At 53.0% G+C, this 230686-nt stretch carries 198 protein-coding genes, 2 tRNA genes, 2 other RNA genes and 5 pseudogenes (2 of these 207 only partly in view); 92 read left to right on the top strand and 115 right to left on the bottom strand.

Features of this window, described 5'->3' with window-relative positions:
• Both ACLJTG_RS13895 and ACLJTG_RS13890 read left to right on the top strand, forming a co-directional pair.
• On the top strand, window positions 1-68 hold the 3' end of the coding sequence (locus ACLJTG_RS13895; protein WP_001038949.1) for a DMT family transporter. Its footprint begins 904 nt before the window's first position; only the last 68 of its 972 coding nucleotides appear in the window; its start codon lies beyond the left edge, outside the window; its stop codon occupies window positions 66-68.
• Window positions 65-1099, top strand: coding sequence for a phosphotriesterase (locus ACLJTG_RS13890; protein WP_000675710.1), 1035 nt, complete (start codon window positions 65-67; stop codon window positions 1097-1099). Before ACLJTG_RS13895 ends, ACLJTG_RS13890 begins: the two co-directional genes overlap by 4 nt.
• 44 nt (window positions 1100-1143) lie before the next feature.
• Here the strand turns inward: ACLJTG_RS13890 and ggt are convergent, their stop codons facing one another.
• Window positions 1144-2886: a gamma-glutamyltransferase gene (gene ggt / locus ACLJTG_RS13885; protein WP_023241047.1), complete on the bottom strand. Its 1743-nt coding sequence runs from the start codon at window positions 2884-2886 to the stop codon at window positions 1144-1146.
• 125 nt (window positions 2887-3011) lie between these two features.
• On the opposite strand from ggt, the gene ACLJTG_RS13880 reads away from it, so the two are divergent.
• Complete coding sequence (locus ACLJTG_RS13880) at window positions 3012-3428, top strand: DUF2756 family protein (RefSeq protein ID WP_000826041.1); 417 nt, start codon at window positions 3012-3014, stop codon at window positions 3426-3428.
• Between the two features lie 28 nt (window positions 3429-3456).
• Here the strand turns inward: ACLJTG_RS13880 and ugpQ are convergent, their stop codons facing one another.
• The 12 genes from ugpQ to livK form a co-directional block, all read right to left on the bottom strand.
• Window positions 3457-4197 carry a glycerophosphodiester phosphodiesterase gene (ugpQ, locus tag ACLJTG_RS13875; RefSeq protein ID WP_000073542.1) on the bottom strand — a complete coding sequence of 247 codons (741 nt, stop codon included), beginning with the start codon at window positions 4195-4197 and terminating at the stop codon, window positions 3457-3459.
• Window positions 4194-5264: a sn-glycerol-3-phosphate import ATP-binding protein UgpC gene (locus ACLJTG_RS13870; protein ID WP_000907842.1), complete on the bottom strand. Its 1071-nt coding sequence runs from the start codon at window positions 5262-5264 to the stop codon at window positions 4194-4196. The genes ugpQ and ACLJTG_RS13870 overlap by 4 nt, the downstream gene beginning before the upstream one ends.
• A 2-nt stretch (window positions 5265-5266) precedes the next feature.
• The gene (ugpE, locus tag ACLJTG_RS13865; protein ID WP_000572196.1) at window positions 5267-6112 is read right to left on the bottom strand and encodes a sn-glycerol-3-phosphate ABC transporter permease UgpE; all 846 of its coding nucleotides are present in this window, start codon (window positions 6110-6112) and stop codon (window positions 5267-5269) included.
• Complete coding sequence (gene ugpA, locus ACLJTG_RS13860) at window positions 6109-6996, bottom strand: sn-glycerol-3-phosphate ABC transporter permease UgpA (RefSeq protein ID WP_000099303.1); 888 nt, start codon at window positions 6994-6996, stop codon at window positions 6109-6111. Before ugpA ends, ugpE begins: the two co-directional genes overlap by 4 nt.
• 104 nt (window positions 6997-7100) lie before the next feature.
• Window positions 7101-8417, bottom strand: coding sequence for a sn-glycerol-3-phosphate ABC transporter substrate-binding protein UgpB (gene ugpB, locus ACLJTG_RS13855; protein WP_000624747.1), 1317 nt, complete (start codon window positions 8415-8417; stop codon window positions 7101-7103).
• 258 nt (window positions 8418-8675) lie between these two features.
• A complete protein-coding gene (locus tag ACLJTG_RS13850; RefSeq protein WP_000174963.1) occupies window positions 8676-9044 on the bottom strand; it encodes a type II toxin-antitoxin system death-on-curing family toxin in 369 nt (122 codons plus the stop codon).
• Window positions 9041-9262, bottom strand: a complete 222-nt coding sequence (locus ACLJTG_RS13845; RefSeq protein WP_001520924.1) for a type II toxin-antitoxin system Phd/YefM family antitoxin — start codon at window positions 9260-9262, stop codon at window positions 9041-9043. The genes ACLJTG_RS13850 and ACLJTG_RS13845 overlap by 4 nt, the downstream gene beginning before the upstream one ends.
• Window positions 9263-9392: 130 nt before the next feature.
• Entirely contained in the window at window positions 9393-10106 is a 714-nt protein-coding gene (livF, locus tag ACLJTG_RS13840; RefSeq protein ID WP_000416114.1) for a high-affinity branched-chain amino acid ABC transporter ATP-binding protein LivF, read from the bottom strand.
• A gap of 1 nt (window position 10107) precedes the next feature.
• A complete protein-coding gene (gene livG, locus ACLJTG_RS13835; protein ID WP_410959008.1) occupies window positions 10108-10875 on the bottom strand; it encodes a high-affinity branched-chain amino acid ABC transporter ATP-binding protein LivG in 768 nt (255 codons plus the stop codon).
• Window positions 10872-12149, bottom strand: a complete 1278-nt coding sequence (gene livM, locus ACLJTG_RS13830) for a branched chain amino acid ABC transporter permease LivM (RefSeq protein WP_000803764.1) — start codon at window positions 12147-12149, stop codon at window positions 10872-10874. Before livM ends, livG begins: the two co-directional genes overlap by 4 nt.
• A complete protein-coding gene (gene livH / locus ACLJTG_RS13825; protein WP_000003007.1) occupies window positions 12146-13072 on the bottom strand; it encodes a high-affinity branched-chain amino acid ABC transporter permease LivH in 927 nt (308 codons plus the stop codon). The genes livM and livH overlap by 4 nt, the downstream gene beginning before the upstream one ends.
• 59 nt (window positions 13073-13131) lie before the next feature.
• Window positions 13132-14241 (bottom strand): high-affinity branched-chain amino acid ABC transporter substrate-binding protein LivK, encoded by a 1110-nt coding sequence (livK, locus tag ACLJTG_RS13820; protein WP_000822976.1) that lies wholly within the window; start codon window positions 14239-14241, stop codon window positions 13132-13134.
• A gap of 421 nt (window positions 14242-14662) precedes the next feature.
• Here livK and panM point away from each other — a divergent pair, with 421 nt between their 5' ends.
• Complete coding sequence (gene panM / locus ACLJTG_RS13815; protein ID WP_000778873.1) at window positions 14663-15046, top strand: aspartate 1-decarboxylase autocleavage activator PanM; 384 nt, start codon at window positions 14663-14665, stop codon at window positions 15044-15046.
• On the top strand, window positions 15024-15158 hold the full coding sequence (locus tag ACLJTG_RS13810; protein ID WP_001517957.1) for a hypothetical protein: 135 nt from the start codon (window positions 15024-15026) through the stop codon (window positions 15156-15158). Before panM ends, ACLJTG_RS13810 begins: the two co-directional genes overlap by 23 nt.
• An 83-nt stretch (window positions 15159-15241) precedes the next feature.
• Here the strand turns inward: ACLJTG_RS13810 and livJ are convergent, their stop codons facing one another.
• The 5 genes from livJ to ftsY form a co-directional block, all read right to left on the bottom strand.
• Complete coding sequence (gene livJ, locus ACLJTG_RS13805; protein ID WP_001528146.1) at window positions 15242-16345, bottom strand: branched chain amino acid ABC transporter substrate-binding protein LivJ; 1104 nt, start codon at window positions 16343-16345, stop codon at window positions 15242-15244.
• A gap of 321 nt (window positions 16346-16666) precedes the next feature.
• Entirely contained in the window at window positions 16667-17521 is an 855-nt protein-coding gene (gene rpoH / locus ACLJTG_RS13800) for an RNA polymerase sigma factor RpoH (protein WP_000159621.1), read from the bottom strand.
• A gap of 245 nt (window positions 17522-17766) precedes the next feature.
• Window positions 17767-18822, bottom strand: coding sequence for a permease-like cell division protein FtsX (gene ftsX / locus ACLJTG_RS13795; protein WP_001081707.1), 1056 nt, complete (start codon window positions 18820-18822; stop codon window positions 17767-17769).
• The gene (gene ftsE / locus ACLJTG_RS13790) at window positions 18815-19483 is read right to left on the bottom strand and encodes a cell division ATP-binding protein FtsE (protein ID WP_000617729.1); all 669 of its coding nucleotides are present in this window, start codon (window positions 19481-19483) and stop codon (window positions 18815-18817) included. The genes ftsX and ftsE overlap by 8 nt, the downstream gene beginning before the upstream one ends.
• Before the next feature lie 2 nt (window positions 19484-19485).
• Window positions 19486-20961 carry a signal recognition particle-docking protein FtsY gene (gene ftsY, locus ACLJTG_RS13785; protein ID WP_001118690.1) on the bottom strand — a complete coding sequence of 492 codons (1476 nt, stop codon included), beginning with the start codon at window positions 20959-20961 and terminating at the stop codon, window positions 19486-19488.
• A 125-nt stretch (window positions 20962-21086) separates the two neighbouring features.
• Here ftsY and rsmD point away from each other — a divergent pair, with 125 nt between their 5' ends.
• Both rsmD and ACLJTG_RS13775 read left to right on the top strand, forming a co-directional pair.
• A complete protein-coding gene (gene rsmD, locus ACLJTG_RS13780; RefSeq protein WP_000743275.1) occupies window positions 21087-21683 on the top strand; it encodes a 16S rRNA (guanine(966)-N(2))-methyltransferase in 597 nt (198 codons plus the stop codon).
• A complete protein-coding gene (locus tag ACLJTG_RS13775; RefSeq protein WP_017465330.1) occupies window positions 21673-21942 on the top strand; it encodes a DUF1145 family protein in 270 nt (89 codons plus the stop codon). Before rsmD ends, ACLJTG_RS13775 begins: the two co-directional genes overlap by 11 nt.
• Before the next feature lie 21 nt (window positions 21943-21963).
• Here ACLJTG_RS13775 and ACLJTG_RS13770 read toward each other — a convergent pair whose 3' ends face one another.
• Window positions 21964-22335, bottom strand: coding sequence for a DUF2500 domain-containing protein (locus ACLJTG_RS13770; protein ID WP_000042852.1), 372 nt, complete (start codon window positions 22333-22335; stop codon window positions 21964-21966).
• Window positions 22336-22476: 141 nt separating this feature from the next.
• On the opposite strand from ACLJTG_RS13770, the gene ACLJTG_RS13765 reads away from it, so the two are divergent.
• The 3 genes from ACLJTG_RS13765 to tcp all read left to right on the top strand — a co-directional run bounded on the left by ACLJTG_RS13765 (window position 22477) and on the right by tcp (window position 27225).
• Window positions 22477-23103: a lysoplasmalogenase gene (locus ACLJTG_RS13765; protein WP_000964735.1), complete on the top strand. Its 627-nt coding sequence runs from the start codon at window positions 22477-22479 to the stop codon at window positions 23101-23103.
• An 80-nt stretch (window positions 23104-23183) separates the two neighbouring features.
• A complete protein-coding gene (zntA, locus tag ACLJTG_RS13760) occupies window positions 23184-25382 on the top strand; it encodes a Zn(II)/Cd(II)/Pb(II) translocating P-type ATPase ZntA (RefSeq protein ID WP_000106646.1) in 2199 nt (732 codons plus the stop codon).
• Window positions 25383-25581: 199 nt separating this feature from the next.
• Window positions 25582-27225: a methyl-accepting chemotaxis citrate transducer gene (gene tcp / locus ACLJTG_RS13755; protein ID WP_000789682.1), complete on the top strand. Its 1644-nt coding sequence runs from the start codon at window positions 25582-25584 to the stop codon at window positions 27223-27225.
• Window positions 27226-27248: 23 nt separating this feature from the next.
• Here tcp and tusA read toward each other — a convergent pair whose 3' ends face one another.
• Complete coding sequence (gene tusA, locus ACLJTG_RS13750; RefSeq protein ID WP_001541054.1) at window positions 27249-27494, bottom strand: sulfurtransferase TusA; 246 nt, start codon at window positions 27492-27494, stop codon at window positions 27249-27251.
• A gap of 169 nt (window positions 27495-27663) precedes the next feature.
• Here tusA and ACLJTG_RS13745 point away from each other — a divergent pair, with 169 nt between their 5' ends.
• Together ACLJTG_RS13745 and ACLJTG_RS13740 are read left to right on the top strand one after the other, a co-directional pair.
• The gene (locus ACLJTG_RS13745) at window positions 27664-28329 is read left to right on the top strand and encodes a 7-cyano-7-deazaguanine/7-aminomethyl-7-deazaguanine transporter (RefSeq protein ID WP_001522053.1); all 666 of its coding nucleotides are present in this window, start codon (window positions 27664-27666) and stop codon (window positions 28327-28329) included.
• 72 nt (window positions 28330-28401) lie between these two features.
• Window positions 28402-28959 carry a DcrB family lipoprotein gene (locus tag ACLJTG_RS13740; RefSeq protein ID WP_001245277.1) on the top strand — a complete coding sequence of 186 codons (558 nt, stop codon included), beginning with the start codon at window positions 28402-28404 and terminating at the stop codon, window positions 28957-28959.
• Between the two features lie 3 nt (window positions 28960-28962).
• Here the strand turns inward: ACLJTG_RS13740 and ACLJTG_RS13735 are convergent, their stop codons facing one another.
• Entirely contained in the window at window positions 28963-30222 is a 1260-nt protein-coding gene (locus ACLJTG_RS13735) for an MFS transporter (RefSeq protein ID WP_079951238.1), read from the bottom strand.
• A gap of 89 nt (window positions 30223-30311) precedes the next feature.
• On the opposite strand from ACLJTG_RS13735, the gene ACLJTG_RS13730 reads away from it, so the two are divergent.
• The 3 genes from ACLJTG_RS13730 (at window position 30312) to nikR (ending at window position 32484) form a co-directional block, all read left to right on the top strand.
• On the top strand, window positions 30312-31361 hold the full coding sequence (locus ACLJTG_RS13730; protein WP_000179588.1) for an AI-2E family transporter: 1050 nt from the start codon (window positions 30312-30314) through the stop codon (window positions 31359-31361).
• 51 nt (window positions 31362-31412) lie between these two features.
• Entirely contained in the window at window positions 31413-31991 is a 579-nt protein-coding gene (gene acpT, locus ACLJTG_RS13725) for a 4'-phosphopantetheinyl transferase AcpT (RefSeq protein ID WP_198898239.1), read from the top strand.
• 91 nt (window positions 31992-32082) lie between these two features.
• A complete protein-coding gene (gene nikR / locus ACLJTG_RS13720) occupies window positions 32083-32484 on the top strand; it encodes a nickel-responsive transcriptional regulator NikR (protein ID WP_001190057.1) in 402 nt (133 codons plus the stop codon).
• Window positions 32485-32585: 101 nt separating this feature from the next.
• Here nikR and ACLJTG_RS13715 read toward each other — a convergent pair whose 3' ends face one another.
• The 4 genes from ACLJTG_RS13715 to ACLJTG_RS13700 all read right to left on the bottom strand — a co-directional run bounded on the left by ACLJTG_RS13715 (window position 32586) and on the right by ACLJTG_RS13700 (window position 39017).
• Window positions 32586-33710, bottom strand: a complete 1125-nt coding sequence (locus ACLJTG_RS13715; RefSeq protein ID WP_079951237.1) for an ABC transporter permease — start codon at window positions 33708-33710, stop codon at window positions 32586-32588.
• Complete coding sequence (gene rbbA / locus ACLJTG_RS13710; protein WP_079951236.1) at window positions 33710-36451, bottom strand: ribosome-associated ATPase/putative transporter RbbA; 2742 nt, start codon at window positions 36449-36451, stop codon at window positions 33710-33712. The genes ACLJTG_RS13715 and rbbA overlap by 1 nt, the downstream gene beginning before the upstream one ends.
• Window positions 36448-37515 carry an HlyD family secretion protein gene (locus ACLJTG_RS13705; RefSeq protein ID WP_000359834.1) on the bottom strand — a complete coding sequence of 356 codons (1068 nt, stop codon included), beginning with the start codon at window positions 37513-37515 and terminating at the stop codon, window positions 36448-36450. The genes rbbA and ACLJTG_RS13705 overlap by 4 nt, the downstream gene beginning before the upstream one ends.
• A 305-nt stretch (window positions 37516-37820) precedes the next feature.
• The gene (locus ACLJTG_RS13700; RefSeq protein ID WP_000439234.1) at window positions 37821-39017 is read right to left on the bottom strand and encodes an NAD(P)/FAD-dependent oxidoreductase; all 1197 of its coding nucleotides are present in this window, start codon (window positions 39015-39017) and stop codon (window positions 37821-37823) included.
• Between the two features lie 230 nt (window positions 39018-39247).
• On the opposite strand from ACLJTG_RS13700, the gene pitA reads away from it, so the two are divergent.
• Window positions 39248-40744: an inorganic phosphate transporter PitA gene (gene pitA / locus ACLJTG_RS13695; protein ID WP_000902764.1), complete on the top strand. Its 1497-nt coding sequence runs from the start codon at window positions 39248-39250 to the stop codon at window positions 40742-40744.
• Between the two features lie 140 nt (window positions 40745-40884).
• Here the strand turns inward: pitA and uspB are convergent, their stop codons facing one another.
• Window positions 40885-41220 carry a universal stress protein UspB gene (gene uspB, locus ACLJTG_RS13690; RefSeq protein WP_000626193.1) on the bottom strand — a complete coding sequence of 112 codons (336 nt, stop codon included), beginning with the start codon at window positions 41218-41220 and terminating at the stop codon, window positions 40885-40887.
• Window positions 41221-41607: 387 nt separating this feature from the next.
• Here uspB and uspA point away from each other — a divergent pair, with 387 nt between their 5' ends.
• Both uspA and dtpB read left to right on the top strand, forming a co-directional pair.
• On the top strand, window positions 41608-42042 hold the full coding sequence (uspA, locus tag ACLJTG_RS13685) for a universal stress protein UspA (protein WP_000323565.1): 435 nt from the start codon (window positions 41608-41610) through the stop codon (window positions 42040-42042).
• 324 nt (window positions 42043-42366) lie between these two features.
• Window positions 42367-43839, top strand: a complete 1473-nt coding sequence (dtpB, locus tag ACLJTG_RS13680; protein ID WP_001098275.1) for a dipeptide/tripeptide permease DtpB — start codon at window positions 42367-42369, stop codon at window positions 43837-43839.
• A gap of 91 nt (window positions 43840-43930) precedes the next feature.
• Here the strand turns inward: dtpB and rsmJ are convergent, their stop codons facing one another.
• The 3 genes from rsmJ to ACLJTG_RS13665 form a co-directional block, all read right to left on the bottom strand.
• Entirely contained in the window at window positions 43931-44689 is a 759-nt protein-coding gene (gene rsmJ, locus ACLJTG_RS13675) for a 16S rRNA (guanine(1516)-N(2))-methyltransferase RsmJ (protein ID WP_079951234.1), read from the bottom strand.
• A 6-nt stretch (window positions 44690-44695) separates the two neighbouring features.
• A complete protein-coding gene (gene prlC, locus ACLJTG_RS13670; protein ID WP_023204135.1) occupies window positions 44696-46738 on the bottom strand; it encodes an oligopeptidase A in 2043 nt (680 codons plus the stop codon).
• Window positions 46739-46919: 181 nt separating this feature from the next.
• On the bottom strand, window positions 46920-48191 hold the full coding sequence (locus ACLJTG_RS13665; protein WP_000766151.1) for an acid phosphatase: 1272 nt from the start codon (window positions 48189-48191) through the stop codon (window positions 46920-46922).
• Between the two features lie 210 nt (window positions 48192-48401).
• On the opposite strand from ACLJTG_RS13665, the gene ACLJTG_RS13660 reads away from it, so the two are divergent.
• Both ACLJTG_RS13660 and gorA read left to right on the top strand, forming a co-directional pair.
• Window positions 48402-49244, top strand: coding sequence for a 23S rRNA (adenine(2030)-N(6))-methyltransferase RlmJ (locus ACLJTG_RS13660; protein WP_000954235.1), 843 nt, complete (start codon window positions 48402-48404; stop codon window positions 49242-49244).
• A 104-nt stretch (window positions 49245-49348) separates the two neighbouring features.
• Complete coding sequence (gorA, locus tag ACLJTG_RS13655; protein WP_000160764.1) at window positions 49349-50701, top strand: glutathione-disulfide reductase; 1353 nt, start codon at window positions 49349-49351, stop codon at window positions 50699-50701.
• Between the two features lie 46 nt (window positions 50702-50747).
• On the opposite strand, the gene fraE is transcribed toward gorA, so the two are convergent.
• The 5 genes from fraE to ACLJTG_RS13630 all read right to left on the bottom strand — a co-directional run bounded on the left by fraE (window position 50748) and on the right by ACLJTG_RS13630 (window position 56004).
• Window positions 50748-51791 (bottom strand): fructose-asparagine asparaginase, encoded by a 1044-nt coding sequence (gene fraE / locus ACLJTG_RS13650; RefSeq protein WP_000702755.1) that lies wholly within the window; start codon window positions 51789-51791, stop codon window positions 50748-50750.
• A 58-nt stretch (window positions 51792-51849) separates the two neighbouring features.
• Window positions 51850-53169: an anaerobic C4-dicarboxylate transporter family protein gene (locus ACLJTG_RS13645; RefSeq protein WP_000498939.1), complete on the bottom strand. Its 1320-nt coding sequence runs from the start codon at window positions 53167-53169 to the stop codon at window positions 51850-51852.
• 53 nt (window positions 53170-53222) lie between these two features.
• Window positions 53223-54068: a fructose-aspartate kinase gene (gene fraD / locus ACLJTG_RS13640; RefSeq protein ID WP_079951233.1), complete on the bottom strand. Its 846-nt coding sequence runs from the start codon at window positions 54066-54068 to the stop codon at window positions 53223-53225.
• Between the two features lie 63 nt (window positions 54069-54131).
• Complete coding sequence (gene fraB / locus ACLJTG_RS13635) at window positions 54132-55109, bottom strand: 6-phosphofructose-aspartate deglycase (protein ID WP_077906047.1); 978 nt, start codon at window positions 55107-55109, stop codon at window positions 54132-54134.
• A 175-nt stretch (window positions 55110-55284) separates the two neighbouring features.
• The gene (locus ACLJTG_RS13630; protein ID WP_000572565.1) at window positions 55285-56004 is read right to left on the bottom strand and encodes a GntR family transcriptional regulator; all 720 of its coding nucleotides are present in this window, start codon (window positions 56002-56004) and stop codon (window positions 55285-55287) included.
• A gap of 325 nt (window positions 56005-56329) precedes the next feature.
• On the opposite strand from ACLJTG_RS13630, the gene ACLJTG_RS13625 reads away from it, so the two are divergent.
• Window positions 56330-57979 (top strand): alpha,alpha-trehalase, encoded by a 1650-nt coding sequence (locus tag ACLJTG_RS13625; protein ID WP_000934257.1) that lies wholly within the window; start codon window positions 56330-56332, stop codon window positions 57977-57979.
• A 12-nt stretch (window positions 57980-57991) separates the two neighbouring features.
• Here ACLJTG_RS13625 and ACLJTG_RS13620 read toward each other — a convergent pair whose 3' ends face one another.
• Window positions 57992-59581: an STY4199 family HEPN domain-containing protein gene (locus ACLJTG_RS13620; RefSeq protein WP_410959005.1), complete on the bottom strand. Its 1590-nt coding sequence runs from the start codon at window positions 59579-59581 to the stop codon at window positions 57992-57994.
• Between the two features lie 280 nt (window positions 59582-59861).
• On the opposite strand from ACLJTG_RS13620, the gene ACLJTG_RS13615 reads away from it, so the two are divergent.
• Window positions 59862-60218 carry a glycoside hydrolase family protein gene (locus ACLJTG_RS13615; protein WP_001120252.1) on the top strand — a complete coding sequence of 119 codons (357 nt, stop codon included), beginning with the start codon at window positions 59862-59864 and terminating at the stop codon, window positions 60216-60218.
• A 5-nt stretch (window positions 60219-60223) separates the two neighbouring features.
• Here the strand turns inward: ACLJTG_RS13615 and ACLJTG_RS13610 are convergent, their stop codons facing one another.
• Window positions 60224-60826 (bottom strand): response regulator transcription factor, encoded by a 603-nt coding sequence (locus ACLJTG_RS13610; protein WP_001196081.1) that lies wholly within the window; start codon window positions 60824-60826, stop codon window positions 60224-60226.
• A 630-nt stretch (window positions 60827-61456) separates the two neighbouring features.
• On the opposite strand from ACLJTG_RS13610, the gene ACLJTG_RS13605 reads away from it, so the two are divergent.
• The 3 genes from ACLJTG_RS13605 (at window position 61457) to ACLJTG_RS13595 (ending at window position 65130) form a co-directional block, all read left to right on the top strand.
• Window positions 61457-62356, top strand: coding sequence for a LysR family transcriptional regulator (locus ACLJTG_RS13605; protein WP_000358046.1), 900 nt, complete (start codon window positions 61457-61459; stop codon window positions 62354-62356).
• A 72-nt stretch (window positions 62357-62428) separates the two neighbouring features.
• A complete protein-coding gene (gene yhjD / locus ACLJTG_RS13600) occupies window positions 62429-63457 on the top strand; it encodes an inner membrane protein YhjD (protein ID WP_023241050.1) in 1029 nt (342 codons plus the stop codon).
• A 350-nt stretch (window positions 63458-63807) separates the two neighbouring features.
• The gene (locus tag ACLJTG_RS13595; RefSeq protein ID WP_079897585.1) at window positions 63808-65130 is read left to right on the top strand and encodes an MFS transporter; all 1323 of its coding nucleotides are present in this window, start codon (window positions 63808-63810) and stop codon (window positions 65128-65130) included.
• Window positions 65131-65169: 39 nt separating this feature from the next.
• Here the strand turns inward: ACLJTG_RS13595 and ACLJTG_RS13590 are convergent, their stop codons facing one another.
• Entirely contained in the window at window positions 65170-67230 is a 2061-nt protein-coding gene (locus ACLJTG_RS13590) for an AsmA family protein (protein WP_064047133.1), read from the bottom strand.
• Window positions 67231-67339: 109 nt separating this feature from the next.
• Entirely contained in the window at window positions 67340-68107 is a 768-nt protein-coding gene (gene pdeH, locus ACLJTG_RS13585; protein ID WP_000595626.1) for a cyclic-guanylate-specific phosphodiesterase, read from the bottom strand.
• Between the two features lie 228 nt (window positions 68108-68335).
• Here pdeH and ACLJTG_RS13580 point away from each other — a divergent pair, with 228 nt between their 5' ends.
• Complete coding sequence (locus ACLJTG_RS13580; RefSeq protein WP_000037575.1) at window positions 68336-69265, top strand: sugar kinase; 930 nt, start codon at window positions 68336-68338, stop codon at window positions 69263-69265.
• Between the two features lie 53 nt (window positions 69266-69318).
• Here ACLJTG_RS13580 and ACLJTG_RS13575 read toward each other — a convergent pair whose 3' ends face one another.
• The 9 genes from ACLJTG_RS13575 to bcsR form a co-directional block, all read right to left on the bottom strand.
• On the bottom strand, window positions 69319-70806 hold the full coding sequence (locus tag ACLJTG_RS13575; protein WP_001163182.1) for a M16 family metallopeptidase: 1488 nt from the start codon (window positions 70804-70806) through the stop codon (window positions 69319-69321).
• A gap of 219 nt (window positions 70807-71025) precedes the next feature.
• A complete protein-coding gene (dctA, locus tag ACLJTG_RS13570; protein ID WP_000858228.1) occupies window positions 71026-72312 on the bottom strand; it encodes a C4-dicarboxylate transporter DctC in 1287 nt (428 codons plus the stop codon).
• A 157-nt stretch (window positions 72313-72469) separates the two neighbouring features.
• Window positions 72470-74476, bottom strand: a complete 2007-nt coding sequence (gene hmsP / locus ACLJTG_RS13565; protein WP_001266357.1) for a biofilm formation regulator HmsP — start codon at window positions 74474-74476, stop codon at window positions 72470-72472.
• A gap of 173 nt (window positions 74477-74649) precedes the next feature.
• Window positions 74650-78192 carry a cellulose synthase complex outer membrane protein BcsC gene (gene bcsC / locus ACLJTG_RS13560; RefSeq protein WP_079951231.1) on the bottom strand — a complete coding sequence of 1181 codons (3543 nt, stop codon included), beginning with the start codon at window positions 78190-78192 and terminating at the stop codon, window positions 74650-74652.
• Window positions 78174-79283, bottom strand: coding sequence for a cellulose synthase complex periplasmic endoglucanase BcsZ (bcsZ, locus tag ACLJTG_RS13555; RefSeq protein WP_017465356.1), 1110 nt, complete (start codon window positions 79281-79283; stop codon window positions 78174-78176). Before bcsZ ends, bcsC begins: the two co-directional genes overlap by 19 nt.
• A gap of 3 nt (window positions 79284-79286) precedes the next feature.
• Entirely contained in the window at window positions 79287-81587 is a 2301-nt protein-coding gene (bcsB, locus tag ACLJTG_RS13550; RefSeq protein ID WP_023237415.1) for a cellulose biosynthesis cyclic di-GMP-binding regulatory protein BcsB, read from the bottom strand.
• Between the two features lie 10 nt (window positions 81588-81597).
• Window positions 81598-84222: a UDP-forming cellulose synthase catalytic subunit gene (gene bcsA, locus ACLJTG_RS13545; protein WP_001275330.1), complete on the bottom strand. Its 2625-nt coding sequence runs from the start codon at window positions 84220-84222 to the stop codon at window positions 81598-81600.
• Window positions 84219-84971, bottom strand: a complete 753-nt coding sequence (gene bcsQ / locus ACLJTG_RS13540) for a cellulose biosynthesis protein BcsQ (protein ID WP_000996122.1) — start codon at window positions 84969-84971, stop codon at window positions 84219-84221. Before bcsQ ends, bcsA begins: the two co-directional genes overlap by 4 nt.
• Window positions 84972-85175 (bottom strand): cellulose biosynthesis protein BcsR, encoded by a 204-nt coding sequence (bcsR, locus tag ACLJTG_RS13535; protein WP_000282616.1) that lies wholly within the window; start codon window positions 85173-85175, stop codon window positions 84972-84974.
• Between the two features lie 244 nt (window positions 85176-85419).
• On the opposite strand from bcsR, the gene bcsE reads away from it, so the two are divergent.
• The 3 genes from bcsE to bcsG are packed head-to-tail and all read left to right on the top strand — an operon-like array spanning window position 85420 to window position 88855.
• Window positions 85420-86991, top strand: a complete 1572-nt coding sequence (gene bcsE, locus ACLJTG_RS13530) for a cellulose biosynthesis c-di-GMP-binding protein BcsE (protein WP_001205774.1) — start codon at window positions 85420-85422, stop codon at window positions 86989-86991.
• Window positions 86988-87179 carry a cellulose biosynthesis protein BcsF gene (gene bcsF / locus ACLJTG_RS13525; protein ID WP_000988321.1) on the top strand — a complete coding sequence of 64 codons (192 nt, stop codon included), beginning with the start codon at window positions 86988-86990 and terminating at the stop codon, window positions 87177-87179. The genes bcsE and bcsF overlap by 4 nt, the downstream gene beginning before the upstream one ends.
• Window positions 87176-88855 (top strand): cellulose biosynthesis protein BcsG, encoded by a 1680-nt coding sequence (bcsG, locus tag ACLJTG_RS13520; RefSeq protein WP_410959004.1) that lies wholly within the window; start codon window positions 87176-87178, stop codon window positions 88853-88855. The genes bcsF and bcsG overlap by 4 nt, the downstream gene beginning before the upstream one ends.
• Before the next feature lie 81 nt (window positions 88856-88936).
• Here bcsG and ACLJTG_RS13515 read toward each other — a convergent pair whose 3' ends face one another.
• On the bottom strand, window positions 88937-89044 hold the full coding sequence (locus tag ACLJTG_RS13515) for a type I toxin-antitoxin system toxin Ldr family protein (RefSeq protein WP_001537650.1): 108 nt from the start codon (window positions 89042-89044) through the stop codon (window positions 88937-88939).
• A 372-nt stretch (window positions 89045-89416) separates the two neighbouring features.
• Between ACLJTG_RS13515 and ACLJTG_RS13510 the strand changes: the two are divergent.
• Window positions 89417-89569 (top strand): annotated as a pseudogene (locus ACLJTG_RS13510) (PLP-dependent transferase); the annotation flags it as partial.
• Window positions 89570-89686: 117 nt separating this feature from the next.
• The gene (locus tag ACLJTG_RS13505; protein ID WP_079951230.1) at window positions 89687-90985 is read left to right on the top strand and encodes an aromatic amino acid transport family protein; all 1299 of its coding nucleotides are present in this window, start codon (window positions 89687-89689) and stop codon (window positions 90983-90985) included.
• Between the two features lie 100 nt (window positions 90986-91085).
• On the opposite strand, the gene dppF is transcribed toward ACLJTG_RS13505, so the two are convergent.
• The 7 genes from dppF to ACLJTG_RS13470 all read right to left on the bottom strand — a co-directional run bounded on the left by dppF (window position 91086) and on the right by ACLJTG_RS13470 (window position 99847).
• Window positions 91086-92099, bottom strand: a complete 1014-nt coding sequence (dppF, locus tag ACLJTG_RS13500) for a dipeptide ABC transporter ATP-binding subunit DppF (RefSeq protein WP_000103563.1) — start codon at window positions 92097-92099, stop codon at window positions 91086-91088.
• The gene (gene dppD / locus ACLJTG_RS13495) at window positions 92096-93079 is read right to left on the bottom strand and encodes a dipeptide ABC transporter ATP-binding protein (RefSeq protein ID WP_001196509.1); all 984 of its coding nucleotides are present in this window, start codon (window positions 93077-93079) and stop codon (window positions 92096-92098) included. The genes dppF and dppD overlap by 4 nt, the downstream gene beginning before the upstream one ends.
• Before the next feature lie 10 nt (window positions 93080-93089).
• Complete coding sequence (gene dppC, locus ACLJTG_RS13490) at window positions 93090-93992, bottom strand: dipeptide ABC transporter permease DppC (RefSeq protein ID WP_000084690.1); 903 nt, start codon at window positions 93990-93992, stop codon at window positions 93090-93092.
• Between the two features lie 9 nt (window positions 93993-94001).
• Window positions 94002-95021: a dipeptide ABC transporter permease DppB gene (gene dppB / locus ACLJTG_RS13485; protein WP_000938843.1), complete on the bottom strand. Its 1020-nt coding sequence runs from the start codon at window positions 95019-95021 to the stop codon at window positions 94002-94004.
• 156 nt (window positions 95022-95177) lie between these two features.
• A complete protein-coding gene (dppA, locus tag ACLJTG_RS13480; RefSeq protein ID WP_000028047.1) occupies window positions 95178-96785 on the bottom strand; it encodes a dipeptide ABC transporter periplasmic-binding protein DppA in 1608 nt (535 codons plus the stop codon).
• A 554-nt stretch (window positions 96786-97339) separates the two neighbouring features.
• Complete coding sequence (locus ACLJTG_RS13475; protein ID WP_001136079.1) at window positions 97340-98665, bottom strand: uracil-xanthine permease family protein; 1326 nt, start codon at window positions 98663-98665, stop codon at window positions 97340-97342.
• A gap of 57 nt (window positions 98666-98722) precedes the next feature.
• The gene (locus ACLJTG_RS13470; RefSeq protein WP_053445135.1) at window positions 98723-99847 is read right to left on the bottom strand and encodes an aryl-sulfate sulfotransferase; all 1125 of its coding nucleotides are present in this window, start codon (window positions 99845-99847) and stop codon (window positions 98723-98725) included.
• A 149-nt stretch (window positions 99848-99996) separates the two neighbouring features.
• Between ACLJTG_RS13470 and ACLJTG_RS13465 the strand changes: the two genes are divergently transcribed.
• Window positions 99997-101004, top strand: a complete 1008-nt coding sequence (locus ACLJTG_RS13465) for a substrate-binding domain-containing protein (RefSeq protein WP_023221446.1) — start codon at window positions 99997-99999, stop codon at window positions 101002-101004.
• Here the strand turns inward: ACLJTG_RS13465 and ACLJTG_RS13460 are convergent.
• From ACLJTG_RS13460 to ACLJTG_RS13440, 5 genes are all read right to left on the bottom strand, one after another.
• Window positions 100995-101113, bottom strand: a non-coding RNA gene (locus ACLJTG_RS13460) — RtT sRNA. The genes ACLJTG_RS13465 and ACLJTG_RS13460 overlap by 10 nt on opposite strands.
• 35 nt (window positions 101114-101148) lie before the next feature.
• A non-coding RNA gene (locus ACLJTG_RS13455) (RtT sRNA) lies at window positions 101149-101282 on the bottom strand.
• Between the two features lie 34 nt (window positions 101283-101316).
• Window positions 101317-101393: transfer RNA gene (locus ACLJTG_RS13450), tRNA-Pro, on the bottom strand.
• A gap of 90 nt (window positions 101394-101483) precedes the next feature.
• Entirely contained in the window at window positions 101484-103175 is a 1692-nt protein-coding gene (eptB, locus tag ACLJTG_RS13445) for a kdo(2)-lipid A phosphoethanolamine 7''-transferase (protein ID WP_001269251.1), read from the bottom strand.
• 230 nt (window positions 103176-103405) lie between these two features.
• Window positions 103406-104110 carry an autotransporter outer membrane beta-barrel domain-containing protein gene (locus ACLJTG_RS13440; protein ID WP_000637064.1) on the bottom strand — a complete coding sequence of 235 codons (705 nt, stop codon included), beginning with the start codon at window positions 104108-104110 and terminating at the stop codon, window positions 103406-103408.
• A gap of 156 nt (window positions 104111-104266) precedes the next feature.
• On the opposite strand from ACLJTG_RS13440, the gene tag reads away from it, so the two are divergent.
• Window positions 104267-104848, top strand: coding sequence for a DNA-3-methyladenine glycosylase I (gene tag / locus ACLJTG_RS13435; RefSeq protein ID WP_001188418.1), 582 nt, complete (start codon window positions 104267-104269; stop codon window positions 104846-104848).
• Window positions 104826-105266, top strand: a complete 441-nt coding sequence (locus tag ACLJTG_RS13430) for an N-acetyltransferase (protein WP_000619904.1) — start codon at window positions 104826-104828, stop codon at window positions 105264-105266. Before tag ends, ACLJTG_RS13430 begins: the two co-directional genes overlap by 23 nt.
• On the opposite strand, the gene ACLJTG_RS13425 is transcribed toward ACLJTG_RS13430, so the two are convergent.
• Window positions 105235-107568, bottom strand: coding sequence for a molybdopterin guanine dinucleotide-containing S/N-oxide reductase (locus ACLJTG_RS13425; protein WP_079951229.1), 2334 nt, complete (start codon window positions 107566-107568; stop codon window positions 105235-105237). The genes ACLJTG_RS13430 and ACLJTG_RS13425 overlap by 32 nt on opposite strands.
• A 152-nt stretch (window positions 107569-107720) precedes the next feature.
• On the opposite strand from ACLJTG_RS13425, the gene ACLJTG_RS13420 reads away from it, so the two are divergent.
• Both ACLJTG_RS13420 and ghrB read left to right on the top strand, forming a co-directional pair.
• Window positions 107721-108383 carry an OmpA family lipoprotein gene (locus ACLJTG_RS13420; protein ID WP_000747548.1) on the top strand — a complete coding sequence of 221 codons (663 nt, stop codon included), beginning with the start codon at window positions 107721-107723 and terminating at the stop codon, window positions 108381-108383.
• A 229-nt stretch (window positions 108384-108612) separates the two neighbouring features.
• The gene (gene ghrB, locus ACLJTG_RS13415; RefSeq protein ID WP_000804688.1) at window positions 108613-109587 is read left to right on the top strand and encodes a glyoxylate/hydroxypyruvate reductase GhrB; all 975 of its coding nucleotides are present in this window, start codon (window positions 108613-108615) and stop codon (window positions 109585-109587) included.
• A 49-nt stretch (window positions 109588-109636) separates the two neighbouring features.
• Here the strand turns inward: ghrB and ACLJTG_RS13410 are convergent, their stop codons facing one another.
• Window positions 109637-110347, bottom strand: a complete 711-nt coding sequence (locus ACLJTG_RS13410; RefSeq protein WP_000190524.1) for a DUF3053 domain-containing protein — start codon at window positions 110345-110347, stop codon at window positions 109637-109639.
• 438 nt (window positions 110348-110785) lie between these two features.
• Between ACLJTG_RS13410 and ACLJTG_RS13405 the strand changes: the two genes are divergently transcribed.
• The 3 genes from ACLJTG_RS13405 to cueP all read left to right on the top strand — a co-directional run bounded on the left by ACLJTG_RS13405 (window position 110786) and on the right by cueP (window position 112287).
• Window positions 110786-111076 carry an HTH-type transcriptional regulator gene (locus tag ACLJTG_RS13405; protein ID WP_000455790.1) on the top strand — a complete coding sequence of 97 codons (291 nt, stop codon included), beginning with the start codon at window positions 110786-110788 and terminating at the stop codon, window positions 111074-111076.
• A gap of 287 nt (window positions 111077-111363) precedes the next feature.
• Window positions 111364-111576: an RNA chaperone/antiterminator CspA gene (gene cspA, locus ACLJTG_RS13400; RefSeq protein ID WP_000014594.1), complete on the top strand. Its 213-nt coding sequence runs from the start codon at window positions 111364-111366 to the stop codon at window positions 111574-111576.
• A 171-nt stretch (window positions 111577-111747) separates the two neighbouring features.
• Entirely contained in the window at window positions 111748-112287 is a 540-nt protein-coding gene (cueP, locus tag ACLJTG_RS13395; RefSeq protein WP_410959002.1) for a copper-binding periplasmic metallochaperone CueP, read from the top strand.
• Between the two features lie 372 nt (window positions 112288-112659).
• Here cueP and ACLJTG_RS13390 read toward each other — a convergent pair whose 3' ends face one another.
• From ACLJTG_RS13390 to ACLJTG_RS13360, 7 genes and pseudogenes are all read right to left on the bottom strand, one after another.
• A complete protein-coding gene (locus tag ACLJTG_RS13390; RefSeq protein ID WP_079951228.1) occupies window positions 112660-113145 on the bottom strand; it encodes a GNAT family N-acetyltransferase in 486 nt (161 codons plus the stop codon).
• A complete protein-coding gene (locus ACLJTG_RS13385; protein WP_198898242.1) occupies window positions 113133-113420 on the bottom strand; it encodes a DUF1778 domain-containing protein in 288 nt (95 codons plus the stop codon). The genes ACLJTG_RS13390 and ACLJTG_RS13385 overlap by 13 nt, the downstream gene beginning before the upstream one ends.
• Before the next feature lie 177 nt (window positions 113421-113597).
• Complete coding sequence (locus ACLJTG_RS13380; protein ID WP_070810528.1) at window positions 113598-114065, bottom strand: GNAT family N-acetyltransferase; 468 nt, start codon at window positions 114063-114065, stop codon at window positions 113598-113600.
• Window positions 114066-114206: 141 nt separating this feature from the next.
• Window positions 114207-114635: pseudogene (locus tag ACLJTG_RS13375) on the bottom strand (transposase); the annotation flags it as partial.
• Between the two features lie 389 nt (window positions 114636-115024).
• Window positions 115025-117094: a glycine--tRNA ligase subunit beta gene (gene glyS, locus ACLJTG_RS13370; RefSeq protein WP_001291739.1), complete on the bottom strand. Its 2070-nt coding sequence runs from the start codon at window positions 117092-117094 to the stop codon at window positions 115025-115027.
• A 9-nt stretch (window positions 117095-117103) separates the two neighbouring features.
• Window positions 117104-118015, bottom strand: a complete 912-nt coding sequence (glyQ, locus tag ACLJTG_RS13365; protein WP_001168556.1) for a glycine--tRNA ligase subunit alpha — start codon at window positions 118013-118015, stop codon at window positions 117104-117106.
• Between the two features lie 138 nt (window positions 118016-118153).
• Window positions 118154-118456, bottom strand: a complete 303-nt coding sequence (locus ACLJTG_RS13360; protein WP_079951226.1) for a YsaB family lipoprotein — start codon at window positions 118454-118456, stop codon at window positions 118154-118156.
• Window positions 118457-118621: 165 nt separating this feature from the next.
• On the opposite strand from ACLJTG_RS13360, the gene ACLJTG_RS13355 reads away from it, so the two are divergent.
• Window positions 118622-119617, top strand: a complete 996-nt coding sequence (locus ACLJTG_RS13355) for an acyltransferase (RefSeq protein WP_021000894.1) — start codon at window positions 118622-118624, stop codon at window positions 119615-119617.
• 22 nt (window positions 119618-119639) lie between these two features.
• Here ACLJTG_RS13355 and ACLJTG_RS13350 read toward each other — a convergent pair whose 3' ends face one another.
• The 3 genes from ACLJTG_RS13350 to xylA all read right to left on the bottom strand — a co-directional run bounded on the left by ACLJTG_RS13350 (window position 119640) and on the right by xylA (window position 123044).
• On the bottom strand, window positions 119640-119993 hold the full coding sequence (locus ACLJTG_RS13350) for a YiaA/YiaB family protein (RefSeq protein ID WP_000340935.1): 354 nt from the start codon (window positions 119991-119993) through the stop codon (window positions 119640-119642).
• A 174-nt stretch (window positions 119994-120167) separates the two neighbouring features.
• Window positions 120168-121622, bottom strand: a complete 1455-nt coding sequence (xylB, locus tag ACLJTG_RS13345; RefSeq protein ID WP_000275328.1) for a xylulokinase — start codon at window positions 121620-121622, stop codon at window positions 120168-120170.
• A 99-nt stretch (window positions 121623-121721) separates the two neighbouring features.
• Window positions 121722-123044: a xylose isomerase gene (gene xylA, locus ACLJTG_RS13340; RefSeq protein ID WP_001149561.1), complete on the bottom strand. Its 1323-nt coding sequence runs from the start codon at window positions 123042-123044 to the stop codon at window positions 121722-121724.
• Window positions 123045-123406: 362 nt separating this feature from the next.
• Here xylA and xylR point away from each other — a divergent pair, with 362 nt between their 5' ends.
• Window positions 123407-124585 (top strand): D-xylose utilization transcriptional activator XylR, encoded by a 1179-nt coding sequence (gene xylR / locus ACLJTG_RS13335; protein ID WP_000459824.1) that lies wholly within the window; start codon window positions 123407-123409, stop codon window positions 124583-124585.
• A gap of 60 nt (window positions 124586-124645) precedes the next feature.
• Here xylR and ACLJTG_RS13330 read toward each other — a convergent pair whose 3' ends face one another.
• Complete coding sequence (locus ACLJTG_RS13330) at window positions 124646-125470, bottom strand: protein bax (RefSeq protein ID WP_001575119.1); 825 nt, start codon at window positions 125468-125470, stop codon at window positions 124646-124648.
• A gap of 315 nt (window positions 125471-125785) precedes the next feature.
• Between ACLJTG_RS13330 and ACLJTG_RS13325 the strand changes: the two genes are divergently transcribed.
• A complete protein-coding gene (locus tag ACLJTG_RS13325) occupies window positions 125786-127813 on the top strand; it encodes an alpha-amylase (RefSeq protein WP_000761310.1) in 2028 nt (675 codons plus the stop codon).
• 173 nt (window positions 127814-127986) lie between these two features.
• Complete coding sequence (avtA, locus tag ACLJTG_RS13320; RefSeq protein ID WP_000144381.1) at window positions 127987-129237, top strand: valine--pyruvate transaminase; 1251 nt, start codon at window positions 127987-127989, stop codon at window positions 129235-129237.
• Window positions 129238-129273: 36 nt separating this feature from the next.
• Here avtA and ACLJTG_RS13315 read toward each other — a convergent pair whose 3' ends face one another.
• Together ACLJTG_RS13315 and yiaJ are read right to left on the bottom strand one after the other, a co-directional pair.
• Window positions 129274-129747 (bottom strand): 4Fe-4S dicluster domain-containing protein, encoded by a 474-nt coding sequence (locus tag ACLJTG_RS13315; RefSeq protein ID WP_001078820.1) that lies wholly within the window; start codon window positions 129745-129747, stop codon window positions 129274-129276.
• A 116-nt stretch (window positions 129748-129863) separates the two neighbouring features.
• Complete coding sequence (gene yiaJ, locus ACLJTG_RS13310) at window positions 129864-130664, bottom strand: IclR family transcriptional regulator YiaJ (RefSeq protein WP_000081338.1); 801 nt, start codon at window positions 130662-130664, stop codon at window positions 129864-129866.
• Window positions 130665-130893: 229 nt separating this feature from the next.
• On the opposite strand from yiaJ, the gene yiaK reads away from it, so the two are divergent.
• The 10 genes from yiaK (at window position 130894) to araD (ending at window position 139914) form a co-directional block, all read left to right on the top strand.
• A complete protein-coding gene (gene yiaK / locus ACLJTG_RS13305; protein ID WP_000869012.1) occupies window positions 130894-131892 on the top strand; it encodes a 3-dehydro-L-gulonate 2-dehydrogenase in 999 nt (332 codons plus the stop codon).
• 11 nt (window positions 131893-131903) lie between these two features.
• Window positions 131904-132368, top strand: coding sequence for a YhcH/YjgK/YiaL family protein (locus ACLJTG_RS13300; protein WP_000576057.1), 465 nt, complete (start codon window positions 131904-131906; stop codon window positions 132366-132368).
• Between the two features lie 23 nt (window positions 132369-132391).
• Complete coding sequence (locus ACLJTG_RS13295; RefSeq protein ID WP_079951223.1) at window positions 132392-133333, top strand: DUF4862 family protein; 942 nt, start codon at window positions 132392-132394, stop codon at window positions 133331-133333.
• A gap of 128 nt (window positions 133334-133461) precedes the next feature.
• Window positions 133462-133935: a 2,3-diketo-L-gulonate TRAP transporter small permease YiaM gene (gene yiaM / locus ACLJTG_RS13290; protein ID WP_000832316.1), complete on the top strand. Its 474-nt coding sequence runs from the start codon at window positions 133462-133464 to the stop codon at window positions 133933-133935.
• A gap of 2 nt (window positions 133936-133937) precedes the next feature.
• A complete protein-coding gene (gene yiaN, locus ACLJTG_RS13285) occupies window positions 133938-135215 on the top strand; it encodes a 2,3-diketo-L-gulonate TRAP transporter large permease YiaN (RefSeq protein WP_000301822.1) in 1278 nt (425 codons plus the stop codon).
• Window positions 135216-135226: 11 nt separating this feature from the next.
• On the top strand, window positions 135227-136213 hold the full coding sequence (gene yiaO, locus ACLJTG_RS13280; protein ID WP_000766341.1) for a 2,3-diketo-L-gulonate TRAP transporter substrate-binding protein YiaO: 987 nt from the start codon (window positions 135227-135229) through the stop codon (window positions 136211-136213).
• 3 nt (window positions 136214-136216) lie between these two features.
• The gene (locus ACLJTG_RS13275; RefSeq protein WP_023241059.1) at window positions 136217-137713 is read left to right on the top strand and encodes an FGGY-family carbohydrate kinase; all 1497 of its coding nucleotides are present in this window, start codon (window positions 136217-136219) and stop codon (window positions 137711-137713) included.
• Window positions 137710-138372 (top strand): 3-keto-L-gulonate-6-phosphate decarboxylase UlaD, encoded by a 663-nt coding sequence (ulaD, locus tag ACLJTG_RS13270; protein WP_023241060.1) that lies wholly within the window; start codon window positions 137710-137712, stop codon window positions 138370-138372. Before ACLJTG_RS13275 ends, ulaD begins: the two co-directional genes overlap by 4 nt.
• Window positions 138365-139225, top strand: a complete 861-nt coding sequence (locus ACLJTG_RS13265) for an L-ribulose-5-phosphate 3-epimerase (RefSeq protein WP_023241061.1) — start codon at window positions 138365-138367, stop codon at window positions 139223-139225. Before ulaD ends, ACLJTG_RS13265 begins: the two co-directional genes overlap by 8 nt.
• Window positions 139219-139914, top strand: a complete 696-nt coding sequence (gene araD / locus ACLJTG_RS13260; protein WP_023241062.1) for an L-ribulose-5-phosphate 4-epimerase — start codon at window positions 139219-139221, stop codon at window positions 139912-139914. The genes ACLJTG_RS13265 and araD overlap by 7 nt, the downstream gene beginning before the upstream one ends.
• A 161-nt stretch (window positions 139915-140075) precedes the next feature.
• On the opposite strand, the gene ACLJTG_RS13255 is transcribed toward araD, so the two are convergent.
• Window positions 140076-140891: a helix-turn-helix domain-containing protein gene (locus tag ACLJTG_RS13255; RefSeq protein ID WP_023241063.1), complete on the bottom strand. Its 816-nt coding sequence runs from the start codon at window positions 140889-140891 to the stop codon at window positions 140076-140078.
• 263 nt (window positions 140892-141154) lie between these two features.
• Here ACLJTG_RS13255 and ACLJTG_RS13250 point away from each other — a divergent pair, with 263 nt between their 5' ends.
• Window positions 141155-143110 carry a glycoside hydrolase family 127 protein gene (locus tag ACLJTG_RS13250; protein WP_079951221.1) on the top strand — a complete coding sequence of 652 codons (1956 nt, stop codon included), beginning with the start codon at window positions 141155-141157 and terminating at the stop codon, window positions 143108-143110.
• Window positions 143111-143227: 117 nt separating this feature from the next.
• On the opposite strand, the gene aldB is transcribed toward ACLJTG_RS13250, so the two are convergent.
• Entirely contained in the window at window positions 143228-144766 is a 1539-nt protein-coding gene (gene aldB / locus ACLJTG_RS13245; protein WP_000183988.1) for an aldehyde dehydrogenase AldB, read from the bottom strand.
• 168 nt (window positions 144767-144934) lie between these two features.
• On the opposite strand from aldB, the gene ACLJTG_RS13240 reads away from it, so the two are divergent.
• Window positions 144935-145816, top strand: a complete 882-nt coding sequence (locus ACLJTG_RS13240) for an ROK family protein (protein WP_079951220.1) — start codon at window positions 144935-144937, stop codon at window positions 145814-145816.
• Between the two features lie 247 nt (window positions 145817-146063).
• Here the strand turns inward: ACLJTG_RS13240 and selB are convergent, their stop codons facing one another.
• The 5 genes from selB to ACLJTG_RS13215 all read right to left on the bottom strand — a co-directional run bounded on the left by selB (window position 146064) and on the right by ACLJTG_RS13215 (window position 151608).
• Window positions 146064-147914, bottom strand: a complete 1851-nt coding sequence (gene selB, locus ACLJTG_RS13235) for a selenocysteine-specific translation elongation factor (protein ID WP_079788021.1) — start codon at window positions 147912-147914, stop codon at window positions 146064-146066.
• The gene (gene selA, locus ACLJTG_RS13230) at window positions 147911-149302 is read right to left on the bottom strand and encodes an L-seryl-tRNA(Sec) selenium transferase (RefSeq protein WP_080247773.1); all 1392 of its coding nucleotides are present in this window, start codon (window positions 149300-149302) and stop codon (window positions 147911-147913) included. The genes selB and selA overlap by 4 nt, the downstream gene beginning before the upstream one ends.
• Before the next feature lie 98 nt (window positions 149303-149400).
• Window positions 149401-150009: a glutathione S-transferase gene (locus tag ACLJTG_RS13225; RefSeq protein WP_000766677.1), complete on the bottom strand. Its 609-nt coding sequence runs from the start codon at window positions 150007-150009 to the stop codon at window positions 149401-149403.
• Between the two features lie 97 nt (window positions 150010-150106).
• Window positions 150107-151243, bottom strand: coding sequence for an HlyD family secretion protein (locus tag ACLJTG_RS13220; RefSeq protein WP_000364909.1), 1137 nt, complete (start codon window positions 151241-151243; stop codon window positions 150107-150109).
• Window positions 151244-151245: 2 nt separating this feature from the next.
• Window positions 151246-151608 carry a DUF3302 domain-containing protein gene (locus ACLJTG_RS13215; RefSeq protein ID WP_000479642.1) on the bottom strand — a complete coding sequence of 121 codons (363 nt, stop codon included), beginning with the start codon at window positions 151606-151608 and terminating at the stop codon, window positions 151246-151248.
• 533 nt (window positions 151609-152141) lie between these two features.
• Here ACLJTG_RS13215 and mtlA point away from each other — a divergent pair.
• The 3 genes from mtlA to mtlR all read left to right on the top strand — a co-directional run bounded on the left by mtlA (window position 152142) and on the right by mtlR (window position 156014).
• Entirely contained in the window at window positions 152142-154058 is a 1917-nt protein-coding gene (gene mtlA, locus ACLJTG_RS13210; protein WP_000093287.1) for a PTS mannitol transporter subunit IICBA, read from the top strand.
• A gap of 220 nt (window positions 154059-154278) precedes the next feature.
• Window positions 154279-155427 (top strand): mannitol-1-phosphate 5-dehydrogenase, encoded by a 1149-nt coding sequence (gene mtlD / locus ACLJTG_RS13205; protein WP_000645383.1) that lies wholly within the window; start codon window positions 154279-154281, stop codon window positions 155425-155427.
• Window positions 155424-156014: a mannitol operon repressor MtlR gene (gene mtlR / locus ACLJTG_RS13200; protein WP_000193201.1), complete on the top strand. Its 591-nt coding sequence runs from the start codon at window positions 155424-155426 to the stop codon at window positions 156012-156014. Before mtlD ends, mtlR begins: the two co-directional genes overlap by 4 nt.
• Window positions 156015-156023: 9 nt before the next feature.
• Here mtlR and ACLJTG_RS13195 read toward each other — a convergent pair whose 3' ends face one another.
• On the bottom strand, window positions 156024-156233 hold the full coding sequence (locus ACLJTG_RS13195; RefSeq protein ID WP_001062559.1) for a hypothetical protein: 210 nt from the start codon (window positions 156231-156233) through the stop codon (window positions 156024-156026).
• A gap of 289 nt (window positions 156234-156522) precedes the next feature.
• On the opposite strand from ACLJTG_RS13195, the gene ACLJTG_RS13190 reads away from it, so the two are divergent.
• From ACLJTG_RS13190 to trmL, 7 genes are all read left to right on the top strand, one after another.
• A complete protein-coding gene (locus ACLJTG_RS13190) occupies window positions 156523-156885 on the top strand; it encodes a YibL family ribosome-associated protein (protein ID WP_000665687.1) in 363 nt (120 codons plus the stop codon).
• A gap of 487 nt (window positions 156886-157372) precedes the next feature.
• Complete coding sequence (locus ACLJTG_RS13185; protein ID WP_000549453.1) at window positions 157373-158056, top strand: DUF3251 domain-containing protein; 684 nt, start codon at window positions 157373-157375, stop codon at window positions 158054-158056.
• Between the two features lie 43 nt (window positions 158057-158099).
• Entirely contained in the window at window positions 158100-162485 is a 4386-nt protein-coding gene (gene sadA / locus ACLJTG_RS13180; protein WP_198898243.1) for a trimeric autotransporter adhesin SadA, read from the top strand.
• Window positions 162486-162781: 296 nt separating this feature from the next.
• On the top strand, window positions 162782-164437 hold the full coding sequence (lldP, locus tag ACLJTG_RS13175) for an L-lactate permease (RefSeq protein WP_001055305.1): 1656 nt from the start codon (window positions 162782-162784) through the stop codon (window positions 164435-164437).
• Window positions 164434-165210 (top strand): transcriptional regulator LldR, encoded by a 777-nt coding sequence (gene lldR, locus ACLJTG_RS13170; RefSeq protein ID WP_000636696.1) that lies wholly within the window; start codon window positions 164434-164436, stop codon window positions 165208-165210. Before lldP ends, lldR begins: the two co-directional genes overlap by 4 nt.
• Window positions 165207-166397, top strand: a complete 1191-nt coding sequence (lldD, locus tag ACLJTG_RS13165; protein WP_000586988.1) for a quinone-dependent L-lactate dehydrogenase — start codon at window positions 165207-165209, stop codon at window positions 166395-166397. Before lldR ends, lldD begins: the two co-directional genes overlap by 4 nt.
• Window positions 166398-166460: 63 nt before the next feature.
• Complete coding sequence (gene trmL / locus ACLJTG_RS13160; RefSeq protein WP_000932336.1) at window positions 166461-166934, top strand: tRNA (uridine(34)/cytosine(34)/5-carboxymethylaminomethyluridine(34)-2'-O)-methyltransferase TrmL; 474 nt, start codon at window positions 166461-166463, stop codon at window positions 166932-166934.
• Window positions 166935-167001: 67 nt separating this feature from the next.
• Here the strand turns inward: trmL and ACLJTG_RS13155 are convergent, their stop codons facing one another.
• Entirely contained in the window at window positions 167002-168006 is a 1005-nt protein-coding gene (locus ACLJTG_RS13155) for a LacI family DNA-binding transcriptional regulator (RefSeq protein WP_001537635.1), read from the bottom strand.
• 318 nt (window positions 168007-168324) lie between these two features.
• Here ACLJTG_RS13155 and ACLJTG_RS13150 point away from each other — a divergent pair, with 318 nt between their 5' ends.
• Both ACLJTG_RS13150 and ACLJTG_RS13145 read left to right on the top strand, forming a co-directional pair.
• The gene (locus ACLJTG_RS13150; RefSeq protein WP_001218249.1) at window positions 168325-169521 is read left to right on the top strand and encodes an L-talarate/galactarate dehydratase; all 1197 of its coding nucleotides are present in this window, start codon (window positions 168325-168327) and stop codon (window positions 169519-169521) included.
• A gap of 73 nt (window positions 169522-169594) precedes the next feature.
• On the top strand, window positions 169595-170905 hold the full coding sequence (locus tag ACLJTG_RS13145; RefSeq protein ID WP_001092104.1) for an MFS transporter: 1311 nt from the start codon (window positions 169595-169597) through the stop codon (window positions 170903-170905).
• Between the two features lie 82 nt (window positions 170906-170987).
• Here the strand turns inward: ACLJTG_RS13145 and cysE are convergent, their stop codons facing one another.
• The 5 genes from cysE to ACLJTG_RS13120 all read right to left on the bottom strand — a co-directional run bounded on the left by cysE (window position 170988) and on the right by ACLJTG_RS13120 (window position 174185).
• A complete protein-coding gene (gene cysE / locus ACLJTG_RS13140; RefSeq protein ID WP_001112113.1) occupies window positions 170988-171809 on the bottom strand; it encodes a serine O-acetyltransferase in 822 nt (273 codons plus the stop codon).
• 77 nt (window positions 171810-171886) lie between these two features.
• Window positions 171887-172906: an NAD(P)H-dependent glycerol-3-phosphate dehydrogenase gene (gene gpsA, locus ACLJTG_RS13135; RefSeq protein ID WP_001076596.1), complete on the bottom strand. Its 1020-nt coding sequence runs from the start codon at window positions 172904-172906 to the stop codon at window positions 171887-171889.
• Complete coding sequence (gene secB / locus ACLJTG_RS13130; protein WP_000003370.1) at window positions 172906-173373, bottom strand: protein-export chaperone SecB; 468 nt, start codon at window positions 173371-173373, stop codon at window positions 172906-172908. The genes gpsA and secB overlap by 1 nt, the downstream gene beginning before the upstream one ends.
• A 43-nt stretch (window positions 173374-173416) precedes the next feature.
• A complete protein-coding gene (gene grxC, locus ACLJTG_RS13125) occupies window positions 173417-173668 on the bottom strand; it encodes a glutaredoxin 3 (protein WP_001273795.1) in 252 nt (83 codons plus the stop codon).
• Window positions 173669-173753: 85 nt separating this feature from the next.
• Complete coding sequence (locus tag ACLJTG_RS13120) at window positions 173754-174185, bottom strand: rhodanese-like domain-containing protein (RefSeq protein WP_001156179.1); 432 nt, start codon at window positions 174183-174185, stop codon at window positions 173754-173756.
• 247 nt (window positions 174186-174432) lie between these two features.
• Between ACLJTG_RS13120 and gpmM the strand changes: the two genes are divergently transcribed.
• From gpmM to ACLJTG_RS13105, 3 genes are read left to right on the top strand one after another with little or no spacing between them, the layout of a single operon-like run.
• Window positions 174433-175977 (top strand): 2,3-bisphosphoglycerate-independent phosphoglycerate mutase, encoded by a 1545-nt coding sequence (gene gpmM, locus ACLJTG_RS13115; protein ID WP_000116576.1) that lies wholly within the window; start codon window positions 174433-174435, stop codon window positions 175975-175977.
• 33 nt (window positions 175978-176010) lie between these two features.
• Complete coding sequence (envC, locus tag ACLJTG_RS13110) at window positions 176011-177270, top strand: murein hydrolase activator EnvC (RefSeq protein ID WP_228770042.1); 1260 nt, start codon at window positions 176011-176013, stop codon at window positions 177268-177270.
• A gap of 3 nt (window positions 177271-177273) precedes the next feature.
• Window positions 177274-178236 carry a divergent polysaccharide deacetylase family protein gene (locus ACLJTG_RS13105; protein WP_001135519.1) on the top strand — a complete coding sequence of 321 codons (963 nt, stop codon included), beginning with the start codon at window positions 177274-177276 and terminating at the stop codon, window positions 178234-178236.
• On the opposite strand, the gene ACLJTG_RS13100 is transcribed toward ACLJTG_RS13105, so the two are convergent.
• The 3 genes from ACLJTG_RS13100 to kbl all read right to left on the bottom strand — a co-directional run bounded on the left by ACLJTG_RS13100 (window position 178223) and on the right by kbl (window position 181782).
• On the bottom strand, window positions 178223-179257 hold the full coding sequence (locus ACLJTG_RS13100; protein WP_000798202.1) for a glycosyltransferase: 1035 nt from the start codon (window positions 179255-179257) through the stop codon (window positions 178223-178225). The two genes, ACLJTG_RS13105 and ACLJTG_RS13100, sit on opposite strands and share 14 nt — an antisense overlap.
• A gap of 293 nt (window positions 179258-179550) precedes the next feature.
• Window positions 179551-180576, bottom strand: coding sequence for an L-threonine 3-dehydrogenase (gene tdh, locus ACLJTG_RS13095; RefSeq protein ID WP_000645990.1), 1026 nt, complete (start codon window positions 180574-180576; stop codon window positions 179551-179553).
• 9 nt (window positions 180577-180585) lie between these two features.
• Window positions 180586-181782 (bottom strand): glycine C-acetyltransferase, encoded by a 1197-nt coding sequence (kbl, locus tag ACLJTG_RS13090; protein ID WP_198898244.1) that lies wholly within the window; start codon window positions 181780-181782, stop codon window positions 180586-180588.
• Window positions 181783-181984: 202 nt separating this feature from the next.
• Here kbl and rfaD point away from each other — a divergent pair, with 202 nt between their 5' ends.
• Genes rfaD through rfaL form a run of 4 tightly spaced genes read left to right on the top strand, consistent with a single transcriptional unit; the run spans window position 181985 to window position 186173 of the window.
• Entirely contained in the window at window positions 181985-182917 is a 933-nt protein-coding gene (gene rfaD, locus ACLJTG_RS13085) for an ADP-glyceromanno-heptose 6-epimerase (protein ID WP_410958998.1), read from the top strand.
• A gap of 2 nt (window positions 182918-182919) precedes the next feature.
• Window positions 182920-183966: an ADP-heptose--LPS heptosyltransferase RfaF gene (rfaF, locus tag ACLJTG_RS13080; RefSeq protein ID WP_000699196.1), complete on the top strand. Its 1047-nt coding sequence runs from the start codon at window positions 182920-182922 to the stop codon at window positions 183964-183966.
• The gene (rfaC, locus tag ACLJTG_RS13075; protein ID WP_021000906.1) at window positions 183966-184919 is read left to right on the top strand and encodes a lipopolysaccharide heptosyltransferase RfaC; all 954 of its coding nucleotides are present in this window, start codon (window positions 183966-183968) and stop codon (window positions 184917-184919) included. The genes rfaF and rfaC overlap by 1 nt, the downstream gene beginning before the upstream one ends.
• Window positions 184920-184958: 39 nt before the next feature.
• Entirely contained in the window at window positions 184959-186173 is a 1215-nt protein-coding gene (gene rfaL / locus ACLJTG_RS13070) for an O-antigen ligase RfaL (protein ID WP_000958448.1), read from the top strand.
• Window positions 186174-186229: 56 nt separating this feature from the next.
• Here the strand turns inward: rfaL and ACLJTG_RS13065 are convergent, their stop codons facing one another.
• The 10 genes from ACLJTG_RS13065 to rfaQ form a co-directional block, all read right to left on the bottom strand.
• Complete coding sequence (locus ACLJTG_RS13065; RefSeq protein ID WP_000591832.1) at window positions 186230-187375, bottom strand: lipopolysaccharide N-acetylglucosaminyltransferase; 1146 nt, start codon at window positions 187373-187375, stop codon at window positions 186230-186232.
• A 99-nt stretch (window positions 187376-187474) separates the two neighbouring features.
• Window positions 187475-188284 (bottom strand): 3-deoxy-D-manno-oct-2-ulosonate III transferase WaaZ, encoded by an 810-nt coding sequence (gene waaZ, locus ACLJTG_RS13060; protein WP_000536017.1) that lies wholly within the window; start codon window positions 188282-188284, stop codon window positions 187475-187477.
• Between the two features lie 149 nt (window positions 188285-188433).
• A complete protein-coding gene (rfaY, locus tag ACLJTG_RS13055; RefSeq protein ID WP_000582817.1) occupies window positions 188434-189132 on the bottom strand; it encodes a lipopolysaccharide core heptose(II) kinase RfaY in 699 nt (232 codons plus the stop codon).
• Between the two features lie 22 nt (window positions 189133-189154).
• Window positions 189155-190168: a lipopolysaccharide 1,2-glucosyltransferase RfaJ gene (gene rfaJ, locus ACLJTG_RS13050; RefSeq protein WP_000376855.1), complete on the bottom strand. Its 1014-nt coding sequence runs from the start codon at window positions 190166-190168 to the stop codon at window positions 189155-189157.
• Between the two features lie 17 nt (window positions 190169-190185).
• On the bottom strand, window positions 190186-191199 hold the full coding sequence (gene waaO, locus ACLJTG_RS13045) for a lipopolysaccharide 3-alpha-galactosyltransferase (RefSeq protein WP_000088482.1): 1014 nt from the start codon (window positions 191197-191199) through the stop codon (window positions 190186-190188).
• A gap of 5 nt (window positions 191200-191204) precedes the next feature.
• A complete protein-coding gene (gene waaB / locus ACLJTG_RS13040) occupies window positions 191205-192284 on the bottom strand; it encodes a lipopolysaccharide 1,6-galactosyltransferase (RefSeq protein WP_079951215.1) in 1080 nt (359 codons plus the stop codon).
• Between the two features lie 13 nt (window positions 192285-192297).
• Complete coding sequence (locus tag ACLJTG_RS13035; protein ID WP_001280097.1) at window positions 192298-193278, bottom strand: glycosyltransferase; 981 nt, start codon at window positions 193276-193278, stop codon at window positions 192298-192300.
• A gap of 55 nt (window positions 193279-193333) precedes the next feature.
• On the bottom strand, window positions 193334-194131 hold the full coding sequence (rfaP, locus tag ACLJTG_RS13030) for a lipopolysaccharide core heptose(I) kinase RfaP (RefSeq protein WP_000229830.1): 798 nt from the start codon (window positions 194129-194131) through the stop codon (window positions 193334-193336).
• Window positions 194124-195248, bottom strand: a complete 1125-nt coding sequence (locus ACLJTG_RS13025) for a glycosyltransferase family 4 protein (protein ID WP_021000908.1) — start codon at window positions 195246-195248, stop codon at window positions 194124-194126. Before ACLJTG_RS13025 ends, rfaP begins: the two co-directional genes overlap by 8 nt.
• The gene (rfaQ, locus tag ACLJTG_RS13020) at window positions 195245-196315 is read right to left on the bottom strand and encodes a lipopolysaccharide core heptosyltransferase RfaQ (protein WP_001669304.1); all 1071 of its coding nucleotides are present in this window, start codon (window positions 196313-196315) and stop codon (window positions 195245-195247) included. The genes ACLJTG_RS13025 and rfaQ overlap by 4 nt, the downstream gene beginning before the upstream one ends.
• Before the next feature lie 408 nt (window positions 196316-196723).
• On the opposite strand from rfaQ, the gene waaA reads away from it, so the two are divergent.
• Window positions 196724-198001 (top strand): lipid IV(A) 3-deoxy-D-manno-octulosonic acid transferase, encoded by a 1278-nt coding sequence (gene waaA, locus ACLJTG_RS13015; protein ID WP_023243757.1) that lies wholly within the window; start codon window positions 196724-196726, stop codon window positions 197999-198001.
• An 8-nt stretch (window positions 198002-198009) separates the two neighbouring features.
• Window positions 198010-198489, top strand: a complete 480-nt coding sequence (gene coaD, locus ACLJTG_RS13010; protein WP_001171884.1) for a pantetheine-phosphate adenylyltransferase — start codon at window positions 198010-198012, stop codon at window positions 198487-198489.
• A gap of 26 nt (window positions 198490-198515) precedes the next feature.
• On the opposite strand, the gene mutM is transcribed toward coaD, so the two are convergent.
• The 4 genes from mutM to radC all read right to left on the bottom strand — a co-directional run bounded on the left by mutM (window position 198516) and on the right by radC (window position 200730).
• Window positions 198516-199325, bottom strand: a complete 810-nt coding sequence (mutM, locus tag ACLJTG_RS13005; protein ID WP_001114508.1) for a bifunctional DNA-formamidopyrimidine glycosylase/DNA-(apurinic or apyrimidinic site) lyase — start codon at window positions 199323-199325, stop codon at window positions 198516-198518.
• A 97-nt stretch (window positions 199326-199422) separates the two neighbouring features.
• Window positions 199423-199590: a 50S ribosomal protein L33 gene (gene rpmG / locus ACLJTG_RS13000; RefSeq protein ID WP_001051798.1), complete on the bottom strand. Its 168-nt coding sequence runs from the start codon at window positions 199588-199590 to the stop codon at window positions 199423-199425.
• 20 nt (window positions 199591-199610) lie between these two features.
• A complete protein-coding gene (gene rpmB, locus ACLJTG_RS12995) occupies window positions 199611-199847 on the bottom strand; it encodes a 50S ribosomal protein L28 (RefSeq protein WP_001519051.1) in 237 nt (78 codons plus the stop codon).
• A gap of 217 nt (window positions 199848-200064) precedes the next feature.
• On the bottom strand, window positions 200065-200730 hold the full coding sequence (gene radC / locus ACLJTG_RS12990) for a RadC family protein (protein ID WP_000380129.1): 666 nt from the start codon (window positions 200728-200730) through the stop codon (window positions 200065-200067).
• A 175-nt stretch (window positions 200731-200905) separates the two neighbouring features.
• Here radC and coaBC point away from each other — a divergent pair, with 175 nt between their 5' ends.
• The 3 genes from coaBC to slmA all read left to right on the top strand — a co-directional run bounded on the left by coaBC (window position 200906) and on the right by slmA (window position 203266).
• The gene (gene coaBC, locus ACLJTG_RS12985) at window positions 200906-202126 is read left to right on the top strand and encodes a bifunctional phosphopantothenoylcysteine decarboxylase/phosphopantothenate--cysteine ligase CoaBC (RefSeq protein ID WP_000050179.1); all 1221 of its coding nucleotides are present in this window, start codon (window positions 200906-200908) and stop codon (window positions 202124-202126) included.
• On the top strand, window positions 202104-202562 hold the full coding sequence (dut, locus tag ACLJTG_RS12980; RefSeq protein WP_000976078.1) for a dUTP diphosphatase: 459 nt from the start codon (window positions 202104-202106) through the stop codon (window positions 202560-202562). Before coaBC ends, dut begins: the two co-directional genes overlap by 23 nt.
• Window positions 202563-202669: 107 nt before the next feature.
• Window positions 202670-203266 carry a nucleoid occlusion factor SlmA gene (slmA, locus tag ACLJTG_RS12975; protein WP_000818607.1) on the top strand — a complete coding sequence of 199 codons (597 nt, stop codon included), beginning with the start codon at window positions 202670-202672 and terminating at the stop codon, window positions 203264-203266.
• 77 nt (window positions 203267-203343) lie between these two features.
• Here the strand turns inward: slmA and pyrE are convergent, their stop codons facing one another.
• Complete coding sequence (gene pyrE / locus ACLJTG_RS12970) at window positions 203344-203985, bottom strand: orotate phosphoribosyltransferase (RefSeq protein ID WP_000806167.1); 642 nt, start codon at window positions 203983-203985, stop codon at window positions 203344-203346.
• Between the two features lie 78 nt (window positions 203986-204063).
• A complete protein-coding gene (gene rph / locus ACLJTG_RS12965) occupies window positions 204064-204780 on the bottom strand; it encodes a ribonuclease PH (RefSeq protein WP_001247078.1) in 717 nt (238 codons plus the stop codon).
• 125 nt (window positions 204781-204905) lie between these two features.
• Here rph and ACLJTG_RS12960 point away from each other — a divergent pair, with 125 nt between their 5' ends.
• Window positions 204906-205769 (top strand): YicC/YloC family endoribonuclease, encoded by an 864-nt coding sequence (locus tag ACLJTG_RS12960; protein ID WP_000621352.1) that lies wholly within the window; start codon window positions 204906-204908, stop codon window positions 205767-205769.
• A 49-nt stretch (window positions 205770-205818) separates the two neighbouring features.
• On the opposite strand, the gene ACLJTG_RS12955 is transcribed toward ACLJTG_RS12960, so the two are convergent.
• Window positions 205819-206721: a LysR family transcriptional regulator gene (locus ACLJTG_RS12955; protein ID WP_001748906.1), complete on the bottom strand. Its 903-nt coding sequence runs from the start codon at window positions 206719-206721 to the stop codon at window positions 205819-205821.
• Between the two features lie 73 nt (window positions 206722-206794).
• On the opposite strand from ACLJTG_RS12955, the gene ACLJTG_RS12950 reads away from it, so the two are divergent.
• Window positions 206795-207676 carry an HARLDQ motif MBL-fold protein gene (locus ACLJTG_RS12950; RefSeq protein ID WP_001748907.1) on the top strand — a complete coding sequence of 294 codons (882 nt, stop codon included), beginning with the start codon at window positions 206795-206797 and terminating at the stop codon, window positions 207674-207676.
• 250 nt (window positions 207677-207926) lie between these two features.
• Window positions 207927-208544, top strand: coding sequence for a trimeric intracellular cation channel family protein (locus ACLJTG_RS12945; protein ID WP_000924334.1), 618 nt, complete (start codon window positions 207927-207929; stop codon window positions 208542-208544).
• Here ACLJTG_RS12945 and ligB read toward each other — a convergent pair.
• On the bottom strand, window positions 208541-210226 hold the full coding sequence (ligB, locus tag ACLJTG_RS12940; RefSeq protein WP_001241840.1) for an NAD-dependent DNA ligase LigB: 1686 nt from the start codon (window positions 210224-210226) through the stop codon (window positions 208541-208543). The genes ACLJTG_RS12945 and ligB overlap by 4 nt on opposite strands.
• 256 nt (window positions 210227-210482) lie before the next feature.
• On the opposite strand from ligB, the gene gmk reads away from it, so the two are divergent.
• Genes gmk through recG form a run of 5 tightly spaced genes read left to right on the top strand, consistent with a single transcriptional unit; the run spans window position 210483 to window position 216347 of the window.
• Window positions 210483-211106 carry a guanylate kinase gene (gene gmk, locus ACLJTG_RS12935; RefSeq protein ID WP_000046966.1) on the top strand — a complete coding sequence of 208 codons (624 nt, stop codon included), beginning with the start codon at window positions 210483-210485 and terminating at the stop codon, window positions 211104-211106.
• A 54-nt stretch (window positions 211107-211160) separates the two neighbouring features.
• Window positions 211161-211436: a DNA-directed RNA polymerase subunit omega gene (gene rpoZ, locus ACLJTG_RS12930; RefSeq protein WP_000135058.1), complete on the top strand. Its 276-nt coding sequence runs from the start codon at window positions 211161-211163 to the stop codon at window positions 211434-211436.
• 18 nt (window positions 211437-211454) lie between these two features.
• A complete protein-coding gene (spoT, locus tag ACLJTG_RS12925) occupies window positions 211455-213566 on the top strand; it encodes a bifunctional GTP diphosphokinase/guanosine-3',5'-bis pyrophosphate 3'-pyrophosphohydrolase (protein ID WP_000280481.1) in 2112 nt (703 codons plus the stop codon).
• A gap of 4 nt (window positions 213567-213570) precedes the next feature.
• Entirely contained in the window at window positions 213571-214260 is a 690-nt protein-coding gene (gene trmH / locus ACLJTG_RS12920; protein ID WP_001068436.1) for a tRNA (guanosine(18)-2'-O)-methyltransferase TrmH, read from the top strand.
• Between the two features lie 5 nt (window positions 214261-214265).
• Complete coding sequence (gene recG, locus ACLJTG_RS12915) at window positions 214266-216347, top strand: ATP-dependent DNA helicase RecG (RefSeq protein ID WP_000016751.1); 2082 nt, start codon at window positions 214266-214268, stop codon at window positions 216345-216347.
• A 35-nt stretch (window positions 216348-216382) separates the two neighbouring features.
• On the opposite strand, the gene gltS is transcribed toward recG, so the two are convergent.
• Window positions 216383-217588, bottom strand: a complete 1206-nt coding sequence (gene gltS / locus ACLJTG_RS12910; protein WP_000462250.1) for a sodium/glutamate symporter — start codon at window positions 217586-217588, stop codon at window positions 216383-216385.
• A 227-nt stretch (window positions 217589-217815) separates the two neighbouring features.
• Here gltS and xanP point away from each other — a divergent pair, with 227 nt between their 5' ends.
• On the top strand, window positions 217816-219207 hold the full coding sequence (xanP, locus tag ACLJTG_RS12905; RefSeq protein ID WP_000115428.1) for a xanthine/proton symporter XanP: 1392 nt from the start codon (window positions 217816-217818) through the stop codon (window positions 219205-219207).
• Window positions 219208-219327: 120 nt separating this feature from the next.
• Window positions 219328-221037 (top strand): AsmA family protein, encoded by a 1710-nt coding sequence (locus tag ACLJTG_RS12900; protein ID WP_198898245.1) that lies wholly within the window; start codon window positions 219328-219330, stop codon window positions 221035-221037.
• A gap of 102 nt (window positions 221038-221139) precedes the next feature.
• Here ACLJTG_RS12900 and yicI read toward each other — a convergent pair.
• Both yicI and ACLJTG_RS12890 read right to left on the bottom strand, forming a co-directional pair.
• Window positions 221140-223458 (bottom strand): annotated as a pseudogene (gene yicI / locus ACLJTG_RS12895) (alpha-xylosidase).
• A gap of 11 nt (window positions 223459-223469) precedes the next feature.
• Window positions 223470-224852: a glycoside-pentoside-hexuronide family transporter gene (locus ACLJTG_RS12890; RefSeq protein ID WP_000834259.1), complete on the bottom strand. Its 1383-nt coding sequence runs from the start codon at window positions 224850-224852 to the stop codon at window positions 223470-223472.
• Window positions 224853-225139: 287 nt separating this feature from the next.
• On the opposite strand from ACLJTG_RS12890, the gene ACLJTG_RS12885 reads away from it, so the two are divergent.
• Window positions 225140-225234, top strand: a tRNA-Sec gene (locus ACLJTG_RS12885).
• Window positions 225235-225269: 35 nt separating this feature from the next.
• Here the strand turns inward: ACLJTG_RS12885 and ACLJTG_RS12880 are convergent.
• Window positions 225270-225609, bottom strand: a pseudogene (locus tag ACLJTG_RS12880) (transposase); the annotation flags it as partial.
• Between the two features lie 1247 nt (window positions 225610-226856).
• Between ACLJTG_RS12880 and ACLJTG_RS12875 the strand changes: the two are divergent.
• The gene (locus ACLJTG_RS12875) at window positions 226857-227474 is read left to right on the top strand and encodes a helix-turn-helix transcriptional regulator (protein ID WP_000984812.1); all 618 of its coding nucleotides are present in this window, start codon (window positions 226857-226859) and stop codon (window positions 227472-227474) included.
• A 74-nt stretch (window positions 227475-227548) separates the two neighbouring features.
• Window positions 227549-230399, top strand: a pseudogene (gene misL / locus ACLJTG_RS12870) (intestinal colonization autotransporter adhesin MisL).
• A gap of 94 nt (window positions 230400-230493) precedes the next feature.
• Here misL and ACLJTG_RS12865 read toward each other — a convergent pair.
• A protein-coding gene (locus ACLJTG_RS12865) for a membrane protein (RefSeq protein ID WP_001653911.1) crosses the window boundary here: on the bottom strand, window positions 230494-230686 show its final stretch. It continues 272 nt past the right edge of the window; only the last 193 of its 465 coding nucleotides appear in the window; its start codon lies off the right edge, out of view; it ends in the stop codon at window positions 230494-230496.

Genomic DNA, 230686 nt, shown 5'->3' with positions numbered 1-230686 from the left:
CGATTGTGACCACCATCCCTGAATACAGAGCATCCAAAATGGCGCAAAGAATGGAGGTGTCAGAATGAAAGGTTTCCTGCAAACCGTAACAGGCCCGGTGGCGCATACGGATATGGGGCTGACGCTACCGCATGAACATCTGTTTAACGATCTGTCTTCGGTCGTAGACGAGCCACATTATGCTTTTTCACAGCAACTGGTGGGAAAGAAAGTCAGTGCTGACCTGCAGTGGGGGCTGAAACACGACCCATACTGCTGCGCCGATAACATGGACCGCAAAGAGATTGATGATGTTATCTTCGAAATCAATAACTTTATGTCTTTGGGCGGCAGGACGATTGTCGACGCCACCGGTTCAGAATCCATTGGACGGGACGCCTCAGCGCTACGAGAAGTTGCCTTAAAAACGGGTTTGAATATCGTTGCGTCATCCGGACCTTATCTGGAGAAATTTGAAAGCACCCGGATCCATAAACCTGTTGAGCTGTTAGCCTCACTCATTGATAAAGAACTGAATCAGGGTATTGGCGAGACGGATATTCGCGCTGGCATGATCGGTGAAATCGGCGTATCCCCCGCGTTTACCCAAGCGGAGCGTAACAGCCTGCGGGCAGCGTCTCTGGCACAATGTAACAACCCCCACACGGCGATGAATATCCATATGCCAGGGTGGCTGCGGCTGGGGGATGAGGTGCTGGATATCGTGCTGGAAGAAATGAACGTCTCTCCGGCAAAAGTCTCGCTGGCGCATTCGGACCCTTCAGGAAAAGATGTCGTCTATCAACGTAAAATGCTCGACCGCGGCGTATGGCTTGAATTTGACATGATTGGTCTGGACATCACCTTTCCAAAAGAAGGTGTCGCGCCGGGCGTTCAGGAGACCGCAGATGCAGTAGCGAATCTGATTGCACTGGGTTACGCCGACCAAATCGTTTTAAGCCATGATGTTTTTCTCAAACAGATGTGGGCGAAAAATGGCGGAAATGGCTGGGGGTTTGTCCCGAATGTCTTCCTCGCCTATCTGGCTGCTCGCGGAGTAGACAACGATACTCTGCGCAAGCTTTGTATTGATAATCCAGCCCGATTACTCACGGCATAATCTGCAAATAGCCCGGTGTCTGACACCGGGCCTGGAATTAAAAATCAGTATCCCGCCGTTAAATCATCCACCGAACGCGGGTCGGAAGCGCCATACAGTTCACCATCCGGTCCAACCATAATACTTTGGGTGCTGCCCATCGCTTCTTTCAGCGCCACTTTCTGCCCTTTCTGTTCCAGCAACTTCAGCGTATCGGGACTGAAGCCCTTTTCTACCCGCAGTTCGTCCGGCAACCATTGATGATGGAAACGCGGCGCGTTGGTCGCTTCGGCGACGTTCATGCCAAAATCAATGCTGTTCACTACCATTTGCAGCACGGTAGTGATGATTCGACTCCCGCCAGGACTGCCGGTCACCAGCCAGGTTTTGCCATCTTTTACCACAATAGTGGGCGACATCGACGACAGCGGACGCTTCTTCGGACCGACCGCGTTAGCATCGCCGCCCACCAGGCCATAAACATTAGGTACACCGGGTTTAGCAGAAAAATCATCCATTTGATTATTCAGCAGAATACCGGTATTTCCCGCCACAATTCCTGTGCCGAAGGTGGTGTTCAGGGTATAGGTCACCGCCACGGCATTGCCGTCTTTATCCACCACCGAGAAGTGGGTGGTCTGGTTGCTTTCATACGGGGCGAGCTTGCCCGGTTTTATCTGGCTGGAAGGTTTGGCCTTGTTGATATCAATTTGATCGGCCAGCGTTTTCGCATAGGCTTTGTGGGTCAGCGCCTGCCACGGCACTTTCACAAAGTCCGGATCGCCCAGATACTCTGAGCGGTCAGCGTAGGCGTATTTTTCCGCTTCCGCCATGATTTGCATGGCATCGGCGCTGCCAAAGCCGTACTTCTTCATGTCGAAATTTTCAAGAATATTAAGGATCTGTACGATGTGAATACCGCCCGAGGATGGCGGCGGCATGGAGAAGACCTGATACCCGCGATAGTCACCGCTGATTGGCGTACGCTCAACGGCTTTATAGCTGGCTAAATCCTCTTTGATCATCAGACCGCCGTTCTTGTGCATTTCTCCGGCAATCTGGTCAGCAATCGCCCCTTTATAAAACGCATCCGGGCCGTTTTCGGCAATCATTTCCAGGCTTTTCGCCAGATTCTTCTGGACCAGCTTATCGCCTTTTTTCAGCGGCTCGCCGTCTTTCCAGAAAATGGCTTTGCTGTTCTCATGGTTGGGGATCACTTCGCTGCCGTAAGTTTTTAAGTCGTCGGCCAGCGCATCGTTAACCACAAAACCCTCTTCCGCCAGCTTCATCGCCGGACGCACCACTTTATTCAGCGGCATCGTGCCGTATTTCTCCAGCGCCAGCGAGAACCCCGCCACGGTGCCAGGCGTACCGGATGCCAGATGCGACGTCAGCGACTTTTTCGCATCGGCGTTACCCTGATCGTCGAGGAACATATCACGGGTCGCGGCAGCAGGCGCCATTTCACGAAAATCAATCGCCGTAGTGTTACCGTCTTTGGTGCGCAGCAGCATAAATCCCCCGCCGCCCAGATTCCCGGCTTGCGGATGCGTGACAGCCAGCGCATAGCCCACGGCGACGGCGGCATCCACGGCATTACCGCCCTGCTTTAAGATATCCACGCCAACCTGCGTCGCCATTGCATCCACGGACGCCACCATCCCTTGCGTCGCCCGCACAGGATGAAAGACATCTTCTTCAACACCATAGGAGACTGGCGGCGCGACGGGAGGATTGGCCACCGCGCTAAACGTCCCCCCGGCCAGCAGAGCGGCGATCGCCACCCAGCGCATAAACGTTGGTTTCATCGTTGTTTTTCTCCAGATCAATGGGTGTATGTCCCGTTTAATCCTGGTCCACAACGCTTAAAAAATCATCATCATGGCGAAATAGAGGTACACTTAAAAAGAGGCCTCATCGGGAGGAGACGACAATGAAACGCTTACTACTTATTACGGCTTTGTTACCCTTTGCTGTATTGGCCCAGCCAATTAACACTATGAATAATCCTAATCAGCCAGGTTATCAGATTCCCAGCCAGCAGCGTATGCAGACGCAGATGCAAACGCAGCAGATTCAGCAGCAGGGTATGTTGAAACAACAGATGCAAACGCAGGCGCGCAGCCAGCAGCAAAATCTACAGTCGCAGTTGAATGCCAATACGCAGCGGGTTCAGCAGGGACAGCCGGGCAACGGTATGCTCGGTCAGCAAACGCTGCCCAATACGCAGGGCGGAATGCTCAGCGGCAGCGGAAATCCGGACCGGATGCTAAACCATTCCCAGCCAATGTTGCAGCAGGACAGCGGGACGCCGCAGCCTGACATCCCGCTGAAAACCATCAGCCCTTAAAACTGACAGCCCTTAAAACTGACAGCCCTTAAAACTGAAAGTGAGGGCCGATGTCATCAATACGATCGGTGCAGATACAATCCACGCCCCAGCGCAGCAGCTCTGCCGCCCGCTGGGGCTGATTGACGGTATACACCAGAATCCGCAGACCCGCGGCCTTAATCTCTTGCACTCGCGTCTCATCGAGTAATTTATGGTTGAGATGGAGGGAAACACAGCCCAGACGGGTCGTCAGTTCACGCCAGTCTTCACGCCATTTATCCAGCAGTAACCCGCGCGGCAGTTCAGGTGCTGCCGCCTGCGCCGCTTCCAGCGCCTCTATCTCAAAGGAAGAGAGCAGCGGCGGCGTCATCCCGGCCCACAGTTCGCGGGCGGCCAACGCCACGACGCGTCCTGTTAGCCTTTCGCTCCCCGTTGTCGGTTTGATCTCAATATTCGCCATCATGCCGTGTTTACGGCAGCGCTCCGCCACCTGCGAGAGCAACGGCAGCGGCTCGCCTTTAAATTCGCCGCTAAACCAACCGCCAGCGTCCACACGCAATAAATCCTGCCAGTTCAACTCGCCCGCCACGCCCCAACCGTTGCTGGTGCGCTCCAGGTTATCGTCATGCAGCAGGAAAATTTCGCCGTCTTTCGACAGCTTGGCATCAAACTCAATCATGGTGTGCCCGTATCGCGCGCCCACGTCAATCGCCGCCAGAGTGTTTTCCGGCGCCAGTTTACCGCCGCCGCGATGGGCGACAATGTGGGGATAAGGCCAGTTACTCATACACGTTGTCCTGTTTCGCCATCAAAAAGATGTCGCTGATGTTCCGGCAGATGCAGCCATAGCGTACTGCCCGCCGCCGGGCGCTGCTGATGCGCCAACCGCACCACCAGTTTCTGATCGCCCCAGCGCCCATGCGCCAGATTATCCGCGCCCAGAATCTCCAGCGTATCTACCGTTAGCGGCACGCCGCCTTCCGCCTGCGAGCTTAACGCAATATGCTCCGGTCGGATACCCAGCGTCATTTTACGTCCGGCATGACCCCGATAGCCCGCACCTATCGGTAACGCCAGACCGCCAGGCAATTCGAAACGGTCGCCGGAAGCGCTGATAACGCCATCCAACAGGTTCATCGCCGGGCTGCCGATAAAGCTCGCCACGAAGCGACTGGCCGGTTTTTCATATACCTCTACCGGCGTGCCAATCTGTTCTGCGACGCCTTTATTCATCACCATCACCCGCTGGGCCAGCGTCATCGCCTCTACCTGATCGTGAGTAACATAGAGCGAGGTGGTACGAAGACGACGATGCAGATGTTGTAACTCCAGACGCATCTGCACGCGCAGCTTGGCGTCGAGGTTAGAGAGCGGTTCGTCGAATAAAAAGACTGCCGGCTCGCGGACGATCGCGCGCCCCATTGCCACGCGCTGCCGTTGACCGCCGGAAAGCTCGCGTGGACGGCGTTTAAGCAGGCCGTCCAGCTCCAGAATGCGCGCCGCCTCCCGCACACGTTCTTCAATATGCGCTTTGCTCATACCGCGAATTTTTAGTCCCCACGCCATGTTCTCCTCTACGCTCATATGGGGATAGAGAGCATAGTTCTGAAATACCATCGCGATGCCGCGATCTTTGGGCTCCATCTCGGTGACCCGTTTGCGATCAATCCAGATATCGCCGCTGGTCACGCGTTCCAGACCGGCCACCATCCGCAACAACGTTGATTTGCCGCAGCCGGACGGCCCGACCATCACGATAAATTCGCCATCCGCCACGTCCAGCGTCAGCGGTTGAATGACCTGGGTTTTGCCGTCCCAGCTTTTGGTTACTGCCTGTAGTTTTAAACCAGCCATTTTTATTTCTCACTGTCCACTAAACCACGCACAAACGCCCGTTGCATGGCTAAAACGATGACAACCGGGGGAATAAGGGTCAGCAGCATTGCCGCCATCACCTGGTTCCATTGCGTGGTACCTTCGCCAGTGGCGATCATCCCTTTGATACCCGCTACGGCAGTGCCAAGATTCACGTCGGTGATAATCAACAGCGGCCACAGATACTGGTTCCAGCCGTAGATAAAGGTGATGACGAATAACGCCGCCAGGTTGGTTTTTGACAGCGGCAACACGATGTCGCGGAAAAAGCGCATCGGCGACGCGCCGTCAATACGGGCCGCCTCCACCAGTTCATCCGGAAGCGTCATAAAGAACTGACGAAACAGGAAAGTGGCGGTAGCGGACGCCATCAGCGGTAGCGTCAGACCGGCATAGCTGTCGAGCATTTTCAGGTTGGCGATCACTTCCACCGTCGGGAAGATACGCACTTCAACCGGCAACATCAGGGTGATAAAAATCATCCAGAAGAACAGGTTACGCAGGGGAAAACGAAACCAGACGATGGCGAATGCGGAAAGCATAGATACCGTGATTTTGCCTACCGTAATGCTGAACGCCATAATGAAACTGTTAAGCATCATCAGCCAGAATGGCGCGCTATTAACACCGACGCCGTTGACCCAAATAGTTTTGATATTCTCCAGTAACTGCGTGCCGGGAAGCAGCGTCATCGGCGTCTCAAACACCGCGCGGTCATCCAACGTCGCCGCGACAAACGCGACATACAGCGGAAACAAAATGACCGCGATCCCCAGAATCAGCATGGTATGGCTGAATATTGTCAGCCCGCGACGATTCTCTATCATTGGTAACGCACCTTACTTTCCACATAGCGGAACTGCACCACCGTCAGAATGATGACGAGGAACATCAACACCACCGACTGCGCGGCGGACGCCGAGAGATCCAGGCCGGTAAACCCTTCGCGATAAATCTTATAAATCAGCGTCGTGGTGGCTTGTACCGGCCCGCCGGCGGTCGCGGCGTCGATCACCGGGAAGGTGTCGAAAAAGGCATACACCAGGTTGACCACCAGCAGGAAGAAACTGACCGGCGCAATAAGCGGCAAAGAAAGCCGGAAGAAACGACGAATCGGCCCGGCGCCGTCAATGGCCGCCGCTTCCACCAGCGAGCGGGGAATGGATTGCAGCGCGGCAAAGAAGAATAAAAAGTTGTAACTAATCTGCTTCCAGACTGACGCAAATACCACCAGGAACATCGCCTGACCGCTGTTTTGCGCGTGGTTCCAGTCATAGCCGAATTCGCCGAGGAAATGGGTGATTAATCCCCGCCCCGGGTTAAACAGGAAAATCCACAATACGGCGGCGACGGCGGGCGCGACGGCATAAGGCAGCAGCATCAGCGTCTGATAAAAACGGCTGCCGCGCACCACGTAATCCACCAGGGCGGCGAAAAACAGCGAGACCAGCAGGCCGCTAAACGTGACCAGCGCGCTGAATTTAATCGTCGTCCAGAAGGCGTCGAGATAATAACTGTCGTGAAAAAGCGCGACGAAATTCTCCAGCCCGACAAATTGGCTGGAAAAACCAAACGGATCGACGCTTTGCAGCGAATACCACAGCGCTTCGCCCGCAGGCCAGATAAAGAAAATAACGGTGATAACCAACTGCGGAGCAACCAGTAAATACGGCAGCCAGCGCGAGCGGAACACCGGACGGGATGATGACATGAAGATTCTTTTCCTGGAAGGTGCCGGATGGCGGTGCAAGCACCTTATCCGGCCTACAAACGCTGTAGGCCGGATAAGCGCAGCGCCATCAGGCACTTATACACTTAAGATTTGCTCGCTTTCTCAAAACGACGCAGTAACTGATTCCCGCGATCCACCGCGGTATCCAACGCCTGTTGTGGGGTTTTCTTCCCGGTCCAGACGCTTTCCAGCTCTTCGTCCACGATGGTACGAATCTGCGGCATATTGCCCAGACGCAAGCCTTTGGTGAAGGGTAACGGCGGCTTATTCAACATCTGGCGAGTGGCGATATCCGCACCGGGGTTTTTATCGTAATAACCCTGCTCACGGGTCAGCTCGTAGGCGGCGGTGGTAATCGGCAGGTAGCCGGTTTTTTGATGCCATTCAGCAGCGTTTTCCGGTTTTGCCAGGAAGTCGAGGAATTTGGCGACGCCGGTATAGGTTTCTTTATCTTTACCCTGCATGACCCATAGGCTGGCTCCGCCGATAATGGCGTTTTGCGGCGCGCCCTTGATATCAGCGTCGTACGGCATCATACCCACGCCATAGTTAAATTTGGCATACTGGCGGATATTGGCGAGCGAACCGGAGGACGCGGTTGTCATCGCGCAGTCACCGTTATAAAACTTCTCGGTAGACTCGTCCTTACGCCCAACATAGCTAAAATCGCCTTTTTTATTCATCTCTTCCAGCAGCGCGATATGTTTCACCTGCTCTGGCTTATTAAACTCCAGCACCGCATCTGTACCGTCAAAACCATTGTTTTTACTGGCGAAGGGGAGACCGTTCCAGGCGCTGAAGTTTTCCAGTTGGATCCAACCTTGCCAACCGCTGGCGTAACCGCATTTCATGCCTGCCGCTCTCAGTTTCGCGGTATAGTCAGCCAGCTCCTGCCAGGTTTTCGGCGGCTGTTCCGGATCTAAACCGGCTTTCTTAAAGGCGTCTTTGTTGTAGTACAGTACCGGCGTGGAGCTGTTAAAGGGCTGGGAGAGCAGATGCCCGCTTTTAGCATCGGTGTAGTAGCCTGCAACGGTTGGTACAAACTGGGACTCGTCAAAGTTAATACCGGCGTCTTTAAACACTTCATAAACCGGCTTAATGGCTTTCGAGGCCATCATGGTCGCTGTCCCAACCTCATAAACCTGCAATATTGCCGGCGCGTTGCCGGTACGGAATGCCGCGATCCCGGCGCTCAGGTTCTGTTCATAGTTCCCCTTATAGACCGGAACGATTTTGTAATCCGGATTGGCCTGGTTGAAACGTTGCGCCAGTGAATCAACTTCTTTGCCTAACTCCCCTTCCATTGAATGCCAGAATGGAATAGTGGTGACGGCCAACGCCTGACCCGTAAATGCCAGACTCAGCGCCAGTCCTAAAGCTGTATGTCGTAACGATATCATCGGTTATCTCTCTTTTTGTGCCGGGATGCGCGATATCACGCGTTTTATGTTCGCGGGGGTAACATGACATGCTCGAATGACAGAAAAATAACTTTTTTATTACAAAAAAAAGATAGTAAGGCGACAGAGAGATGGCAAGGCAGTGAAAGCGCCGGAAAAGAAAAGTGGGAGCTACGGCACGGATAGGTACGACATTATTCTCGGGGGCGGCGCACATGCCGTAACCCAACCAGGCGGAGCGTCGCCGGGATTAACGTCTCAGGCACGTAAGCGAACGGCAATTTGCTCCAGCGTAAGCCGCCCTGCCGCCGCATCGACTGTCATATCGACAAAATCCGGATTCGCAGCGAGTGAGATCCCGTTACGCTTTAAAAACAGCAGCGTAATAAATAAGGCGGTACGTTTGTTACCATCATTGAAGATATGCCCACGGGATATAGCGAGCAAATGCATTGCCGCCAGCAGCCACACGTCGGTCACCCCTTCATATTCGATTTGATTGAGTACCCGGTACATTAGCGCTTCCGCGCGGCCAGGATCAGGCATGCCTGTTACACCAGGCGTAACGCGGAGAAGCCTGTCGTGAAACTGAATTATCTCTTCCGCTGAGATAAGTTGTAGGGTCATTTATCCGCCAGCTCCCTGAGCTCATTGCCATGAACCGCCATAATGGCAGCAAACTCATCATCCATTCGCGCCGTCTGATAACGCTCAAACTCCTCGGCGCTGATGATCACTGCGGACTTATGCCCACGACGCGTGATGGTAACAGGCCCCCCCGTCACCGCACTTTCCAGGACTTCGGCCAGATTTTGCCGCGCTTCGCTATAGTTAACCGTACGCATAAACACCTCCCCAATTGTACATGTTTATTGTACAGCAAACACGTACAAAAAAAGAGCCATCAGGCTCTTTTGAAAAATTTTACCGTTGCCGTCACCGGGGGGCGGCGCACGCGCCTCCCCCTGGCACAGTCTAACCGCCCAGATAGGCGCTGCGCACCGCTTCGTTCGCCAGCAGCGCATCACCGGTATCGGATAGCACCACGTGGCCGTTTTCCAGCACATAACCGCGGTCGGCGAGCTTCAGCGCCTGGTTGGCGTTCTGCTCGACAAGGAAGATGGTCATACCCTGCTCGCGCAACTGCTCAATGGTGTCGAAGATCTGCTGGATGATGATCGGCGCCAGCCCCAGCGACGGTTCATCCAGCAGCAATAGCCTCGGCTGGCTCATCAGCGCGCGGCCAATCGCCAGCATCTGCTGTTCACCGCCGGACATGGTGCCCGCTCGCTGGATACGGCGCTCATGCAGGCGCGGAAACAGCTCGTACACCCACTTGATACGCTCCTGAAACCGATCGCGCTCGGCAAAAAAACCGCCCATCGCCAGGTTCTCTTCTACCGTCATCCGCGAGAAGACGCGCCGCCCTTCCGGCACTATCGCCACCGCTTCACGCATGATTTTCGCCGTCTGCCAGTCGGTGATGTCTTTACCGTCAAACACCACCCGTCCGCTGGAGGCGCGCGGATCGCCGCACAAGGTGCCAAGCAGCGTCGTTTTCCCCGCGCCGTTAGCGCCAATCAGGGTAACGATTTCCCCCTGGTTGATGTGCAGACTGACGTCGTGCAGCGCCTGAATCTTGCCGTAGTGGGCGCTGACTTTTTCAAACGTTAACATCGTTTTTTCCATCTTATGCCTCACCCAGATAAGCGCGGATGACGTCCGGGTTGTTGCGGATCTCTTCCGGCGTGCCGTTCGCCAGCGGCGTGCCCTGGTTCACCACGTAAATGCGATCGGAAATGCCCATCACCAGCTTCATATCGTGTTCAATCAGCAAGATAGTGGTGTTGTGATGGTTACGTAGTTCGGCAATCAGCTCATCCAGCTCTTTGGTCTCTTTCGGGTTAAGGCCGGCCGCCGGTTCGTCGAGCATCAGAATTTCTGGCTGCGTCACCATGCAGCGGGCAATCTCCAGCCGGCGCTGGTCGCCGTAGGCCAGATTACTGGCCTGGCGATTGGCATGTTCCAGCAGGCCAATACGCTCAAGCCAGGTCGCCGCGCGGTCCAGCGCTTCACTTTGCGCGCGGCGGAAAGCGGGCGTTTTCAACAGGCCGGAAAAGAGGCCCGTTTTCAATTGCTGGTGCTGCGCCACCAGCAGGTTTTCAATCACCGTCATTTCACGGAACAGACGCACATGCTGGAAAGTACGTACCACGCCCATGCGGGCGATCTGCTGGCCCGGCAACCCTTCCAGATGCCGCTTGCGCAACGTGATCGTACCGCCTGTCGGCTTATAAAAACCGGTCAGGCAGTTAAACACCGTCGTTTTACCCGCGCCGTTAGGGCCAATCAGCGACACAATTTCCCGCTCACGCAATTCCAGCGATACATTGTTGACCGCCAGCAAACCGCCAAAGCGCATCATCAGGCCGTTAACCGCTAATAATGTCTGACTCATGCCTGCTCTCCTTTCGCCTGACCACTTTTCAGCTTCAACTGCGGACGCGTCATCGGCAGCAATCCCTGCGGGCGCCAGATCATCATCAACACCATCAAACCGCCGAGCATCAACATGCTGTATTCGTTGAAATCGCGCATCAACTCGCGCGACACCACCAACAGAACCGCCGCCAGGATCACCGCAAACTGCGAGCCCATTCCGCCCAGCACCACAATCGCCAGCACGAAGGCGGATTCGGCGAAGGTGAAGGATTCCGGGCTGACAAAGCCCTGGCGGGCGGCAAACAACGTCCCGGCGAAACCGGCAAACGCGGCGCTGATAGTAAAAGCGGTCAGCTTGATGCGCGTCGGGCTTAAACCTAATGAGCGACAGGCGATCTCATCTTCACGCAACGCTTCCCACGCCCGGCCCAGCGGCATACGCAGCAGGCGGTTAATGACAAACAGCGACAGGACCACCAGCAACAGGGCCACCAGATAGAGGAAAATGACCCGGTCGGATGGGTCGTACTTCACGCCAAAGAAATTGCTGAAGGTATCCCAGCCGCCTTCTCGGGTGTTGCGGCTAAACTCCAGACCAAATAGCGTCGGTTTGGGGATCTGGCTGATACCGTTCGGGCCGCCGGTAATTTCCGTGTTGTTGAGCAGCAGGATACGGACGATTTCGCCGAAGCCGAGCGTCACAATCGCCAGATAGTCGCCGCGCAGACGCAGTACCGGGAAGCCGAGCAGGAAACCAGCAGCGGCGGAGACCAGTCCCGCCAGCGGCAGGCAGGTCCAGAAACCCAAACCATAATAGTGGTTGAGCAGCGCAAAGGTATAAGCGCCGATGGCGTAAAAGCCGCCGTAGCCCAATACCAGCAGACCGGACAGCCCCACCACCACGTTCAGCCCCAGACCGAGGATGATATAAATCATGGTCATGGTGGCGATATCGACGCTACCGCGCGACACCATAAACGGCCATGCCACGGCGATAACCAGCAGCGCCATCAGAAACAGCTTTTGCTTAACGGTAGAGCCATCGATCGCCGGCAGAATAAACTTCGGTCCGGAGACGTGCTTCACCGCTTTCTGGAACATCGGACGCAGCAACTGAAAGAAAAAAACCACTGCCGTACCGATAAAGATCCACTGCCAGCGGATGTCGGCGGCGGTATCCACCACCAGTTTGGTGCCGTCCAGCTCCAGTTGTACGCCCATGAAGACGCCAGCCAAAACGAAGAACATCGCCGCAGAGAACAGAGCCATCGCAATATGCATCGGTTTCATACTTTCTCTACCTCCGGACGCCCCAGGATACCGGTCGGCATCACCAGCAGTACCAGAATCAGCAGAGCGAACGACACGACATCTTTATATTCGGTACTTAAATATGCAGACGAGAGCGCTTCGGCGACGCCCAAAATCAGACCGCCGATCATCGCGCCCGGAATGCTGCCTATACCGCCCAGTACCGCTGCGGTGAACGCTTTCATCCCGGCCATAAAACCGATGTAGGGGTTAATTACGCCATAGAACTGACCGAGCAGTACGCCCGCCACTGCCGCCATTGCCGCGCCGATAACAAACGTTAGCGCAATAACGCGGTCGGTATTAATGCCGAGCAGGCTGGCCATTTTCAGATCCTCCGCGCAGGCGCGGCAGGCGCGGCCCATCCGGGAGTAGCGAATGAAAATGGTGAGCGCCAGCATAGCCAGAAAGGTGACTATCCAGATAACCGCCTGCATGGTGGTGATGGACGCGGAAAAGTTTTCGCTGCTGCCCACAATCCACTGGCCGTTAAACAGGCTGGGTAACGCCACGTCGCGCGAACCTTCCGTCAGGCTGACGTAGTTTTGCAGGAAGATGGACATCCCGATGGCGGAAATCAGGGCGATCAGGCGCTTGGAGTTGCGCACGGGCCGGTAAGCGACTCGCTCGATACTCCAGCCGTAGGCGCTGGCAATAATAATCGCGCCGATAAATCCAGCGGCCACCAGGAGCCAACTGGTGTCTATTCCCATCATCATTAGCGCGGCGATGATCATAAAAGAGACGTAGCTGCCGATCATATACACCTCGCCATGAGCGAAGTTGATCATGCCGATAATGCCGTACACCATCGTATAACCGATAGCAATCAGCGCGTAGGTGCTCCCCAGCGTGACGCCGTTAAACATCTGCTGCAAGAAATAGAGAAACTGCTCGGACATAAGGTAACCTTTTTAAACCCGCCCGGCGTGCGGGCGGTGGGATAACTTATCTTCTGGCATTACTTCGCGACGGTTGACGAGCCGTCGGCGTGCCACTGGAAGACGCCAAATTCAAATCCCTTAAGATCGCCTTTTTCATCCCATTTCAGCGGCCCAATAACGGTATCAGCCCCGTTAGCTTTAAGATCTTTCACCAGATCCAGCGGAGCATGGCTGGCGCTACGCGTCATTGCGGTCGCCAGCGACTGGACGGCGGCGTAGGTGATCCAGACATACGGACCGCTGGGATCTTTCTTGTCGGCTTTCAGCGCCTCGACAATCGCTTTATTCGCCGGGTCCTGGTCATAACGTTTTGGCATCGTCACCAACATGCCTTCCGCCGCACCGCCCGCAATATTGGACAGCGACGCGTTACCCACGCCTTCCGGCCCCATAAATTGCGTTTTCAGGCCATTAGCCCGCGCCTGGCGCAGCATCTGCCCCATTTCCGGGTAGTAGCCGCCGTAATACACAAAGTCGATATTCTCTTTTTGCAAGCGGGCAATCAGGGCGGAGAAATCTTTTTCACCGGCGGTAATACCATCAAAAAAGACAATATTGGCATTACCCTGCTTCAGGCCATCCTGCACGGAGCGCGCCAGTCCTTCGCCGTATTGCTGTTTATCGTGAATGATAGCGATGCGCTGCGGTTTCACCGTTTCCAGGATGTATTTCGCGGCCGTTGGCCCCTGGGAGGAGTCCAGGCCGGCGGTACGCATAATGTACTGATAGCCGCGCTGGGTCAGCTCCGGGTTAGTCGCCCCCGGGGAGATCATCAGAATACCTTCATCTTCATAGATATCGGATGCTGGCTGAGTAGAAGAAGAACACAAGTGACCAATAACGTACTGAATACCGTCGTTAACGATTTTGTTGGCCACCGCCACCGCCTGTTTTGGATCGCAGGCATCATCGTACTCTACGCCGACCAGCTTATCGCCTTTAATACCGCCTTTAGCGTTGATGTCTTTAATGGCCTGGCGCGCGCCGTTAAATTCCATATCGCCCCATTGCGCTACCGGGCCGGACATCGCCCCGACTATGGCGACTTTAATATCATCTGCCATTGCCCCCTGCGAGACTGCTAATGCAACAATCCCTGCGATTATTGTTTTCGCTTTCCGTTTCATGTGCCTGTATCCCCATTCGTGATGTTATATGTTTTGTTTTTTGCTGGTTAAAAAGCAGACTGTACTTTTTATAAATGGTGCGCTTTTTACTGACTCATTAATGAGTTAGCGCAGCATTTAAAGCATAATAAGATTAAAATCTCTATTTTTCAGTCTATTAAGAAAAGATAATATTCTGCTTTTCGCTATAGATAAACAAAAAAAAGCATGCTTGTCAGCATAAAATAACGGCATATTAAGCGGAATAATTCACTAGCATTCAGGGAATTATGCTGCCTGTTTTCCATTCTCTAATGCTTCAAACTGTAATTATCGTTGTTAAAAAATTAATAACCTGGTAAATGACACAAAAAAGAGAAAGCATCTGGCCTGCCTGTTTCGGTACACTGATCGCATCTTTTGAAATCGGGACAAGCCGTCGATGAAGCTGACCATTCTTCGTTTAGAACACTTTAGCGCTCAGGATCAGATCGATCTGGGCAAAATCTGGCCGGAATATTCCGCCTCCTCATTAAGCGTAGATGAAACGCACCGGATTTATGCCGCGCGGTTTAATGAGCGTTTGTTGGGCGCCGTAAGAGTGACGCTGAGCGGAACGCAGGGCGCGCTGGATTCCTTACGCGTGCGTGAAATCACCCGTCGCCGCGGCGTCGGGCAATACCTGGTAGAAGAAGTCATCCGCGATAATCCCAACGTCTCGTCGTGGTGGATGGCGGATGTCGGTGTTGAAGACCGCAGCGTGATGGCCGCGTTTATGCAGGCGTTAGGTTTTACCGCCCAGCATGACGGCTGGGAGAAGCGCTAAAAGAAAGCCGGATGGCGCTGACGCTTATCCGGCCTACATGCCGGGAGAAAAGATAAAAACCACCTCGCAATTTTCCAAGAATTTCGCGTTGCAGGCAGGCGGCAAGTTATGAAATCCCCGGGAGCTTACATAAGTAAGTGACCGGGGTTGAATAACGTAGCCAACGCACCTGCAGCGCGAAAGGCGCCAGGAAAATCACTTGGCGTCCGTCGCCGTACCATTCGCATGCCAGTCAAACACGCCGAACTCAAATCCTTTCAGATCGCCTTTCTCATCCCACGACAGCGGTCCCATTACGGTGTCGACCGTGGCGCCTTTCAGGTATTTGGCGATTTCCGCCGGATCGTCGGAGTGGTTCAGCCCCGCCTGCAACGATTGCAGCGCGGCGTAGGTGGTCCACACGAATGCGCCGCTAGGATCTTGTTTCTTGGCTTTGATGGCATCCACAATCGGTTTGTTCGCTGGCACCTGATCGTAGTTCTTCGGTTTGGTGACCAGTAAGCCTTCCGCCGACTCTCCGGCGATGTTAGACAGCGACACGTTCGCCACCCCTTCCGGCCCCATAAACTGGGTTTTCAGCCCTGCGGCGCGGGACTGGCGCAAAATCTGCCCCATTTCCGGGTGATAACCACCGTAGTAGACAAAGTCGATATTCTCTTTTTTCAGACGCGCTACCAGAGTGGAGAAATCTTTTTCGCCGGCGGTGATGCCGTCAAAGAATACGACGTTAACGCCGCCTTTCTTCAGACCGTCCTGCACCGCGCGCGCCAGCCCTTCGCCGTACTGCTGCTTATCGTGGATAATCGCGATGCGCTGCGGTTTTACCTTCTCCAGAATATACTTTGCCGCCGTTGGCCCCTGGTCAGAGTCCAGACCGGTGGTGCGCAAAATCAGGTTATAGCCGCGCGCGGTCAGCTCCGGCGCGGTCGCCGCCGGGGTTATCATCAGGATGCCTTCGTCTTCGTAGATATCAGACGCTGGCTGTGTGGAAGAGGAGCATAAGTGACCGATAACATACTTGATGCCGTCGTTCACCACTTTGTTAGCGACAGCTACCGCCTGTTTCGGGTCACAGGCGTCGTCATATTTCACCGCGACGAGCTTATCGCCTTTAATACCGCCTTTCGCATTGATATCGGCAATTGCCTGCTCCGCACCGGTAAATTCCTGGTCGCCATACTGCGCCACCGGACCGGACATCGCGCCGACAACCGCGACTTTAATGTCCTCTGCGAATGCCATATGGCTTAATGACAGGGCGATACATCCTGCCAATAACGTTTTACCCTTCATATTCATCCTGATAATCCCCATTATTCTGGTTGTTACGTGTGTTGTGGTGTTATTGTTCAGCACTTTATTTCGATTATTGGCTAGCTACCCGTGCTTTAGCAGCATACTCTGCTAAAACATACCCGATTTTTATTATTTTGGAATAGCTAAATTTACATCCAGATAACAGATTTGTGTCGGTGGGGGAGAGGAAGGGTCCGTAGGCCCGATAAGCGAAGCGCCATCGGGCAAACGTGTTGCCGGATGGCAGCGTAAACGCCTTATCCGGCCTACAAAAAACAAAACCCCCGAATTCACATTCGAGGGTTCATTGGCAATTCGCGAAGATTACGCTTCGATCGCAGCGCGAAGCTTTTTCATGGCGTTCTTTTCAAGCTGGCGCACACGCTCAGCGGAGACACCGTAACGATCGGCCAGCTCCTGCAACGTAGACTTATTGTCTTCGTCCAGCCAGCGAGCGCGGATAATATCCTGGCTACGCTCGTCGAGCCCCTGCATCGCGTCGGTCAGTCGGTTGGCGGCCTGCTCTTCCCAGTTATCGTCTTCAATGCCGTCGGCAAAGTTAGACGATTTATCCTGCAAATACAGTACCGGCGCCATTGGCTGGCTGTCGGACTCATCGTCCGAAGACATGTCAAACGTCATGTCCTGCGCCGCCATACGCGACTCCATCTCACGCACGTCTTTACTGGAAACACCCAGTTCGCGCGCCACCATTTCAACCTCATCCTGATTAAACCAGCCCAGACGCTGCTTGGTTTTACGCAGATTAAAGAACAGCTTACGCTGCGCTTTCGTGGTTGCGACTTTAACGATACGCCAGTTACGCAGCACGTATTCGTGAATTTCTGCTTTAATCCAGTGTACGGCGAAGGAGACCAGACGCACGCCTACTTCCGGGTTGAAACGACGTACGGCTTTCATCAGGCCGATGTTGCCTTCCTGGATCAAATCCGCCTGCGGCAGACCATAGCCCGCATAGTTACGAGCAATATGAACAACAAAGCGCAGGTGAGACAGGATCAGCGTTTTAGCTGCTTCCAGATCGCCCTGGTAATGCAGCCTTTCAGCCAATGCCCGCTCCTCGTCAGCCGATAACATCGGCCACGCGTTCGCCGCCCGGATATAAGATTCCAGGTTGCCAACAGGGGCTAAAGCTAAATTTTGCATTTCTTTGGTCATTCAAATCCTCTCAATCAGTATTGCCTGGCACCGTCAGCGAGCAACAACCGTGCCAAAGCCGATGAGCAACGAGAATATCACCCACTCTTTTATCAGACAGTGATTTTATCCACAAGTTCAATGTAACACTGTGCATAATTTGCACAAATCTTGTGACATAAAGATGACGCGCGGGGAAGAGACAACAGGGACTCTTTCCCTGCGAACGGAAGCCCATTGCAGGGAAAGATTATACCACGATTTTATCAATCGGGAGTAAAGTGACGTAAATGTTGCACCGTGGCCAGCCAGGCGGCGATCCAGCCAATCATGGAACAGACCAGCAGCAGCAACAGGCACTCATCGAACGATAAGCCATTGAGATCAAACTTCGTGCCGAAGACCTGCGCCACTTCAGTCACCGCCGATGATAAACGCATCACCAAAATTTCAGACAATATCAGTGAAAGAAACGCGCCGGAAAAACCGAGCAACGCGCCGCCATAGAGGAACGGACGCAGGATAAAGCCATCGGTCGCGCCAATCAGCTTTTGCACGTTAATGGTATCGCGACGGGCAAAAATGCTCAGGCGCACGCTGTTGCCGATAACGAGGAAGACCGCCGCGACCATCAGCACGCCGATCATCGCCGACACGCGGCCCACCAGCCCGGTGAGCGCCGCCAGACGCGCAAACCAGCTATCATCCATGCGGACTTCGTCAATGCCGTTAATCTGCGAGATACGGTCGCGCAGCGTATTAAGCGAGGCGGTACTCTGGAAGTCCAGCTTGGGGATCACCACCGCTACCGCCGGCAGCGGGTTCTCTTCCAGCATGTCCAGCGCGCCGCCAAAACCCGACCAGTTGCGGAATTCTCCCAGCGCGTCCTCACGGGACAGGTAGTTGACCTTCTCAACGCCCTGCTCGGCCTGAAGCTGCCCAACAACCCGCGCCGCCGCATCATCATCCAGCGTTTTTTGCAGATAAACAGTGATCTGCGGCGACGGATAATACTGAGTCGCCGCCTGGTTGACGTTCTTATAGACCATGTAACAGACGCTGGGCAGCGTCAGGGAGATGGCGATCACCATCACCGTCAGAAACGTCGCCAGCGGTTTGCTTTTCAGATCTTGCAGCGCGCCGTGCCAGGCATAGCGCACCTGTTCATTAAAGACATTTGTTTTACGTGAGTTCGGTTTCGGCGTCGGCTTCTGGCGTCCTGGCGCGTTGCGCCCGCCGCCTGTTCCGCCGCGAGACTTACGCAGTCGATCCAGCCGTCCGCCGAACTGCCTGATTTGGTTAATCGCGTCGCGCCTATTCATTGGCCAGGCCTCCATGCAGATGTCCATCGCTCAGGACGAGCTGCCTATAGGAACGACGGGAGATAAGTCCAATATCGTGCGTCGCCATCAGTACCGTCACCCCTACGCGGTTAAACTCTTCAAACAGACGTAAAATCCCTTCCGACAACGCGTCGTCCAGGTTCCCGGTCGGTTCATCCGCCAGCAATACCGCTGGCTTATTGACCACCGCGCGGGCGATGCCCACGCGCTGTTGTTCGCCTCCGGAGAGTTGAATCGGGAAGTTTCTCGCTTTGTCCAGTAGTCCAACCTTATCCAGCGCCGCCGACACACGACGACGGATATCATCGCCGCTGGCGCCAGCAATGATTAACGGTATCGCCACATTGTCATAGACCGTGCGATCCATCAGCAGATGGTGATCCTGGAAAATCATCCCAATCTGGCGGCGCAAAAACGGCACTTCGCGGTTTTTCAGGCGCGTAATATCATGCCCGCTGAAGAAGATTTTGCCGGCGCTGGGCCGCTCAATCCCACAGATTAGCTTCAGCAGGGTACTTTTCCCCGCGCCGGAGTGGCCGGTCAGAAACGCCATCTCGCCTGGCCGCATATGGAATGTCACTCCCTGCAGCGCTTGTCTCCCGCCGAGATAGGCCTTGCTGACATGTTCAAAGCGAATCATTGTTAATCCTCTCGGGCAAAAAGTGCCTCAATAAAATCGTCCGCCTTAAACGGACGCAAATCCTCGATACGTTCGCCCACGCCAATGTAACGGATAGGAATGCCAAACTGGTCAGCTACCGAGAAAATCACCCCGCCTTTCGCCGTACCGTCCAGCTTGGTCAGGGTAATACCGGTTAAGCCTACCGCTTCATGGAACAGTTTGGCCTGGCTTACCGCGTTCTGTCCGGTGCTGGCGTCAATGGTCAGCATAACTTCATGTGGCGCTTCTTCGTCCAGCTTTTTCATGACGCGAACGATTTTTTTCAGCTCTTCCATCAGGTGCGACTTGTTCTGCAGACGCCCTGCCGTATCGGCAATTAACACATCCACATTACGCGCCTTCGCGGCCTGGATAGCGTCAAAAATCACCGAGGCGGAGTCCGCGCCGGTATGCTGGGCGATAACCGGAATGTTGTTACGCTGTCCCCAGACCTGTAGCTGTTCGACCGCCGCCGCGCGGAAAGTATCCCCCGCCGCCAGCATCACTGATTTACCCTGCTGCTCAAACTGGCGCGCCAGTTTACCGATAGTGGTGGTTTTACCCACGCCGTTCACGCCAACCATCAGAATAACAAAAGGCGTTTTACCTTCAATATTAAGCGGTTCGTCTACCTTCGCCAGAATCTCGCCCATCTCGTCTTTCAACAGACCATACAGCGCCTCGGCATCTTTAAGCTGTTTGCGGCTGGCGCCTTCCGTCAGATTAGCGATAATCTTACGCGTGGTTTCTACCCCGACATCAGCGATGAGCAACTGCTCTTCCAGCTCCTCGAACAAATCATCGTCGATTTTCTTGCCGCGGAACAGACTGATAAATCCGGAACCGAGATTTTCTTTGGTTTTCAGCAGACTGCGTTTCAGGCGGGCAAAGAAACCTTCTTTAGTCGGTTTTTCCTGCTCCTGAACGATCGCTTCCACCGGCGCGTCTTCTTCCGCTGGCGGAACAACCATCACCGCCTCTTCCGCCGCCTGAGCGGCCAGCGCCTGCGCTTCCAGCTCTTCGTCGGTGAATTTCGCCGCGTTTTCACCCTCTTCTTCTACCGCGGTAATGACCTCTACGGTTTCCGCTTCGGCCTGCCACTCTTCCGGCGAGATAGCCTCGTCTTTGACCTCTTCCGGCAGCGGCAATTCCTCGCGTTCCACCGCGATCTGCGGCGCTGCCGTCTCAATGGCCGCCGCGGGCTCCGGCTCTACCGGCTGCGGTTTTTCGCTCTCCTGAACTTTCTCAGTAACGTCCACCACCTCTTCCGCAAAGGCTTCGGTTTCTGCTTTGCTGTGCGCGGGCGTTTGCGCGTCTACGTCTGCCGCCGTTTCAACAGGGGGCTCAACCGGTCGTTGTTCCTCAACAATCTGCTGTTCTTCGGTCTGTTCCTGCTTCTGCTCTTTATCACCGAAGCCCAACCAGGAAAAGAAGCCACGTTTTTTCTGTTTTGCCATCTGCGACTACACCCCTCGCGGCGCTATATACATGGAAGCTAAAAAAATGATGAAATAGTCTATCACTTAACTTAATTCACATCACCGCCTGGAATAACTTGCAACAGGCGGTTCGAGCAAGAGAAATGAAAAAACCGACTCACTCTGGCAGCGGCCAAATCCGCATTATTGGCGGGCAATGGCGTGGCCGTAAATTACCGGTTCCGGACAGCCCGGGTCTGCGTCCCACCACCGATCGCGTGCGCGAAACGTTATTTAACTGGCTGGCTCCGGTAATGGTAGACGCCCATTGTCTGGATTGCTTTGCCGGCAGCGGCGCGCTGGGTCTGGAAGCGCTATCGCGTTATGCGGCCCAGGCAACGTTACTGGAAATGGATCGCGCCGTATCGCAGCAGTTGCAAAAAAATCTGGCGACGCTGAAAGCCAACAATGCTCGCGTCGTCAATACCAATACTCTGGCCTTCCTCAGCCAGCCGGGGACGCCGCATCACGTCGTCTTTGTCGACCCGCCGTTTCGTAAAGGGCTGCTGGAAGAGACGTTACAATTGCTGGAAACCCAGGGATGGCTGGCCGACGACGCGCTAATCTACGTAGAAAGCGAGGTGGAAAACGGTCTGCCGCCCGTTCCGGCGAACTGGGCATTGTATCGAGAAAAGGTGGCCGGACAGGTCGCTTATCGTCTGTATCAGCGCGACGCGCAAGGAGAAAATGATGTTGATTAATCTGGGCCGCTTATTAATGCTCTTCGTGTGGGCATTTTTGATTCTTAATCTGGTGCATCCCTTCCCGCGCCCACTCAATATCTTCGTCAACGTGGCGTTGGTGTTCATGGCGCTGATGCACGGTATGCAACTGGCGCTGCTGAAATCAACGATACCGAAAGAGGGTCCGCAGATGACGACGGGAGAAAAAACCCGCATTTTCCTGTTCGGCGTGTTTGAGCTGCTGGTCTGGCAGAAGAAGTTTAAGAACAAAAAATAACGTTTGCTGCCGGATGACGGTTTATTCGTTATCCGGGGTACGGCTAACAAACCCGACGAACCGCGTTCCCTTATAGCTTAGCGTACCTTGATCGCCCACCGTCAAAGCGTGGTACTGCTGCGCTTGTAAACGGAACGTTTTTTCGAGACCGCCATTGAGCGGCTTAAAACTGGCCTCATAGCGCATACTGGTTCCCGCCGGGCTCACTTCCTGCTGGCGAGAGCGTCGGTCGTTAACCGGCTTCTCCCGTTTACTGCTGACCACGACCAGCTTTTGCTGTAACGGCGCCGCCTCATTAGCGGCTTTTTCCCGCCGTTGCTGAACGAAGCGGAACGACGCGGCAACTACGATTAATGCGATGATTATAATGAAGAAAAGCGGTGGCTTACTCATACTGTTAACCTGTCAGAAAATGCGGAAATAAGCATACCCTGCCCGTTATAGTGTTGTCATCTGACCGTCACGGCCTCTACACTGAATAATAGAGCCGCAAGCATACCGTTTGCGAAAAAATAACGAATTCAAGGAATTAAGATGCTTTGGTCGTTTATCGCTGTCTGCCTGTCCGCATGGCTGTATGTGGACGCCTCCTATCGCGGGCCAGCCTGGCAACGCTGGGTTTTTAAGCCCGTCACGTTATTACTGTTGCTGTTACTGGCCTGGCAAGCGCCGATGTTTGACGCCATCAGTTATCTTGTGTTGGCCGGACTGTGCGCCTCGCTGGTCGGCGATGCGTTAACGCTCTTGCCGCGTCAACGCCTGCTGTACGCCGTCGGGGCATTTTTCTTATCGCATCTGCTCTACACCATTTACTTTGCCAGCCAAATGACGTTGTCGTTCTTCTGGCCGCTGCCGCTGGCGTTACTGATAGTCGGCGCGTTGCTTATCGCCGTTATCTGGACGCGACTGGAGGAGCTACGCTGGCCGGTATGTACTTTTATCGCCATGACGCTGGTCATGGTCTGGCTGGCGGGCGAACTGTGGTTCTTCCGTCCAACGGCGCCAGCCCTTTCGGCCTTTACCGGCGCGACGCTGCTGTTTATCGGCAATATCGTCTGGCTGGGTAGCCATTACCGCCGCCGTTTCCGGGCGGATAACGCAATTGCCGCCGCCTGCTACTTTGCCGGACACTTCCTGATTGTTCGCTCGCTGTACCTGTAAATAATAGCGCTTGACTCTGGAGTCGACTCCAGAGTGTATCCTCCGGTTAATGAGAAAATTATCATCAACCGGAGGACGTTATGTCGACCCCTGATACCGATGGCAAAAAAGTCCCGCCCTTTACCTCCTTCAGATTAGCCCCGGCAATACAGAAGGCCGATAGCTGCTGCTGCGAAGAACATTGCGCGTCCAGCGCGCCTGTTTCTACTGCCGTGGCAGGCACGCGCTATACCTGGAAAATCTCCGGCATGGACTGCGCCGCCTGCGCCCGAAAAGTGGAGAATGCGGTACGCCAAATTCGCGGCGTCAACCAGGCGCAAGTGCTGTTCGCCACCGAAAAGTTAGTGGTCGATGCCGACGCCGACCTCCGCGCGCAAATTGAACGCGCCGTACAGAAGGCGGGTTATACCTTGCGTAGTGAAGATTCGCGCGACGCCGCGCCTGAATCTCGTCTTAAAGAGAACCTGCCGCTTATTACGCTGATCATTATGATGGCGATAAGCTGGGGGCTGGAGCAATTTAACCACCCGTTCGGCCAACTGGCCTTTATCGCCACCACCCTGGTCGGTCTGTATCCTATTGCCCGCCAGGCGCTGCGGCTGATGAAAAGCGGCAGTTGGTTCGCTATTGAAACGCTGATGAGCGTCGCCGCCATTGGCGCGCTGTTTATTGGCGCGACGGCGGAGGCGGCAATGGTATTGCTGCTGTTCCTCATCGGCGAGCGCCTGGAAGGATGGGCCGCCAGCCGCGCCCGTAAAGGCGTCAGCGCGTTAATGGCGCTTAAACCGGAAACGGCGACCCGTCTGCGCGACGGCGTACGGGAAGAGGTCGCTATTAATACCCTGCGACCGGGCGATATTATCGAAGTCGCCGCCGGGGGGCGTTTACCCGCCGACGGTAAACTGGTTTCCGGTTTCGCCAGCTTTGATGAAAGCGCGCTCACCGGCGAGTCTATCCCGGTGGAGCGCGCAACGGGCGACAAAGTCCCGGCAGGCGCGACCAGCGTTGACCGTCTCGTCACCCTGGAGGTGCTATCTGAACCTGGCGCCAGCGCGATTGACCGTATCCTGACGCTGATTGAAGAGGCGGAAGAGCGCCGTGCGCCCATTGAGCGGTTTATTGACCGTTTCAGCCGCATCTATACGCCAGTCATTATGGTCATCGCGCTGCTGGTGACGCTTATTCCGCCGCTGATGTTCGATGGCGGCTGGCAGGAGTGGATTTATAAAGGGCTGACGCTGCTGCTCATCGGTTGCCCGTGCGCGCTGGTGATCTCCACGCCCGCGGCCATTACCTCCGGGCTGGCGGCGGCGGCACGGCGCGGCGCATTGATTAAAGGCGGCGCAGCGCTGGAGCAACTGGGCCGTATCACGCAGGTCGCCTTCGATAAAACCGGTACGTTGACCATCGGTAAACCACGGGTGACGGCGATTCATCCGGCAAGCGGTATCAGCGAGGCTGAACTGTTGGCGCTGGCGGCAGCCGTAGAACAAGGCGCTACGCACCCGCTGGCGCAGGCTATTGTCCGCGAAGCGCAGACACGCGATCTGGCGATCCCGACGGCGGAATCGCAGCGAACGCTGGCCGGCACCGGGATTGAAGCGCAGGTTAACGGCGAACGTATTCTGATTTGCGCGGCGGGAAAACAGCCTGCGGCGGCGTTTGCCGGGCAAATTAGCGAACTGGAAAACGCCGGGCAGACGGTGGTTCTGGTGCTGCGTAACGAGACCGTACTTGGCGTCCTCGCCCTCCAGGATACATTGCGTGACGATGCGCGCGACGCCATCCGCGAACTGCATCAGTTAGGCGTTAACGGCGTGATTCTGACCGGCGATAACCCACGGGCGGCGGCAGCGATTGCCGGCGAGCTGGATCTGGCGTTTAAAGCCGGGCTACTGCCGGAAGACAAGGTGCGGGCAGTCACCGCCCTTAACCAACAAGCGCCGCTGGCCATGGTGGGCGACGGCATTAACGATGCGCCCGCGATGAAAGCCGCCAGTATCGGAATTGCGATGGGCAGCGGTACTGACGTCGCGCTGGAAACGGCTGACGCCGCCCTTACTCATAACCGTCTGCGCGGGTTAGCGCAGATGATTACGCTGGCGCGCGCTACCCACGCGAATATCCGGCAGAACATCACCATTGCGCTGGGGCTGAAAGCCATTTTCCTGGTGACGACGCTACTGGGTTTTACCGGGCTATGGCTGGCAATCCTGGCGGATACGGGAGCCACGGTATTGGTGACCGCCAACGCGCTACGTTTGCTGCGTAAAAACTAATCTTCTCCCGCCCGGCGGCGTCGTGTCGCCGGGTTATCCCGCGATATTCCTTTCTTTGTACATATTATTCACGCGAAAATTATTTATTTTCTATTACTTATCAAACCATTAATCAGAAATAGCGTGATTTGATGTAAGGTTAATATTTATTCAACCGATATTGATCATACCGTCTACAAAATAAGGAATGTTAGGCACTATGAAAAATATCAAAGTCATCACCGGCGTTATCGCGACGCTGGGCATATTTAGCGCCTTATTGTTGGTGACAGGAATACTGTTTTATTCCGCCGTCAGCAGCGATCGGCTGAATTTCCAGAATGCGAGCGCGCTGAGTTACCAACAACAGGAACTGGGCGGCAGTTTTCAGACATTGATCGAAACCCGCGTCACCATTAACCGCGTGGCGATACGCATGTTAAAAAATCAGCGCGATCCCGCCTCACTGGACGCCATGAACACGCTGTTAACCAACGCTGGCGCGTCGCTCAACGAAGCGGAAAAGCATTTCAACAACTACGTGAACTCCGAAGCGATCGCGGGCAAAGATCCGGCGTTGGATGCCCAGGCCGAAGCCAGCTTTAAGCAGATGTATGACGTTTTGCAGCAGTCTATCCACTATCTTAAAGCCGATAATTACGCCGCCTATGGCAACCTTGACGCGCAAAAAGCGCAGGATGACATGGAGCAGGTATATGACCAGTGGCTCTCTCAAAATGCGCAATTAATAAAATTAGCCAGCGATCAGAATCAGAGCAGCTTTACCCAGATGCAATGGACGCTGGGGATAATTCTACTTATCGTACTCATCGTGCTGGCGTTTATCTGGCTGGGGCTGCAACGCGTTCTACTCCGCCCGCTGCAACGGATTATGGCGCACATTCAAACTATCGCCGACGGCGATCTTACCCATGAGATAGAGGCCGAAGGACGCAGTGAAATGGGCCAACTGGCCGCCGGTCTTAAAACGATGCAGCAGTCGTTAATCCGTACCGTCAGCGCGGTGCGCGATAACGCAGACTCTATCTATACTGGCGCAGGCGAAATTTCCGCCGGCAGCAGCGACCTCTCTTCCCGTACCGAACAGCAGGCCTCGGCGCTGGAGGAGACCGCCGCCAGCATGGAACAGTTAACCGCCACGGTACGGCAAAACACCGATAACGCACGACAGGCGACGGGTCTGGCGAAAACCGCATCAGAAACCGCGCGTAAAGGAGGACGCGTGGTGGATAACGTAGTGAGCACCATGAACGATATCGCCGAAAGCTCGGAAAAAATTGTGGACATCACCAGCGTGATTGACGGTATCGCCTTCCAGACTAATATCCTGGCGCTGAACGCCGCGGTAGAAGCCGCCCGCGCCGGCGAACAGGGGCGAGGATTCGCGGTCGTGGCCGGAGAGGTACGCACGTTGGCCAGCCGTAGCGCGCAGGCCGCCAAAGAGATCAAAGTACTGATTGAAAACTCCGTGTCGCGCATTGATACCGGCTCTACGCAGGTACGCGAAGCGGGAGAAACCATGAAAGAGATCGTCAACGCCGTGACCCGCGTGACCGATATTATGGGCGAAATCGCCTCTGCCTCCGATGAGCAAAGCAAAGGCATTGAGCAGGTGGCGCAGGCGGTATCGGAAATGGACAGCGTGACGCAGCAAAACGCCTCGCTGGTAGAAGAATCCGCAGCAGCGGCGGCGGCGCTGGAAGATCAGGCTAACGAGCTTCGTCAGGCGGTCGCCGCGTTCCGCATCCAGAAACAGCCTCGTCGGGAGGCGTCGCCGACGCCGTTAAGCAAAGGTTTAACGCCACAGCCCGCCGCAGAACAGGCGAACTGGGAAAGCTTCTAATCAGAATGCTATCTGCCGTGCGGTTAATGCGCTTTACGCAATAAATAACGGTACGGCAGACCCTCCGTCTCTTGCGCCAGCAAATCGTGTTCCATAAAGGTACAGAACCCCGGAATATCACGCGTCGTCGCCGGATCGTCGGCGATAATCAGCAATGTTTCGCCAGTTTGCATGTTGCGCACCGTTTTGCGCACCATCATTACCGGTTCAGGGCAACGCAGCCCCAGGGCGTCAAGCGTATGGTCAGGGGAGGAAAACAGATCGCTCATCTTCGTCTCAATGGTAGAAAAACGGCGATATTTTACGCCCATCTTCGTCAGTAAGCCAGGCAGGTTAACGATTGCGTGAAAATTAGCCATTGCAATGCCAGCGCAAAACAGTATTATGCGGCGGTTCTTTATTGGGTTCCCTCACCCCATCCAACAAAAAGGTCACAATATGACTCCGTTTACACAATCACAGCGCGTAAAAGCGTTGTTCTGGCTATCGCTATTCCATTTACTGGTGATCATTTCCAGTAACTATCTGGTGCAGCTCCCCATCACTATTTTTGGTTTCCACACGACCTGGGGCGCGTTTAGTTTTCCTTTTATTTTTCTCGCCACCGATCTTACCGTGCGTATTTTTGGCGCACCTCTGGCGCGCCGCATTATCTTCGCCGTCATGATCCCTGCGCTGCTGGTGTCGTATGTGGTGTCATCGCTGTTCTATATGGGCGCCTGGCAAGGTTTCGCCGCGTTGGCGGACTTTAATCTGTTTGTCGCCCGTATCGCCGCCGCCAGCTTTATGGCCTACGCGCTGGGACAGATCCTTGATGTCCATGTGTTTAACCGCCTGCGCCAAAATCGTCGCTGGTGGCTGGCGCCGACTGCTTCAACGCTGTTTGGCAATATCAGCGATACCCTTGCCTTTTTCTTCATTGCGTTCTGGCGAAGCCCCGATGCGTTTATGGCCGAACACTGGATGGAAATTGCGCTGGTGGATTATTGCTTTAAGGTGCTCATCAGCATTATTTTCTTCCTGCCGATGTACGGCGTTCTACTGAATATGTTGCTGAAAAAGCTGGCAGATAAATCTGAAATTTCCCCATTACCGGCAAGTTAAAGGTTCGTTTTCCGAGTTGTGATAAGATGAGCGAATGAGCCGTTATGGCCGTTTATCGAAAGGAAGAAGTCAATGCGCAATTTGGTTAAATATGCCGGTATTGGCCTGCTGGTTATGGGGCTTGCGGCCTGTGATAACAACGATACAAAAGCGTCGGCAGAAAGCGCCGCCGCGGAAAGCCAGGCATCCGGTCAGCCCATCAGCCTGATGGATGGCAAACTCAGTTTCTCGCTGCCGGCGGATATGACCGATCAAAGCGGTAAGCTGGGCACCCAGGCGAATAATATGCACGTTTATTCTGACCCGACGGGCCAGAAAGCGGTGATTGTTATCGTCGGCGATAATACCGATGAAGCGTTGCCGGTGCTGGCAAACCGCCTGCTTGAGCAACAGCGTAGCCGCGACCCGCAGCTTCAGGTCGTCACCAATAAGTCTATTGAGCTCAAAGGCCATACATTGCAACAACTGGACAGCATTATCTCCGCGAAGGGCCAGACGGCGTACTCTTCCATCGTGCTGGGCAAAGTGGATAACCAATTGCTGACGATTCAGGTCACGCTGCCTGCGGACAATCAGCAAAAAGCGCAAACCACGGCTGAAAACATCATCAATACGTTGGTTATTAAGTAACCTTTACGACGATGATGCGGCCTCCGGCAGTGCAAACGGAGGCCGTTTTTTTAAGCGCCAGGTCAGCAATAGCGCCATCGTTACCAGCCCGGCTGCCGCCAGATAAATCACCGGCACGCCCGCCCAGGTCATCACCAGCCCCGCCAGCGGCCCGGTCACCCCCAAAGACATATCCATAAAGACGGTATAGGTCGCCAGCGCCGCGCCCTGGTTCTGGGGCGGCACGGCTTTGACGGCCACCACGCCCAGCGCTGGAAAGACCAGCGAAAACCCCATCCCCGTGAGTAAAACGCCGATTTTTGCCATCCACGGCATGGCTGCCGTCCCCACCAGTAACAGACCAATAATCTCCACGCCAAAGCAGATCATGGCGACATTCAACCCGCCTAACCGATTGATGCCGTTAGGGAACAGCAAACGCGTGCCGACAAACGCGACGCTAAATAACGTGAGCGCAAAGGCGGCGCCATCCCAGCCTTTAGCATCATAAAATAAGGTAATAAACGTCGCGATGACGCCAAACCCTGCCGAGGCCAGCGCCAACGCCATACCATACAGCCAGACACGCCCCAGCACCGCGCGAAACGGTAGCGGCTTGCCTTTGTTCGCCTTCACCGACGGACGTGGAAGCGCTAACAGTATCGCCAACAGCGCCACGCCCATCACCGTTAGCGCCAGTCCCTGCAACCCGCCCCAGGCATAACACAGCACGCCCAGCGGCGCGCCCATCGCCATTGCGCCGTAGGTGACGATACCGTTCCAGGAGATGACCCGACCAATATGCAACGACCCGACGACGCCGATGCCCCACAGTGTTGAACCGGTGCCGGCAAAACTTTGCCCAATCCCTAAAATCACGCGACCCAGCCCCAGTAGCAACAAACTGATCATCGGCCAGGCGCTGGCGATATCCGCCAGCAGGTAGCCGAGTCCGCTTAAAAAACAGCCGCATAAGCCAAAGACAACGATTTTTTTCGGCCCTAATACATCCGCATACCGCCCGGCATGGGGACGGCTTAACAGAGTGGCGAAGTATTGCAGGCTGATAATAAGCCCCGCCCAGAACGCGCTGAATCCCATCGCATCATGCACATAGCCGGGCAAGACGGCGAGCGGCAGGCCGATAGTCAGGTAGCTGGCAAAGTTAAACATCACGATGGAGACAATACGCAGATTGAGGCGCAATCCGTTTGGCGCCGGTTCAGCGACGGGTTCGGGCATGAGTATCACCGCATTTTTACAACATGTTTTCTTTTCTATCATGGCGCGCGGTGAAAATCAGTAGTGAGATTCAGATTATCGGTATCAGGGCAGCCGCTACACTTAGAAAAAAACACAACAAGGAAAACTTCATGGCAACCGCTCAACCCGACAAAACGGGTATGCATATTCTGCTGAAACTGGCCTCCCTGGTTATTATTCTCGCCGGGATTCATGCCGCGGCGGATATTATTGTACAACTCTTGCTGGCGCTCTTTTTTGCCATCGTTCTTAATCCATTAGTGACCTGGTTTATTCGCCGGGGCGTGAAGCGACCGCTGGCGATTACTATCGTGGTGGTTGTCATGCTGATCGTGCTTACCGCGCTGGTGGGTGTACTTGCCGCATCGCTTAATGAATTTATCGCTATGCTGCCTAAATACAGCAAGGAGCTGACGCGTAAAGTCTTACACCTTCAGGAGTTAATGCCCTTCCTGAATTTACATATGTCGCCGGAACGTATGCTCCGCGGGATGGATTCCGATAAAATCATGCTCTTCACCACAACATTAATGACCGGCGTATCGGGCGCGATGGCAAGCATTGTGCTGCTGGTGATGACCGTGGTTTTTATGCTGTTTGAGGTGCGTCACGTGCCTTATAAATTACGTTTCGCGCTAAACAATCCACAAATTCATATTGCCGGCCTGCACCGCGCCCTGAAAGGCGTCTCGCATTATCTGGCGCTGAAAACGCTGCTCAGTCTATGGACGGGCGCGATTATCTGGCTGGGGCTGGCGTTAATGGATATTCAGTTTGCGCTAATGTGGGGCGTACTGGCCTTTTTGCTCAATTACGTTCCTAATATCGGCTCGGTGATTTCCGCCGTTCCCCCCATGATTCAGGCGCTGTTATTTAACGGCTTTTACGAGTGCGTACTGGTCGGCGCGCTCTTTTTGGTGGTCCATATGGTGATTGGCAACATTATGGAGCCACGCATGATGGGCCATCGTCTGGGGATGTCCACGCTGGTGGTATTTCTTTCGTTACTGGTCTGGGGATGGCTATTAGGCCCGGTCGGGATGCTCTTGTCCGTTCCTTTGACCAGCGTCTGCAAAATCTGGATGGAAACCACTAAAGGCGGCAGCAAACTGGCGATCTTACTGGGGCCAGGCCGACCGAAAAGCCGTTTACCGGGATGAGGCGACAGATGCTACAATCTCCTCTTCTTCATAGGCAACGTTGGTCCTGATATGTACCAGATCGTTCTGGGAAAAGTGTCAACATTAAGCGCAGGTCAATTGCCCGACGCGTTAATCGCTCAGGCGCCGCAGGGCGTTCGCCGGGCAAGCTGGCTGGCCGGGCGCGTGCTGCTTTCCCGTGCGCTCTCGCCGCTACCGGAGATGGTGTATGGCGAACAGGGTAAACCGGCTTTTTCCGCCGGAACGCCGCTGTGGTTTAACCTCAGCCATAGCGGCGACACTATTGCTCTGTTGCTTAGCGACGAAGGTGAAGTCGGCTGCGATATTGAAGTGATCCGCCCGCGCGATAACTGGTGTTCGCTGGCAAATGCGGTATTCAGCCTCGGCGAACATGCTGAAATGGAAGCGGAACGTCCGGAGCGACAACTGGCGGCCTTCTGGCGTATCTGGACGCGTAAAGAAGCCATCGTAAAACAACGCGGCGGCAGCGCCTGGCAAATCGTCAGCGTGGACAGCACGTTGCCCTCTGCCTTGTCGGTCAGCCAGTGTCAGCTCGATACGCTCAGTCTGGCAGTCTGTACCCCCACACCGTTTACGCTGACGCCGCAGACGATAACAAAAGCGTTATGACACATTAATTTTTCCCTCTGGCGGCGGACGTGTGTTACAAAATGCGGAGCTTCCCATGCGCCGACGCGCCATACCAAAAGGTTTAAGTCAGATGCAACGTGTCACCATCACCCTCGATGACGATTTACTGGAAACGCTGGACAGCCTGAGCCAGCGACGCGGCTATAACAATCGCTCCGAAGCGATCCGTGATATTCTGCGCGGCGCTCTGGCGCAGGAGGCCACTCAGGAACACGGCACACAGGGTTTCGCGGTACTTTCATATGTTTATGAACATGAGAAACGGGATTTAGCCAGCCGCATCGTCTCCACCCAGCATCATCATCATGATTTATCCGTCGCCACGCTGCACGTCCATATCAACCACGATGACTGTCTGGAGATCGCCGTTCTGAAGGGCGATATGGGCGACGTACAGCATTTTGCCGATGATGTTATCGCCCAGCGCGGCGTGCGCCACGGCCACTTGCAGTGTTTGCCGAAAGAAGACTAACGCCCCAGCGCCTTGCCGGGGGCGCTTCGCTTGCCCGGCCTACGTTCGCACGTCGTCGTTTGTAGGCCGGATGAGGCGCAGCCGCCATCCGGCAATAGTGTTCACGCCATTGTGCCAATCGTTTTTCTGAAGCGTAACAGCGCTATCAGGAAGAACACGCCGCCTATCGCCAGCAGAGTCAGGAACTGCGGCCAGACGATACTCAAACCTGCGCCGCGATAAAGAATAGCCTGGGCAAGGCTGACAAAATGCGTCGTCGGCATGGTCAGCATAATATCCTGCACCGCCTGCGGCATACTTTCGCGCGGCGTGGAACCGCCGGAAAGCATTTGTAGCGGCAACAGTACCAGAATCATTAATAACCCCAGTTGCGGCATCGAACGGGCGATGGTGCCCATAAAAATCCCAATTGAAGTGGTGGCGAACAGGCTCAGCGCCACGCCCAACATAAACAATGGGATCGATCCTTCAATCGGTACGCCAAGTACGCCTTTCACCATCAGCATCAAAGACAAACCGGAAACCACCAGCACGACCAGCCCCATCGACCACACTTTCGCCATCATGATCTCAAAGGGCGTGACCGGCATCACCAACAGATGCTCTACCGTGCCGTGTTCTCGCTCGCGGATCAGCGCCGATCCGGTCAGCACTATCGCCAGCATGGTAATGTTGTTGATAATCGCCATCACGCCGCCAAACCACGCCGGGTCCAGATTCGGGTTAAAGCGCATCCGAATTTCCAGCGACACAGGCTGAACGCTATCTCCCCGCGCGCGCGCCACAAAGCTGTTGACCTCGCCGCTAATAATATTCTGGATATAACTGTTGCCGGTAAACGCCTGGCTCATGCGCGTCGCATCGACGTTAACCTGGATATCAGGCTGACGTCCGGCCAGCACATCACGCTGGAAATTCGGCGGAATGTTGACCGCAAAGGTATAGCGTCCGGCATCCAGTCCGGCATCCATTTCCGTTACCGTAATCATCTCCGGCGGCAGAAACCACGGGCGGTAAAAACTATTCACAATACGGTTCGACAACTGCGACTGATCCATATCGGCGATGGCGATAGGGGCAAGATTCAACGAACCGGGCAGGACGGTAGCAGAGGAGTAAACCGAAATCGTAAAGGCGAAGACGATCAGCGCCAGCATCGCTTTGTCGCCCAGCAGACTGCGCAATTCTTTAACGCCGAGGTTATAAATATTACGTAATCCGCGCATTACCCCTCCTGTTTTTTCAGCAGCAGAATGCTCAGACCCATCACCACCGGGACGGCAATCAGTAACGGCATAAATAACGGCCAGAGATCGGACAGATCCAACGCTTTGGAAAACGTCCCGCGCGCGATCGTCAGAAAATGGCTGGTCGGGTAGATCTCGCCGATCCATCTTCCCGGTCCTTCCAGCGAAGCCACCGGATCGATCATGCCGGAAAATTGTGTTGCCGGAATGAGGGTAATAATCGACGTCCCAAAAATAGCGGCGATTTGGCTCTTCATAAACGTGGAGATCAGCAGCCCCAGACCGGTGGCGATGATGACGTAAAGCAGCGCCGCGAGGGTAAGCGTGAGAAAGCTGCCTTTCAGCGGCACGCCGAACACAAAGACCGACAGCGCGCACAGTAGCAAGAAGTTCAGCATACCCAGCGCGATATACGGCAGTTGTTTACCCAGCAAAAATTCGCTGCGCGTCGTCGGCGTTACGTACAGATTAATTATCGACCCCAGCTCTTTCTCCCGCACCACGCTCAGGGCGCTAAGCATTGACGGGATCATCATGAGCAGCAGCGGAATGACCGCCGGAACGATAGCGGGCAGACTTTTCACATCCGGGTTATAGCGATAGCGCGTTTCAATGTTGAGCAGCCCGGTCTGTTTAACCGGGTTCGGCTGACGACTTGCCGCCTCCTGCAGCCAGCTTTGGTGCATCGCCTGAACGTACCCCTTCACCGTCTCGGCGCGGCTGGGCATGGCGCCATCCACCCAGACGCCAATCTGCGCTGGCGTACCGCGAGCAATATCGCGGCCAAAATTAGGCGGGATCTCAATGGCAACCGCCAACTCTCCCGAACGCATCCGCCGGTCAAGCTCGCCATAGCTGGCGAGCGGCGGCTGTTCGATAAAATAGCGCGATCCCGCCAGATTGAGCGACCATGCCTGGCTGCTGACGGTTTGATCGCGATCGAGTACGGCAAAACGCAGGTTCTCCACGTCCATACTGATGCCATAGCCCATAATCAGCATCAGAATTACCGTTCCCAGCAGCGCCAGCGTCGAGCGTACCGGATCGCGGCGTAGCTCCAGCGCTTCGCGGCGACTGTAGCTGAACAAACGCCGGAAGCTCAATCCCTGCCGCGACGGTTTACCTGACGCGGCGGGCGTCTGGGATGGCGGTATTGGGGTTTCAGGCGCCGCTCCCGCAGCTTCCTGTAGCCAGGAAATAAACGCCGCCTCCAGATTGGCCGCACCCCGCTGTTGCACCAATTCCTGCGGCGTACCGCTGGCGAGCACTTTACCGGCGTGCATCAATGACATTCGGTCGCAACGTTCCGCTTCGTTCATAAAATGGGTCGAGATAAAAATCGTCACCTTATCCTGACGCGAAAGATCGACCATAAGCTGCCAGAACATATCCCTGGCGACCGGATCAACGCCGGACGTTGGCTCATCAAGAATCAGCATTTCCGGGCGATGGATCACCGCTACCGCCAGCGATAAACGCTGGCGGATACCGAGCGGCAACGAAGCGGGGAGCGTATCTTCCACCTCCGTTAGCATAAAGCGTTCGATCATCTGCGCGACGCGCGCCGGGATCTCCGCTGGCGGAATATGAAACAGGCGGGCATGAAGTTCCAGATTCTGCCGCACGGTGAGTTCGTTATAGAGCGAAAAAGCCTGCGACATATACCCGACCCGGCGACGGGTGTCGATGTCGTTCGGGTCTACCGGCTGGCCAAATAGCCAGGCCTGGCCTTCGCTGGCGGGAAGCAGACCGGTCAGCATTTTCATGGTGGTCGATTTGCCGCAACCGTTTGAACCGAGGAAGCCAAAAATCTCGCCGCGCGGAATACGGAAATTAACATGGTCAACCGCGACGAACTTACCGAAACGCATGGTCAGATCTTTCGCCTCAATGGCAATCTCTTCCTGCTCAGCGTGATACGGCGGGATCACCACTGGCTTATGCGCCTGGCGCTGCGCTTCTGGCAACAGGGCGATAAATGCCTGTTCCAGCGTCGCGCTATGGGTTTTTGCCCGCAGTTGCTGCGCGCTGCCGGTTGCCAGTATCTCGCCCGCATTCATCGCCACCAGCCAGTCAAAACGCTCCGCCTCTTCCATATAGGCCGTTGCGACCAACACGCTCATATTGGTCTGCCGTTGGCGGATACTGTCGATTAAGTCCCAGAACTGAGCGCGGGAGAGCGGGTCCACGCCGGTGGTAGGCTCATCAAGAATCAGCAATTCCGGGTCATGAATCAGCGCACAGCACAGCCCCAGCTTTTGTTTCATCCCACCGGACAGCTTCCCGGCAGGACGGTCACGAAACGGCGCCAGGCCGGTGCTGTTCAGCAGCTCGGTAATACGCGCTTCGCGTTCAGCTTTGTCATGACCAAAGAGACGAGCGAAAAAATCGACGTTCTCATAAACCGATAACGTGTGATAAAGGTTTTTCCCCAGCCCCTGCGGCATCCAGGCGATGCGCGGACAGACGTCGCGGCGATGTTTCGCATCGCGCATATCGCCGCCCAGGACGATAACGTTCCCTTGCTCAATCACCCGCGCGCCAGAAATCAGCGACAGCAGGCTCGACTTACCCACCCCGTCCGGACCAATCAGCCCGACCATACTACGGGCGGGAATGTCCAGCGTGATATTGTTCAGCGCGGCTGTTTTTCCGTAATGCTGGCTCACCCCCTCAAGCTGCGCCACGGGAGGAACAGGCACCAGCTTCAGCGACGTCATTGCGACAGCCTCACGCTTAGAGCGTCAGGCCAGGGCACGCGCTCATCCAGACGAACCCAGGCCATTCCCGGCAAACCGGTTTTGACATATTCCAGATGCTGTCGCAGTAGCTCTGGCGGAATACGCGCTTTGACGCGGAACATCAGCTTCAGCCGTTCATCGTGGGTTTCCACGGTTTTGGGTGTGAACTGCGCCACGCTGGCGACAAAACTGATCGTCGCCGGAATACGCAGATCCGGCGCGGCGTCCAGCACCAGACGCGCGTCGCCGCCGATCTTCAACAGCCCCGCCTGTTCGGTCGGCAGGAAAAATGTCATATAAACATCGCTGAGATCGACCATGTTCAACACCCGGCCGCCAGCCGATAACACTTCGCCCGGCTCCGCAACGCGGTACTGCACGCGTCCATCGCGCGGCGCTTTTAATTCGCTGTCGTCGATGTCGGCGACAATACGCCGCTCGGTCGCCTGCGCCGCTTCCACGCGCGTTTGCGCCTGGATAATACTGGTACGCGCCGCCTCAATCGCCGCTTTTGCCGCAGATACCTGCGCTTTGGCGGTCTCCAGGGCGGCGCGCGCGCTTTCCGCCGCCGCGCGATCGTCATCTAACTGTTGTACAGATACCGCGCCACGCTGCGACAGCGAACGGGAACGCACGTGGCGTTTAGAGACGGAGTCCAGCTCAGCTTCCCGCTGTTTGACGACCGACTGCGCGGCGCGCATTTCACTCTGGCGTTGCTCCAGCAAGGCACGGGCGGCGGCAACCGCGCTCTCGGCTTCTTTGATTTGCGCGATCGCCTCCAGCCGCTGCTCCTGCAATACGCGGGTATCCATTTTCGCCAGCACCTCGCCCTGACGAACGAACTGCCCTTCCGAAACGAGGATGGTATCAATACGCCCGGCAATCTTAGTGGCAATATCCACTTCGGTGGCTTCAATTCTGCCGTTGCTGGCGGCAAATCCCTCCGGTATTCCCGCAGGGCGCAGCATCCACCAGGCTATCGCGGCCACCGCCACAAGAATCCCCGCTCCCCACCACACCAGATGACGCTTCATTTTGTCCATAATCGACCCGCCGTAATCCCTGTTGTCTAACCATGCGTGTCACAAAGTCCGCCGGGCGTGCGCTCAGCTGGGGTTTCCATTCGGGATAAGAATGAAAAAAGAAAAGGGGCCAGACGACGAACAGACGCCGATGAAGCGCTCGCCGTCAAAGGGAGTGAATGATGTAGGTACCCGGAAAAGAGGGAGTAATGTTGTCATCATCAGCGTTCCTGGCCGTAAATGAAACACGCATACTCATAACTGCTATAAATCGATACTAACACCTCTGTCCGGGATGTCTATTCGCTTATTGTTTGTAATGGTACTTAGCGTTTTGCCGCCAAATCCTGCGCACAGGCCCAGGCGCTCGACCAGGCCCACTGGAAGTTATAGCCGCCCAACCAGCCGGTGACGTCCATCACTTCGCCAATAAAATAGAGACCCGGCACGCGGCGCGCTTCCATAGTCCGCGATGATAGTTCGTTTGTATCCACGCCGCCCAGCGTCACTTCCGCTGTCCGATAGCCTTCGGTGCCGTTAGGCTGCACTTGCCAAGCCGTAAGCGTGTCAACCAACGCCTGCTGGTCACGAACGTTCAACTGCCTGAGCGATACATCCGGGATCTGCCCCAACTGTTGTAAACACTCCACCAACCGTTTCGGCAGATGCATCGCCAGCGTGTTCTTCAGACTCTGGTTCGGGTGCGCGTTACGCTGTTCATTGAGAACGTCTTCCAGCGAGAGATCCGGCAATAAGTTAATGCTCACTAACTCGCCCGGTTGCCAGTAGCTGGAAATCTGTAAAACGGCGGGGCCGGACAGCCCACGATGGGTAAAAAGTAGGTTTTCCCGAAATACCGTGCCATTGCGGGCGGTAATTACGCAGGGCACAGAGACGCCAGACAGCGTCTGGAGCTGTTCTAACAGCGGCTTATGCAGCGTAAAGGGCACCAACCCGGCGCGCGTCGGCAACACCTTGAGACCAAACTGTTCGGCGATTTTATAGCCAAACGGCGATGCGCCAAGCCCCGGCATCGACAGACCGCCGCTGGCAATCACCAGCTTTTGCGTAGTCACCGTCTCACCGTTCAGCGCCAGTACGAAACCCGACTCATCACGCTCGACGCTCAATACCTCGCTACGCAGGCGCATCGTTACGCCGCCTTTGTCGCACTCGGCAACCAGCATATCGACAATGCGTTGGGCGGAATCATCGCAAAAAAGCTGTCCCAGCGTTTTCTCATGCCAGGCTATCCCATACCTGCCGACCAGATCGATAAAGTCCCACTGGGTATAGCGGGCTAATGCTGATTTGCAAAAATGGGGGTTCTGGCTCAAATACGCAGCAGGCTCAACATAAAGATTAGTAAAGTTGCAGCGTCCACCACCGGACATGAGGATTTTACGTCCTGGCTTCTTGCCATTATCGATGAGCAGCACGCGGCTACCCGCCTGTCCTGCCTGCGCGGCGCAAAACATGCCCGCTGCGCCAGCGCCTATAATAACGGCATCAAACCTTTCCACGTCGCCTTCCTCTCTCAAATTCGGGCGGGAATTGTAAAGTTTCCTCAGTGGTCGCACCAGCGCGAAAAGCGCCTGAAAATGGTATTTATCTGAAATATATAAGATAATTCTTTAGTGATATCAAACAAAGCACGAAGTACATCAAAAAAAGTCTATATTTCACTTTGCCCGCGCCGCCAAAGTCACTGATAATGCGCCGCGTTCATGTCCTCAAAATGGCGTAACGTCCTATGCTACATTTGTTTGCTGGCCTGGATTTACATACCGGGCTTTTATTATTGCTTGCTCTGGCTTTTGTGCTGTTCTACGAAGCGATTAACGGCTTCCATGACACAGCCAATGCAGTCGCAACCGTGATTTACACCCGTGCGATGCGTTCGCAGCTGGCGGTTGTCATGGCGGCGGTGTTTAACTTTTTTGGCGTTTTGCTGGGGGGTCTCAGCGTGGCGTATGCCATTGTGCATATGCTACCGACGGATCTCCTGCTCAACATGGGTTCCGCGCACGGCCTCGCTATGGTCTTTTCCATGTTGCTGGCGGCGATTATCTGGAACCTCGGTACCTGGTATTTCGGGTTGCCGGCGTCCAGTTCCCACACGCTGATTGGCGCCATTATCGGCATCGGTTTAACCAATGCGATGATGACCGGCACGTCAGTGGTGGATGCACTTAACATCCCGAAAGTTATCAATATTTTCGGTTCACTCATTATCTCCCCTATTGTCGGTCTGGTATTCGCCGGCGGTCTGATTTTCTTGCTGCGCCGCTACTGGAGCGGTACTAAGAAACGCGCCCGTATCCACCTGACGCCAGCCGAACGTGAAAAGAAAGACGGCAAGAAAAAGCCGCCGTTCTGGACGCGTATCGCGCTGATCCTCTCCGCTATCGGCGTGGCGTTTTCGCATGGCGCGAACGATGGTCAGAAAGGCATTGGCCTGGTCATGCTGGTGCTGATTGGCGTCGCGCCTGCGGGTTTCGTGGTCAATATGAATGCCTCCAGCTACGAAATCACCCGTACGCGCGATGCTATCAACAATGTCGAAACGTACTTTGAGCAGCGTCCTGACCTGCTGAAAGCCGTCACCGGCGTTGACCAACTGATTCCCTCTCCGGAACCGGGCGCGACTGAACCGACTGAATTCCACTGCCATCCGGCTAACACCATTAACGCGCTTAACCGTGCGAAAGGGATGCTGGCAAACGTGGAAAGCTACGACAAGTTAAGCGTTGAACAGCGTAGTCAGTTGCGTCGCATTATGCTGTGCATTTCCGACACGACCGACAAAGTCGTGAAATTGCCTGGCGTAAGCAGCGATGACCAGCGCCTGCTGAAAAAGCTGAAGACCGATATGTTAAGCACCATTGAGTATGCGCCAGTGTGGATCATTATGGCAGTGGCGTTGGCGCTGGGTATTGGTACGATGATCGGCTGGCGTCGCGTGGCGACCACTATCGGCGAGAAAATTGGTAAAAAAGGCATGACGTATGCGCAGGGAATGTCAGCGCAGATGACGGCGGCAGTCTCTATCGGTCTTGCCAGCTACACCGGTATGCCAGTTTCTACCACTCACGTACTCTCCTCTTCAGTGGCGGGAACCATGGTCGTTGATGGCGGCGGGTTGCAGCGTAAAACCGTGACCAGCATTCTGATGGCCTGGGTATTTACGTTACCGGCGGCGATTATTCTTTCCGGCGTGCTGTACTGGCTTTCCCTGAAGATTATTTAAGCCAAATGGGCCGGATAGCGCTGTCGCTAATCCGGCCTGTCAGGATGAAACGACACAGGCCTGACAGGCCGCTGCAAGCGGCGTCATCCGGGAGGCTTATCTAACACAAGCGGGTCAGGAAACTGGCCCGCTTTTTTTATTCAGTGCCAAATCATGAGCGCAATCAAGCTCACCACCACCAAACCGCATAACGCGCTGGTCAGCAGAAACTGGCGGCGCACGCGTTCACAACGGCGAATAAATTCTTCATCATGATGATCGCGATAGCGCTGAGCGTAGATATACCATACCAGGCGCACCTGTTTGTTGGGCTGACCATGCGTGGTAAAGAAGCCGCCGCCATCGACATATTGATAGAGCAAAGGATCGCAACCACGAAGTACCACTAACAGTGCGCGTAGCGATGAGAAATAGCGCGCCATATTAACAATGCAAACGACACATAAAGCCCAGAATAGTGAGACGGTGCTTATCATATCTCCTCCCCGGCGACCCGCCCACGGAGTTCCTCTCCGGGACTACCGCTCCCCGATACCCTGCCAGACAATCAGTGAAAGAGTACTACGAAAGCCGTCCATATTAGCGCTCCGCATTCGAACGGCTCTTATACACATTGTAGGAGATCAGTTAATTTTTTTACCAGAAGGTTAATCACTATCAATGCAATTCCCTGAAAATTTTGTTTAACTAACTGGCAAGCAAGGCAGATTGACGGATTATCCTGGTCGCTATAATGTAAGGATAGTTATGGTAAACGGCTGAGCTAGCCCCGCGCATAGAGTTCGCAGGACGCGGGTGACGCGGCGGCATAAGAAACGCCAGTAGCTCAATGGTCATCGACAACTTATGGAAGGAGTAACACTATGGCTTATAAACACATTCTTATCGCAGTTGATCTCTCCCCGGAAAGTAAAGTTCTGGTTGAAAAAGCGGTCTCTATGGCGCGCCCCTACAACGCGAAAATCTCCCTCATCCACGTTGACGTGAATTATTCAGACCTGTACACCGGTCTGATTGACGTCAATCTGGGCGATATGCAGAAACGTATCTCCGAAGAAACCCACCACGCGCTGACCGAGCTGTCTACCAACGCTGGCTACCCTATCACTGAAACCCTGAGCGGTAGCGGCGATTTGGGCCAGGTGCTGGTTGACGCCATCAAGAAATACGATATGGATCTGGTCGTTTGCGGTCATCACCAGGACTTCTGGAGCAAACTGATGTCTTCTGCGCGCCAGCTGATCAACACCGTTCACGTTGACATGCTGATTGTGCCGCTGCGCGACGAAGAAGAGTAATACTTGCCGTACCGGCTGGCGGCTAAGACCACATCTGGTCTATAGTCAATCAGGTTGGCCTGAACCATCAGGCAAATTCCGGCTATCAACAACAACGCCCGCTTATGTGGGCGTTTTGTTTATCCCCCCTTCTTCGCAGTACTCAGTACATCATTCCAGCACACCAAACATAATTAGTGTGATCCACTAATTAGTTTGCGTATCATTTGTATAATAACCTATTGATCAGGCTAATAACCGCAGTCTATATCAGGGTAAGTCTTTTCGGCGCGTTTTGATATACGCGCTCATACGTTTCGGGATGGCATTAAAAGGCGAAGGAATATGAATACAACTGCACCTACGGGCTTGCTGCAGCAACCTCGTCCATTCTTCATGATCTTTTTTGTAGAATTATGGGAACGATTTGGCTATTACGGCGTCCAGGGCATCCTGGCGGTCTTTTTCGTTAAACAATTGGGTTTTTCTCAGGAGCAGGCCTTTATTACCTTTGGCGCTTTTGCGGCGCTGGTTTATGGCCTGATCTCCATCGGCGGCTATGTTGGCGACCATCTGTTAGGGACTAAACGCACCCTGGTCCTGGGCGCGATTGTGCTGGCGATTGGCTATTTTATGACCGGCATGTCGCTATTAAATCCCGATCTGATTTTTATCGCACTGGGTACGATTGCCGTGGGCAACGGGTTATTTAAAGCCAATCCCGCCAGCCTGCTCTCTAAATGCTATCAGCCTAAAGATCCCCGGCTGGATGGCGCTTTCACCCTGTTTTATATGTCGATTAACATCGGTTCTTTGTTATCGCTATCGCTGGCGCCGGTGATTGCCGATAAATTTGGCTATGCGGTGACCTATAATCTGTGCGGCGCTGGTTTAATTGTTGCGCTTCTGGTGTACTTCGCCTGCCGTGGCATGGTGAAAAATATCGGTTCTGAACCGGATCATAAACCGCTACGTTTTCGCAATTTGCTGCTGGTACTACTCGGCACCGTCGTCATGATTTTCCTCTGCGCCTGGCTGATGCACAACGTTAAGATTGCCAATCTGGTGCTCATCGTCCTTTCTATCGTCGTCACTATTTTCTTCTTTCGCGAAGCGTTTCGTCTGGATAAAACCGGCCGCAATAAAATGTTCGTGGCGTTTATTCTGATGATTGAAGCCGTGCTGTTTTACATTCTGTATGCGCAGATGCCTACCTCGCTGAACTTCTTTGCGATTAATAACGTGCATCATGAAATTCTTGGATTCGCCATTAACCCGGTGAGTTTTCAGGCGCTGAACCCATTCTGGGTGGTCGTCGCCAGTCCGGTACTGGCAGCGATTTACACCCGACTGGGTAGCAAAGGCAAAGATCTGACTATGCCGATGAAGTTTACGCTCGGTATGTTCCTCTGCGCGCTGGGTTTTCTGACCGCCGCCGCCGCCGGGATGTGGTTTGCCGATGCGCAAGGATTGACGTCGCCGTGGTTTATCGTGCTGGTGTATCTGTTCCAGAGTCTGGGCGAGCTGCTGATTAGCGCGCTGGGGCTGGCAATGGTCGCCGCTCTGGTGCCGCAGCATCTGATGGGTTTTATTCTGGGAATGTGGTTCCTGACCCAGGCCGCCGCCTTCCTGCTCGGCGGTTATGTGGCGACCTTCACTGCCGTACCGGAAAACATCACCGATCCGTTGCAGACGCTGCCAATTTATACCGGCGTCTTTAGCAAAATTGGTCTGGTAACGCTGGCGGTCACCGTGGTGATGGCCATTATGGTGCCGTGGTTAAACCGAATGATTAATACGCCAGGTACCGAACAGTAATACTCAGTGCCGGATGCGGCTTACGCCTTATCCGGCCTACAAATAATTGAGAATCGTAGGCCCGATAAGCGTAGCGCCATCGGGCAATCCGTTACTCCGTCAGAGGGGTTCCGGCATAAATATCAAACCGATGCCCTTTGGTAACGATGGCGTTGGGCGTCGCGACATCCGCCAGCGGCGGCGCATAATCGGGACGTTTGACCACCACGCGTTTGGTCGCCAACTGACGCGCCGGTTCCAGCAGTCCGTCGGCGTCGAGATCCGGCCCCACCAACGACTGAAACACCCGCATCTCTTTCTTCACCAGCGCGCTTTTCTGCCGGTGAGGAAACATCGGATCGAGGTAGACCACCTGCGGGCGCGGCGTGATATCGGTCAACGCCGTCAGGCTGGAAGCATGAATCAGCTGCAAACGCTCCTGAAGCCAGCCGCCAATGCCCGCATCGGCGTAGCCGCGCGTCAGGCCGTCGTCGAGCAACGCGGCGACCACCGGATTACGCTCCAGCATCCGCACGCGGCAACCGACGGATGCCAGCACAAACGCATCGCGCCCCAGTCCGGCCGTGGCATCAACCACATCCGGCAGATAATCGCCTTTGATACCGACGGCTTTCGCCACCGCTTCGCCGCGCCCGCCGCCGAACTTACGCCGGTGCGCCATCGCGCCGCCGACAAAATCGACGAAAATGCCGCCGAGCTTCGGTTCGTCGCGCTTGCGCAGCTCCAGATGTTGCGGCGTCAATACCAGCGCCATCGGGTTGTCTTCGTCATGCTCCAGTCCCCAGCGGGCAGCCAGAACAGATAAGGCGCCGTCTGTGGCGCCCGTTTCATCCATTAAGCAGATTTGCACGTAAAATCAGCCTTTAATCCCGTAATGCTCCAGCATCGCGTCCAGCTGTGGTTCACGGCCACGGAAGCGTTTAAAGAGTTCCATCGGCTCTTCAGAACCACCGCGAGTCAGGATGTTATCAAGGAACGACTGACCGGTCTCACGGTTGAAAATGCCTTCCTCCTCAAAGCGGGAATAAGCGTCCGCCGCCAGTACGTCGGCCCACAGATAGCTGTAGTAGCCTGCCGCATAGCCGCCAGCAAAGATATGGCTGAACGCATGTGGGAAGCGGCCCCATGTCGGTGACGGCACCACGGCGACCTGTTTTTTGATTTCAAAGAGCGTCTCAAGAATTTTCGCTCCTTGCTGCGGGTTAAATTCCGCATGCAGACGGAAATCAAACAGACCGAACTCCAGCTGACGCAGAATAAACAGCGCCGCCTGATAGTTTTTCGCCGCCAGCATTTTATCCAGCAGCTCCTTCGGCAACGGTTCGCCGGTCTCATAGTGGCCGGAGATAAACGCCAGCGCTTCCGGCTCCCAGCACCAGTTTTCCATAAACTGGCTTGGCAGTTCGACGGCGTCCCACGGCACGCCGCTGATACCGGAGACCCCGGCGGTCTCAATGCGGGTCAGCATATGATGCAGGCCATGACCAAACTCGTGGAACAGGGTGATCACTTCGTCATGGGTAAACAGAGCGGGTTTACCGTTCACCGGACGGTTGAAATTACAGGTCAGATAAGCGACCGGCTTTTGCAATGTGCCGTCCGCCTTACGCATCTGGCCGACACAGTCGTCCATCCACGCCCCGCCGCGTTTGTGTTCGCGCGCGTACAGGTCAAGGTAGAAGCTGCCGCGCAGCTCGTTATTTTCGTCATACAGTTCAAAGAAACGCACTTCCGGGTGCCAGACATCAACGTCAGTACGCTCTTTGGCAGTGATGCCGTAAATACGTTTCACCACTTCAAACAGGCCATTCACGGCTTTGTTTTCCGGGAAGTACGGACGTAGCTGCTCATCGCTGATGCTGTACAGGTGCTGTTTTTGCTTTTCACTGTAGTACGCGATATCCCACGGTTGCAGTTCCTCAACGCCAAATTCGGCTTTGGCGAAGGCGCTCAGCTGGGCCAGCTCTTTTTCCCCCTGCGGACGGGCGCGTTTCGCCAGATCGGTTAAGAAATCGAGCACCTGCTGCGGATTTTCCGCCATTTTGGTGGCCAGCGATTCATGGGCATAATTTTCGAAGCCCAGCAGTTGCGCCAGTTCATGGCGCAGCGCAAGAATTTCTTCCATCACCGGGCTGTTATCCCACTTACCGGCGTTCGGCCCCTGGTCGGAGGCGCGAGTGGAATAGGCGCGATACATCTCTTCGCGCAACGCCTGGTTGTCGCAGTAGGTCATGACCGGCAGATAGCTCGGGATATCCAGAGTCAGCAGGTAACCTTCCTGCTCTTTGGCTTCCGCCTGGGCCTTCGCTGCCGCCAGAGCGCTTTCCGGCATTCCCGCCAGCTCGGCTTCGTCGGTGATGAGCTTCGTCCAGCCCATGGTGGCATCGAGCACATTATTGCTGTACTGGTTGCCCAGCTCAGACAGGCGAGTGGCGATTTCGCCGTAACGCTGCTGTTTCTCTTTCGGCAGACCGATGCCGGACAGTTCAAAATCACGCAGCGCGTTATCAACCGCTTTCTTCTGCGCGGTATTCAGCGTGGCGTAATGATCGCCGTCGCGCAGGTCGCGGTACGCGTTGTACAGTCCTTCATGCTGTCCAACCCAGGTGCTGTATTCCGACAACAGCGGCAGCGTCTGTTCGTAGGCTTCACGCAGCTCCGGGCTATTTTTCACCGAGTTTAAGTGGCTAATTGGCGAGAAAATACGCCCCAGAACATCGTCGGCTTCCGCCAACGGCTGGCAGAGGTTTTCCCAGCTATACGGCGCGCCATGCGCCACAACGCCTTCTACCGCCGCCCGGCAATCGGCCAACGCTTTGGTGACCGCAGGCACCACATGCTCCGGTTTAATTGCAGAAAAAGGCGGCAGTGAAAAAGACGTTAGTAATGGATTGGTCATATGCGCAGTCCTGTAGAAGAAGGTGAGTGGAGCGCGCTTTTGGCGCTCTCGCGATGAGATCTAGAATGGGGGATAGTAAGGGGAATTTCAATGATGGACAGCGTACAGACGTGGGTATCGCTGCAATAAGCCGCCCCTTTAACATCATCCCGGCTTACGTTTTATAAGCCGGGTGACAACGTCAGCGCGTTTTTCTCGCCATCTCGTAAGCAGCGGACAGATCCAGACGCTGCCAGAACTGTTGATCCTCGGTCTCGCCCGACAACGGATATCCTGCCGGTAACGCCGTCTCTTCCATTAACGCCTGACGCTGCGCTGGCGACAGGTTCGGCAGCGCTGTCTGTAGCAGAACATCGGCGCCTTTTGGTATTTTCAACGGCTGATGCTCGCCTTTCTGTTGCGGCAGGTTATAAGTCATGGTGAAGCGGTAGAAGGTATGCATGGCCGGATCGCGGTACGGATCGTCTTTTCCGGTCGATGCCGCGCATTCGACAATCGTCGTACCGCACTCTTTCACCAGCGCCTCACGCAGTTGAGCGCGAGCTTCGTTGAATAACGTACGGTAATACGGATCGTTAAGATAATGCGCGACATTACGCTGCGCGACCATCCGCGCGCCCATCACATCCAGCGGATAGTGTACGCCAAGGACCAGGCGAGAATAGCCATAACGCGCGCCACGAATCACCAGCGCATCAAAGCGTTCCGGGATCATTTCCGCCATCAACAGCGCATCCGTATAACCGGTATTCGTGTGTCCGCTGGGGAAAGCACCGCCACCTGCGGTATAAGGATGACCATCTTTTACCACCACATCATCCGGCGTCAAATGGATAGTATTACCCGGCACCTGGTAAGGACGCGGGTAATGAAAATATTTTTTCGCCGCGCCGGTGCTGACTTCCGAGGCTTTAATCAACGCCGCCGCTTTGCCCAACTCACCTTTATCATAAGCGGCGAGAAATGCCCGCCCCAGCCGCGGCCCCATTGCGTCGCTCAGGAAATAGAGATACTCCACGCTTTCCGCATCCGCCAGCGCCTGGTGACGGGTATTAACATCGGCATCGTGATTAATCGCCGTCACCGTCGCCAGATTGTCTTTCAATACTGCTTCCGGCAATGTATTGAAGGCGGAAAGTAGGGTAATCCCCATCTGTTGATTCTCAGTAGTATGAAAATCATAACCGCTAGCCTGTAACCAGGCATTATCCGCCTGGATGGAATTCTGTCGCATCTGAGCCAGGGCGTCGCGAGTCAACGCGGCGGTATCGCCTTGTAATGCCTTACGCAACTGTGTCAGCCATTGAGCCTCAAGGTCATTAAAGGCGACGCTCGCCGAGTCGGGCGTCACGCTTTTCGCTATCGACTCCGCCTGGGACAGGGGAATATCTTTCGCCAGTGCCGGCATCGCCAGCGCCAGAGATGACGCCAGTACAGTAATGTGTAGTTTCATTATGGTTCCTTTCATTAAAAATAACGCCAGGTCAAAACTACTACCTTGCCCACAGGCGATGCTGGCCTGCGCAGTTGACGGTTTGATGATACGAACACGTCTTGCAATACTTTCACAACGCGCGAAACAACATGGCGGTACTGGGGTAATCTGCGCGGATCTGCGGTAAACTATCGGCTAACTTGTTTACTTCCCGGAATATCTGCATCCATGCTCAGTTATCGTCACAGCTTTCACGCTGGCAACCACGCCGACGTCCTTAAACATACCGTTCAGAGCCTGATCATCGAGTCGCTAAAAGAGAAAGAAAAACCGTTTCTCTATCTGGACACGCACGCGGGCGCGGGGCGTTATCAGTTGGGCAGCGAACATGCTGAACGTACCGGAGAGTATCTGGAAGGCATCGCCCGTATCTGGCAGCAGGACGATCTGCCCGCCGAACTGGAACCGTATATTAGCGTCGTAAAACATTTCAACCGCAGCGGGCAGTTACGCTACTATCCGGGCTCCCCGTTAATCGCCCGCCAGTTGCTGCGTGAGCAGGACAGTCTGCAACTCACGGAATTGCATCCCAGCGACTTCCCACTGTTGCGCGCGGAGTTTCAAAAAGACAACCGCGCCCGCGTGGAACGCGCTGACGGCTATCAGCAACTGAAAGCCAAATTGCCGCCGGTTTCCCGCCGCGGTCTTATTCTCATTGACCCGCCTTATGAAATGAAAACCGACTACCAGGCGGTAGTCAGCGGCATCAGCGAGGGTTATAAACGTTTCGCCACCGGGACATACGCGCTATGGTATCCGGTGGTACTCCGCCAGCAAATTAAGCGCATGATTCATGAGCTGGAGGCCACCGGCATCCGTAAAATCCTGCAAATTGAGCTGGCGATCCGCCCGGACAGCGATCAGCGCGGGATGACGGCGTCCGGTATGATCGTGGTTAACCCGCCGTGGAAACTGGAGCAGCAGATGAACAACGTGCTACCGTGGCTGCACAGCAGGTTGGCGCCAAACGGTCACGGACACACTTCGGTAAGCTGGATCGTGCCGGAGTAATCACAGCCATCGGTGGAACCTTTCACCTTCAGGTATACAATCGCGAATATTTTGGCGGGTAGCGCAGAATCTATCCGTCCGACAACGAACATAAAGGAGCGGTCATGACCAAACACTATGATTACATCGCTATCGGCGGCGGCAGCGGCGGTATCGCCTCGATTAACCGCGCCGCTATGTACGGCCAGAAATGCGCGCTCATCGAAGCCAAAGAGCTGGGCGGTACCTGTGTTAACGTGGGCTGCGTGCCGAAGAAAGTGATGTGGCATGCCGCGCAGATTCGTGAAGCGATTCATCTGTATGGCCCGGACTACGGTTTTGACGCCACGATTAATCAGTTCGACTGGAGCAAGCTGATTGCCAGCCGTACCGCGTATATTGACCGCATCCATACTTCATACGACAACGTGCTGGGCAAAAATAACGTGGATGTGATTAAAGGCTTTGCCCGCTTTGTCGATGCCAAAACCATTGAAGTGAACGGCGAAACCATCACCGCCGACCATATTTTGATCGCTACCGGCGGCCGTCCGAGCCATCCTGAGATTCCAGGCGTGGAATACGGCATTGATTCCGACGGTTTCTTTGCGCTGTCGGCCTTGCCGGAGCGCGTCGCAGTGGTAGGCGCAGGTTATATCGCCGTTGAACTGGCTGGCGTTATCAACGCGCTGGGGGCGAAAACGCATCTGTTTGTCCGTAAACATGCGCCGCTGCGCAGTTTTGACCCGATGATTAGCGAAACGCTGGTTGAGGTGATGAACGCCGAAGGCCCGCAACTGCATACTCATGCCGTGCCGAAAGCGGTGGTGAAAAACGCCGACGGCAGTCTGACTCTGGAACTGGAAGATGGCCGCAGTGAAACCGTTGATTGCCTGATCTGGGCTATTGGTCGCGAACCGTCGACCGACAATATTAATCTGGCGGCGGCGGGCGTGAAAACCAATGAAAAAGGTTACATCATTGTCGATAAATTCCAGAATACCAACGTTGAAGGCATTTACGCCGTTGGCGATAACACCGGCGCAGTGGAGTTAACGCCAGTCGCCGTCGCCGCCGGTCGCCGTCTCTCCGAACGCCTGTTTAACAACAAGCCGGACGAGCATCTGGACTACAGCAACATCCCGACCGTGGTCTTTAGCCATCCGCCTATCGGCACCGTCGGGTTAAGCGAGCCGCAGGCGCGCGAGCAGTACGGCGACGAGCAGGTAAAAGTCTATAAATCATCGTTTACCGCTATGTATACCGCGGTGACGACGCACCGCCAGCCGTGCCGTATGAAGCTGGTCTGCGTCGGGCCGGAAGAAAAAATTGTGGGTATCCACGGTATCGGCTTCGGCATGGATGAAATGTTGCAGGGCTTCGCGGTAGCGCTGAAGATGGGCGCTACCAAGAAAGACTTCGATAATACCGTCGCTATTCACCCGACCGCATCGGAAGAGTTTGTGACCATGCGTTAATATCTTGTGCGCCCATCTTCAAGGGTGGGCGCACAAGCCTGCATGATTAATACGTACTGAAATAACTCTGGATCAGTTCCGGATTACGCGTCTGAGTTAATGCCGTCATCAGCAAGACTCGCGCCTTCGCCGGGTTGAGCGAGTCAGACACCAGCCCTGGCTGCCCTTTATCCAACGGTACGACGCCGTTTCCGGTGCGGGAAGCGCGCACCACGATAATCCCGGCTTTCTCCGCTTTTTTAATCCCCGCGTCGCTGCGTACCGAGACCGAACCTGCGCCGGTTCCGGCATAAATAATACCGTCCGCGTGATGGGCGATCGCCGCATCATACATATATTCCGGGTCGTCCTGATAGCCGTAAATAATCACCACATTGGGTAATTTTTTGATATTACGTACGTCAAAAACAGATCGCAGGGTATGAATTTTTTCCACCCGCGTTTCGAACTGTGGCTGACCATTAACGATGACCCCCAGATAGCCCTCTTCCGGCGCTTTAAAGGTATCCAGAGTCGTGGCATTAGTTTTCGTCACAAAGCGCGCCGAACCAATACGATCGTTTAAAACCACCATCACACCGCGTCCCTTCGCATTCGGGTCAGCAGCCACCGTGACCGCTTCCAGCAGGTTCATTGCGCCATCGGCGCTGATTGCCGACGCGGGCCGCATTGCAGCGGTAAACACCACCGGTTTGTCGCTTTTCACGGTCAAATTAAGAAAGTAGGCGGTTTCATCGAGCGTGTCAGTGCCATGAGTAATAACCACACCGTCAACATCGTCCCGCGCCAATAACGCATTCACCTTCTGTGAAAGTTTCAGGATGATATCGCTGGTCATATTTTCGCTACCAATATTCGCCACCTGCTCGCCGTCAACGCGAGCGATATTATTCATTTCCGGCACGGCATTTATTAATGTTTGCACGCCAAGTTCACCAGATTTATATCCGGCGGTTTGCGTATTATTGGCTGCCGTCCCGGCGATAGTACCGCCTGTCGCGAGAATAACAATATGCGGTAGTGACGTTGTGCTAAATACACAGTGGCTGATGAGCAGCAACACGGTGGCCATGAAAACTCTAATTTTCATTTTCTTCCTCTGAATTAAAAATAATAAGTGACGTGTGCTATAAAAAATTTAATAACAATCAGGCCAGAACCATTTTTCCTATTAACAGCCCGACAATGACCGAGACAATCACGTTAACTAATCCCGGACGCATAAAACTATGGTTAAGCACATATTTGCCAATACGCGTCGTACCGGTATCGTCAAACGCCAGCGCCGCCAGACACTGCCCTGCCACCGGAATAAAGAAATAGCCGTTAACGGCAGGCCAGGAGCCGATTAACGCATAAGCGGGCAACCCTAACGCCAGCCCCAGCGGCAACAGAATTAACGTCGTTGCCGCCTGGCTGCTGACCATAGCGGACACGAAAAACATCATAATGGCGATAAGCCAGGTATGCTGTTGCAATAGAGTTTGCACTTCTGCCTTAATCAACGCGATATGACCATTCACGAACGTCTCACTCATCCAGGCCAGGCCGAAGGCGCAGACAATCGCCAGCGCGCCTGCCCGAAATACCGTACCGCTGATAATCTGATCGACCTGCGGCCGGCATAACAACACAATCAGGCAGGCAAAAGAGAGCATCGTAATCTGGATAGCGGCGGACATCGAAAGCGGTTGTAGCCCTTTCGCTGTTTCCACCATGGGCCGCAGCGCCGGAATCAGTCCTAACAGAACGATAACGATCGCGCTGGTCAGAAATAACGCCACCGACAATTTGGCGCGCGAAGTGACCACCGTATTTTTACTTTCTTTCTGCGCAGGTTTAATTAACCCTTCAGCAAGCCGACGTTGATATTCCGGATCGTCTTTTAACTCTTTTCCTTTATTAAAGGTCGCTATTGCCCCCATCGCTACGCCGATTAACGTGGCGGGCACGCAAATCATCATAATGGTTGAAATAGAGACGCCCAACGGCGCCATTAAACCAATCATCGCCGCCATGGCGGCAGATATAGGACTGGCGGTGATCGCCTGTTGCGATGCGATAACGGAAATAGATAAAGGACGTTCCGGTCGAATACCTGAATCCCGTGCGACTTCAGAAATAACCGGTAGCAAACTATAAACGACATGCCCCGTTCCTGACATAAAAGTGAAGAGATAACAGATAAACGGCGCTAATAACGTAATGTAACGAGGGTGGCGACGCAGAATTTTTTCCGCCAGTTTGACCAGTAAATCCAGCCCGCCGGAGGCCTGTAAAGATGCGGCCGCCAGGACAACAGAAAGAATAATCAGAATAACATCAATCGGTGGCGTAGAAGGCGTCAGGCCAAAAATAAAAACCATCACGCCGACGCCTAACCCGCCGACCATCCCTAAAAATACGCCGCCGATCCTGGCGCCAATCATCAGGGCCACCAGGATAAAACATAATTCCGTCCAAAACATACTTCCTCCTGGGTTATCTGGAGTGAGTGTCGCTTTACATTGAGGGACGTAACCTATTGTGCAAACGGTTTACCAAAACCAAATGCGCCGTAATGAGATAACACCTGCGCCGCCGATTTCCCGCCCTGCCGCATGGCGCGTAGCACGCTTTCTTTATCGGGTTCCGCCATACCCGATTGCAAAATGGAAAGCAAAAAACCGGTTAAGAAGGCGTCGCCTGCGCCCAGCGTATCGACAGGTTCGATATAAGCAGGTTGCCACTCCAGATAATCCCTGCCGGAAAAATAATAAACTTTTTCATGCCCGCAGGTGGCAATAAGATGCCGACAGCCATAATGATAAAGTTTATTGAGTTTTATTTTGATTTCATCTGGCGATAACCCGCTACAGGAGACAAATCCATAATCTACCCACGGGCATACCTTTTCAAAATAGTCGTCTGTACCGCGCCCGGAAAAATCAAAAGAGAGTAAGACGGTTTGTTGTTTAATTTTCTCCAGTTCCGATTCCAGGTGGCCGTTAATACTGGAATGGACTAAGGTAAATTGTGATATATAGCGAAGATCGTCGTCAGACAGGTTAAAAGGATGTTCCCGCAATACGCCGTTTTTATTGCTGGCGACAAATTGCCGATCGCCATGCGTGAGACGGATACAGGCATACCCATTTTCGCCGGTATAATGGCGGCTGTGAGAGATGTCTATCTGTAGCTGGTGTAATACATCCTGTACGTGCTGCGCGGCGTCGTCATTGCCAAACGCCCCCATAAACGCGCTGGGGATGTCTGCTAATTTCGCATAGACAGCAAAATTTAATGCATTACCGCCGGGGTACATGATGCCGGAATGCAGGTATTTATCGACAACGTTGTCGCCAATACCCAATACGCTGATGCTCATCATTATTCCTTGTTTGTCTTTACAATAAAAAGCGTCCCTGCTTTTTTATCCATCCTGATGTAATTAATATTCCACTTTCCACATATAGCGGCGCGTCGTTAACGGATGCTGACGCGCCTCAGCTAACGCCCGATTGTAAACGGGATAAACGTTATTAAAGAGAGAGTGGTTAAAGTAATCAATAACCGTGGTTTTAATGGTCGATAGCCCCAGTTCTTTCGCATCGACAACTTCAATCCGGCGGCCATATTTTTTCAGGAAGTTTAACGCGCGTTCATCCACCGCCCGCGTATTGCCCTCGGAAAACTGGAATAAGAAAGGCGTATTCGCATCGGTAATTTCAAACGGCCCGTGGAAAAACTCACCGCTATGAATACAGGCGGAATGTATCCATTGCATTTCCATAAAGATACAGATGCTCTGCAGGTAGGCTGCGCCATAGCCTGCGCCGCTGGCGACGGTGTAAATGACTTTATCGTCTTTATATTCCTGCGCGAACGCCTGCGCACGCTCCGCTACCTGCTCGCAAGCGCGCCAGACGATACGGTTGATTTTGCTGACGCCATCCTGAAAATCGTCGTAGTGCGCATACCCTTCCGTCTGCTGGAGCAGTTCGACCGCACTCAGCAGGCCTTTCATCGTTTTCTCTCCGGCAATATCTTTACCGTCGCCAAACGTGTACGTTTCCACATAGTCGCAATGCGCCACCAACGGTGAATCCATTATCCAGGTTAAACCAATGACCGGCGCGCCGTGCTGACGGGCGATTTCAGCCGCTTTAATTGTCTCTGGCGTATTACCTTTGTGGGAGGCGACAACCACAACGGCATTTTCTCCCAGCGCTACCGGCGGGTTGTTAATAAATTCTCCGCTGTTATACAGACCGACAGTCAACGCTTTCGCTTCTTTTTCTAAAAATGCTTTCGCCGGATAGAACGCCGCATAAGAACCGCCGCACGCCACATAATAGACATGTTTAACGCCTCCTTTCTCTGCCTGGCTGGTCACAATATTGCTAACTGTCTCTTTCATACCCATCATGCTTTCCTCTGGTTCCATCAATGATACAGGCGAGGATTCGCCATAAATGACTCATAATGTATTATTATTTTTATATGACATTTAAAGACATTTGATCAAGATGGAAACCAAAAAAAATCGGGATCCGCGATCTGGATCCCGATTCAGCCTGCTCTTCGTTAGCGTAATGCTGACATCATACGGTAAACCGTATTTTATCGCCGACAATCAACTGTTGCGAAACGCAGGAGAGTTCTCCTTTGTTATCAATCATTTCACTTTTTATCAGGATCAGCGGATAACCCTCGTTGACGCCAAGATAATGGGCGACTTCAAAACTGGCATAAACCAGTTCGATCATCTTACGGGAGTGGGTAAACCATAAGTGGTGTTTCTCGCGTAAGCATTCATACAAAGAGTGATTATTAAGATCTTCGTCCAGCAAAAACGCAAAACGAGGGGGAAGATGTACGGTTTCCAGCGATACCGCCACATCGTCGGCATAGCGGATACGTTCAATGACGACCGCTTTTTCGCCATCGTTCATATTCAGTAACGCTTTTGTCTCATCGTCTACCGATTCAAAAACGGATTTGATGGTGCGTGACCCCGGGCGACGTCCCTGGGACTGGCATAACTCGCTGAAACTCATGATGCCGGTCATACTGCGCTGAAATTTCTCACCAGAGACAAAGGTGCCTTTGCCGGAGACACGGGTCAGCAAATTTTCACGCGTCAGCGCATCCAACGCCTTACGGACCGTGACCCTGCTCACCTGCCAGCGCGCGCTCAGTTCATTTTCCGTCGGGATCTGCTGGCCTGGTTTATACTCTCCACGCGCAATGGCCTCTTTTAAGGCGGCTTCAAGCTGCTTATAAAGCGGTTTAGCGCTTTTACTGTCGGGTTGCTCGATCATTTGTATCCATTTGTATTATCATGGTGCCATAGCTTGTATTATAACTATTTACGTTACCTTTGCTTGTGAATCCACGCCATGCGGTGACGTAGTGATACCGCTATGAAACGAATGTTCTGATTTTAGGTCTGGGGCGGGCGTCATGAAAATAGGATTTTCGCAATACTATTCAGTAAGTTATAAATTGTTTTTCTTGAGAGGTAAATTGCGAAATGTGATCTACCGCACACTTTGCCACTCAGGTATCGAAGCGAATGTCTACGCTTAATAGACAGCCGGGCAACACCCGTATCTTTTACGACGCAAGCCGGAGGTCCTTGTCATTATGCTCAACCAGAAATTAAACCCCACGCCTTCTGAAGATCTGACTATTGATGTCGATCTGCTTTATGAAACAGACCCGTGCGAGTTAAAGCTGGATGAAATGATCGAGGCGGAACCGGAGCCGGAGATGATCGAGGGGCTTCCCGCCTCTGACGCCCTGACCCCTGCCGATCGGTATCTCGAACTGTTCGAGCATGTACAGTCAACAAAACTGTTTCCAGATAGTAAAACGTTCCCGGACTGCGCGCCGAAGATGGACCCGCTTGATATCCTGATCCGCTATCGTAAGGTCAGACGCCACCGTGATTTTGACTTACGCCGCTTCGTCGAGAACCATTTCTGGCTACCGGAAACCTTATCCAGCGAGTATGTCTCTAACCCCGAAAACTCGCTCAAAGAACATATTGACCAGCTTTGGCCGATACTGACGCGCGAACCGCAGGATCATATTCCGTGGTCTTCGCTGCTGGCGCTGCCGCAATCCTATATCGTGCCGGGAGGCCGTTTTAGCGAAACCTATTATTGGGACTCTTATTTTACCATGCTGGGTCTGGCGGAAAGCGGGCGCGAAGACTTACTTAAATGTATGGCGGATAATTTCGCCTGGATGATTGAAAACTATGGCCATATTCCCAACGGCAACCGGACCTATTATCTGAGCCGCTCGCAGCCGCCGGTTTTCGCCCTGATGGTTGAACTGTTCGAAGAAGATGGCGTACGCGGCGCGCGGCGTTATCTCGACCATCTCAAAATGGAATACGCCTTCTGGATGGACGGCGCCGAATCGCTGGCGCTCAACCAGGCTTATCGCCACGTTGTGCGGATGCCGGACGGTTCCCTGCTGAACCGCTACTGGGACGATCGCGACACGCCGCGCGACGAGTCCTGGCTGGAAGATGTCGAAACCGCAAAACACTCCGGTCGTCCGCCCAATGAAGTCTACCGGGATTTGCGCGCCGGGGCGGCGTCCGGCTGGGACTATTCTTCACGCTGGCTACGCGATGCGGGCCGGCTTGCCAGCATACGTACGACCCAGTTTATCCCTATCGATTTGAACGCTTTTCTGTATAAACTGGAGAGCGCTATCGCCAATATTTCAGCGCTGAAAGGCGAACGTGACACCGAGGCGCTATTTCGCCAGAAAGCCAGCGATCGACGCGCCGCCGTGAACCATTATCTGTGGGATGATGAAAACGGCTGTTATCGGGACTATGACTGGCGACGCGAAGAAATGGCGCTCTTTTCCGCCGCCAGTATCGTGCCGCTGTATGTCGGTATGGCGAACCACGAGCAGGCCGACCGTCTGGCAAATGTGGTACGCAGCCGTCTGTTAACGCCCGGCGGGATTATGGCGACCGAATACGAAACCGGCGAACAGTGGGATAAACCGAACGGCTGGGCACCGCTGCAATGGATGGCGATTCAGGGCTTCAAACGGTATGGCGACGATATGCTGGGCGATGAAATCGCCCATAACTGGTTAAAAACAGTGAACCATTTTTATCAGGAGCACCATAAACTGATCGAGAAATACCATATTTCCGGCGGTACGCCCCGCGAAGGCGGCGGGGGCGAGTATCCGCTACAGGATGGGTTCGGCTGGACCAATGGCGTGGTGCGCCGCCTGATTGGCCTTTACGGAGAGCCTTAACCTGCTCCGGGCTCAGTGAATCGCATCATAAATGGCTGACTGAATTTTCAGCCATTTTTTATTGTCTGCGCTGGGCCGGGCCTGAGCGCGCAGCCGGGCCTGCTCCGTATCGTACTGCTGGCGCGTCACAACAGCCGGAACGGTGCAAAACGTTTGCAAATAGGTTTTATGCATCGCGGTCAGCGGCGCGCCGCTCGACATGTCATGACTTAACGTTGTGATAAATCGTCGGCAGGGTTTGACCTCATCCATCAGCGCGGGATAACGCAACAACAGTTGCAGCACCTCGGTATGTCCTGCCGCAAACGCTTGCTCCGTCCACGCGAGCTGCCAGTTCATTCCACCCTGGAGGAACAGCGCCGTCACCCGCGTATCATTGCGCTCTATCGCCGCCCGCATGGTAAACGCATCCCAGGTAATCCCCATATGATTGAGCGTTTCCCGCGCGGAAGGCGCCTCGCGCGGTGGTTCATCCTGCGCCATTGCGGGCGCTTGCCCGTTATCGGAGCCTGGCGACGACGAACTAAATAGCCAGAACGCGCCCGCCAGTATCGCCAGCGTCATGACGCCAACCCCGCCCCACAAAGCGCCGGAAATAAGTTGCTCACGCTCTTCAGGCGTACGCGGAGGTCGCTTACGCGGTGGTTCTATGCTCTCGCTAATCTCATGCTTATCTCCCCCGGCCTGCCGATCTTTAAGCCGCGCGGTTTCCCAGAACTGGCGCAATTCACGTTCATCCGCCAGCAGAAACGAAGCGGGATTCACGCGGGTACGTTTTTCGGCATAGGCGCGCTGGATGGGCCGAACGATTTGCTGATACTGAACGTTTAGCAGCATAAGCTGCGCTGAGGTGAGTGGCTGCCTGGCGATAACCTCGTTTCGCGCGAGGCGACAATCATCCAGAAACATACGCAGAGTGGTGCGCGACTCGGCGAACAGCGTTAACGCTGAGGCGTCATTAAAAATTCTGACGTAATGACGGGCAAACAATTTTTTATCAACCACCATAAGCGCCAGTTCGCTGAACAACATGCCCTCCAGCGCATGTTGATCTTCTCCCTGTTTTAACCACTGGCGCAAACGGTCCGGGCCAAAATGTTGCTTGAGGTAGTAATTCAGCGACGCCCGATCCGGCCATGCGCGCGCAATAAGCGCTTTTAACGTCAGTTCTATCGCCCGAAGCTGACGCTGCGCCTCAAGATGCGCCTCCTGGTCGGGTTCTTCCAGCTCAGTTTGATACGTCAGTAGCGGCTGCTGCTGACGTAGATGTTCCAGCGAGGTGACAAAACGCAACGCGGCAAGGAGTTGATTTTCGCTCACCTCTTGCCCGCTGTCATACTGGGGAACATGCTGCTGAAGGTGACGCAGTTGCAGCATAAACTGGCTCAACTGCGCGTCATTTATCCGCAATTTTTTCGCCACCGCGCCCCAACCGCCCAGGTTAAGACGCGCCTGCTCAAGTTGTTCCATGAACCACCGGGGCTCTTTTCCCTCTGTGGTATGAATACCCAGCAGCAGCAGGATTTCTATTGATGCCTGGCGGATAATCCCCAGGCTATGTTCAAAAGGCGCGCGTGTCGCCTGCGAAGCGCTATTCGTCATTATCTTCCCTAAAAAGACGATCCCGCGACGAGATCTTCGTTTTCTTTTAATTATGTTTTTTCATAGATATAACAGATTTAGCCACATTTCAGTGACTTAATCTTAATGATTGCAAATTTATAAGAAGATCGGTTACTAACCAAAAACATCAGTTTTTCATTCTGTCAACGCGGCGTGACGCTGAACGGCATAGACCTTTTCCCTGCCTGCGTTTGGCCGTCTGACCGCTAGCCACGCGTGCAGCACACTTTATAATCGCGCTTTTTATGAGAAAGATGCCATGCCGCACATTTCATCTCGCTTTAGCTCCGCCTGCATCGCGTTTATTAAACAGTGGCAGGGTCTGTCGCTGGAAAAGTATCGCGATCGGCAGGGTAACTGGGTGATTGGTTACGGACATATGTTGACGCCGGATGAGACGCTGACGTTCATTACGCCCGAACAGGCGGAGGCATTCTTGCTGGATGACCTCAATAGCTGCGATATGCTGCTACAGAATTGTTTGCCGGAACTTAATGATCGGTTTCAACGCGAAACGCTTATTGCGCTGATGTTCAGCATCGGACATCAGCGTTTTTTATCATTAATCAATACGGGTGATATTTCACAGCCAGAAATAAGCGGACTGCGAATTTAACGTCGTTAATTCGATTCATTTAACATCATGGCGGCCTGGGTACGATTTTTTACATCCAGCCGCCGGTAAAGCGACTCCAGATGCGCTTTAACCGTCCCGGTACTAATATTTAACGCCCGCCCAATTTGTTTATTTGATTCTCCTGCGGCAAGCATCTGTAAAATTTCCCGCTGGCGGGCGCTTAACGCTTTTATATCACGGGACTCCAGCTCCGTTGAATTTAACCAATCCCCCGGTAAAAACATCATCCCGCGAGCGACAGCATTGAGCGCAAGGACAAAGGTTTCGGCATCAGAATCGCGTGGCACCACGGCCTGAACGTTAAATTGCATGACTTCATGCAGCCACTTTTGACTGCCATCCATCGCCGTGATAATAATCTTCACCTCCGGAAATTGCTGCGCGATTCTTTGTAACACCTCGCGGCAAAATTCAGCATCCAGGCCGCTATCAAGCATGACCAGCGCATCCGGCGCGCTTTCTATTTTTTGCCAGAGTTCTTCTGCCTGACCGACACTCTGGATACTTATTCCTGGAATGTGCTGTTGCAAACTGATTTTCATTCCATGAATAAATATTGACTGCCTGTCAAACATGATTACCTGCATTACTTTTCTCCACCTGGGTAAGATAATAGTCTCAAGATGAGGAAGGGTATTACCCGTAGGGTAAAATAAGAAGTCGCCATTTGGTATAGGCCATTTTACCGATAGTCATTGGTTGAGGAAGAGAAAGGTTATGAATATTTACAGCTTCAACATCGGGATTACAGAATTCGCTAAAATTAGCGTTTTAAAGTAAGGAATATCTTATTAGCGCGAACAGCCAAGGCTAATTTGAATATTAATTTAATGAAGAGTACGCCTGGCGCGTCACAAAGGAAATATCTGCTTTTCGCCTGATGTGTTACAAAAAATAAAGTAGCACATTTTGTTAAAAAATAGCCAATCCGCCTGAAAACCGCGACGATGGGTCAATGACAATACCGTGTATGTACATGCATTTCTCTGCCCCACTACACCCGCTGTTATCGGCGTGTTTTACCGCCCTCGTCCCGTTTATCGGCTTTTTGGCGCTAAAAAGCCTGGCCGGAAGGCGATAAATCCGCCGCGCAACGCGATCAGACGTATTCGTCACGCGAGCAATGATTGCGAAAGGGCTTATTAGATGCTAGAAAATCAATAAAACCAGCCGCTTCAGCGTCACTGTTTCAATAAAAACAATAATAGAGCCTGATGATGGATAAAATATATGCAATGAAATTGTTTGTACGCGTGGCGGAACGGGAAAGTTTTTCCCGTGCAGCAGAAGATATCGGCCTTCCCAAAGGCAGCGTCTCACGGCAAATACAAGCGTTAGAACATCAACTGGGCATCCGCCTGCTCCACCGCACCACCCGGCGGGTACAGCTTACTCAGGACGGTATGGTTTACTACGAACGGGCAAAAGATCTGTTGAGTAACCTGGATGAACTGGAAGGTCTTTTCCAGCCTGATCCCGCCAGTATCAGCGGCAAAATACGGGTAGATATACCGCCATGTCTCGCAAACAGCCTTATCATGCCGCGCCTGCCCACTTTTTTGCATCAGTATCCCGGCATTGCGCTGGAACTTTGTAGTAGCGATCGACAAGTCGATTTACTACGGGAAGATTTCGACTGCGTGGTGCGCACAGAGCCGCTACATGCGCCAGGGATACTGACGCGCCCGCTTGGCAAACTGAGAAGGGTGAACTGCGCCAGCCCACAATACCTGGCGCGCTTTGGGTATCCAGAAAACCTTGACGACCTCGCCTCACATGCGGTGGTGCATTATTCATTGACGCCGGGAGTCTCTTCACCGGGTTTTGCCTTTGAAACTCCCCACGGTATGCAGTGGGTAAAAACCGGCGGAATGCTAACGGTAAACAGTACAGAGACCTGGCATACGGCCTGTCTGGCAGGATTAGGGATCATTCAGACGCCGCGCATTGCTGTACGGGAGGCGTTACGCGCCGGAACGCTCATTGAAATTTTACCGCAATATCGCGCCGCTCCACTGCCGGTGACGCTGCATTATCCCCATCGCCGTAATCTTTCCCGCCGGGTACACCTGTTTATGGTATGGCTGACTGAAACCATTAAAGAGGCCGCAGAGTAGCCGCATTTTCAGCATCCACCGGGGAGAAGCTATACTGACATATTCTATTAATGATGAAGGACTACCGACCTGATGACGCAGGAAAATGACGTAAAACGCCCTATTCAGGAACTGGAGCACAACCCGATACAAAAAATAGAAACGCAGCCGCATGACGCCCCGGAAAAAAACGAAAAGGCAAATCAGGCGTTGCATTCCGTCACCTCCCTGATGCAAAAAATTCAGCGTCAACCAATGGTGGCCCACCTCATTCGCGCGACCGAACGTTTTAACGATCGACTGGGTAATCAGTTTGGCGCGGCTATCACCTACTTTTCGTTTCTGTCGATGATCCCGATAATGATGGTGTCCTTTGCCGCAGCAGGTTTTATCCTCGCCTCGCACCCTAATCTACTGGAAGATATTTTCAGCAAGATATTGATGAATGTGAGCGATCCTACGCTGGCGTCCACGCTTAAAAATACGATTAATACGGCGGTTCAACAGCGTACCACGGTAGGGCTGGTCGGACTGGGTATCGCGCTCTATTCCGGCGTTAACTGGATGGGCAACCTGCGGGAAGCGATTCGCGCCCAGTCACGGGACGTCTGGGAGCGCAAGCCGCAGGATCAGGAGAAAATCTGGCTCAAATATCTGCGCGATTTTATCTCGCTGATTGGATTATTAATCGCTTTAATCATTACGCTGTCCATTACTTCCATCGCCGGTTCCGCCCAGCAGATGATCATCTCCGCCTTGTATCTCGACAGCATCGAATGGTTAAAACCGGCCTGGCATTTGATCGGTCTGGCCATCTCTATTTTTGCCAACTATCTACTTTTTTTCTGGATTTTCTGGCGACTGCCTCGCCATCGTCCCCGTAAAAAAGCGTTGATTCGCGGGACATTTATCGCCGCTATCGGTTTTGAGGTGATTAAAATCATTATGACCTATACGCTGCCGTCACTGGTGAAATCGCCTTCCGGCGCGGCGTTTGGCTCCGTACTCGGTCTGATGGCCTTCTTCTACTTTTTTGCCCGCCTGACGTTATTCTGCGCGGCCTGGATAGCCACCGCCGAATATAAGGACGACCCGCGAATGCCGGGTAAAACGCAACGCTAGTCTGCGGCTTGCTGCCGAATGGCACGCACGGCGTCGTCATTCGGCCTACTGCTGTGTGGACCCAGGCCGGGTATGTAAAGCGTACCCGGCGGTACAATCAGGCACGTCCTTCCGCCTCATCTCATTGTTTCAGCATATAAATCCAGTAATTAACTTTTATTTAACCTGAAACCAGTTTTATCCACCAATTCTAAAATTATGTGAAGCATTTCATAGACGCAAAATGGCTGGCTTAAACATTATCCCCTTTTTGCGCTTTTTTTGACCATTTTTGGCTTTTGTTACACATTGAAATATAACTTTTGCTGTGCGTAATATGGCTATTCGTTCGCTAAAAATAAGAAAATAGTATGCAAGCAACCGCCACAACACTCGACCATGAGCAGGAACATGTTCCGGTAAACTCACGCAATAAAGTCGTTATTGCCTCGCTTATCGGCACCGCAATTGAGTTCTTCGACTTCTATATTTACGCCACCGCTGCGGTGATCGTGTTCCCCCTTATCTTCTTCCCCCAGGGCGATCCCACTGCGGCAACGCTACAATCGCTCGCCACCTTCGCTATCGCGTTTGTGGCGCGTCCGATTGGCTCTGCGCTATTCGGTCACTTCGGCGACCGGGTAGGCCGCAAAGTCACGCTGGTGGCTTCGCTGCTGACGATGGGGATCTCCACGGTCATTATCGGTCTGTTACCGGGCTACGCGACGATAGGTATTTTCGCGCCGCTGCTGCTGGCGCTGGCGCGTTTCGGTCAGGGACTGGGGCTGGGCGGCGAATGGGGCGGCGCAGCGTTATTAGCGACGGAGAATGCGCCGCCGCGCAAACGCGCGCTGTATGGCTCCTTCCCGCAGTTGGGCGCGCCGATCGGCTTCTTTTTTGCCAATGGCACCTTCCTGTTGCTCTCCTGGCTGCTGACCGACGAGCAGTTTATGAGCTGGGGCTGGCGCGTGCCGTTTATCTTCTCGGCGGTGCTGGTGATTATCGGCCTGTATGTGCGCGTGTCGCTGCATGAAACGCCGGTGTTTGCGAAAGTCGCCGCAGCGAAAAAACAGGTAAAAATACCGCTGGGCACGTTGCTGACGAAGCATGTCCGCGTAACCGTTCTCGGCACGTTTATTATGCTGGCGACCTACACGCTGTTCTATATCATGACCGTCTATTCCATGACTTACAGCACGGCCGCCGCGCCGGTGGGGCTTGGCTTGCCGCGCAATGAAATACTGTGGATGCTGATGATGGCGGTGATTGGTTTCGGCGTGATGGTGCCCGTCGCCGGCCTGCTGGCGGACGCATTTGGCCGTCGGAAAAGCATGGTCATCATTACCACGCTCATCATTCTCTTCGCGTTGTTCGCCTTTACCCCGCTGCTGGGTTCAGGCAATCCAGCGCTGGTATTCGTGTTCCTGTTGTTAGGCCTGAGCCTGATGGGGCTGACCTTCGGCCCAATGGGAGCGCTGCTGCCGGAGCTATTTCCGACGGAAGTGCGCTATACCGGCGCATCGTTTTCCTACAATGTCTCATCGATTCTGGGCGCTTCCGTCGCGCCGTATATTGCCGCATGGCTGCAAAGCCACTACGGGCTGGCGGCGGTAGGGGTTTACCTGGCGTCAATGGCGGCGCTGACGCTGATTGCACTGCTGTTAACCCATGAGACGCGTCATCAGGCGTTGTAATAGGGCGCCGGATGGCGTCATCCGGCACGACGTTTCACGTTACTGCTTCATCTGCGTTAAAATCGTCCGGCACTGATTGGCTTCGCCTTCAGAGGGCGAAATGAGCGCCAATAGCGCGGCGGCGGGCGTTACCAACGCCGCCAGCGCTGCCGCAACCGCGCCGCGCGCAATCAGCGGGCCGGGCTTGACGCCCGCCTGCGGATTTTTAAATGTCCCGCGCACGTACAGCGGCGATCGCAGCGTAATAATACGAATCCCCTTACTTTCCGGATCAATGGTTAAATCGAGCTGTTCAGAGGCGAAGCTCGCCGTACCGGTCACGTTAATCAACGCATTTTCTGTATCAAAAGCAAAAATTTGCGGTCGCGCCACGCCGTTCGCAATATTGAGATTCGCCGCCGCGCAGTTAACCCGCACTTCGTCATCGCCAAAAATCTGCCCGACAATATAGTTGCCGACGTTCAGCCCCACGATTTCCATCAGGTTGCGGCTAATCAATCCATCATTCATCAATAATTTCAGATTGCCGTTACTGTTGCCAAGCAGCGCGGCGACCGAGTTGCCCGTTCCGCGAATATCCGCATCGCCGTTCAGCTCGCCCAGCGTTTTCTGCATCAGCTCCACATCCGGCATCAGTTCTTTAAGCTTCAGCCGACGCGCCTGTATATCCGCCCGCCCCTGCATTGGCTTTTTATCCCCTTCCAGATGGATGTTGGAGACAATACTGCCGCCTGCCAGACCAAACTTCAGCGGCTGTAGACGTAAGTCGGCGTTTTTCAGGATGATATGGGTCGAAAGATCGCTAATCGGTAGACTGCCGCCATGCTCAATACGTCGGCCTTTAAACCGGACATCGGCGTCCATAACGTCCCATTTGTCGGTTTCAAAGCGATCGTAAGGCAACACTTTATCCGCCGGCTGAACATTCTTCTCGCCTTTGCGCTGTTCAGACCGTTTCGACTGCTCAGCGTCTTTCCCGGAATCCACGCCAATCAGCGGCCCAAGATCGGCCAGTCGTAACTGGCGCGATTCGACATCGCCTTCCAGTTTAGGGCGCGGTTTACCGGTGGTATAAGTGAGGGAGCCGTGGATATCACTGTCGCCAATGCGCCCATTAAAACCGCGATAATCAAATACCGATGACTTTTCGGCGTCAATTTTCGCCACCAATCGCCCATCGGTCTCAAACGGCGGCGTATCCGGCAGCAGCACGCCGGTTAAATCATATAAATCGCCCAGTGAATCGCCAGAGAATTTAAGCCGCAGATCGACGCCGCCCATTTTCATCGGCTCGTTCACCACGCCGCTAAAAGCCACCCGCGTGTTGCCAGAGCGGAAATCGGCCTGCACAGGAAAAGGCGTACTTTCGCTGCGTAGCGCCAGCATACCGCCTATTTTCCCCGTACCGGTCAACGGTTCCCCGTTATAACGCCCCTGCGCCTTCAGGCCGAAGACATAGTCACCCACGGTGGATTTGTCTGCTTTGCCTTTCGTTCCCGTCACTTCGCTGAACGGCAACGGTTTGCCTAACGGATCGACCAGAATAGTGATATCCGCTTTGCTGACCTTATCATCGATCGCGATTCGCCCCTGGTCGAAGAGAATATTATCCAGCCGGAAGGACCAGGCGGAAGGTTTAGCATTGGGGTCCGTATTCTTGTCTTGCGCGAGGTTAAAGGTCCAGTTATTGGTTTTCTCGGACAGACGAATAAGACGCGCGTCGGGTTTCACCAGTTTGATCCACGGCAGCCAGACGGTTTTGGTCAGGAGCGCCAGCGGAGCAAGCGTCGCCTCAACGCGTGGCAGATGTACCATCGTAACTTCCGGAATATCCGGCGGATTGCCGAGAATGACGTCTTCCGCGTGAACATGCGGCCACGGTACCCAGCTTCGCCAGCCGGTCTCCTGTTTTTGGCGTTCCCACACCACGCCTAAATCGCCGCGAATAGCGAAAGGCCGGTTCAATTCGGTAGAGACTTTCTGGTTGATGGTCGGTTTGAGGCGGTTCCAGTCAAATGTTGCGATCAACAAAATCACTATGGCGATCAACAACAAGAAAGTCCCTGTGATGGCGGCGGTTATTTTGCCTGCTTTAGTCATGTGTTATTTCCTCACTTCTTCCCTTGCCTGTCCTAAAGATAGTTCAGCCAGACGAAAAAGGAGGATGACCGCGCCTCGTAATACCACGTATTACGGGAACAGTCTGGCGTTACAGGGTCAGAATCACCTCTTCGAGCGATATCAGCGGCACGGGTCGAGAAAGAAAATAGCCCTGGGCGGCAAAGGCGGGCGAACGCTGCACATCACGCCACTCTTCCAGCGTCTCCACGCCCTCGACAATAACGCCGCGGCAGTAGCGGTTCATCAGTTGCAGCAGCAGAGTGAACAGGTTGCGTCCCTCCGGGGACTGACGCAGCATGACGAACAGCTCGCGCGCCACTTTAATGTAGTCATAACGCACTTCGCTCAGCGCTGAAAAATTGGCCATACCGGTACCAAAATCATCCAGCCACAGCGGGCCGAACTCACACATCGAGGCGAAAGAGGAGTCTTTCGGCAAACGAATATGTTCCACCAGTTCGAAACGCAGCCAGGGTAAGCGCTCCATCGCTGCCAGAATGTCCGGCTGTCGTCGCATGGCAATCAGCGTAGGGCCGTCGACATTGACCGATGCCAATAAGTGATGGCGAGTGAAAAAATCCGCTTTTTGTTCAAGCTGATGAAGTTGTTCTTTCACTACGTCAATGCGGTGTCGAACCGCTAACTCCGCGAAATAACGATCCGGGGCAATACGTCTGGAAGGGTTATCAGGATGAGTGACGACAGTGAGAAGTTCAACCGCCATCAGACGGCCATCCGTCTGGTATATCGGCTGGTAAGTATAGGCACGCTCGCATTGCAGCCAATAGCGCCGTTCCTGCAAATTCTCTATACCTGCATCAGGAACGCGTAGCTGCTGGATAACCTGCTTTATCATCTCAGTTGTCCTGTTAATGGGAGTGTGACTGTCCGGACTCGTCAAAGGTTATCGGCGTTCAGGCAGAGAACTTTACCCTCGGTCCCTGGCAAAATAAAAACAGACCCCGAAACTTGTCAAAAATACGCACTTGCTCAAAAAAATAATGGACCGATGTTTTAATATTATTGACCACTAAACATCCACAGCGCACACTAACGCTAATTTTTACAGATCAGGTTCACGACTATGTCTAAAAAGATTGCCGTGATTGGCGAATGCATGATTGAGCTGTCGCAGAAAGGCGCTGATGTTCAGCGCGGCTTCGGCGGCGACACGCTGAATACCTCCGTTTATATTGCCCGTCAGGTCGATTCTGCCGCTCTGGCCGTTCACTATGTGACGGCGCTGGGTACCGACAGTTTCAGCCAACAGATGCTGGAGGCGTGGCAGCATGAAAATGTGGATACCTCGCTAACGCAGCGGATGGAAAATCGCCTGCCAGGCCTCTATTACATCGAAACCGATGACACTGGCGAGCGTACCTTCTACTACTGGCGTAACGAAGCGGCAGCGAAATTCTGGCTGGAGAGCGAACAGTCAGCGGCTATCTGCGAGGCGCTGGCGACCTTCGATTATCTCTACCTGAGCGGCATTAGCCTCGCGATTTTAAGCCCGACCAGCCGTGATAAGCTGCTGTCTTTATTGCGTGAATGCCGGGCCAACGGCGGGAAAGTCATTTTTGATAATAACTATCGCCCGCGTTTATGGACAAGTCGCGAAGAAACGCAGCAGGTCTATCAAAAGATGCTGGAATGTACTGATATCGCTTTCCTGACACTGGACGATGAAGACGCGCTATGGGGTCAGCAACCGGTGGAAGAGGTCATTGCCCGCACCCATGCGGCAGGCGTGCAGGAAGTGGTGGTAAAACGCGGGGCGGACTCTTGCCTGGTCTCAATTCAGGGCGAGGCGCTCATTGACGTTCCGGCAGTAAAACTGCCGAAAGAGAAAGTGATAGACACCACTGCCGCAGGCGACTCCTTCAGCGCCGGTTATCTGGCCGTTCGTTTGACGGGCGGCAGCGCGACGGATGCCGCGAAGCGCGGACACCTGACGGCCAGCACGGTAATTCAGTACCGTGGGGCCATTATTCCGCACGACGCGATGCCGCAGTAAGTCATTTGCTCTTGCCCGGTGGCGCTGCGCTTACCGGGCCGGCAGGCGGCAGCTTACTGTGCCGCCGGTGTCTCCGTCACTTCCGGATGCGCCTCATCTGCTTCAACAGCGGCGGCAGTTGTCGGGACCATGATTTCATCCCACGTCGCCTTTAACGCCTTCATATTAAATTCCGGCTCGCCTTGCGGTTGCAGCAAAATTAATGCCATCTCCTGCGATAACTGCTGACGTAAATTCTGATTGAGCATATCAACGGTCAGGCTGTTGAGGAAATTCTGACGCAGCTTCTGATACTGCTCCGGCGCGATATCCACCACTTGATTCTGCAGCGAGCGCATACGCTGTCCAGTCAAAATGTCAGTATCGGTACGCGCGTAGGTCGCGAACAGCTTTTGCAATTCGAGATTTTTCTGCGCCACCAGCGCAGTAAACTCCTCTTCCGACAAACCTTTATCGCGTACTTTCGCCAGTTCATTCGCCACCAGGCTCAAATTGGTATTGAGCTTATCATTAGGTGATTCAATGTTGATGGCGCACTGCGCGCGCAGAAACAGAACCCGGCAGTCAAACCCCAGACCAATATCTTTCGCGTTATTTTTAGTAAGCTCTTGCTGGATATGCCAGAACAGCGCTTCGCGCGCCAGATCCGCCTGCCAGTAGCGCAACAGCGCCGCCGACTCGCGAATCGGTTGCCACGGCGTATCCCACATAATGGAGAGACGATCCTGGCGCACCGCATCGGTCATAATGCTCACTGATTCCGCCCGCAGCGGCGAAAGCGTCGGCACCGGGGCGGGCGTTTCGCGTTTACCTTTCAGCGTACCGAACGTTTTATTGATCTGCTCGGCGACGGAGCGCGCATCAATGTTGCCGACAACAATCAGCGTCATGGCATCCGGGGTGTACCATTTTTCATAGAAAGCCTGAATTTTGGCTGCGTCTACCGGCTGCTTTAACGGTTCCGCGGGATCGTGCCCCAATAACGCCGACCCTTTCAGCCGATAACGCCACCAGCCCTCTTTAGTATCTGCTGGCCACGTCGCAACCATATCTTCGCTGCTTAACGCATGATTCACCGTCTCTGGCGTAATGGTTAATTTACCGGAGACGTTAGCCAGATAGGTCAGCGCTTCTTTCAGCAGATCGTTACGGTTATTGGGTAAACTGAGGTTATAGAGCGTGGAATCATAAGAAACAATAACGGGCGGCATGGGACGTTTCGGATCAAACCCTTGCTGCCATAAAGAACGTGCCTGTGCGGCATCCAGACCACCGCTTTGCGTCAGCGCGATACGGGGAATCGCATGGCTGAACCCGCTCTGTTGCGTACTTTCGGTGAGCGAACCGGTATTAACCTGGAGACGAACTTCAATACGATCGCTGGGGCGCTGAGGCGTAGCCAACACTTGCCACTGTAACCCATTAGCCAGCGTCCCCTGTTGCCATGCCGGATCGGGCTGGAGCGCATCTGCCTGCACATAGCCGGCAGAGGCCAACATCAACAGACTGCCCGCTAAGAGTCGAATTTTTGTGCCCTGCATGTGAACCCCTGATCAACAATCCTGGTAATAAAAAGACAGCCCCGGCAGGGATGCCTGAATATGACGTAAAAACACTTCGTGTTAGACCGCGAGAACCTAAAAATGTCACGGAAGAAGTGAAATAATCCCTAAGCATCATGCTGTATGCTTTGGGCGCAGGGGTCAATTATGCGCAAACACCCGCAGTCCTGGAAGGGACTACGGGCATAAGTGGCGAGATTAGGAGGAAATTTCGTGCGTTTTGCCATCCGGCGCACGATTATTAAGCACATCGTCCAGCTTTTGGTGATCTAACTCTTTCACCCATTTGGCAACCACCACCGTCGCCACGCCGTTACCCACCAGGTTAGTCAGCGCGCGCGCTTCGGACATAAAGCGGTCGATACCGAGGATTAACGCCAGTCCCGCAACCGGTAAATGGCCCACGGCGGAGATAGTGGCCGCCAGCACGATAAAGCCGCTTCCGGTCACGCCCGCGGCGCCTTTTGACGAAAGCAGCAGCACGACCAGCAGCGTTATCTGGTGGAAGATATCCATATGGCTGTTGGTCGCCTGGGCGATAAACACCGCCGCCATCGTCAGGTAGATAGAGGTGCCATCAAGGTTGAACGAATACCCCGTCGGGATCACCAGCCCTACCACCGACTTACGGCACCCCAGTTTTTCCATCTTATCGAGCATACGCGGCAACGCTGACTCGGAAGAGGAGGTGCCAAGCACAATGAGTAATTCTTCCCGGATATAGCGAATAAATTTAAAAATGCTAAAGCCCGTTACCCGTGCAATCGTCCCCAGCACCACCACCACGAAGAGAATACAGGTGATATAGAAGCAGATAATGAGCTGCCCCAGTTGCACCAGAGAACCGACGCCGTATTTACCGATGGTGAAGGCCATCGCGCCGAATGCGCCAATCGGCGCCAGGCGCATGATCATATTGATGATGCCGAAAATGACCTGCGAAAAACTCTCAATCACATTGAAAATGAGCTGGCCTTTGCTGCCCAAACGGTGCAGCGCAAAACCAAACAACACCGCAAACAGTAAGACCTGCAGAATGTTGCCGCTGGCAAACGCGCCGATCACGCTGCCCGGTATGACATCCATCAGGAAGGCAATAATGCCCTGCTCCTTGGCTTGTGCGGCATAAACGGCCACCGCCTGCGCATCCAGCGTTGCCGGATCGACGTTCATCCCGGCGCCAGGTTGCACAACGTTGACGATGATAAGACCGATAATCAGCGCAATCGTACTGACAATTTCAAAGTAAAGCAGCGCGACCGCGCCGGTACGGCCCACCGCTTTCATGCTTTCCATGCCTGCGATGCCCGTCACGACAGTACAGAAAATGACAGGAGCGATGATCATCTTAATGAGCTTAACGAACGCGTCGCCAAGCGGTTTCATTTGTGCGCCCAGTTCAGGATAGTAATGGCCAAGGAGAATACCAATGGCGATTGCTGTCAGGACCTGAAAATAAAGACTTTTGAACAGAGAGGTTTTCATAGGGTGTCCTTGAAGTAAAAACCACAGGTCTTGTAAGGTTATGAGTAACCTGCGGCCTTAAAATAACACCCACACAACATGACAGAAATGCGCCAGGATCATAATTGAAACAAAAATGTTAAAAAGTTTGAGCTGGCTCGCACAAGCGCGACCTTTTTTAACTTTTGTAATCAGGATTTTCGTGCGACAGATACCGTTCTTCAAAGATATCCGCGGGAACGGGCCGAGCAAACAGGAAGCCTTGCGCGACGTTGACTCCCGCCTGTTCCAGCCACGCGCGTTGCGCCTCGTTCTCCACGCCCTCGGCAATCAATTGTAAATTAAGACTGCGGGCCATCAGAATAATCGCCGTCACCATACTGTGATCATCCGGTAACCCATCGACAAACATTTTATCAATTTTAAGGATATCGACCGGTAGCGACTTCATATGCTGTAACTGGCGCAGCCCCGCGTAACCCATGCCAAAATCATCCAGTGCGATACGCACGCCAGCATTACGTAACGGACGTAAGATAGCGACGGCAGCGTGCGGATCGTCGATACGGCGGCTTTCAGTGACCTCAAGAATCAGCGTACCTGGTTGAATACGATAGCGGTTTAACAATTCCAGCAGCTCCGACACCATGCCAGGGTGCATGAGCTGTAACGCGGAAAGATTGACGGAGAGCGGCAATGTCACGCCGCGCTCCTGCCAGGCGGCAAGCTGGCGGCAGGACTCTTCCAGCACCCAATAGCCCACCGTGACCATCAGGCCGCAGGATTCAATGCGCTCAATCAGCCCATCTGGTAATTCCCAGCTACCGTCCGGCTGTTGCATACGTAACAAGGCTTCGGCGCTTAATACGTTGCCGCTGCGCATCTCGACCTGCGGCTGCAGCCAAATGGCAAACTGATGGTTATCCAGCGCGGTAAGGATATCGCTCTCTTCGGTAAGGCGCTGTTGAGCGGCCTCCATCTGCGCCGGGTCAAAGAACTGGATCTGATTTTTACCTTTTCGGCGCGCGGTAAAGGCGGCGGAGACGGCGCGACCATAGAGCTCTTCGGCGGTCAGATCGCCATAATACATCGCAATGCCAATACTGCAGCTTGGGCGCAGTTGAATACCCTGGATGGGCAGTCGTTCATTAATGATAGTGAGTATTTGCTGACCTAATGTGATGGCGTGCCACGGCTCTTTAACGCCGTGGGCGATAATGGCAAAGTCATACCCGCTGACCTGCGTAAGCACCATGCGCGGCGCCAGCACCGACTTCAGCTTCTCAACCAGCGTCAGTAATAGAATCTCCCGCTGCGTTTCTTGCAGCACGCCTGCCGTGTCACGCAACGTTTCGCACGTCACGATGATAAGCGCGGTGGTCTGTTGGCGGGTGATAACCTGTTCCAGCAATGCCATTAAAAAGGCTTTATTGGGCAGCTCGGAAACCGGAAAACGCATCGCGTTGTCCGTTTGCTCCTCGCGTTGACGCTGCATAAGCTGCTGGTTGAGGTTATAGCTGCGCACCAGCATCCCAATTTCATCATCCTGATGCAGACGCGGCAACGCCAGCTGATGTCCGATCAGCTCCTGCTGCGGAATGTCGTTCAGCTCGCGGGCGATTTTGCGCAGCGGATGCACAATCAGGCGGTTTACGCACCAGGCGATGGCCACCGTCAGGATCAGCGATAAAAGTAAGTAAATGGTCACTAACGTAGAGAGCGCGCTCATGACGAACTTGTACATACGGTACGAATCCGCCTGCAATACAAGGTAGGCCAGCGGTTGCGGATTGGCAGGACGCTCCAACGAATAAACCGGCAAAGAAATTTGTACCGGCAGTTCGAAGAGACGCGTCACCATAACCGGGACGGGGCGTTCAGGAATGAAGCGCTTACGCAACGCCTGGAACTGATTCGGCAATACCACATCGGCGCGACTCACCACGCCCGCAGGTTTAATACTTTCCAGAATGGTTTCCGCGCCGGGGAGATCCGCTTTTAGAATCGCGGAAGAAAGAGGTTCCCGAACAGATCGCGCGATACTTTCCAGTTGCGTAGCCGTGTTGTAGCGGTTCTGCTGTACCAGATGGAACAACAAAACGGTGCAAAAGACAAAAACAAACACCATGACAACGGCCGCAACCATTGCCATCTGTTTAATTGTTAACGAGCGGCTGACGCGCAAATTGACTCTCCCTGGATATCCCGGACTGCCGCCTGAGTATACCCGATTGCAGCGGCATTAAGAGAGGCTGTATCTGAAAAGGACTTTTCTGAATAACGGTTAATGATAGCGTCTGATGGCGCTGCGCTTCTCAGGCCTACGACGCCTGTCAATTCGTAGGCCTGACGCAATGATTACCAGTCAGCGTAAGGCACCAGAGGCTGCGGCGGTAAATCCATATCCCCCTGCCAGCCCGCCGCGGAATAACGGACATACAGCAGCAGATGACTGGGGGTATAATCTTTCGCCTGCTGAATATCGACAGCCGTACCCACAAACCAGTTGGCAGTAACACGGCGTTCAATGAGCGCCCGCGCGGTATAGCCAAATCCCTGGCTGCTGCCGCCGCCGTTGGTCTGGTCACGCGCATCCTCCTGATAATCCGCCGGAATCAAATTCATCAGCGGATAACGCGGCATGGTACGGGTGCGGGAGTGCGACCAGGATACCGAGCCGCCTAGCTCCCACGACCAGTTTTCCGTACGCTGCCGCCACATCACCGGCACCGCAAACGACAGGTATTCCTGCGGGCTATAATAACCGCCCTGACCCAGTGAATAACCGCTCAAATCTTTGTCGTAATGCCAGATCATGTTATTCAGCCCGACGGTAACGCGGCGGTTATTCTCGTTAATCACCTTATAGTAATAACCGGTCATCCAGCGCACGCGCCAGTTATCTTCCACATTTTTACCGCTCAACTGGTCGCCGCTGAGCGACGCCCAGACACCGTTTGCTTCGCCTTTATCATAGCTGAGACTGACGCCGCCGCCGTTGGCCCGCACGCCGCCCCATTTGGTGCCGGTATTGCTGCTGGCGTCCTTTTGTCCGCCAAACGCCAGCAGCGAGCTGGAGATCGGGCGACGATGCGCGTTCAGGGTATAACCCAACGGCCCGATATCGTCGCTATAGCTGACGCCGCCGACCACATCAACGACATTAAAGCCCATCGGCGTCGTGCCGATATCCCAGCGCCAGGTCTCATTCTGCCAGCCGACCGCCACGCTCGCGCCCGTATCGGCCTGGCTACGATGTCCGCTGCATTTCTCCAGCGTACAGGTACCCCAGTTATTATCGTATTTTCCGTCCGCATCCGTAGAGAAACGGCCAACATCCATATTCACCATATCAGTACGAAAGAACGCCCGTCCGTCCGACCAGGGCGCATCCACCTGAAGCATCGTGGTATGCGCCTTCAGATCGGAGTAACCGCCAGTCCCGCTCGACCCCCAATAATCGTGCGCCAACGTGACATTGAGATCCTGCTGACGGTACAACTCCGCCGCATCGCTACGCACGCCGCGTTTTAGCCAGTCATCTTTTTCATCATTGCGCGTCAGGCGGGTAAAGGTATCGTTATCCTGGGGACGAACCGGCGTAATCGCCGCGGCGACCATTGCGTCTTTGTAGGTCTCCAGCGCCCGCTGCGGCTCGCCCGTTTGCGCCTGAAAAGCGGCGGCGTCACGCAATATCATCGCGCTTTCCATTGATGGCGGCTGTGCTTTTGCCTGCGGCGTAATGCGGTTAAAGATCCGCGCCGCCGCCGTGATATCGCCAAGCTGGAGCTGCGCCAGCGCGACGCGGCGCTGCATGTTAAGAGAGGTGATTTGCGACGCAGGCAACGCCGCCAGTTGAGCGCGCGCCGCAGCGTTATCGCCCTGTGCGATGTCGATTTCCACCCGCCCCAGCATGGCATCGACATTACCCGGTTCCCGCGCCAGAACGGCGTCATAAGCGGCGCGGGCCGCCGCATTATCGCCACGCTGCTGCGCCCAGTCTGCCAACGTTAACGCAATGCGCGTAGAGGGCGGCTGCTGACGTAACAACGCTTCCGCTTCGCGTTCTTTGCCGCTATCGCGCAAGCGGTTAGCGCTTTCCAGCACCTGGTTACTTTGCAATCGGCCCGCCAGTTCCTGAATATTGCTGTTCCACTGGCTGGTCGGTAGGGTATTGAGATGCGCCAGCGCCGCCCGGTCCCGATCGCTGCCGGAAAGATAAAGCCCATAAGCATAGACCTGTTCCGGATCGTTTGGCTTCTGCTGCGCCAGAGAGCGCATTTGCGCATCGGCTTGGGCGTGCTGCCCGGCCTGCCACAGATCGCGTGACAGTCGGTACGTCACCCACACGCTCCCCGGATCTAATGCCAGCCGGCGACGGTGCAGTTCTGCGGCCTGCGCCCATTTGCCCTCGCTTTCCAGCGTTTCCGCCTGCTGCGCCAGACGGTCATTTTCCAGACTGCGTTCGATATCGTCGATACTGCGCCGCTGACTGGCGGAAAGAGAAGCGATAAACGCGGCGGCTTTTTGCGGCGACTGCTGGCGATAAAGATTCGCCAGCCCGCGTACAGCATTGGTATTACCGCTATCCATACGCAGCGTCTGCTGATAATAACGTTCGGCGGCGGCATTATCTTTGCGCGCCATCGCCACATCCCCCAGCCCCAGTACCGCGTAGCTGTCGGTGTTATCCACTGCTCGCGCCTGCTGATAGAAACGCTCCGCCTGGGCCAGATTATTCGCTTTTAAGGCCGCGTCGCCCTGCTGAATTAACAGCCAGTAGCGATTGACCTTCAGCAGACTCTCCCACTTATCGCGGCTGCTGCTGTGCGGCTCCATCGCTAGCGCCTTTTCAAACTGCGCGACGGCGCGGGCGCGATCGCCACGCTGTGAGTATGCCTGCCCCAGCGCGCCGACCGCCTCGCTGTCGTCCTGCCGGGCGCTCACCGCCTGCTGCAATTGCGCAATGGCGTTGCCGCCTTCTCCGGCATTAACCGCCGCGATGCCCTGCGAGCGCGCGCGGAACGCCGGATCGGCTAACTGTTTTTGCTGCTCGCTAAGCTGGGCGCGGGCGGCAGACACGCTATCGCCTTCGCTAAACTGCGTCAGATAGTCTTGCAACGCTTTTACGCTGGCGTCGCTCACCGGGAGATCTTTTATCTGCTGGTACCAGATGGCGGAGGCCGCGCTGCGTCCCGTACTGGATTTCGCCATCTGTTTTAGCACCGCGAATCCCTCATCGCGCCGCCCGCTGGCGAACAACAGTTGCGCCAGCGCATTTTGCAGAGCGTTATTACCCGGACTGACGGCATTGATTTTCTGTAGCTGGTTAATCGCTTCGTGACGGCGGGCGGGCAATTTCGCCACGGTCGTCCAGTATTCGACCGCCAGTTCGCCCTCCGGCGGATAACCTTTAAACAGCTTGTCGTAGCTGGCGATCGCTTGTTCAGTATGGCCGGTCGTCGCCAGTAAACGCGCCTCCTGCAAAGACTGGCGTCCTTGCGGCGTGGAGAGCAGCATCGCGGTGCGGGAAGATTGATACGCCGTCGACTCCGGCGCCAGTTGCGCCAGCCGGTCAAGTAGCTTCTGCGCCCCGTCGCTATCCCCCTGGCGCAACAGATAGCGGAAACGGGCGGCGATAACCTGTGGATCATTGGGGTCGATCAGCTCCAGGCGATAGAGCGACTGACGGACTAAGTCCTCACGGTGCGTGGCCTCGCCCAGCCGAACCTGCTCCAGCAACTGTTGCTGCGCGGAGGTCGCTGCGCCGGCAAGCGGTGTTAGCGCCATACCAAGCGATAAACCCAACAATGCCCGAGAAACGCCCCTTTTGCCAGGTAAGGCGTTTCGACCGCCAGCCGGCAAAAAAGCGTGCATGAGACTTAACGTGAACTTACGCATTCCTGGCCCCAGTCAGGTAATAATTCACCTTTGACGGTGAAGCGAAAACGGTGCTGATCCCAGCCTTGTCCAAAGAGAGTCAGCACATAGTTGTAATAGGCATCGCTGCCAGGAAAATGGTCTGCGACCCGCTGTCGCTGCACGGCCTGGGCGTCGCGATTTTGCAGGAAAGGCAGTAAAGCGGCGGAAAACCCGACCGGCCCCGTCCCTTGCGCATTCCCGCTGACGACATCCACTTTCTCCGGTGGAACGCCGTTTTTCATCGTTAACGTCGCCATCGGTTTAAATCGCGCCAGTAAACGCGCTTTTTGCGGATCGCCATCATGCATCATTCCCGCCCATAAATAGACGCGAATCGCATCGTAGCTACTGATCAGCGTCTTTTCCGCTTTCAACTGCCAGCCTTGCTTGCTTTCATAACGCACCCAGTCCGGCGAGAAACCTTTCGGCGCGGTTTCCAGCAAAAGCCGCAAATTGGTTTCCCGTAGCGTCGACCACGGCGCGCCAAAACGGCTAAAGTATTGCGCCAACTGCGGCGGCAGATAGCTTGGGTTAAAACGCCAGCTATTCGCCTCGGCAAAGCCGATTTTGCCAGGTAGCAGCATTGAGCCCAGCCCCGGCACATTCACGACCTCTTCGCGGGCGATGCGTTTTAGCAACGCCGTGCCCACCTCGGTATAACGCGTCTCTTTCCACAGGCGACCGGCCTCCAGCAGCGACCATGCCATCCAGATATCGCCGTCGGACGCGGAGTTGCTGTCCAGCACCGACCAGGTGTCGGGATCTTTTTGTCCCCACAGCCAGGCGGGCAGATGTTCACGCAGCGATCCCTGCGCCAGATTGTTTTGCGTCCAGTTAAACAGTTGCGCGAACGCCGGTCGATCGTTCGCCGCCAGGGCAAAGAACATGGCGTAGCTCTGCCCTTCGGAGGTGGTAATTTTTCGCGCATCGCCCGGATCGATAACGCGTCCCTGCTGGCTAATGTAATCTTTCTTGAACTGTTCCCACGCAGGCCAGCTACAGGCTGCCTGCGCATTTATTGCCGTCAGCATGACGAACATCGTTATCCACCCGCGCAGCATAGTCATCATGCGTTACTCATGGTCAGGGTCGAGACGACGGCGACTGAGAATACGTAGCAGACGCCACAATACCCACGCCAGTAATACCACACTGAGGGCCGCCAGTACCGCCAGCAGCACCGGGTGATTCGCCAGCGCATACCACAGCCGCTCAAACCACGGCAGATGTCCGACGTAATAGATATCGCCAACGCGCAGACTGTGAACGCCGGACTCGCGGATCACCGCCACGGAACCAAACATCGCGGCGCGTTTACCGCTGTCGTTCACGGCGTCGTTCAGTAGCTGGTAACCGCGCGGGCTGTCAGCCAGCAGAGCAATCACGCTGCGCTGATCGTTAAACGGCGACTGGAAGCCCACCACCGCCGCCATCGGGCCGCTGGCGGTGACGGTGGACTGCGCATCCGCCGCGCGATCGGCCTCATCCGGCATAATCGACGGGAAAGCGGTCTGCCGCATCGGGGTTTTTACCCAGCTTTGTGTCGCCTGTACCAACAGATCGATACGCTTATCGTCTTTTAGCTTGCCCGGAATAGCGCCAATAATCAGCAGATCGGCGTCTTTGTCGGCTATCTGAGCGCTATCATCGGTGATGGTCAGATTAATTGCCGGGAAACCGGTCTGCCCGCCAATGGCGCCGACCGTATTCAGCAGCGTTTCCATTTGTGCTTCGGTTGGAGTCTTCGGCATCACCGCCAGCGTGTCAGACAAGTCGGCCATCCGGCTGAACGGGAAACCCGCATTGGCGAACGCGCGTAAATCCGGCATCGCGATAAAGTGGTAATATTTCGAAAAATCGATAGTGGAGTCATCCCCTATCACCACATGATTCGGTACCGGCTGGAAGGTAATACAGTTGTCCACCGACCCGCCCGGCATCGGATTCATGTAGCGGAAGTCAAAACGTAGTTGGTTCATCGCCCCCAGTTTGAGCGCCGGAATAGACACATCCGTTTTACCATCCAGCAGTCCCTGAAGTACCGGCAAGCGCAACAGGAGTCGATTAGTTTCCTGCGTGCTGTTAAGGCTAAAGGCTTGCAGGAACTGGTTATTCAGACTGATATCCAGCCGTGAACTGTCTTTGGTCGGCGGCGAGGTATAACGGTAGTTGAGATCCATATCAATACCGTTGCTACGCAGCAAATAGAGATCCGGCGGCAGATTCAAAGAAACGTTGATGGGCGCCGGCTCCAGCCCACTCGACTGGAGCTGCTCTTCATAGGTTTTCAGCTCGCCAAAAGTGACCGGGCGATCGGTACGCACCCAGTTCGGCGCATCATACGGTTTGCGCGCCAGCAGCGGTTTTACATCGTTGACCACCACGCTGGAACCACGGAAGAGAATATTCCCTTGCGCGATACCTTTTGCCGCCTGCAACAGGTCTTTATCATCTCGACCAAACACAACCAGCAACTTCACATACGGATTATCCGGATGGCTCATCATCTCGATAACCGGCGCGTTAACCGCAGGATGATCGCGCAAGAAATCGGGGCGTCGATCGTTGGTGGCGAACACGATCGCATTGCGATCCGGCAGGTGATTATACAACACCGGGAAGCGCTGACCGCGCCAGCCCGCCCGCGAGCCAAACCAGGACGCGACAATAGAAGCCGCCTGCTGCTGCGCCAGATCCGGCATGTCAGCAAACACTATCGGCAACGTCACCGGACGGTTATCCCGCGGATCGAAAAACGGCACCGGGAAGTGGGACAGATCGTTATTCACCGGCAGCATGTTATAGGTCAGATCCAGGGCGCTATTTCGCCCGATGTCTAACCACAGAGTACTGCTGGCCGGGTTTTCACACACGTCGCGATAGTGGCCGACAAACTCCAGCCGCACCCGGTTAAAGTCGGTGATAAATAGCGGATTGATAGGTACCTGCGCCAGCGTCTTTTTCCCCAACTGCTCTTTTGTCACCGGCAGTACGCCCATCAGTTCATCATTGAGATAAACCTTGAGCTGCGACTGAACCGGCAGGAGCGACGGCGAGGGCGTATATTCCAGATTCAGCACCGCTTTCGACGCCACTTCATCGCTGCGCATACCAAATTCAATGCCGCCGTTAGGGTTAACGCCACGCAGCGCCATGCTGCCCGGCGGCGGCGCGATTTGCGCAAAGGTCAGCTTGACCTCGCGCGAAGGCGCGGTCTGCGCCACGACGGGCGCCTCAGTTGCGGGCGACGGCGCAGGCTCGGTGGGTTCAGCATTTATCAATGGCGGCGTAGCAGGCGCCGCCGCCGTCATGAAAGCAGGAAACGCGCTTAATCCTATTACCGCCGCACAAATCCAGGACAATTTTCTTTTCATCGCATTATCATCATTGTTGAGCCTGAGCCATAACCCGATCCGACGGCTGTATCGCCGCTTGCCGCTCCGGGCGACGCGGAATAAACGATACAATCCAGGCAATTAACGCCGTCAACGATCGGAAAATTACTTTTACTGAAGGCGGCGCGAATTCCGCGAGGTGGCGATATCCGCGGAAGCCCAGCTTCAGAATATCCAGCAAGCTTTCCAGCGGTTTATCTTCCGGGAAGCTATCTTGCCAAAGCGCCCACGTATCGGCGCGCGCGAAGGTACACTGCACAAAATCAATATGTTGTTTGGTGGTGAGCGGCATCAGTTGTAGTCCGACCTCATTGCCCGTTACGCGCACCACCTGCGTTGGAAAGACATATTCCTGCTGCCCGCGTTTAAGCAACAGATTCACTTTCTGCCCTTCCAGCACCTGCGCCTGACCGTTGATCTTGATGCCTAACCCGCCGTCGGAGAAGTCATGTACGGTACAGGAGAACAAATGTCCATCTTCGCGGGCGATGGCCCCCGGCATGGCAATCTCGACCCGATGCGCGCGCCTGACCTGTTTACTCTCTACCGAAACCGCAACCGCGCCGCCGAGAATGACCAGGTTATAGAAGACCCACACCAGGCTAACGATGACGGTCAGCGTTTCATTTTCCGGCCCGTAATAGTATCGCCATACGCCCGCCGCCACGCCGAGCAGGTTAAGCAAGACAAGGAAGATATACGGACGCGAGATTACCCAGTCGACGTACTTCTCTTCCACCAGCCCGCCTTTCGCCGTGACGTTAAATTTCCCTTTGTGCGGATTGATCAACGCGACCAGAGTCGGCGGTGCGATATACCATGCCAGTACCGTTTCATAGATTTCACTCCAGAAAGAGTGACGATACTTGCCCTGAATCTTCGAGTTAGTCAGGCTGGCGTGGACCATGTGCGGTATCACAAATAGCGCAATCATCAACGCAGGCGCATAAATGATATAGGCGTGCAGCAGCAGAAAAGCCAGCGGCGCGGTCAGAAAGATCAGGCGCGGAATGCCGGACAAGAAATGGAACATCGCGTTGAGGTAGCACAGCCGCTGCGCCAGTTTTAAGCCTTTACCAAACAGAGGGTTATCGAGGCGGAAAATTTGCACCATGCCCCGCGCCCAACGAATACGCTGCCCGATATGCGCCGACAGGCTTTCCGTCGCCAGCCCCGCCGCCTGCGGAATGCGCATATACGCTGAGGTATAACCTCGCCGGTGCAGCCGGAGCGAAGTATGCGCATCTTCCGTCACCGTCTCAACGGCGATACCGCCAATCTCATCCAGCGGCTTACGGCGAATCACCGCGCACGATCCGCAAAAGAAAGTGGCGTCCCACATATCGTTACCGTCCTGCACCAGTCCGTAAAACAGCGTGCCTTCGTTAGGCGTTTTACGAAAACGTCCCAGGTTGCGCTCAAACGGGTCCGGGGAGAAGAAATGATGCGGCGTCTGCATCATCGCCAGCTGTTTTTCTTTCAGGAACCAGCCCATTGTCATTTGCAGAAACGAGCGTGTCGGCACATGGTCGCAATCGAAGATCGCCACAAACTCGCCTTTCGCGTGTTTTAGCGCATTGTTGATGTTGCCGGCTTTGGCGTGTTCATGCGTGGTGCGGGCAATGTAATGCACGCCAACATGTCGGGCAAAATGACGAAATGATTCACGCCCGCCGTCATCAAGGATCCAGATATTCAGCTTGTCCTTCGGCCAGTCAATGCCAAGCGAAGCGTAAATGGTATTTTTGACCACATTAAGGTCTTCGTTATAGGTCGGTACAAAAATATCCACCGTCGGCCACTGCGACATTTCTTTCGGCAACGGCACCGGTTGACGATTTAACGGCCACACCACCTGGAAGTACCCCAGCACAAGCACAATCCAGGCGTAGGTTTCCGCAAACAGCAGAATCAGCCCGCACACCAGACTGACCGGGTCGTCCCAATTTAGCGTCGAGGTATAGCGCCACCAGATATAACGACAGGAGACCGTTAGCGACAGCACGATGAGCATCAGCGCGGAAAAGCGTCCCGGCATACGTCGTACCAACAGCGCAACGCCCCACAGCAACAGCAGAAAGATAAATTGCGATAGCGGGTTAAATGGCTGCGTAATACAGATCAGCGCCAGTATCAGTGAAAAGGTCACGATAACGCCCAGAATAAAACGCCGGGCGCCGTTGCTAAGATGTCCCAGCTCTTTTTCCTTTTCCAGATGCGTTGTCTTTTGGCGCACCCGTTCCGGTAAGGTATCCATCCATTGATGGTAACGTCCACGAACGTCCTTCAGGCGCGCAAATGACCGCCAGCGCGGTTCATGACGTTCTTTAGTCGACGAGATCATCACCAGCCAGAGGGTCTGAATGAGGTAACGGGCCGGGTCCAGCGGGCGCGGGCGGGCGGCGTTAATATGCGGATAAAGCGCTTTATGCCCGTCGCGAATACGCTGCCAGCGCGGATGCTCAAGCGGAAACACTATCCACGCCAGAATCATCCACAGGCAGCCGAGCGCTGCGCTAAACGGCGACGCGCCGTGGCGGCGGTAACCCTGATAGCGCTCGCTCAAACGCGCGCTAACCGGCGGGATAAGCAGCCACCGGGAAAGGGCGCTCATCGCAGGCTCCCGGCGGACGTTTTGTCGCCCGCATCATGCAGCAGGCACCAGTTCGCCAGCGTTAACACCTCTTCGGCAGCTAACGAATCGCTGCGATATTCGCCTAACGGCTGTTTCGACGCCATACACTCCGCCATCGCCTCATCGCGATGGATCACAATAGGCAGCAACCGGCGCTGGCTTTGCAGCCAGACCTGGTACAGATCGTCCTGTAACTGACTGCCAATGCGTAAGTCATTGATCAGAATATGCGCTCCGGCAGGCAACGCCTGCTGATGAAGGCGAATATGGCAGTTAGCGTCAACTCGGGCTATCGCCAGCGTATGGTCGCAGAGGCTCACCAGCTGCCGTGTCAGCGGTGACGCGCCGTAGGGCAAGTCCAGTAAAATCCAGCTATAACGCCCGCTCGCTTTCAGCGCCTGGATAGCCGATCCGATCTCTCCCAGCGTCTCCTGCCAGGCCTGCGGATTTTCCCGCTCTTGCGCGGTGAGCTGTCCAAACGGCAGTAGATCAAGCTGCGAGGTATAACGTAACCCGGCATCGCGCCAGTCCTGGCCGTCCAGCAACGATCGCGCCCAACCGCCCTGATGGACAAAGTCGACGTTAAACGACATGCGCAGCAGGTTATCGGGGCTGGCGTCAATCACCAGGACATTTTCCCCTAAGATTTGTAACGCCCAGGCGAGTGCTGCGGTGAGAGATGTGGTTCCCACCCCGCCGCGCACGCCCTGCAGTCCCAGAATCGCCATTCATGGCTTCCTTAATGAATGTGGTTGCGCAAATTCAGCCAGGAGTGGCCATCTTTTAATCGCCGCCGCCAACTGTTCACGTTGGGAAATATCGGTGTAATCTATTTCGGGTAGTGAAAACGCCTGGCTTAATGCCAGAAAATCATTTTGAAAAGTGTAGCCCAACGTTGGATCGGACTGAGCGCCAGGTTCATTGTTATACATTCTGGTTGCTCCTTTTTAAATATTTCTCACTGGCAGCATTACGCCCCGTCGTCAATACGGGAGAACGCGCATTTTTCATCTTTCCGTGACATCATTTATAATGTGTAAAAATGCAAAGCGCAGAGTTACAGGGCATCCTGCCGGGCAAATTGATTCACATGCTAAATCTGATGCGTTTTAATTTCAATGTTAGGTTTATTTCTGTGCTTTCGCTAGTAAACTGATAAACAGTTAAAATAGTGACATGAGGGACACTGTGGACCCCGTATTTTCTCTCGGCATCTCATCATTATGGGATGAACTGCGCCATATGCCAACCGGCGGCGTCTGGTGGGTTAACGCCGATCGCCAGCAAGATGCCATCAGCCTGGTGAATCAAACGATTGCGTCACAAACGGAGAATGCAAATGTCGCCGTCATCGGCATGGAAGGCGATCCTGGCAAAGTAATCAAATTAGATGAATCTCACGGTCCGGAGAAAATCCGCTTATTTACCATGCCGGATTCAGAAAAAGGGCTATACTCTTTGCCCCACGATTTGCTTTGTTCTGTTAACCCGACGCATTACTTTTTCATTCTTATTTGTGCAAATAACACGTGGCGGAATATAACGTCAGAAAGCCTGCATAAATGGCTGGAAAAAATGAATAAATGGACTCGCTTTCATCGCTGTTCATTGTTGGTTATTAACCCTTGTAATAATAGCGATAAACAGTCCTCGTTGTTGATGGGCGAGTATCGCTCACTTTTCGGCCTCGCCAGTTTACGTTTTCAGGGCGACCAACATTTGTTCGATATTGCCTTCTGGTGTAACGAAAAAGGCGTCAGCGCCCGACAGCAGTTATTGCTGTGTCAGCAGGACGAACGCTGGACGCTATCCCATCAGGAGGAGACGGCAATTCAGCCGCGTAGCGACGAAAAACGCATTCTTAGCCACGTCGCCGTCCTTGAAGGCGCGCCGCCGCTCTCGGAACACTGGACGCTTTTCGACAATAACGAAGCGCTATTCAACGACGCGCGCACGGCGCAGGCCGCGACAATTATTTTTTCGCTTACACAGAACAACCAAATCGAGCCGCTTGCTCGTCGCATTCATACTTTGCGGCGCCAGCGGGGAAGCGCGCTGAAAATTGTCGTGCGCGAAAATATCGCCAGTTTGCGCGCCACCGATGAGCGCCTGCTGCTGGGCTGCGGCGCGAATATGATCATTCCCTGGAACGCCCCGCTTTCACGCTGCCTGACGCTTATTGAAAGCGTGCAGGGGCAGCAGTTCAGCCGTTACGTACCGGAAGACATCACCACGCTATTGTCGATGACGCAGCCGTTGAAACTGCGCGGTTTTCAGCCGTGGGATACCTTCTGCGATGCCATCCATACGATGATGAGCAACACCCTGCTCCCCGCCGACGGGAAAGGCGTTCTGGTCGCGCTGCGCCCGGTGCCGGGCATTCGGGTTGAGCAGGCGTTGACATTATGTCGACCAAACCGAACCGGCGATATTATGACCATCGGCGGCAACCGTCTGGTGCTGTTTTTATCATTCTGCCGGGTCAACGATCTGGATACCGCGTTAAACCATATTTTCCCTTTGCCGACGGGCGATATTTTCTCTAATCGTATGGTCTGGTTCGAAGATAAACAAATCAGCGCCGAGCTGGTGCAGATGCGCTTATTGTCGCCGGAACTGTGGGGAACGCCGCTACCGCTGGCAAAACGCGCCGACCCGGTAATAAACGCCGAACACGATGGCCGCATCTGGCGTCGTATTCCTGAACCCCTGCGACTGCTCGACGACACCGCGGAGCGTGCATCATGATGACCATCAGCGATATCGTGCAAATTATTCTTTTTTGCGCGCTGATTTTCTTTCCGCTGGGGTATCTGGCGCGTCATTCGCTACGCCGTATCAGTGATACGACCCGGCTGCTATTTGCCAAACCTCGTTATGTAAAACCAGCCGGAACTCTGCGCCGCGCTACGAAAGTCAAGGCAGACAAAAAATGACTCAGCATACTCAAACTCCATCAATGCCTTCTCCGCTCTGGCAGTACTGGCGCGGTCTTTCCGGCTGGAACTTCTATTTTCTGGTCAAGTTTGGCCTGCTGTGGGCAGGCTATCTGAATTTTCATCCTTTACTGAATTTGGTATTCATGGCGTTTCTGCTCATGCCAATACCAAAGTATCGCCTTCACCGGTTGCGCCACTGGATTGCCATTCCCGTCGGCTTCGCGCTGTTCTGGCACGATACCTGGCTGCCCGGCCCGCAAAGCATTATGAGCCAGGGGACGCAGGTGGCGGAATTCAGCTCCGGTTATCTGCTCGATCTGATCGCCCGTTTTATTAACTGGCAAATGATCGGCGCCATCTTCGTACTGCTGGTTGCCTGGCTTTTTTTATCACAGTGGATTCGGGTCACGGTGTTTGTGGTCGCCATCATGGTATGGCTGAATGTCCTGACATTAACCGGCCCGGTTTTTACGCTGTGGCCGGCAGGCCAGCCAACCGATACGGTGACGACGACTGGCGGTAATGCGGCCGCTACCGTCGCGACAGCGGGCGATAAGCCGATCATCGGCGATATGCCTGCGCAAACCGCGCCGCCGACGACCGCGAATCTGAACGCCTGGTTGAACACCTTCTATGCCGCGGAAGAAAAGCGGAAAACGACGTTCCCGGCGCAGCTTCCGCCTGATGCGCAGCCGTTCGACCTATTGGTCATCAATATTTGTTCGCTCTCCTGGTCGGATGTCGAAGCGGCAGGCTTGATGTCACATCCGCTATGGTCGCACTTTGACATTTTGTTTAAACACTTTAATTCCGGTACGTCTTACAGCGGCCCGGCGGCCATTCGTCTGCTGCGCGCCAGCTGTGGTCAACCATCGCATACCCGACTTTATCAACCAGCCGATAACGAATGTTATCTGTTTGATAATCTGGCGAAGCTGGGCTTTACTCAGCATCTGATGATGGATCATAACGGTGAATTTGGCGGCTTCCTGAAAGAAGTTCGCGAAAACGGCGGTATGCAGAGCGAACTGATGAACCAGTCCGGCCTGCCAACCGCCCTGCTGTCATTCGACGGCTCGCCGGTATATGACGATCTGGCGGTCCTGAACCGCTGGTTGACAGGGGAAGAACGTGAAGCCAATTCCCGCTCCGCGACTTTCTTTAACCTGCTGCCGCTGCACGATGGCAACCATTTCCCCGGCGTCAGCAAAACAGCGGATTATAAAATTCGCGCGCAGAAACTGTTCGATGAACTGGACGCTTTCTTTACCGAACTGGAGAAATCCGGGCGTAAGGTGATGGTGGTGGTCGTACCGGAGCACGGCGGCGCGCTGAAGGGCGACAGAATGCAGATCTCAGGCCTGCGCGATATTCCCAGCCCCTCCATCACCAACGTCCCGGCGGGCGTGAAATTTTTTGGCATGAAAGCCCCGCATGAGGGCGCGCCGATTGATATTAATCAGCCGAGCAGCTACCTGGCGATTTCCGAACTGGTCGTACGCGCCGTGGACGGTAAGCTCTTTACCGAAGACAGTGTGAACTGGAACAAGCTGACCAGCAATCTGCCGCAAACCGCGCCGGTTTCAGAAAACGCTAATGCGGTGGTGATTCAGTACCAGGGTAAGCCCTACGTTCGTCTGAATGGCGGCGACTGGGTGCCTTACCCGCAGTAAACCGAAAAAGGCCGCAAGGTTTCCCCTGCGGCCTGGTTCGGGCGCATGTTGCCATTACGGCGGACAGACGCTCAAAACGCGTTACTTCCTGTCACGTAGCCAGTTGACGATCACACTGGCGATAATGCCAGCAATGATCGGCGCTGCCAGATCGTGCCAGAAGGCCACGCCCAACTGCGTAAGCGTCATATAGCCGCCTTGTTGCAATGGCAACCGTTCGCGGCTATCCTTGATGTGTTGAGGTTCAAGTTAGCCCCCGTCAGGTTGCCAGGTTTATACCAGTCAACGTGCGGGGGTTTTCTCTTTCCAGCAACCAATGCCGCCGGGGATCAAGCCCCCGCAACATTGCGCCTCACCGGGTAAACCCGGCTTGCTGCTGATATTACGGCAAAATCCCCGTCCCGGCACGGCGCTAACGTGCAATCTGCGTGACGCTTCGCAGACGATTACTTTTATTTGCCAGAATACATTCAGCATTTCTGAGGCTGGCAGTCAGCCGCTCAATTCTGTAAATTATGCCTCCTCGCGGCCAGTCCCGGTGATACCGAAACCCTCGTTCAGCATCCTGCGTCTATGACATATTCGCCTGTTGCGCCAGAGGAATGGCTAAAAGCAGGTATTACCGACGAACTTATCCGTCTTTCAGCGGGACCTGAAGATCCCGACGATATTATTCATGACCTTGAACACGCCAGCAGAAAAGCAGCATTCTGACGATTGCTCGGCGAACCGCTGTCACCGGTTTGCCGCATCGGGTATCAAGGCACTATAGCCTGGTTATAGGCAGCATTCTTTATGAGAGAGCTGCGTATATTTTGGGCAGGGGGCTCTATGCAGGACGACACATTACCATTAAATAACAGTAACGCTACGACCACATCGCTTTCAACGAGATTACCGTTTACAAAATATGATTTTGGCTGGGTGCTCTTGTGTATCGGTATGGCAATCGGCGCCGGTACCGTCTTAATGCCAGTGCAAATCGGTCTCAAGGGGATCTGGGTATTTATTACCGCTTTTATCATCGCCTATCCCGCTACCTATATTGTGCAGGATATTTATCTAAAAACGTTATCTGAAAGCGAAACCTGTGACGATTATACGGATATTATCAGTCACTATCTTGGCAAAAACTGGGGCGTTTTTCTCGGTGTAATCTATTTTCTTATGATTATCCACGGGGTGTTTATTTACTCCCTGTCGGTGGTGTTTGATAGCGCCTCCTATATCAAAACCTTCGGCCTTACTGAGGCCGATCTTTCGCAGTCTATTATCTATAAAGTCGCGATTTTCGCCGTGCTGGTGGCGATTGCCTCCGGCGGGGAAAAGTTATTATTTAAAATTTCCGGCCCGATGGTGGTGGTAAAAGTCGGGATCATTCTGATATTCGGTTTTGCGATGATCCCACACTGGAATCTTGATAATATTTCCGCCTTTCCCGCCGCATCGGTTTTCTTTCGCGACGTACTGCTCACTATCCCATTTTGCTTCTTTTCTGCGGTCTTCATTCAGGTGCTAAACCCAATGAACATCGCCTATCGTAAGCGCGAACCTGACCGTGTGCTGGCCACCCGGATGGCGATTCGCACGCATCGCATTAGCTATATTACGCTGATTGCCATTATTCTCTTTTTCTCGTTCTCGTTTACCTTTTCGATTAGCCATGAAGAGGCGGTATCAGCGTTCGAGCAGAATATTTCCGCCCTTGCACTGGCAGCTCAGGTAATCCCTGGCCATATCATCCACATTACCTCTACCATCCTCAATATTTTTGCCGTACTTACCGCGTTCTTTGGTATTTATTTAGGTTTTCACGAAGCGCTTAAAGGTATTGTACTGAATGTATTGAGTCGTATTATGGATGTCAAAAACGTCAACCCACTGTTACTGACATCTGGAATCTGTGTCTTTATCGTGGTGACTCTGGTTATCTGGGTTTCGTTTCGCGTCTCAGTATTGGTCTTTTTCCAGTTAGGCAGTCCGCTTTATGGCATTGTCGCGTGTATTATTCCCTTTTTCCTGATTTATAAAGTAGCGCAACTGGAAAAATTACGCGGCCTGAAAACCTGGCTTATTCTGTTATATGGAATATTGTTGTGCCTGTCGCCGTTATTAAAATTGATTGAATAAGTCGTACCGGAGAGCCATGCCCGGTGGCGCTACGCTTACCAGGCCTACAGGTACGGTGTAGGCTTGATAAGGCGCAGGCGCCATCCAGCATAAAACGCAATTAACTCAGCGGCTTCTGCGGGTTTTCATCCTGATCGACGGCAAAGCAGGCCACCAACTGGCCGTCGTACTCTTTAAGCTGCGGCTGTAACTGCGTACAGGGTCCGAAGCGACGGCTGCAGCGGGCGTTGAAGGCGCAGCCCGGCGGCGGGTTCAGCGGGCTCGGCAACTCGCCGGTCAGCTTAATCCGCTCACGGCGATCGTCCGGATTCAGCCGCGGCGTGGCGGAGAGCAACGCCTGGGTATAGGGATGACGTGGATTGTTAAAAATCTGCTCTTTGGTCCCTTTCTCCACGCAGCGGCCTAAGTACATGACCATCACTTCATCGGCGATGTGTTCCACCACCGACAGGTCGTGCGAGATAAAGACATAAGACAGCCCCATATCCTGTTGCAAATCCATCATCAGGTTCAGCACCTGGGCGCGCACCGACACGTCGAGCGCGGAGACCGGTTCGTCGGCAATCACTACGTCCGGATCCAGCATCAGACCGCGGGCGATAGCGATACGCTGACGCTGGCCGCCGGAGAACATATGCGGATAGCGGTCGTAGTGCTCCGTTTTGAGACCCACTTTCGCCATCATCGCCAGCGCTTTTTCACGACGCTGCGCTTTACTCAGGCTGGTATTGATCAGCAACGGCTCTTCCAGAATTTGCCCCACTTTCTTGCGTGGGTTCAGGGAACCGTAGGGGTTCTGAAACACAATCTGAATTTTCTGCCGCCGCAGTTTCTGCGCGTGCGGATCGTGTTTGAGCAGATCCTGCCCCTGGTAATAAAGCTCTCCGCCGGTTGGCGTTTCAATCATCGTCAGCAGGCGACCCAGTGTGGATTTTCCACAACCGGACTCCCCCACTACGGCCAGCGTTTTACCGCGTTCGAGATTAAACGACACGCCGTCCAGCGCTTTTACCAGCCGTTCCGGAGAAAAGATCCCCTTCTTCACCGGATAGTGTTTTTTCAGGTCGATAGCCCGCAACAGCGGCTGTTGCAAGGTGGCCTCATGCGTACTCATAGTGTGGGCCTCCCGGCATCATCGAGTGGGTAATGACATTTTGACTGACGTCCATCGTCCAGTTGGTTGAGAGCAGGTTCTTCCGCACGACATCTGTCCGTGGCGTAGGGGCAGCGAGGGTTAAGCAGACAACCCGTCGGTCGGTCATATTTCCCCGGCACCACGCCCGGCAGCGACGCCAGACGCGCTTTATCTTGCGCAAACTCTGGTAACGCACGTAGCAATGCCTGGGTATACGGATGACGCGGCGCGCGGAAAATATCCTGCGCAGCGCCGGTTTCGACGACCTGCCCGGCGTACATGACGATAATTTTGTGCGCCGCTTCCGCCACCAGCGCCAGGTCATGGGTAATCAGCACCAGCGCCATGTTCTCTTTTTGCTGCAACTCCAGCAGCAGCTCAATGATTTGCGCCTGAATGGTCACATCCAGCGCCGTGGTCGGTTCATCAGCAATTAACAGCTTTGGTCGACAGGCTATGGCCATCGCAATCATCACGCGCTGACTCATGCCGCCAGAAAGCTGGTGCGGATAGACATCCAGACGAGAAGCCGGATCGGGAATACCCACCTGGTTCAACAGGTCAATCGCTCGCTGACGACGGGTTTTCTTGTTCCCGCCCTGATGTACCTTGATGGCTTCCATAATCTGAAAGCCAACGGTATAGCAAGGATTGAGGCTGGTCATCGGGTCCTGGAAAATCATCGCCACTTCAGCACCCACCAGGTTGCGACGTTCCTTCTCGGAAATGCGCTTCAGATCCTGTCCGTTAAAGAGCAGGTTTTCCGCCATCACGCGGCCTGGGTAATCGATAAGCCCCATAATCGCCAGCGAGCTGACGGATTTGCCGGAACCAGACTCGCCGACAATCCCGACCACCTCACCCTGCTTCACGCTGTAGCTAATGCGGTCGACGGCTTTGAACGGTGTCCCTTCGTCGCCGAAGTGCACCGATAATTGATCTACATTTAATAACGCCATCTCGAACCTCTTACTGCTTCAGTTTGGGATCGAGCGCGTCACGCAGACCGTCACCCATCAGGTTAAATGCCAGTACCGTCAGCAGAATCGCCAGCCCCGGGAAGGTCACGACCCACCAGGCGCTTTGCGCGAACTGCAGAACGTCAGAGAGCATGGTGCCCCATTCCGGCGTAGGCGGCTGTGCGCCCATCCCCAGGAAGCCGAGGGCAGCCATATCGAGAATGGCGTTAGAGAAGCCCAGTGACGCCTGAACGATCAGCGGCGCAAGGCAGTTCGGGAAAATATTGACGAACATCTGACGCATCGCGCCTGCGCCCGCCACGCGGGAGGCAGTCACATAATCGCGGTTCACCTCTACCAGAACCGCCGCGCGGGTTAAGCGGACATAGTGCGGCAGCGCCACAAACGTCAACGCCAGCGCAGCGTTGCCGATGGAGGGGCCGAAGATCGCCACCAGCACCAGCGCCAGCAGCAGGCTCGGCAGGGCCAGCATAATATCGACCACGCGCATGATGATGTTATCGACCAGACCGCCGAAGTAGCCCGCGACCAGGCCGAGAATAATCCCCATTACCAGCGACAGGACGACCACCAGACAGCCGACCAGCAGTGACAAACGCGCGCCATACATCAGGCGCGAGAGGACATCGCGACCAACATCATCCGTTCCCAGAATATGCGCCCAACTGCCGCCTTCCTGCCAGACCGGCGGCGCCAGCAGCGCATCACGGAACTGCTCTGCCGGGTTGTACGGCGCAATAAAGTTGGCAAACACCGCAATCAGGATCACGATGAGAACATACGCCAGCCCGACGACCGCGCCTTTATTGCGTTTGAAATAGTGCCAGAACTCCCGCAATGGCGTCATGGGCGCCGGTGCGGCATTAACATTATTTTCAGTAACCTGTGACATGATGGCCCCTTACTTCTTATGCCGAATACGCGGGTTCACCACGCCGTACAGCAGGTCTACCAGCAGGTTGACGAGAATAATCATCGTCGCTACCAGTAACACGCCGCCCTGCACTACCGGATAATCGCGGCGTTGCAGCGCATCGATCAGCCAGCGCCCCAGACCGGGCCACGAGAAGATAGTTTCTGTCAGAATCGCGCCCGCCAACAGCGTACCGACCTGCAGGCCGATCACGGTGACGACTGGCAGCATGGCGTTACGCAGAGCATGGACGATAATGACGCGCATCCTGGTCAACCCTTTGGCGCGTGCGGTACGGATATAATCCTCCCCCAGCACTTCCAGCATCGACGAACGGGTCATACGCACAATGACGGCCAGCGGGATTGTGCCGAGCACCATCGCAGGCAGGATCATATGCGCCAGCGCATCAATAAAGTTACCCTCTTCGCCCCAGATAGCGGTGTCGATCAGCATAAAGCCCGTCAACGGATTGGTATCATCAAGGAACACCATATCGCTCACGCGCCCGGAAACCGGCGTCAGGTTCCAGTGGACGGAAACCAGCATGATCAGCATCATGCCCCACCAGAAGATAGGCATAGAGTAACCGGTCAGCGCCAGGCCAACGGCAGTGTGATCGAAGATAGAACCGCGCTTCACTGCGGCCAGCACGCCCACCGGAATCCCCACGGCGACGGCAAAAATCATGGCGCAGACGCCAAGCTCCAGCGTCGCTTTAAAGCGAGGCACGAACTCGTCCCACACGGGGATTCGGCTTTTCAGCGAGATGCCTAAATCGCCATGCATCACCCCCCAGATATAATGGAGGTACTGCTGCCACATCGGTTTATCAAGACCGAGTTCAGCCAGCAGTTGAGCATGACGCTCAGGGGAAATACCTCGCTCACCCGCCATGATCATCACCGGATCGCCGGGGATCATGTGGACAAAGGCAAAGGTGAGAAGGGTAATACCGATAAACGTCGGGATAACGAGTCCCAAACGTCGGAGAATGAACTGCAACATAACCCGAATTCTCTCTCATGACCCACGGCCTGGAACCGTGAGTCTGTATTGCTCACAAATCTTATCCCACGCAAACTGCATCGCGGATAAAGCATTACGCCGGATGGCGCTGCGCTTATCCGGCCTACACAACACCGGGGCGCAGCGCTCTTTTAATTATTCGACAGAGACGTTTTCGAAGTGATGTTTGCCTAATGGATCAACCACATAGCCTTTAACTTCTTTACGCACTGGCTCATAAACCGTGGAGTGAGCGATGATCAGCGCTGGCGCCTGGTCATGCATCACAACCTGGGCCTGTTTATAGAGCTCAATACGCTTGTTGTGGTCATCGGTCGCACGCGCAGGCTGAATCAGGTCTTCAAACGGCTTGTAGCACCATTTTGAATAGTTGGAGCCTTGCTGGGCGGCATCGCAGCTGAACAGCGTGGCGAAGAAGTTATCCGGATCGCCATTATCGCCGGTCCAGCCCATCATCACCGTCTGGTGCTCGCCATCTTTAGCGCGCTTGAGGTATTCGCCCCATTCATAGGTGACAATTTTGGCCTGAACGCCAATCTTCGCCCAGTCCGCCTGGATCATTTCCGCCATACGACGCGCATTCGGGTTATAGGGACGCTGTACCGGCATCGCCCATAGATCGATGGTGAAGCCTTTTTCCAGACCGGCTTCTTTCAGCAGCGCCTTCGCTTTTTCCGGATCGTAGCCGTAGTCTTTAATATCGTCGTTGTAGCCCCACATTGTCGGCGGGATCAGGTTTTTCGCCGCAACGCCCGCGCCCTGATAAACGGCTTTGATGATGGCCTCTTTATTCACGGCATAGGTCAACGCCTGGCGAACTTTGACATCATCCAGCGGTTTTTTCTGTACGTTATAGGAGAGATAACCCACGTTCAGACCAGCCTGCTCCATCAGGTTGATGTTTTTATCTTCTTTCATGCGCGCAATATCCGCCGGGTTCGGATACGGCATCACCTGACATTCGTTCTTCTGCAGTTTGGCGTAACGCACAGAGGCGTCAGGCGTGATGGAGAAGACCAGACGGTCAATCTGCGGCTTCGTGCCCCAGTAGCCGTCAAAGGCTTTGTAGAGAATGCGGGAGTCTTTCTGATATTGCACCAGTTGGAACGGGCCAGTGCCGACCGGGTTCAGATCCACTTTTTCCGGCGTACCGGCTTTCAGCATGTTGTCAGCATATTCTTTGGAAAGAATAGAGGCGAAGTCCATGGCTAAATCGGCAAGGAACGGCGCTTCCGGACGCGTCAGCACAAACTGCACCGTGTGATCGTCTACCTTCTTCACTTCGCTAATCAGATCCGGCAGCCCCATGCCTTCAAAGTATTCATAGCTGCCGCCAGACACTTTATGGTACGGGTTCTGCTCGTTTTTCTGCCGGTCAAAAGAGAACACGACATCATCGGCGTTCAGCTCGCGCGTGGGTTTGAAATCCTTGCTGGATTGCCATTTCACCCCTTTACGTAGGTGGAACGTATAGGTTTTACCGTCTTCGCTGATATCCCACTTCTCAGCAAGACCCGGGATCACTTCCGTGGTGCCGGTTTTGAATTCAACCAGACGGTTATAGATAGGTACGGAACTGGCATCATAGGTGGTGCCAGACGTAAAGAGCTGTGGGTTAAAGCCTTCCGGCGAGCCTTCTGAACAATAAACCAGGGTTTTGGCCTGCACGCTTGCTGCAACGGTCATGGCCACCAGGCTCAAACCAAGCTTCAGCATCCCTGACTTCTTCAAGGAAATACTCATTCTTCTGCTCCAATTGTGATGTATGTTGTTTTGCCCTTTGCAAAGGCTTTTACCGCCCGGCCTTTTTTGTTTTTTACCTGGTCAGGTCAGTAGTGAGAGGTGGGGATTCCGTTCGCATAATCGACTGAGTTGCAGTGCGGATTCTCCATAAAATGCCCCTCATTCCCTACAATCTGTCAATAGAATGTCAAAACGTCAATACAGGTAACCAGCTTTTACAACAACGGTGAGAATTAACAAACAAAGATTAAAAAAAGTTCAGAAGGGTATTTTCAGCAGGGAAATTTGTGCTATGGCCAGAAAGGCAGAGTTATTCACTTAATATTTTGCAACAGTTAGTGATTAACAATTAGCCATTAATTGAAAAATTTCTTTCGATATGTTGATTATCTGAGCGATTAATACCACTAACGCTAAAACGCACAGGCGAAAATGCTGAGGTTATCCATAAGCCGTGTGCAAAAAGAGTGATCCGGACATTGAAAAACACCATCGAATATGTCACAAAATTGTAAATAAGTAGGCCGTCGTGCGGCCTACCGCGATCACAAAAACTAACTTTTGACCCTGGCCTGCGTGCGCTTTTCGCTCCAGTTAAACAACGAGTTCACCAGAATCGCCGTCAACGTCCCCGCTGCCATGCCGTTGCCAAAGACCATCTGTACGCCCGCCGGGAAATTCTGATACAGGCCGGGTACCAGTATAGGTAGCATTCCCATGGCCAGCCCCATCGCCAGCGCGTAGGTTTTACCCGGCGTATGCAGTGGCTCACGCGCAATCATATCAATGCCGATGACCCCGATAATGCTGAAGACAATCACCGCCGTACCGCACACCACCGAACCTGGCAGACAGGTCGCCAGACGTACCAGCGGCGCGAATATGGCAATCAGGATTAACAATCCTCCGGCAGCCGCAGTCACGAAACGCGATTTCACATTAGTGGTGCGTACCACCCCAATATTTTCGCCGGAGGTGATAATTAAGGAGGTGCCAAAAATCCCCCCCAGCAGCGACATTACCGCATCACCACGAATGGTACGTGGAATCGCCTGCTGCACATTTTGCGTGGAATTGACTATTTCCGCGGTCGCAATCGTTTGCCCGGTTGCTTCAGCCATAGAGATGACCGCATAAATCAGTAACGGCAGCGAGGCGGAAAGATCAAAAATCGGCCAGCCGAACGGCAAAAGCTGTGGGAAACTAAACAGCGGCCCGTGACTAACACCGCTAAAATCGGTGCTGCCCAGCGCCATTCCCAGCAGCGTTCCCGCTAAAAGGCCGAACATTACCGCCAGCTGGCGCAAAATACCGCTAAACGCCAGCGCGAAAATCAGCGTTATCAGGATAGTCCCCAGCGATAAAATGATACTGGTTGGATGAGCGAAGTCGGCGCTCCCTGGCTGGCCAATGATCAACCCGCCGTACAGGCGAATAAGGTTAATCGACACCATTAGCAGCATGATGCCAATGATAAAGGGGGGAAAATGGTGCAGGCAGCGGCGGAAAATCGGCAACGCGATAAAGTAGAACAGCGAGGTCAGAATTACGGCGCCAATCGCGGTCTGGATATTGGTCTGTAAAGCGATCGCAACGAAAATCGCAATCGGCGCGCCCCCCGGTACCATGATAAACGGCAAACGCGCGCCCACCCCTTTCACACCCAGGCTTTGCAGAATAGCGCCCAGACCGCACATCAGAAAGGTCGCGCTAAGTACCGAGGCGGTCACCGTATCGGTAAAGTGGAGCGCTTTGGCGATCAGAAAGACGGAGGTAATGGGGGTGGCGGCAACGACCAGCACATGCTGAAGCGCCAAAAGTAAGGTGGTTTGCCAGGGTAATGCATCGTTATCCGGCGTAGTAAGGCCAGGTTGCGGCATGATTAACTCCCATAAAACATCAAAAAAATAACCGCCAGCGCGGGCTGGCGGTCTGCATTATTTCAACCAACTAATGGCATCAGCGGCATAGCGATGCGCACGGAAGGCGCTGTTCTGTTTTCCAGGAATAATGCCTTTACTGAGGTGCTCCGGATATTCATTAAAGAACGGAATGATATATTCCCATACCGTTTCGCCTTCCGGGGTAACTTCAAACAGGCGGCCAAACGCCGATTCACAGATAAAGGTGTTGCCGTTCGCCAGCCGCTGCGCGCTCCCCATATACGGCGAGAAAAACGCCGGCGGGAAGATATCGCGATACTGCCAGGTAATCGCTTTGGTCTGCGGATCGAACTCCAGCACCGTGGAATGCGGCGAGGTGACGCCGGGACGCAAGTTGCCGTTATCGAAAACCAGAATCGACCCGTTCTCCATCTCAACCGGCGTGTGCTGCTGCGCTACCACTTCCGGCCCTGCATGCCAGATAACCTTCCCGCTCTCTTTATCCACGGCAATGACGCCGGAAGTGGTACGCAGGCTCATCAGTACCAGGCCATCACGGGTGACGGACAGGCCGTTAATCATCGGCCAGTGGCGGCGGTCGAAAATATCATGAATCGGGAAATCTTCCGGATTCAAATGCTCCCAGGCACGCCATTCCCACACCACTTCACCGTCGCGATTGACCTCTTTGACGACGTCGCTCTGAATCACGCCGTCCGGCGCATCGCGGCGCGAGTCGCCGCCGGTAACACGGGCGGCGATATCGGCAGGCAACGGCGACGCGGCGGTATACAGCAGATTACCGTTCGCCAACCATTGCGCATCATGGTGATGGAAGATGTCTTCATAGTGCCAGACGATTTCGTTATCCGGCGTCACTTCGTAGAAGTCGCCGCCGTGCCAGAGATCCCACGCCGGATAGAGGTTCGCTGAAGTGCGGTGGCTGCCGTTATAACCCAGATTACCGTTCGGCAGCAGCACCGCATCACGCCCGGCGCGAACCGGAAGCTGCCACTGATGCGCGACTTCGCCCTGCTCGTCCACCAGGTAAACCCGCCCTTCGGCGGTTTGCGGCGCAAAAAGCGTATAGCCGCCAAAGCTCTTCGCCTTATCAGCGTAGATAAGGCCCGCCGGACGGCGTCCAAGGGTAAAAGTCGAGTCCTGAGTTAAGTGTGCCACATCGCCTCCTGAGGAATAAATTTGCGCCAAAATACCCCATTAAAACGTTTTAATGAAGAGTTTTTTACGATCCTCACTGAAAAAAAGCAAACGTTACCGTCTGGTAAATATGCTACCCTGTGCGCAAATTTTCGCAGGTCAGGAAGCAGATGGCTGTTCAAAATAAAAAACGCGCAAAGTTGATTGATGTTGCCCGCTATGCAGGTGTGTCGCCAGGGACAGTATCCAATGCATTGCACAACACTCGCTTTGTCGAGCCGCAGACGCGACGGCGTATTGAAGAGGCCATTGCTGCGCTCAACTACACGCCGAATATTCGCGCCCGCCAGTTGCGAACCGGCAAAACCAATACCATTGCTTTGCTCTCTTCGGTGCCGCTGGCGATTGCCTCCGGCGCGTCACGACTGGGATTTATGATGGAGGTGGCATTAACGTCCGCGATGATGGCGCTGGAAAAACAGCATGCGCTGATTCTGGTGCCGCCGGGGGCAAATCCACTGGATGCCGTCAGCTTTGACGCGGCGATCCTGATTGAGCCGGCGGAGAACGACCCGCAGCTCCAGGCGCTGGCGCAAGCGGGCATTCCCTGCGTCACCATTGGCCGCACGCCGGGGACCGACACGCCTGTGCCGTGGGTGGAGCTGCACTCGGCGGCAACAGCACAGCTTCTGCTAACGCATCTGGAGGCCTCCGGCGCCAGCAAATGTGCGTTATTTGTCGGTAACACACGGCGAACATCAGTTCTGGAGAGCGAAGCGGCTTACCAGCGCTGGTGCGCGGGGCGCCAGGCCCCCGTCGTCTACTCTCTCAATGAAAGCGAGGGTGAAAATGCCGGCTACCAGGCCGCGCAGCAGCTATTACAGGCGCATCCCGACGTTGACGGCGTGCTGGTGCTGATAGATACCTTTGCCAGCGGCGCGGTACGCGCTTTCCAGGAACAAGACATCGCCATACCTGAACAAATGCGGGTGGTTACCCGCTATGACGGTATCCGCGCGCGCGAATCGCTGCCGCCGCTGACGGCAGTGAATATGCATCTTGATGAGGTGGCCCGACAGGCAATCACACTATTATTTGATTTGCTGGCGGGCAAGAAGGTCAGTCACAGCGACGGGATCATGCCTGAACTGGTGGTGCGAGCGTCAACCTGCCGGTGACAGAGGATGACTTGCCACTGCGGGCCGTTGCTGACGCAACGTTCTCTCGCTTCGCTCGGGTCGAACCTCTTGCCCCCGGAGGTTCTCATCCTCGTCAGGTTTCAGATACAAAAAACCCTGCTCGTTGAGCAGGGTTTCTGAATTTGGTCGGTGATAGAGGATGACTCGCCACTGCGTGGCTCACCCTGCGGGCCGTTGCTGGCGCAACGTTCTCTCGCTTCGCTCAAGTCGAACCTCTTACCCCCGGAGGTTCTCATCCTCGTCAGGCTTCAGACACAAAAAACCCTGCTCGCTGAGCAGGGTTTCTGAATTTGGTCGGTGATAGAGGATTCGAACCTCCGACCCCTTCGTCCCGAACGAAGTGCGCTACCAGGCTGCGCCAATCACCGAATGCGGGCGCATCTTACTGCTCAGGCGCACGCCCGTCAATCCCTTAGTCGCAAAATACAATTCAATCGGCGAGAAAGTCGGCAGACAACCTACTTCGCGGCGACTTTCTGCGCATCGGGAATATGGCACCAGTTGTTGTTCTGGTTAATGCCGCCATTCGGCGATGTATACCCCAGGCAGCCCATTATCGTATCGTACAGTTCCACATGACGACGCGGCACTTTGATCTCCGCCTGCTGTTTCAGGTGAGCGAACATCTGCGCATGTTGCGGACTGGCAAGATATTTATCCGACATCCATACCAGCATCGGAACACGGAATTGCTCCGGCGGCGCCATATTGCGCGGCGTACCGTGCAAATGTTCGCGTTCGTTAATCGACTCGCCGTGGTCAGCCGCGTAGAACACAATCGCTTTTTTATCACGTAGCTGATCGAACACACTGGTAATAAAGTGATCAACATAGGTCACGGAGTTATCGTAAGAGTTGATCATCTGCGCTTTCGTGCAGCCGCTATCGACCCCAATACATTCGGGCTTCCATTGAGCGTAGCTGCGCGGATAACGCTGCGTATAGTTAAAATGCGATCCCTTGGTATGCAGGATAATCAGATGCTTACCCTCCGGATTCTGGGCAAGCGAGTTCTGCATCTCATCAATCAACAGCATGTCATCCACCGTTTTACCGCGGTTACGCGGCTCGGCGCCAATCTGCTCGCGGTAAGAGATATTATCCGCCATGGTATTGCTATAGAACCACATCTCGCTCTGCATGGCGTACAGATCGGAACTGAATCCGAGCTGTTTGAGTACGGCAAAAACATTCTGCTCTTTTAACGTACGCTGCGGGTTATTATCCGCCCCGCCTTCCCGTACAAACATACAGCGTAAAGAAAGCTTCGTCGCGGTATCGCAGGAATAGCCGCGGAACGCCGCCAGATTTTTTTCCTGCGCCAGCTTCGGCGTGGTATTACGCTCGTAGCCGAAAATCCCCATGTGATCCCAACGGGTCGTCTCACCGATAATGAAAACAACGTAGGTGTCATCCCCATCCTTCGGCGCAACATAGGTAAATTTCCTGGCCGGGTTTATTAACGAATTATTGTCCGACGACTCATCTACCTGCGCCCAGGCATACAGCCCTAACGCAGATAACCAGTTTGAAGGCAGATAGGAGTTCGCCACCACGCCGCCATAGCTGGGTAAGTCGATGCCTGTCGCCCGTTCAAACTTTTTCTGCTGTACATCCAGCAGGCGGATAGGCGCCCACACCATTACGCCTGCGAGTATCACTACAGCGGCGCTGCGAAAACGCTGCCCCGGCGTACGTAGCTGGCGCAACAACGTGTAGCGACAGTGGTTACTCCAGATAAAGATGAGCGGAAGCACGCTCACGGCAATCAGCCACAATACAAAGTGCAGCCCCACCACCTCTTTCGAGAGATCGATATCGGTGGTCATAACAGACGCAATAATGCCGTAGCCAATCACCACGTTCAGGAAGGTCATGTAATAACTGGCGCCAGCGGAAAACAGCACCACCAGCGTGGCCAGCACGCGCCAGACGCGTCGGCCAAACAGTGAAAGAAGACGAAGTAAGAAGAAAGTGACCAGCACCGTGGCGCCAAGTTCGACAACTGCGGAAAGGCCTTTCCAAATGGTAAATTCTTGCGCATAACTGCCGAAACGGCGGTAAAACACGGCGCAATTCATAAACAGACCGATATAGAGCGCAAGCAAGAAACTAAGTTTCTGCTGCGTCATCGATTTAATGTATCTCATGCAAACAAACCCTGGGAATCGGGATAAAAACGACCTGTACAACGATTCTGTAATCAAACAGGTAAATATGCGGCTAACGCAGATGTGAGAAAGTCTACCAGCGCGGCTAAGTAGACCACAGGAAGCGCAAAAAGTGTCTATAGAGAATGTGATTGACCTATATATTTTTGTAAATATATAGACAGGGTATTAGCTGAACTTCTAATAAGTCCAGGTGGCGGTTTATCCTGTTAAAACCTGGCGCTCACCCCCAGGGTATACAAATAATCGCTATCCGTAGCGCTGTTTTCCGCCTGAGAAAACGCCGCATACGCCGCCAGGTGCGGGTTAAGTAACACGTCCGCGCCTACGGTGACATCCAGCCAGTTTCCCGCCTGATTTCCTGCGGCCATACGACTCAACCCGGACTGCGCTTTCCAGATATTCTCCCCAAACTGTTGGTTATAGCTGATTTGCGCCCAGGGACGGACATCGCCGAACTGCGAGTTTACCCGCCAGCCTAACGTACTGACGCTGGCGTGCCATAACGGATCGGTAAGCGCTAATGTCGTCGCGCTATCGCCATATTCGTTATACATTGATGACGTCGAACCGTCGTAATGCAGCGCCGCGACTGGCCCAGTGGTCACGCGTCGGGAAAGCGGAAAATTCCAGCCCATACTGATACCGCTGGTCGCATCAAGCGGGGTTTCATCCGCCAGGCTAAGCACCGGCCCCACTGTATTTTGCGTAGACTGAATACGTTCGGCCAGTATGTCGTTGTAATTCGGTTGGTGATCGCTGTCCCAGGTATAGCGTTCCGTCGTATGTCCCGGAGCCGCTTCAGCGATATATTCTTGTTGCCAGGCATACGTGGTATTGATAAAAAACGAGCAGGCCATAAGGCACGCCAGACAACGCAATGTCCGGCGACCACGGCGTTTTCTTACAATCATCAACGCGACTCCAGAGTAGAGCCGAATTCGGCGATATTATTGTCATTGAATGAAGGATGTCGGGCATCAGCCCTGTATTAACTATTGTCCTTTTAGCGGGCCCGTCAAGGCGGGTTGAAGGAAATTTTCGCGGTAACCACAATAACGAGGAAGTCTATGCAGCGTTGCGACTGGGTCAGCCAGGACCCCCTTTATATTGCCTATCATGATAACGAGTGGGGCGTACCGGAAACTGACAGCAGAAAGCTGTTTGAAATGATCTGTCTTGAAGGTCAACAGGCCGGTTTATCCTGGATCACCGTGCTTAAAAAGAGAGAGAACTATCGCGCCTGTTTTCATCAGTTTGACCCGGTACGCATCGCAGCTATGCAGGAGGAGGATGTTGAACGCCTGCTGCAGAACACGGGCATCATACGACATCGCGGTAAAATTCAGGCCATTATCAGTAACGCCCGCGCCTGGCTTGCGATGGAGCAAAACGGCGAGTCTTTCGCCGATTTTGTCTGGTCATTCGTTGATGGCCAGCCGCAGATCACCCAGGCGGCCAGCCTGGATAAGATCCCCACCTCAACACCTGCGTCCGATGCGCTTGCTAAGGCATTGAAAAAACGCGGTTTCAAGTTTGTCGGTACGACTATCTGTTACTCCTTTATGCAGGCGTGCGGACTGGTCAACGACCATATTACCGGCTGTTTTTGCCATCCGGGAGAAAAACATGATTCGCAAATCCCAGAGTGAAGACATGGCGTCTATTCTGGCGCTGTGGATGAAAAGTACCATTTATGCCCATCCCTTTATCGAAGAACGTTACTGGCACGAGAGCGAAGCAATTGTACGCGACGTCTATTTACCCGCCGCACAAACCTGGGTATGGGAGGAAAATGGACAACTGAAAGGCTTCGTCAGCGTACTGGAAGCCCGTTTTGTCGGGGCGCTGTTTGTCGCCCCCGACGCGTTAAGACACGGCATTGGCAAAGCGCTTCTGAAATATGTCCAGCAACGTTTTCCTCTGCTGAGCCTTGAGGTTTACCAGAAAAATCAATCCGCCGTAAACTTCTACCATGCGCTTGGTTTTCGTATTGAAGATAGCGCCTGGCAGGAGGATACCGCCCACCCCACCTGGATTATGAGTTGGCAGGCGGATCAAACGCCGTAAGCGGTAGCGCCGGGCCGGTATATTTCTCAAACCAGACCAGCGCGGTGTTGCCCGCACAACCGTTCCCCAGCCGGGAACTGGGAAGATCTTTTGTCAGGACGTTTACCGCGCCGTTTTTGCATATGCCGCCTGCGGTAGGTTCAGGGTCCGGCCATGCGCCTTCGTGAATACAGATAACGCCAGGCCGAATTCCGTCGGTAACGACCGCGCCCGCCAGAACCTGCCCGCGATGATTCCAGACGCGTACCGTATCGCCATCGACGATTCCGCGCGTTGTCGCATCCTGCGGATGAATCGTCACCGGTTCGCGTCCGGCCACCGCATACCGCTCCCGTAACGAACTGTAGTTAAGCTGGCTATGCAGACGGTGCGCCGGATGCGCGGAAAGTAGCTGAACCTGCCCCGCATCGGCGTTCCCGTGCCACTCATCCGGCGCCAGCCACATCGGATGACCGGGACAATCCGCATAACCATAGCTGGCAATGCGCGCAGAATAGATTTCGATTTTGCCGCTGGCCGTTTTTAGCGGATGGTTATCAGGATCGCGGCGAAAATCCGCGAAGCGCACAAACTGCGCGTTGGCGGGATTTTCCGGCATCTCCAGTAAACGGTTAGCCTGCCAGAATGCGGCAAACGGCGGCAGCGTCACCCCCTGGCTGGCGCCACGCTGGGCGGCAATATTGTAGAAAGTCTCCAGCCACGCCAGCTCGCTTTTTCCTTCGGTGAACCGAGCGTAACCGCCGGCTTCCCACCGTTCGCTCAGTTCAGCAAAAACGTCAAAATCATTCCGCGCCTCCCACCGGGGCGACACGACCTGCTTCATCGGCGCCAAATGCTGATTGCTATAGTCGCCGGTCATGGTTAAATCGTTGCGCTCATAGCTGGTGGTCGCAGGCAGAACAATATCCGCGTGTTTCGCGGCGGCCGTCCAGAAACATTCCGAGATAACGACCAGTTCCGGTTTTTGCCACGCGCGAATCAGACGGTTGGTATCCTGATGATGGGTAAAGTTCGCGCCGCCCGCCCACCAGATAAAACGAATATCCGGGAAGCGGCGATCCATCCCATTGTGTTGGTAAAACCCACCGGGGTTTTCCAGCGCCTCGACAATACGCGCCACCGGTATTTTATCTACCGCATCGACCCCGCCAGGGATGCTTCCCTGCATCGAGGCTAACACGGCGGCGCGGCGCGTCGGGTTTCCGCCGTTAGCAAAATGATAAGAAAAACCAAACCCGCCGCCAGGCGTACCAATTTGCCCCAGCATTGCGGCCAGCGTAACGATCATCCAGTGCTTTTGCTCGCCGAACTGCTGACGCTGCATTCCCCAACCAGCCATCAACATGGTGGTGTTATGATGAAATATTTCCGCCAGTTCGCGGATTTTCACCGCAGAAACGCCGCAAATTTCCGCCGCCCATTCCGCTGTTTTGGCCGTACCGTCGGTCGTGCCCAAAAGATAGTCGGCGAAGCGGTCATAACCCGTCGTGCAGCGGGCAAGGAACGCTTCATCCTGCCAACCGTTTTCCACCAGCGTATGGGCGATTCCCAACATTAACGCCACATCGGTGCCCATATGTGGGGCGATCCACTCCATCTTATCGCCAAAAAAGTCGACGCTTTCCGATCGCATCGGATCGATGCAGATCAGGCGTTTGCCGCTTTGTCGCAGCGCCGCAAAATAGTCGAGCCCCTGTTCATCCGAGGCGTTCCAGGCAATTTTCAGAGTATTCAGCGGGTTCGCGCTCCAGATCACCACCACCTCGCTATGTTCCAGCACCACCGGCCAGCTAGTCTGCTGCTGGTAAACCTCGTTACCACCCACCACATAAGGCATGATAGCCTGCGCCGCGCCGGTGGAATAATCGCCAAGATGGCCGGTATACCCTCCCGCCAGCGCCATGTAACGCTGCAATAGCGTAGCCGCTTTATGCAATACGCCGTTCGAACGCCAACCGTAGGAGCCGGCGAAGATGGACGATGGTCCATAACTTTCACGAATACGTTTGTGCTGAGCGTGGATCAGATCCAGCGCGTCATCCCAACTTACGCGAACAAACTCATCCTGCCCGCGTATGCCTTGCGGCTTATCGGGAGAAGCCAGGAACCCTTTACGCACCATCGGGAAGCGAACCCGCGTTTTGCTGTGTACCTGGTCATGCACAACGGTTTGCAGGGAGTTCTGGTGTGCCGTCGGGAGTTCGCCATATGAAGCAAAAATGCGTTCTCCGTCGGTTTCAACACGGACTGGCCCCCAGTGTGCAGCGGTCAATACCGAATGACGCGATGGTGCGTGGGTCAAGGTTCGCTCCTGAATTATTGGGATTATTTATTTTGCCGATCAATGTTACTTACAAATTTCAGAGTTTTCCCTGGAATTTTCTTCATGTGCAGACGTCATAATCAACCGCCACGGTCGCTGTGGTAAAAATAAAAAAGTGATAAGGATTTAAGATGAAAAAACGTGTATTTGTGATTGCTGCCATCGTGAGCGGCGCCCTGGCAGTATCTGGCTGCACAACAAACCCTTACACCGGCGAACGCGAAGCAGGTAAATCCGGCATTGGCGCGGGTATTGGATCGCTGGTCGGCGCAGGCATCGGCGCGCTCTCCTCCTCCAAAAAAGATCGCGGTAAAGGCGCGCTGATTGGCGCGGCGGCTGGCGCGGCGCTGGGCGGCGGCGTGGGTTACTACATGGACGTACAGGAAGCGAAACTGCGTGACAAAATGCGGGGCACAGGCGTTAGCGTGACGCGAAGCGGCGATAATATCATTCTGAATATGCCGAATAATGTCACCTTCGACAGCAGCAGCGCGACGCTGAAACCGGCAGGCGCTAACACGCTGACCGGCGTGGCGATGGTGCTGAAAGAGTATCCCAAGACCGCCGTCAATGTGGTGGGCTACACCGACAGTACCGGTAGCCACGATCTGAATATGCGTCTGTCGCAGCAGCGTGCTGACTCCGTCGCCAGTTCGCTGATCACCCAGGGCGTCGACGCCAGCCGTATCCGTACCAGCGGAATGGGTCCGGCGAACCCGATCGCCAGCAACAGTACGGCAGAAGGTAAGGCGCAAAACCGCCGCGTCGAAATTACCTTGAGTCCATTGCAGTAAACTACCGTACCGGGTAAAGCGGTATGCTTTACCCGGCCTGCACTATTCCCTCGCCATTCCCTCGCCAGACCGGATACACGTCGCATTACTCGGTATTCATTCATCATTTACCACGACACGGCTGCCGACAGCGGGGAAATCGGCTGGTCGATGATGGCTAAACGGGTTAATAATAAGCCTGTTCCGGTTGGCGCATGCCGCGCTTACCTTTTGATTTACGGAGAGTCGCATGAAGCCGTCCATCATTCTCTACAAAACCCTGCCTGATGATTTGCTGCATCGCCTGGAGGCGCATTTTACCGTCACCCAGGTACCGAACCTGCATCCGGAAACGGTCGCGCGACACGCGCAGGCATTTGCCAGCGCGCAAGGCCTTCTGGGCACCAGCGAAACCGTTAACCGCGCGCTGCTGGAAAAAATGCCGGCGCTACGCGCGGCGTCGACCATCTCGGTGGGATACGATAATGTCGAGGTGGACGCCCTTACTGCCCGCAAAATAGTCCTGATGCACACGCCTGCCGTTTTGACGGAAACCGTTGCCGATACGGTGATGGCGTTGATGCTGGCCACTGCCCGCCGCGTGGTGGACGTCGCAGAACGGGTTAAGGCGGGTGAATGGACGGAAAGCATTGGCCCGGCATGGTTTGGCGTCGATGTGCATCACAAAACACTCGGTATCGTTGGGATGGGGCGTATCGGGATGGCGCTGGCGCAGCGAGCGCACTTTGGGTTTACCATGCCGGTTCTCTATCACGCCCGTCGGCGGCATCAGGAGGCGGAAGACCGGTTTAACGCCCGCTACTGCGATCTGGATACGTTGTTGCAGGAGGCTGATTTTGTCTGCGTGATCCTGCCGCTAACGGCAGAAACGCGACATCTGTTTGGCGCAACACAGTTTGCCAGAATGAAATCGTCCGCCATTTTTATTAATGCCGGACGCGGCCCGGTGGTCGATGAAAACGCGCTGATTGCCGCGCTGCAAAACGGTGAAATATATGCGGCAGGTCTGGATGTCTTTGAGCATGAACCGCTATCTGTGGATTCGCCCCTGCTGAACATGTCTAATGTCGTCGCGGTGCCGCATATTGGCTCGGCAACGCATGAGACGCGCTACAACATGATGGCCTGTGCGGTGGATAATTTGATTGATGCGCTGCAGGGAAAAATAGAGAAGAACTGCGTCAATCCGCAAGCGGCGGGATAACGCTACAGGCCCGATAAGCGCTGGCTTGCGCTTATCGGGCAGACTGTCATTACTGGGTCGCGTTTACCGCCGCCGTCCAGGCCTGATTAAACGCCTGATGCTGCGAGGCCAACGGCCCAATCAGCGCATTATATTGGCTGGCCTGCTGTGAGGTCGGGAACTGAATGCCGTTCGCGACAAAGCTCACCTGCTCGCCCTGTTGCGCAATATAATCGCCCACTTGTACCAACTGCTGCGTAAAGATCTGCGCCGCCGGGATCAGCGGCTGCAAAGCATCTGCCGGCACGGTGACCACTTTTTTGTAGACCTGATCAAACACAGGTTTCAGGTCATCGGCCTGCTTTAACGCGCCATGCGCGGCATCAGCCTGCAGTTTTGCATTCTGCAACTGTTGCGCCAGCACGCCTAACGAACCATTTGCCTGCCGCAGCGGCTCGCGTTGCGTCATATAATCCTGCGGAACGCGGATGGCGTTAACGCTATCGACCACCGGGCGCAGACCGGAATCCATCGCCTGGTTTACCTGCTGCGAGTAGCCATACAGTATCGCGTAATCAGACACGAACGGACCAAACTGTTTTTTCTGATCGGCCGTCAGCGTTGGTAAACGCTCTCCGCTACGCATTGCTGTATTCTGCAGGAAATCGACAAACGCTTTGCGCTGATCGCCTTCTTTATCAAAACACCCGCTCAGGCTAAACACCATTAATAACGCCACAACAGGCGCAAACCAGCGAGAGCAGGACTTACCTGTCGCCATTGTTAATACTCCTTTCACCCAAAAATGCGCACAACGACACCTGCGTGCCTGACGGCTTACAAGGATAGTCCAGGTCAGGCTTGCAGGATACCCTTTCCACGCGATCTTGTAGCGGAAAATTATGTTTATCTGCATCAATGCTTAATTTGTTATTTTATTGTTAATTTTTGACCTGACACTGCGATAAAAAACGCGGCAAGAAAGCTTTCCAGCGGGTGATGTAATATTTTTTTAATCTTTACAATTATTTTCTGAAAGACGGATATATCTTCCTGGATCAAATTGTTAGCGTCCTAAAAGTCGCGTAGCGTAAGGCATCGAAACGAATCGATAGCGCTTCCTGGCGGCGCGTCGCCCCCCACCCGCAAGTTTCCCGACTATTCTTAAGAGGCTTCGATGCATTTCACGATCCCGCTGTGTGATTTACAGGAGTTCTCAATGGAATATAAAGATCCGATGTTTGAGCTGCTGAGCAGCCTGGAACAAATTGTTTTTAAAGATGAAACGCGAAAGATCACCCTGACGCAAAAACCCAATCCTTTTACCGAATTTGAACAGTTACGGAGAGGAACGGGACTAAAAACAGATGAATTCGCCAGAGCGCTGGGCGTAACGGTTGCCATGGTTCAGGAATGGGAATCGAAACGCGAAAAACCCACGCCAGCAGAGCTCAAATTGATGCGCCTGATACAGGCAAACCCACGCTTAAGTAAGCAATTGATGGAGTAATTTTTACCATTTCCTGTTTTAACGGTCCTGCGTAAGGGCCGTTTCCCCCGCCCGATTACTGGCCTGGAGAAATAAAGTAAAATAAAAGTTGCATCGCCCGGCATTACATGAGTTAATGTGCTCAACGGTTTGACGTACAGACCATTAAAGCAGTTTAGTAAGGCAAGTCCCTTCAAGAGTTATCCATTAGATACCCCTCGTAGTGCGCATTTCCTTAACGCTTAAAAAATCTGTAAAGCACGCCATAACGCCGAAAGGCACACTTATTTTTTAAAAGGTAATACACTATGTCCGGTAAAATGACTGGTATCGTAAAATGGTTCAACGCTGATAAAGGCTTCGGCTTTATTACTCCTGATGACGGTTCTAAAGACGTGTTCGTACACTTCTCCGCTATTCAGAACGATGGTTACAAATCTCTGGACGAAGGTCAGAAAGTTTCCTTCACCATCGAAAGCGGCGCTAAAGGCCCGGCAGCTGGCAACGTAACCAGCCTGTAAGCTTAAAAAGCTCAGAATTTTGAATCCCTGCCTGATGGCGGGGATTTTTTTTATTCCAATTCCCCTCTCCCCCAGCATAACTTTGCATTACTTTACCCTGCGTCCCTTTGACCTTTCCCTTAGGGGAACCCCTATAGTAGGCAAGGAGATTGTTCACAAGGAATTGAAGTTATGTCGAAATCATCATGGTTATTACTTTTGGGTTTATGCGCCAGCGGCTCCGCGCTTGCGGCATCCTCAGAATCCGCTTTTCTGGCGCAACATGGGCTGGCGGGAAAAACGGTTGAGCAGATCGTGGATACGATTGTTCAGACGCCGCAGAGCCGTCCTTTGCCTTACTCCGCGTCGATTACCAGTACCGAACTCAAATTATCTGACGGAGAGCAGATTTATACGCTGCCGTTAGGCGACAAATTCTATCTCTCTTTTGCGCCCTATGAATGGCGGACACACCCCTGTTTTAACCACAGCCTTTCCGGCTGTCAGGGAGAAATGCCGAATAAACCGTTCACTGTAAAAGTGACAGACAGTAAAGGCGCTGTCATCGTACAAAAAGAGATGCAAAGCTATCGAAACGGATTTATCGGTGTTTGGTTACCGCGCAATATGGAAGGGACGCTGGAAGTAAGCTACAACGGTAAAACGGCGTCACATGCCATTGCCACCAAAGATGACAGCCAGACCTGTCTGACGGAATTACCATTACGTTAAAAAAATGCCCGATAACATAATGGGTTATCGGGCCTACAAAGCGCCAACAAGATAAAATTAACAGGGTGCCTTGAGAATGCATAACGCCACAAGAATGACGGAAGTGGCCTCACTTTGTACTGACCCCAAAAAAGTTGGACAGATTAACCGAGGCATCAGAGAAAGAGTCCATTTAATACATGGGCTCTTTTTTGTTTCTGGCTATAACTAAATAACATTTTCCGCAATCGGAATATCCATTCCGTTGCTTTCTTGCATCACGCGGATTCCTGTCTCATCAATATTTTGTTCGTCGTATTCTTCCTGAATTTAACCTTAGACGTTCTATCAAATTATCGCTTATAGCGATTTGAACATAACAGTCTTTGCATTCTATTGAGGGAGCCTAAGGAACAATGTTCGCTGCTGAGTTTGTGATGATTTGAAACCATGGTGAAAGTAGAAATTTTTGGCTTCTTCGGTAAGTGCATGAACCATGATTGCACGTACACCAATATTCTCGGCAACCCGATAGCAACGAAGCACTGCATCATGAAGTAAATCAGCACCAAGCCCTTTTCCATGGAATGAGAGATCGACAGCAAGACGGGCAAGTATAATGACAGGGATGGGATCTGGCATGTTACGCCGAAGGTTGCCTGTCGCTTCTGTATGGTTGACGCTACCGGTGGCCAGAGAGTAAAAACCGGCTACTTGCTTCGTGTCTTTCTTGCACACCACAAATGTTCTGGCCGCTCCGAGAGCCTGGTTTTTGAGGCCCTTTTGCTTCAACCAGTCATCGAGCACAGCTTCACCGCTGACGAACTCAGCTACCTGATGAAAAGCGGACAAAGGTTCTGGTGCTGTTACACGTCCCACTGAGGTTTCCTTGCCAGCAGTTTTTCGATAACGGGATCATCTGCGACCGGTACATCAAGCAGATTGATGAACTCCTCATATTGCTCATCGTTAAAGTTAAATACACGGCGGTCAAGGATCACTTTCTCGGCAGCCTGGCAGGCCGTTTCCAGAATGAAATCTGTACGTGACTTGTGAAGGATTTCCGCAGCTGCATCAATGAGCGCCCGCTGCGATTCCTTAGCTCTAAGGTTAAGTTGAACATCTGATTTCATGAGACATCCTTTGTATAGCATTTGCTTTACAAGAATAGCACAATCACCATGTATAGCAAACGATATACATCAAGTCGTCGTTTTTCATTTTTTGAATACTGATGTTCGCTTTGTGCCAGAAGCGGAAATTGCTCATTGTAGCGGTTTACTGAGTTCAACAAGGCAAAAGAACAATGCTGCCTTTCTGCAGGCTGACTATTATTTCGCCAAACTTTTCCTCATCAGAGCATTTTGTAATGTCACTCCACGGCAAATAGGAAAGCCTCGCTCCACTATATGAAAGCCGTGTCGTAGAAAGAACACTTCCGCAGCCTTACTTACATTTGAAGTAAGTTCACTAATTCCACGCTGTCTGGCTTCCTCATGAATGCAATTCATCAGTAGTGTCCCTACCCCCTGTCTTGAATAGGTTCCTGATACAAAGAAATGATCAATGTATCCATTTGGTTGAACATCTGCATATCCAGCTATTTCACCATCCAGCTCTACAACAAAAGGTTGTAATTCCTTAATGTGATTGGCCCATCGCTCCAGGTCGATATCTGCTGGGGCCCAAGCATCAATTTGTTCACGTGTGTAGTAGTGTGATGCGATCGTATGTACAGATGAGAAAAAAACTCTGAATAACGATATTTCATCCCCATTACTGAACCTTCTGATTTTCATAAAACCTCATTGTGAGAGTTACTTGTAGAACAATACTAATTTTTGTGAAATAGGGCGTCCGTTCCTCGCTCATAGCAGACATTTACGTGAGCGTATCCACCAACGTTCAGGTTTCCTGATAGCATCCCTGTACAGACCTTGTTAATTTCTGCCTGGATAGCTCTTTAGGCGGTATTCAACCGGGCTGAGTCCGTTAAATCTAAGGCTAATTCGTCGGGTATTGTAGTATCGTATGTAATCCTCAATAGCTATCTTAAGTTCATCAATATCCTTAAATTTACTGGTGTAAAAACTTTCTGATTTTAAAGTCCCGAAAAAACATTCTGCACAGGCATTATCAAGGCAGTTGCCTTTGCGGGACATACTTTGGATGATGCCAAACTCTCGTAACTGATACTGGTACCATCAATGACGGTATTGCCAGCCCTGATCTGAATGAAGAACCGGATTGGTACCCGCATCAAGTCTGGCAAATGCCTTCATGAGTATGTCATCGATCATCGGCATGGTTGGACGTTCTGAAATACTGTAGGGGATAGCTTCGTTATTGAAGAGATCAATAATGGGCGCAGTGCACTTTTGATTTATATACCCTTCATACTTCAAGTTGCTTATGTGTTGGCTACGCTCGCTCACCCCAGTCACATAGTTATCTATGCTCCTGGGGACTCACTCCCTTGCCGCCTTTAAGCAACTCGAATTATTTTGGGTATAGTCAGGTGGGGCTTTTCTCTCTCTGCCTTTTGGTGAATACCTGAGACAAACAGTCTCAAGCACCCGCAGCTATTCTAACGCCAATATCCGTACCGCCAGCGTTAATGTATTCCTGAAATATTTCTTGCCAATCAATAGAAATAACCGCGTCTATGAGTTACAGAATTATTAGCGAATCGACTGATACTATTTGTGTTATAAAAAAACCTGCCCGAAAGCAGGTTTTTGTTTAATTAACTGAACGCTTATTGCAGTAACGAAATATCTGCAACCTGCAGGAACAGTTCGCGAAGTTTCGACAACAGCGTCAGGCGGTTGATACGGATATCTTTCTCTTCCGCGTTAACCATGACATTTTCGAAGAATTCATCCACCGGCGCGCGCAGTGCCGCCAGCTCAATCAACGCTTCCTGATAACGACCATCGGCAAAGTACGGCTGAAGCTTATCACGCAGCACAACCAGATGTCTGGCCAACTCAATTTCCGCCGCTTCTTTCAGTACGGAGGCGTGGACGATATCGTTCAGCGGCTCAGTGGCTTTCGCCAGGATGTTGGAGACGCGCTTGTTCGCCGCCGCCAGCGCAGAGGCTTCTTCCAGGGTGCGGAAATGAGACACCGCCTTCATGCGGGCATCAAAATCTGCCGGACGGGTCGGACGACGCGCCAGTACCGCCTGGATAGTGTCGACGGTGTAACCTTCATCCTGATACCAGGCGCGGAAGCGACCCAGCATAAAATCGATGACATCATCGACTACGTTGGCATTGGTCAGCTTGTCGCCATACAGACGCACCGCTTCCTCGGTCAGCGTTTGCAGATCAAGGTTGAGGTTCTTCTCAACGATGATGCGCAGCACGCCCAGCGCGGCACGACGCAGCGCAAACGGGTCTTTGTCACCTTTCGGATGCTGGCCGATACCGAAGATACCCGCCAGAGTATCCATCTTGTCAGCGATCGCCAACGCACAGGCTACCGGGTTAGACGGCAGGTCATCACCGGCAAAGCGCGGCTGATACTGCTCGTTAAGCGCCACAGCCACATCTTCCGCTTCACCATCATGACGCGCGTAGTGCATCCCCATCACGCCCTGGGTGTCGGTGAACTCGAAGACCATGTTGGTCATCAGGTCGCACTTGGAGAGCAGGCCCGCACGAGTGGCGTGGTTGACGTCAGCGCCAATCTGACCGGCAATCCAGCCCGCCAGCGCCTGAATACGGTCGGTCTTGTCGCGCAGCGTGCCCAGTTGTTGCTGAAACAGCACGGTTTGCAGACGCGGCAGATGGTCTTCCAGACGTTTTTTACGGTCGGTATTGAAGAAGAATTCAGCATCTGCCAGACGCGGACGCACCACTTTCTCGTTACCGGAGATAATCTGGGTCGGATCTTTCGACTCGATGTTGGCGACGAAGATAAAGTTTGGCAGCAGCTTGCCCGCGTTGTCATAAACCGGGAAATACTTCTGGTCGCCCTTCATGGTGTACACCAGCGCTTCGGCAGGCACGGCGAGGAATTTCTCTTCGAATTTCGCCGTCAATACCACCGGCCATTCCACCAGCGAAGCTACTTCTTCCAGCAGGCTTTCGCTCAGGTCGGCATTACCGCCAATCTTGCGTGCCGCTTCTTCGGCGTCCGCTTTGATTTTGGCTTTACGCGCTTCGTAGTCGGCAATGACTTTACCGCGCTCCAGCAGAATTTGCGGGTACTGGTCAGCATTGTCGATAGTGAACTCCGGCTCACCCATAAAGCGGTGGCCGCGAATGACGCGGTCAGACTGAATACCCAGAATAGTCGCCGGAATGACCTTATCGCCCAGCAGCAGAGTCACGGTGTGCACCGGACGCACGAAGTGGACGTCAGACGCGCCCCAGCGCATCAGTTTCGGGATCGGTAGTTTTGCCAGCGAGGTGGCTACCATGTTCGGCACCAGCGCTTCGGTACTTTCGCCCTTCACGTGGGCGCGATACAGCAGCCATTCGCCTTTGTCGGTCTTCAGACGCTCGGCCTGATCAACGGTGATCCCGCAGCCGCGCGCCCAGCCTTCTGCCGCTTTGCTCGGTTTGCCTTCGGCGTCAAACGCCTGAGCAATCGCCGGACCACGTTTTTCGACTTCGCGATCGGGCTGCGATTCAGCAAGATTCGCCACTTTCAGCGCCAGACGGCGCGGGGCGGCAAACCATTCAACGTTACCGTGCGCGAGGCCGGCGTTATCCAGCTCCGCAGTGAAGTTCGCAGCAAAGGACTCAGCCAAACTGCGCAGTGCTTTTGGTGGCAGCTCTTCAGTGCCGATTTCCACCAGAAAAGTTTTCTCAGACATGGCCGCCTCTTACTTGTCTTTGTTGCACATCGGGAAGCCGAGGGCTTCACGGGAAGCATAATAAGCCTCTGCCACTGCTTTGGTCAGGGTGCGAATACGCAAAATGTAGCGCTGACGTTCGGTGACGGAGATAGCTTTACGCGCATCCAGCAGGTTGAAGCTATGGGCGGCTTTCAGAATACGCTCGTAGGCCGGCAGCGGCAGCGGGTTTTCCAGCGCCAGCAGCTGCTGGGCTTCTTTTTCATACTGCTCGAAGCAGGTGAATAAGAAATCCACATCGGCGTATTCAAAGTTATAGGTGGATTGCTCCACTTCGTTCTGATGGAACACGTCGCCGTAGGTGGTTTTACCCAGCGGGCCATCGCTCCAGACCAGGTCGTAAACGCTGTCCACGCCCTGGATATACATCGCCAGACGTTCCAGACCGTAGGTGATTTCACCGGTTACCGGCTTGCACTCCAGGCCGCCGACCTGCTGGAAGTAGGTGAACTGCGTCACTTCCATGCCGTTCAGCCACACTTCCCAGCCGAGTCCCCAGGCGCCCAGCGTCGGGTTCTCCCAGTTATCTTCCACGAAACGGATATCGTGAATGGTCGGGTCCATACCCAGCTCTTTCAGAGAACCGAGATACAGCTCCTGAATATTCTCCGGAGACGGCTTAATCACTACCTGGAACTGATAGTAGTGCTGTAAGCGGTTCGGGTTTTCGCCGTAGCGGCCATCGGTCGGACGACGAGAAGGCTGCACATAGGCAGTCGCCATCGGCTCTGGCCCCAGCGCGCGCAGGCAGGTCATTGGATGAGAAGTTCCCGCGCCGACTTCCATGTCCAATGGTTGAACAATGGTGCAGCCCTGGCGAGCCCAGTAATCCTGTAAGGTCAGGATCAAGCCCTGGAAGGTCCTGGTATCAAACTTTTGCATATTATTTCGTGCTGGATACGTGTGGATTTAAAGGAAGGAGCCAGTATACCCGCTGGATGCGAGATATACAGTATGAAACCGGTTTGTTTAGCGAAAATTGCCGGATTTCGCGGCATCACACCTCACCAGGCGCGGCTTTTACCGCATAGAAAGATGTAAAAACTGCCCATCCGCATCAAAAGAGCAGACAAAACTCTCTTTACGGAAGGTATTACCACGCATCTCATAGCTCCCCTGAAACTGTTCGAAACCGGTAACAGCAATTTTCTGTGCGCCAGTGTTGTAACGCTGCGCCGCCTGAGCTTTACACAATGCTTCCATATCCAGCGTGCGTGTTGGGCTCACTTTACTCTGCTGGGCTTTTTGCGTCGGTGGCGGTGTCGCTGTGCATCCCACCAGAGCGATGGCTATCATCACAGTACAGAAATACTTCATTGTCATTTTTATTACCGTCTGGTTTGTTGGTCAGTCTTATTATTAAGGTTTGTGGGTAACAGACACATTGTGCGAATCTCCTTACGCCATCACAAGATGTAGCGTAGAAAGTCGGATTTTTCCAGTGAGCCACCGCGCTGGAACTCTATTGAAACGGAAGCTGAGGAACTGATGCAGCCTAAAATTAACTGGATTGATAACCTGCGAGGGATCGCCTGTTTAATGGTAGTGATGATCCATACTACAACGTGGTACATCACCAACGCCCACAGCGTCAGCCCGCTAAACTGGGATATTGCGAATGTCCTGAATTCGGCTTCGCGCGTTAGCGTTCCCCTGTTTTTTATGATTTCAGGCTATCTTTTTTTTGGCGAGCGCTGCGCGCAACCGCGGCATTTTTTACGTATCGCCCTGTGCCTTATCTTTTACAGCGTTGTCGCCCTGGCTTACATTTCACTTTTTACTTCGATCAACGTCGAGCTTTCGCTAAAAAATGTGCTGCAAAAACCCGTGTTTTACCACCTGTGGTTTTTCTTTGCGATTGCGGTGATCTACCTGGTATCGCCATTAATCCAGGTAAAAAACGTGAGCGGCAAAATGCTCCTGATGCTGATGGTGATCATTGGTATTATTGCTAACCCAAATACTGTGCCGCAAAAAATTGGCGGCGTTGAATGGTTGCCCATCAATCTGTATATCAACGGCGACACGTTCTACTACATTCTCTACGGTATCCTGGGCCGCGCCATTGGAATGATGGAGACGCAAAAGTCATCGCTGACGCTTATCTGCACTGCCCTGTTCATCATCGCGGTATTTGTTATTTCTCGCGGCACATTGCATGAATTACGCTGGCGCGGAAATTTTGCCGATACCTGGTATCTGTATTGCGGTCCCATGGTGTTTATTTGCGCCGTCTCACTGTTCACGGTAGTTAAAAATAAGCTGAATGCGCGGACGTTACCTGGACTGGGGCTTATCTCCCGCCACTCGCTGGGTATTTATGGTTTCCACGCGCTGATTATCCATGCGCTACGTACTAATGGTCTGGAGTTAAAACGTTGGCCGCCGTTAGACATCGTGTGGGTTTTTGCCGCGACGGTGACAGGAAGCCTGCTACTTTCCATGCTGTTACAGCGTATTGATAAACGGAAATGGGTTAGCTAAACGACAATGATGGCTCCGGCCATCATTCATCATCACTGTAGGAAGCGTAAAGATCGGTTCCATATATACTGACCCCCAGCGCCACCAGACACAGTATTTTCAGCGCGCCCGCCAGCGCCAGGTTAAATACGCCGACCGCGACCATGCCGATGCCAAGCAACAGCAAAGATTTGCAACGAGAAAGCAAGCGGCCATTTCCCGTGTGTTCCTGGCGAATTAAGACTGGAAAACCACACATGACGATTGCCGCAAAAAAATATCCCTTTTCGCTTAATGTATGACAGCCTGGCCACAGTCCCACCAGGTATACCACTGCACCGACAACTAACATTCCCAGGCCGAATATCCGTTTCCTGCGTGCAACGTGATCGTCCATCTCACTCTCCTTGTGGTTGTGTGAGACACATTAAGCGAAGAAATAGCGATGAAAAAGGCGCCTGCTCAGCAATAATATAAAAATCAGAAAACACACATACTTACTTCGATATAATTCAATAGAATTAATATTTACGGGAAATGCCTTTCAGCCAAAACCGAAAGGCATTCTGACTTATGACATCAACGGCAACAGCTGCTGATAGAGTCGACGGAAGGTTTCACGACGTTGTTGATAAACCGCATGACGCTGCGCATCAGGATAATGCGCCTGCTCCAGCGGCAACTGCGGCAATACATCGGCGAGCGGAGTCTGTTTATTCACCGCAATTTGCGCCAGACGCGCCGCGCCCAGCGCTGGCCCTACATCGCCGCCAGTACGATAATCAAGCTGTAGCCCGCTAATATCAGATAGCATCTGACGCCAGTATTCGCTGCGCGCCCCGCCGCCGATAAGCGTCACGCTGGCGGGTTTGACGCCGCAGGCGTGAACCACATCCATACCGTCCGCCAGAGCATATCCCACGCCCTCCAGTACCGCCCGCGCCAGTTCCGCCGGGCCATGCTGATGGGTTAAACCAAAGAAAACGCCTTTTGCCTGCGGATTATTGTGCGGCGTGCGCTCGCCGGACAGGTACGGCAAAAACCAGATCGAATCGGCATGCTCATCCGCCTGCTGTGCGGCGGCAATCAGCGCCGGGACGTTCTCCTGCCCGGTGAGTTTAGCCGCCCAGTCCAGACAAGAGGCGGCGCTCAACATCACAGACATTAAATGCCAGCGCTCCGGCAGCGCATGGCAAAAACTGTGTACTGCGCTCTCCGGTTTACTCAGAAAGCCGTCGCTGACGGCAAAATAGACGCCCGATGTTCCGAGTGAGAGCATCGCCTGTCCGGCATCGATCATTCCTACGCCGACCGCGCCTGCCGCATTGTCGCCGCCGCCCGCCACCACGGGTACTGTTGGCATTCCCCATGCGCTGGCTACCTCCGGCAGCAACGTTCCGGTAATGTCACTACCTTCAAATAACGCTGGCATCTGTTGTCGGGTTAAATGACAGGCGTTGAGCATAACGTCGCTCCAGTCGCGCTTTTTCACGTCCAGCCACATCGTTCCCGCCGCATCCGACATATCGCTGGCAAAGACGCCTGTCATTCGCAGCCGCAGAAAATCTTTCGGCAGCAGAACCTTGTCTATCTGGTAGAAAATATCCGGTTCGTGGCGCTGCACCCAAACTAATTTGGGCGCGGTAAAACCGGGCATCATCAGATTACCGGTTATTGCTCGCGACTGCGGCACCTGTTTTTCCAGCCAGGCGCACTCTTCGCTACAGCGTCCGTCATTCCATAAAATCGCTGGTCGCAGAACCTGCTGACGGCTATCAAGTAATGTCGCGCCATGCATTTGTCCGGCGATGCCCAACGCCCGGACGCCACTTAACGACTGTTGCCGACCTAAACCTTTAACCGCACGATCCGTCGCCTGCCACCACTGCTCTGGTTCCTGTTCCGACCATAAGGGATGCGGACGCGATACGGTCAGTTTTTCAGTATGCGTAGCCAGCACATCGCCCTGCTCATTCAACAGGATAGCTTTTACACCCGATGTACCAAGATCGATCCCGATATACATAGTGTGGGTTCCTTTACTGAAAGCGCCCGGCAGCGCTACGCTTACCGGGCTAATCACGACTACAGGCCGGGCTAACGCGGAGTCGCCCGGTAGATAGGGTTATTTATCAAACAGATAACGGTTAACCAGATTTTCTAACAGCTCCTGATGACCGCTTTGATGTACTGGCGCCAGATTATGCTGCTCCGCATACTGCGCCAGTTCGCCTAAGGAGAGTTGTCCTTTCAGAATCTGCTGCCCCAGCTCGCCATTCCAGCCGGCATAGCGCTTCGCCACGCGTTTATCCAGCTCGCCGTCTTCAACCATACGCGCGGCAATTTTCAGCGACAACGCCATCGTATCCATCGCGCCGATATGACCGTAGAACAGATCGTATTTATCGGTGCTCTGGCGACGAACTTTGGCGTCGAAGTTGAGACCGCCCGTCGTGAATCCGCCCGCTTTCAGGATTTCGTACATCACCAACGCGTTCTCTTCAACGCTAATCGGGAACTGATCGGTATCCCAGCCCAGTTGCGCATCGCCGCGGTTGGCGTCAACGGAGCCAAAAATACCCAGCGCGATAGCGGTCGCGATTTCATGGTGGAACGAATGGCCCGCCAGCGTCGCGTGGTTCGCCTCAATGTTCACTTTGATCTCTTTTTCCAGGCCGAACTGTTTGAGGAAGCCATAGACCGTTGCAACGTCATAATCATACTGATGTTTTGTCGGTTCCTGCGGTTTCGGTTCAATCAGCAGCGTGCCCTGGAAGCCCATTTTATGTTTGTGCTCGACCACCATTTGCATAAAGCGGCCAATCTGTTCGCGTTCCTGACGCAGATCGGTATTCAGCAACGTTTCATAACCTTCGCGCCCGCCCCACAGGACGTAATTTTCGCCGCCCAGTTTATGCGTGGCGTTCATTGCCGTAACCACTTGCGTCGCTGCCCAGCTAAAGACTTCCGGGTCCGGGTTAGTGGCGGCGCCTGCGCCATAGCGCGGGTTGGTAAAGCAGTTCGCCGTTCCCCACAGCAGTTTTACGCCGCTCTGCTCCTGTTTCGCCGCCAGCACATCCACCATCTGCGCGAAGTTGTTTTTATATTCTTTCAACGACGCGCCTTCCGGCGACACATCCACGTCATGGAAGCAATAAAAAGGCACATTCAGTTTGTGGAAAAATTCAAACGCCACGTCCGCTTTGCGTTTCGCCAGCTCCAGCGCTTCGCCCGGTTGCTGCCACGGACGATTAAACGCGCCTACACCAAACATATCCGCGCCGTTCCAGCAGAAGGTATGCCAGTAACAGGCCGCGAAACGCAGGTGATCTTCCATACGTTTACCTAAAACCAGCTCGTCGGGATTGTAATGACGAAATGCCAGCGGGTTAGTCGATTGAGGGCCTTCATAGCGAACACGATCGAGTTGGTCAAAATAAGCCTGCATAGTGAGCTCCATAATCAGATAAGACGGCAAGTAAACGACATAACGTCATACTGGAATTTCCTGATTTATTGCTCAATTACGTTATTTCACACCGCTATTAAGAGAATCCCCAAATGTGCTCTGGCTCTCAAAAAAACGCTGAAAACCACAGAAGAAAAAAGCGATCGCGATCGAATCCTGGCAAATAAACAAAAAACCGTAATATATAGATAAGAAATGACAATTGTCATCCGCCGTTTGCTGTGATGAATTTCGCATAACGTTTCAGGCGCAAAATAATTTGTCATCATTCGCCAGACCGTTATGTCAGCCGTTTTGATAGTATCCATGAGTCCAGGTTCACTTTTGCAGGATATATCCTCATGTTTGATAAACGTCACCGCATCACTCTGTTATTTAACGCGAATAAAGCCTATGACCGTCAGGTAGTGGAGGGGGTGGGTGAATATTTACAAGCCTCGCAATCCGAATGGGATATATTTATTGAGGAAGATTTCCGTGCCCGTATCGATAACATTAAAGAGTGGTTAGGCGACGGCGTTATTGCCGATTACGATGATGACGATATCGCGCAATTATTAGCCGATGTCGACGTACCCATTGTCGGGGTCGGCGGTTCTTACCATCTTGCTGAAAATTATCCCGCCGTTCATTACATCGCCACCGATAATCATGCGCTCGTTGAAAGCGCTTTCCTGCATTTAAAAGAAAAAGGCGTCAACCGCTTCGCGTTTTACGGTTTGCCCGACTCCAGCCGTAAACATTGGGCGGCGGAACGGGAATACGCCTTTCGCCAGCTGGTCGCCGAGGAAAAATACCGCGGCGTAGTCTATCAGGGGCTGGAAACCGCGCCGGAAAACTGGCAGCACGCGCAAAATCGCCTCGCCGACTGGCTTCAGACGCTGCCGCCGCAAACCGGCATCATTGCCGTAACGGATGCCCGCGCCCGTCACGTATTGCAGGCCTGTGAACACCTGCATATTCCGGTGCCGGAAAAACTTTGCGTTATCGGTATTGATAACGAAGAGTTAACCCGTTATCTGTCGCGCGTCGCGCTTTCCTCCGTCGCGCAGGGGGCGCGGCAAATGGGCTATCAGGCGGCGAAGCTGCTGCACCGTTTGCTGGCGCGCGAAGAGATGCCGTTACAGCGCATTCTGGTGCCGCCGGTGCGCGTCATTGCGCGCCGCTCGACAGACTATCGCTCCCTGACCGATCCGGCGGTTATCCAGGCGATGCACTTTATTCGTAACCATGCCTGTAAGGGCATTAAAGTCGAGCAGGTGCTGGACGCGGTTGGGATTTCACGTTCAAACCTGGAAAAACGTTTTAAGGAAGAAGTTGGCGAGACGATACATGCGCTGATCCACGCCGAAAAGCTGGAAAAAGCGCGTAGTTTGTTGATTTCTACCACGTTGGCGATAAACGAAATTTCGCAAATGTGCGGCTACCCGTCGCTGCAATATTTCTATTCGGTGTTTAAAAAGGAGTACGTCACTACGCCGAAGGAGTATCGCGACCAGCATAGTGAAGCGTTGTTGTAGTTTATCCAGCCTACAGATGCCTTGTAAGCCGGATAGCGTAGCGCCATCCGGCACACAGAATTACATATGCGCGGCGATCAGACGCTGGTTGTCCTGGTACATCGCGAACAAGTAGTTGTTATAGCGCGACCCCTGGGTAGAGTAACCCTTCAGCTTATGAATCATCGCCGTGGCGGTGACTTCCTGATCCGCCTTACGCAGTTGGGCGCGCGACTTGCGGAAAGAAGAATAAGCCGGATGCGTGTTCAGGTTGGCGACATACGCGCTCACCGACTCCTCAACCGACGCGAATTGCGAGTAACCTTTCACCTTACCCGGCGTATTGGTACAACGCCCTTTCGTGCACTTCATGCCGAACAGGTTATTGTTGCTACGCGCCAGTTTAGAGGTTCCCCAGCCGCTTTCCGCCGCCGCCATCGTCGCCACCATGCTGGTTGGGATAATGTCGACGCGCTCCAGCAACGTATTCCACGGAATACGACGCGTGTTGCCGGACCAGCTCACTTTATAGCGCTTCGCGATATCTTTCATACGCGCGCGTTCAGACGGCGACCAGCGGTTCTGGTACTGTTTTGAGATCAGCCAATTACGGTCCGCGGTAATCGCGGCATTTTGGCTGGTGATGTAAGGCATAACGGTCCGGAGAAACGCTTTTTTTCTGGGGGTTCCGGAAGGGTATTTTCGCAAATCAGGAAGTGAACTGCTCTTTGCACTATTGCGAGAATACTCTTGTTTACTGCTAACCTGTTTATAACTTGTCTCAGTTATGTGGGACTTTTGACTCGTTTGTGTTGCGTGCGTCTTTGCCAGCACCTCACCCGAAAATGCGATGGTGAGTAACATAAGAATCATTGCCCCATATCGTCGCATGGGAGTCAATATCATTAGGTCTCCTGGTCGGATTGATACATTCCAACACCTTTTATTTTTCACGAAGTTGAGGTTTGAACCCCAAATTCTAGCAAAAATAGGCTTAAAAAGCACCTCAGGGAATAGTCTTAATCCGAAACTATGTCAAGTATTAACGATAACAGGCAGCAATAATGCCAATAAAATGTGGTGCTTATCGCAAATAGAGGCGTTTTTTTGCGCCTCGTCGCTCACCCTCGCGTCTCCTCCTGCGCGACTCTCTGCTGAGGAGGAGTTCATTCGCCTAAAAACCAGGCAAGCTGATGAATATTGCCCACAAAGGATAGCGTGATGAAACTTGCCGCCTTCGCTCTGACGCTGATACCCGGTATCGCGATCGCCTCATCATGGACCTCACCCGGTTTTCCGACGTTCTCAACGCAGGAAACCGGGCGCTTTACCAGCCATGCTGCATTAACAAAAGGTACACGCGCGTTAACGCTCCATATTGACCAGCAGTGCTGGCAGCCCTCCGGCGCCATAAAACTCAACCAGATGTTGTCGTTAAAACCCTGCGAAGGCGCGCCGCCGCAATGGCGTTTGTTTAAAGATGGCGACTATACGATAACGGTAGATACCCGCTCCGGTACGCCGACCCTGTTGTTATCGATAAAAACTGAACCTGAACGCACCGCGCAGCTCGCCTACCAGTGTCCCGTCTGGGATGGTTCGCCGCTCACGCTGGATGTTCGCCAGACCTTTCCGGAAGGGACGGTAGTGCGCGATTATTACAGTGGTCAAACCGATACCGTCCAAAACGGGCAAATCACGCTGCAACCTGCCGACAGCCACGGGCTTTTATTGCTGGAACGCGCGGAAACCCATGCGTCGGCGCCTTTTAACTGGCGCAACGCCACCGTTTATTTTGTGCTTACGGATCGCTTTCGCAATGGCGATCCAACCAATGACCACAGCTATGGTCGCCATAAGGATGGTATGCAAGAGATTGGCACTTTCCACGGCGGCGATTTACGCGGGTTGACGAGTCAACTGGACTATCTACAGCAATTAGGCGTGAACGCCTTGTGGATAAGCTCGCCGTTTGAACAGATCCACGGCTGGGTCGGCGGCGGAACAAAAGGCGATTTTCCTCATTACGCCTATCACGGCTATTACACTCAGGACTGGACGACGCTGGATGCCAATATGGGCAGCGAAGCCGATCTCCGCGCGCTGGTCGACGGCGCGCACCAGCGCGGCATCCGTATTTTATTTGACGTAGTAATGAATCATGCCGGTTACGCCACGCTGGCGGATATGCAGGAGTATCAGTTCGGCGCGCTCTATTTATCCGGCGCGGAACGGCAAAAAATTCTCGGCGATCGCTGGACAAACTGGCGACCGGCCACCGGACAAAGCTGGCACAGCTTTAACGACTACATCAACTTCAGCGACAGCGCCGCCTGGGAAAAATGGTGGGGGAAAAAGTGGATTCGTACCGATATTGGCGACTACGACAGTCCGGGATTTGACGATTTAACCCTGTCGCTGGCCTTCCTGCCGGATATAAAAACGGAATCTACCACGCCTTCCGGTCTACCCGCGTTCTATGCCAACAAACCCGATACTAAAGCAAAGTTCATTGAAGGCTATACGCCACGGGATTATCTGACTCACTGGTTAAGCCAGTGGGTGCATGATTACGGCATTGACGGGTTCCGGGTCGATACTGCCAAAAACGTTGAGCTTCCTGCCTGGCAACAGCTAAAAACCCAGGCCAGCGCGGCGTTACGTGAATGGAAGCAGACCAATCCGGACAAAGCGCTGGATAATAGCCCGTTCTGGATGACTGGCGAAGCGTGGGGCCACGGCGTCATGAAAAGTGATTATTATCGCTATGGTTTCGACGCGATGATCAATTTTGATTATCAGGAGCAGGCGGCGAAAGCGGTCGATTGCCTGGCGGAAATGGGGCCAGTCTGGCAGCAGATGGCGGATAAAATGCAGGATTTCAACGTATTAAGTTACCTCTCCTCGCATGATACGCGCCTTTTCCGTGAGGGCGGTGATAAGGCGGCGGAACTGCTGCTGCTTTCGCCGGGCGCGGTGCAGATCTTTTACGGCGATGAATCCGCTCGTCCCTTCGGCCCCACCGGCTCCGACCCGCTGCAAGGCACCCGTTCAGATATGAACTGGCAGGACGTGAGCGGAAAGTCAGCCGCAGCCGTCGCGCACTGGCAGCGTATTAGCCAGTTCCGCGCCAGACATCCCGCCATCGGCGCAGGCCAACAAACCACGCTGACGCTAAAACACGGGTACGGTTTTGTACGCCAGTACGGCGACGATACGGTGATGGTCGTCTGGGCGGGCCGCCGCTAATCGTGGCGCTACCGGTCTCCTCGCGTACCGGTAGCCCCTTCAAAATAAAAAACTAACCTGATAAAAATTTGTAGCATAAAACATCAATACCACCGCCTGACCCCCATTTGCGCCCCGCCATTTGTAGCGTTATGGTTATCCACTTTGACAGACAGTTCGATAGATCACCCGTTATGACATTTTCACTTTTCGGCGATAAATTTACCCGCCATTCAGGCATTACCCGCCTGATGGAGGATCTCAACGACGGCTTACGCACGCCAGGCGCCATCATGCTTGGCGGCGGTAACCCGGCACACATCCCTGCAATGCAGGATTATTTCCAGACGCTACTGACAGATATGGTAGAAAGCGGCAAAGCCGCTGATGCGCTTTGTAATTATGACGGTCCCCAGGGAAAAACGGCGCTACTGAATGCACTGGCCGTACTGCTACGTGAAACGCTGGGATGGGATATCGAACCACAGAATATTGCGCTAACAAATGGCAGTCAGAGCGCGTTTTTCTACTTATTTAATCTCTTCGCCGGACGTCGCGCCGACGGCAGTACGAAAAAGGTACTATTCCCGCTTGCGCCGGAATACATCGGCTATGCGGATTCCGGTCTGGAAGACGACCTCTTCGTTTCGGCGCGCCCGAATATTGAGCTGCTGCCGGAAGGCCAGTTTAAGTATCACGTCGATTTTGAGCATCTGCACATCGGCGAAGAAACGGGGATGATTTGCGTCTCGCGCCCGACCAACCCAACCGGTAACGTTATCACCGACGAAGAGCTGATGAAGCTGGACAGACTGGCGAATCAGCACAACATCCCACTGGTGATTGATAACGCTTACGGTGTACCGTTTCCGGGCATTATCTTTAGCGAGGCGCGCCCGCTGTGGAACCCCAATATTATCCTATGCATGAGCCTCTCGAAGCTGGGGCTGCCCGGTTCCCGCTGCGGGATTATCATCGCCAATGATAAGACGATTACCGCCATTGCCAACATGAACGGCATCATCAGCCTTGCGCCCGGGGGCATGGGCCCGGCGATGATGTGCGAAATGATTAAGCGTAACGATCTGCTGCGGCTGTCGGAAACGGTTATCAAACCTTTCTACTATCAGCGCGTTCAACAGACGATCGCGATCATTCGTCGCTATTTATCCGAAGAACGCTGCCTGATTCATAAACCAGAAGGCGCAATATTTTTGTGGCTGTGGTTTAAAGATCTGCCGATTACCACCGAGCTACTCTATCAACGCTTGAAAGCGCGCGGCGTGCTGATGGTGCCAGGCCACTATTTCTTTCCCGGACTGGATAAACCCTGGCCGCACACACACCAGTGTATGCGGATGAACTACGTGCCTGAACCGGATAAAATCGAGGCGGGCGTAAAAATTCTGGCAGAAGAGATAGAACGCGCCTGGCGTGAAGGCTGACGGCTATTCCGGCCATCATGCAGGCCGGAACGACATTCAGAAAGGTTGAGAATAGAGGCGCTGGCGCTGCACGTGTGCTGCGTCAACGCACTGTAACGCACTGGTCGGGCAGGCTTCCACGCACGCCGGCCCCGCTTCACGATGCCAGCAAAGATCGCATTTAATCGCCTGCGCGCCTGACGCGGACGCCACCACGGTCATCGCACCAAACGGGCAAGCCAGCATACAGCTTTTACAACCAATGCAGCGCGATGACGTCACGAAGATATGCCCCCGATCACGGCGAATCGCCTGTACCGGGCAGACATTCGCGCACGGCGCGTCCTCACACTGATGGCAGACCGTGGCCGTGGTGAAGCTATCCTCTTTTATCACCCGGATACGCGGCACAAAGTCCGCCGTCGTCACCGCCGCGCTATTCTGCTGTTCCTGGTGCGACACCACGCAGGCGACCTCGCAGGTACGACACCCGATACACGCCGACGCATCCGCCATAATAAACCGGTTCATTGTTCTCCCCCTGCGTTAAAACGCCAGAATGCCAGAGAGCCATTCCCCGCCGCTTTGATCCCACTACGCAAACGGACAAATTTTGTCAGATGCCTGATAAAACCTGGCGAGCTGTCTTATTCGCGAACGGTAAATCCCAGCTCATTAGAGATAGCCTGTGCGGTTTCACGCAACGGTTTGAGCAGATTTTTCTCGCCGATCTGTTTTAGCCGTGACGTCGACAGTGAAATAGAAATGGCGTAAGGCACTCGATGGTGAATATCAAACACAGGCACAGCAATACAGGAAACGCCCAGTTCATTTTCTTCGCGGTCCATTGCCATGCTGGTTTCACGAATTTGCGCCAGCTCATCGTACATTGCTGGTAAATCGGTAATGGTATTACGAGTCAGCGGCTGGATCTGATCTTTATGGCTTTCCCAGTAAGACGCCACATAATCCGGCTGACCAAACGCCATATAAATTTTCCCCATCGCCGAGCAGTACAGCGGCATATGCTGGCCAATGTAGGCACGCGTGCGCAGCATACCGGTGGTCGGTTCCAGCTTATAAATCAGGATAGCGTGGTCATCTTCACGGCTGGAAAAATTCACCGTCTCGCCGGTGGCCAGGTTGAGCGCCTCAAGGTGCGGTGCCGCAACGTGGATGATATTCAGCGATGACAGGGCTTTTTGGCCGACGGCAATAAACTTTGTCGTCAGACGGTAGCTCCCGGCCGCCGGCGCTGGCGTCACATATCCGCAGGATTGAAGCCCCTGCAACAAACGATGGACGGTACTCTTGTTCAGCCCCGCCAGCTCCGACAGGTGCGCCAGCGGGCAACCGTTCGGGTAGTTACTCAAAATTTCTATCAACATCAGGCCACGAAACAGGCTCTGACTCCCCGCAGGCTTCTCTTTATCGTTGTTCTGGCTCATCAGAAAACTCTCTCCTTTCTTGGGCGATCAGATGGTAGCTCAAAGTGTGTTGCAGTTCACGATATCAGCATAAAAAACATAACCCGATGATTTTAATCGTTTTTAAAAACCTTCTCTGGCGTTGCCATGTCAATTTTTGATCTATATATTTGGAACTACATTTCGCATTATGAAATTTATCGACAAAAAAACATACTAGAATTTCTAACAATCGACCAGGAGAACAGGGATGAAAGTAACTTTCGAAGAGTTAAAAGGGGCCTTCTACCGCGTCTTGCGGTCGCGGAATATTGCGGAAGATACCGCCGACGAGTGCGCGGAAATGTTCGCTCGCACCACCGAGTCCGGTGTCTATTCCCACGGCGTGAACCGTTTTCCCCGCTTCATCCAGCAACTGGATAACGGCGACATTATTCCTGATGCTAAACCGCAGCGGGTTACCAGCCTCGGCGCCATCGAACAGTGGGATGCTCAGCGCGCTATCGGCAACCTGACGGCGAAAAAGATGATGGACCGGGCCATCGAGCTGGCTTCCGATCATGGTATTGGCCTGGTGGCGTTACGTAATGCTAACCACTGGATGCGCGGCGGCAGCTACGGCTGGCAGGCGGCGGAAAAAGGCTATATCGGCATTTGCTGGACCAACTCCATCGCCGTCATGCCGCCGTGGGGGGCGAAAGAGTGCCGTATCGGTACCAATCCGCTGATCGTCGCCATCCCGTCTACGCCGATCACGATGGTGGATATGTCGATGTCGATGTTCTCCTACGGAATGTTAGAAGTTAACCGTCTGGCGGGCCGCGAACTGCCGGTGGATGGCGGTTTCGACGATAACGGTCAGTTGACCAAAGAACCGGGCGTTATCGAGAAAAATCGCCGCATTTTACCAATGGGTTACTGGAAAGGATCTGGTCTGTCGATTGTGCTGGACATGATTGCCACCCTGCTTTCTAACGGTTCTTCCGTTGCCGAAGTGACCCAGGAAAACAGCGATGAGTATGGCGTCTCACAGATTTTCATCGCCATAGAAGTGGATAAGCTGATCGATGGCGCAACCCGCGATGCCAAACTGCAGCGGATTATGGATTTCATCACCACCGCTGAACGCGCCGACGACAACGTCGCGATTCGGCTGCCTGGCCACGAATTTACCAAACTGCTGGATGACAACCGCCGTCACGGTATCACCATTGACGACAGCGTCTGGGCCAAAATTCAGGCGCTGTAAGGAGCCACATCATGATTTTTGGACATATCGCGCAGCCTGATCCGTGCCGGTTACCGTCGGCCATAGAGCAGGCGCTCGATTTCCTGCGTACTACGGACTTTCGCACACTGGAACCCGGCGTAGTGGAAATCGACGGCAAAAATATCTTCGCGCAGATTATCGATATGACCACCCGCGATGCTGCTGAAAATCGTCCGGAAGTCCATCGCCGCTATCTGGATATTCAGTTTCTGGCATGGGGCGAAGAGACAATTGGGGTTGCCATTGATACCGGTAATAATCAAATCAGCGAGTCATTATTAGAACAGCGCGATATTATTTTTTATCACGACAGTGAACATGAATCATTCATTGAAATGATACCGGGAAGTTATGCCCTGTTTTTCCCGCAGGATGTTCATCGTCCCGGTTGTAATAAAAGCATTGCTACGCCGATACGGAAAATAGTCGTAAAAGTCGCCATAGACGTTTTATAAAATAGAGTTTACTGGAGCACAAAATGAAAAATAATACCGGTTATATTATCGGTGCGTACCCTTGTGCACCCTCATTTCACCAGAAGAGTGAAGAGGAAGAGACGGAATTCTGGCGGCAACTCTCTGATACTCCGGATATCCGGGGGCTGGAGCAGCCTTGTCTTGAACATCTTCACCCGCTCGGCGACGAGTGGTTATTGCGCCATACACCAGGGAACTGGCAAATCGTGGTCACCGCGATAATGGAAACCATGCGCCGCCGTAGCGAAAACGGCGGTTTTGGATTAGCGTCCAGTGACGAGGAACAGCGTAAAGCCTGCGTGGAGTACTATCGTCATCTGCATCAGAAGATCAATAAAATCAATGGGAACAATACCGGCAAAGTCATAGCCCTTGAGCTTCATGCCGCCCCGCTGGGGGGCAATCCGAACGTGGCGCAGGCAACCGACGCCTTTGCGCGCTCATTAAAAGAGATTGCCAACTGGGACTGGTCCTGCGAGCTGGTGCTTGAACACTGCGACGCGATGACCGGCCCCGCACCGCGCAAAGGATTCTTACCGTTAGTAAACGTACTGGAAACTATTGCCGACTATGACATAAGCGTCTGCATTAACTGGGCGCGCTCGGCTATTGAAGGGCGGGATACCTCTCTACCGCTGATCCATACGCAGCAGGCCAAACAGGCTGGAAAACTCGGGGCGCTGATGTTCTCCGGTACAACGCTGGATGGAGAATACGGCGAATGGCAGGACCTCCATGCTCCGTTTGCACCTTTCTGTCCACAAAGCCTGATGACGGAGAAACATGTTAAAGAACTCATTACCGCCGCCGCTCCCGATCTGTTGCAGTTTACCGGTATTAAATTGTTGGAAATCAATGCCAGCGCCGATATTAATCACCGCATCAATATATTACGCGATGGTATTAACATGATGAAAAGGCCACACGCCGCTAACCTGAATTAAACATCATCACCTTAATTCTCGGCCTGCAACTCAACGTTGCGCCGACCTAATATAAACCAAACATAAGAAATTAAGTTCCACTATTCAGCATCGAAAGAAATAAGTTTCTATAACCTGATGGAGTCGTTATGAAGCGGGTACTTGAGGGCATACTTGCGGTATTAATTGCCGTACTTTCCTGCATTGTATTTATTAACGTTATTTTACGTTACGGTTTTGAGAGCAGTATTTTGTCGGTAGATGAACTATCACGTTATCTATTTGTATGGCTGACGTTTATTGGCGCCATTGTTGCATTTATGGATAACGCTCACGTTCAGGTCACTTTTGTGGTGGAAAAACTTTCGCCAGCGAATCAGCGTCGACTCTCGCTGCTGACACATTCGCTGATTTTATTGTTATGCCTCGCATTAGGCTGGGGCAGCCTGCAAAAAGCGTTGCAGGACTGGAGCGATCATTCGCCAATCCTCGGTTTACCGATCGGCCTGATGTATATCGCCTGTCTGCCCACAAGCGTTGCCATCGCGTTAATCGAGCTGCGTCGGCTTTATCACTTAATAACGCGTAACGATTCCTTTCAACAACCACAGCAAGGAGCCTAATCATGGCCGTGGTGATATTTCTCTGCTGCCTGCTCGGCGGGATCGCGATAGGTTTACCCATCGCCTGGTCGCTGCTGCTTTGCGGCGCTGCTCTGATGGCATACCTGGATATGTTTGACGTGCAGATTATGGCGCAAACCCTGGTTAACGGCGCGGACAGTTTCTCCCTGCTGGCTATTCCCTTTTTTGTTTTGGCCGGTGAAATCATGAACGCGGGCGGCCTGTCAAAGCGAATTGTCGACCTGCCGATGAAGCTGGTCGGCCATAAACCCGGCGGCCTGGGCTACGTGGGCGTTATTGCGGCAATGATTATGGCCAGCCTTTCCGGCTCTGCGGTAGCAGATACCGCTGCGGTCGCCGCGCTGCTGGTGCCGATGATGCGCTCCGCAAACTACCCGATCAACCGCTCCGTTGGGTTAATCGCTTCCGGCGGGATCATTGCGCCAATTATTCCACCCTCGATTCCTTTTATTATCTTCGGCGTTTCCAGCGGCTTGTCGATCAGCAAGCTGTTTATGGCCGGGATCGCACCGGGCATCATGATGGGCGCGGCGCTTATGCTCACCTGGTGGTGGCAGGCCGGGCGATTAAATCTCCCTTCTCAGCCTAAAGCAACACCGCGTGAAATCTGGCAATCATTGGTTTCAGGTATCTGGGCGCTGTTTTTACCGGTGATTATTATCGGCGGCTTCCGTTCCGGACTTTTCACGCCAACGGAGGCAGGGGCGGTTGCCGCCTTTTACGCCCTCTTTGTCGCCGTGGTTATCTATCGGGAATTAACGTTTTCCAGTCTCTACCACGTGCTGGTCAATGCCGCCAAAACGACGTCAGTCGTCATGTTTCTGGTGGCCGCGGCTCAGGTATCCGCCTGGCTGATTACGATCGCGGAATTACCCATGATGGTGTCAGATTTGCTGCAGCCGCTGGTCGACTCTCCGCGACTCTTATTTATCGTCATTATGATCTCAATTATGGTCGTCGGTATGGTGATGGATTTAACGCCAACGGTGTTAATTCTTACCCCTGTATTATTGCCATTAGTTAAAGAAGCCAATATTGACCCAATTTATTTCGGCGTCATGTTCATTATTAACTGCTCCATTGGATTAATCACACCGCCCGTTGGCAACGTCCTCAACGTTATTTCCGGGGTAGCAAAATTGAAATTTGATGACGCGGTAAGAGGCGTATTCCCTTACGTTGTCGTACTGATGTCGCTGCTGGTTTTATTTATTTTTATTCCCGAGCTAATTATCACACCGCTTAAATGGATTAATTAAAGGATAATATTATGAAATTACACGTTATTGCTCGTTCATTATTGATAGCTGGTCTGACGGTTTTCAGCGTGTCGTCTCTGGCGGCGCAATCTTTACGTTTTGGTTATGAAACACCGCAAACTGACTCCCAACATATTGCCGCGAAAAAATTTAACGAATTATTAAAAGAAAAAACTAACGGCGAATTAACGCTAAAACTCTTTCCTGACAGCACATTAGGTAACGCCCAGGCAATGATCAGCGGGGTGCGCGGCGGAACTATTGATATGGAAATGTCCGGTTCGAACAATTTCACCGGCCTGGCCCCTGTATTCAACTTACTTGATGTCCCCTTCCTGTTTCGCGATACCGCGCATGCGCATAAAACGCTCGACGGCAAAGTCGGCGATGAACTGAAAAAATCACTCGATTCAAAAGGGTTAAAAGTCCTCGCCTACTGGGAAAACGGCTGGCGCGACGTCACCAACTCCCGCGCGCCGGTAAAAACGCCGGGCGATTTGAAAGGCTTAAAAATCCGCACTAACAACAGCCCAATGAATATCGCGGCCTTTAAAATCTTCGGCGCGAACCCTATTCCGATGCCGTTCTCCGAAGTCTATACCGGCCTCGAAACCCGTACGATTGATGCCCAGGAACACCCTATCAACGTCGTGTGGTCAGCGAAATTCTATGAGGTACAGAAATACCTCTCCCTCACTCATCACGCCTATTCGCCTCTGCTGCTGGTGATCAATAAAGCCAAATTCGACGCTTTAAGCCCGCAGCTCCAGGAGGCACTGCTGAGTTCCGCCAAAGAAGCGGGTGACTATCAGCGCAAACTGGTCGCCGAAGATCAGCAAAAAATTATCGATGGCATGAAAGAAGCCGGAGTTGAAGTCCTGACCGATATCGACCGTAAAGCCTTCAGCGATGCGCTGGGCAGCCAGGTGCGCGATATGTTCCTGAAAGACAACCCGCAGGGCGCCGATCTCCTGAAAGCCGTGGACGAGGTGCAATAAGTCATGAGCAATTACTGGCTGGGGTTAGATTGTGGTGGGAGTTGGCTAAAAGCCGGGTTGTACGATGGCGCAGGCCGGGAAGTAGCGGTGCAACGCCTGCCGCTGCACGCTTTAAGCCCGCAGCCAGGCTGGGTTGAACGCGATATGACCGAACTGTGGCAACAGTGCGGCTCGGTCATCAGCAAACTGCTGGCGCACACGGGGGTGAGCGGCTCACAAATCCGCGGTCTGGGTATTTCCGCTCAGGGTAAGGGCCTGTTCCTGTTAGATAAAAGCGATCGGCCATTAGGTAAAGCGATACTCTCTTCCGACCGTCGCGCCATGGAAATTGTCCAGCGCTGGCAAAAAGAAGCGGTTCCGCAAAAACTCTACCCGCTGACCCGACAAACTCTATGGACCGGGCATCCGGTCTCCCTTTTACGCTGGGTAAAAGAGAATGAGCCGCAGCGCTACGCGCAGATAGGCTGCGTAATGATGACGCATGACTATCTGCGCTGGTGCTTAACCGGCGTGAAAGGCTGTGAGGAGAGCAACATCTCCGAGTCCAACCTCTACAACATGGCGACGGGCCAGTACGACCCGCGTCTGACCGAGTGGCTGGGCATCAGTGAAATCGACAGCGCGCTGCCCCCCGTGGTGGGTTCAGCCGAAATATGCGGGGAGATCACCGCTCAGGCAGCCGCCATCACCGGTCTGGCGGCGGGTACCCCCGTCGTCGGCGGCCTGTTTGACGTGGTTTCCACCGCCCTTTGCGCCGGTATTGAGGATGAATCAACGCTCAATGCGGTGATGGGCACCTGGGCCGTCACCAGCGGCATCGCTCACGGTCTGCGCGACCATGAGGCCCACCCTTACGTCTATGGCCGCTACGTCAATGACGGGCAGTATATCGTTCACGAAGCCAGCCCGACCTCCTCCGGCAACCTTGAATGGTTTACCGCCCAGTGGGGCGACCTCTCTTTTGACGAGATCAATCAGGCGGTCGCCAGCCTGCCGAAAGCCGGTAGCGACCTTTTTTTTCTGCCGTTTCTCTACGGCAGCAATGCCGGACTGGAGATGACCTGCGGCTTTTACGGCATGCAGGCGCTGCACACCCGCGCCCACCTGCTGCAGGCGATTTATGAAGGCGTGGTCTTCAGCCATATGACCCACCTCAACCGCATGCGTGAACGCTTTACCGACGTTTGCGCCCTGCGCGTTACCGGCGGCCCGGCCCACTCCGACGTCTGGATGCAGATGCTGGCGGACGTCAGCGGTTTACGCATTGAGCTGCCGCAGGTGGAGGAGACCGGCTGCTTCGGCGCGGCGCTGGCTGCCCGCGTCGGCACCGGCGTATATCGCGATTTCCGCGAGGCCCAACGCGACCTGCAGCACCCGGTGCGCACGCTGCTGCCGGACATGACCGCGCACGCCCTCTACCAGCGCAAATACCGCCAATACCAGGATTTGATTGAAGCACTACAGGGCTATCACGCCCGTATTAAGGAGCACGCATTATGAGCCGACCATTACTGCAACTGGCGCTCGACCACACCAGTCTGGAAGCAGCCCAACGCGATGTCGCCCTGCTACAGGATCATGTCGATATCGTTGAGGCCGGAACCATCCTTTGTTTAACCGAAGGCCTTAGCGCGGTGAAAGCCCTGCGAGCGCAGTGCCCGGAAAAAATCATCGTCGCCGACTGGAAAGTGGCCGATGCCGGTGAAACCCTGGCGCAGCAGGCTTTTGGCGCTGGCGCTAACTGGATGACTATCATCTGCGCCGCGCCGCTCGCGACCGTCGAGAAAGGCCACGCCGTCGCGCAATCCTGCGGCGGTGAAATTCAAATGGAGCTGTTCGGCAACTGGACGCTGGACGACGCCCGAGATTGGTATCACGTCGGGGTTCGCCAGGCGATTTACCACCGCGGACGCGATGCGCAGGCCAGCGGGCAGCAGTGGGGCGAAGCGGACCTGGCGCGTATGAAGGCGTTGTCCGACATCGGCCTTGAACTATCGATTACCGGCGGCATTACCCCAGCGGATCTGCCGCTGTTCCGCGACATTAACGTTAAGGCATTTATCGCCGGACGTGCGCTGGCAGGTGCCGCCCATCCGGCGCAGGTCGCCGCCGAATTCCACGCCCAAATTGACGCCATTTGGGGAGAAAAGCATGCGTAATCATCCATTAGGTATTTACGAGAAAGCACTGGCGAAAGATCTCAGTTGGCCAGAGCGGCTGGTGCTGGCAAAAAGCTGCGGTTTTGATTTTGTTGAGATGTCGGTGGATGAAACCGACGAACGTCTCTCACGCCTGGAGTGGACCTCGGCCCAACGCGCTTCGCTGGTGAACGCGATGCTGGAAAGCGGCGTCGCCATCCCGTCGATGTGCCTCTCCGCCCATCGTCGATTCCCTTTTGGCAGCCGCGACGAAGCGGTACGCGAGCGGGCGCGTGAAATCATGACCAAAGCCATTCGCCTGGCGCGCGATCTCGGTATCCGCACCATTCAGCTAGCAGGTTACGACGTCTATTACGAAGAACACGACGAAGGCACCCAGCAACGTTTCGCCGAAGGGCTGGCGTGGGCGGTGGAACAGGCCGCAGCGGCGCAAGTGATGCTGGCGGTGGAGATCATGGATACCGCGTTTATGAACTCCATCAGCAAGTGGAAAAAGTGGGACGAGATGCTTTCGTCACCGTGGTTCACCGTTTATCCAGACGTCGGCAACCTCAGCGCCTGGGGGAACGACGTGACCGCCGAGCTGAAGCTGGGTATCGACCGTATCGCCGCTATCCACCTGAAAGACACGCTGCCGGTGACCGGTGACAGCCCCGGCCAGTTCCGCGACGTGCCGTTTGGCGAAGGATGCGTTGATTTTGTCGGCATCTTCAAAACGCTGCATGAGCTGAACTATCGCGGTTCATTTTTGATTGAGATGTGGACGGAGAAAGCCAGCGAGCCGGTGCTGGAAATTATCCAGGCCCGCCGCTGGATTGAATCACGGATGCAGGAAGGAGGTTTCACATGTTAGAGCAACTGAAAGCCGAGGTGCTGGCGGCCAACCTGGCGCTTCCGGCGCACGGGCTGGTCACCTTTACCTGGGGCAACGTCAGCGCGGTCGATGAGACGCGCAAACTGATGGTCATCAAGCCTTCCGGCGTTGAATATGAGGTGATGACCGCCGACGATATAGTGGTGGTAGAGATCGCCAGCGGTAAGGTCGTTGAAGGCCATAAAAAACCGTCGTCCGATACCGCGACCCATCTGGCGCTCTATCGCCGCTATCCGCAGATCGGTGGGATCGTGCATACCCATTCCCGCCATGCGACGATCTGGTCGCAGGCCGGGCTCGATCTGCCCGCCTGGGGCACCACCCACGCCGACTATTTCTATGGCGCGATCCCCTGTACCCGACTGATGACCGTTGAGGAGATTAACGGCGAGTACGAGTATCAGACCGGCGAGGTGATTATTAAAACCTTTGAAGAGCGCGGTCTGGATCCGGCGCAAATCCCGGCGGTATTGGTTCATTCGCACGGCCCGTTTGCCTGGGGTAAAAATGCCGCCGATGCCGTCCACAACGCCGTGGTGCTTGAGGAGTGCGCCTATATGGGGCTGTTCTCGCGCCAGCTGGCCCCGCAGTTGCCGGATATGCAACCGGAATTGCTCGATAAACACTATCTGCGTAAACACGGCGCGAATGCCTATTACGGGCAGTAATGCCGGCAGCCACAGCCTGTGTCAGATGGCGGCTGCGCCTTATCCGACCTACAAGATGTGCAATATCAATACGTTGTGATGAATTCTTGTAGGACCGATAAGCAAAGCGCCATCGGCGCATTCAGTTTGCAACCGCTTTGTCAGAGGGCCAAAGATTATACTCAAGAATTAACGTGTTCCTTACTGTAGCGCCGCTTCCAGGCGGTAGGCGTCAGGCCGGTGTGCTTGCGGAAGATCTGGCGAAAGTAACCAACGTCATTAAAACCGCACCGTTCCGCCACCTCTTTTAACGAACGCGCGTCGCTAATCATCAACTTTTCCGCCTCGCGCACCCGCTGGCGGTGGATGGCTTCCGTTAGCGTAAGGTGAAATACCCGCCGATAAACGCGTCCCAGATAATCCACATTGCAATGCAGTTCTTTCGCCAGAACCGAGCTGGAAAGCGGCAGGTGATAGTGCGTTCGAATCAACTGCTGCACTTTCCACGCCAGCGACACGCCAGCGGCCTCGGCGTTTTCATTCTGCCGGGCGTCAACGGTGAGCTGCTGCAAAATCAGCAGCACGATGAACTCCAGCGCCGGGCTGCGCTGGTGCTTTTCCTGCTCGTTCATAAACTGGCGAAAAAGCGCAATCAGCGCCTGCGGATCGGCAACCTGGGTATGCTGCGGCACGGAAAGATGCGTCAGCCAGCGCGGGTCGCTGTCCGGCGCTTTGACCTCAAAATGGAGCCAGTAAAATTTAAGATCGGCGGGAAACTCCTCAACGCCAATATGGCGGCGATGCGGCCAAAGCAACAGGCTTTCCCCGGCTTCGACACAGAAAACACATTCTTCTTCCTGAATTTTCAGGCAGCCTTTTTCCACAAATATAATTTCCCACGATTGCAGACGCCTGGCAGGATGACGCCCAATGCCGCGAGAAATAAATAATCCGCCGTTTTGGACTTTAATCGGTAATGTCATGGATAGTTCGAGCATTAATATGTCATTTCCCGCACATTCAGCACCGTATTTCATATTACCTTTTGATTATTAACTAAAAATAGTCATTTCACTCGATCCATCTCACATTTTTAAATACGGGTCGGAATCGTCATCTTTTTTTACTCTTTTATCGCCTTGTCGCTCACCGCTATCTGGGCAAAATGAATCAGGTCATAACGCGAAAATAAAAATTACTGCCATAAAATACCCCGTCAGCGAGGAATATCTATGACCTCTACAGCCTTAAGGAGCACGAAATGAACGTACTGGAAGTCGATCTGCATAAACTGACGGTCAGCGATCCGTTCCTCGGACAGTATCAACAACTGGTTCGCGATGTGGTTATTCCTTACCAGTGGGATGCGTTAAACGATCGTATTCCAGAGGCTGAACCCAGCCATGCCATTGAAAATTTCCGCATTGCCGCAGGCCAGCAGACGGGCGACTTTTACGGCATGGTCTTTCAGGACAGCGACGTGGCGAAATGGCTGGAAGCGGTTGCCTGGTCACTGTGCCAGAAGCCCGATCCAGCGCTTGAGAAAACCGCCGATGAGGTGATTGAACTGGTGGCCGCCGCGCAGTGTGACGATGGCTATCTCAATACGTACTTTACGGCAAAAGCCCCGCAAGAACGCTGGAGCAACCTGGCGGAGTGCCATGAGCTTTATTGCGCCGGGCATCTGATTGAAGCGGGCGTCGCCTTCTTTCAGGCCACCAGCAAGCGTCGGCTGCTGGACGTCGTTTGTCGCCTGGCCGATCATATCGACAGCACTTTCGGCCCTGGCGAAAATCAGCTGCACGGCTATCCGGGCCACCCGGAAATTGAGCTGGCGCTGATGCGTCTGTATGAGGTAACAGAGCAGCCGCGCTATATGACGCTGGCAAGCTACTTTATCGGGCAGCGCGGCACCCAACCGCACTTCTACGACGAAGAGTACGAAAAACGCGGCCAGACCTCGTACTGGCACACCTACGGCCCGGCGTGGATGGTCAAAGACAAAGCCTACAGCCAGGCGCATCTGCCAATTTCGCAGCAGCAGACGGCCATTGGCCACGCGGTACGTTTTGTCTATCTGATGACCGGCGTGGCGCATCTCGCTCGCCTGAGCAACGATGAAGGCAAACGCCAGGACTGCCTGCGCCTGTGGAAAAATATGGCGCAGCGTCAGCTGTATATCACCGGCGGGATTGGCTCGCAGAGCAGCGGCGAATCCTTTAGCAGCGATTACGATTTACCGAATGATTCGGTCTATGCGGAAAGTTGCGCTTCAATCGGCCTGATGATGTTCGCCCGCCGGATGCTGGAAATGGAAGCCGATAGCCAGTACGCCGACGTGATGGAGCGCGCGCTGTACAACACCGTCCTCGGCGGTATGGCGCTCGATGGCAAGCATTTCTTCTACGTCAACCCGCTGGAAGTGCATCCAAGATCGTTAAAATTCAACCATATTTACGATCACGTTAAGCCCATCCGCCAGCGCTGGTTTGGCTGCGCCTGCTGCCCGCCGAACATCGCCCGCGTGCTCACCTCTCTCGGTCACTACATCTACACGCCGCGTGCGGATGCGCTGTATATCAATATGTACGTGGGTAACAGCCTGGAAGTACCCGTTGAAAATGGCGCGCTCAAACTGCGGATTGGCGGGAACTACCCGTGGCATGAGCAGGTGAAGATTGCCATCGACTCTGTGCAGCCGGTACGTCACACGCTGGCGCTACGCCTGCCGGACTGGTGCCCTGAGGCAAAAGTGACGCTCAACGGGCTGGAAGTGGAGCAGGATATTCGCAAAGGTTATCTGCATATCCGTCGGACCTGGCAGGAGGGCGATACGATAACCCTGACGCTGCCGATGCCGGTTCGCCGCGTGTATGGCAATCCGCTGGCGCGTCACGTCGCCGGTAAGGTCACCATTCAGCGCGGGCCGCTGGTCTATTGCCTTGAGCAGGCCGATAACGGCGAAGAACTGCATAATCTGTGGCTACCGAAAGAGAGTGAGTTCCGGGTCTTTGAGGGCAAAGGGATTTTTGCGCATAAGATGCTGATTCAGGCTGAAGGCGAGAAGCAAAGCGCCCCAGATGCGCAGCATCAGGCGTTGTGGCACTACGATAACGCGCCGTCATCGCGCCAGCCGCAGACGCTAACGTTCATTCCGTGGTTTAGCTGGGCCAACCGTGGCGAGGGAGAAATGCGGATTTGGGTTAACGAGCGGTAATACTGTGCCGGATGGCGGCTGCGCCTTATCCGGCCTACAAGATTTGCAATATCAGTATATTGCGATGAATTTTTGTAGGCCCGATAAGCGCAGCGCCATCGGGCATTACCCCTCGCGTCAGAACAGCCCCAGCGGCTTATCAGAATAACTCACCAGCAGGCACTTGGTTTGCTGGTAGTGTTCCAGCATCATCTTATGCGTTTCGCGCCCGATGCCCGACTGTTTATAGCCGCCAAACGCCGCATGTGCCGGATAGGCGTGATAGCAGTTGGTCCACACGCGCCCGGCCTGAATGCCGCGCCCCATCTTATAGGCCAGATTGCCGTTGCGGCTCCAGACGCCAGCGCCCAGGCCGTATTGGGTATCGTTAGCGATTTCCAGCGCCTCCTCCATGGTTTTAAAGGTGGTTACCGCCAGCACCGGGCCAAAGATCTCCTCCTGAAAGACGCGCATATTGTTCTTACCAAACAGGATAGTAGGCTCAAGGTAATAGCCCTCTTTAAGTTCGCCATCCAGCTCCTTGCGTCGCCCACCGGTCAGAATATCGGCCCCCTCTTTTTTACCGATATCGATATAATTGAGGATAGTCTCAAGCTGGCCGTGGGAGACCTGCGCCCCCATCTGTGTACCGCTATCTAGCGGGTTCCCGCTGCGAATGCTCTCTACCCGGCGAATAGCGCGTTCCATAAAGCGCTCATAGATGGACTCCTGGACCAGCGCACGGCTTGGACAGGTACACACCTCGCCCTGGTTAAAGGCAAACAGGGCAAATCCCTCCAGCGCTTTATCAAAGAACGCATCTTCCTCATCCATCACGTCGGCGAAGAAGATATTTGGCGACTTGCCGCCTAACTCCAGCGTCACTGGAATAATATTCTGCGTGGCGTACTGCATGATCTGTTGACCCACTTCCGTCGAACCGGTAAACGCCACCTTCGCGATACGTTTCGAGGTCGCCAGATATTCACCGATCTCGCCGCCCGCGCCGTTCACGACGTTGACGACGCCCGGCGGTAACAGATCGCCAATGACTTCCATTAACAGCAGAACGGAAAGCGGCGTCAGGCGTGCCGGTTTAAGCACCACGCAGTTACCCGCCGCCAGCGCTGGCGCCATTTTCCAGCTTGCCATCAACAACGGAAAGTTCCACGGGATTATCTGCCCCACGACGCCAAGCGGTTCGTGAAAATGGTAGGCCACGGTTTCGCTATCAACTTCGCTAATCCCGCCCTCCTGCGCACGTATACAGGAGGCGAAATAGCGGAAATGATCGATCGCCAGCGGTACGTCGGCGGCGCTGGTTTCACGAATCGGTTTACCGTTATCCCAGGTTTCCGCTGTCGCCAACAGTTCGAGGTTTTGTTCCATCCGATCGGCGATCTTAAACAAGATAGCGGCACGGTCTTGTACTGACGTATGCGCCCACTTATCTTTCGCCTTATGCGCGGCGTCGAGCGCTAAATCGATATCTTTTTTACCGGAGGAAGCGACTTCACATAGCGGCTGGCCGGTCACTGGCGTCAGGTTTTGATAATATTCGCCGTCGGCGGGCGCAACCCAGTCACCACCAATAAAATTGTCATAGCGGGCTTTTAACTTCAGTGGGTACCCGTATTCACCTGGCTGAATACGTGTTGAAGGGGGATTGTTCGTCATGACCAACTCCTTATTGTAAAGGTACTCCACAAGGGTAGACGGTGCTGGTGAATTTTTCGCCAATGATTTCCCGCTTTACGACAGCAATCACGAATTACTTTCCTTTACGTTTCTCCGTCTGGTTTTAGCCATACTAAACAGGTGCCTGTTTAACGTACGGAGAACACTATGCAGCAATATATCGGTATTGATGTGGGAGGAACTCACGTCAAATATGGCGTGATTAACAGTGACGGCGAAGAATTAACCCATCATCAATTCGATACGCCAGAGGACGCCTCCACGTTTACCCGCAAATGGCAGGATGTGGTGGCGCGTTGCCAACAGGACTATGACATTGCGGCAATCGGGGTTAGTTTCCCCGGCCATATTAATCCCCATAACGGTCATGCGGCAAAAGCGGGCGCGCTGGCTTACCTGGATGACGTCAACCTGATGGAGTTGTTCAGCGGGCTGACCGATCTGCCGCTGGTCGTGGAGAACGACGCGAACTGCGCGGCGCTGGGCGAAATGTGGCGAGGTGCCGGGCAGCATTATGACAATCTGGTCTGTATCACCATTGGAACCGGCATTGGCGGCGGTATTATCGTCGGACGAGAACTGTATCGCGGCGCGCATTTTCACGCCGGTGAATTCGGCGTCATGCCGGTCGGGAACAATGGCGAAAGTATGCATAAAATCGCGTCAACCAGCGGATTAATGGCGTCGTGCCGCCAGGCGCTGGCGCTGCCTGCCGAAGAGATGCCGCCTGCGGATGTGATCTTCGAACGAATGGCGACCGATGTTCATCTGCGTGAGGCGGTCAATGACTGGGCGCGTTATCTTTCACGCGGCGTTTACAGCGTGATCTCTATGTTTGATCCGGGCGTGGTGCTGATCGGCGGAGGAATAAGCGAACAGGAAAAGCTCTACCCGCTCCTGACGCGGCATCTTGAAACGTTTGAAATGTGGGAGGCGCTCCAGGTGCCGATTCAGCCCTGCCAACTGGGAAATCAGGCGGGCAGGCTGGGCGCCGTCTGGCTGGCGCAGCAAAAGCTCGACCGAGGCTAACGAGTTACGCCTTATCCGGCCTGCATCGTCTACGCAGGCCCGGTAAGCGTCCGCGCCACCGGGCAAAGGCGTTACATTCCCGCGCGATAAATTTCCACAATCTCGTCGTGAGTCGCCTGAATAAGGCGCAAAGAATATGGGTAAAATTATCCTGATAACAGGTTCACGCTGGCTATTTTAAGAAGCCAGAAAAATAAAAAGCAACGCAATAATTGTATTGCTTCATTTGTTATTTAATTTAACCATTTCATTCTTTTTGCGGAAATAATAACGCATCACGTAATAAATGATCATTCCCACGACGTCGTGTAAATCCAATCCGGTCAAAATATTCAAGGATCTGAATGGCCAGCTTCCGCCCTACATTCAGCCTGTCGCGAAAATCCGCCGCACAGGTTGATCCTCTCTCTTGATCCAGCTCGCGGATCATATTGGCGAAAGCGACAATCCGATCGTTACGATAGTACCGATCTTTTACGATCGCGGTAATGATGCCTTGCTGTGCCGCCTGCCGCAGCACCAGCCGCATCAATTGTTCTTCCGTTCCGGTCTCTTTCGCCAGATCGCGTACCCACCAGGGTTCATCGCCAAATAGCGGTTCGACTTTTTGCCAGACGGCCTGCTGCTCATCGCTAAATCCCGCTTTATGATCCGGCAGATGCAACCAACCGTGATGGCTATGAATCAGGCCGTCGTCGCGCATCCGCTCGATCAGCATCAGAACCAGCGCTTCATCCTCCATCGGCAGGGCCATGCGGCGTAAACGCTCGCGTCCCGGCCCCGGTTCATCGCGGTGCTGTTCGTGGTAGGTCGCCAGCGTATCAAGAATCTTACGCTGCCAGCGGGCGGCGACGGGCGCGCTTAACAGATTGTCTCCGGCCTGGATAAAACCATGTTGCTCAATAAGCTGACGCATACCGAGAGGATTAAGCTGACGCGCCCAACCGAAATCCGGCAGGTTGACGGCGCCGCGTTCCAGATGAATGGCCAACGCCGCGCTATCGTCCTGCGCGTCGGCAAGCGTTGAAAGCCAGTGCAAATAATCTGGCTTACGTTTACCGCGACGCGGCGCCTTAAGCGTCACCACGCGTGCGCCGGCAAGGGTGGCGCGTGCGGAAATATCACGCAGCACCAGTCTGTCATTATCGGCCAGCCACAACGGCGTATCAAAGATCAGCTCGGCCAGCCCGCCTTCCAGCAAAGAGACGCGACCGGTCACATGGCTGGCAGCATGGTGAATATGTAGCGGTTGCCATTGGGAAAGCGGCGCATGAAGCGCCAGAGAAACGATCACCCGGGAAAAAGCCTCCCCCGCCGGCGCATCGGAAAGCAGCCAGTCGCCGCGGTTAAGCTGCTCCTTCTCCGCATCGCCCGCAATATTGAGCGCAATACGCTGCCCGGCATACGCATGGTCGGTGGGCTGATTTTGCGCGTGTAGACTTCGTACGCGCATCGGCGTATTAACGCCGGTCAACCATAGCGTATCGCCCACGTTTACCTCTCCGCTCAACGCCGTTCCGGTCACCACCAGTCCCGCCCCTTTCACCGTAAACGCACGGTCGATAGCCAGACGGAAGCGATGCTGCGCGGCGTGTAAACGTGCAGGAAGCTGCTGTAAATGAGCGCGAAGTTCTGCAATACCGCGTCCTTCATTGGCGGCGGTGACAAATAAAACGGTATCGGTGAAGCCATAGTTATCGAGCGCCGCCAGTACCTCTTCACGTACTTCACCGATACGCGCCTCGTCCACGCGATCGGCTTTGGTCAGCGCGACGGTGAGCTGGAGATTACCCGTCAGTTGTAGGATCTGTAAATGCTCGCGCGTTTGCGCCATGACGCCGTCATCACAGGCGACCACCAGCAAAGCGTGATCGATACCGCCTACGCCCGCCAGCATGTTAGAGAGGAATTTTTCATGTCCAGGCACATCGATAAAGCCCAGCACACGACCATCCGGCTGCGGCCAATAGGCGTAGCCCAGATCGATAGTCATCCCGCGTTTTTTCTCTTCCGGCAGGCGATCGGCATTGACCCCGGTAATCGCCTGGAGCAACGTCGTTTTACCGTGGTCTACGTGTCCGGCAGTTGCAATAATCATTTCAGCATCATCTCCATAAACCGGCTTTCGTCTTCAAGACAGCGCATATCCAGCCATAAACGGCCATCATAAATTCGGCCAATGACCGGTACAGGCAGCATGCGCCAGCGGGCCGCCAGCGCCTCCAGCCGACTACCGCGCCCGTCGTGCGGGGTAAAGGTCATGGCGGCGCTGGGAAGGCGGTCTACTGGTAATGAACCGCTGCCGATTTGCGACAGGCAGGGTTTAACCTCCAGCGCAAATTCATCGCCGTAACGTGCCACCAGCCGCGCCTGTAACCGCTGCGCTTGTTCGCGAATCGACGCTTCGCTGCGGGTTAACAGACGCAGCGTGGGTAATTTCTCCGCCAACGCTTCCGGGTGCAGATACAGACGTAACGTTGCCTCCAGCGCTGCCAGCGTCATTTTATCCGCACGCAGGGCGCGTTTCAGCGGATGGCTTTGCAGTTGGGCAATCATCGCTTTTTTGCCGACGATGATCCCGGCCTGCGGCCCGCCCAACAACTTATCGCCGGAGAAGCTTACCAGGCTGACGCCTGCGGCAATGAGCTGCTGCGGCATCGGCTCTTTGGGTAAGCCATATTGGCTTAAATCCACCAGCGAACCGCTGCCCAGATCCGCCACCACCGGAATATCCAGCTCTCGCCCGATTTCCGCCAGTTCCGCTTCCTCTACCGTTTTGGTAAAGCCCTCAATGCTGTAATTACTGGTATGCACCTTCATCAACAGCCCGGTATTTTCATTTACCGCCTGACGGTAATCTTTCGCGTGCGTCCGGTTGGTGGTGCCCACTTCATGCAGCGTACAGCCCGCCTGGCGCATAACATCCGGAATACGAAACGCGCCGCCGATTTCGACCAGCTCGCCACGCGAAACCACCACCTCTTTGCCGCTGGCTGTCGCCGCCAGCATCAGCAATACCGCCGCCGCATTGTTATTGACGATACAGGCGTCCTCCGCCCCGGTGATACGGCATAACAGCGTCGCCAGTGCCCGGTCGCGATGCCCCCGCCCGGCGCCATCCAAATCGTATTCCAGCGTCACCGGCGCGCGCATCGCCTGCGTTACCGCCTCAATCGCTTCTTGCGCCTGCAATGCGCGGCCAAGGTTGGTGTGCAGCACCGTCCCCGTCAGGTTAATCACCGGGCGCAGCGCGCTTTGCGCCGCATTTTCCAGCCGGAGTTTCGCCTCTTGCGCCCAGTCTGCGTACCAGTCGGGAAGCGTTTGCGTATTCCGGATGACGTCGCGCGCGTCGTCAAGCATCCGCCTAAGCAGATCAACCACCTGGGTATGACCATACCGATCGCGCAGAGAAAGAAAAGCGCTATCGTGCAATAAGCGATCGATAGCAGGAAGCTGGCTGTAGAGTGTACGCGTTTCGCTTGTCATGAAAATGCCTGGCTGTTGGTGGCCCTCTCCTGGCGGGAGAGGGATATCGACATAAGGGGGATTGTAACGTGAGTTTGCTCAGGCGGACATAATGCGCGTCAAGCCTTTGGCGCTTCGGTGCGGGCAAAGCTTTCGCGTTGAAAAAGCGTTTCGACCAGTTTGACCAGGTGGGGGCGGCTAACACACCAGCCGGGCGCGACCCGGCGGAAGTTGAGATAGCCTACCGCACAGGCAATCGCGATAGTCGCCAGATTGACCGTATCCGTTTTTAGTGTCCCGTCGCTCAGATAACTTTCGAGCATATCCAGGCTGCGGTTGATTTTTTCCCGCTGGCGCAACAGTTCCGTTTCCGATTGTTGCGCCGCCGGGCGCGCCTGTTCGCGTACAGAAACCAACGCTGCATCCATAATGCCGTCAGCCAACGCTTCAAGCTGGCGAACTTTAAGCGCTGCCATCGGGTCACGCGGGAGCATCGCTGGCGCGATATCCAGCAGCTCAATATATTCCGCGATGATCGGCGAATCGAACCAATACTCGCCCGCATCGGTGACCAACGCGGGTACTTTACCTAACGGGTTATAGCGCGCCACCCCGCTATCCGCGTTGTAGGGAAGTTCATTCACAAATTCGAAGGTGATGCCCTTTTCCAGTAACAGAATCGAAATTTTACGCACAAAAGGGCTGGTATAGCTGCCAATGAGTTTCATGCCGGGTCCTTTTTGCCAACAAAAAAGCGGTGCCCAATGATAGTGGGGCACCGCTTAGTATGGCTCAGGTCACTGAAAATGGCAGGTGATGACGGTCTCAATGATCCAAATAAAGGTAATGCATCCAACTGGTCATGCGCAGCAGTACTTTACGCATTACCGACACGTGGGCGAAATGGTCGGAATAGACTGCGACCTGGGCATAGATACCGTCCGGCAGCGCATCCACATCGGCATTCGGATCCAGCTCAATCGTGGCCAGCACGCCATCGGTACCCGGCACCACCGTTAAGGACTGTAATGCGCCCTGCGCCTGATAAGAACCACCCGGAACGACAGGAAGAATACTGGTCAGCTTGCCGGTGAAAATCTGACCAGGCAGCGCGTTAAACACCACTTCCGCTTCATCGCCTGGTTTAAGGCGCAGCAGCGAGTTCTGGCGGAATTGCGCCACGATTTGCCGTTTTTGTTCAGGAATAAACACCATTACCGGACGCAAAGGTAATGCTGCTGCGTAAGTCCCCGGACGAATTAAAATCTGCGTGGCATAACCGTTGCTGGGGGCACGAACTACCGTCTGTTCAAGATTGTATTTAGCCTCGGCAAGCTGGGCACGTAGGGACGCAACCTGAGATTGCTCACCGTTGACCATACTGTCTAATTGGCTCTGAATCTGCGTCTGTTCTGCAACCGAGCCTTTGACCAGCGCATCCTGTGCCAGATAGTTTTGCCGAGCATTATCGATATCGCTTTCAGAGAACGGGTTAACTTTCGCCTGACTGCCTTTCAAATAGCGTTGATAATCTTTATACAGACGGTCACGTTCAGCAGATACACGGGTGGTATTGGCGACCGCTTCCGACAACTGTGCTTTCAGGTTGTCGATGTTGTGCGTAGCGGTAACCAGATCAGCCTGCAGCCTGTCGACACGCGCCTGATACCGTACCGGATCGAGCTTAAACAGCACATCACCTTTTTTAATTAGCTGATTATTTTTATCTGTTACCTCACTAACAATTCCTGTGACTTGCGGAGTGACCGGAATTGAAATAACCGCTTTTTGCGCCGTAAAAGTATACGGGTGGTTATAGTTCATTAATAAAATCAATCCCGCAACAATGAACACCCCACCTAATGCAGCGGTAGCAAGCGTCCATTGGTTTACCGGAATACGGAATATTTTAAAAATGGCCCAGGCAAAGGCCACATAGGTCAGGACTATCAACAAATCCATGATTAAATCTCCGGAAAGGTGGAGTTATCGTTTTTTTTCTCCCCATCCAGTCTTTTTTCCAACTGGGTGATTCGCGCTGCCAGCGCGGCAATCTCAGGGTCTGACTCCTTTCCGGTCGGTGTGATGTGTGACTGCATTCCCCATCCCTTTTCAGGCTGGTAGAGCGTGGCCCAGATCCACAGGAACGGCCAAATAACATGAAGAGTGAACAGGCTCACCCATCCCGCAGTATGGATGGCATCGGCATGGGGATGGTTACGTTTTTTAGCCATGTTATAGGGAATATCGTGAATGGCGATGATTCCGTAAAACAGAACCAGAAAAACGAAGATCAGCACGCCCAACGCGAAATAATTTAGAAACATGCCTGCCTCGAATTCACGCTAATTAGAGTTTTTTATGCCGGCAGCCGTATGCACCCTGGCTGATGTTTTGAACATAACTGCAGTTTGGGGTTTTCGCCATACCACAAAATAAATATTTTTTCTGGTGAGAAGTTGCTTTGTTTTGCAATAAAAAATGTCGGGGGTAGAACCTGCCGCAGATCACATCTGCTCAAATCCAGATGAAAATAATTTGCGATCCACATCACAAAAATTCAACAAACAGCAAAACCAAAAATGTGAATAAGTTCACATTTAATCCTCATTTGCAGCGAATTATTGCACTGTGATGTTTTTTTGTACCGTTATTTTGTGATTAAAATCACATTAACTAACGCCATACACCCTATATTTACGTGACGAATATCACATAAAAGACCGTCGACTGGACAGTTGAACGATTCAGTGCCAGATTGCGCAGTATCTACACTACAGGGTCCGGCTACCTCTGCCGCTACATTAACAAACCTCGGGCTTTCAGCCTGCGCGACAGCAACATAAGAAGGGGTGTTTTTATGTCATCCGATATTAAGATCAAAGTGCAAAGCTTTGGTCGATTCCTCAGCAATATGGTGATGCCTAATATCGGCGCGTTTATCGCGTGGGGTATTATCACCGCATTATTTATTCCAACAGGGTGGTTGCCTAACGAAACGCTGGCGAAACTGGTTGGTCCGATGATCACCTACCTGCTGCCGCTGCTCATCGGTTATACCGGCGGTCGTCTGGTTGGCGGCGAACGCGGCGGCGTAGTGGGCGCTATCACTACCATGGGCGTTATTGTCGGCGCGGATATGCCGATGTTCCTCGGCTCGATGATCGCCGGTCCATTAGGCGGCTACTGCATTAAGAAATTCGACAGTTGGGTAGACGGTAAGATCAAATCCGGTTTTGAGATGCTGGTGAACAACTTCTCCGCTGGCATCATCGGTATGATCCTCGCCATCCTGGCGTTCCTCGGTATTGGTCCGGCGGTTGAAGTCCTGTCCAAAATTCTGGCGGCGGGCGTTAACTTCATGGTGGCGCACGATATGCTGCCGCTGGCGTCCATTTTTGTTGAACCGGCGAAAATCCTGTTCCTCAATAACGCGATTAACCACGGCATCTTCTCACCGCTGGGTATCCAGCAGTCCCATGAAATGGGTAAATCCATCTTCTTCCTGATTGAAGCTAACCCGGGTCCGGGGATGGGCGTCCTGCTGGCGTACATGTTCTTCGGTCGCGGCAGCGCTAAACAGTCTGCGGGCGGCGCGGCCATCATCCACTTCCTGGGCGGTATCCACGAAATTTACTTCCCGTACGTGCTGATGAACCCACGTCTGATCCTGGCCGTTATCCTTGGCGGTATGACTGGCGTATTCACCCTGACCATCCTGAACGGCGGTCTGGTTTCTCCGGCTTCTCCTGGCTCGATTCTGGCGGTACTGGCGATGACGCCAAAAGGCGCTTACTTCGCTAACATCGCTGCCATCGTGGCGGCAATGGCGGTCTCCTTCGTGGTTTCTGCAATTCTGCTGAAAACCAGCAAAGTGAAAGAAGAAGATGACATTGAAGCGGCCACCCGTCGTATGCATGACATGAAAGCGGAATCTAAAGGCGCCTCTCCGCTGGCGGCTGGAGATGTCACCAACGACCTGAGCCATGTGCGTAAAATCATCGTGGCTTGCGATGCCGGTATGGGTTCCAGCGCGATGGGCGCAGGGGTACTGCGTAAGAAAGTACAGGATGCGGGCCTGAGCCAGATCTCCGTCACCAACAGCGCCATTAACAATCTGCCGCCGGATGTGGATCTGGTCATTACTCACCGTGACCTTACCGAGCGCGCGATGCGTCAGGTACCGCAGGCGCAGCATATTTCGCTGACCAACTTCCTGGATAGCGGCCTGTACACCAGCCTGACCGAACGTCTGGTTGCCGCACAGCGCCACAATACTAATGAAGAGAAAGTACGCGACCATCTGAAAGACAGCTTTGAGGAGGGTGATAACAACCTGTTCAAACTGGGTGCGGAGAATATCTTCCTGGGCCGTAAAGCCGCTAACAAAGAAGAGGCGATTCGCTTTGCCGGTGAACAACTGGTGAAAGGCGGCTATGTTGAGCCGGAATACGTCGAGGCGATGCTGGACCGCGAAAAGCTGACACCGACTTACCTCGGTGAATCCATCGCAGTTCCGCACGGTACGGTAGAAGCGAAAGACCGCGTGCTGAAAACCGGCGTGGTGTTCTGCCAGTATCCGGAAGGCGTACGCTTCGGTGAAGAAGAAGACGATATTGCCCGTCTGGTCATTGGTATCGCCGCACGTAACAATGAGCACATCCAGGTCATCACCAGCCTGACCAACGCGCTGGATGATGAATCCGTGATCGAACGTCTGGCGCACACCACCAGCGTGGATGAAGTGCTGGAACTGCTGGCAGGTAAAAAAGCTTAACAGTTAAGTATCCCCAAAATAGTTCGAGCTGCAGGAAGGCGGCAACGCAGTGAATCCCCAGGAGCGTACATAAGTACGTGACTGGGGTGAGCGAGGAGAGCCAACGCATCTGCAGTTCGAAATATGAAGGCGATATCCTCTCCCTTGTGGAGAGGGTTAGGTTGAGGGAAAAGCCTCACCCCAGCCCTCTCGGGTAAAAACATTAATGAAGGTTAATACTATGAAAGCATTACATTTTGGCGCAGGTAATATCGGTCGTGGCTTTATCGGCAAATTGCTGGCTGACGCGGGGATACAACTGACGTTTGCGGATGTAAACCAGGTCGTACTCGATGCCCTGAATGCCCGTCATAGCTATCAGGTTCATGTTGTGGGTGAAAATGAGCAGGTGGATACCGTTTCCGGCGTCAACGCTGTCAGCAGCATCGGCGATGATGTTGTCGACCTGATTGCCCACGTTGATTTAATCACCACTGCCGTGGGTCCGGTTGTGCTTGAGCGTATCGCTCCGGCCATCGCTAAAGGGCTGGTAAAACGTAAGGCGCAGGGCGTGGATGCCCCGCTGAATATCATCGCCTGTGAAAATATGGTGCGCGGCACCACGCAGCTCAAAGGTCATGTGATGAACGCGCTGGCGGATGGCGATAAAGCCTGGGTTGAACAGCACGTTGGCTTTGTCGATTCCGCCGTTGACCGTATTGTGCCGCCTTCCGCTTCCGCCACCCATGACCCGCTGGAAGTGACGGTAGAAACCTTCAGCGAGTGGATCGTCGATAAAACCCAGTTTAAAGGCGCATTGCCGACCATTCCGGGGATGGAGTTAACGGATAACCTGATGGCATTTGTCGAACGTAAACTCTTCACGCTGAACACGGGTCATGCTATAACCGCGTACCTCGGCAAATTAGCCGGTCATCAGACCATTCGCGACGCCATTCTCGATGAGAGTATTCGCGCGGTGGTGAAAGGCGCGATGGAAGAAAGCGGCGCGGTGCTGATCAAACGCTACGGTTTTGATGCCGACAAACATGCGGCATACATTCAGAAAATCCTCGGTCGTTTTGAAAACCCGTATCTGAAAGATGACGTCGAACGCGTAGGTCGTCAGCCGCTACGCAAACTCAGCGCGGGCGACCGTCTGATCAAACCGCTGCTTGGCACCCTGGAATATGGTCTGCCGCATGTGAATCTGGTCAAAGGGATCGCGGCGGCGATGCATTTCCGTAGCGATGAAGATCCGCAGGCGCAAGAGTTGGCGGCACTGATTACCGAAAAAGGCCCGCAGGCCGCGCTGGCGCAAATTTCCGGGCTGGATGCCAATAGCGATGTGGTGGCGGAGGCGGTTAACGCATATAACGCGACCAAATGACGCAGAACCCGGCGCAGGTTAGCCTGCGCCCAAATAACAGATTGTCAGATATGCAGGCAATAATGGAACAAACCCAGGCCTTTGAAAATCGTGTGCTTGAGCGTCTGAATGCTGGCAAAACCGTACGGAGCTTCCTGATTACCGCCGTCGAGTTATTGACCGAGGCGGTGAATATTCTGGTGCTCCAGGTGTTTCGCAAAGACGACTATGCCGTGAAATACGCTGTGGAACCGTTGCTGGACGGCGACGGGCCGCTGGGCGATCTTTCGGTACGTCTGAAACTTATCTATGGCCTGGGCGTACTCAGCCGCACCGAATATGAAGATGCGGAGCTGTTAATGGCGCTGCGCGAAGAGCTGAATCACGACGGCAATGAGTACGCCTTTACCGACGATGAAATCCTCGGGCCGTTTGGCGAACTGCACTGCGTCATGGCGCTACCGCCGCCGCCGCATTTTGATACGTCCGACGCGGCGCTATACGCCATGCAAATTCAGCGCTACCAGCAGGCGGTGCGTTCGACGATGGTCCTCTCCCTGACCGAGCTGATTTCTAAAATCAGCTTAAAAAAGGCCTTTCAAAAGTAAATCCCGCCGTTAACTCCTTTCTTCTTCTTTTGGTCGGTACAGCCGCCGGTAATATTCCAGACGCTGCAAATAAATGGGCGCGCTCTCCGACGGCACCTCGGAAGGAACATAATCACGCGGCGGCGTTTTATTCAGGTATTCACGGAACGCCTGGCTGGACGCCATAAAATCGACGGCTTTATCAATAAGAAGTGGTACGTTCTCACCTATTTTTGCCATGATAGATCCTCCATGTGGGACCCGCGTCTGACTCCCGCGGTCGCTTATTTGAGTTTAGGATCAATTTAGCGTTGTCATTGAGGAAAATGTGCTTAATCGCTTTTCTTGTCGGCAAAAAGGCGCTTCATCTTTTCTTTCGAAAAAAATATTTTATTATCAATGAGATAATAAAATAATTAGCGATGTAATACTTACCGTAATTGATTATCTTTACGTCATGAGTTGTGAAGAATCACTCACTGCGCGCATACTATAGGATATCTATCCCATTTCTATCAGAAGCTATCCCATGAAAGAAGTCGAAAAAAACGAAATTAAACGCCTGAGCGATCGTCTTGACGCTATTCGCCACCAGCAGGCAGGTCTCTCTCTGGTTGAATCCGCCGATAAATACGCGGAGCTGGAAAAAGAAAAAGAGACGCTAGAAGCAGAAATTATCCGTCTGCGCGAAGTACACAGCCAGAAACTGAGTAAAGAAGCGCAGAAGCTGATGAACCTGCCGTTTCGCCGCGCGATCACTAAAAAAGAGCAGGCCGACATGGGCAAGTTGAAGAAAAGCGTGCGTGGCCTGATTGTTGTCCACCCGATGACGGCGCTGGGCCGGGAAATGGGGCTCAAAGAGATGACAGGTTTCGCGAAGAGCGAGTTCTAAACCTTCCGCATCCCAGGCTCTCAGGACACCCGTTGTACGGAGGATGTCTTGAGAGCATCGGGCTATATTCCGAATTTTTCATGGAAGTATTTACACCGATTATATACAAGTTCATTTTTAACGGTAATCCCTGCTTTTTCAGGATGAAAAATCCCACTATCGTGCCTGTTTGTATTTATACAATGAATTTTTTCATCCTCTTTTCTCATACCCCGCAGAATATGATTGACCCGCAAAATTAAATAACATTATCATCCCTGAAAAAAATCCCCATACATAAACATTATAATTATATTTTTATAAAGCATTGCTATGAGCAATTGATAAATAACGTCGGGTTTTTGCGCGCTTCTATAGAAGCGACGAATGTTTTCATTCTAACCATACGTTAATGAGTTATTGGCAATACTCGCTGAATGATGAGCTAGTTGTATAAATAACAGGTTAACTATTTATATTATATAAATTATTAACAAGGATATTTCATATGCACAAAAATGGAAAATTTATCCCCCTGCTTGCGTTGGGATTCACATTCTTTTTATCTGGTTGTGATTACTTCGCAGATAAACACCTTGTTGAAGAAATGAAAGAACAACAAAAAGAACAAGAAACAAAGATAAACCTGTTAGAAAAACAACAAAAAGAACAAGAAGCAAAGATAGATCTGTTAGAAAAACAACAAGCTACGATTATCAACACAACCAAAAAGGTCACCGAAGTCGTTGGCCGCGTTGAACGCAAACAACGGCTATTCGACTATACAGAACTGGACCCATCACAAACGCACTATTTTATTATTAACAACGGCAATATCGGATTAGCCGGGCGTATTCTATCTATTGAGCCAATAGATAATGGAAGTGTTATTCATCTTGATTTAGTTAACTTACTCAGCATTCCGGTATCAAACCTTGCGTTTAATATGACATGGGGTACGAAAAAACCTTCCGAGGCAAAAGATCTGCCTCGCTGGAAACAACTCCTGCTCAACACGAAAATGGACTCGACAATCGAACTCTTACCGGGAGCATGGACAAACGTCACGCTAACATTAAAAGGCGTATCGCCCAATAATCTTAAGTATCTAAAAATAGGTATTGACATGGAGAATGTCATATTCGACAGCATACAACCTATTAATGATACGAAAAAGAAGCCAAAAAAATAATAGCCATTGATACAACTATTTTAGAAAAGGAAAGCACTCATTCATGAACAGAATATTTAAAGTCCTCTGGAATGCCGCTACGGGAACATTTGTTGTCACCAGCGAAACCGCAAAAAGCCGCGGCAAAAAAAACGGCCGCAGAAAGCTGGCGGTTTCCGCACTCATCGGTCTTAGCAGCATTATGGTTTCTGCGGATGCACTGGCCAACGCAGGAAACGATACAGGCGACGGCGTTACTCCAACGGGTACCCAGACTGGAGGAAAAGGGTGGATTGCAATTGGTACTGATGCCACAGCCAATACTTACACCAACGTTGATGGCGCAAGCGCCGCAATGGGTTATAAAGCCTCCGCGATGGGGAAATGGAGTACCGCCATTGGTTCATACAGCCAGTCCACCGGCGACTCTTCGTTAGCGCTTGGCGTAAAATCGGTTTCTGCCGGTGACCGGGCCATTGCAATGGGCGCCTCATCCTCAGCCAGTGGAAGTTATTCAATGGCAATGGGCGTGTATGCCAATTCGAGCGGCGCAAAATCGGTTGCGTTAGGTTATAAATCTGTCGCGAGCGGAGCAACTTCCTCTGCATTAGGTTATCAAGCCACTGCGAGCGGCGACGACAGCGCTGCATTTGGTAATGGCGCAAAAGCGATAGGCACCAACTCAGTTGCCCTTGGCTCGGGCTCTGTCGCCCAGGAAGACAATTCCGTCGCCGTGGGTAACAGCACCACTCAGCGGCAGATCACCTACGTTGCTAAAGGCGACATCAATTCCACCAGTACCGATGCCGTTACAGGTGCGCAAATTTATTCTTTAAGTCAATCCGTCGCCGACCGACTCGGCGGAGGGGCTTCCGTTAATAGTGATGGTACAGTGAATGCCCCCCTCTACGAGGTAGGCACAGGCATCTACAATAACGTAGGCAGTGCATTAAGCGCACTTAACACTTCTATCACTAACACAGAGGCCTCTGTCGCAGGATTAGCCGAAGACGCGCTGTTGTGGGATGAAAGCATCAGCGCCTTTAGCGCTAGCCACACGGGAAACGCCAGCAAAATCACCAATCTGGCGGCGGGTACCCTGGCTGCGGACAGCACCGATGCCGTTAACGGCTCTCAGTTGTTTGATACAAATGAGAAAGTGGATAAGAACACTGCTGATATCGCCACCAATACCGACAGCATCAACCAAAACACTGCCGATATTACCGCTAATACCGACAGCATTAACCAGAACACCACTGATATCGCCGCCAATACGACCAGCATCAATCAGAACACTACTGATATCGCCACCAACACCACCAATATCAACAGTCTGAGCGACTCCGTCACCACGCTCACCGATGATGCCCTGCTTTGGGATGCAGCCTCTGGCGCATTCAGCGCTAAGCACAACGGAAGCGACAGCAAAATCACCAATCTGGCGGCGGGTACCCTGGCCGCTGACAGCACCGACGCCGTTAACGGCTCCCAGTTGTTTGATACAAATGAGAAAGTGGATCAGAACACCGCTGATATCACCACCAATACCAACAGCATCAATCAGAACACCACTGATATTGCCACCAACACCACCAATATCAACAACCTGAGCGATTCCATCACCACGCTCACCGATGATGCCCTGTTGTGGGATGCAGCCTCTGGCGCATTCAGCGCTAACCACAACGGAAGCGCCAGCAAGATCACCAATCTGGCGGCGGGCACCCTGGCCGCGGACAGCACCGATGCGGTTAACGGCTCCCAGTTGTTTGATACAAATGAGAAAGTGGATCAGAACACCGCTGATATCACCACCAATACCAACAGCATCAATCAGAACACCACTGATATTGCCACCAACACCACCAATATCAACAACCTGAGCGATTCCATCACCACGCTCACCGATGATGCCCTGTTATGGGATGCAGCCTCTGGCACATTCAGCGCCAGCCGTAGCGGAAGCGCCAGCAAGATCACCAATCTGGCGGCGGGCACCCTGGCCGCGGACAGTACAGACGCGGTGAACGGCTCCCAGTTGTATGAAACCAACCAGAAGGTGGATCAAAACACCTCTGCTATCGCAGATATTAATACGTCCATCACCAATCTTAGCTCTGACAACCTGAGCTGGAATGAAACAACGAGTTCGTTCTCTGCCAGCCACGGAAGTAGTACGACAAACAAAATCACCAACGTTGCTGCCGGAGAGCTGTCTGAAGAAAGTACCGACGCGGTTAACGGATCGCAGCTGTTCGAAACCAACGAAAAAGTGGATCAGAACACGACCGATATCGCCGCCAATACCACTAACATCACTCAGAACAGTACCGCGATTGAGAACCTGAATACTTCTGTCTCCGACATTAATACGTCCATTACCGGCCTCACTGATAACGCTCTGTTATGGGACGAAGACATCGGCGCTTTCAGCGCAAACCACGGTGGAAGCACCAGTAAAATAACCAATGTCGCCGCCGGGGCGCTTTCTGAGGACAGTACAGACGCGGTAAACGGCTCACAGTTGTATGAAACTAACCAGAAGGTGGATCAAAACACCTCTGCTATCGCGGATATCAATACGTCCATCACCAATCTTGGTACCGATGCACTGAGCTGGGATGACGAAGAAGGCGCGTTCAGCGCCAGCCACGGTACCAGCGGTACCAATAAGATAACCAATGTAGCAGCAGGTGAAATCGCCAGTGACAGTACTGACGCTGTTAATGGCTCTCAGCTCTATGAAACTAACATGCTGATTTCTCAGTATAGTGAATCTATTAGCCAACTAGCCGGCGATACCAGCGAAACCTATATCACGGAAAATGGTACCGGCGTGAAATACATCCGTACGAATGATAACGGGCTTGAAGGCCAGGATGCATACGCAACGGGTAACGGCGCAACGGCAGTAGGTTACGACGCCGTCGCCTCTGGCGCTGGCAGTCTGGCTCTTGGCCAAAACAGCAGCAGCAGCATTGATGGCAGTATCGCTTTGGGCAGTGGCTCCACCTCTAACCGCGCTATTACAACCGGTATACGAGAAACGAGCGCAACAAGCGATGGCGTTGTCATTGGCTACAATACAACAGACAGAAAGTTGCTGGGCGCGTTGTCATTGGGGACGGATGGAGAAAGCTATCGTCAAATTACCAACGTTGCTGACGGCTCTGAAGCGCAAGATGCGGTAACAGTTCGTCAGTTACAAAATGCCATTGGTGCGGTCACTACTACACCGACCAAGTACTACCACGCAAACTCAACGGAAGAAGATTCACTGGCTGTCGGAACTGACTCACTGGCAATGGGTGCGAAGACTATCGTCAATGCTGATGCAGGTATTGGTATTGGTCTGAATACACTGGTGATGGCTGATGCCATCAACGGGATTGCTATCGGTTCTAACGCACGCGCCAACCATGCAAACAGTATTGCAATGGGTAATGGTTCTCAGACCACTCGCGGCGCACAGACTGACTACACCGCCTACAACATGGACACACCGCAGAACTCTGTCGGTGAGTTCTCTGTCGGCAGTGAAGACGGTCAACGTCAGATCACTAACGTCGCGGCGGGTTCGGCAGATACCGATGCCGTTAACGTGAGTCAATTGAAAGTAACGGACGCGCAGGTTTCCAGGAATACCCAGAGCATTACTAACCTGAATACTCAGGTATCGAATCTGGATACCCGCGTCACCAATATCGAAAACGGCATTGGCGATATCGTCACTACCGGTAGCACCAAGTACTTCAAGACCAACACCGATGGCGCAGATGCAAATGCCCAGGGTGCGGACAGCGTCGCGATTGGCTCTGGCTCTATTGCTGCCGCTGAAAACAGCGTGGCGTTAGGCACAAATTCCGTCGCAGATGAAGCTAATACTGTGTCTGTCGGCTCTTCTACTCAACAACGCCGTATTACCAACGTTGCCGCAGGGGTGAACAACACTGACGCGGTTAATGTGGCGCAACTGAAAGCCTCAGAAGCAGGCTCCGTGCGTTATGAAACCAATGCAGATGGCTCGGTTAACTATAGCGTGCTCAACCTGGGAGACGGGAGTGGCGGCACCACTCGGATCGGCAATGTTTCAGCGGCGGTGAATGATACGGATGCGGTTAACTATGCGCAATTGAAACGCAGCGTCGAAGAAGCAAACACCTATACCGACCAGAAAATGGGGGAAATGAACAGCAAAATCAAAGGCGTAGAAAACAAGATGAGCGGCGGTATCGCTTCAGCGATGGCGATGGCCGGTCTGCCACAAGCCTACGCCCCGGGCGCCAACATGACCTCGATTGCTGGCGGTACGTTTAATGGTGAAAGTGCCGTCGCCATTGGTGTCTCCATGGTAAGTGAAAGCGGGGGCTGGGTGTATAAATTGCAAGGAACCAGCAACAGCCAGGGCGATTACTCTGCAGCTATTGGCGCGGGCTTCCAGTGGTAATGAAGTAACAACACTCCCGACATCAAAGGCAATGGCATTATGCCATTGCCTTTTCACTTCCCTTTGTTGTCCCCCCCTTGATTGGCCCTACCAATTTTAGCCCGTTACCACTACCCACTCACATTTCATTAAATTAACTCTACAATACCGTTGCCAATAAATAACATCTGGTTAACTATTTGTTGTCATTATCCATACACAACAATATTGGCAGGACCACTTTTACACATAATGTGACTTCAACGAGATGAGCAAAGATTCATCCCATTATGCGTGTGGTTCTCAGGAGACCTGCAATGAACCTCTGGCAACAAAACTATGACCCGGCGGGTAATATCTGGCTTTCCAGCCTGATCGCATCGCTCCCAATCCTGTTCTTCTTTTTCGCCCTGATTAAACTCAAGCTGAAAGGCTACGTTGCCGCTTCGTGGACGGTGGTTATCGCGCTCGCCGTTGCGCTGCTGTTCTATAAAATGCCGGTCGATCACGCGCTGGCATCGGTCGTGTATGGCTTCTTCTACGGGCTATGGCCGATAGCCTGGATAATCATCGCCGCGGTCTTTGTCTATAAAATTTCGGTCAAGACTGGGCAGTTTGACATTATTCGCTCGTCAATTCTGTCGATTACCCCCGACCAGCGTCTGCAAATGCTGATTGTCGGCTTCTGCTTCGGCGCGTTCCTTGAAGGCGCGGCAGGTTTCGGCGCGCCGGTGGCGATAACCGCCGCGCTGCTGGTGGGTCTGGGCTTTAATCCGCTGTATGCGGCAGGGCTGTGCCTGATTGTAAACACCGCGCCAGTCGCCTTTGGCGCGATGGGGATCCCGATTCTGGTTGCCGGACAGGTCACGGGCCTGGACAGCTTTGAAATCGGTCAGATGGTCGGTCGTCAGCTACCGTTCCTGACCATTATCGTCCTGTTCTGGATTATGGCGATTATGGACGGCTGGCGCGGCGTGAAAGAAACCTGGCCTGCGGTGATGGTCGCTGGCGGCTCGTTTGCTATCGCCCAGTATCTCAGCTCCAACTTTATCGGGCCGGAACTGCCGGACATCATCTCTTCACTGGTGTCTCTGGTGTGTCTGACGCTGTTCCTCAAACGCTGGCAGCCGGTACGCATCTTCCGCTTCGGCGATATGGGCGCGTCGCAGGTCGATCAGACGCTGGCCCGCACCCGCTATACGACAGGGCAAATTGTTCGCGCCTGGTCGCCGTTTCTGTTCCTGACCGCCACGGTCACTCTCTGGAGCGTACCGCCGTTTAAAGCGTTGTTTGCCCCCGGCGGCGCGCTGTATGACTGGGTAATTAACGTTCCGGTACCGTATCTCGATAAACTGGTCGCCCGTATGCCGCCGGTCGTACACGAAGCGACCGCTTACGCGGCGGTGTATAAATTTGACTGGTTCTCCGCCACCGGCACGGCGATCCTGTTTGCCGCGCTGTTGTCTATCGTCTGGCTGAAAATGAAACCCTCAGCCGCAATCCAGACCTTTGGCAGCACGCTGAAAGAGCTGGCGTTGCCGATTTACTCCATCGGCATGGTGCTGGCGTTCGCGTTTATCTCGAACTATTCCGGGCTTTCTTCCACGCTGGCGTTAGCGCTGGCGCACACCGGCAGCGCCTTCACGTTCTTCTCGCCGTTCCTCGGCTGGCTGGGGGTATTCCTGACCGGCTCGGATACCTCATCTAACGCGCTGTTTGCCTCTCTACAGGCTACCGCGGCGCAGCAAATCGGCGTCTCTGATGTACTGATGGTGGCGGCGAACACCACTGGAGGCGTAACCGGGAAGATGATCTCGCCGCAGTCTATCGCCATCGCCTGCGCGGCGGTGGGACTGGTAGGGAAAGAGTCCGATCTGTTCCGTTTTACCGTCAAACACAGCCTGATCTTCACCTGTATGGTGGGCGTGATCACTACGCTTCAGGCCTATGTTTTAACCTGGATGATTCCGTGATTGTGATGCCAAAACGCCTGTCAGACGAGATTGCCTCTCGCGTGCGGGCGCTGATTGAAGAACAAAACCTGGAAGCGGGCATGAAATTGCCCGCCGAGCGCCAGTTGGCTCTACAGCTTGGCGTATCACGCAACTCTTTACGCGAAGCGCTGGCGAAGCTGGTCAGTGAAGGCGTGCTGGTGAGTCGTCGCGGCGGCGGGACATTTGTCCGCTGGCAGCACGAAACCTGGTCTGAACAGAATATCGTGCAACCGCTGAAAATGCTGATGGCGAACGATCCGGACTACAGTTTCGACATTCTGGAGGCCCGCCACGCCATTGAAGCCAGTACGGCCTGGCACGCCGCCATGCGTGCCACCGCTGCCGACAAAGAGAAAATCAGACTCTGCTTTGATGCGACGCTCAGCGAAGACCCGGATCTCGCCTCCCAGGCCGACGTGCGCTTTCATCTGGCGATCGCGGAAGCCTCGCACAATGTGGTGCTGTTGCAAACCATGCGCGGTTTCTTCGACGTCCTGCAATCCTCCGTCAAACAGAGTCGCCAGCGTATGTATCTCGTTCCGCCCGTATTCTCAAAGCTGACGGAACAACACCAGGCGGTGATGGACGCCATTCTGGACGGTAACGCCGAGGGCGCGCGTAAAGCGATGATGGCGCACCTCAGTTTTGTCCACACTACGATTAAACGATTTGATGAAGACCAGGCCCGCCAGGCGCGTATTACCCGCCTGCCCGGCGACCATAATGAGATGACCAGGGAGAATAAATCATGATTATTTCAGCAGCCAGCGATTATCGCGCCGCAGCTCAGCGCACGTTGCCTCCTTTCCTCTTCCACTACATCGACGGCGGCGCGTATGCGGAATATACCCTGCGCCGAAATGTGGAAGACCTGTCGCAAGTCGCTCTGCGCCAGCGCGTGCTGAAAAATATGTCCGATTTAAGCCTGGAAACGACCCTGTTTAACGAAACGTTGTCGATGCCGGTGGCATTAGCGCCGGTAGGCCTGTGCGGCATGTACGCCCGTCGCGGCGAAGTACAGGCCGCCGCCGCCGCAGACGCAAAGGGCATTCCGTTCACCCTTTCCACCGTCTCCGTCTGTCCGATAGAAGAAGTTGCACCAACCATTAAGCGCCCGATGTGGTTCCAGCTTTATGTGCTGCGTGACCGGGGCTTTATGCGCAACGCGCTTGAACGTGCGAAAGCGGCGGGCTGCTCCACGCTGGTCTTTACCGTGGATATGCCAACGCCGGGCGCGCGCTACCGTGACGCCCACTCCGGGATGAGCGGCCCAAACGCGGCCATGCGCCGTTACTGGCAGGCGGTGATGCACCCTAAATGGGCGTGGGATGTCGGCCTGAACGGTCGCCCGCATGATTTAGGCAATATTTCCGCCTATCTGGGTAAACCGACCGGCCTTGAGGACTATATCGGCTGGCTGGCAAATAACTTCGATCCGTCCATCTCCTGGAAAGACCTGGAGTGGATACGCGAATTCTGGGACGGCCCAATGGTGATCAAAGGGATCCTCGATCCAGAAGATGCCCGCGATGCGGTACGTTTCGGCGCTGACGGTATCGTGGTGTCGAATCACGGCGGCCGCCAGCTCGATGGCGTGCTCTCTTCCGCCCGCGCCCTGCCCGCCATTGCCGATGCGGTGAAAGGCGATATCGCCATTCTGGCGGATAGCGGGATTCGTAACGGGCTGGATGTCGTGCGTATGATTGCGTTGGGGGCCGATACCGTACTGCTGGGTCGGGCCTATCTCTACGCGCTGGCGACGGCAGGAAAAGCGGGTGTCGCCAATCTGCTGGACCTGATCGAGAAAGAGATGAAAGTCGCCATGACCCTGACCGGCGCGAAATCTATTAGCGAAATCAGTGGCGATTCACTGGTGCAGGAACTGGGGAAAAGTTTGCCCGCCGCGCTGGCGCCAATGAGCAAAGGCGATGCCGCCTGAACGCCTGGCGCGTGAGAGCCCGGTAAATTTCTGCTATTCTGCCCCCGCATTTAAGGGGGCATCATGCTTAACATCGTACTCTTCGAACCAGAAATCCCGCCGAATACCGGCAACATCATTCGTCTTTGCGCCAATACCGGCTTTCGTCTGCACATCATCGAACCGATGGGGTTTACCTGGGATGATAAGCGCTTACGCCGCGCAGGGCTGGACTATCACGAATTCGCCGCGGTTCAGCGCCATCACGATTATGCCGCCTTTGTCGCCGCCGAAAATCCACAGCGCCTGTTTGCGTTGACGACAAAGGGCACGCCCGCCCATAGCGCCGTAAGCTATCAGGATGGCGATTATTTGATGTTTGGCCCGGAAACGCGCGGCCTGCCCGCCAGCATTCTCGATGCGTTGCCTAAAGAGCAGAAGATTCGCATTCCGATGATGCCGGATAGCCGTAGCATGAACCTGTCGAATGCGGTGTCGGTGGTGGTGTATGAAGCGTGGCGCCAGTTAGGATACTCCGGCGCGGTATTACGGTCGTAATATATTCAATGCCGGATGGCGGCTAACGCCTGATCCGGCCTGGCCGATCCCGATGGCATGTTCCCGTTTATGCGGACTCTCGCTCAATCAAATGAAAGCCAATATCCACAATAGCTTCTGCGCACGGTTTCTGTTCAATACGATCGGCCAACAGCGTAGCGGCGCGCTGGCCAATGGCGCGTCTGTCAACGCTTACGGTAGTAATTGACGGTCGATTGCTGGCGGCAAAATCAAGATCGCCAAAACCAATAACCGCTAAATCATGCGGGATGCGCAAACCACGGCTTTCCGCCTCCATCATCGCCCCCTGTGCCAGGGTATCAGAACTGCAAACAATGACATCAAACGTCCCTTCGTCAAAAAGCTGGCTTAAACCGCTGCGCCCCAGCGAAAGCGATGCCGGAAGGGGGACATCTACCTGCGGTACGGCATGAATAGCGTGGCGTTGAAGAACACTACATAACCCCTGCTTACGTTGCGCGGCTCGGCGATCGGCGGTCCACAACAAGCCGGGACGACGATAGCCCTTACTCAGAAGATACTCCCCCGTCGCCTGCCCGACTTTTTCATGGGAAAAACCGACCAGCATATCAAGCGGCGTGGGCGTTAAGTCCCAAATTTCCACCACCGGAATAGCCGCGTTCAGGATGACCTTTTTCAGTTCTATCGTGTGATGGATCCCGGTAAGCACCACGCCATCGGGGCGGCGGGAAAGCAGCGTCGCCACCAATTCCGCTTCCGTTTGTTCGGTATATCCCGCCACGCACAGCAATATGTGATATCCGCGTCGGGCCAGTTCATCGCTCAGCGACTGGATGGTATCGACAAACATGTTGTTGTTAATTTGCGGCACGACGACAGCGATTAATTTACTCCGTCGCGACGCCAGACCACCGGCTAACGCGTTGGGTATGTAGCCTGTGACGCGAACCGCCTGCATGACTTTCTCAACCGTTTTGGGGCGAACCAGTTGTGGCGAATTCAATGCCCGGCTGACTGTCATCGGAGACAGCCCGGCGCTACGTGCTACATCTTCCAGCGTCGGCGCACGAGGTGATTTGGTTCTCTTCACGTCTGATGCCCCTGCAAAGATTGGCTGATTTATCCGCGCATTATTCATCATGCCTGCGGCTATTGCCAGCTTCGCATCAGGAAAGGCCGTAAATACAGTAGCTTATCAAGCTCAGTCATTACAAAATGATAGCGCCATCATTTTGTATTATGCATTTCCCCAGATATTTTTGGATCGTGATCCATTTTGCAATAAATCCTGCTTTTTATACGACATATGTGATCAAATATTCAAATCAACATCAACTTTCTGGATCCTGTGTTCGCTTAATAATAAAAATGTTAGCGCAATCATTTTGTGATTATCAGGAGAAAAAAAATGGCTTTAAGCGCGAATTCCGACGCCGTAACGTATGCAAAAGCGGCGAATACCAGAACTGCGGCAGAAACCGGCGATCGTATCGAATGGGTGAAGCTATCACTGGCTTTTCTACCGCTGGCGACGCCAGTGAGTGACGCGAAGGTACTGACCGGTCGCCAGAAACCTTTGACCGAAGTGGCAATCATCATTGCCGAAATCCGCAGTCGCGATGGCTTTGAAGGCGTTGGTTTTAGCTACTCCAAACGTGCTGGCGGCCAGGGTATTTATGCTCACGCCAAAGAGATAGCCGACAATCTACTGGGCGAAGACCCCAATGATATCGACAAAATATACACCAAGCTGCTGTGGGCCGGAGCCTCGGTGGGGCGTAGCGGGATGGCGGTACAGGCTATCTCCCCTATCGATATCGCCTTATGGGATATGAAGGCTAAACGTGCCGGTCTGCCACTGGCAAAACTGTTGGGCGCGCACCGCGACTCCGTTCAGTGTTACAACACCTCAGGGGGGTTCTTGCATACACCGCTCGATCAAGTGCTGAAAAATGTGGTGATTTCCCGCGAAAATGGCATTGGCGGTATTAAGTTGAAAGTCGGACAACCCAACTGCGCTGAGGATATTCGCCGCTTAACCGCAGTACGTGAAGCGCTTGGGGATGAGTTCCCGTTAATGGTTGACGCTAACCAGCAGTGGGATCGCGAAACGGCTATCCGCATGGGGCGTAAAATGGAACAGTTCAACCTTATCTGGATTGAAGAACCATTAGATGCTTACGACATCGAAGGCCATGCCCAGCTTGCTGCCGCGCTGGATACGCCTATCGCCACCGGGGAAATGCTGACCAGTTTCCGGGAACACGAGCAGTTGATTCTGGGCAATGCCAGCGATTTCGTTCAGCCAGATGCGCCGCGTGTCGGCGGTATCTCTCCTTTCCTGAAGATTATGGATCTGGCGGCGAAACACGGGCGTAAGCTGGCGCCGCACTTTGCGATGGAAGTACACCTGCACCTTTCCGCAGCGTATCCCCTGGAGCCGTGGCTGGAACATTTCGAGTGGCTGAACCCATTATTCAACGAGCAACTTGAGCTGCGCGATGGCCGCATGTGGATTTCCGATCGTCATGGTCTGGGTTTCACGCTCAGTGAACAAGCGCGCCGCTGGACACAATTAACATGTGAATTTGGCAAACGCCCTTAACCCGACTGGCGGGAATCCGTCCCGCCTCTCTTACCTTACAGGATGCATTCTGCCCTTATCTGAGGAGTAGATAATGAACACAATAATAAAGCGCACAAAAGTGCGTCATACCATTCTTATATTTTTATTTCTTGCTACCGTATTTAATTATGCGGATCGCGCAACTCTATCCGTAGTTGCCCCAATAATGAGTAAAGAATTAGGTTTTGATCCGGAAGCGATGGGCCTGGCCTTCTCCTCATTTGGTATCGCCTATGTCATTATGCAACTACCCGGTGGTTGGCTATTAGACCGCTACGGTTCACGACTGGTTTACGGTTGCGCATTGATTGGCTGGTCGTTAGTAACCATGTTTCAGGGAACGATCTATCTGTATGGCAGCCCATTAATTGTACTGGTTATTCTACGTCTGCTGATGGGCGCGATTGAAGCGCCTGCCTTTCCGGCGAACAGTCGTTTAAGCGTACAATGGTTTCCCAATAATGAACGAGGTTTCGTTACTTCAGTTTATCAGGCTGCGCAATATATCTCGCTGGGCATTATCACCCCGCTAATGACGATCATTCTGCATAATTTAAGCTGGCATTTTGTCTTCTATTATATTGGCGCTATTGGCGTGATGCTCGGTATATTCTGGTTAATGAAAGTCAAAGATCCGATGCACCATCCAAAAGTTAATCAAGCGGAAATTGACTATATTCGTAGCGGTGGTGGCGAGCCCTCTCTGGGCTGTAAAAAGGAGCCGCAGAAAATAACGTTCGCGCAGATTAAAACCGTCTGTGTTAACCGGATGATGATCGGTGTTTATATCGGGCAATTCTGCGTCACCTCTATCACCTGGTTCTTCCTGACCTGGTTCCCGACCTATCTGTACCAGGCGAAAGGCATGTCGATTCTGAAAGTCGGTTTTGTGGCCAGTATTCCAGCCATTGCCGGTTTTATTGGCGGCCTGCTCGGCGGCGTGTTCTCCGACTGGCTACTCAAACGCGGCTATAGCCTTACCGTCGCGCGGAAATTGCCTGTGATCTGCGGTATGTTGCTCTCTTGCGTAATTGTGATCGCCAACTACACCTCTTCAGAATTTGTGGTCATTGCGGCGATGAGTCTGGCCTTTTTTGCCAAAGGGTTTGGTAACCTGGGCTGGTGCGTACTCAGCGACACCTCGCCGAAGGAAGTTCTGGGTATTGCCGGCGGCGTATTTAACATGTGCGGCAATATGGCAAGCATCGTTACGCCGCTGGTCATCGGCGTGATTCTTGCCAATACTCAGTCGTTCGACTTTGCCATTTTATACGTTGGCTCGATGGGACTTATTGGTCTCATTTCATATCTGTTTATCGTCGGCCCGCTGGATCGCATCACGCTGACATCATCCGCAGCCTGATTGTCCACATTGCGAATTCTTCGCTCCGCTGTTCCGGGATTGCACTCCATCGGAACAGCGTTTTTTAGTTGTACCGCGCAATTCAGATGCCGTCGCCATACTCAAACGTATGGTGTATCCCGTTGAAATGCTGGTCCATATCCATCGACGGCTTATCGCTGCCCGGCTTGCCGACAATACGCGCCGGAACGCCTGCGGCGGTAGTGTGCGGCGGGACAGGCTGTAAAACGACGGAACCTGCGCCAATTTTCGCGCCGCGCCCCACCTCGATATTGCCGAGAATTTTCGCGCCCGCGCCAATCATCACGCCTTCGCGGATTTTAGGATGACGATCGCCGCTCGTTTTCCCGGTACCGCCCAGGGTGACGGATTGCAGGATCGACACATCATCTTCAATAACCGCCGTCTCCCCCACCACAATACCGGTGGCATGGTCGAGCATAATCCCGCGGCCAATTTTCGCTGCCGGGTGAATATCCACCTGAAACGAGACTGAAACCTGATTTTGCAGGAAGATAGCCAGCGCGCGGCGACCTTTATTCCACAACCAGTGACCAATGCGGTAGGCCTGTAGCGCATGAAAGCCTTTCAGATATAACAGCGGCGTGGAGTATTTATCCACCGCCGGATCGCGAGTGCGCACGGCCTGAATATCGCAGGCTGCCGACGCGATCATTTCCGGGTCGGCGGCATAGGCTTCTTCAACTACTTCACGGATAGCGATAGCGGGCATGATGGGCGAAGCCAGTTTATTTGCCAGCATATAGCTCAGCGCACTGCCCAGATTTTCATGCTTGAGTAGCGTGGCGTGATAAAAACTGGCCAACATAGGCTCACAGTCAGCTAAAGCGCGGGCTTCAGCTTTAATATTCTTCCAGACGATTTCCAGTTCTTCACACGGCATGGCTTACTCCAGACGGGCAGAAAACGACCAACCCGTTCTGTGCGGGTTGGGTCGTTTATGCAAACAGTTCCTTACGGCTAGTGGCGACTCAGCTCTTCCTTGCGGGCGCGACCTAATAACGTTAATGCTGCCTCGCGCGCGTTTTTTCCGCAATACAATACTTGATAAATTTCCTCGGTTATTGGCATTTCAACACCAAAACGGTGCGCCAATTCACGAACTTCTTTCGTATTGCGATAGCCTTCGACCACCTGGCCAATCTTATCCTGCGCGCCTTTAACGTCCATGCCCTGGCCAAGCATCATGCCAAAACGACGGTTGCGCGACTGGTTGTCGGTACAGGTCAGCACCAGATCGCCTAAACCCGCCATCCCCATAAAGGTGGCGGGATCGGCGCCAAGCGCTGCGCCAAGCCGCGACATTTCGGTCAGTCCACGCGTGATTAGCGCCGTGCGGGCGTTCGCGCCGAAGCCGATGCCGTCAGACATCCCCGCGCCAATCGCAATCACGTTTTTCACCGCGCCGCCAAGCTGCACGCCGATAAAATCCGCATTGATATAGACGCGAAAACTTTTTCCGCAGTGCAACAGTTGCTGGAGATCGTCGGCAAAGGTCTCATCGGTTGAGGCCAGCGAGATTGCCGTCGGCAAACCCGCCGCCAGCTCTTTAGCGAACGTCGGACCGGAAATCACCGCCAGCGGGATTTGATCGCCTAACGCCTCGCGAGCGACATCCTGCAACAGGCGCCCCGTTTCCGCTTCCAGGCCTTTGGTCGCCCATACCAGACGCGCATCCGGACGCATCAGCGGTTTAATCTGCCGCAGCACGTCGCTGAAAACATGGCTTGGCACCACCACCAGAATGTTACGACTGGCCGCCAGCGCGGTTGCTAAGTCGCTTTCCAGGTGTAACGTATCGGGAAAAGGCACATCGGGAAGGAACGCGACGTTGCAGCGATCGTGCTCCAGGGTCGCGATATGTTTTGGGTCGTGGCCCCACAGGACAACCTGGTGGCCGTTTCTCGCCAGAGTGATGGCGAGAGCGGTGCCGTACGAGCCGGCACCGATGACTGTCATTGACGCATTACTTTGGTTCATCAGGCATCCTGATGTTCTTCAGTACCTTCGCCAGCCTGCTGCTGCAAATAGTTCATGAACAGCGCATCAAAATTGACCGGCGCAAGGTTCAGTTGCGGGAACGTACCGCGTGAAACCAGGCTGGTGATGCACTCGCGAGCATACGGGAACAGAATGTTCGGGCAGTATGCGCCCAGGCAATGCGCCATCTGAGTACCTTCAATACCGCTGATGGAGAAAATACCGGCCTGCTGAACTTCGCACAGGAACGCGGTTTCTTCCCCCAGGGAAGCCGTTACGGTAACACGCAGCACAACTTCATAAACGTCATCCGCCAGTTGGGAAGATGCCGTATCAAGATCCAGTTTAACCTCTGGCTGCCAATCTTTCTGGAAAACATGCGGTGCGTTTGGCGCTTCGAAAGAAACATCCTTGGTATAGATACGTTGGATCTGGAAAGCCATTTCAGTGTTATTTTGTTCTGACATGTGTAAAACCCTTTAGTGTTGTCCTTAAATACTTGAGTACGCCTTAACGCAACAGCGGATCCAGTCCACCACGCGCATCCAGCGCATACAAGTCGTCACAACCGCCAATGTGCTGTGCATCAATAAAAATTTGCGGAACCGTCGTTCGGCCACTACGTTTGATCATCTCTTCACGCTTCACGGCGTCGCCGTCAATCGCAATTTCCTGGAAACTCACGCCCTTGCTGTTTAACAGCGCCTTTGCACGATGGCAAAACGGGCAGGTTGCTTTGGTGTAGATTTCAATATTGGCCATGACTTCGCTCCTGTTTTTTACCCGATGGATTTCATGTCGACGCAAAGGCAAGTCATTCCCCTTGCGCCATGAAAACGACGGGTAATCACTTACCGCGCACCAGAGGCAGATTCTCGCCGCTCCAGCCTGCTACGCCTTCTTTCAACACAAAGACCTTTTCAAAGCCGGCTTTTGTCAGCGCGTTAGCGGATTCCTGGCACTGCATACCAGAACCGTCGACCACGATAATCGGCTTGTCTTTGTGCTTTTCCAGTTCGCCAACATTGTTGGCTTTGATTTCGCTCGGCAGCAAATTGGTCGCGCCAGCGATATGGCCTTTACGGAAATCGTCACGTTGACGTAAATCCACAACAACGGCGTCCTCTTTGTTGATAAGGCGCGTGGCTTCGCCGCGTGTAATCACCTTAACTTTTGAAGTCAGACCTTTGAACGTGGTAAATAAAACCGCCACCAGTAACGCAATCCAGGCGATACTCAGTATGGGATGACGGCCAACAAATTGCATAATTTCTTGCATGGGGGGTAACAACTCCCGACGTAGTGATTAAAAAACCAGGAAAGGAGTATACCTGTGCAGTGGCGCAAATACAGCCAGAGCGTGCACTGGAATGCATTTTTGCGGGGCGCTACGAAAAAAAATCACGCTATTACTTGCCTTCTCACGCCAGCGCGATCCCTTTCTTTGATCTTCTGAGGCTATTTTATCGATTCAGCTGTAGTAAAATTACGCAATTATTTTGTCTATTGAGTATGAGGTTGTCGCAATGTCGGTTTCTAAAAAACCTATGGTACTGGTGATTCTGGATGGCTACGGCTACCGTGAAGAACAGCAGGATAACGCTATCTTAAACGCCAAAACCCCGGTGATGGATGCTCTGTGGGCAAAACGTCCGCATACCCTGATCGACGCATCCGGTCTGGAAGTGGGTCTGCCTGACCGCCAGATGGGCAACTCCGAAGTGGGCCACGTTAACCTGGGCGCAGGCCGCATCGTTTATCAGGACCTGACGCGTCTGGACGTTGAAATTAAAGAACGTACTTTCTTTGCTAACCCAGTCCTGACCAATGCGGTAGACCAGGCGAAAAACGCCGGTAAAGCGGTTCATATTATGGGTCTGCTGTCCGCGGGCGGCGTCCACAGCCACGAAGATCACATTATGGCGATGGTGGAGCTGGCCGCAGAACGCGGCGCAGAAAAAATCTATCTGCACGCCTTCCTCGACGGTCGCGACACGCCGCCGCGCAGCGCTGAAGCCTCGCTGAAAAAATTCGAAGACAAATTCGCCGCGCTGGGCAAAGGCCGCGTGGCGTCTATCGTCGGTCGTTACTACGCTATGGACCGCGACAACCGTTGGGATCGCGTGGAAAAAGCGTATGATCTGATGACCCTGGCGCAGGGCGAATTCCAGGCAGATACCGCTGTGGCTGGCCTGCAGGCCGCTTACGCTCGTGATGAAAACGATGAGTTTGTCAAAGCGACCGTTATCCGCGCCGAGGGCCAGGCTGATGCGGCGATGGAAGACGGCGACACGCTGATTTTCATGAACTTCCGCGCTGACCGCGCGCGCGAAATTACCCGCGCTTTCGTTAATGCTGATTTCGACGGCTTTGCGCGTAAGAAAGTGGTTAATCTGAACTTCGTGATGCTGACCGAATACGCCGCCGACATCAAAACTGCCGTTGCCTACCCACCAGCGTCGCTGGCGAATACCTTTGGCGAATGGATGGCGAAAAACGACAAAACTCAGCTGCGTATTTCCGAAACGGAAAAATATGCGCACGTAACCTTTTTCTTTAACGGCGGCGTAGAAGAACCGTTTGCTGGCGAAGAGCGCATTCTGATCAACTCCCCGAAAGTGGCCACTTATGACCTGCAACCGGAAATGAGCTCTGCAGAATTGACTGAAAAATTGGTCGCGGCGATCGAAAGCGGTAAGTACGACACCATCATTTGTAACTATCCAAACGGCGATATGGTCGGTCATACCGGCGTGATGGAAGCCGCCATCAAAGCGGTGGAAGCGTTGGATAACTGCATTGAACAGGTAACAAAAGCGGTTGAGTCCGTTGGTGGACAACTGTTGATTACCGCGGACCACGGCAACGCGGAGCAGATGCGCGATCCGGCGACCGGTCAGGCGCATACCGCCCACACCAACCTGCCGGTGCCGCTGATTTATGTCGGCGAGAAAAACGTGAAGGCGGTTGAAGGCGGCAAACTTTCAGACATTGCGCCTACCATGCTGTCGCTGATGGGGATGGAAATCCCGCAAGAGATGACTGGTAAGCCGCTGTTCATCGTGGAATAATCCCTCCCCATGAGGGGAAAGGCGATTAACACCATTCAACAGGCCGTGAAACTAAAAACGTTTTCAGTCAGGCCTTTGTTCTACGCCAGCGTACTTAGCGCTGGCGTATTGTTGTGCGCCTTTTCCGCCCACGCGGATGACCGTGATCAACTCAAATCTATTCAGGCCGATATCGCCGCGAAAGAACGCGACGTACGCCAGCAGCAGCAACAGCGCGCCAGCCTCCTGGCACAACTGAAAGCCCAGGAAGAGGCCATCTCGGCCGCAGCGCGTAAGCTGCGCGAAACGCAAAGCACTCTGGATCAGTTAAACGCGCAAATTGATGAGATGAACGCCTCAATTGCCAAACTGGAGCAGCAAAAAGCCAGCCAGGAGCGTAATCTCGCCGCGCAGTTGGACGCCGCTTTCCGCCAGGGCGAACACACCGGCATTCAGCTTATTCTTAGCGGAGAAGAGAGCCAGCGTGGGCAACGCCTGCAGGCCTACTTCGGCTATCTGAACCAGGCGCGCCAGGAGACTATCGCCGAACTGAAGCAGACTCGCGAACAGGTCGCCACGCAAAAAGCCGAGCTGGAAGAGAAGCAAAGCCAACAACAAACGTTGCTGTATGAGCAGCGCGCCCAACAGGCGAAGCTGGAGCAGGCGCGTAATGAACGTAAGAAAACGCTTGCCGGACTGGAGTCGTCTATTCAGCAAGGCCAGCAACAGTTAAGCGAACTGCGCGCCAACGAATCACGCCTACGCAACAGTATCGCGCGGGCGGAAGCGGCGGCCAAAGCGCGAGCGGAGCGTGAAGCCCGCGAAGCGCAGGCGGTACGCGATAAGCAGCAGGAAGCCTCGCGTAAAGGCAGCACCTATAAGCCGACGGAAAGCGAGCGTTCGCTAATGTCCCGCACCGGCGGTCTGGGCGCGCCTCGCGGTCAGGCATACTGGCCGGTACGCGGCCCGATATTGCATCGCTATGGCGAACGGCTGCAGGGTGAGCTACGTTGGAAGGGGATGGTGATCGGCGCGTCGGAAGGCACCGAGGTCAAAGCCATCGCCGACGGCAGGGTGATTCTGGCGGACTGGCTGCAAGGCTATGGCCTGGTGGTGGTCGTGGAGCATGGTAAAGGCGATATGAGCCTTTACGGCTATAATCAGAGCGCGCTGGTCAGCGTAGGCGCGCAGGTACGCGCCGGACAACCTATCGCCCTTGTGGGCAGTAGCGGCGGTCAGGGCAGACCTTCGCTTTATTTCGAAATTCGTCGCCAGGGTCAGGCCGTCAATCCACAGCCGTGGTTGGGAAGATAAGTTTTGCCTCAGTTTCGTCGCTCCATTCTCACGCTGGCCACTTTGCTGGCGTTTGCACATCCCGTTTTCGCTGGCAAGCTCGCCATCGTGATTGATGATTTTGGCTATCGCCCGCACACGGAAAACCAGGTTCTGGCGCTGCCGCCAAACATCTCCGTCGCCGTACTGCCCAACGCGCCGCACGCGCGCGAAATGGCAACTAAAGCGCACAATAGCGGGCATGAGGTGTTAATCCATCTGCCGATGGCGCCGCTAAGCAAACAGCCGCTGGAGAAGGATACGCTGCGACCAGATATGAGCAGCGATGAGATCGAGCGCATTATCCGCGAGGCGGTAAACAACGTGCCGTATGCCGTCGGGCTTAATAACCACATGGGCAGCGCAATGACCTCCAGCCTGTTCGGTATGCAAAAAGTTATGCAGGCGCTGGAACATTACAATCTCTATTTTCTCGACAGCATGACGATTGGCAATAGCCAGGCGATGCGCGCGGCATCCGGTACGGGTGTGAAAGTGATCAAGCGTAAAGTGTTCCTCGACGATACGCAAAACGAGGCGGATATCCGCCGTCAGTTTAATCGCGCTATCGAACTGGCCCGTCGCAACGGTTCCGCTATCGCGATTGGTCATCCGCATCCCGCAACGGTTCGCGTGCTGCAACAGATGGTTTATCGCCTGCCGGCGGATATCACCCTGGTACGTCCAGGCAGCCTGCTCAACGAACCGCAGGTAGATACGTCCCGACCTGGTGTGACGCCGCAGAAAATTGACGCGCCGCGCAATCCCTTCCGCGGCGTGAAGATGTGCAAGCCGAAAAAACCGCTGCAACCGGTCTACGCTACGCGCTTTTTCAGCGTCATCGGCGAGAGCATTACGCAAAGTTCCGTGGTTGTCTGGTTTCAGCACCAGTGGCAAGGCTGGGGGAAAATCGCCGCGCCTAAAAACGTGAGCGCTAAGACAGATTGAGCGCCTTACGGGCCATACGACGGTGTGACAAGGTTTTGTCGCGCCATTGCCACAGCCGGAAAGACCAGAGCAGCGTCTGATAAGCCGCTTTCGCGCTGCGGACGTTAGCCATCATCCGTCTATACATGCCAGAAGTAAAAATTTCGGCAATCATACGCTGGCGGGTCAAAATATCAGGCTCTTTACGTACCGCATGACAAACGCGTAACGCTTCCCAGGTAATTTGCTGGCGAAACTCCGGGTAAATCGGAATACGCCGGGCATAATCACGATTGAGCTTTTCTAATAACCGCGTAATTTTAATATAATGCCGCTGATAATTAAGATTTTTACTGCCTTGTCTTTGCAAACGGCTTACCGAATTATCATGCAGGAAATATTTATATAATGATTGTTCGGTATAACGTACGCGCGTGGCATTAAACATAACTTCCGTCGACCATAATATGTCCTGATGATGTAGTCCGGGAACGAAAGTAATATTGTTATCGGTAATTAACGCACGTCGATAAACGCCCATCCAGACAACATGCGTCCAGCGCCGCGAGGCCAACGCCATACGCAACCAATCCGGTCCGCTTAATACCCCGGTGGAGCGCAGGCGATCGGTCGGAATAGATTGCCAGGCGTGCCCGGTTTTTCGGACGCACCAGTCCGCGTTGCACTGCGCAACGTCCAGATCATCGTTAAGCGCCATGGTCATCAGCGTTTCATACATCTTCGGGTAGACCAGGTCATCTGCATCGACAAAGGCGACATAATCGCCGGTCGCTGCTTGCAGGCCAAGATTACGGGCGACAGATGCGCCAGCATTGGCCTGATGAAGCAGTCGAACATGCGGGTAATGTTCCGCGTAATGTTTTGCTATCTCAACGGAATGATCCGTCGATCCATCATTCACAATAATAATTTCCAGCGCCGACCACGTTTGCGCGATTAATGACGCCATGCAAGCATTAAAATCCGCTCCCGCATTATATAACGGGACAATGATACTCACTTTGGTTTTACTATTTTTCATAACGATTACCAGAAAAACCTTAATTTACCCTGCCTTTATACTGTGGCTCTATTAAGAAACTATTAAGCCGCCATAATTAATTTTTACAGTAAAAAGCAAGCACAAAACTCAGAGTAGAGCGTTACGTTAGCGAGTAAAATAAGAGTAAAGCGCAATTACGAATGCTTGATGTCTATGACAATTCTTTACGGCTTTCCAGATTTTCCCTAACAAAAAAGGTTGGCGAATGACACCAACCTTTTACGATGAAACGTATATCAGACCCGATAAATATCATCGGGTCTCTATACATATTAATCCCAGCTCAGAATAACTTTTCCTGACTGGCCTGAACGCATGGCGTCAAAACCTTTCTGGAAATCATCAATAGAGAAACGATGGGTGATAATCGGTGACAAATCCAGACCGGACTGGATCAGCGCCGCCATTTTGTACCACGTTTCGAACATCTCACGACCATAAATACCTTTAATGAACAAGCCCTTAAAGATAACTTTTGTCCAGTCGATAGACATATCTGATGGCGGAATCCCCAGCATCGCAATACGACCGCCGTGATTCATAGTGTCCAGCATGGTACGAAACGCCGGCGGCGCGCCGGACATCTCCAGACCCACATCGAATCCTTCGGTCATTCCCAGCTCCGCCATGACGTCGTTCAGGCTCTCTTTCGCGACGTTGACCGCGCGGGTGACGCCCATTTTGCGCGCCAGCTCCAGACGGTATTCATTGACGTCAGTAATCACCACATGACGCGCGCCAACATGTTTCGCCACCGCGGCGGCCATTACGCCGATTGGCCCCGCCCCCGATACCAGTACATCTTCGCCGACAAGATCGAAAGACAGCGCCGTATGCACCGCATTACCAAACGGGTCGAAAATAGAGGCTAAATCATCAGAAATGTTATCCGGGATTTTAAACGCATTGAACGCCGGGATGACCAGATATTCCGCGAAGCAGCCGGGACGGTTGACGCCCACGCCGGTGGTGTTGCGACACAGGTGAGTACGACCACCACGGCAGTTGCGGCAATGACCGCAGGTGATATGACCTTCGCCGGAGACGCGATCGCCGATTTTAAAGCCTTTCACTTCCTGACCGATGCCGACCACTTCGCCGACATATTCATGCCCCACGACCATCGGAACCGGGATGGTTTTTTGCGACCAGTCATCCCAGTTATAGATGTGAACGTCAGTACCGCAGATGGCTGTTTTACGGATTTTAATCAGCAAATCGTTATGGCCGACTTCCGGTTCCGGAACGTCGGTCATCCAGATGCCCTCTTCCGCTTTCAGTTTGGATAACGCTTTCATCTTACATCCTCAGGCAATCACGCCCAGTTGTTTACCAATACGCGTGAACGCGTCTACCGCACGCGTAATTTGCTCAGGCGTATGCGCCGCAGACATCTGGGTACGAATACGCGCCTGACCTTTTGGTACGACCGGATAGAAGAAACCGGTAACGTAAATGCCCTCTTTTTGCAGTTCGCGGGCAAATTTCTGCGCGACAACCGCATCTCCCAGCATTACCGGGATGATGGCGTGATCCGCGCCTGCCAGCGTAAATCCCGCGGCAGACATCTGCTCACGGAACTGCCGGGCGTTCGCCCACAAGCGATCGCGCAGTTCTGCGCCCGCTTCCACCATCTCCAACACTTTAATAGAAGCCGCCACGATTGCCGGCGCCAGGGAGTTGGAGAACAGATATGGGCGGGAACGCTGACGCAACCACTCAACGACCTCTTTACGCGCCGCGGTATAACCGCCGGATGCGCCGCCTAACGCTTTGCCCAGCGTACCGGTAATAATATCTACGCGGCCCATTACGTCGCAGTATTCATGGGAACCGCGACCGTTTTCGCCGACAAAGCCTACCGCGTGAGAATCATCAACCATCACCAGCGCATCGTATTTATCGGCCAGATCACAGACGCCTTTCAGATTGGCGATGACGCCATCCATTGAGAACACCCCGTCGGTGGCGATCAGGACATGACGCGCGCCGGCCTCACGCGCCTCTTTCAGCCGCGCTTCCAGCTCTGCCATATCGTTGTTGGCATAGCGATAGCGCTTCGCTTTACACAAACGCACGCCGTCAATGATAGACGCGTGGTTCAGCGCGTCGGAGATAATGGCGTCTTCCGCGCCCAGCAACGTCTCAAACAAGCCGCCGTTAGCGTCGAAACAGGAGGAATACAGAATCGCATCTTCCATGCCGAGGAAGCTTGCCAGCTTTTGCTCCAGCGCTTTGTGGCTGTCCTGGGTGCCGCAGATAAAACGCACGGACGCCATACCGAAACCGTGGCTGTCCATACCCGCTTTTGCGGCATTAATCAGCTCAGGGTGATTCGCCAGCCCGAGATAGTTATTGGCGCAAAAGTTAATAACGTGGCTTCCATCCGCCACGGTGATATCCGCCTGCTGCGCAGACGTAATAATGCGCTCTTCTTTAAACAATCCTTCCGCCCGGGCGGTTTCCAGCTCGTTGGTTAACTGTTTGTAAAAATCCCCACGCATTGCGATTCTCCAGACTGGGCAAATTTCAGCACATATTACCCAAAGCGATACGTTGATACGAGATGACGCGTCATCACTTCTTTAAAATGCAGCATAAATCACGCGTATCCTCACGGGTTATCAGTGAATGGATGAATAGTGTTATGATAAGAGCATTCATGTCTGAGACAGTCTCTGACACCATAATTCAAAGGTTACAGTTATGATCATCGTTACCGGCGGCGCGGGCTTTATCGGCAGCAATATCGTTAAGGCCCTGAATGATAAAGGTATCACCGATATTCTGGTGGTGGATAACCTGAAAGACGGCACCAAGTTTGTAAACCTGGTGGATCTGAACATTGCTGACTATATGGATAAGGAAGATTTCCTGATCCAGATTATGTCCGGAGAAGAGCTCGGCGATATCGAAGCTATTTTCCATGAAGGCGCCTGCTCTTCCACCACCGAGTGGGACGGCAAGTATATGATGGATAATAACTATCAATACTCCAAAGAGCTGCTGCACTATTGTCTTGAGCGCGAAATCCCGTTCCTCTATGCCTCTTCTGCCGCCACCTATGGCGGTCGCACGTCTGATTTCATCGAATCGCGCGAATACGAAAAACCGCTTAACGTTTACGGCTATTCTAAATTCCTGTTTGATGAATATGTGCGCCCGATCCTGCCAGAAGCGAACTCGCAGATTGTCGGTTTCCGCTATTTCAACGTCTATGGACCACGTGAAGGCCATAAAGGCAGCATGGCAAGCGTGGCATTTCATCTGAATACACAGTTAAACAACGGCGAAAGCCCGAAACTGTTTGAAGGCAGCGAAAACTTCAAGCGCGACTTCGTTTACGTGGGCGATGTGGCCGCCGTTAACCTGTGGTTCCTGGAAAGCGGTAAGTCCGGCATCTTTAACCTGGGCACAGGCCGTGCGGAATCTTTCCAGGCCGTCGCCGACGCGACGCTGGCATACCATAAAAAAGGCAGCATTGAATACATTCCGTTCCCGGATAAGCTGAAAGGCCGCTATCAGGCGTTTACGCAGGCGGATTTAACCAATCTACGCAACGCGGGCTACGACAAACCCTTTAAGACCGTCGCCGAAGGCGTCACGGAGTATATGGCCTGGCTGAACCGCGACGCGTAAGTATGAAAATTTTGGTCATTGGCCCGTCCTGGGTGGGCGACATGATGATGTCGCAAAGTCTCTATCGCACGCTTAAAGCGCGCTATCCCCAGGCGATAATCGACGTGATGGCGCCAGCCTGGTGCCGTCCGTTGTTATCGCGTATGCCGGAAGTTAACGAGGCGATACCCATGCCGCTGGGCCACGGCGCGCTGGAAATCGGCGAGCGCCGCAGATTGGGCCATAGCCTGCGAGAGAAGCGCTACGATCGCGCCTGGGTGTTGCCAAATTCGTTTAAATCGGCGCTGATTCCTTTCTTTGCCAATATCCCGCACCGTACCGGCTGGCGCGGCGAAATGCGCTATGGCCTGCTGAACGATGCGCGCGTCCTTGATAAGGACGCTTGGCCGCTGATGGTGGAGCGCTACGTGGCGCTGGCTTATGACAAGGGCGTGATGCGCACGGCGAAAGATCTGCCGCAGCCGCTACTCTGGCCGCAGCTCCAGGTTAGCGAGGGTGAAAAGTCGCTGATGTGCAGCGACTTTTCACTATCTTCTGAACGTCCTCTGATCGGCTTTTGCCCCGGCGCGGAATTTGGCCCGGCAAAACGTTGGCCGCACTATCACTACGCCGAACTGGCAAAGCAGCTCATTAACGAAGGGTATCAGGTCGTACTGTTTGGCTCGGCAAAAGACCATGAAGCCGGAAATGAGATCCTGGCGGCGCTGAATAGCGAGCAGCAGGCATGGTGTCGCAACCTGGCGGGGGAAACCCAGCTGGAACAGGCCGTCATTCTGATAGCCGCCTGTAAAGCCATCGTCACTAACGATTCCGGACTGATGCACGTCGCGGCGGCGCTCGACCGCCCGCTGGTCGCCTTGTATGGCCCAAGTAGCCCGGATTTCACGCCGCCGCTGTCTCATAAGGCCCGGGTGATTCGTCTCATTACGGGTTACCACAAAGTGCGTAAAGGCGATACGGCGCAAGGCTATCACCAGAGCCTGATCGATATCACGCCGCAGCGGGTTCTGGAAGAGCTTCATTCGCTGTTGTCGGAAGAGGGCGTTTAATGCGGGTTTTGATCGTTAAAACATCATCGATGGGCGACGTATTACATACCCTGCCTGCGCTTACCGACGCGCAACAGGCGATTCCGGGGATTCAATTTGATTGGGTTGTCGAAGAAGGGTTTGCACAAATTCCGTCCTGGCACAGTGCTGTCGATCGCGTGATTCCCGTCGCTATTCGCCGTTGGCGCAAGGCCTGGTTTTCCGCGCCCATTAAAGCGGAACGCATAGCCTTTCATCGGGCGGTATGCGCAAACCAATACGACGCTGTGATTGATGCGCAGGGGCTGGTAAAAAGCGCGGCGCTGGTGACGCGTCTGGCGCATGGGATAAAGCACGGTATGGACTGGAGTACCGCCCGCGAACCGCTGGCCAGCCTGTTCTATAACCGTAAACACCATATCGCAAAGCAACAACATGCGGTTGAACGGACGCGCGAGCTGTTCGCCAAAAGCCTGGGATACGATAAACCGCAGTCGCAGGGCGATTATGCCATCGCAAAACATTTTCTGCATTGCCAGCAGGCGGTTAGCGATCCGTATGCGGTGTTTTTACATGCCACGACCCGCGATGATAAACACTGGCCGGAAGCAAACTGGCGCGAGCTTATCGGCCTGGTGGGCAACACCGGATTACGGATAAAACTTCCCTGGGGCGCGCCTCATGAGGAGGCCCGTGCTAAACGACTGGCCGAAGGCTTTGACTATGTGGATGTGTTACCGCGCATGAGCCTGGAGGAGGTCGCCAGAGTGCTGGCTGGCGCAAAATTTGTCGTATCGGTTGATACCGGCCTGAGCCATCTCGCCGCCGCGCTCGACAGACCGAATATTACGCTATATGGCCCAACGGACCCTGGGTTAATTGGAGGTTATGGGAAGAACCAAATGGCATGCTGCTCACCAGAAAAAAACCTGGCGAATTTAGATGCCACAAGCGTATTCGGAAAGATTCATTAAAGAGACACTGTCTCATCCCAAACCTATTGTGGAGAAAAGATGCTAACCACATCATTAACGTTAAATAAAGAGAAATGGAAACCGATCTGGAATAAAGCGCTGGTTTTTCTTTTTGTTGCCACGTATTTTCTGGATGGTATTACGCGTTATAAACATTTGATAATCATACTTATGGTTATCACCGCGATTTATCAGGTCTCACGCTCACCGAAAAGTTTCCCCCCTCTTTTCAAAAATAGCATATTTTATAGCGTAGCAGTATTATCATTAATCCTTGTTTATTCCATACTCATATCGCCAGATATGAAAGAAAGTTTCAAGGAATTTGAAAATACGGTACTGGAGGGTTTCTTATTATATACTTTATTAATTCCCGTACTATTAAAAGATGAAACAAAAGAAACGGTTGCGAAAATAGTACTTTTCTCCTTTTTAACAAGTTTAGGACTTCGCTGCCTTGCAGAGAGTATTCTATATATCGAGGACTATAATAAAGGGATTATGCCATTCATGAGCTATGCGCATCGACATATGTCCGATTCCATGGTTTTCTTATTTCCAGCATTATTGAATATTTGGCTGTTTAGAAAAAATGCACTTAAGTTGGTTTTTTTGGTGCTTAGCGCTATCTATCTTTTCTTTATCCTGGGAACCCTATCGCGAGGGGCATGGTTGGCGGTGCTCATAGTAGGTGCGCTGTGGGCAATACTGAATCGCCAATGGAAGTTAATAGGAGTCGGTGCCATTTTATTAGCCATCATCGGCGCTTTGGTTATCACTCAACATAATAACCAATCAGATTCAGAACATTTACTTTATAAATTACAGCAGACAGATAGCTCATCTCGTTATACTAACGGAACCCAGGGCACCGCGTGGATACTGATTCAGGAAAACCCGATCAAGGGCTACGGCTATGGTAATGATGTGTATGATGGTGTTTATAATAAACGCGTTGTCGATTATCCAACGTGGACCTTTAAAGAATCTATCGGTCCGCATAATACCATTCTGTACATCTGGTTTAGTGCAGGCATATTAGGTCTGGCGAGCCTGGCCTATTTATATGGCGCTATCATCAGGGAAACAGCCAGCTCTACCTTCAGGAAAGTAGAGATAAGTCCCTACAATGCTCATCTCTTGCTATTTTTATCTTTCGTCGGTTTTTATATCGTTCGTGGCAATTTTGAACAGGTCGATATTGCTCAAACTGGTATCATTACTGGTTTTCTGCTGGCGCTAAGAAATAGATAAAAAAACGCGCTGATACTTATTACGGTATCAGCGCGTTTTTCATCATCAGAACTCAATCACTTATCAAACCAGCTTTTCATTTGTTCCTCGAAACGCTGCGCTACATTTTCCCAACTGTATTTTGAAAACACCAGGGATTTTGCTTTTTCGGCAATCTGGTGGCGTTCCTTATCAGCAAGCGCACGGTTAATATCATTAATTATACTGTCGCTCGACATAGGCTCTGCGAGGTGATAGCCCGTTATGCCATCTAACACAAATTCGCTAATCCCCCCTTTTTTGCTGGCAAGAACCGCTTTTCCTGCTGCCATCGCTTCTACAGCTACCATGCAAAATGCTTCTTCAACCTGAGATGGCACAATAACCAGATCGGCTATATGATAGAAGTTATGCATCTGGTCGGGAGATTGCCCCCCTGCCATAATACAATCCGTTCCAATCTCTTTTACGGCGTCCAGTACTTTCTTTTGATACTCTGCTTTTTCACCCTTGCGGCTTGCATAAGGGTCGCCAACAACGACAAGTTTAATATTACTTCTTAAGGTACGTAATTGTTTGAACGCCTGCAAAAGCAACAGGATGCCTTTATCAGGCGAAATTCTCCCGGCATATAAGAGAACGGTGGCATCTTCCGCAATATTTAATTGCTGACGAAGATTATCTTGTGGGTTTCTTTTATAAGTCTCAGCACAAAAACCATTAGGCACAATACTAACAGCAGCGGCAGGCAATCTTTCTTCATAAAAGGCTTTAAGAAACTGACTGGGCACGATAATTTTTGCATCGTTATCAGGAAGTTCTGGTTCAAATGCGTTATGCATGTGCATAACCAGTTTTGCATTCGGATTGCGCTCTCTGATCTGCCGATACAGTTTCATACTATTATGAATAACAATGACGCTATCTTCCTGGGTAGTCACTTTATCTCTAATATTAAGGACGCGCTGGGAATAGGGTAGTGGGTCGAGACGAGTCCATTTCTGAAAAAGACGCTTATAAACTTTACTAAACCCAATGTAATGAATATCACAATTATCGTTTATTTTATTATATTCAGGATAGCCAGCATTCTTTATACAAGCAATAGCACTCGGTATTGATAGTCGTTTTGCAACCTGGTAAATCCAGGTTTCTACCGCAGCCGCACCACGAGGAGGAATTGAAAATATAGGAGTAACAGTAAATATGATTTTTTTAATCATAATAGCTATAATCCAGAATAGTTAACTTTATAGAAAAAGAAATGTTATAGAAAAAGAAATGCGTGCCGAAGCAACGCAAAATAATGATTTATCTAGTGTCTAGACAATTTTATCGTAATATATTTCATCCTCAAGTTCCGAGGCTGTAATATATGGAATAATATCGTAATGAATTGCAGTATCATCTGATAAATTAAAGATATTTAAATCACTCACATTTTTTCTCATAAAAGTAAAAAATGGCAGTATTTTAAACAGGTCTTTACTAAGCTCAGATGGCATAGGGCTGGTAGATTCGTCATAGAAACGTGGGCAACTCCCTGTTAAGTCAAGCCCAGAACATATAATACGGCCATACTTGAGGGAATAGGCAACCTGAATAGCGGTATAAGCAATAGTATGGCAAGAGCAATACCCGATGCTGATATCCTTGCAAAATCCAGCCAGTCGCCCTCTTTTCGAAAGGGGAACTGAAATAAGTAATGCTTTATGAACCCGCTTGAGGATATTAAATTTAATTTTCTTTAAAAAGCCCCCTTTTTCTCGGCGATAAAAGGAGCGAATAATTAAACAGTTTTCTTCAATATATTTTTGATCATCCACTGAAGCCTGTTCGTACACATCAAGATTGACGATAGTAAACTGACTGTTACGGCTAAAGTTATAAAAATCTTCGCGCCGACGATGGAGGAAGCGAACATCCGTCAGAAGGTACAAAAATGGCTTGACGTTATTGTTTAGCAAATATTGAACAGAACCATTGACTGCAATGACATCTTTCATTCGTAACAAGGACAGCGGCGTCTTTCTGGACGTAGGACCAGAAAGAAAAATAATACAATCTTCAGCCGTTCTTTTCGCAATAAGTTGCAGAACATCGGCGTGAGTTATGAAGTTAACGCTGCCCATAAAAAACTCGTATGTTTATCATGCAACCTATAAATAAATGTTATATTCAATAACTAATATTACATCTCAAATTCTCTCAAGTATGTCATAACGCTGCAGCAAATAAAAGTCAGTCAGCCCCTTAAATTAAACCAAACGTGCTACATTGATCAGCGCTTTTCCTTACCCTTAATACGACGCAAGAAATTTCGAAGTTTTTTCTTATAAATCAATAAGTAAAATCCGATATCTCTCATATTATTTTTGATACCATAATGTCTTTCTAAATCAATACGATCCTTTGCTTTTCGTTGTCTGGAAGGTCTTTTTCCGGACAAATCGATAATTCTGATCTCATTGCCTTGCAGGATAAAGTTACCTTTATGGGGATCGCCCGAAACCATACCATGCTGATGCAGAGAATATATCGACTGTTTGATTTTCCCTCTCACCTCGTCAGAAATTTCTGGCATATCAACAAGTTCAATACCTTCAATATACTCAATTATCATCACGTATGTTTTTACATAGCGTAATGTTTTAATTTCCGCCAGCAGGTAAAAATCATTAAGCGCCGCAAACCCTTCACGCCGCACACGATCTGTCTGATGAAAAAGCTTTTCGTAGTAATCTCCTTTTACTAACGATTTGAAAAAGCGTTCAGTATTTTTTACTTTTGGGCTAAATACTTTGAGAATATATTTTCCGTAGTCTGTATTAATCAATACAACTTTTGTATCTTCTATATTACGAAAGACTTTAATAACCTGATGATTATAAGATAGAAAATCTTTGAATATCTCAATGTATTTTTCACCGTCTTTTTTGACAAAGACGGTATAGTTTTTAACCTTTTTTTCAATAATCATAATGGAGATTTAGGGAAGGGAATTATTTGTGGAAAAGTTTACGATAAAGATATGCGCTTCCAGCCAGAAGGCCTTTAAAATAATGACCTTGCACGAGAAGATGTTTATATCGCTTCTTAAATTCGACTATGGTACGCGCATCTTTTGCGGGAAAATCTTTCCAGGGCGAGTTCAGTCGTGCATTTTTATAATAGATAACTGAAGGATAATTTGCCCAGGCATGCCATGGTTTTGTAGCGCCCGTATAATGAATTAAAATAGTATTATCATTAATTATATTGCTATATTTTTTATGTGACTTATCTTTCAACTCACTTTTAATAGTATAAATAGTATTATACGGTCGCGGTAGAAAAATGACTTTATCCTGTAGGAGAATATTCAAAACATCCTGATCGGGATATTTAAAAGAGTCAGCTTCTTTACCTGCCAGAAGTAAAAATGCCTTTTCAGTTAAGGCATTCTCTTTCCATAATTTCAGGTTAACAAAAACCACGCCGGAGTTAAAATAACCACCTTGTAAATTAAAAGCGCTTAATCTCTCATTTACCTTATTCTGGATGGAATCAACATCTTTTACGACCGCAGCAATCTTCTCTGTCAAATCAAGCTGTAGAAGATCTTGCAAAGATCCTTTGCATACAACATCGGCATCCAAATAAAGTAGTGTGTTTACCTTCTTGCTGAGATAATCGAAAGCAAATAAACGAAAATACATTGCTCTCGACCATACTTTAGTTTGAGGCAATACCTCAAGGCTTTCTACTTTAATAAGATAAAGAGAAATTTTTATGTGATGCTGTACGGCTAAACGCTCTATATATTTTACAAAACACGGAGAGTATGAATCACAAATAATGTGAAAAGCGAGCGGGATATTATTGTTTAGTACAACTGAAGCAATTGACACCCCCACACCATCAAGATAGTTTTCATCAACGCCATAAGAAATGTTTAATACGTTATCATCATTATTATTATTACTTTCATCAAAAATTTTATATTCAGCTATTTCTATCTCAGGAAATGAATCCATTACATCACCTATGGGTTTTATTCAAGAAGTTTACGTTTAAAGTAGGCTATATAATAATTTATACCCGAAGTATAATGCTTCTGATTAAACATATGCTTTGCCGCATAACGTAACTGATGGCTAGTCACTGGATTTAAAAGTGCACAATGAGACCATGGTGAGTTGCTCTTAGCCTGTAAAAAATATTGTGACACAGGGTAAGCCCCCCAACTATGCCAGGGCTTCGTTGGTCCGATATAATGAACAAATACAGTCTCAGCATCGACTGGATTAATAACTGAATCTTTTAATTCATAGTTAAGACTAAATTGTGTATTAAATTTTTTATCAACAAAACGCGCTTTATTCACTAACAATATATTTAATACATCCTGATCAAGGTGCGTTATGCGCTGTACTACCTCCGGATCTTTTAGCATTTCAATCGCTTTCTTAGAGATATTTTCTGCGGTCCAAAGAGGTATGTTAATTAAAATAAAACCGGCATTAAAATAGCCAGAAACCAGCCCAGGCGTTGCCAGGCTAACCGAGCGCTTAGTCCACCACTCCAACTCGCCTTCAGCAACAACCGCCGCAATCTCATTTTCAGCGAAATTAAGATCAATAAGTTCTTGAATACTCCCTTTACATGCAATATCTGCATCCAGATAAAGTACTCTATCTGTTTTATCTGAAAAATAATCGGCGATAATGAATCTAAAGTATGTTGCATAGGTCCAGTTTTTGGTACTGGGTAGCGATTTTAAGCGCTCACAGTCGATTAGGTAAACAACGATCTGCGTAGCGTACTGTTTTGCTAATGCCTCAAATCGTTGCTGGTCTTCAGAGTCAAAGAAATCGGTAAAAACATGGAAAGCTAACGCCTTCTCTGGGTTAGCGAGGAGAACCGATGCAATAGAGACACCACAGCCAAAAAGAAAGTTTTTATCAATCCCATAAGCTATATTAAATTTATCAGCATCACTATGTTGTGCATAGTTATAATCTAAAGTCTGTTGAATGACTTCTTCTTCAAAATATTTTCTGCTCATAGTGATCACTTTTGTAATTTCGAGAATATCGCATTATTAAAATTTTTAAAATATAGCACATCGTAAAATCTCTCAATCGTGCCGGGAATAATATCATGCTGATATTTTACTTCACCAGAAATAACGCGATTAAGGTGTCCTACAAAATCATCTATAGCCCCCGGGGTGTAAAGCTCACCATTCAAGCCGGGTTTAATCATATCGCGCGGACCAGACATACAATCAGAACTAATACACGGAATTCCATATGACATTGCTTCCAGCAGGGTCATAGGAAATCCCTCAAATGCAGAGGTAAGTAGTAACGCGGTGACATTTTTTATTTTTTGCTGTACGACTTGCCACGGCGCGCTTTGCCAACCATACCAGATCACACGCTGCTCAATACCAAGCTCCCGACTATAGGCCTGGCACTTTTCAAAATCTGAGCCATCACCAATAATATGTAGCTGCCATTCCCCTGTCGTACGAGCTAAGCCATCAAATAAATCTTTAACTCTTTTCTGCCCTTCAAATTTAAGACGCCCTACATAGAGAAATACAGCGGGTTTATCGCGCTCAGGCGGCGGCACAATGATTGTTTTAATAGAGACAGGATTATAAACGACGCTAATATCTTGCGCTGAGATACCCCGTGCCATCATCTGTTCTTTAATACCACTACTGATGGCCAGATGATAATCCGCGTACGTTATACATTCTGCATGTTTTTTATGGTCGAGCGAAAAATGCGGCCACGAGAAAATAGTAAAATGTTTACCACTTTTCTTTCGTGCTTTATTGGCATAAAGACATGAGATGACATCAATACATATCACAATATCTGGTGACGTTTCTTTCAACCATTGACTAAAATTATAAACATGCTTAGCTCGACGAAGAAAACTTAATTTTATATTTGAGAATGATTGCGCATATTTAATCTCTTTTAGCCATGCTTTATCCATTTTGTCATTACGACAAAAGAAAAACATTTCACAGTTGATTTTCAGAGAGCTATTTTCAAACGTATGGATAACGTTGCTAATAACGGTTTCCATCCCTCCAAAACCAGATACCGCTTCGCCAATAAATGCTATTTTCATATATACCCCAGAGTTAAAACCTTAATCTAAAGACTTTAGATATTAAATAGCAAAAATAGTAATATAATCCTATAGAGTAATTTTTACCTGACATTTCTCTTTTTGCTTTAAGGCGTATTTCACTTGGGGATGGTGAAAAAAACCTCCTGTTATTTTTCCATGGGGATTCATTAAAGTATCGATCAAAATATCTTGCTTTAAATATCTTATACCATGGTTTATTTGGAGTCACATAATGCATAATAATAGTATTATCTATATTTTTAGCTTCAGCATCAAAGTTAACAGATAATGTCGTTTTATTGTTAAATTTTCTTTGGAGATACTTCACCTTTCCATTGAGTAAAATATTTAAAACATCCTGATCGGCATATCTAAAAATCTTACCACAATTAATCATAGACAAAGATTCTTGAGTTACGTTATTTTTTCTCCACTCATAGTTATTAATTAACATCACGCCTGCATTGAAATACCCATTAAAATCCACCCCATAATCTAATTGTTTTACTCTTTTTTGCATATCCGGCGAGTCTAAGATCACTCCTGCGATTTCCCCTTCAAGATTAATATCAATTAACTCAGATAATGAACCATGACAAATAATATCGCAATCCAAATATAAAATTTTTGAAATTCCTTTATTAACAACATCCGGAATTAAAAAACGAAGACATGTAGATAATGGAATACCCAGAATTAACGTTTCCGGATTAATATCGAAATTATTGTTAATATGATATGCTGTAATTGATACATTAGGTTGTTTCAATTCAAGAAAAGGTAATAAATCATACTCCGACACACCCGATATCAATAAATGAAAATGCAAGTCAATATCTTTATTATTTTCGATAATGGAATATATTGCCACACCTGCCGGCATTATAAAACCATGATCAAAGCAAAGAGCAATGTCCAGTCTTCTTCCAAAAAAATCATCATGTTGAATTATGTTTTTTTGGTTTGAAATATAACTTTTAATGTCAGACATTCTGTCTATCCTTGTCTCACTCATAAATTACTCACTGAGTGCATAATTATTATAATTACAGATTTTTTCTTATTGTTCTTTCTTTAATTCGAGCGGCTTTAACATCCGCCTGATGAATCAACCCCGATTCTTTTTGCAAAATCTCTCGCAGGGGGAGAGAGAAATACTCACGCATAAACCGGAATATATCTCGCTGAGTCAGGCCAATATTCATTGAAGAAAAATAAAGCCCAATTAAATCTTTGTCACGCCAGCGAAGGGGAACGCGCTGGCGTATCTGCGCGCGATGCAGGTCGATTACGGAGATTTTTAAATCCTCTTCGCGACCAGTGAAAGGTAAATGCAGAAGAAAGTGGCAAATATAACAGTCGCGATGGTTAATTCCCCCGGCGTGCATTTTACGTACCATAGTCGCAACACGCTTAATGATCATCCACTTCACCTGCGCGTCCGGTGGATTAACAGCCCAGTCAGCACAGTAGTCTTCAAGGCTAATGGTGGGCGTTAAATCTTCGGTGATAATAAATGATGTTCTGGTTAGCGGGTTTACGCCTTTTTCACCAAAACCAACGCCGTGCATCGTATCAACGCCCAGCTCATGTAGACGATGAATGGCGTGCCATTCTCTGTCAGCGCCCAGAACAGGCATACGTAACGAAATCAGGTTCTTCACAATTTCTTTCAGCGAAGTGCCTTTATGCCACTTCAGGAAGTAACTTTTGCCGTCCAGCTCAAACCGCAATGTTCGACGCGTCTCCAGCTCTCTGAACACTTCGCCCTGTAACGTTTTCACTTCCTCAAAAGCATCTTTACCGCGCCATAGTGTGGTTAACGGCGCTTTCAGCTCAACCATCTAAATCACCTGTAATAATATCTGCGGCCTTCTCCGGTAAGCTGTATAAATCCTGGGTATCAGCATAATACCGCGCATTTTCAGCCCAGGCGTTGCGTAAGGAAGGCTGTGTCAGCGCTTTGAGTAAAACCTCATTTAGCGCATCCTGACGGAATGGTTCAGTCATCGCTTCGCCACAGTTGGCATCCACAATATAATGTGCATAACCGCACACCGCAGTTGTCAGCACCGGCAAACCAGCAGTAATGGCTTCCAGCAAAACAATACCTGCAGCTTCCTGATAGGCTGGATGCAGTAAAAGGTCGGCTGCCGCCATTAACTCCGCGATATCATTACGTCCGGAGAAAAAATGCACATTCGTGCCGACGCCGCTTCTTTCAGCCAGTGCTGCAAACTTCTTCGGCTTATCCTGCCCGACAACATAGAGCACCGTATTTTGCCGTAAAGATTCGGGTAGCGATGCCAGCGCTTCAATAGAGCGATCCACACCTTTACGGGTGAAGTCAGACCCTACTTGCAACAGTAATTTTTGCTGTTCTGAGATACCATTTTTCTGACGATAAATTTGACGACTGTTCGGGATCTGTTGGCTATATTTTCTGTCCGGGTAAATCCCCGGAGGAAGAATATGGAAACGCTCCGCTTCAGTCTGATAATGTTTTTGGAAGTCAGCAATCTGCTTATTCGTCAGCATTAATAGTTGCGTCTGCTTGCCGTGTTCAAACGTGGCGCGTTCAAAAGCAGCATAATGCCGATAGCGTGATGTCAGGCGATAGAAAAAACCTTTTTCCTGTGCGACTTTTTCGGCGTAACACACGTCTGCGGCGTAATACACATCAAGGCCTGGCATCTTATTGAACCCAACCACCCGATCGACAGGATGGTCGCGCAAATGGTGTTGCACCCAGGCATAATATTCTGCGTTACGACCGTGGTTCGTCCGGGATTTAACCGGCACGCGGATTAATTCAAAGTTATCCGGGCATTCCTCTTCCCATGACTGAGTATAAACACGAACCTGATGCCCTCGCGCCGCCACGGTTTGGGCAATGCGCATAAAATCACGCTGCAGACCGCCAAAAGGAAAATACTTATATAAGCAAAAGGCAACTCTCATAGCAGGCTGTCCAAATCTATGGCGCGTGCCTCATGCGGCAGCATTTTTTCCGTCGCGGCGATAACATCTTCAGCCGGAATCACGGAAAGGTATTTTTTATTACGATCAAGCTCATGCCGTTCAGGCATCGGCTGATAATTTCCTGCCCAAAACTGAATGATGTCGTCGGTCCAGGGACGCCAGAACACATGATCCGTCGCGCCGAAAAGGCAAATGACCGGCGTTTTGACTGCTGCGGCAATATGACCAGGGGCCGAATCAACGCCGATAAAGAGATCCGCATGGTCAATCAACGCGCCCAATTCAGGAAAGCGAGTTTTACCCGCCAGACCAGTAACCGGTTTTGTTTCACAGCCGCGTGCAATAGCATCCACGCAGGCCATCTCGTCTGCGGCCGGGCCTGACGTCAGTACAACTTGATAACCGCGGCGCTGCACGGCATCAATAACCTGCGAGAATTTATCATTATCCCAGCACTTAAATAGCTGCCGTGCCGTAGGCTGAATAACAACATATTGTCGGGTCACACCAAGTTGTTTGAGCTGTTGTCGCATGTTTTCCCAATGTTCCGGGCGATAGCTCATGGTGGTTTCCGTGACATACTGTTTTAGCGCTAACGGCTTTAGCGCGGATAATGTGCGATCAACAGCATGTTCTCCCGCATAAGGTACTAAATGCGTAAAGCTCTTTTTCCATAAAGCAGACTGACGATTACCGAAATCCTGCGAGATTTTTATTTTTGCGTTTAAAAAACGCACAATAAGCGCCACGCTCCACTGATCGGTGAGATTGACGACCAGATCATACGAGTTAGCACGCAATTTTTTGATTAACGATAGCGCGTTTTTGATCTTCTCTTTTGTTCCTGCGCCTTTGTTACTGATGCCGTAGAGTGCATTAATCTCCGGATTTTCCGACAATATCGGTATAGTGTTCTGGTAAAGAAGCACATCGATTTTTGCATCGGGATAATTCTGCTTCAGCGTGCTGATGACAGGAGTGGTAAGTAACATGTCTCCATGAAAACGCATTTTTATAATCAGAATTCTTCGAAATGGCTTTTCCACAAGCGACTCTTTGGTTGAAATTGTCCGGATAAATAAGCAGAAAAAAGCACGCTACCGCCCCAGGCTTCACAGCAACCCGATGGCTAATACCGCACTCATTTTAGATGCGCTAGTGTAACACTTCTTTCGCAGCAATCCGATACGAATAATTTTTATACACAATCATTTTTTTAATCATAAATTCAAAGAGATATTAATTTACCCCTCTCTTGTGAATGGTCATTCCCATTGTCTGGGGCGACAAGGGCGGCAAATTTCAATGGATTGCGTAAAAATGCAAAAATAATGGGGTTCAGCGCCTGGAATCCTCGCTTCTGAGCCAATTTGGCGCAAAAATGGGAAAAGTAATGGTAAAGCCCAGGCTAAATACATAGAATCCCCAGCACATCCATAAGTCAGCTATTTACTATGCTCGAATTGCTTTACACCGCTCTTCTCTACCTTATTCAGCCTCTGATCTGGATACGGCTTTGGGTGCGTGGACGTAAAGCGCCGGCCTATCGTAAGCGCTGGGGTGAACGCTACGGATTCTACCGCCGTCCGTTGAAACCGGGCGGAATCATGCTGCATTCCGTCTCGGTGGGCGAAACTCTGGCGGCCATCCCATTGGTCCGCGCTCTACGTCATCGCTATCCCGATCTGCCTATTACCGTAACGACCATGACGCCGACCGGCTCGGAGCGCGTCCAGTCCGCCTTTGGCAACGATGTTCAGCACGTTTACTTGCCTTATGATTTGCCCGATGCGCTCAATCGTTTCCTCAATAAGATTGATCCTAAGCTGGTATTGATCATGGAGACTGAGCTCTGGCCAAATCTGATTGCTGCGTTGCACAAACGTCATATTCCGCTGGTTATCGCTAATGCGCGGCTTTCCGCCCGCTCCGCCGCGGGTTATGCGAAGCTTGGCAAGTTTGTCCGTACGCTCTTGCGCCGTATCACCCTGATTGCCGCGCAAAACGAAGAAGATGGCGAACGCTTTGTGACATTGGGCGCGAAGAACAATCAGGTCACGGTCACCGGCAGTCTGAAATTTGATATTTCAGTTACGCCGCAGTTGGCGGCTAAAGCCGTTACGCTACGCCGCCAGTGGGCGCCGCACCGTCCGGTCTGGATTGCCACCAGCACCCACGATGGCGAAGAGAGTATCGTTATCGCCGCTCACCAGGCGTTATTACATCAATTCCCGAATTTATTACTGATTCTGGTGCCCCGCCATCCGGAGCGTTTCCCGGATGCTATCAATCTTGTGCGTCAGGCAGGGTTAAGCTACATCACTCGCTCTTCGGGCGAAGTGCCGTCCGCCAGCACCCAGGTCGTGGTAGGCGATACCATGGGCGAATTAATGTTGCTCTATGGCATTGCCGATCTCGCCTTTGTTGGTGGTTCGCTGGTTGAACGCGGCGGTCATAACCCGCTGGAGGCTGCCGCTCATGCGATTCCGGTACTGATGGGTCCGCATACCTTTAACTTTAAAGATATTTGCGCCCGTCTGGATCAGGCGAGCGGACTTATCACGATTACCGATGCGGCTACGCTGGCAAAAGAAGTTTCCTCTTTACTGACCGACGCTGATTATCGTAATTTCTACGGACGTCACGCAGTTGAAGTGCTGTATCAAAATCAGGGCGCGCTCCAGCGTCTGCTGCAACTGCTGGAACCTTATCTGCCACCGAAAACGCATTGAGGGCTGTCATGCAAAAACGGGCGATTTATCCAGGTACGTTTGATCCGATTACTAACGGTCATCTTGATATTGTGACGCGCGCAACGCAGATGTTCGACCATGTCATTCTGGCTATCGCCGCCAGCCCCGGCAAGAAACCCATGTTCACCCTGGACGAACGTGTGGCGCTGGCGCAAAAAGCGACCGCACACCTGGGTAACGTAGAGGTGGTGGGCTTTAGCGACCTGATGGCCAATTTCGCCCGCGACAGACAGGCGAATATCCTGATTCGTGGTCTGCGCGCGGTGGCGGATTTTGAATATGAAATGCAGTTGGCGCATATGAATCGCCATCTGATGCCGCAACTGGAAAGCGTTTTCCTGATGCCGTCCAAAGAGTGGTCGTTTATCTCATCGTCGCTGGTCAAAGAAGTGGCGCGCCATCAGGGCGATGTGACCCACTTTCTGCCGGACAATGTGCATCAGGCGCTAATGGATAAGTTGAAATAAGTATCCTTCCTTGCCGGCCTGGCGTTTTACTTCTGACAGTGACGGCAATAGAACGTCGCACGCTGTGCGTGTTTCGTTGCGACTATCGGCGTACCGCATACCCGACACGGCTCGCCTTTGCGCCCGTACACCTGCAACTCCTGCGCAAAATAGCCTGGTTTCCCATCGCTTTGCAGAAAATCCTTCAGCGTTGTCCCGCCTTGTTCAATAGAGCGCAGCAAAACGGCTTTAATCACCCGCGCCAGCAGATCGCACTCCTCTGTCGAGAGTGACGACGCCAGGCGGTCAGGGTGAATACCAGCGGCAAACAGCGACTCGCTGGCGTAGATATTCCCCACGCCGACCACCAGCTTGTTATCCATCAGCCAGGGTTTAATCGCCGTCTTCTTCTTCGCGCATTTCTGCTGCAAATATTCGCCATTAAACTCATCGCTTAGCGGCTCCGGTCCCAGATGCGCCAGTACGTTATGCCCTTCCAGCTCTTTGGTCCATAACCAGGCGCCAAAGCGGCGAGGATCGGTATAACGTAGAATTTTGCCGTTGCTCATCACCAAATCGACATGGTCGTGCTTTTCCGCCGGCAGCGCTTCCGGCAGTATCCGCAAGCTTCCCGACATCCCCAGGTGAATAATTATCCAGCCGTCAGGCAGCTCCAGCAGTAGATATTTAGCACGACGCTGAACGCTAAGGACGGGTGTATCGCTCAGACGATAAATTTCATCTGAAACCGGCCAGCGCAGACGGCCGTTACGGATATGGGCGTGCAGGATAGTAGCGCCAACTAAATGGGGTTCAATACCCCGGCGGCTGGTTTCAACTTCGGGTAATTCAGGCATAACGTCTCCGGCTGTGTGGCAGGTCTCATTAATATGGGGACGGCCAGAAAACAAAAAACCCCGCCGAAGCGAGGTTTTTGTTACATCAAAGCGAGAATTATTTGATTTTCGCTTCTTTGTAGATCACGTGCTGACGGACAACTGGATCGAATTTTTTCAGTTCCAGTTTTTCCGGCTTAGTACGTTTGTTCTTCGTCGTGGTATAGAAGTGACCAGTACCAGCAGAAGAAACCAGCTTGATTTTCTCACGAATACCTTTAGCCATGATTTATTTCCTCTTAGTACTTAGTACTTTTCGCCACGGGCACGCAGTTCAGACAGAACTGTTTCGATGCCTTTTTTATCGATGATACGCATACCTTTAGCAGATACACGCAGGGTGACAAAACGCTTCTCGCTCTCAACCCAGAAACGGTGAGAGTGCAGGTTAGGCAGGAAACGGCGTTTAGTCGCGTTCAGTGCGTGGGAACGGTTGTTACCGGTCACCGGACGCTTGCCAGTAACTTGGCAGACTCGGGACATGTCTATTCTCCAAAAATCAAATTAGCTCGAGCTTCGTATGGGGTATCGGCGCCTCGTCAGGCTTTACAGCCTGGTCATCGCGCAGTTCTATTGAACTCTCGATTGCCAGGCCCAAATGCCAAACCCGAGATTCTCAAAGGTGGCGTAGTATACGCTGACCCGGCGATATGCTCAAGTCCCGAACAGACAAAGATCCCGATGGATCGCGCAAAGAATCTTAAATCCAGCCGCGTTCGGCAAAAGAAACGTACTCTCCGCGCCCAATTATCAGGTGATCGAGCACCCGGATATCCATAAACTGGCAACACTTTATCACGCGCTCAGTGATAAGTTTATCTGCTTTACTTGGCTCTGCGCAGCCTGAAGGGTGGTTATGCGCCAGAATGACCGCTGAAGCATTGAGTTTAATCGCTTCCCGAACAATCTCACGCGGATGCACCTCTACGTGGTTAAGCGTGCCGGAAAACAGGCGGCTGTGCTGAAGCACCCGGTGCTGGGCATCAAGGAAGATCACCAGAAAGATCTCACGCTCTTCGCCCGTCAGTTGGCTTTGCAGAAATTCCCGCGTCATTTCCGGACTCAGCAACGCACTTTCCTCATTCATGCGCACGCTGTAATAGCGCCTTGCCAGCTCAGCAATGCCTTTCAACTGCGCGAATTTCGCCAGGCCGATGCCGTTTACGCCGCGAAACTGCGCAAAGTCCGCCGACAGCAGGCCATACAGCGACCCAAAGTGCTGCAATATCTCTTTTGCCAACGTCATAACATCTTTTCCCGGCGTGCCGGTACGTAAAAAAAGCGCCAGCAACTCCACGTCGCTGAGGGAAGCAATGCCGGATCTGAGCATTTTTTCGCGCGGTAATAATTCGTCCAACGTATCCATACGCGCACCTCCTTTTTTAAGGAAGCGGCATAGTGGCACAGCCTTTGGGAGAGATCGACGCCCCGATTTTGTTCTTGCGTAGCGCCTCGCAAAGTGGAGCGCAGGCAAAGACACGACGCCGTAGAGATTGTGATAAAATAGCCGCCTTTCAAAGTCACCCAACAGGAAAGACATGATGAGCCTGGCCGGTAAAAAAATTGTTCTCGGCGTTAGCGGCGGTATCGCTGCGTATAAAACGCCGGAACTGGTGCGCCGTTTACGTGAGCGCGGCGCTGACGTGCGCGTGGCAATGACCGAGGCGGCAAAAGCCTTTATTACCCCCCTGAGCTTACAGGCAGTGTCGGGTTATCCCGTATCCGACAGTCTGCTTGACCCTGCCGCCGAAGCCGCGATGGGGCATATCGAGTTGGGGAAATGGGCCAACCTGGTGATTCTTGCCCCCGCGACCGCCGATCTGATCGCCCGTGTAGCATCGGGTATGGCTAATGATTTAGTCTCCACCATTTGCCTGGCGACGCCAGCCCCGGTGGCCGTGCTTCCGGCCATGAACCAACAGATGTACCGCGCTGCCGCCACGCAACATAATCTGGAGGTGCTCGCCTCTCGCGGCCTGTTCATTTGGGGGCCGGATAGCGGCAGTCAGGCGTGCGGCGACGTAGGCCCAGGCCGAATGCTGGACCCATTAGTTATCGTTGATAAGGCCGCCGCGCATTTCGCCGCCGTCAACGATCTGCGACATCTTAATATCATGATTACGGCAGGCCCGACGCGCGAACCGCTCGACCCGGTGCGTTATATTTCCAACCACAGCTCCGGTAAAATGGGCTTCGCTATTGCGGCGGCCGCCGCGCGTCGCGGCGCAAATGTCACGCTGGTCTCCGGTCCCGTTTCGTTACCGACGCCGCCTTTTGTAAAACGGGTTGATGTCATAACCGCGCTGGACATGGAAGCCGCTGTTCAGGCCGCCGTTCAACAGCAGCATATTTTCATTAGCTGCGCCGCCGTGGCTGACTATCGCGCAGAGACTATCGCCAGTGAAAAAATCAAAAAACAGGCGGCGCAAGGTGATGAATTACTAATAAAAATGGTCAAAAACCCGGACATTGTCGCCGGGGTGGCCGCACTCAGTGACAATCGCCCCTACGTTGTTGGGTTTGCCGCGGAAACGAATAATGTGGAAGAATACGCCCGGCAAAAACGTATCCGCAAGAACCTTGACCTGATTTGTGCAAATGATGTTTCTCTTTCAAATCAGGGATTTAATAGCGATAAAAACGCTTTACACCTTTTCTGGCAGGATGGAGATAAAGTCTTACCGCTTGAGCGAAAAGAACTCCTGGGCCAATTATTACTCGACGAGATCGTGACCCGTTATGATGAAAAAAATCGACGTTAAGATTCTGGACCCGCGTGTTGGTCAGCAGTTTCCGCTGCCGACTTATGCTACTTCTGGTTCTGCCGGGCTTGACCTGCGCGCCTGTCTCGACGACGCCGTAGAACTGGCGCCTGGCGCAACGACGTTGGTGCCTACCGGACTGGCCATTCATATCGCCGATCCATCACTGGCGGCAGTCATGTTGCCGCGTTCGGGCCTGGGCCATAAACATGGTATCGTGCTGGGCAACCTGGTCGGGCTGATTGATTCCGATTATCAGGGGCAACTGATGGTTTCGATCTGGAACCGTGGTCAGGACAGTTTTACCATTGAACCGGGCGAACGTATCGCGCAAATGGTGTTTGTTCCGGTCGTTCAGGCCGAATTTAATCTGGTGGAAGCATTTGACGCCACCGAACGTGGCGAGGGCGGCTTCGGTCATTCTGGCCGTAAGTAAATTTTACGCATCCCCATAACGTCATAATACTGCCGCAAGCGCTGAGTTTGCGGTTATAGCGTGGGTGCTCGCCTGGCAAGTGCTTATTTTCAGGGGTATTTTGTAACATGGCAGAAAAACAAACTGCGAAAAGGAATCGTCGCGAAGAAATACTTCAGTCACTGGCGCTGATGCTTGAATCCAGCGATGGAAGCCAACGCATCACGACGGCAAAACTGGCGGCCTCGGTCGGCGTTTCCGAAGCGGCGCTATACCGCCATTTTCCCAGCAAGACCCGCATGTTCGATAGCCTGATTGAGTTTATCGAAGATAGTCTGATTACCCGTATCAATCTGATTTTAAAAGATGAAAAAAACACCAGCACGCGTTTGCGCCTGATTGTGTTGCTGATTCTGGGTTTTGGCGAACGCAACCCTGGCCTGACGCGCATTCTTACCGGGCACGCGCTGATGTTTGAACAGGATCGCCTGCAGGGGCGCATTAATCAGCTTTTTGAACGCATCGAAGCGCAGCTCCGCCAGGTGCTACGAGAAAAAAGAATGCGTGAAGGCGAAGGCTACACGACGGATGAAAATCTGCTGGCAAGCCAGCTGTTAGCCTTCTGTGAAGGTATGCTTTCACGGTTCGTGCGTAGCGAATTTAAATACCGCCCAACGGACGATTTCGACGCCCGCTGGCCGCTCATTGCCGCTCAGCTACAGTAACGCTGACTGGATAGTGGCTCACGCCTTATCCAGGCGACAGAAACATAGGCCCGGTAAAGCGCCACCGGGCAATTCGCTTACACGCCAAATTCTTCCCGGTATGCTCGCACAGCCGCCAGATGCTCAGCCATATCAGGTTTTTCTTCCAGATAGGCAATCAGGTCTTTCAGCGTAATGATGGAGATAACCTTACAGCCATAGTCGCGCTCCACTTCCTGAATCGCGGAAATCTCGCCGCGGCCACGTTCCTGACGATCCAACGAAATCAGTACGCCAGCCAGCGTAGCCCCGTGCGCCTGAATAATCTCCATCGACTCGCGAATCGCCGTACCTGCGGTAATCACGTCATCCACCAGCATCACGCGGCCCTGTAGCGCGCTGCCCACCAGACTCCCGCCTTCGCCATGATCTTTTGCCTCTTTGCGGTTAAAGCAGTACGGCAGGTCTTTATCGTGATGTTCCGCCAGCGCAACCGCCGTCGTCGTCGCGATCGGAATACCTTTGTACGCGGGGCCAAACAGCAGATCAAATTCAATACCGGAATCCACCAGCGCTTCGGCATAAAAACGGCCTAACAACGCCAGGTCGCGCCCGGTATTAAACAGCCCGGCGTTGAAGAAATAGGGGCTTTTGCGCCCGGATTTCAGCGTAAACTCGCCAAACTTTAGTACCTGCTTGTTAAGCGCAAACTCAATAAACTGGCGCTGATACGGTTTCATGGATTCGCTCCTTTTCTTACTTTCATCATTTACGAAATTTACGGACAAAAAAAAGGCGACTTTTCAGTCGCCTTAAAATCAATTTTCTAACGCCGCCTTCTGCGTCGCCACAATGGATTCAATTCCCCCTCGGGCCAGCGCCAACAAAGTGAGAAGTTCTTCATGGCTGAACGGCTCGCCTTCCGCGGTACCCTGTACTTCAATAATGCGGCCGTCTTCAGTCATCACGACGTTCATGTCGGTTTCTGCGGCGGAATCTTCAACATATTCCAGATCGCAGATCGCTTCGCCGTTAACGATGCCTACGGAAACCGCCGCCACCATGCCTTTCATCGGGTTGGTTTTCAGCTTACCGTTGGCAACCAATTTATTCAGCGCATCCGCCAACGCCACGCAGGCGCCGGTAATAGACGCTGTACGCGTACCGCCATCGGCCTGGATTACATCGCAGTCCAGCGTAATGGTAAATTCGCCGAGCGTTTTCAGATCGACCGCCGCACGCAGCGCACGCGCGATCAAACGCTGAATTTCCATAGTACGGCCGCCCTGCTTACCCTTTGCTGCTTCACGCGCATTACGGGTATGGGTAGCGCGAGGCAACATGCCATACTCTGCGGTGATCCACCCCTGGCCTTGTCCTTTCAGAAAACGTGGGACGCCTTCTTCAATGGAGGCGGTGCACAACACTTTGGTATCTCCAAATTCGACCAGTACCGAGCCTTCAGCGTGTTTTGTATAGTTACGGGTCAGGGTTACGGGACGCACCTGATTAGCGCTACGGCCTGCTGGACGCATATTGAGATCTCCGGCTTAAAACGAATGTGGCTGCGCATTATACGGACTTCCGATGGTTATTCCTATCCTGACAAGGCATGGATAGCTATAATCCCCTCATCTCTCCTTTAAAAACGGGAACATCTATGATCCGCAGTATGACCGCCTACGCCCGGCGTGAAATCAAGGGTGAATGGGGTAGCGCGACCTGGGAAATGCGCTCGGTAAACCAGCGTTATCTGGAAACTTACTTTCGTCTGCCGGAACAGTTCCGTAGTCTTGAACCCGTCGTGCGCGAACGCATTCGTACACGCCTGACGCGCGGCAAAGTCGAATGTATGCTGCGTTTTGAACCCGATGCCAGCGCGCAAGGCGAGCTTATTCTGAATGAAAAGCTCGCGAAACAATTAGTTAGCGCCGCAAACTGGGTCAAAATGCAGAGCGACGAAGGGGAAATCAATCCGGTTGATATTTTACGCTGGCCAGGTGTCATGGCGGCGCAAGAGCAGGATCTGGACGCGATTGCCGCAGAAATTTTAGCCGCGCTGGACGGTACGCTGGATGACTTTATCGTGGCGCGTGAAACGGAAGGCCAGGCGCTGAAAGCGCTGATTGAACAACGGCTGGAAGGCGTCAGCGCCGAAGTAGCGAAAGTCCGCGCGCATATGCCGGAAATCCTGCAATGGCAGCGTGAACGCCTGGTCGCGAAGCTGGAAGATGCTCAGGTTCAGTTGGAAAACAACCGTCTGGAGCAAGAGCTGGTGATGATGGCGCAGCGCATTGATGTGGCGGAAGAGCTGGATCGTCTCGAAGCGCACGTCAAAGAGACTTACAACATTCTGAAGAAAAAAGAGGCGGTAGGTCGCCGTCTGGACTTCATGATGCAAGAATTTAACCGTGAGTCGAACACCCTGGCCTCCAAATCCATCAACGCTGATGTAACTAACTCCGCTATTGAATTAAAAGTGTTGATCGAGCAAATGCGCGAGCAAATCCAGAATATTGAATAATTCTGGCGCTCAATATGTCACAGAGCCCGCCTTATGCGGGCTCTCGCGTTTATCGGTAGTACGTTTTTAATTTCCGGCGAATAGCGTCGATAAGGCGTCGCTTCCACTCTACCGTTGAAGCCCGATACTGCATAAAAATAGCGCCTTCCGCCTGCTCCCCGGCAAGCGGCAGGACAAAAAGACCGCGCTTATCGGATAAATTTTCATACCAGGGGCGCGGTACAATCGCCATTAGCGGCGCCGACTGGACAGCAGGCGCAAGTTGACTGTAATCATGACAAACAAACGCCAGCGGACGTTCAAACCCGGCACGAGCCTGCTGCCTGTCCAGTTCGTTGTTCTCTTTTGTCCACGGCAAACAGTAAATGTGTTGATAATGCTGCAGATCAGCAAAATTCAACGCTGCGGCATTCTCCAGACGTGAACGCAATGGCGCGCCATAAACCGCGATCAAACGCGTCGTCCCCACCCGCTCGTAATGCAGAGCGCTGACCTGCTTTTGATGGTCGCCAATTGCCAGCACCAAATCAACCGAGCTATCCAACAGTTCATCACGCCAGGGTCGGCGGGCAAAAGGAAGGCACTCGATCATCGCCTGATGAAGATGACCTTTCTCTGCGAGAACGGGCGTAAGCAGCGCGTTCAATGCGGGAGGAAGTACCACCCGAAAACAACGGGAGCCGTTCTCTTTATCGCCAAACAGCTCCTCATTAAGCGAAACAAACACAGGCGCCAATTTGTCACGCAGCGCCTGCGCATAAGGCGTAGCAATCTGGCGGTTCCCTTCCCGTCGAAACAACGGATCGTTTAGCGCATCGCGCAATCTCATTAGCGCATGACTTACCGCAGAAGGCGACAAAGCCAGCTTTTGCGCCGTTTTCCCCGTAGAGCTCGTCTCCAGCAGCACATACAGTACTTTTAACAGGTTCATATCCATTTGCAGCAAGTTCATTAAACGTCTCTCTTATTGAACCTGGCTAAATTACTGCCAGGTATACTGCGGGCGCTTCAATCAGGAGAACATTATGAATCGCTATGCATTATTCTTTGTATGTATATTTTCAACATCAGCACTTCCTGCCATGGCGGCATTAGATCCTTCACAACCGTTATCACCCGCGCCTCCGTTATCACTGTTTAAAGCGTGGGCTAAGCCTATGAAGCCGTTTCAAATCACAGAAGGCGTGTGGTATGTCGGCACGGAAAATCTCTCTTCTATTCTGCTGACCACTCCGGCAGGGCATATTCTTATTGATGCGGGGTTGGATGAAAGCGCACCGCAAATTAAAGCGAATATTGAAACGGCAGGATTCCGCCTCACAGACGTGCGCTATCTGTTGAACAGCCATGCGCGGCTGGATCAAGCGGGGGGCATGGCACGTTTGAAAGCGTGGAGCGGCGCACAATTGGTCGCCAGCCAACCCAACGCCGATCAGATGGCGAGGGGTGGACGACAGGATTTTGCGCTTGGCGATGCGCTCCCCTTTCCGCCCGTCACCACCGATAAAATTATCCACAACCAGGAAAGCATCAGCCTCGGAGGGATAACCGTGACAGCGCTATTCACGCCTGGACATCTACCCGGCTCAACCTCCTGGCGCGTAACGCTCCGCAACGGCAAGACGCTAATTTACGCTGACAGTCTCGCCACGCCCGACTATCTGCTGATTAACAACAAAAATTACCCTGACCTGGTTACTGATATTCAGGGTAGCTTTAAGACGCTGGCCGCCCAGCATGTTGATATCTTTATTGCCAACAAAGGTGACCGCTTCGGGCTACTGGAGAAACGACAGCAACTTCGCAACGGCGATACACAGGCATTCTTTGATTCCAATGGCTTGCAACAGTATGTGGAACGCTCGCGCCAGCGCTTCATCACACAACTTACCGCACAGCAGCCATAATGAAATAACTCACCGGCGGCGCATCCAGGGCGCCGTTCATTTAATTTATCTAAGTCAAAACAGAAAAACCTCGTATACAATAAACCACAAAAATGATGTTCAATTTATTGATATTTATAATAAATAATTATTAATCATAAATTTAAAATCATTACTAAAATTTATTAATCGCGTAATACCTTAGAAAATCTCAATCGTGATACAGCGCACAAATCGTTAATCTTCGCCCCCAGTAAATTAGGGGGAAATCATGCTGTTGCACGTTCTTTATTTAATTGGCATCACTGCCGAGGCCATGACGGGCGCACTCGCTGCGGGTCGTCGTCGCATGGATACATTCGGCGTAATTATTATTGCTACCGCCACCGCCATTGGTGGAGGCTCAGTTCGCGACATTCTGCTCGGTCACTATCCGCTGGGTTGGGTGAAGCATCCCGAATATGTCATTATTGTGGCGACTGCCGCTGTATTGACCACCATTGTTGCCCCCGTCATGCCCTATTTACGCAAGCTTTTCCTGGTACTTGACGCGCTGGGGTTGGTGGTTTTCTCTATTATTGGCGCTCAGATAGCCCTTGATATGGGCGAAGGGCCAATTATCGCCGTGGTGGCCGCCGTCACTACTGGCGTCTTTGGCGGCGTGCTCCGCGATATGTTCTGCAAACGCATTCCACTGGTGTTTCAAAAAGAGCTATATGCCGGCATTTCGTTCGCCTCGGCGGTGCTCTATATTGCGCTGCAACATTACGTCATGAATCCGGATGTCGTCGTTATCTCTACGCTACTGTTTGGCTTTACAGCAAGGTTATTAGCGCTACGTCTTAAACTTGGCCTGCCGGTATTTTATTACCGCCATGAAGGGCACTAAGACCCAAATCCGGGAATATGCTGAGCAGCCAGCCATCTGCTCAGCGCTTTGATCTGCAGATTATTCCGCCAGTCGATGACTCTCCCGGCACGACGCTCGCCCGTCGCTGGTAACTGCCGCCAGTGTTGCTCTGTTCGCATTAATAACTGCTCCCATGAACGATCGCCGCTGGCCTGTAATGCGGCCTGCGTTAAGGGGATATCCATCGCCATGATCCAGCGGGTAAACGGCTGCCGGCGCGCCAGGTTAAATTGCCGCCATATCTGCTCGCTTTTTCCTTTAGCAAAGCCTGGCGTGTTGGCTATTTGCGCTGACGTCAGGGTAAGCCAGGAGAAGATATGCTCAAAGCGATGCGTCTGATGCAAGGCCCGCCAGCTGGCTTCACCCATTCCGTCCAGACCCAACGCCGACCGTGACCCCAGCCATATCAGCCTGGAGATAAACTGTTCCTGACACGTTGCCGACGCGTAAAAGCAGGTCAGCGAGTTGAAATGGCTATCAGGCGGCACAGGCTTACTCCGTTCACGACTCCGCCAGACGACCTCATCAAGCCGGGGAATGCCTTGCCCCGCCAGACTCACCAGGATCTGATCGCCCGGCGCGATATCCCACGCTTCCCAACGTTTCACAGAACCGATATTGACCCGCTGAACCCGCTTATCATCCAATATAACGGGGACAAGCGACGCTACTACGGTAATTTTGCCGCTTTTCCCCACCGAGAACTGAATAGCGCTCACTTGCGCGACCTGCGCTACTGGCGGATATTTCCATGCTGCCAGCCAGTCGCCCTGCCCGGGTCGCCAGTATTGTGACGCGGGCTCTTTAGCCATGCGTATCACTACGCCATCCGTCACAAAGGGCAACGCTGACGTCAGCCATGACTGGCGCGCCCGCTCGACCTCGCTGGCATCTTTTACCACCAGGGAATATTTCTTCGTCAGACTGAATCCAGCCTTAGCAAGTTGGCTTAATCTTTCGGGCATATTTGCCGGACCGTCCGGCCACGCCCAAATAAAAATACCCAACGAATTTAGCGCGGAGGCGTTATCCTGGCGCATTAACATTCCTGCGACTTTCGAGCGCGCATTCATCCCACCCATCCGTTGCTGGATATGTCCCTCGCGCTGTAGAAAGATTTCGCCCTGCAACACCGCGTTAGCAAGCGCGCCTTGTGTTGACTGCGGTATAGAGGGGATCAGGCGAATTTTTGGCGTCCAGTCCTCGCCTTGTAGTCCGTTACCCCGGCTGATAGCCCTGGCCAGTTTACCGTTTTGATAAACCAGCGTTACCGCTACACCATCCACTTTTGGTTGTACCCAAAGCTCGCTGCGCCCGCGCATCCACTGTTCTACCGCCTGTCGGTCCGCGAGTTTACGTACGCCCGTGTGCGCAACAGGGTGCATTGTTGTACCGTTTAACGGCGGTGAAACCGGAGTAGATGAAACATCCTGACCAACACAGCGTTGCCACTGAACCAGCCTTGCGCTGAGTTGGTCGTACACACTATCGTCAACCGCGCTAACCCCTTGTTTCCAGTAGATGTCATTCCAGTCAGCGAGCTGTTGCTGTAAACGGGTGATTTCTTCAGCGGCCCTTGCTGGCGGCCAGGCCGGGCAAAGCGCCCCACTCTGCGAATGCCACAATAAAATTCCCCACGCCATACTTTTCCATAATCTCATCACAACCTCCTGCGCACATTGCCCGGCAGGTATAGCGCTTTAGTGAATAAAAACCGACAGGTAAAAATGCACCATCCGAGCCGCTTTCCAGATTTTTTGGTGGGTTGCTGCAACGACGCGATAAAAGCGGAAAAAGGGACGCAAAATGCAATAATCTGGCGCAAAAAGTGTGACAAAGACTACGTCGCATAACGGCGATGTGTATAATAAGCCCGTATCAAGGCTCTATTTCGATAATCACAGACGTAAGATACTCATGGCTCAAGGTACGCTTTATATTGTTTCTGCCCCCAGTGGCGCGGGTAAATCCAGCCTGATTCAGGCTTTATTAAAAACCCAACCGTTGTATGACACTCAGGTTTCCGTTTCACATACCACGCGCGCGCCGCGTCCGGGTGAAGTGCACGGTGAGCACTATTTCTTTGTAAATCATGATGAGTTTAAAACCATGATTGGCAGGGAGGCGTTTCTGGAGCACGCGGAAGTGTTTGGCAATTACTACGGCACTTCGCGCGAAACCATTGAGCAAGTGCTGGCAACCGGCGTTGATGTTTTTCTGGATATCGACTGGCAGGGCGCCCAGCAAATTCGCGAAAAGATGCCGCAAGCACGCAGCATTTTTATTTTGCCGCCGTCAAAGATCGAATTGGATCGCCGTTTACGCGGCCGCGGGCAAGATAGCGAAGAAGTCATTGCCAAACGAATGGCGCAAGCGGTTGCAGAAATGAGCCATTACGCCGAATATGATTATCTTATTGTGAATGACGACTTTGATACCGCGTTAAGCGACTTGAAAACCATCATTCGCGCTGAACGTCTGCGTATGAGCCGCCAAAAGCAGCGTCATGACGCTTTAATCAGCAAATTGTTGGCAGACTGAACCCACTTTCAGTATCATGCCCAGTCATTTCTTCACCTGTGGAGCATTTTAAGTATGGCACGCGTAACTGTTCAGGACGCTGTAGAGAAAATTGGTAACCGTTTTGACCTGGTACTGGTCGCCGCGCGTCGCGCTCGTCAGATGCAGGTAGGCGGAAAGGATCCGCTGGTACCGGAAGAAAACGATAAAACTACCGTTATCGCGCTGCGCGAAATCGAAGAAGGTCTGATTAACAACCAGATCCTCGACGTCCGCGAGCGCCAGGAACAGCAAGAGCAGGAAGCCGCTGAATTACAAGCCGTTACCGCTATTGCTGAAGGTCGTCGTTAATCACAAAGCGGGTCGCCCTTGTATCTGTTTGAAAGCCTGAATCAACTGATTCAAACCTACCTGCCGGAAGACCAGATTAAGCGTCTTCGGCAGGCGTATCTCGTTGCACGTGACGCTCACGAGGGCCAGACACGTTCAAGCGGTGAACCCTATATCACGCACCCGGTGGCGGTGGCCTGTATTCTGGCCGAGATGAAACTCGACTACGAAACGCTGATGGCCGCTCTGCTGCATGACGTGATTGAAGATACCCCCGCCACCTATCAGGACATGGAACAGCTTTTCGGTAAAAGCGTTGCCGAGCTGGTAGAGGGGGTGTCGAAACTTGATAAGCTCAAGTTTCGCGATAAGAAAGAGGCGCAGGCCGAAAACTTTCGCAAAATGATTATGGCGATGGTGCAGGATATCCGCGTCATCCTCATTAAGCTTGCTGACCGTACCCATAACATGCGCACGCTGGGCTCGTTACGCCCGGATAAACGTCGTCGTATTGCCCGTGAAACGCTGGAAATCTACAGTCCTCTGGCGCACCGTTTAGGTATTCATCACATCAAAACCGAGCTGGAAGAGCTGGGTTTTGAAGCGCTGTATCCCAATCGTTACCGCGTCATCAAAGAAGTGGTAAAAGCGGCGCGCGGCAACCGTAAGGAGATGATCCAAAAAATCCTCTCTGAAATCGAAGGACGTTTGCAAGAGGCGGGAATTCCGTGTCGCGTTAGCGGTCGCGAAAAACATCTTTACTCGATCTACTGCAAAATGGTGCTCAAAGAGCAGCGTTTTCACTCGATCATGGACATTTACGCTTTCCGCGTCATCGTTCATGACTCCGATACCTGCTATCGCGTACTCGGCCAGATGCACAGTCTCTATAAGCCGCGTCCGGGACGGGTGAAAGACTATATTGCCATTCCCAAAGCGAACGGCTATCAGTCTTTGCACACCTCAATGATCGGCCCGCACGGCGTTCCTGTTGAAGTCCAGATCCGTACCGAAGACATGGATCAGATGGCGGAAATGGGGGTCGCGGCGCACTGGGCGTATAAAGAACACGGTGAGACCAGCACCACGGCGCAGATCCGCGCCCAGCGCTGGATGCAGAGCCTGCTGGAGCTACAACAGAGCGCCGGTAGTTCGTTTGAATTTATCGAAAGCGTAAAATCCGATCTCTTCCCGGATGAGATTTACGTTTTCACCCCGGAAGGGCGTATTGTCGAACTGCCCGCTGGCGCTACGCCGGTGGATTTTGCCTATGCAGTGCATACCGACATCGGTCACGCCTGCGTCGGCGCGCGTGTCGACCGCCAGCCTTATCCGCTGTCGCAGCCGCTTAGCAGCGGTCAGACCGTCGAAATTATTACCGCGCCGGGCGCGCGTCCCAACGCCGCCTGGCTGAACTTTGTCGTCAGCTCTAAAGCGCGCGCTAAAATTCGTCAGTTGCTGAAAAACCTCAAACGTGATGACTCCGTAAGCCTGGGCCGTCGTCTGCTTAACCATGCCTTAGGCGGTAGTCGTAAGCTGGCGGAAATTCCGCAGGAAAATATTCAGCGCGAATTGGATCGTATGAAGCTGGCAACGCTTGACGATCTGCTGGCGGAAATCGGTCTCGGCAACGCGATGAGCGTAGTGGTCGCGAAAAATCTGCAGCAAGGCGAAGCCGTGGTGCCGACCGTTGCGCAATCGAATCACGGCCACCTGCCGATTAAAGGCGCGGATGGTGTGCTTATCACCTTTGCGAAGTGTTGTCGTCCGATCCCAGGCGACCCGATCATCGCTCACGTCAGCCCAGGTAAAGGACTGGTGATCCACCATGAATCCTGCCGTAATATCCGTGGATACCAGAAAGAGCCAGAGAAATTTATGGCGGTCGAATGGGACAAAGAGACGGAGCAGGAATTCATTACCGAAATCAAGGTGGAAATGTTTAACCATCAGGGCGCGCTGGCTAACCTGACGGCGGCGATTAATACCACCACCTCCAATATTCAAAGCCTGAATACTGAAGAGAAAGATGGTCGCGTCTATAGTACCTTTATTCGCCTTACCGCACGCGATCGCGTACATCTGGCGAATATCATGCGCAAAATCCGCGTGATGCCAGACGTTATTAAAGTCACCCGTAACCGAAACTAGCGCTATGAATCCAAAACGTTATGCGCGTATATGCGAAATGCTCGCCAGGCGTCAGCCTGATCTCACGGTCTGCATGGAGCAAGTCCACAAACCTCATAACGTTTCTGCAATCATTCGTACCGCAGATGCCGTTGGCGTCCATGAAGTCCATGCTATCTGGCCAGGTAGCCGGATGCGCACCATGGCTTCCGCGGCGGCGGGCAGCAACAGTTGGGTACAGGTGAAAACTCACCGTACCATTGGCGATGCGGTAGCCCATTTGAAAGGACGGGGAATGCAGATTCTGGCAACCCATCTTTCTGATAAGGCCGTAGACTTTCGCGAGATTGATTACACGCGCCCGACCTGTATTCTGATGGGTCAGGAGAAAACCGGTATTACTCAGGAAGCATTAGACCTGGCGGATCGGGATATCATCATTCCTATGATCGGCATGGTACAGTCGCTGAATGTTTCCGTCGCCTCCGCGCTCATTCTTTATGAAGCCCAGCGCCAGCGGCAGAACGCGGGCATGTATCTGCGTGAAAATAGCATGTTGCCGGAAGATGAACAGCAGCGCCTGCTGTTTGAGGGTGGTTATCCGGTGCTGGCGAAAGTCGCTAAACGTAAAGGTCTGCCTTATCCTCGCGTCAATCAGCAGGGCGAAATCGACGCCGATGCTGACTGGTGGGCGACGATGCAGGCGGCAGGGTAATCACCATGTCAGGCCGCTTGTTAGACGCTGTTCCGCTCAATTCCCTGACAGGCGTCGGCGCAGCGCAAAGCAGTAAACTGGCGAAAATTGGCCTGCATACCGTGCAGGACCTCCTGCTTCACCTCCCTCTGCGTTACGAAGACCGTACACATCTCTACCCCATTGGCGAACTGCTACCTGGCATCTACGCCACCGTTGAAGGCGAAGTGCTGAACTGTAACATCACTTTCGGTGGTCGTCGGATGATGACCTGCCAGATTAGCGACGGTTCCGGCATTCTTACCATGCGCTTTTTCAATTTTAACGCAGCGATGAAAAACAGCCTGGCGACGGGACGACGTGTGCTGGCCTACGGGGAAGCGAAGCGCGGCAAGTATGGCGCAGAGATGATCCATCCGGAATATCGCCTGCAGGGCGATCTCAGCACGCCGGAACTTCAGGAAACGCTCACCCCCGTCTATCCGACCACCGAGGGCGTGAAGCAAGCGACACTGCGCAAGCTTACCGATCAGGCGCTGGAGTTGCTCGACACCTGCGCCATTGCCGAACTACTGCCGCCGGAACTGGCGCAGGGTATGATGAGCCTGCCGGAGGCGCTACGTACCTTGCATCGCCCGCCGCCGACGCTCCAGCTCGCCGATTTAGAAACCGGCAAACACCCGGCGCAGCGGCGGCTTATTCTTGAAGAGCTACTGGCGCATAATCTCAGTATGCTGGCGCTTCGCGCAGGCGCGCAGCGTTATCACGCTCAGCCGCTAAGTACCAACAACATATTGAAAGACAAGCTGCTGGCGTCGTTGCCGTTTAAACCCACCAGCGCGCAGGCGCGGGTGGTAGCAGAGATCGAACGTGATATGGCGCTGGATGTGCCGATGATGCGTCTGGTTCAGGGCGACGTGGGTTCCGGTAAAACGTTGGTTGCGGCGCTTGCCGCCTTGCGCGCTATTGCCCACGGTAAGCAGGTGGCGCTGATGGCGCCGACCGAACTGCTGGCTGAACAGCACGCAAATAATTTCCGCAACTGGTTCGAACCGTTGGGCGTTGAAGTGGGTTGGCTGGCCGGTAAGCAAAAAGGTAAAGCGCGTCAGGCGCAGCAAGAGGCTATTGCCAGCGGTCAGGTGCAGATGATTGTCGGCACCCACGCTATCTTTCAGGAACAGGTGCAGTTTAACGGGCTGGCGCTGGTCATTATCGATGAGCAGCACCGCTTTGGCGTCCACCAGCGGCTGGCATTGTGGGAAAAAGGCCAGCAGCAGGGCTTTCATCCGCATCAGTTGATTATGACCGCAACGCCCATTCCTCGCACCCTGGCGATGACTGCCTACGCCGATCTCGATACCTCGGTGATTGACGAGCTACCGCCGGGCCGTACCCCTGTCACTACCGTTGCGATTCCGGATACCCGTCGCCATGAAATCATTGATCGTGTGCGCAACGCCTGCACAACCGAAGGCCGTCAGGCCTACTGGGTCTGTACGCTGATTGAAGAGTCAGACCTGCTGGAAGCGCAGGCGGCGGAAGCCACCTGGGAGGAGCTCAAGCTGGCGTTACCGGAGTTGAATATCGGCCTGGTACACGGCCGCATGAAGCCCGCCGAAAAACAGGCGGTGATGCAGGCCTTTAAGCAGGGCGAACTGCAACTGCTGGTCGCCACTACGGTGATTGAGGTGGGGGTCGATGTTCCTAACGCCAGCCTGATGATTATTGAAAACCCGGAGCGACTGGGCCTGGCGCAGTTACACCAGCTCAGAGGACGCGTTGGCCGTGGCGCGGTCGCGTCGCACTGCGTGCTGCTCTATAAATCGCCGTTGTCGAAAACGGCGCAGAAGCGTTTACAGGTATTGCGCGACAGCAACGACGGCTTTGTGATTGCACAAAAAGATTTAGAGATTCGCGGCCCGGGGGAATTACTGGGCACGCGCCAGACGGGTAACGCCGAATTTAAAGTAGCTGATTTGCTGCGTGATCAAGCCATGATTCCCGAAGTTCAGCGTATTGCCCGTCATATTCACGAACGTTATCCGCAGCAGGCACAAGCGCTGATTGAGCGCTGGATGCCGGAAACCGAACGTTATTCCAACGCCTAATGAGCACGGCGGCTTTAATGCCGCCGTACAAACCCTTATTGCGCAAAAATCGGTAACATCAGGTACAGCTTGATCACCAACGCATTGACGATATCGATAAAGAACGCGCCGACCATCGGCACCACCAGAAACGCCATATGTGAGGGGCCAAAACGGTCGGTAATCGCCTGCATATTAGCAATGGCGGTCGGCGTTGCGCCAAGGCCAAAACCGCAGTGACCCGCCGCCAGCACCGCCGCATCATAGTTTTTCCCCATCATGCGCCAGGTGACGAAGATCGCGTACAGCGCCATGAAGATGGTCTGTACCACCAGAATCGCCAGCATCGGCAGCGCCAGCGACGCCAGTTCCCACAGCTTCAGGCTCATCAGCGCCATTGCCAGGAACAGTGACAAACTCACGTTCCCCAGCACCGAAACAGCACGCTCAAATACGCGATAAAAACCCACCAGCGCCAGGCCATTGCTGAGGATCACCCCAACAAATAGCACACAAACGAAGACCGGCAGTTCAAGCACCGTTCCCGCCAGTAGCTGCGCTACGATTTTGCCCACGGTCAGACAGATAGCAATCAGGGCGATGGTTTCGATTAGCACCAGAGAGGTGATCATACGGCCCACATCCGGCTTTTCAAAGGCTGTCGGCACGGCCTGATCGTCAGGCATTCCATCCGGCGTGGTGGAGTGCTTCACCAGATAACGCGCTACCGGGCCGCCAATCAACCCGCCCAGTACCAGGCCAAAGGTTGCACATGCCATTGCAACTTCGGTGGCATTGGCAAAACCATAACGTTCGACAAACAGTTTACTCCACGCCGCGCCGGTACCGTGTCCGCCGGACAGCGTAATTGACCCGGCAATCAGCCCCATTAACGGGTCCAGCCCCAGCAAACTCGCCATGCCGATACCGATAGCATTCTGCATCAGCAGTAATCCGACCACGACGACCAGGAAGACGCCAACAACGCGTCCCCCCTTGCGCAGGCTGGCAAGGTTAGCGTTAAGGCCGATCGTCGCGAAAAACGCCAGCATCAACGGATCGCGCAGGGTCATATCAAAGTTGACCTCCCAACCGACGCTTTTTTTCAGCACAAGCAGAGCAACCGCGACCAGTAACCCCCCCGCCACCGGTTCCGGAATCGTATATTTCTTCAGTAAGGAGACAGACTGGACCAGCTTGCGACCCAGTAGCAGCACCAGCGTGGCGGCGACAAGGGTCGATAAGGTATCGAGTTCAAACATTTAAAGCTCCTGTAGTGCGCTGTGACATGTGCGCACAAATCATTTCCTGAGTCAGTTTTTTAGCTCTTTGCGAGTCTTCGGCATGGATTTTAAGCAGAAAAAGGCAAAAAGTTATATAAAAAGGTGCATTTATCTTTTTTAAATATTAAGAATATTCGCTCGCAATCGTTTGCTTTTACCACCTGGTCAGATAAAATCACCGCTTTTCCACCACGAGAATGTCCCTGATGTCCGTTAACGCCATCGAGCCGGCAGATGCGCAACCGGTTGCGCAGACGCAAAACAGCGAATTAATTTACCGTCTTGAAGATCGCCCGCCGCTCCCTCAAACCCTTTTTGCCGCTTGTCAGCATCTGCTGGCCATGTTTGTCGCGGTAATCACGCCAGCGCTGTTAATCTGCCAGGCGTTGGGTTTACCGGCGCAGGATACGCAGCACATTATCAGCATGTCGCTGTTCGCCTCCGGCGTAGCCTCTATTATTCAAATCAAAGCGTGGGGGCCGGTAGGATCGGGGCTGTTATCCATCCAGGGAACCAGTTTTAACTTTGTCGCCCCGCTGATTATGGGCGGTACCGCGCTGAAAACCGGCGGCGCGGACGTCCCGACGATGATGGCGGCGCTGTTCGGCACGCTGATGCTGGCAAGCTGCACCGAGATGGTGCTTTCTCGCATTCTACATCTGGCGCGCCGGATTATCACGCCGTTAGTCTCCGGCGTCGTGGTGATGATTATTGGCCTGTCGCTGATTCAGGTGGGGCTAACCTCCATCGGCGGCGGCTATGCCGCCATGAGCGACAACACCTTTGGCGCACCGAAAAACCTGCTGCTGGCCGGCGTCGTCCTGGCCATTATTATCCTGCTGAATCGGCAGCGTAATCCCTACCTGCGCGTGGCTTCTTTGGTTATTGCCATGGCGGCAGGCTATCTTTTGGCCTGGTTTATGGGCATGTTGCCTGAGAATAACGCGCCGGTCTCGCAGGACATCCTGATGGTGCCGACCCCGCTGTATTATGGTCTGGGCATTGACTGGAACCTGTTACTGCCGTTGATGCTGGTCTTTATGATTACGTCGCTGGAGACCATCGGAGACATCACCGCCACCTCTGATGTCTCCGAGCAGCCGGTATCCGGCCCCTTGTACATGAAACGGCTAAAGGGCGGCGTACTGGCTAACGGCCTGAACTCATTTGTTTCAGCGGTATTTAATACGTTCCCGAATTCCTGTTTCGGTCAGAACAACGGCGTAATTCAGTTGACTGGCGTCGCCAGTCGCTATGTGGGATTTGTTGTCGCGCTGATGCTGATTGTACTCGGCCTGTTCCCGGCGGTAAGCGGTTTTGTGCAGCATATCCCGGAACCGGTGCTCGGCGGCGCCACGTTGGTGATGTTCGGCACCATTGCCGCCTCCGGGGTGCGTATTGTCTCGCGTGAGCCGCTGAACCGCCGCGCGATTCTGATTATCGCCCTGTCGCTGGCCGTGGGTCTTGGCGTCTCGCAACAGCCGCAGATCCTGCAGTTCGCGCCGGAATGGGTGAAAAATCTGCTCTCATCCGGAATTGCCGCTGGCGGCATCACGGCTATCGTGCTGAACCTGATTCTCCCGCCGGAAAAACCGTAAAAACCCTGCGGCGGCGACACGATTCGCCGCTGCTGTAACGCTCTTTCACCATTCCTGTCTTGAGGATTGCACGCAAATCGTGCATAAATCCCCTATGTGCATTTCACGGGATGGAAGACCATGAAATTGATTGGGAGGTTGCTTCTCTATGTGCTGATCGCCTGTTTAGTGGTGATTTTCGGCTTTTATTTTCTGCTGCAAACGCGCTGGGGCGCAGATCACATCAGCAACTGGGTATCAGAGAACAGCGGTTATCACCTCACATTCGACGTGATGGATCATCGTTTTTCCGCCCCATCCCATCTTTTACTGGAGAATGTGACCTTTGGTCGTGATGGTCAGCCTGCTACCCTGGTCGCGAAAACCGTAGATATCGGTCTGAGCATTCGCCAGTTAACCGCGCCGCTGCATGTCGACACGATCCTGTTACAGGACGGCACGCTGAATATTTCAGTGCAAACCGCCCCTTTCCCGTTTGAGGCCGACCGCCTGCAACTTCGCAATATGGCGCTCAATAGTCCCGGCAGCGAATGGCGGTTGAGCGCCCAGCGCGTTAACGGCGGCGTTATGCCCTGGCGCCCCGAAGCCGGTCGGGTATTAGGCAATAAAGCCCAGATCCAACTGAGCGCCGGTTCGCTGACGTTAAACGACGTTCCCGCCACTAATGTGCTTATTGAAGGCAGTATCGACCATAATCAGGTGATGTTAAACACCGTCGGCGCCGATATGGCGCGCGGAGCGTTAACCGGCGTCGCCCGACGTAACGCTGATGGTAGTTGGGTCGTTGAAAATCTGCGGCTGAATGATATTCGGTTACAAAGCGATAAATCCCTGAGCGAGTTTTTCGCGCCGCTGACTACGGTTCCATCTTTGCAGATTGGTCGTCTTGAAGTGACGGACTCCAGCCTGCAAGGACCAGGCTGGGCAGTCACCGATCTTGACCTGAGTTTGCGCAATCTGACTCTGCGCAAAGAAGACTGGCAAAGTCAGGAAGGTAAATTATCGATGAACGCCAGCGAGTTTATTTACGGCTCACTGCACTTGCTCGATCCAATCCTGAACGCCGAATTTTCACCACAGGGCGTTGCGCTACGCCAGTTCACCACCCGCTGGGAAGGCGGTATGGTCAGAACCTCCGGCGCCTGGTTACGCGAGAGCAAAGCGCTGATTCTGGACGATACCGCTATCGCCGGGCTGGAGTATACGCTGCCGGAAAACTGGAAGCAGTTATGGATGAAGCCGTTGCCCGACTGGTTGAACAGCCTGACGCTGAAAAAATTCAGCGCCAGCCGCAATCTGGTGATCGATATCGACCCGGCCTTCCCGTGGCAAATCACCGCTCTGGACGGCTACGGCGCAAACCTGGAGCTGGTACAACATCATCAATGGGGCGTCTGGAGCGGCAATGCGACCCTCAACGCCGCAGCGGCAACCTTTAACCGTGTGGACGTGCGCCGCCCGTCGCTGTCGTTGACGGCTAATGCCAGCACGGTCAACATCAGCGATCTGAGCGCGTTTACTGGAAAAGGGATACTGGAAGCCACTGCCAGCGTATCGCAACTGCTGCAGCGTCAGACGCAAATCAGCCTGAACGGACGCGGCGTACCAATGGATGTGCTACAGCAGTGGGGCTGGCCGGCATTACCGATTGCTGGCGATGGCAATATTCAGCTCACGGCCAGCGGCAATATTCAGGCCGATGCGCCGTTGAAACCGACGGTAAACGGGCAATTACACGCGGTCAACGCACAAAAGCAGCAGATAACGCAAACGATGCAAGCGGGCGTGGTGTCCGGCGGTGAAGTTACGTCAACGGAGCCAGCGCTGTAATTGAGGGCTTGCCCGGTGGCGATGGCGCTTACCGGGCTTACGGTTCTTGCTCATTTGTAGGCCGGATAAGCGCAGCTCACGGCGCCATCCGGCGATTCAGATTTAAAGCGTAATTACCACTTCATTTCCCTGCGGGGTGACCACTACGCCCAGTTCACTTCCCGCATATGAACCGCATTTGGTACCGCTAATCTGCGTAATATTACGCAGACACAGCGTCCAGTTGCGCGCCTCGCCTTCGCCGCTCACCGTAATGGTATTGCCTGTGCGTTTCGCCTGCAGCGTAAAGATTGTCGAACCATCCGTAGCAGGGACTTCGCAGACCGCTTCGCAGCCGTCATCCAGATGGAATAACTGGAAGGCCGTACCCTCATGCCAGGCGTAATCGGGCTTCTGGCTATTGTTGCCCAGCGCCAGTAGTGTATTGTCACGCACATACACTGGCAGGCTCAGGAAGTCATGCTGCTGTTTATGCCAGCGACTGCCCTGCACTTCATCGTTGCGCCACAGGTGCGTCCAGCGGCCTTCTGGCAGGTAGAACTCCACGTCGCCCGCTTCACTAAATACCGGCGCTACCATGACCGCATCTCCCAGCATGTACTGGCGATCAAGATAATCACACGCCGGATCGTCCGGGAACTCCAGCATCATCGCCCGCATCATTGGCGTACCGGCTTCGTTGGCACACGCCGCTTCCCGATACAGATACGGCATCATCCGGCACTTCTGTTCGGTGAAGAAGCGCACCACGTCACAGGACTCGTCGTCATAGGCCCACGGAACCCGGTAGGATTTGCTACCGTGCAGGCGGCTGTGGCTGGAGAGCAAGCCGAATGCGCACCAACGCTTGTAGACATGCGCCGGCGCGGTATTCTCGAATCCGCCAATATCATGACTCCAGAAGCCAAACCCTGACAGGCCGATGGACAGCCCGCCGCGCAGGCTTTCCGCCATCGATTCGTAGTTGGCGTAGCAGTCGCCGCCCCAGTGCACCGGGAACTGTTGCGCGCCCACCGAGGCGGAACGGGCGAACAGCACCGCCTCTTCAACGCCCACGGTCTCTTTCAGCACGTTCCACACCAGTTCGTTGTAGATGTAGGCATAATGGTTGTGCATTTTCTGTGGATCTGAACCATCAAACCACTGCACATCCGTTGGAATGCGTTCGCCGAAGTCAGTTTTGAAGCAGTCCACTCCCATCTCCACCAGGCCCTTCAGCTTGTCGGCATACCATTCGCAGGCTTGCGGGTTGGTGAAGTCGTAAATCGCCAGTCCCGGCTGCCATTTATCCCACTGCCACAAGGAGCCGTCCGGGCGTTTTAGCAAATATCCTTTCTCTTTCAGCTCCTGGAAGACCGGGGATTTCTGGCCGATGTAGGGGTTAATCCACACGCAGACTTTCAGCCCTTTCGCTTTCAGGCGGCGAATCATCCCTTTCGGATCGGGGAAAGTCACCGGGTCCCATTCAAAATCGCACCACTGAAAAGCTTTCATCCAGAAACAGTCGAAGTGGAAGACGTGCAGCGGCAGATTGCGCTCGGCCATACCGTCGATAAAGCTGTTAACGGTCGCTTCGTCGTAGTTGGTGGTGAATGAGGTGGTCAGCCACAGGCCGAAAGACCAGGCGGGCGGCAGCGCCGGACGACCCGTAAATTGGGTATAGCGGTTCAGCACGTCTTTCGGGGTCGGGCCGTCGATGACGAAGTATTCCAGATACTCGCTCTCGACGCTGAACTGAACTTTGGAGACTTTCTCGGAGCCAATTTCAAACGACACGCACTGCGGATGATTCACCAGCACACCGTAGCCACGGTTGGTGATATAGAACGGGATATTCTTGTACGATTGCTCGGTGCTGGTGCCGCCGTCGCGGTTCCAGGTCTCCACCGTCTGACCGTTACGCACCAGCGCGGTAAAGCGCTCGCCCAGCCCGTAGACGGTTTCGCCCACGCCGAGATCCAGACGCTCGAACATGTAGTTGCGCCCGCTATTGGTGTCCTGCACATAGCCGTTATTTTTCAACTGACTACCGGTGATACGTACACCGTTGCGCAGAAAATCCAGAGACCAGAGCTCGCCTTTGGTGACGCGCACGCTCAGGCTGCCGCTCTTGAGTTCGGCAAATTCAGCGTTGTTCTGCATCTTCACGTTGATATCTTGCAAGACATTGAGCGGATAATGTGGGCCGTTATCCAAAGCGCCCTGGAAGTGTTCCATCCGTACACCTATCACTCCTTCCTGCGGCGAGAAAAAGCGCAGGGTAAACAACGGGGTATCCAGTTGTCAGGTTCGTTCGCGGACATCGCGCGGCGCGGCATAGACCACCATCTCATTCCCGTGCTGTTCAACGTCGAACACCTGAACCGGGTGAATCAAATTAAGGCCAGGCTGGATCAGCCAGTTTCCGTCGCTAATTTTCATAGTCTGTTCCTTTAGTTTTGCAATTCTTTATGGGTAAATTCTTGTTCGTTGCGGTGTGCGCCCTGCGCCAGTTGTTCCAGAATGGTTTTCAGGAACGGGCTTTTCAGGGTGTAGTAGCGTTTAGCGATCGCGGCGCTCAGCAGATAACAGATGGCCGGGACGATAGTGAACAGAGCGATGATGATGCTGATCGTGGCGCTGTTTTGCGTTTTCGCCGCCGCGTCGTAACCGCCGCCTGCCAGCATCCAGCCAATCAGCGCCCCGCCGAGGGCAAGACCCAGTTTCAGCACGAACAACGTGCCGGCAAAACTGATCCCCGTCAGGCGTTTGCCGTTACACCATTCGCCGTAGTCGACGGTGTCAGACATCATCACCCACTGGATAGGCGTGACTAACTGGTGCAATACGCCAATCACGAAGATAAAGACGAACATAGCGATCGTGGCGTGCATCGGTACGAAGAACATCGCCACGCTGATTACTGCGAGTAAAGCGTTGGTCCACCAGAAAACGCTCACTTTGCATTTCCAGTCGGTCAACGGTTTTGCCAGCGCCGAGCCAATCAGGTTGCCGACGCAATAGGTGGTGAGGAAGGCGACAAACACGCCCGGTTTGCCCAATATCCAGGTGACGTAATACATCATCGCCCCGCCGCGCACGCATACCGCCAGAATATTCAGGATGGTGAGCAGGCCGACTATGCGCCACTGGTCGTTGTGCCAGATATCACGCAGGTCTTCACGCATGGAGGTATGGGTGGCAGGCGCTTCAACGCGCTCTTTGGTGGTAAAGAAACAGAACGCCAGCATCAGGAACGCCACCACCGAGAGCGCCGCGATACCCCCCTGGAAGCCCAGCGCCTTATTCTCGCCGCCAATCAGTTTCACCAGAGGCATCATCAGTACGGTAGAGAGCATTCCGCCCGCCGTTGCCAGCACAAAGCGCCAAGATTGCAGGGAGATACGCTGCGTTGGGTCATTGGTTATTACCCCCCCCAACGCGCAGTAAGGGATGTTGACCACAGTGTACAGAAGGGTGAGCAACGTGTAGGTGATGGCGGCATAAATCATTTTGCCGTTCAGACTGAGATCCGGCGTGCTATAAGCCAGCACACAAACGATACCAAACGGCAACGCGCCAAACAGCACCCAGGGTCGGAATTTGCCCCAGCGAGAGCGGGTGCGGTCGGCCAGCAGGCCCATACAAGGGTCGGAGATGGCATCAAGCGCACGCGCCAGTAAAAACATGGTGCCAACAAAACCAGCGGGAATGCCGAAAATATCGGTATAGAAGAACATCATATATAACATGACGTTATCAAAGATGATGTGGCTCGCGGCATCGCCCATACCATAGCCAATCTTCTCCTTAACGGAGAGAATTTCACTTTTCATTACGCATCCTTAACGCTCACAACGCTCACTGATACCGGTTACAGTTTTTGTAAACCTTCCCTGCGAGCGTGAATATTCCGTTATTTGGTTATCAAATTACGATTCTTGTTTTCTGTGATCAGGGTAGCGTCAAAAAGTGTGATGAAATGTAACTAATGGATTTTATGGGGGTTTATATGAAACCGATCATGGCAGAAGGAAAGGGAAGTTAAAAAAGCACGGGAGGGGATGTGGAAACGCCAGGAAGTAGCTATAATGCGCGCGCCTCCATGTAGCAATCGAGGCGCGGAAGATCGTCGTCTCCGGTGAGGCGGCTGGACTTCAAATCCAGTTGGGGCCGCCAGCGGTCCCGGGCAGGTTCGACTCCTGTGATCTTCCGCCAATTAGCCTCTTCTGACCTCAATAAAATGAATCGCCACGCGCCCGTGGACTTCGGTATCCGACCTGAGCCTTTATCTCCACACGTTGCATCAACCACCAGACTTTGTTTACACCGCATTGTTCCCGATATCCAGCAGATCGAGACAGATCTTGCGATAACCATAAACACAGCCCGATTCCAGCCAGAACTGCCTGTATGCCCCGTCAGATTCAGGTCAACATGATGCCGTCGTGAATGTGGCGGCTTTATCCAGGCGTAAAGACTATGGATAGTAATATCAAGACGTGTTGCGACGCTGGAAACAGAATGGCTGCGCTCAATAATCTGTTCTACCACTTTAATTTTAAACGCTTCGGGATAACATTTACCGCTCATGGGCTCCTCTCTTTAAGTCATCTTAAATGACTCAGCGGTGTCTGTTAAACCTGTGGCGATTCCCTCCTCCGTTTTATCCAGACGAAATTATCCTGATAATGCGCTGTAGCGGCTGAATGACTTAATATCACATCAACCTAAACACTGAATAGTTTCTCAATTACCTGATTTTTCATTGTTATCTATTAGATACTGCAAGCATTTTATCTTTATACCCTTTCTCTCCCATACGTCCTGTTTATTCATAACCCCTCCCATTATTATATTTCAGCAGTAAAATATCCGTATACATTCTTATACCATGTGCTCATATTACTCCACATAATCGTGCTATTCACATTTAGAGATCACGTCATCGATCTGCTAACGAAGGAATCTCTATGTGTAAATCCCGTCTCACTGAGCATCAGAACATCGCCGTAATTAAGTTGGCCGAAGCCGGATGAATGGTTAAAGATATCTGCCCTGAGGCGGATATTTGTGAAGTGACTGACTATATCTATGGACATTGGGTTTCACCACATCCTGTTTCTCACTAATGTGCTCCGGGAAAGAGTTTTCATCAGATGAGCGATTGAAAAGAGAAGCCAGAAGCTGAAGTTGCTTCGACCAATAAGTCTGTCACTTGCTCAGACTGTCACGATCAGAATTAAGTCAGATCAACTTATTGGCAAGGTATAACTCCCGGCATTAAGTTACAAAATTTTCTCATGGCATTAGCATTACACCTCCTTAAAGTTTACATGCGTCTCTATAAAAGAGTCTTAAATTTGTATATAAGAAGTTGATGAGAGCACAAATTTCACCATTAAGTCATTGAATAACAATGCAATAAAAGAAAAAATCTTAAATTAGGTTTTAATAATAAGAATTCATTACAGGTTGACAGGAATTACTTTTATATTTCATCACATCACCCCGATAGTGACGAAGGCAGCAGACAGATGGTATTGAGAACCGTTATTTATCACCCTCATGATTTAGCAAATAGTGCTGTTTTAAGATTTTTTATGATATTGGAGATACTGTATAAAAATCTCAATGAGTGAAATACGAATCCGAAATGATGTATTACGACTGTCGGATCTGTCATGATTCCTTAAAGCTGTATTTTAGGTCTTTCCAGGAGTTTATGACACTGACAATAATTCGCGACTTTTGACAGCCGTAGCACGGTATATTATCTGGATTGACACATTTATTTACCAATGAAATATTAATAGAAACATCGACGGGAGTCGTTCAGGATGATGAGAAAGCCTTCACAAATTGTCCATTGCATTAGTTGCGATTTATCCTGTCAATTATTCCCTGACAGCGCAGTACGGGTGCAATACTGTCATAATGCGGCATTTTCCATCTGGCCAGATGGTAATGCTTTCCTGAAAAAAGGGTTTATTGAAAAGTTATTGCTTGATAGACACAACCATTTATCCAGCGGTTTTATCTTTGTTGATTTTTCTTTCCCGAATCTTCGACGATTTACCGATTTACAATGGGCTGACAGTCTGGCAAACAGTGGTATGCATATTGTCCTGATTTCTGACAGAAGTTTAACTCCGCTGGCCAATTACTGGATTTTGAAAAGCAATAAAATACAAGGAATTATTTATTCCGATGACGATGATATTGTGCAACAGCAAAAGATGCACCGCTTGTTTACCGGTCGGCTTGCCAACAGTAAACGTGGACGAACGCTTAACTATACGGAATTTATATTACTGAAGCGCTTTGTATCAGGAATAAGTATTCAGCAGATTGTAAATATTGACAATATTGATATTAAGAAACTTTATGTGCATAAGCTGCGGCTTGAAAATAAGCTAGGGCATAGCATTCATAAAATAATATCAAATATTTTATAGATCCGTTTCCATTTTTATTATTTCCATATTATTGCGATGTGGAAGACGCTTTACGCCATAATGCAGGAGGCAGAATGCCAACTCCCCAAAATTACTCATTCATCGCCATAGCGGTATCAGCAGCGTTAGCCTCTATGGTATTTCCCTCCCAGGCGGCCTGGGTTGACGTTGATAGTCTGCCATCCAGTGGGCTGGTCAGCCAGTTGCCGCCGGAATTACAGGCTATTATTCCCACTCAGGCCAGTACCGGTTTCACCAAAGTCGGTACTATGCCCAACTACGTTTATCAGTGGAACACCGGCACCATCCCGGTTTATGGCAATGGCCTCACGCTTAATGGGCCGGGCGCGGAGGCGTTTGAACACACTGTCACGGTTATTCAGAACAGCGGGACGGGAAGTCCGGGCGTGATTTTTGGCAACGACCTGGCCATTCGGACGCAGTCGGCGAATGCCGCGAATAATGGTAGAGACGTCGATGGCATCCGTACTCACGGCGCAAATACTCCGGATAACCCGGTATTTATTATTACCGGTGACCGTACCAACATCTACGTGGATGGTCAGGATGGTGACGGTATTAACGCCGGATATAACTCACTGGGCCAGGGTTGGACCGGATCGGCCAATATTTACGTCGGCGACGATCTGTATATCAAAACAACAGGTAGCCAGGGACGTGGAATTACAGCTAACGCCATGCGGGATGCGTCACGTGCCAAAAATACGATTGTCGTCGGCAATCGTGCACATATTGTTACTACCGGCGACAGTTCGGAGGGGCTGCGTACCGGACAAAGCGGTTCGTTGATTCGTCTGGGTGACGATGCAACCATCGAAACCTCCGGCGCATCCTCAACGGGGATTTACGCAGCATCCTCCTCCAGAACCGAGCTTGGCAACAACGCTACTATTACGGTGAACGGTGCCAGCGCACACGCGGTATATGCAACTAACGCTACCGTTAATTTGGGAGAGAATGCCACTATTAGCGTTAACAGCGCCAGTAAGGCTGCATCCTATAGTAAAGCTCCTGCCGGTTTATACGCCCTCTCCCGAGGCGCCATTAATCTGGCAGGCGGTGCGGCTATTACTATGGCGGGCGATAACAGTAGCGAAAGTTACGCCATCAGCACGGAAACTGGCGGCATTGTTGACGGTTCTTCAGGAGGTCGTTTCGTCATCGACGGTGATATTCGTGCTGCTGGCGCCACTGCTGCCAGCGGTACGCTACCGCAGCAGAACAGTACGATTAAGCTCAATATGACGGACAACTCGCGATGGGACGGGGCGTCATACATCACCAGCGCTACGGCGGGCACAGGCGTTATCTCTGTACAAATGAGCGATGCGACCTGGAATATGACCAGCAGCTCAACGCTCACTGACCTGACGCTGAATAGTGGCGCAACCATTAACTTCAGCCATGAAGATGGCGAACCATGGCAAACGCTCACCATCAATGAAGATTATGTAGGCAACGGCGGTAAGCTGGTCTTTAATACTGTGCTCAACGATGATGATTCCGAAACGGACAGGCTGCAGGTTCTCGGCAATACTTCAGGCAACACATTTGTTGCAGTAAATAATATTGGAGGAGCCGGGGCGCAAACCATTGAAGGTATTGAAATTGTTAACGTTGCTGGCAATTCCAACGGTACTTTCGAAAAAGCAAGCCGTATTGTTGCCGGAGCCTATGACTACAACGTGGTGCAGAAAGGTAAAAACTGGTATCTGACCAGCTACATTGAGCCGGACGAACCGATTATTCCCGATCCGGTGGACCCTGTTATTCCCGATCCGGTAGACCCTGATCCAGTAGACCCGGTTATCCCTGACCCTATTATTCCCGATCCGGTGGACCCTGATCCAGTAGACCCTGAGCCAGTAGACCCGGTCATCCCTGATCCGACAATTCCTGACATAGGGCAATCTGACACACCGCCGATAACAGAACATCAGTTCCGTCCGGAAGTGGGTAGCTACCTTGCCAACAACTATGCGGCAAATACGCTGTTCATGACGCGTCTCCATGACCGTCTGGGTGAAACCCAGTACACCGACATGCTGACGGGTGAGAAGAAGGTCACCAGCCTGTGGATGCGTAACGTCGGCGCCCATACTCGCTTCAACGATGGCAGCGGGCAGCTAAAAACCCGCATCAACAGCTATGTGTTACAACTGGGAGGCGATCTGGCACAGTGGAGCACTGACGGTCTTGACCGTTGGCATATTGGTGCAATGGCAGGTTATGCCAACAGCCAGAACCGCACGCTGTCGTCCGTGAGTGACTATCATTCCCGTGGTCAAGTCACCGGTTACAGCGTCGGCCTTTACGGCACCTGGTATGCTAACAATATCGATCGGTCTGGAGCTTATGTGGATACCTGGATGCTGTACAACTGGTTTGATAACAAGGTCATGGGTCAGGATCAGGCCGCTGAGAAATATAAATCCAAAGGAATTACCGCCTCGGTTGAAGCCGGTTACAGCTTCAGGTTAGGTGAAAGCGCGCATCAAAGCTACTGGTTGCAGCCCAAAGCGCAGGTGGTATGGATGGGCGTGCAGGCTGACGACAATCGCGAAGCCAATGGTACCCTCGTCAAGGATGATACCGCCGGTAATCTGCTAACCCGCATGGGCGTAAAAGCCTATATTAACGGCCACAATGCTATTGATAACGATAAATCTCGAGAGTTCCAGCCATTCGTGGAAGCGAACTGGATCCATAATACGCAGCCTGCCAGCGTGAAGATGGACGATGTCAGCAGCGATGCGTGGTACGAAAAATATTGGTGAACTGAAAGTGGGTATTGAAGGACAAATTACCCCGCGCCTGAACGTATGGGGTAACGTGGCGCAACAGGTAGGTGACACAGGTTATAGTGATACCCGAGGAATGTTGGGGATGAAATACAGTTTCTGATTCAGGTAACAACAGAGCCGCTGATCTTCAGCGGCTTTTACCCGGAAGCGCTTTCATTTAGCTGATACGTTTCATGAACGGCTCCCAAAACCGCTTAATGTGTACAGAAAAATATCGGGCGTTTCCCGATGGTGAACATAAAGCCACGATGGCCCTGAGTCAGGATGGTGTAACTGATACTTTTCCCTGGATAGACATAAAAATCGGGTAAAACCGTCTCGATAACCGCATCGGACAGTGTTTCGTCACGCGTGACTTTGTTGATATCCGTCGATATAAAATGGGTG

The sequence above is a fragment of the Salmonella sp. SAL00672 genome, assembly GCF_046552175.1.
Classification (GTDB): Bacteria; Pseudomonadota; Gammaproteobacteria; order Enterobacterales; family Enterobacteriaceae; genus Salmonella; species Salmonella enterica.
Note: the sequence above shows the minus strand (reverse complement) of the source record. Positions and strands in the feature narration are given on the sequence as shown.

Coding starts and splice junctions, on each gene's coding strand:
- coaBC (WP_000050179.1), top strand. CDS start 200,906: ATGAGCCTGGCCGGTAAAAAAATTGTTCTCGGCGTTAGCGGCGGTATC.
- ACLJTG_RS13580 (WP_000037575.1), top strand. CDS start 68,336: ATGTCTAAAAAGATTGCCGTGATTGGCGAATGCATGATTGAGCTGTCG.
- gpsA (WP_001076596.1), bottom strand. CDS start 172,906: ATGAACCAAAGTAATGCGTCAATGACAGTCATCGGTGCCGGCTCGTAC.
- xanP (WP_000115428.1), top strand. CDS start 217,816: ATGTCCGTTAACGCCATCGAGCCGGCAGATGCGCAACCGGTTGCGCAG.
- ACLJTG_RS13615 (WP_001120252.1), top strand. CDS start 59,862: ATGCCGCACATTTCATCTCGCTTTAGCTCCGCCTGCATCGCGTTTATT.
- avtA (WP_000144381.1), top strand. CDS start 127,987: ATGACATTTTCACTTTTCGGCGATAAATTTACCCGCCATTCAGGCATT.
- gltS (WP_000462250.1), bottom strand. CDS start 217,588: ATGTTTGAACTCGATACCTTATCGACCCTTGTCGCCGCCACGCTGGTG.
- mutM (WP_001114508.1), bottom strand. CDS start 199,325: ATGCCTGAATTACCCGAAGTTGAAACCAGCCGCCGGGGTATTGAACCC.
- uspB (WP_000626193.1), bottom strand. CDS start 41,220: ATGATAAGCACCGTCTCACTATTCTGGGCTTTATGTGTCGTTTGCATT.
- rfaJ (WP_000376855.1), bottom strand. CDS start 190,168: ATGGATTCATTTCCTGAGATAGAAATAGCTGAATATAAAATTTTTGAT.
- ftsY (WP_001118690.1), bottom strand. CDS start 20,961: ATGGCAAAACAGAAAAAACGTGGCTTCTTTTCCTGGTTGGGCTTCGGT.
- ACLJTG_RS13810 (WP_001517957.1), top strand. CDS start 15,024: ATGACGGCTGGGAGAAGCGCTAAAAGAAAGCCGGATGGCGCTGACGCT.
- ACLJTG_RS13265 (WP_023241061.1), top strand. CDS start 138,365: ATGCGTAATCATCCATTAGGTATTTACGAGAAAGCACTGGCGAAAGAT.
- rfaL (WP_000958448.1), top strand. CDS start 184,959: ATGCTAACCACATCATTAACGTTAAATAAAGAGAAATGGAAACCGATC.
- ACLJTG_RS13275 (WP_023241059.1), top strand. CDS start 136,217: ATGAGCAATTACTGGCTGGGGTTAGATTGTGGTGGGAGTTGGCTAAAA.
- ACLJTG_RS13355 (WP_021000894.1), top strand. CDS start 118,622: ATGCAGCCTAAAATTAACTGGATTGATAACCTGCGAGGGATCGCCTGT.
- yiaK (WP_000869012.1), top strand. CDS start 130,894: ATGAAAGTAACTTTCGAAGAGTTAAAAGGGGCCTTCTACCGCGTCTTG.
- ACLJTG_RS13220 (WP_000364909.1), bottom strand. CDS start 151,243: ATGGATTTGTTGATAGTCCTGACCTATGTGGCCTTTGCCTGGGCCATT.
- rfaD (WP_410958998.1), top strand. CDS start 181,985: ATGATCATCGTTACCGGCGGCGCGGGCTTTATCGGCAGCAATATCGTT.
- ACLJTG_RS13890 (WP_000675710.1), top strand. CDS start 65: ATGAAAGGTTTCCTGCAAACCGTAACAGGCCCGGTGGCGCATACGGAT.
- pitA (WP_000902764.1), top strand. CDS start 39,248: ATGCTACATTTGTTTGCTGGCCTGGATTTACATACCGGGCTTTTATTA.
- bcsE (WP_001205774.1), top strand. CDS start 85,420: ATGAGGGACACTGTGGACCCCGTATTTTCTCTCGGCATCTCATCATTA.
- rpoZ (WP_000135058.1), top strand. CDS start 211,161: ATGGCACGCGTAACTGTTCAGGACGCTGTAGAGAAAATTGGTAACCGT.
- ACLJTG_RS13630 (WP_000572565.1), bottom strand. CDS start 56,004: ATGATCGAGCAACCCGACAGTAAAAGCGCTAAACCGCTTTATAAGCAG.
- ACLJTG_RS13315 (WP_001078820.1), bottom strand. CDS start 129,747: ATGAACCGGTTTATTATGGCGGATGCGTCGGCGTGTATCGGGTGTCGT.
- ACLJTG_RS13255 (WP_023241063.1), bottom strand. CDS start 140,891: ATGCTCGAACTATCCATGACATTACCGATTAAAGTCCAAAACGGCGGA.
- lldP (WP_001055305.1), top strand. CDS start 162,782: ATGAACCTCTGGCAACAAAACTATGACCCGGCGGGTAATATCTGGCTT.
- kbl (WP_198898244.1), bottom strand. CDS start 181,782: ATGCGTGGGGATTTTTACAAACAGTTAACCAACGAGCTGGAAACCGCC.
- xylR (WP_000459824.1), top strand. CDS start 123,407: ATGTTTGATAAACGTCACCGCATCACTCTGTTATTTAACGCGAATAAA.
- ugpQ (WP_000073542.1), bottom strand. CDS start 4,197: ATGAGTAACTGGCCTTATCCCCACATTGTCGCCCATCGCGGCGGCGGT.
- ACLJTG_RS13505 (WP_079951230.1), top strand. CDS start 89,687: ATGCAGGACGACACATTACCATTAAATAACAGTAACGCTACGACCACA.
- livF (WP_000416114.1), bottom strand. CDS start 10,106: ATGGAAAAAACGATGTTAACGTTTGAAAAAGTCAGCGCCCACTACGGC.
- dppF (WP_000103563.1), bottom strand. CDS start 92,099: ATGAGTACGCATGAGGCCACCTTGCAACAGCCGCTGTTGCGGGCTATC.
- acpT (WP_198898239.1), top strand. CDS start 31,413: ATGTACCAGATCGTTCTGGGAAAAGTGTCAACATTAAGCGCAGGTCAA.
- ACLJTG_RS13605 (WP_000358046.1), top strand. CDS start 61,457: ATGGATAAAATATATGCAATGAAATTGTTTGTACGCGTGGCGGAACGG.
- ACLJTG_RS13610 (WP_001196081.1), bottom strand. CDS start 60,826: ATGCAGGTAATCATGTTTGACAGGCAGTCAATATTTATTCATGGAATG.
- rpoH (WP_000159621.1), bottom strand. CDS start 17,521: ATGACCAAAGAAATGCAAAATTTAGCTTTAGCCCCTGTTGGCAACCTG.
- bcsG (WP_410959004.1), top strand. CDS start 87,176: ATGACTCAGCATACTCAAACTCCATCAATGCCTTCTCCGCTCTGGCAG.
- ggt (WP_023241047.1), bottom strand. CDS start 2,886: ATGAAACCAACGTTTATGCGCTGGGTGGCGATCGCCGCTCTGCTGGCC.
- yiaO (WP_000766341.1), top strand. CDS start 135,227: ATGAAATTACACGTTATTGCTCGTTCATTATTGATAGCTGGTCTGACG.
- prlC (WP_023204135.1), bottom strand. CDS start 46,738: ATGACCAATCCATTACTAACGTCTTTTTCACTGCCGCCTTTTTCTGCA.
- cspA (WP_000014594.1), top strand. CDS start 111,364: ATGTCCGGTAAAATGACTGGTATCGTAAAATGGTTCAACGCTGATAAA.
- ACLJTG_RS13845 (WP_001520924.1), bottom strand. CDS start 9,262: ATGCGTACGGTTAACTATAGCGAAGCGCGGCAAAATCTGGCCGAAGTC.
- glyQ (WP_001168556.1), bottom strand. CDS start 118,015: ATGCAAAAGTTTGATACCAGGACCTTCCAGGGCTTGATCCTGACCTTA.
- tdh (WP_000645990.1), bottom strand. CDS start 180,576: ATGAAAGCGTTATCCAAACTGAAAGCGGAAGAGGGCATCTGGATGACC.
- yiaN (WP_000301822.1), top strand. CDS start 133,938: ATGGCCGTGGTGATATTTCTCTGCTGCCTGCTCGGCGGGATCGCGATA.
- ftsX (WP_001081707.1), bottom strand. CDS start 18,822: ATGAATAGGCGCGACGCGATTAACCAAATCAGGCAGTTCGGCGGACGG.
- ACLJTG_RS13770 (WP_000042852.1), bottom strand. CDS start 22,335: ATGAGTAAGCCACCGCTTTTCTTCATTATAATCATCGCATTAATCGTA.
- rfaP (WP_000229830.1), bottom strand. CDS start 194,131: ATGGTTGAGCTGAAAGCGCCGTTAACCACACTATGGCGCGGTAAAGAT.
- ACLJTG_RS13145 (WP_001092104.1), top strand. CDS start 169,595: ATGAACACAATAATAAAGCGCACAAAAGTGCGTCATACCATTCTTATA.
- mtlA (WP_000093287.1), top strand. CDS start 152,142: ATGTCATCCGATATTAAGATCAAAGTGCAAAGCTTTGGTCGATTCCTC.
- waaO (WP_000088482.1), bottom strand. CDS start 191,199: ATGAGCAGAAAATATTTTGAAGAAGAAGTCATTCAACAGACTTTAGAT.
- xylA (WP_001149561.1), bottom strand. CDS start 123,044: ATGCAGGCTTATTTTGACCAACTCGATCGTGTTCGCTATGAAGGCCCT.
- ACLJTG_RS13705 (WP_000359834.1), bottom strand. CDS start 37,515: ATGGACAAAATGAAGCGTCATCTGGTGTGGTGGGGAGCGGGGATTCTT.
- bcsR (WP_000282616.1), bottom strand. CDS start 85,175: ATGTATAACAATGAACCTGGCGCTCAGTCCGATCCAACGTTGGGCTAC.
- selB (WP_079788021.1), bottom strand. CDS start 147,914: ATGATTATTGCAACTGCCGGACACGTAGACCACGGTAAAACGACGTTG.
- ACLJTG_RS13575 (WP_001163182.1), bottom strand. CDS start 70,806: ATGCAGGGCACAAAAATTCGACTCTTAGCGGGCAGTCTGTTGATGTTG.
- radC (WP_000380129.1), bottom strand. CDS start 200,730: ATGGATACGTTGGACGAATTATTACCGCGCGAAAAAATGCTCAGATCC.
- bcsB (WP_023237415.1), bottom strand. CDS start 81,587: ATGAAAAGAAAATTGTCCTGGATTTGTGCGGCGGTAATAGGATTAAGC.
- dppD (WP_001196509.1), bottom strand. CDS start 93,079: ATGGCGTTATTAAATGTAGATCAATTATCGGTGCACTTCGGCGACGAA.
- ACLJTG_RS13250 (WP_079951221.1), top strand. CDS start 141,155: ATGAACGTACTGGAAGTCGATCTGCATAAACTGACGGTCAGCGATCCG.
- ACLJTG_RS13380 (WP_070810528.1), bottom strand. CDS start 114,065: ATGAAAATCAGAAGGTTCAGTAATGGGGATGAAATATCGTTATTCAGA.
- mtlD (WP_000645383.1), top strand. CDS start 154,279: ATGAAAGCATTACATTTTGGCGCAGGTAATATCGGTCGTGGCTTTATC.
- ugpE (WP_000572196.1), bottom strand. CDS start 6,112: ATGATAGAGAATCGTCGCGGGCTGACAATATTCAGCCATACCATGCTG.
- ACLJTG_RS13185 (WP_000549453.1), top strand. CDS start 157,373: ATGCACAAAAATGGAAAATTTATCCCCCTGCTTGCGTTGGGATTCACA.
- ACLJTG_RS12945 (WP_000924334.1), top strand. CDS start 207,927: ATGCTGTTGCACGTTCTTTATTTAATTGGCATCACTGCCGAGGCCATG.
- lldD (WP_000586988.1), top strand. CDS start 165,207: ATGATTATTTCAGCAGCCAGCGATTATCGCGCCGCAGCTCAGCGCACG.
- ACLJTG_RS13465 (WP_023221446.1), top strand. CDS start 99,997: ATGGCTGTTCAAAATAAAAAACGCGCAAAGTTGATTGATGTTGCCCGC.
- bcsA (WP_001275330.1), bottom strand. CDS start 84,222: ATGAGCGCCCTTTCCCGGTGGCTGCTTATCCCGCCGGTTAGCGCGCGT.
- sadA (WP_198898243.1), top strand. CDS start 158,100: ATGAACAGAATATTTAAAGTCCTCTGGAATGCCGCTACGGGAACATTT.
- ugpA (WP_000099303.1), bottom strand. CDS start 6,996: ATGTCATCATCCCGTCCGGTGTTCCGCTCGCGCTGGCTGCCGTATTTA.
- ulaD (WP_023241060.1), top strand. CDS start 137,710: ATGAGCCGACCATTACTGCAACTGGCGCTCGACCACACCAGTCTGGAA.
- ACLJTG_RS13350 (WP_000340935.1), bottom strand. CDS start 119,993: ATGGACGATCACGTTGCACGCAGGAAACGGATATTCGGCCTGGGAATG.
- tcp (WP_000789682.1), top strand. CDS start 25,582: ATGAAAAATATCAAAGTCATCACCGGCGTTATCGCGACGCTGGGCATA.
- ACLJTG_RS13195 (WP_001062559.1), bottom strand. CDS start 156,233: ATGGCAAAAATAGGTGAGAACGTACCACTTCTTATTGATAAAGCCGTC.
- ACLJTG_RS13035 (WP_001280097.1), bottom strand. CDS start 193,278: ATGTCTGACATTAAAAGTTATATTTCAAACCAAAAAAACATAATTCAA.
- trmH (WP_001068436.1), top strand. CDS start 213,571: ATGAATCCAAAACGTTATGCGCGTATATGCGAAATGCTCGCCAGGCGT.
- ACLJTG_RS13240 (WP_079951220.1), top strand. CDS start 144,935: ATGCAGCAATATATCGGTATTGATGTGGGAGGAACTCACGTCAAATAT.
- ACLJTG_RS13360 (WP_079951226.1), bottom strand. CDS start 118,456: ATGACAATGAAGTATTTCTGTACTGTGATGATAGCCATCGCTCTGGTG.
- ugpB (WP_000624747.1), bottom strand. CDS start 8,417: ATGATATCGTTACGACATACAGCTTTAGGACTGGCGCTGAGTCTGGCA.
- ACLJTG_RS12890 (WP_000834259.1), bottom strand. CDS start 224,852: ATGAAAAGTGAAATTCTCTCCGTTAAGGAGAAGATTGGCTATGGTATG.
- dut (WP_000976078.1), top strand. CDS start 202,104: ATGATGAAAAAAATCGACGTTAAGATTCTGGACCCGCGTGTTGGTCAG.
- gmk (WP_000046966.1), top strand. CDS start 210,483: ATGGCTCAAGGTACGCTTTATATTGTTTCTGCCCCCAGTGGCGCGGGT.
- dtpB (WP_001098275.1), top strand. CDS start 42,367: ATGAATACAACTGCACCTACGGGCTTGCTGCAGCAACCTCGTCCATTC.
- mtlR (WP_000193201.1), top strand. CDS start 155,424: ATGACGCAGAACCCGGCGCAGGTTAGCCTGCGCCCAAATAACAGATTG.
- aldB (WP_000183988.1), bottom strand. CDS start 144,766: ATGACGAACAATCCCCCTTCAACACGTATTCAGCCAGGTGAATACGGG.
- ACLJTG_RS13150 (WP_001218249.1), top strand. CDS start 168,325: ATGGCTTTAAGCGCGAATTCCGACGCCGTAACGTATGCAAAAGCGGCG.
- rpmB (WP_001519051.1), bottom strand. CDS start 199,847: ATGTCCCGAGTCTGCCAAGTTACTGGCAAGCGTCCGGTGACCGGTAAC.
- ACLJTG_RS13440 (WP_000637064.1), bottom strand. CDS start 104,110: ATGATTGTAAGAAAACGCCGTGGTCGCCGGACATTGCGTTGTCTGGCG.
- ACLJTG_RS13190 (WP_000665687.1), top strand. CDS start 156,523: ATGAAAGAAGTCGAAAAAAACGAAATTAAACGCCTGAGCGATCGTCTT.
- dppB (WP_000938843.1), bottom strand. CDS start 95,021: ATGTTGCAGTTCATTCTCCGACGTTTGGGACTCGTTATCCCGACGTTT.
- panM (WP_000778873.1), top strand. CDS start 14,663: ATGAAGCTGACCATTCTTCGTTTAGAACACTTTAGCGCTCAGGATCAG.
- yiaM (WP_000832316.1), top strand. CDS start 133,462: ATGAAGCGGGTACTTGAGGGCATACTTGCGGTATTAATTGCCGTACTT.
- ACLJTG_RS13665 (WP_000766151.1), bottom strand. CDS start 48,191: ATGAAACTACACATTACTGTACTGGCGTCATCTCTGGCGCTGGCGATG.
- ligB (WP_001241840.1), bottom strand. CDS start 210,226: ATGAGATTATGGAAAAGTATGGCGTGGGGAATTTTATTGTGGCATTCG.
- cueP (WP_410959002.1), top strand. CDS start 111,748: ATGTCGAAATCATCATGGTTATTACTTTTGGGTTTATGCGCCAGCGGC.
- xylB (WP_000275328.1), bottom strand. CDS start 121,622: ATGTATATCGGGATCGATCTTGGTACATCGGGTGTAAAAGCTATCCTG.
- yiaJ (WP_000081338.1), bottom strand. CDS start 130,664: ATGAGCCAGAACAACGATAAAGAGAAGCCTGCGGGGAGTCAGAGCCTG.
- rfaF (WP_000699196.1), top strand. CDS start 182,920: ATGAAAATTTTGGTCATTGGCCCGTCCTGGGTGGGCGACATGATGATG.
- bcsZ (WP_017465356.1), bottom strand. CDS start 79,283: ATGATGACTATGCTGCGCGGGTGGATAACGATGTTCGTCATGCTGACG.
- ACLJTG_RS13775 (WP_017465330.1), top strand. CDS start 21,673: ATGTTGATTAATCTGGGCCGCTTATTAATGCTCTTCGTGTGGGCATTT.
- ACLJTG_RS13880 (WP_000826041.1), top strand. CDS start 3,012: ATGAAACGCTTACTACTTATTACGGCTTTGTTACCCTTTGCTGTATTG.
- ACLJTG_RS13405 (WP_000455790.1), top strand. CDS start 110,786: ATGGAATATAAAGATCCGATGTTTGAGCTGCTGAGCAGCCTGGAACAA.
- fraD (WP_079951233.1), bottom strand. CDS start 54,068: ATGAGCATCAGCGTATTGGGTATTGGCGACAACGTTGTCGATAAATAC.
- grxC (WP_001273795.1), bottom strand. CDS start 173,668: ATGGCCAATATTGAAATCTACACCAAAGCAACCTGCCCGTTTTGCCAT.
- ACLJTG_RS13660 (WP_000954235.1), top strand. CDS start 48,402: ATGCTCAGTTATCGTCACAGCTTTCACGCTGGCAACCACGCCGACGTC.
- dppA (WP_000028047.1), bottom strand. CDS start 96,785: ATGAGTATTTCCTTGAAGAAGTCAGGGATGCTGAAGCTTGGTTTGAGC.
- nikR (WP_001190057.1), top strand. CDS start 32,083: ATGCAACGTGTCACCATCACCCTCGATGACGATTTACTGGAAACGCTG.
- waaA (WP_023243757.1), top strand. CDS start 196,724: ATGCTCGAATTGCTTTACACCGCTCTTCTCTACCTTATTCAGCCTCTG.
- ACLJTG_RS13025 (WP_021000908.1), bottom strand. CDS start 195,248: ATGAGAGTTGCCTTTTGCTTATATAAGTATTTTCCTTTTGGCGGTCTG.
- rfaC (WP_021000906.1), top strand. CDS start 183,966: ATGCGGGTTTTGATCGTTAAAACATCATCGATGGGCGACGTATTACAT.
- rfaY (WP_000582817.1), bottom strand. CDS start 189,132: ATGATTATTGAAAAAAAGGTTAAAAACTATACCGTCTTTGTCAAAAAA.
- coaD (WP_001171884.1), top strand. CDS start 198,010: ATGCAAAAACGGGCGATTTATCCAGGTACGTTTGATCCGATTACTAAC.
- rph (WP_001247078.1), bottom strand. CDS start 204,780: ATGCGTCCAGCAGGCCGTAGCGCTAATCAGGTGCGTCCCGTAACCCTG.
- ACLJTG_RS13100 (WP_000798202.1), bottom strand. CDS start 179,257: ATGAAAAATAGTAAAACCAAAGTGAGTATCATTGTCCCGTTATATAAT.
- ACLJTG_RS13295 (WP_079951223.1), top strand. CDS start 132,392: ATGAAAAATAATACCGGTTATATTATCGGTGCGTACCCTTGTGCACCC.
- ACLJTG_RS13590 (WP_064047133.1), bottom strand. CDS start 67,230: ATGACTAAAGCAGGCAAAATAACCGCCGCCATCACAGGGACTTTCTTG.
- glyS (WP_001291739.1), bottom strand. CDS start 117,094: ATGTCTGAGAAAACTTTTCTGGTGGAAATCGGCACTGAAGAGCTGCCA.
- slmA (WP_000818607.1), top strand. CDS start 202,670: ATGGCAGAAAAACAAACTGCGAAAAGGAATCGTCGCGAAGAAATACTT.
- zntA (WP_000106646.1), top strand. CDS start 23,184: ATGTCGACCCCTGATACCGATGGCAAAAAAGTCCCGCCCTTTACCTCC.
- ACLJTG_RS13595 (WP_079897585.1), top strand. CDS start 63,808: ATGCAAGCAACCGCCACAACACTCGACCATGAGCAGGAACATGTTCCG.
- ghrB (WP_000804688.1), top strand. CDS start 108,613: ATGAAGCCGTCCATCATTCTCTACAAAACCCTGCCTGATGATTTGCTG.
- ACLJTG_RS13325 (WP_000761310.1), top strand. CDS start 125,786: ATGAAACTTGCCGCCTTCGCTCTGACGCTGATACCCGGTATCGCGATC.
- ACLJTG_RS13745 (WP_001522053.1), top strand. CDS start 27,664: ATGACTCCGTTTACACAATCACAGCGCGTAAAAGCGTTGTTCTGGCTA.
- ACLJTG_RS12875 (WP_000984812.1), top strand. CDS start 226,857: ATGATGAGAAAGCCTTCACAAATTGTCCATTGCATTAGTTGCGATTTA.
- ACLJTG_RS13300 (WP_000576057.1), top strand. CDS start 131,904: ATGATTTTTGGACATATCGCGCAGCCTGATCCGTGCCGGTTACCGTCG.
- ACLJTG_RS13735 (WP_079951238.1), bottom strand. CDS start 30,222: ATGATAGAAAAGAAAACATGTTGTAAAAATGCGGTGATACTCATGCCC.
- ACLJTG_RS13850 (WP_000174963.1), bottom strand. CDS start 9,044: ATGACCCTACAACTTATCTCAGCGGAAGAGATAATTCAGTTTCACGAC.
- gpmM (WP_000116576.1), top strand. CDS start 174,433: ATGTCGGTTTCTAAAAAACCTATGGTACTGGTGATTCTGGATGGCTAC.
- ACLJTG_RS13620 (WP_410959005.1), bottom strand. CDS start 59,581: ATGACGAATAGCGCTTCGCAGGCGACACGCGCGCCTTTTGAACATAGC.
- bcsF (WP_000988321.1), top strand. CDS start 86,988: ATGATGACCATCAGCGATATCGTGCAAATTATTCTTTTTTGCGCGCTG.
- ACLJTG_RS13730 (WP_000179588.1), top strand. CDS start 30,312: ATGGCAACCGCTCAACCCGACAAAACGGGTATGCATATTCTGCTGAAA.
- rsmD (WP_000743275.1), top strand. CDS start 21,087: ATGAAAAAACCGACTCACTCTGGCAGCGGCCAAATCCGCATTATTGGC.
- ACLJTG_RS13410 (WP_000190524.1), bottom strand. CDS start 110,347: ATGGCGACAGGTAAGTCCTGCTCTCGCTGGTTTGCGCCTGTTGTGGCG.
- dppC (WP_000084690.1), bottom strand. CDS start 93,992: ATGTCACAGGTTACTGAAAATAATGTTAATGCCGCACCGGCGCCCATG.
- ACLJTG_RS13430 (WP_000619904.1), top strand. CDS start 104,826: ATGATTCGCAAATCCCAGAGTGAAGACATGGCGTCTATTCTGGCGCTG.
- ACLJTG_RS13065 (WP_000591832.1), bottom strand. CDS start 187,375: ATGATTAAAAAAATCATATTTACTGTTACTCCTATATTTTCAATTCCT.
- trmL (WP_000932336.1), top strand. CDS start 166,461: ATGCTTAACATCGTACTCTTCGAACCAGAAATCCCGCCGAATACCGGC.
- araD (WP_023241062.1), top strand. CDS start 139,219: ATGTTAGAGCAACTGAAAGCCGAGGTGCTGGCGGCCAACCTGGCGCTT.
- recG (WP_000016751.1), top strand. CDS start 214,266: ATGTCAGGCCGCTTGTTAGACGCTGTTCCGCTCAATTCCCTGACAGGC.
- livH (WP_000003007.1), bottom strand. CDS start 13,072: ATGTCCGAGCAGTTTCTCTATTTCTTGCAGCAGATGTTTAACGGCGTC.
- fraE (WP_000702755.1), bottom strand. CDS start 51,791: ATGAAAATTAGAGTTTTCATGGCCACCGTGTTGCTGCTCATCAGCCAC.
- ACLJTG_RS12955 (WP_001748906.1), bottom strand. CDS start 206,721: ATGAACTTGCTGCAAATGGATATGAACCTGTTAAAAGTACTGTATGTG.
- ACLJTG_RS13420 (WP_000747548.1), top strand. CDS start 107,721: ATGAAAAAACGTGTATTTGTGATTGCTGCCATCGTGAGCGGCGCCCTG.
- selA (WP_080247773.1), bottom strand. CDS start 149,302: ATGACAAGCGAAACGCGTACACTCTACAGCCAGCTTCCTGCTATCGAT.
- ACLJTG_RS13625 (WP_000934257.1), top strand. CDS start 56,330: ATGCTCAACCAGAAATTAAACCCCACGCCTTCTGAAGATCTGACTATT.
- ACLJTG_RS13215 (WP_000479642.1), bottom strand. CDS start 151,608: ATGTTTCTAAATTATTTCGCGTTGGGCGTGCTGATCTTCGTTTTTCTG.
- waaB (WP_079951215.1), bottom strand. CDS start 192,284: ATGAAAATAGCATTTATTGGCGAAGCGGTATCTGGTTTTGGAGGGATG.
- ACLJTG_RS13715 (WP_079951237.1), bottom strand. CDS start 33,710: ATGCGCGGATTACGTAATATTTATAACCTCGGCGTTAAAGAATTGCGC.
- ACLJTG_RS12960 (WP_000621352.1), top strand. CDS start 204,906: ATGATCCGCAGTATGACCGCCTACGCCCGGCGTGAAATCAAGGGTGAA.
- ACLJTG_RS13870 (WP_000907842.1), bottom strand. CDS start 5,264: ATGGCTGGTTTAAAACTACAGGCAGTAACCAAAAGCTGGGACGGCAAA.
- cysE (WP_001112113.1), bottom strand. CDS start 171,809: ATGCCGTGTGAAGAACTGGAAATCGTCTGGAAGAATATTAAAGCTGAA.
- tag (WP_001188418.1), top strand. CDS start 104,267: ATGCAGCGTTGCGACTGGGTCAGCCAGGACCCCCTTTATATTGCCTAT.
- livG (WP_410959008.1), bottom strand. CDS start 10,875: ATGAGTCAGACATTATTAGCGGTTAACGGCCTGATGATGCGCTTTGGC.
- ACLJTG_RS13475 (WP_001136079.1), bottom strand. CDS start 98,665: ATGCCGCAACCTGGCCTTACTACGCCGGATAACGATGCATTACCCTGG.
- rpmG (WP_001051798.1), bottom strand. CDS start 199,590: ATGGCTAAAGGTATTCGTGAGAAAATCAAGCTGGTTTCTTCTGCTGGT.
- ACLJTG_RS12900 (WP_198898245.1), top strand. CDS start 219,328: ATGAAATTGATTGGGAGGTTGCTTCTCTATGTGCTGATCGCCTGTTTA.
- eptB (WP_001269251.1), bottom strand. CDS start 103,175: ATGAGATACATTAAATCGATGACGCAGCAGAAACTTAGTTTCTTGCTT.
- livJ (WP_001528146.1), bottom strand. CDS start 16,345: ATGAATATGAAGGGTAAAACGTTATTGGCAGGATGTATCGCCCTGTCA.
- pyrE (WP_000806167.1), bottom strand. CDS start 203,985: ATGAAACCGTATCAGCGCCAGTTTATTGAGTTTGCGCTTAACAAGCAG.
- ACLJTG_RS13645 (WP_000498939.1), bottom strand. CDS start 53,169: ATGTTTTGGACGGAATTATGTTTTATCCTGGTGGCCCTGATGATTGGC.
- secB (WP_000003370.1), bottom strand. CDS start 173,373: ATGTCAGAACAAAATAACACTGAAATGGCTTTCCAGATCCAACGTATC.
- yhjD (WP_023241050.1), top strand. CDS start 62,429: ATGACGCAGGAAAATGACGTAAAACGCCCTATTCAGGAACTGGAGCAC.
- pdeH (WP_000595626.1), bottom strand. CDS start 68,107: ATGATAAAGCAGGTTATCCAGCAGCTACGCGTTCCTGATGCAGGTATA.
- ACLJTG_RS13330 (WP_001575119.1), bottom strand. CDS start 125,470: ATGATATTGACTCCCATGCGACGATATGGGGCAATGATTCTTATGTTA.
- dctA (WP_000858228.1), bottom strand. CDS start 72,312: ATGAAAACCTCTCTGTTCAAAAGTCTTTATTTTCAGGTCCTGACAGCA.
- ACLJTG_RS13385 (WP_198898242.1), bottom strand. CDS start 113,420: ATGCTATACAAAGGATGTCTCATGAAATCAGATGTTCAACTTAACCTT.
- livK (WP_000822976.1), bottom strand. CDS start 14,241: ATGAAACGGAAAGCGAAAACAATAATCGCAGGGATTGTTGCATTAGCA.
- ACLJTG_RS13740 (WP_001245277.1), top strand. CDS start 28,402: ATGCGCAATTTGGTTAAATATGCCGGTATTGGCCTGCTGGTTATGGGG.
- ftsE (WP_000617729.1), bottom strand. CDS start 19,483: ATGATTCGCTTTGAACATGTCAGCAAGGCCTATCTCGGCGGGAGACAA.
- gorA (WP_000160764.1), top strand. CDS start 49,349: ATGACCAAACACTATGATTACATCGCTATCGGCGGCGGCAGCGGCGGT.
- livM (WP_000803764.1), bottom strand. CDS start 12,149: ATGAAACCGATGCATATTGCGATGGCTCTGTTCTCTGCGGCGATGTTC.
- uspA (WP_000323565.1), top strand. CDS start 41,608: ATGGCTTATAAACACATTCTTATCGCAGTTGATCTCTCCCCGGAAAGT.
- ACLJTG_RS13765 (WP_000964735.1), top strand. CDS start 22,477: ATGCTTTGGTCGTTTATCGCTGTCTGCCTGTCCGCATGGCTGTATGTG.
- ACLJTG_RS12950 (WP_001748907.1), top strand. CDS start 206,795: ATGAATCGCTATGCATTATTCTTTGTATGTATATTTTCAACATCAGCA.
- tusA (WP_001541054.1), bottom strand. CDS start 27,494: ATGAGCGATCTGTTTTCCTCCCCTGACCATACGCTTGACGCCCTGGGG.
- ACLJTG_RS13120 (WP_001156179.1), bottom strand. CDS start 174,185: ATGCAAGAAATTATGCAATTTGTTGGCCGTCATCCCATACTGAGTATC.
- bcsC (WP_079951231.1), bottom strand. CDS start 78,192: ATGCGTAAGTTCACGTTAAGTCTCATGCACGCTTTTTTGCCGGCTGGC.
- waaZ (WP_000536017.1), bottom strand. CDS start 188,284: ATGGGCAGCGTTAACTTCATAACTCACGCCGATGTTCTGCAACTTATT.
- ACLJTG_RS13515 (WP_001537650.1), bottom strand. CDS start 89,044: ATGACGCTTACGCAGTTGGGCGTGGCCTTCTGGCACGATCTGGCAGCG.
- ACLJTG_RS13225 (WP_000766677.1), bottom strand. CDS start 150,009: ATGAAACTCATTGGCAGCTATACCAGCCCTTTTGTGCGTAAAATTTCG.
- rbbA (WP_079951236.1), bottom strand. CDS start 36,451: ATGACGTCGCTGAAGCTGGTGCCTGTTCCTCCCGTGGCGCAGCTTGAG.
- bcsQ (WP_000996122.1), bottom strand. CDS start 84,971: ATGGCGATTCTGGGACTGCAGGGCGTGCGCGGCGGGGTGGGAACCACA.
- fraB (WP_077906047.1), bottom strand. CDS start 55,109: ATGATGGGTATGAAAGAGACAGTTAGCAATATTGTGACCAGCCAGGCA.